The sequence below is a fragment of the Leptospira semungkisensis genome (genome assembly GCF_004770055.1).
In the GTDB taxonomy this organism is placed as follows: Bacteria; Spirochaetota; Leptospiria; order Leptospirales; family Leptospiraceae; genus Leptospira_B; species Leptospira_B semungkisensis.
The window spans coordinates 346,030-576,715 of record NZ_RQEP01000019.1 but is presented as its reverse complement, the minus strand read 5'-3'; the positions used below and the strand labels follow the sequence as shown (position 1 = coordinate 576,715).

The window sequence follows — 230,686 nt, the reverse complement described above, 5'->3', positions numbered from 1 at the left end:
CTCGGCCTTTAAAGTATCCAAGGCATAGATTGCTTCTTGCGTTGATTCTTTGGGGAGAGGCATCGGGAGAATTGCAAATGAGCCAAATCTCCCAGGGTATAACTCCTTTATTTCTCTTGCGTATTCATTACAGCGACGTGCCAAAGAAACTGCAGCTTCTCGATTACCGAAATAGACTCCTGGAGAAGAAATGGACGTAATTGCAGTTCGAACGCCATTTACATTCATCGCATTTATAGAACGCTTCGGATCCCAAGATGGAAGAGGCGCACCTGCAACCACTTTTATTCCCTGATCATGTAAGGCTTCGGTATAAAAGGAAGGGATAAAATGATGATGCACATCGATGGTCCTTATTTCCTTACGCATATTATCTCCTGATTTCTTTGCACAATGATTTTAAATAACAATCGTTGTTTAAAAAGTCAATATTCATTATTAAATATACTCTATTAAAATGAGAGATATTTCAAAAATAATATATTAGTCAACTTTTGTTCTTATTTTTGATCGAAAATATACGAGAACGCTGTTGATTTGTTTATTTTTGCTTGACAAAAGTTTTTAATGAGGAAGATTCCAAAAAATAAATATATATCAAAAATGAGAGTTATCTCATAAATATGATCGTCAGAGGATAGTGATATGGAGTTGAGAAAGTTGGATTTTCAAGCCGGATCAAGGATTTTGCCCGTAGGGAAGCGAAGGATCCAATTCTATGAAGCAGGGACAGGTGAACCGGTCTTAATGCTGCATGGCGGGGGTCCTGGAGCTTCAGGAATATCGAATTATTCTAAGAACATTGAGGATCTTGCTAAGAATTTCAAGGTTATCGTCCCGGACATGCCTGGTTACGGAGGATCGACTAAAGGGCTTAATGGTAAAGATCCCTTTGGTGACCTTGCTGCTACAATGTTTCAATTCTTGGATGTATTAGGTATTTCTAAGACACATGTTATAGGCAACTCGCTGGGAGGTGCCTGTGCCTTGAGAATGGGATTAGAAAAACCGGATATGATATCTTCTCTGATTCTTATGGGTCCTGGAGGGGTAGACACAACAAGATCTTTCCCTACGAAAGGTCTAAGTCTCCTTTTAGATTATTATTCAGGGAAAGGGCCCAGCTTAGAAAAGATTACTGAATTCATTCGAGATTACTTGGTTTACGGTGGTTTGGATATTCCTCCCTCTTTGATCGAAGAGAGATATAGATCCAGTATCGATCCGGAGGTGATTCAATCTCCTCCTCTACGTCGACCAAGAGGTATTCCTAACTTTAAGAATTTAGATTTCACTAGGGATCCTAGACTTTCCAAATGCGAGATCCCGACCTTAGTGCTTTGGGGAACTGAAGATAAAGTCAACCGACCTAGTGGTGGACCTTCTTTGCAGAAGCGTTTGCTCAATTGCGATCTTTATTTATTTAGCAAGACCGGACATTGGGTGCAATGGGAAAGAGCGGAAGAGTTCAATTCCATTACAAAATCCTTTATTTCTTTCCATTCAGGTTCAAAAACCTCCGGGAGGATCTAAGAGATGTCTCACGTCTTTTCTACGGATTCTTTCAATTTTGCTGAACTGGGATACGTCGTTATCGAATCCAATTATTTGGAAAGATGGCTCGTTTTTGGAAGGGATGGGATAGGTCTGCATGCTGAATATCTCTCTGAAGATATGCTTTCCTTTAGGATAGATCAACATGCCAGACGATTTCTGATCAAGAAGGGAACTTCAGAAGATTTAACATCTTTGGGATTTCGAATTAAGGATGAAAATTCTCTTCAGAACATATTAGGGATATTAAAAAAAAGAAATATATCTGTTAAGAAAGGAAATGGGTTCGATGCAAGCTTAAGAGGTGTAGATGCATTTTGGGAATTCTCCGGGCCGAAAGGGCTAAAGATAGAGATCTTCACTCAACCGATCCTTACTGAAACTCCTTTGAATATGTTGTCGCAAGGATTTGTTACAGAGCAATTTGGAATGGGTCATGTTGCAATCGTTTCCAAGCAACCTGAGAAATTGATAGAATTTTGGCAGGAAATCTTTGGAGCAAGGATAAGCGATCGTATAGAACAGAGAATGTCGGGAGTAATATTGGATATTACCTTTCTGAGGATGAATCCTCGTCATCATTCATTAGCGATTGCTGCTACAAGAGGATTGAGAATGGATCCACTTCCTACTCGAATCCAGCATTTGAATCTTGAAGTAAAGAATTTAGAAGATATGACCCAGGCATATCATCGCTGTAAAGAATTGGGATTCGAGATCGCACATGGGATCGGGCAACATCCGAATGATCTAGAGTTATCTTTCTACGTGATCACTCCTTCCGGTTTTGAATTCGAAGTCGGATGGAATCCTATAGCGGTGAATGAGAATGAGTGGAAACAGAATAAATACAATCGGATCAGTGCCTGGGGTCATGAGCCTGAGAATGCTACCGCATTCTCCAGATGGAACGAATTTGCGAGGGGATTTCTCTCTTTATTCCGTTCAGAGTATAGTCCGTTTTGATAGTGGAGGATTAGAATATTATGGAAAGTTTAAGTATTTCCGGACAAGAGAATTACGATGTGGCGATAATAGGATTAGGCCCTGCGGGACTTACTCTCGCGCATATCTTGGGCAAAAAAGGATTAAACGTCATCGTTCTGGAGAAAGAGCCAGTATTTTATGGAAATGCGAGAGCCGTTTATACTGATGATGAATGTCTTAGAGCGTTTCAGGCTGCAGGAGTTGCGGATGATCTTCATAAAGACATGATGTTTGATATTCCTGTTCAATTTACCTTTGAGGATGGAAGGCCAATCGGGCAGTACATTCCAACAGGAACTCCTAATGGATGGCCGATTGTAAATTTCTTATACCAACCTTATTTGGAAACGAAGCTAAGCGAGAAGCTCGGCCAGTATGATAATGTTAGGATCTTCAGAGGAAGAGAGTTTAGGTCTCTTGTACAGGATAAGGAAGGGGTTACTATTTTTCATATCGCTTCCGAAGGGACTGCATACGGACAGAAGGCTGAAAATCCAAAACCGAAAGAAGATGAAGATGAACAATCTCTCAGAGCAACCTACGTTGTAGGCTGCGATGGTGGAAGAAGTAAGGTCCGCGAGATCTTAAACGTAAAATTGAAAGGAAAGAATTTCCCGGAACCTTGGTTGGTGGTGGACTTAAGACAGAAGAACATGGAGCTGGGGCTTCGTCATCTTCCGTATTTCAATTTTTACTGCGATCCGAACGGACCAGTTGTGAGTTGTCCTCAGCCGGATGGATATCATCGATTCGAATTCAGACTGAAGACCGGTATTTCCAAAGAATACATGGAGAGACCAGAAACGATCCGGATGTTATTATCGAAACATGTGAATCCAGATCTTTTCGAGATCAAAAGAAGATTGGTATACACGTTTAACGGACTCGTTGCGGAGAAGTGGAGAGAAGGTCGTGTTCTTTTAGCAGGAGATGCTGCACATATGACTCCTCAGTTTATGGGCCAAGGTATGAGTTCCGGGATCAGGGATGCCTTCAATCTTGGTTGGAAGCTGATCGAGGTATTGGGTGGAAGAGCGAGTGATAGATTATTAGATACATACCAGAGTGAAAGATACTTTCATGCAAAATCGATGATCCAGATCTCAACGATCCTTAAGGATGTAGTATCCTTAGAGAATCGGTTTCTGGCTGCCTTACGTGACACTTTTCTAATGGTGATCAAATCAATTCCTAGTTTGTATTCGATTTTCCAGGAAGGAAAGTTCAAACCTAAACCTAAATATAAAAATGGAATGTATTTTGGCCTGCCTAGGAATTCTACCAATCGTCACGCGGGTACTTTGATACCTCAACCGGAGCTTCAGATCCTGGATGGTACGAATCGAAAGATGGATCAGATCATCGGGAATTCTTATGCTATCATTGGTCAAGGAATCGATCCGAGAGAATATCTTTCTGATAAGTCTCTCTCTTTTCTGAATTCTATTGGAACAAAGTATATTACGATTTATGAAAAAGGAAAAAGACCCCAAGGCATTCGAGGTGTGGCCAGGGACTTTGATTCGGATCTGAGCGAGGTCGAAGATATCTATAGTCTTTTAAAGCCTTGGTTTCGGGAGGCTGGATACAAGAAGAACGGGGTAGTGTTATTACGTCCGGATAAATTCGTGTTTGGTATGGCAAGATCGAATGGCGATTCTCTTGTAACGGAATTAGAGCGTCAACTTGATATCAAATCGGTATCCCTTCCATCAAAAGTAAAACCTTTCGCGAGAATATAATATGGGTGATAAAGAGGATCCTTCGAATATACAATCGGCTGCCTTTGCACTAAGGGAAGCGAGAAGAAGCAAAAGGCCGATCCCTCCAATCACTCAAACATACGGAATCCGTGGTTTAGAAATTTCTTATGAAATTGCTAAGATCAATCATTCGGAAAGATTGCAAACCGGCTCTAAGGAGATAGGCAAGAAGATAGGACTGACATCTAAGTCCGTTCAAACCCAGTTAGGAGTCGATCAGCCAGACTTTGGTACTCTTTTTTCAGATATGGAGTATCTGGATTTGGATGAAGTACCTACTTCTAAACTCTTGCAGCCAAAGATTGAAGCGGAGGTCGCTTTCATTTTAGCTCGACCGATCCAAGGAAGTATTCCGAGCTACGGGGAATTTTTGAATTCAATCCTCTATGCTCTTCCTGCTCTTGAGATAGTAGATAGCGCCATTCTGGATTGGAAGATCCAATTGGAAGACACTGTATCGGATAACGCTTCATGTGGACTATTCGTTTTAGGAAATCAACCGGTTTCATTGGGAAATTTGGATTTAGCGGGAGTCGGGATGTCTCTTCGAAAAAACGGGAAAATTGAGTCTCTCGGATCCGGTGCTGCTTGCTTGAACAATCCGCTAAGAGCTGCCTATTGGCTTGCAAAAAACCTAATAGAGAGAGGCCAGGGAATGAAAGAGGGAGAGATCATTCTCTCCGGTGCTTTAGGGCCGATGGTGCCCATTCAGATCGGCGACAGTTTGGATGCAGAGATAAAGGGGCTCGGCAGAGTTTCTTGCACAATGGTTTAATTCAATCTTTTACATTAGGTACTTCTTATGGAACGAAAAGTAAAAACTGCAATTATCGGATCAGGAAATATAGGAACTGACTTGATGATCAAAATTTTGAGGAACTCGAAAGACTTGAAAGTTGAGGCACTCGTTGGTATCGATCCGAATTCTGACGGATTGGCAAGAGCCGAACGGTTAGGGGTTAGAACTACGCATAAAGGAGTAAATGGTTTATTAGAATTTCCTGATTTTTCCGAGATCGAGATCGTATTTGATGCTACTTCGGCGCATTCTCATATTGAGAACGACAAAATATTAAGAAGTAAGAACCCGGATATACGAATGATTGATCTAACTCCTGCAGCGATTGGTCCCTACTGCATTCCGGTAGTAAATTTGGAAGAGAATCTGCATCAGAAAAATATTAACATGATTACTTGTGGGGGACAAGCAACCGTTCCGATTGTATATGCGGTTTCTAAGATTGCAAAGGTCCATTATGCTGAGATCGTTGCCTCCATCAGTAGTAAATCAGCAGGACCTGGTACTCGAGCGAATATAGACGAATTTACGGAAACCACTTCTAAAGCGTTAGAATCGGTAGGTGGAGCAACAAAAGGAAAATCGATTATAGTCATGAATCCGGCTGAACCTCCACCTATGATGAGAGACACGATCTATATACTCTCAGAATCGGAGGATATATCCAAGATAGAAGCTTCTATCTTGGATATGGTAGCGGCAGTGCAGAGTTACGTTCCAGGATATCGTCTGAAACAGAAAATCTTATTCGATTTCATCTCCAAGGATAGTCCTCTGAAAATTCCAGGTGTAGGAACTATGTCAGGGTTGAAGACCACAGTTTTTATAGAAGTAGAAGGGGCTGCGCATTATCTACCTTCTTTTGCAGGGAATTTGGATATCATGACTTCTGCGGCCATGGCTGCCGGGGAGAAGATCGCTAAATTACAAAACTATAAATTACGGGAGACTGCAAAATGACTCTTGCTCAAGGCAATAAGCTTTATATTTCCGATGTGACTCTGAGAGATGGAAGTCATGCAATACGCCATCAATATTCGCTTTCTCACGTAAAGAATATAGTACAAGCTCTGGACAATGCTAAAGTAGATAGCATTGAAATAGCTCACGGGGATGGACTGCAAGGTTCTAGCTTTAACTATGGATTTTCAGCTCATACCGATCTGGAGATGATTGAAGAAGCGGTTCAAATCGTAAAACATGCAAGAATTGCGACCTTGCTTCTTCCTGGTATAGGCACCATTCATGATCTAAAAGAAGCGTATAACGCAGGTGCTCGTTCGGTGCGAGTAGCCACGCATTGTACGGAAGCGGATATATCTAAACAACATATCGAATATGCAAGGCATTTGGGAATGGATTCCGTCGGTTTTTTGATGATGAGTCACATGATTCCTCCTCTAAAATTAGCGGAGCAAGGTAAGTTAATGGAAAGTTACGGTGCAGAGTGTATCTATATCGTTGATTCCGGCGGGGCAATGAGTATGAATGATATCCGAGATCGTTTTAAAGCGATGAAGGATGTTTTGAATCCGAAAACCCAAACGGGGATACATGCGCATCACAATCTCTCCTTAGGAGTGGCAAATTCGATTGTAGCTGTGGAAGAAGGATGTGATCGAATTGATGCGAGTCTTGCGGGCATGGGTGCCGGTGCTGGAAATGCTCCCTTAGAAGTATTTATTGCTGCTGCCTCCCGCATGAATTGGAATCATGGAACGGACCTATTTACCTTAATGGACGCCGCCGAAGATTTGGTTCGCCCTTTACAAGACAGACCAGTGCGAGTGGATCGGGAGACTCTGGCACTCGGATATGCGGGAGTCTATTCCAGTTTTCTACGTCATGCAGAAGAGGCTTCTCGCAAATTCGGGATTAAAACGGTGGATATTCTCATCGAATTAGGAAAACGGAAAATGGTCGGAGGCCAGGAAGATATGATCCTGGACGTCGCCTTAGATCTAATGAAATCAACCTTTCCGAACTAGCCAAGCACTCAGGATCAGTAAGCCCATTCCGACCCATTTCTGTAGAGAAATGGGTTTTTCAGGAAAACCTAATATTCCCCATTTTTCCAAGAGTATAGAAGTAAGGACTTGTCCGAATAGGAAAAGCGCGAGCCAACTAGTTGCGCCTAACTTAGGAGCAAAAACGAGAGCGGAGGTAACTACAATCGCTCCTAAAAGTCCTCCTGTCCAGATCCACCAAGGATTTTCTTTAGCAGTTTGCACTAAGAAAGAAGCAGATTTCATTTCTCCTAAAGCGAATGCGGTGAGGGCAAGTACGATTGTGCCCACTAAAAAAGAGACTGTTGATGCTAACCAAGGACTTTCTAGGCTTTTACCTAATAAAGAATTGATACCAGGTTGAATGGACATTGCGAGTCCTGAAAAAATTGCGATGAGGATGGGGAAGATTAGATTCACGATTGTTTCCTTATGCTTTCGATTATTTTGGCAATCCTGCCCTTACGTAATTCCGAATATGCGAACCTACACTTTTCATGTGTTCTGTAATTGCAGAATCTAATTCGACTAATGACTTTTGGTTGATCTGCGGCAATAGATTCCCTTCAGAAAAACCTGTAAGAAGATTCGAATCATCGATTAGGGTATCGATCTTATCTGAAATATCGTAGCTTTCCTTGGTTAATATATTTATAATATAGGAATCGTTATATTCTCCGAATGTATTGTCCAGATTCCTTTGCTTTACGCTTTGAATAAACGGATGAGTTACATCTTTCTTTGCATACGCGTTTCTGAGCATTGTAAAATGATATTTTTCGATCGTTTGGTGACGATTCGAGATCCGATCGATTGCTTCATTCTTAGCATTTTCAAATCCGAATATAGCTTTGATATTGATCCAAAGCATACCGAGTGTACCGTAATTCGGAAGAACTCTCGCATGATATGGTTGCGTCAGATCTCCTACATAATGCATTCCCCAGCCTAAGAATCGATATCCCCAATACTTATGACCGGTTTGGAAGGCGTAACGGGAGAGAGTTTGAAATTGAAACACTCTATACCGAGGATAGGTGCGAGTCAAAAAGTCTGCAGCTAAGAAGATAATAGGTGATTCATGATAATAACCGATATGAAATGGAACTTGAGTACTATAATAGATCTTAGAATCTCCGAAAGATTGTATTCCAAAATTATAATCCTTTCCTATCTCTTCTCCGTTATCGACGAATAGATTCAAGTCGAGACCGAAATCGGGTTCGTCTCCTGCGGTTGCGAGTACCTCGAGGGGACTTACCATCTCTCCCATTCGAATATCATAAAATTCGTAATCTTGCTTTAGATCCTTCTCCCCGTAGATACTAACTGTATTGGGATTGGATTTTTTTCCTGGAAGAGTTTGCCCGGGAAGATTCTGTAAATAATATCCTAAGGGAGTGCCCGGATTTACTCTAAGAGCTCTTAGAAAATGATTTCGGATCGTTTTTCGATCTCCTCCCTTGAAAGCTAGTAGCTCCGGTCTCGGAGAATTTTTCGAGTAAGTATGGCTTGCTTCATTTTCCATTTGGTCCATGAGAGAAACGAGACCGTCTTTTTCTTTCAGTAAGAAGTCTTCGAGAGATTCTACTTGGACTTTCGGTGCTGAAACGAGTTCCGGCAAACTTTCGAGAGCAGGTTTGTTGAAGAGAAAATGATTCCACCAAGCATGCGCAGGAGTTGTAAAGAAACCGATTGTAAGGAAGAAAATTAGGATAAAGGAATTTTTAAACACAAAGAAGACATTCTAACAATTAAGTTCGAAAGTCAACGGAGAATCTTACTTTTAATGCACTATCGCTTATCGTCTTTTTTCATCCAAGCTATTTGGATTATCGAATCAGAACATGGTCCGCCTGTATTGATCCATCTATTTCCGATCAGATCAGGCCACTCATTCGAGTGATAGAGTAAATTACGTTTTCGAAAATTATTTCTATACAAAAGTATCTCTTGCACGTCGTATAATCCTAAATGTCTATGATCCTCTTTCGAATAAGCAAAACTCCTTACTTCTTATTCGTATGCATTCTTGTTTTCTTTCTTAACTGTGGCGCGGTCAAGACGGAAAGCATGTGTGATCGTTCGAGCGATTCCTATTGGAAATTTACTCTACTCGCTCAAATATTAGGAAACGATACTTCTCCTTGTAACGGGATCGCGAGCGAATGCGGGACCTTAAAGACAGGAGAGAATGCTAGCCTAGTTCTCGGACAAAGCGATTTTGTTTCGTCCGCGTCCGGTTCGGGTTTAAATCAATTGTATGATCCTAGAGGAGTGGCTCACGACTATAAAGGTGGTGTCTGGGTTGGGGATTCTGGAAATGCGAGAGTTCTCCATTTCTCTCCTCCTTTAACGAATGGAATGAGCCCCGATATCGTTTTAACTGCGGGCATGTCTGGTGTTAGCTTTGTAACTGGAGAACCTCAGGGAGGAGTTTGGGTAGGAGACCAAAATAATCATAGAGTCATTCATTTTCCTAACGGCGTGGCCACCGGAGGAACATTCGATATCATGCTGGGAACAGGATCAGCGGGAATCACTTCAAATAAACTTTATTATCCGATGCAAGGAGCTATAGATCTTGCTGGGGGTGTTTGGGTGAGTGACTATATGAATTACAGAGTACTTCATTTCTCTCCTCCTTTAACGAATAGTATGAGTGCGGATATAGTGATCGGACAAACTGATTTTATAACTCGCACTTTAGGATTAGCGCAGAATAAATTGAATTATCCGCAAGGAATAACAGTGGATAAGAATAATCATCTCTGGGTCGCAGACTCAAGTAATCAGAGAGTATTAAGATTTTCTTCTCCTTTTTCTAATGGAATGAATGCTGATGTCGTACTAGGAGCTCCGGACTTTACCAGCACAGGATCGGGAACCACGCAAGATGATAGTTTCGGTGGGCCTTCTGGAGTCTCCACGGATCTAAACGGTGGGGTTTGGGTAGGAGATAACGGAAATAGTAGAGCGTTGCATTTTTCTTCTCCATTCTCCAATGGAATGAATGCGGATAAGGTACTCGGAGAACCGGATTTCGTCTCGACGAATGCTTCTAATATCGTTTCTGCCGCTTATGTGAGGAATCCTATGGGACTTAGTTTCAGTCCGTGCAATGGACTCTGGCTGACCGATCAGCTCAGCAACAGAGTCTTGCTTTTTCCTTGATGAGTTTTACTCGGTCGGAGATCACTTATCCAAACTAGGCGCTGTTAGATCCTTGTCCTTCGCATTGGCATTATTTTCATCCGTATTCACATCGATTCCGCCGGCAGGATCAGGTTTCTTACCAGGAATATCAAAGATATTGAATGGTTGGATCTTATCGTCCGGAGGTAATTGATCGTTCTTCCAACCACCGCCTAACGCACGTATCAATCGAACAGACGCTTTATTCAATTCCGTTTTGACTAGAATGGCATCAATTCGAGCTTCCATGGTACTGACCTGGGCATAAATCAATTCCAAGCTGTTACTGAGTCCCCCTTGGTACAATGCCATGGTCATATTCTGCACCTGCAAGGCAGCATCCACTGCGGCATCCTGGCGTTCCGATTGTGTAGACATGAGGGAAGTTTCAGTCAGACCATTTTCCACTTCTCTAAATGCGTTCAATACTGTGGAGCGATAGTTATCTTCCGTTTCGCGATACGCAGACCATGCTTGTTGCAATTGAGCTCTACGATAGCCCCCTTGGAAGATGGGAAGAGAAACAGTCGAGCCATAAGACCAGAAGCTATTCGCTAACTGGACTAAGTTCATTCCCCCCTCGAAACCTCCTCCTGCGTTAAACGAAATATTCGGAAAGAAGGCGGCACGAGCGATCCCGATAGTCCGGTTCGCCATTGCCATTTTACGTTCCATAGAAGCTACATCCGGTCTACGCTCCAAAAGGGTGGCAGGTAAAATTGCCGGTACCTTGAACGAAGCCATTTGTAGATCATCTACAGGAGGGATCTTGAAATTGGACGGAGCCCTGTTGACTAGGATCGCAATCGCATTTTCTATCACTCGCATCTTAGCCTGTATGTCCAAGCGTTTTGCCTGAGTGCTGGAGAGAAGAAACTTAGCTCTCTGTACATCCAGTTCGGGAGCAAGCCCATTCCTGTATCGTAGGTTTACAAGATTAAGAGACTGCTCATAATACTCGATAGAGATTCGATACGTATTATCCTGTGCATTCAACCCTCTGAAGGTGAAGTAATCGGATGCGAGCTCTGCTTGTAAGCTCAATCTAGCTAGGGCATAATCCGCCGCTACTGACTGAGCATTGTAGATTTGAGCACGCGTAGAATTTCGGATAGAAGACCAAAAGTCAGGTTCCCAAGAAGCAAGGCTTCCGAGAGATGCGGTCCCTTCGCGTGTGTGCTCTCCATCTCCACGAAACAGACGGTTGTCGGATTGCTTATTATTCGAACCGCTTAATCCTACCCCTAAATGAGGAATCAATTGGGAACGGATCTTAAGCATTTCATCTCTTGCTTGGACGAAACGTTCTGCTGCGGCTTGCAAATCCGGGTTTGCAGAGATCGCAAGTTCCTCTAATCGATTCAGTACCGGATCGTGAAAGAGCCTCCACCAATCACTTTGTATCGCTTCTCCTTCAGAAGGATTTGCTTTAACAAAGGGACCGGATCCACTCCAGGATTCCGGAACCACAAACTCAGCGCTCTTATACTTAGGAGCAAGATCTATCGCGGGACCGCTCAAACAAGAAACAAGTAAAACTGGAACTAGTAAGAGCGCGGCCCATTTTCTAAGAACGATTCGTAAGGCGGTTGTTTTATTTATCTTTATGTATAAGGTTTTGCTCATTTGGACGCTACGGGTGCATGTTTTGTATTATCTTTTTTAGTAACATTCATATCCGCATATCCAGTTCTTGGCTCGACCACCTTTACTTCGTCTCCTTCTAAAAGAGAAGCGGAAGGGTTGTTTACGATTCGATCGCTTGTATCAACTCCGTCCCTTACTTCAATGATGGTATCGACAATCTTGTTGATTGTGATCGGCTTGAAATGGATCTTGTTGTCATCGGTAACTGTCGCTACTTGTGTTCCTTTCTCATCGAAAACAAGAGAACTGGAAGGAATCGTTAAGAGATCCTTCTTCACCGCAGCGGTAAGAGTTACTTGAGCGTAAGAACCAGGCCATAGAGATCTGTCCTTGTTATCGATTGTGAACTCTGCTACTACCGTTCTCATATTCAGGTCGAAGCCTTTAGCTACAGTAAGGAAGTTCGCGACAAATTTCCTGTTCGGAAATTGCTGCACTGTTAACTCTGCGGTTAGACCAGGCTTCAGGAGATACGCAAAGGTTCCCGGAACGGAAACGAATAATCTCATCCTGTGGATCTCTGCAACTGTGAAAAGGTTAGAAGGCGTTTTGCTGTCGTCAATATTCCCTTCTTGGTTTACATAGTCTCCAACGTTGATATTCCTTTGGATCACGACTCCGTTAAATGGAGAAACGATCGTTTTGAAATTCATTCTTGCCTTAAACTTGTCCACGTTCTTCTCTGCGGATTTCATCTTAGCTTCTTCGGAGTTTTTGTCGGCAACTGCGACCGAAATGGACTGCTCGGAAACTGCATGAGAATTTCTTAATGCTAAATAACGATCTGCGGTAACTGCAGCAAGTTTGTACTTTGCTTTCTGAGAATCCAGATCTGCCTCTGCTTGCGCATATTCCGCATCCAGAGCAGGGACTCGGATCCTTGCGAGAACGTCCCCTTCTTTCACCTCCGCACCGTAATCCTTGTACCACATCTTCACATAACCGGAGACCTGTGCGTAGATTACAGCTTCGTACCATGCTCTGATGGTCCCAGGAAGAGTGATTGTCTCCAACGGATTAGGAGGCTCTGGATTGACTACGGAAACCTTAGGAATGGAACCTTCCAGTGCTTCCTGTTTGAACTTCTCCGCGCTATGAATCTGTTGATAGAATACATAGCAAAGGAATATACCTCCGAATGAGATCGAAGAAAGAGTTAAAAGTTTTCTTTTAGGTAATTTTGGGATCATGGGGTTATCCTTTTTGTGCGTTTGATTTGTTGTTGTATACGATTGCGTAGATACATGGAACGAAGAAGAGAGTAGCGAATGTTGCCACTAACAGTCCTCCGATTACGGCACGACCTAACGGAGCGTTTTGGGAATTACTCATGGACATAGGAACCATTCCTATGATCATCGCGGAAGCTGTCATGATTACCGGTCTGATCCGAGAATAACCTGCTTCGATTGCAGCCTTGACTGCATCTCCGTGAACCATCAAGCGGTCTCTTGCATAAGATACTACTAAGATGGAGTTTGCAGTCGCTGTTCCCATACACATGATCGCTCCTGTTAATGCAGGCACCGAAATATATGTGCGTGTGAGGAATAGGGACCAAGCAATTCCGGCTAACGCTCCAGGAAGAGCTGTGATGATGATGAACGGATCTGTCCAAGACTGGAAGTTCACCACGATCAACAGATACACGAGTAAGATCGCAAGAACCAATCCACCTAAGAGCTCGATATAAGCGCTTCTCATGGTTTCTGCCTGGCCAAGGATCTCGATTGCGGCTCCTCTCGGAAGCTCGCTCTTCATGGATTCCATGATGCGTTCCGCGTCGCTAAGAACACCGCCCAAGTCTCTTCCTTCTGCAGAAACGTAAACGTCTATCAGAGGCAAAAGGTTTTGGTGGGTTACGAGACCAGGAGTTCCTGTAGGAGTAATGGTCGCGAGATTTCCTAAGAGTTGGATCCGATTCTCAGAATTGTCTTCTAGGTCTCCCTTATTGATAGGAACGGTGAGTAGGTCTTCCGTTCTTCTCATCTGAGGCTGAGGCACATAGATATTGATCTGATAAGAAAGACCGGTCTTACGATCCATCCAATACTCTTGGTCGATCTGTTGGCTTCCCGAAGTCGCTAAGAGCATATTCTCTGCAACTGCTTTCAGAGGAAGATCAACGTTGATGCCGAGACTTCTGTTCCCGTTCACAAGCAGAGTAGGAGTGCTCATCGTTTGTTGGATCACAACGTCCGCAGATCCAGGGATGGTTCTAAGTTTTCCCTGTAGCTTTTGAGCGAATGCGAAGTTCTGCTCCAAATCCATCCCGTTGATTTGAATATCGATGGGGGAAGGGGAACCGAAGTTTAGAATCTTCGCAGTCAAGTCCGCAGGTTGGAAGGTGAATATGGTTCCTGGATAAAGTTCTGTTAAACCTTTTCTCAGGGTCTGTCTGTAATCCCAAACCGGAGACTCTTCGTCTTTCAGCTCGATCGTTAAGTCGCAGTCCTGGGAACCGATGGTTGGAGTAGGAATGAACGCAAGGTTGTGAGGACCTACTGGAAGTCCACAGTTACTGAGAACGCTTTCTACCTTGTCTGGAAGTAATTTCTTAATATCTTCTGAAACGAGAGTAGCAATCCTTCCTGAAACTTCAATACGAGTTCCAAGAGGAGCGCGCATATGCATTTGCAAGGTTCCCGCCTTGATCTCTGGGAAGAAGTCTCTTCCGTTCAGATAGAATAGAACAAGAGAACCAGTTGCAATGCAAAGGAATACAAGCACGAATTTCTTACGGTTCGCAATGACTCTTTGCAGTATGATATAGTAACGCTCTCTGAAGTCTGTAAATCCATGCTCGAAGCTTTTTTGAAAACGTTTCAGATATCCGACCGCTTCGCCTAGCAAGGTAATCGGAAGATTTAATCTCTTAGTCACAAATGTTTCGTGATGAACTGCATGGATTTGCTTGGATGGTTTCGCGCTAGGTTTGGAATGTGATCCATGTCCATTTCCGTGTCCATGATCATGCGCAGTCAGAAGATACTTGGCCATGGTAGGGACAAGAGTTCTGGAAAGAATGAAGGAAGCAATCATCGCCAATGCCACCGCTTCTGCCATAGGCTTGAAGAGCCAGCCGGAAACCCCGCTCAATTCGAAGAGAGGGAACCAAACGATCACGATCGCGAGTGTCGCAACGAAAGTCGGGATCACGATCTCGTTCGCAGCATCAATGATTGCAGTTTCTAACGGTTTGCCCATCTCAATGTGGGTGTCGATATTCTCGATCATTACCGTGGCGTCGTCCACGAGGATACCGACGGCCAATGCCAAACCTCCCAAGGTCATCACGTTAATGGATTCGTGAAGCATGTGAAGACCGATGAGTGAACTCAAAAGAGAAAGAGGAATAGAGGTAGCGATGATTGTAGTCGCTCTCCAAGAACCTAAGAACAGCAATACTACGAGTCCGGTAAGGCCTGCGGCTAATACCATCTCGTGAACCACGTTCTCGATAGAGTCCTTAACGAAGACGGATGCATCGTTCAACATTTTGATCTCAACGTCGTCCGGAGCGATCTGTTTAATCCTTGGCATTACTTTGCGGATTCCGTCAACCACGTCCAATGTGGAAGCCTCGCCACTTTTCATTACAACGATTAGGACGGATTGCTTTCCATCTACGAGAACGGAGTTCAACTGAGGAGGGCCGCCTAAGGCAACGTTTGCAACGTCTCTCATGAAGAAAGTGCTATTGCCGACTCGCTTAATAGGAATATCATTGAAATCTTCTACAGCAAGAGGGATAGCATTTGTCATTACCATCCAATCTGTCTTGCCGATCTTTTGGTCTCCCGCAGGTAACACTGCACTCTGTTCGTTGAATGCCTTAAACACATCCATAGGAGAAAGATTCCTGGAGAGAAGCTTCTGCTTATCTAAAGAAACTAAAAGCTGCATAGGTGTTCCGCCGTAAGGCTGAGGAATGATCGCGCCAGGAATGGTTACGAGCAAGGAACGAATCCTCATGAATGCAAGGTTATAGAGTTCTGCCGGAGTCATCTTCTCCGAAGTTACCTGAAGCATAGCAACAGGAACGGAAGACGCCTCCAAGCGCATGATCATAGGTGGTGAGATGTCCGGAGGCAGGGACGTCACCACCGTTTGCGAGATGGCCGCTACCTCCGCTTCGGCTCCCGCAAGGTTCGTGTCAGGTTGTAGTTCGATATTGATGATACTACTTCCGTAATAGGATCTACTATTGATAGCCTTGATCCCTTCTACAGTACTGGTTAATGCTCTTTCGAAGAAGTAAGTAATCCTTCCTGCAACGTCGGAAGGAAGCATTCCCTGATAACCCCATACAACCGAAATGACCGGTATCTTGATATTCGGAAAGACGTCTGTCGGAGCCTTAAAGATAGATTGGATCCCGAAAAGTAGGATCAGAATAGCAAGGACCACGAAAGTGTAAGGTCTCTTGAGTGCGATTAAAACGATTTCATTCATTTATTGTAAGCTCCGAGTAACTGAAGGAAAGAGTGGCGTTCTGAAATCGAAGAGCGTCTTTCTCTGTCCTCTACTAATTTAGAAATATCTGACGTCAAAAAAGTTCGATCTTTACGACCGAAATAAGTATTTTCGAAAAACATAATATGATTTCGTCCCTTGAGGATGATTGAATATAAAGAATTTATAATGGGAAGGGAAGGGCGTGCATTCGGTCCAGTGAATATCTTGCGATGATCACATTTCGATGCTCCCTGAATGAATGAGAGTGAGATGTTCTTAGCGATGTAAGCTGAAAAGTTCTTAATAGACATCCACCAATCTTATGGCATGCTGCACGTTTAAGTTTACTGTTCCAATTGAATGGATCAGATTCATGATTCGATCCCGAATGAGTCCGATTCTTCCCTCGTACCAAAATATTGTACGATTCGGTTCGAATACTCAATTATGGCCCTGGTGTCCGTATAATGGATTTGCAAATGTCCAAATCGGCTTGATAATGGCCAATTAGGATGCCCAAGGTAGGAAGGGGTTGACGGTGTTTTCTGTTTCATTTCATTTCCCTCTTATATTTGTAGCATTTACGAAGGAGAAAATCGTCCCGGTTTATAAGCCTGGACTGGGTTTTTGAGCGATCAAAGTGTCTAGAATAAAAGTATTTCTATTTTTGATCCTGGTTTCTGGAGCCTTTTCTCAGATTTATTCCCAAGGGGATGAGAACAAGGTCGGTCACCTGCGCATTCTGGACCGGGATCACGCGAATTGGAAGCAGATCGATGATTTCTCGGTGCTTCTGGACTGGGGATTCTATCCGGAACCGATCGATCTTCGCTTTCGGATCGGGAATTTACCTGAGGAATCTAAGACCGAATTCTTAATTTTTCCATGGAGTCACCTGGATTCGGTTCAGGTTTGTGATCTCAAGGACAATTGCTTGCAGGCAGGTTTTGCTCATCCAGTCGACCAATGGCTGATTCCCGGCATTTTTCCCGTTTTTCCACTCCGTAAGTTCCTCGAGAGCAGCTCTGAAATTAAGGTGAGAATCCAATCTAGGAACTATATTCTTTCAGAGGTTCGCTTAGTAAGTGCAGAGGAGTTGTATTCCATTACTACTCTTTATTCCGGGATTGTGTTTTCACTTCTTGCACTTGTGATCGTTCAGATCGCATATCTGATCAATTCCTATGTTCGTCTTCGTTCCAAATGGATTCTGTATCAGATCCTTTTTTCCATAGGCATGGGGCTTACATTTTTATTCGTGTCGGGAATAGCATCCAGATACCTCTTTCCTGGACTCGGATTTCCTCTTTCCTTGGGAAAGAAGATCATGATCGGATACCTGATCATCTCTGGCACTCTTTGGGTTTCTTATTTTCTCAAGATCAAACAGAATTTCAAACCTGTTTGGTACTTCTATAACTCGGTCAATATTCTGACGGCAATATTAGTCGCCTTGAGTTTTACTCAGTTTCCTAGGTTATTTATTTCTCGCTCTTTTACGATCCTCTACTTGGCGGTGACTGGTACTGCGATTATCTTAAGCCTTATCGCGATGAAGCGAAAGACGATCCAGACTCGTTGGTTCGCTATGAGTATGTTCTCTCTTCTTGCGATAGAGATCCTGAATATCATCTCTTATAAGACCTACTTCTCCTTTGATGGTAAGAGTTTTCTTTTCTTTATAGGTTTCTTCGTTCCTATCAATATATTCCTGACAAGCCGAGTCGTTCGGACTCGAATCAGAGAATTGGAATTTGAGATCGCATTACGGAGGAAGGAGCTAGAGAGCTTCCAAAATAGTGTGCTTGAGAATCAGTCGGATTCTTCCAATGAAAAAAGGAAGTCGACTATCATAGGGATCAATGTGGACGAAGCCCTTGCTCGTCTGAACCGACTTCTTGACGAAGATAAGATCTATTTAGAGGAAGAGTTGCGCATCAGTGATCTTGCTGCTGTTCTGGGCTTATCCGTTCATCAGGTCTCCGAGCTTCTGAACCAAGTTTTGAATATATCCTTTCCGGATCTTCTTAAGAAATACAGGATAGAAGAGGCGAAGAGAATTATCTTAAACGATCCTTCTGTAAACATACTGGATCTTGCATTTTCGGTGGGATTCCAATCTAAGTCCTCATTTTACGATTCTTTTAAGAAGTATACGGGACTGACTCCTCAGGAGTTTAGAAAATCACTCTTGCCGGATGCTCCTGAAGAATGATCGATTCTCAAAGTCCCAGGAAGGAAGCCTAAACTTCTCCCCGAGACTATTCTTTAGGGTCTTAATACCAGTTGATCAATTCAACAGTTGTGCTAGGGCTTGATTCCTTTACGAGCGCTTTGAATTTTTCAGTGTCACTCAGTCCGTCCTTTCCACGGTAGTGATATGGATAAACGACTTTCGGTTTGAAGTCTTTCACTGCGTCTGCAGCTTTTTCGACAGTCATCGTATACGGTTGGTTCATGCAAAGAAAGGCAATATCAATATTCTTTAATGATCTCATTTCTTTGATATCTTCTGTATCTCCGGAGATATAGATCGTTTTTCCGCCGAACTTGATCAGATAGCCGTTTCCTCTTCCTTTGGTATGTTTATCTAAATGTTCTTTAGTAATATTATACATCGGAACAGCAGTGAAACTTATATCGTTTACCGAAGTCGATTGTCCGTTTTTCAAGCGAGTGATATGGGTGTATTCTTTTGCCTCTTTTGCGACTGCTTCTGGAGCAATAATTGGAGTGTCTTTCGTAGCAATCTCGCCCAAAGTCTTTAGATCCAGGTGGTCCGGATGAATATCGGTAATTACGATCAGGTCCGGTTTTTTCAGATCCTTATATTTTTCTCCACCCCAAGAAGGGTCCACATAGATCGTTTTATCTCCGATCGTAAGCACAAGGCTTCCGTGAAAGATCGGCTGTATCTGGATGAGACTTTGAGAACTCGGGACTTCTATTTTAGGTTTCAAAGTTGCTGATGCGCATGCAACGAATCCTAACGCAAGAATTGCGATAAGTAGTAGCGATGAAACGTTTCGTATATTCCGAGAAAGATTGCTTATTGATCTCATTGGATCTCCTTATTTTGATCCGATTCATTCCATTGTTTATGGAAATCGGATTGATCGAAAATCCAAAATATTTCTCTTTTTGAAGTTTGTAAAGATAAGTACGAATATCGACCAAGGACTAATCGCTAGTTTAAGTTTCTCTAAAGCCTTAAATATGGCTACATTCGTCTGAGATTCGGCTACACGAATAATCAAGCTAAAACGAACTTCTGATGTTCTAAACGGATCAGAATTAGAAATACCGCTTATATAAGTATCTCTAATTCAGGAGAAGATCAATGAAGATCGTAGTTACAGGTTCGTTAGGACATATTAGTAGGCCACTTACGGAAGAGTTGGTTCAAAAAGGACATTCGGTTGTAGTAATAAGCAGCAATCCGGAAAGGAAGAATGAGATAGAAGCATTGGGAGCTACTGCAGCTATCGGTAAAATGCAGGACAGTGATTTCTTAGCAAAGATCTTTCACGGTGCAGATATTGTGTATGCGATGGAAGCAGTCGGATTCGAAAGCTTCTTCGATACGAGCATAGACTTTGTAGAAGAGATTCATCGGATCGCAAAGAGTTATAAGGAAGCGATCTTGAAATCAGGAATAAAGAAAGTGATCCATCTGAGTAGCATCGGTGCTCATACCGATAAGGGAAATGGAATTCTTGCATTTCATTACGATGCGGAAAATATATTGAGAGAGTTGCCTGAGGATGTTTCCATTAAGTTCATGCGTCCGGTCGGCTTTTATTACAATCTGTTTGGGTTTGTGCAAACGATGAAGACACAAGGTGCTATTGTTTCCAATTATGGGGGAGACGAGAGAGAGCCTTGGGTATCACCTTTGGACATTGCGAAAGTAATAGCCGAAGAAATAGAAAATCCTTTCGAAGGCCGAAGCTTCCGTTACATTGCAAGTGATGAAGTTTCTCCAAATGAAGTAGCAAAGATCTTGGGGGAGGCGATCGGAAAGCCAGATCTGGAATGGATGGTCATTTCTGATGAAGAATTAATGAAAGGAATGATCGCCTCCGGAATGACTCCGAAGGCTGCCAAGGGTTATACTGAAATGAACGCATCCAGAAGAGGAGGCGTATTGTATGAGGATTATAACCGCAATAAGCCGGTCTTAGGAAGGACCAAGTTAAAAGACTTTGCAAAGGATTTTGCAAAAGTGTATAACTCATAAGAATGGATTTGATCGGATGACAAACAATAAGCCGTATAGGATCAAGAGCATCAATGAATTCCATCAGTTAAGGGGTCTCCCGAAACCGGAGCATCCTTTGATTAGCGTGGTGGATTATGCAGCGATTCGACACTCTTCAGAATTCAATGTTACTAGTTGGACCCTTGATTTTTATTCAATCTCGTTGAAGAGAAACTCTGCCGTAAAGATGAAATACGGACATCAGGAATACGATTTTGACGAGGGGATCTTGTTCTTTATGGCACCTGGTCAAGTCTTTAGGATTGAAGTAAATAGTGATCTTCGCCCGGAGCATTCCGGGTGGATATTGCTCATTCATCCCGATTTTATCTGGAATACATCCTTAGCAAAGAATATTAAAAAATATGAATATTTTGATTATTCGGTGAATGAAGCCTTATTTCTATCCGAAAAAGAAGAGGCCACCGCAAATAATACCATTCAAAATATTCGACAGGAGTATCATTCCAATATAGATAGATTCAGTCAGGATATAATTATCTCACAGATAGAAACATTGCTCAATTATGCGGAGAGATTCTATCATCGTCAGTTTATCACTAGAAAGATTACCAATCACAAGGTTTTAGATAGGTTGGAAATAGTTCTAACGGAATATTTTCAGGAAGGAGATCTGAAGCAAAAAGGACTTCCTTCGGTCCAATTCGTGGCAGATGCACTGAATGTTTCTCCGAACTATCTAAGCGGGTTGCTTAAGGTTCTGACCGGACAAAGCACTCAGCAGCATATTCATGATAAGTTGATCGAAAAGGCAAAAGAAAAATTGTCTACGACTGATCTTCCTATTGCCGCGATTGCCTACGAACTGGGCTTCGAACATTCCCAGTCTTTCAGTAAATTATTTAAAAGTAAAACGAATCTCTCTCCGCAAGAGTTCAGACGTTCTTTTAACTGATCTGTATTCATGCAAGACATCCGGATTCAGATTCGTTTTAAAGTACATTCTATTCTCGGACCGGATGAGCAGATAGAAATTCTTTGATCTCTGGGATCATCTCATCCTTTGTATCTTCAAAGAAGAAATGATCCGCATTCGGAAACTCGATCGTTTTATGATTTGGAAATACTGTCTCGAAGCGTTCTCTTTCTTCTATAGGAAATCCTTTATCTTGTAGGGCCCAGAAGATCAAAGCGGGCTTCTCTTTTAATTTAGAAAGAAAGTCTTCTATCTCTTGAAAGTAATCATTTGCTTGAGTGATTTGTCCCGGATAGAATGCTGCGATCCCTCTACGCTGACCAGAAGGAAGAAAAGGACGAATATAAAGATCCATTTCTTCTGTAGGTAATTTCCGAACGATCCCATTCTTGATCCCTGCCTGAGAGAATGCATTGAAGTTGATCTGGAAAAATTCTCCGATAGGTCCTCCTACAAGAAAAGAGAATATACCCCTAGGAGAATTCGGATCCGTTTTCCAGGCCCAGGTGCTTCCTAAAATCATTCTTTTAACCAATTTCGGATGACGTCCCGCAAATCCCAAACCGATCGGGCCGCCCCAATCCTGCATCACCAAGGTCAGATCTTTTAATCCTAATATATGAACAAACTCTTCTAATACGATACTTTCTTCTTTGGGAGTAAATCCGAAGCCTTTAGAAGCAATAGACTGACCGAATCCAGGATAATCTAATGCGATACAACGATAAGATCCTTTTAATCCTGAGATCAGATCTCTCCACTGATAGGACCAAGAGGGATTTCCATGTAAGAAGAGTAAGATCTCTCCTCCTCCCTCATCTACATAATGGATCCTTGCTCCGCTCGGCAGATCTATGAATTTCTGCTCTGCATCGAAGATCGTCTTTGGGATCTCGAAAGTGACTTCTGGGGAAGAAGGAGCCGAAAGATCCAAGGAAACCGCGGATACAAAAGAGATCAGCTCTAACCCTCCGATAATAAATATTACAATTTTTGAACGTAAGGAAAACCGAATTCTATCTATAAGAAAAGGAAGAATCCAGACAACGGATAGAAATGCTCCAGTCAATACAGGTATGGAATAAAGCAGAAATCCAACATTTCTGATGAATAGTATTAAACCGATCAGAAATACTTGAGCAAACGAAGCGAATGCCAAATAGATTTTTGGTCGTTTAGATCTGGCTTTCAAATATTGATATAAGAAACCGTTTAAGATGCTTAATCCTATACAAATCGGAAACAGTACGCTAATCCTCAGCTCTGGTGGAAAACCGATCCCTCTGCTATGAGGTATGGCTTCTGTCAGGAGGATCATCAAAAAGGTTAAGAGAATAGAAAAGAAAATGCTTCTTACAAGCGTATTCAAGATAGAGCCGGTAAGGGTTCTTTCTTTAGGAGCGATGTCTTGCGAAACGCTTTCTTCGTGGTTTTGAATTCTTGCTTTCATGCAATAGAGAATACTCTAAGGAAGAAACGCAAAATTGTAAAAATTCAGGAAATTACCAGAAACGTCTAGGAGAAGGGGATTTAAAGAACTCTTTCGGAGTTTGTCCTGTAAAAATCTTAAAGTCCTTAATGAAATGAGCCTGATCAAAAAAACCTGCCTGTATCGCTGTTTCTGTTAGGCTTTTCTCTGGGGAATAGGAATCGATGAGGTTTCTCATTCTAATAATTCCTGCATATTGTTTTGGACTTGTGCCTATAATTTGTCTGAACTTTTTCTCAAGAGAATCTCTGCTAATCGGCATTCCCTTAACTAAGTCAGCAATCCTGAGATCTCCTTTTGCAGCACGGATCCTACGGATCGTTTCTCGAATCAAGGGATCGAATCCGGATCCTCTCCATTCAGAGACTAGAATACTCTCTAAACGAGAAATCCTTTCTTGGTCTGTCTTTGCTTCTAAAAGTTTTTCTTCTATCTCTTGGACCTTACTAGACTGCATGAAATTTTCCATGGACAATCCCATTCCAAAAATCTCATGCATCGGTTCTCTAAAAAAGGAAGACGCTCCACCTTCTTTGAAAAGAACAAGTAGCATAGAGGAATTTTTAGAATAGTGAGCAATCCTTGCCTTTCTTCTGAGACCACTTAGGCCAAAAAGAGGGGTCCTCGTTTCGGAACCTTCTTCCAATTCGGAAACGCTTCCTCTGATCTTAAAGAATAATACTACAGAAGATCCAGGGATAAGTGTATTCTTTAGCTCTTCATGACTCTCTATGATCAGGTAGGTCTGAACAAACGGTTTCAGAAATTCGCTAGGAGAATATCTTCTCATGCTTCCTGTTTGCAGAATGATTGGCTGAGAGGCGAGAGACATCTTTTTCCGACCTATTTTCCCTCGCCAAAATCAAGAATGTCAATGTTTATATGAGTGTGTTTCTATTTCCAAAACTGGTTTTAATCGATCCTATTAAAAGAAGGTATAAAAAAAGCCGGTGATAAACCGGCTTCTTAAGTTTCATACAACCAAAAGAAACTTATTGGTTTGCTTTCGCATTCGACATCATTTTTAAGAAATAACCTTCCACATCATACCAAGTCTTGCCTGAGTTCAATGTGTTAGCTGCTTGTAAATGATCCACGCCGGTTGTGAAGATCCCGTAGTCAGGGCCGCCTTTGAAGGTTCCCCATTTCAAGGAAGTATAAGGAACGAGTCCATCACAGGTTCCGCCGTAACCGTTGATCAATCCTCCTGCGATGCAAGCAGGTTGAATGATCCCCATCAAAGGGTGCTGGATCAGATCAGGAAGGGTGATATAAGAACCATAGGAGAAATATTTCACACTTGGATTATCAGGAGTGTGAGAATTGAAGACTGCAGTACCTGCAGCTGTCAAAGAGCCGAGAGCGGCCAATACGTCTTGGTTACTTTCATTCCAAACCAGTTGAACGAATACATTCAGAATAGCTGCCACAAATGGTTTGATCCAGTCAGGCAATACTGAGCTGATAATGTCCGCAATCGGGGAACCTCTATGAGGAGTATTTAATGTAGTTAAGGTGGAGACTTTGGAGCCTAAGGCCAAATTAGAAGCCGCATATCTGCTATCTAATCCACCTTGAGAATGTCCCAAGATATGTACCTTGCTGAATCCGTTAGCCGCCATGTAGACGAGCACCTTGCTATTCAATTCCGCTCCCCGAGTTTCGTTAGATCCGGCAGCGGTTTTAGCAGGAGCGTATACGGTAGCTCCTTGGGATTGCAAGTAAGTGTCCATTCCACCCCAGTAGCTGAGTAAATTGATCAGACCTGTATTATCATTTCCCCAGCCGAATAGACCATGAGAAAGAACAATGGGGTAAGACCCAGCCAATGGTTTGGAGGAAGATCCTCCACCGGATGCGAACAATTGTCCGCTGCAAAGAAACGCAACTAGGAGTGCTATACTTAGCTTACGCATTTCGATTAACCTCTTCACTTTCATTCAAATTTCAAAATTCCTGTTTCTAGCCCGGTCTTATTTTTGTGTATCGACCGTTACAGAAGCGGGCGAATGTAAGATCTGTGATCAGATAGACCTGTCAAGGAAAACGTTCCGGATAGATGGATTTTTAATAACAGTTGGTATGCAAACTAACTTTTTATGGAACGATTGGTATCAATAGAAATGCATTTATTTGAATTCGTAGCGATAGTCTCCGCCGAAATACGCTCTTGCTCCGTGAAATGCTGAGCAAGATATTTCTTCTACTTCGATCCTAGCATCGAAAGTCTGGAATTTGAGAATGCAACATTCTGGATCTTCTGCCTTGCAATTTGCCGGAGAGGACCAGGTCCATTTACCTTCTTGATTAGGGGTCCAGTCTCCATCCATCTCTCCCAGATGAGCCGTTGGTCCTCTTACTACTCCTAATTCGAAGTGGACTGGTTTTCCTTTTTTTCGGAAGAGTTTCAGCCTTCCACCGAATCCATCCGTATAGGAACCGATCCCATCCTTGGGGAATTTTCCCAAGTTCCAAACCTTTCGCAGATAAGAGGTTCTTTCTCTTGTAGTTTCCGTTTTGCAAGCGATGGTTTCTATTCCAGTTTCGTCTCCGGAATACATTGGCCCTTCGCAAAGTCCATCCCTATAACCTATCCATGGCCTTTGGACCTTTTTCAATTCTTCTTCGTTCTCTGGAGATAGGGACTTTCGAATATTCTTATATACTTCGTTCAGTTCCTTGTCAGCGCTTTTATATTCTTTGAGAAAGCATTCTTTTTGTTCATTCTTTGTTTTAAGAGCAGAGCAGGGGTGTTTGGCGATGCTTGTCTGCGCGTGCAATGAGATGATGAAAATAAGAAATAGGAGGATTAAGTATTTCATATCCTTGCAGAAAGAAATAAAATTGTAATATACATTGGCCATATTCTATACCTGAAGTAACAAATCTCTTTTGGATTCTTGCTTATTTTTGTGGTATATAAAACAAATTGGAAGAAAGAAAGCGAGATATTTATTTTGGGTATTCGGCCTTGACCCAGACACAATATCATTTATTCTGGATCATCACTTCGTTTTTGAGCGTTAAAGTTCGTTCGAATTAAAATACGTGAATCTTTTGCATTTGAGATTTCTTTTCATTCTAATATTCCTCGTTTGCAATTGCATCCTTTTAGAGGCTGAGGCGAGTCTTCAAACCGACCTAGTCACTTTGAATGAGGCTCGAGATAAGATTTCCGGGGTTTCTAATCTAAGGTTCACCGTTTGCTTGAGTCAAACAATCGCGTCCGACTTCATACAAACTACAGATTATACGAATTATCTTACCTGCGACGGTAAATGTTCTCATTCTACGTATTATAGAAGAAACGATGTAGATGCCTTATTCAGGGCGATTTTAATTCTTCCCTGTGATCCGAATTCCATCCTTCTCATTCCTTATGTGACTCCTTTTAGAGCCAAAGAATTCCAAGGGAAATACTTCGGCATTTAAGGACGGATTCGGATTTATTTCCAAAGATTCGATCAATAAAATAGATTTATTGGATCGAGATGACCATTCTCTGTCCGGAAGAGATCTCTAAATTCCAGGCATGCTCTATATTCTTTAGATCTTCCTTATGGATTTCTAATTTAAGAATTCCTTTTGCAGCCAATTGGAACATTTCCGGGAGGATCTCATTGTTGAAGTTTTGTATGTCCTTTGCAGAAAGACTTCCGAGTCCAGAACCTAGAATTTGGATATCGGAGCTGCGAAGGCTTGCAGAATCTAACGAAATGGTTTTGCCCGCCATATCTCCTACCGTAACGATCTTTACCGGGTGAGTATGGGAATCTATTCCTCCTCCTTTAAAAGCTTTCAGTAATAATTCCACTGGTCTTCCCCAGAGATAATCCACCACTATATCGATAGGAGTTTCCTTGTGGACCTTTTTGATCTGTTCCAAGACTTCTTCTTCGCTTTGTTTCAAGGATATGATTGTATCTGCTCCAAATCCTTTTAGTTTTTGCAGAGACTCTTCATTTCTTCCAGTGGCTATAATCCTAGAAGCTCCATAATGTTTGGCCACTTGCACAGCTAACTGTCCGGTAACTCCTGTTGCACCGTTGACGAGCACTACATTTCCCCGATTTAGATTCACTCTTGCATGAAGAGCCATGGTTGCTCCTATGACTGCATTTGGAAGAGCAGCTGCAAGAAATAGATCGATCCCATCGGGAAGGATTGTGAGTTTGTTCTTAGAGATCAGAGCCTGTTCAGCGACAGTTCCAGTGATCCCTTGCGCATACACCTTGGTCCCATTCTCCAAGATTCCCACTCCGTCGAGACCGACGATCGCAGGAAGTTCTTTATAACTAGCATAGTGAGTGCCGCTTGCTCTTAACTTATCTATGTTCTTGATCGCGGCAGTCTTTACATGCATTAGTACTTGTTCCGAGTTCTCGGGACTTGGGTTTGGATAATCCCCATATATGGGAGGCTTTCCAAATTCTTTAAGTATTGCAGCTTTCATCATCACCGTCCAAATATTCTCGTTTTGCGGACCGAAGAGGCCTTACGTGTAAGGCTTTCGTGATGGAAGATTCCGTCAATGGATTCTGGTTATTTTCTATCGCGGACCGTAGTTCAACATTGATGATACCGGAATCATTCAAGCGCTCGAGTGTTCTTTCCTTTATGATCTTCTTATGCATAGAAAGAAAGTGTTTCTCTTATTCCTTCTCTTGATCGGAATGTTTGTCTTTTGGAATTTTCTAGAAGTTCCTGAGGAACATTTCAAACAACAGATCCAAGGAAGTGTACAATTTCCCTATAATTCTGAGATAGAGAAAGTAAAGGACCAGCAAGACTTAAGTAAGAAGGGGATCCAAAAGCTGATCCCGAATGTGTCCGCTCAGGACGAGATATTGCTCCAAGAAGAATTGGGTAGGGCATTCACTGCTTCTATCGACGGTTATATTTGGAGAGTAGATCTGAAAAAGAATATCGCAGAGCCTTTCGTGAAGCCTCCTTTGATGCCAGGAGGAATGGTGGCTCATCCTAAAGATCCAGATCGGATCTATTTCTGTGCTTCTCGGGGGAAGAAGGATGATCTTGTAGATATAAATGGGCCTGGGATCTATGAACTAAGAGTTTCCACAAAGTCTATCAGGAAAATAGCGACTCGTGTCCCAAAGATGCCGACTTCGGATCCCCGGGATACAAAGAGTTCTTTTGGAAAACTTTATCCACATAACAAGCAGATTACATTAAAATTTTCTGATATAACTAAAGATAATTCCCAACCAGTAGAAAAAGCAGATGATCTGGCAATCAGCTCTGACGGAGAAAGGATCTATTTTACCGAACCTTATGATCATGAGAAGGCGATCCTTGGAGTAAGCACCCAATCCAGGAACGAGGCATTGAGTCTCGGCAAGAATGGAAATATTTGGAAGATCGATCTAAAGGAAGGGTCCGTTAGCTTAGTGGCTCACAAATATTCTTATGTAGACGGGATATTGTTGGAATATTCCCCCAATCAAAGCAAAGAGACTTCGATCTTAGTGAATGAGGTATCGCAATTTAGACTTCTTCGTTTGCATTTGTCCGGTGATAAGGCTGGAGAAGACGAGATCGTAATCGATGGACTTCCTGGTTTTCCTGATGGAATGGATAGAGATTCACAAGGTAGAGTATGGGTCGCTCTTGTGATCGAAAGATCCAAATTGGTGACTTGGTTGCACGATCATCCTTTCTGGAAACGATTTATTTTGTATCTTCCGGAACGCTTACAACCTGTTTCCAGAAGAACTGGACTACTCGTGCTTTCAAAAGATGGAAAGATACCTTTGTATTATGGAATGCATGACGGTCATTTATTCTCCACATTGATCGTAGTGATCCCAGGAAAGGAAAGAGTGTATCTTGCAGTCTATGAAAAGGGTTATGCAGGTTTGAATGTAATTCCGTATCCGATTTGATACTGTATCGGATCGAGAGCGCGAGTTTTACGTTCTTTCGATCCGGATCGTTTGCAGAGTAGTTCGTACTCCAAGTCCGATGTTTAAGGTATTAAAATCACCTTTCCTATATTCTTTCTTTCTTCTATATAACTATGAGCTTCTCCGATATCTTTGAAGGAGAATACCTTGTCCACATGCGGGTTGATCCAACCTTGCCTTTGCCCTTCCATTAAGTCATCTACCCAAAGCCTGATCTTTCGTTTCTCATGCCAAAGACGAGCCATGTTCACTCCAAACACTCCCTTATTTGCAAGTAAGAGTTGAAAGGAATGGAAGATCGGAGTTTGGAATAACATCTTTATTTTTTGGAGCTTACCGTTGAGTCCTCTTTCAGTAGCAGTGGACAATCCGAAAAGAGCCACCCTTCCTGTACTACTCAAGGCTTGATAGCTCCACTTCATGTTTTTTCCTCCGATCGGATCCATGATCATGTCTACTCCTCTACCTTGGGTAAGTTTAAGTAGTTCTGCCTTCCAATCTTGGTTTCTATAATCGATTGCGTGTTTCAGTCCTTTCTTTTTTAGGAATTCGTGTTTTCCCTGACTTGCGGTGCCAAAGGTCTCTGCTCCGATATGATTCGCAATCTCTAATGCTGCCAAACCAACTCCGCCTCCTGCATTATGAATTAATAATGTCTCATTGGACCTCAAACCTCCCATGGCGATGAGTATTTGATATGCGGTCAGATAGTTCACAGGAAAGGCTGCCGCCTGTTCGAAACTCATCGATTTAGGTTTTTCGAATACTTGGTCCAGGGGAACCACTACCTGTTCTGCTTGTCCCTTGAACTTGCTAATTGCAAGTACTTCTTTGCCTAACCATTTAGGATCGACAGAAGGAGAAATTTTATCTATAACTCCCGAAACCTCGTAACCCACCACACAGGGAAATTTTGGAGCGTCCGGATAGACTCCCATGCGGGTCATGATATCGGCAAAATTCAAACCGGTCGCTCGAACAGAGATGCGAACTTCTCCGGGGTTTGGTACGAGATCGGAGACTTCTTTTACCTTCAGTACTTCCGGGCCTCCTTTCTTTGTTATTACGATCTGTTTCATGAATACCTCTGTATTTTGATTTGCATAAGAGATAGAATCGAATGCTTGTGCAAAGGTATCATAAAATGTCCGGACCTGACTTGAATGAATCCGTTCCTCTTGTAAAAAGAAATGGAGCATTTTTCTCTTTCGATGCCGGAATCATTCAAGACGAAAGTAGAAGCAATATGTGTAGCGATCTTCTTGGAAAGAATCTCGTTTTTTCTTCTTGCTATCCTTAGATTTGCGGAAAGAATCTGATTCCTTCGTTCTTTAAGAACTGGCCCATATCTTCCTGGAATCCAAAGGATCGAAGTAAACTATATTGGAATCATAGATGAGTCTTGCTCCCAAAGGGATCTTATATCTTTGGAATAGTAGAGTGATGTTTGCTACGAACTCCATGCAAACGGAGTTCCATTCCCACTATGCGGCTACCTTGGCAATAGCCTTAGACAATAATATTTGTATAGAAACGGAGAAGGGAAAAGAGGATTATAGAGTAGCTCTGGTCGGCCCGAACACATATCATCGCACAGTTTCTCCCGGAGTCAAAATGATCGCATTGATCCTGGATCCCGAAACTTACGAATACGGATCGATCGCAAAGTTGGGGGAGACGGGAGAGGTCAATAGACTTGAAATCTCTTCTTTTCTTCCCTTGATGGAAAGACTTTGGGATCTATATTACGGAAATATAAATGATATTCAAGCATGGGAGTTGCAATCCGACATGCTTCGATCCGTTTATCCCTTCCAAAAAATGGAAAAGAATATAGACGAAAGAATCTTGAAGATAGCACATAAGATCAGAAGCGAACTTCCGGATAGTATTCGAATGAGAGATATTGGAAAAGATTTCTCTATCTCCGAAGACAGATTGATCCGTCTTTTTAAGGAAAACCTTGGGATACCTTTGCGGAGATATTTACTCTGGGTTCGTACTTTGGCTGCGAGCAAATTCTTGATGGAGGGAATGAATATCACGGAAGCCGCACATTCTGCCGGATTCTCAGACTCTGCTCATTTCACTCGGACCTTTAAGGAAAATTTCGGCTTTGTTCCTTCCGCTTTCTTCGGACATTTGAAATCGGTTGAAGTGAGATTTTGCGAATCTGAAAACAAGGTATTCTGAAAATTTTTCGAAATACCGGATTCATTCAAGCGGACTCGTCGCTTTCTTGTTACTCTTCTTATGAAGTAAAGAGAAGAGTTTATGCCAGTAGAAACGAAGAGAGGGATCTTATCCAAACTTTCCGGTAAGATATCTAGATACCATTCAGAATCGGTGCATCTTCCAACGGAAGAAGAGAAGCAGGGCTTTTTAAAGGCCCAAAGACTTGCGTATCAATGCGTAACCGAGATAGAAAAAGAATTAAGAGAAGGATGGACCGAAATCCAAGCCGCGAAGCGGATGGACGAGTTCTTGAGAGATCATGGAGTAAAAGTATTCCTACATCGTCCTTTCGCTTGGTTTGGAGAACATGCTCGATTTGATGGATATAAACGTTATACGCAGTTTCATCCAGGAAAGAAGAGACTCATGCCTGATGAGCCTTTTATTCTGGATGTTTCTCCTGTTGTGGAAGGTTATATTGGAGATATAGGTTACTCATCCTGTCTTCGTCCAAATGCAGAGTTGGATGCGGGAATGAAGTATTTGTTAAAACTAAGAGAGGAGATCCCTAAGTATTTCTCTTCTTCAATGAGTTCTCGCGATATCTGGTGGAAAATAGATCGAGATGCGAAAGAGAACGGCTTTGATAATGTCCACTCCTTATATCCTTTTGCGGTTCTTGGACATAGAGTCTACAAAGTCCACCTTCCTCAAATTTCTTTTCCTCTATTGCCGATCAGCTTTGCGAGTTGGTTTTCTCTCCAGGGTTCCATAGAATTCTTAAGTCATAAGGTATTGCCTGAACTTTTGACTCCGGATCATGAAGGAGACAAGACAGGATTATGGGCCATTGAGCCTCATTTCGGTCGAGGCAAGGTAGGATTCAAGTTCGAAGAGATACTCGTTGTGGAAAAAGATAGAGCTTATTGGTTAGACGAAGAAGTTCCTCATATAAAACGAGCTAGAAAGTTACAGGAAGTCAGATGAAATTAATTAAAAATTCCATAATATCATTTTTCATAATGGTCGTTTCGGTTTATTTCCTTCCCTCTTGCAATCAAGGAAAGATAAAAATCGGAAAGGCGTATTCTTTAGGAGAAACTTCTTCTCCAATCCTGAGAGCGGAATCTAAAGAGGATCCTTTCTTATCGGATCTGAAGGTAGAAATGAAAGATCTCCCAGGCCATGACGATGTGATCTTTGATGAAAAGAATAAGATTGCATACGCGTCCGGAATGGACGGGTGGATCTGGAAGTTGGACTGGGCCGATGGAAAAGCGATCCAATGGGTCCGTCCTCCGGTAAATCCTGCGGGCATGAGATTCTCTGATGCAAAGAAGGATAAGATCTTAGTTTGTGCGTCTAGGTTAGGCGGGGAAAGTTACGAAGAAAAAGATCGCGTTGGTCTCTATGAAGTGGAGATAGGAACAAAGAAGGTTGAGCCCTTGGTTTTAGATGTTCCTAAAACGGAGAAAGAAGAATTCGAAAAAGTATATTCTTCTTCTGAAAGAAAGTCTGTTTCTCTCAAGGATCTGAATCCATCTAACGCAAGACCGATTTCTCTCTGCAATGATATAGCTGTGTCGGATGACGGAGATCGTATTTATATAACCGAACCTTTTGAAAGAGAGAATGCAGCTATGGGAAGCGGCGCAGTTCCGGAAGCGATCGGACTTTTTCCTCATGGAAAATTATGGATGTACGATCGAAAGAAGGAAACCATCACATTGGTGCTGACCGGGTTTACATTCGTAGATGGCATCTTATTAGAAGAAGCTCCTAAAGGAGGAGAGGTGTCCGTAGTATTTACGGAGACATCCAAGTTCAGGATCTTACGCGCGTTTATAAACGGATCCGATCAAGGAAGATCCGAAGTGCTTTTCGAGAACTTGCCTGGACTTGCCGATGGTTTGGACAGGGATACTGAAGGAAGGATCTGGGTAGGAATCATTAAAAGAAGATCCGGGCTAATCAATTTCGTTCATAGAAATCCATGGCTGAAATCCTTTCTTCTTTCATTGCCTCAAAAGATATTACCTATCTCTAAAAGGACAGGATTTTTGGTCTTGGATCCTCAAGGAAAGAAGGCTTTGTATTACTCGATGCATGACGGATCCAAGATAACCGACATCTCGGTCGCAGTTCCGTTTGAGGGAAGAGTGTATTTTCCTACCTTCGATCTACATGCGAGAGGGTTATATTCTCTCCCGATCGAGGACTTGAAGATCAAAGATTAAAAAATTGAATTTTGGAGAGGCAAGGGCATCAACCTCTCCAAATGCTTCTTGCCAATTCGCTTATCATTTCCTGAAATATGAAATTGGATGCCAAAGACAAGCTTCGATATTCTCTGGATCATTCTGTCTTCCGGACTGGTCTTTTTTATGCAGGCCGGATTTCTCTGCTTAGAGTCCGGGCTTACTCGCACCAAAAATTCCATCAATGTAGCCATTAAGAATATTACAGATTTTGGAATCGCGACCCTTGTATTTTATTCCATAGGCTTTGGGCTCATGTTCGGAGTTAGCTTTTTCGGCATAATTGGACATGACTTCTTCTTTCCGGAATTCTCGTGGGAGAAACCGGAGATCCCCGTTTTCTTTTTGTTCCAACTCATGTTCTGCGGAACAGCAGCAACTATCGTGTCCGGTGCGGTCGCAGAGAGAATGAAATTCGGAGCTTATATTATAGTTACCACAATCATCTCTTCATTGATCTATCCTGTCTTTGGACATTGGGCCTGGGGAAAGCAATTGCAGGACTGGAACCAAGTAACTGGTTGGCTTGCTCGTTTAGGCTTCGTGGATTTTGCAGGTTCAACTGCAGTACATAGCGTTGGTGGATGGGTAGGGCTATCTGCAATGATGTTGATTGGAAATCGTACAGGCAAGTATGGATGGGACGGCGAAGTTCGAAAGATCACCGGCCATAATCTTCCTTTGGCGATGCTTGGAACATTGATCCTTTGGTTCGGTTGGATCGGCTTTAATGGGGGAAGCACTCTTGCATTCACGCCTAACGTTCCTAATATTATTGTTAATACTATGTTCGCTGCTTCCGGTGGAATGGCCTCCAGCCTGATTTATGGATGGATCCGGCTGAAATATGCAGAAGCAACTCTTCCTTTGAATGGAACTCTTGCAGGACTCGTTGCGATTACTGCTCCCTGTCATGCAGTGAATTCTCTAGAAGCGATCCTGATTGGGCTTGTTGCAGGAATTTTAATGTTCGAAGCGGGAGAACAATTGGATCGTTTGAAGCTGGACGACGCTGTAGGTGCAATTCCTGTGCACTTAGTAGGCGGGATTTGGGGGACCTTGGCCGTCGGGTTTTTTGGCGATCTAAGTTTACTCGGAACAGGACTCAATCGGACAGACCAAATCTTAATACAGCTCCTTGGAATATTTTCCTGCGGACTTCTTTCTTTCGGAGTGAGCTATTCGCTTCTTGCTCTGATCAATCGCTTTTATAGACTGAGAGTCTCTCCGCAGAATGAATACCAAGGATTGAACTATACGGAACATAGAGCAACCACGGAACTCATCGATCTATTCTTGGAAATGGAATACCAGAAACAAACCGGAGATTTAAGCAAAGATCTTTCCATCGAACCATTTACGGAAGTAGGACAGATTGCGGAGAGATATAATCTTGTATTGGAAAAGATTCGGACCAATATTAAGGAAAAGGAAACATTGGCCCATGAACTGGAGCACAACTTAAGTTTGATCCAAAGCGATCTTTCTACTGCTCGCAAGATACAATCTGGAATAATCTCCCAAGAAGATAAGACTTCCGGTGAATTGGAAATTGTAGTCCGTTATCTTCCTTTAAACGAAGTAGGGGGAGATTTCTTCGATATTATGGAGCTTCGTCCCGGACTGACTCGGGTCTTTTTGGCCGATGCAACCGGTCATGGCGTCCAGGCTGCGCTTCTTACAATGGCGATCAAAGCAATTTACGAATCCTTAAAGCGGGGAATATACAGCGTCACAGAAATATTATTCCATCTGAATAATGAATTCCTGCATACATTCAAGAATTTGAATCAATTCTTTACCTGTATTGTGATCGATATCGATACGAATTTGAATTTGGTCCGTTATTCTTCTGCAGGACATATCCCTCAGTACATTCTGCAAGGAAAAGAGATCCATACTCTGGAAAAGACCGGTCGGATCATGGGAGTGATCCCAAATACGAAATACACTTCTAGTGAAATGGAATTTACTCAGGATTCCAAGATCATTCTATTTACGGATGGTCTCATCGAACAATGGAATTCTTCCAAAATAGAGTTTGGAGAACAAAGGGCAGAGGCCCTGATCCGAAATTTGGGAGACACATCCATGAAAGAGGGAATCGACACTATATTAAGAGAACTCGATGAATTTCTAGCCGGAGCTCCCAAGCAGGATGATATCTCTCTACTTGGGATCAATCGAAAATCCAAGAAATAGAGAGATCACTTTATAAAATCGTGATTTTCTAAGACAAGAGCAATGCCTTGTCCTCCTCCTATGCAGAGAGAGGCAACTCCATAGCGAAGGTTCTTGCGCTTAAGTTCGTAGGCGAGTGTCAACGCAACTCTCGTACCGCTTGCTCCCAATGGATGGCCGATTGCGATTGCTCCACCGTTCACATTCGTTTTCTCAGGATCGAGTCCTAACTCTCGTATGACTGCCAATGTTTGAGAGGCGTACGCTTCATTAATCTCGAAAAGATCGATTTCCTCTAACTTTAAGCCGGCTCTTTGTAAAGCTACTGGAATAGCGAATACTGGTCCTAAACCCATCATTTTCGGATCGCAGCCTACATTCGAATAGCCTAATATAGATGCTAAAGGTTTGTGTCCGTGTTTTTTGGACCATTCAGAAGAGGCGAGAATCACAGAAGCGGCACCATCGTTGATTCCAGACGCATTTCCCGCAGTAACTGTGCCTTCTTTTAAGAATGCGGTTTTGAGATTTCCAAGCTGAGGAAGGCATTCTTCTCCGCGGATCTGCTCATCTTTCTTAAATACGCTTGGTGTCTTTCCGCCCAATTGGATCGGAATCATTTCATCTTGAAAAAGATCCAGGTTGCTTGCCTTCTCCGCACGCACTTGAGAAATACCAGCCCATTCATCTTGTTCCGTTCTGGAAATGCTATACTTAGCTGCAATATTCTCCGCAGTCATTCCCATCGTAAGATCTACAAAGCAGTCGGTTAAGCTCTGCTCGAGTCTATCTTCTGCGATTGCATTTCCATACTTATTGCCCCATCTTGCGTTTTGGAGAACGAAGGGAGCATTACTCATGGATTCCGTTCCTCCCGCAAGGACCAGATCATTTTCTCCGCTTAAGATCTTTCTCGAGCCAAAGAGAATGCTCTCCATTCCTGAACCGCAAAGCCGATTCACAGTAAGCGCACTCGAAGATTGTGCAAGTCCGGAGCGAAGCGCAACATGTCGGGCCAAATAAGCGGAGTCTTTGTTGTCTTGTATTACGTTTCCATAAATCGATTCTTGGATACTTGTAGGATCAATACCTGTTTTACGGATCACTTCTTTTGCCGTGATCACTGCTAAGTCTGAAGAGCTATAATCCTTTAATTTTCCCCCGAATTTTCCGAATGGGGTCCGCACTCCGTCTAATAAAACTACCATTTCGATCTCCTTTATATGTTGTATATACACTATATAATTTACAAAAAGTGCATTTTCCTTCTTATTATCTTAGACCTGATTTACAGATTCCAAAATCGGAAGTTTTCTTACTTCCGAGAGTATTTTCAAGGTTTCGTTCAACTTGGATTTTCCAAGAGAATCGGAGATCTGAGCCTGTGCTTCCTTCCAGAGTAAGACTGCTTCAGCCAATTTAGACTCTCCTTTTTTGGTTAGAAAAAGATTTCTAATATTCCCCGCTTCTTTCTTTTCAATACGGATTAGGCCATCTCGTTTTAAGATCTCCAAACTTCTTTGGAGTGTGGTCCTATCTATATCTGTGAGTCTGGAGAGATCGGTAATGCTGCAATCCTTCTCCAATCCGATACTGACTAGAATGGTAAATTGAGTAATCCTCAGGCCGGAAGGCTTCAATACGGAATCATAGAAAGAAGTAATCTTCCTTGTAGTTCGTCGTAAGCTGACGTTCAGGCAGGCTAAGCCTATCTTTTTTAGATCTTCCGGTTCGAGTTTATCTTTCATACTGAAATTTATGATGTATATGCACTATATACTTATCTAAACGCTTTTGTCAAAGGAAAAAAGGAACGTAAATGAAAACTCTAAGCTTGAGCTTTCATTTACGTTTGTTTGTTCTTATTTTCCTTTTCTCTTACTTTTTAAAAGAGAAGAGGGTTTTTTGCGAGTTTTGGCTACTTTGTTGGAAGAACTAAATTCTTCATCGTAGGATTGGTATCCGTTCCCTTCATAATTAGAGATGGCTTCCGGATGCAATACTAAGGAGTTACTTGCGGAAGAATGTTGGTATTCTTCTTCTCTCTTCTTCATCATCAAGATGTACAAGCTAGGCATTACTGTTAGCACGAGTAATAATGCGGAGGCGAGTCCTCCCACCATCACAGTTGCTAAAGGTCTTTGCACGTCGGAACCCACACCTGTTGCCATGGTGGCCGGTATCAATCCCAAGAGAGCAAGTAGCATCGTCATTAGGCGAGGGCGAAGCTGAGTTACTGCGGAGGCGACTGCTGCATCCTGCACGCTCATCTTAGGAGCGCCCGGAGTCTTATCGTGCAAGAAGTGATTTGCCTTGGATACGAATAGAATTCCTGCCATGGTAGCGATGCCGAACAATGAAATGAATCCTACCCCTGCGGAAACGTTGAAGTAGTATCCTCTCGCTAAGAGTGCGTAAATTCCGCCGATGAGAGAAAGAGGAATACAAGATAGAGCAACAAGCACGGACCTTAAATCTCTATAAAGTAAATATAATAGTCCGAAAATAATCCCGATCGTTAAAGGGATCACGATTGCAAGCTGCTTTCCTACACGGGCAAGGTTCTCATACTGGCCTCCGTATTTCACCTCGTAACCGTCTGGGAAAACGACTTCCTTCTTCACTCGTTTTTGCAGTTCTGCAACGAAACCACCTTGGTCTCTTCCCCTAACGTTCAAACGAACTGTTACAGTTCTTTTTCCATCTTGGCGAAAGATCATGGTAGGAGAATCTTCTTGTGTAATGTCTGCAAGTTCGGAGAGAGGTAACCTTTCTCCCTTAGGCGAGATGATCGGGATCCTTGCGATTTCTCTTGCGGATTCACGATAATCTTTAGAGAAGCGCGCAACGATTCCGAAAAGAGCGCGCTCTTTCGGAGGATTATCCATAGGGCCTTCGTAAAGATAGCTGATCGGTTCCATACCGACTGCTGCTTCGATCAATTGCTGGATATCACTTACATTGATCCCATAACGAGCGGCAACATCTCTTTTGATTCGTATGACTAACTGAGGCGCCGGACCTTCCTGCTCAATTCCGTATTCGCTCGCTCCTTTCATTTCGGAAACGATATGAAGAATCTGATCTGCGAGGTTTCGCATCACTTTCATATCTTGTCCGGAAACGAATACCGCAAGGTCGGCAATGGTCCCCATGATCGCTTCCGAAAGGTTATCCATGATAGGCTGAGAGAAACTGACCCTAACGCTTGGAAGTCCTTCTTCCAAATCGTTTCTGAGTCGGAGGAGAAGTTCTTCTTTAGTGATCTTCTCCTTCCACATTTTATAATCTTTTAATCCAACATATACTTCCAATCGGTTTGGAGGAAGTGGATCTGTTCCGTCGTCGTTCCTTCCATACTGAGAAAGGATCGTGTTTACCATCTCATTCTTATAGATGATCTGTCTTACCTTAGGTATGAACTTCTTTGCTTCCGGCAAAGAGATACCTACAGGAAAATAGAGTCGGAGAGTAAATCCACCTTCATCCAAGGAGGGAAGGAATTCCGTTCCCAAACTCATGAATCCTATCACGAGAAGTGTTCCCACAGCAGTAAACGCGATTGTCACTACTCGTTTGGATCTTTCTACTAAGAAGTGAACGATTACTTCGTACTTCTTCTCTACCCAATGGTAGATTGGGTTATGCATTTCGATCGGACCAGGGTTTGGAGACTCAAAATAGTTCCTAAAGAAATAGGACATGAGTACTGGAACAATCGTCATGGTAAAGAGTAACGCACCGAAGATCGCAAAGGAAAGAGTGAAGGCCATCGGTTTGAATAACCTTCCTTCAATACGTTCGAAGGAGAAGATCGGTAGATAAGCAAGAATGATGATCAAGATCGCAAATAGGATCTCAGTCGCTACCTCGGAACCGCATTCCTTAGTAAAGGCAACGATCCCTTTTTGCTTATCCTGAGGCGTAGCATTCTTGTACCGCCTCATGATATTCTCTACCATGACCACGGCACTATCTACTACGATCCCGAAGTCGACTGCTCCGAGTGATAGTAAGCTCGCAGAGATCCCTGATGCGTTCATCATGGTGAATGAGAATAGAAGTGCGAATGGTATCGTGGTTACAACCACAATGGAGGCTCGTATACTTCCTATGAAGAAGACGACCACCAAGCTAACTAAAATGATACCTTCTAAAAGAGTGATGCCTACAGTACGAAGAGTATACTGAACTAGATCTCCCCTGTCATAGGTGTTTCTCAAACGAGTTCCATCAGGCATGTACTTCTCGTTGATTTCTTTCACCTTATCGCGGACTCTTTCTAAGAACGCGTTAGGCTCCACCCAACGACGCATTGCTACTAGACCTTGAACTGCAGAGTCAACATCGACTAGACCTTCTTCGTCATTCTGAATCGTATAACCTAGTACTCCACTCGGGATCGGAGGAGCGATTTCTACCTTTCCGATATTCTTAACGAATACTGGAACCCCGTTCAGGTTCTTAACTACAATGTCTTCGATTTGGCTGATATCACGAATGGCTCCCAAGGACCGAATCGGTAGGGACTGCTCTCCTTGCAAAAGGAAGTTACCTCCCGTGTTCAAGTTGTTGTTTTGTACCGCTTCAATCACATCGGAAACGGTAACATGATATCGGATTAGGTTCTCCGGATTCATAACGATATGGAATTGCTTCGGTAAACCTCCGAAGGTAACCACGTCGGCAATCCCGGAGATCTGAAGCATCTTAGGAATAACGATCCAGTCTTGTATGCTTCGGAGTTCCATCGGAGTATGAGTGCCGTCTATGGATTCCACCACATAACGATACACCTCTCCGACAGGAGAGCTCATTGGCGCGAGAGTAGGCTCGACTTCATCAGGAATGACTGCGTCTTGAACCTTCTCCATGAGCCTCATCCTTGCGAAGTAATCATCCGTACCTTCTTCGAATACGAACTGGAATACCACGAGTCCGTTGATCGTTCTGGAACGTCTTACGATTACGTTCGGAGTAGAGTGAAGCACTCTCTCGATAGGCATGGTTACTCTTTCTTCCACTTCCAAAGTTGCCTTACCCGGAAACTTTGCTACCAAGCGGACCTGGGTATCTGCAATATCCGAATATGCTTCTTTACGAATATGGATCCAGGACCAAATCCCTATAATCAATGTAACTGCGCCGATGACTAATGTAAGTAATCTGTTCTTTAACGCAGCCTCTAGAATATCATTGATGACTTTCATCTTTTCCCACCAATTAAATGCCGTTTCCGACGCATGATCTATAAAAGCAAAACCTAGTATTTTCCGAAGTATTATTTCGCTTAAGATCTAATAAGCTAATAAACTTAAATTCGATCCTTACGGATTCGTTGAAACTATAAACTCGATCGGTCCGATCCTAAAAAGGTTAAAAATCCTACAAGGAGGAGCCTATCTTTCGTTTAAAATGGAAATTAGGTCTGAAGAAGAAGGAGGAGGTATGTTCAGCAAAAGGACTGAAATGAGTTTTAGATAATGATATGGATTCCAGCTAAATACAAGAGGATAAACTGCGCTCTTGATCTCTTCCGATCGATTCGAATATTCGAAATGATAGTCTAAAAAATCGAATCTCTTTCTAAGAGTAAGCGGATCTATCGAATGCTTTTCAAGACTATTGAAATCAGTTGAGCCGATAGATTGGGTTAGGCCGAAGGAAAATACATCCAAATCGGCAGTTCCGTCCTGCTCCGTAGGTAATATGATAATCACCGTAAGAAGAAGAATAATCCATTTATGTAAGGAATTCTTGAGCACTTCTGCTTCCAGTTATTTGGGGCTATTGTGCAGTGCAAGCCTTTTTCGGCAATAAAGTATGCGATAACGAACGAGGAAGGAAACCAGGCAAAAACCGATATAGGAAGATCCTTCTATCGATCTAAGCCTGGAAGTGGATTACGAATTAGTGAAACAGTTCGACTTAAAAGCTAAGCACCTTCGCTCTTTAGTTTAGTCAATTTATTTCACAAAGAGTTCGTCGTTTTGAAATCAGCGAACCGCTTTCATGAGTGCCACGAGTTGATCTAACGCTTTTCCCCAGCCATCATGGAATCCCATGTCTTCGTGTTTCTTGCGAGCCTCTTCATCCTTATGTCTGGCAAGCACCTTATATAGAGTTCCCTGGTTATGATCTTCTAAAGTAAGAACTGCCGTAAAGAATCCTCCTGGCGCCGGTTTATAACCTGGTTCCAGCATATCTGTAAATATGAGTTTCTCATTCTTGACTATTTCCAAAAAGCATCCCATATTCGGAAAATCCTCTCCTTCAGGAGAACGCATAGTAGTACGAAAGATCCCACCTGGTTTCAGATCGATTTCGCAATCTACAGTTTGCCAAGGGGCAGGGGTAAACCATTTCAAGATATGTTCCGGAATCGTCCAGGCGTCCCAGACTAGATTTCTTGGAACATCCACGATCCTTTCGAAGGTTAAATCTCTCTTAGCATCCGGTTGGTAATAATTAGTTACTGTCATTCTTCTTCTCCTTTAAATCCAGTAAGTAGTTGTCGAGCTGATTGAGCCTTTTTTCCCAACTCGCTCTTTGCTTTGAAAACCACCTCTCTCCCAATTCAAGCTGTTGGTAGGTAAGTTGGTACGTTCTCACTCGGCCCACTTTTTGCGAGCGGACCAGGACAGAATCTTCCAGCACACTCAAATGCTGCATGAGCGATGGAAGAGCCATATCAAAAGGCTCTGCTAATTCTCCTACAGTGGCTGGCCCTAGGCTGAGGCGTTCCAATACGGAGCGCCTGGTCGGATCTGCCAATGCGTGAAATAAGTCGTCCAGGTTGGTAGTTTTGCTAGGCATTTACCTAAGTATAGCATGGATATTTAGTTAGGTAAATACCTAAGTTTTAAAAAAATTCGATTTTTTCTCAGGGAGATGTCCAATTTTCTAAATCTCGATCCTTATCCGGGTGTAATTCAAATTCGAGATAAGGAGAAAACAATGTCGAATTCAGCAAGTTTAAGAGAAGAAGGCTCCGCAAGTATGGAAGCAAAGAAGGAAAAATGGATCAAGGTCTCTAGATGGATCTACTGGACACTGACCCTGTTTTTGACAGCCACTATGATGATGGCAGGAGTGGCGTATTTGGCGAGCTTTCAAGCGAATGTGGAAGGGATCTTGCTGTTAGGTTATCCTGTTTATCTCCTAAAGATCCTGGGCTTTGCAAAAGTGCTCGGAGGAATTGGGATCCTACAGAATAGATTTAAGACTTTGAAAGAATGGGCCTATGCAGGATATTCATTCAATCTTCTAGGAGCGACCGCTTCTTATTTGTTGTCAGGTGTCGGTTTCGGAAAGGCAATGGTTCCTTTTACCATCTTTGCACTTTTGATGATTACCTATCGTCAATGGAAAACCGACTGGGTATAAAACGAAGAACATATTCAAGATTTAAAATATACTACAGGAGAAGGAAATGAAGGAATTCATGCTGCTCTTCCGGCAGCCAAGTTATGATTATAGCAATGCTTCCCCAAAAGAAATGGAAGCGCTTGGAAAGAAGTGGAAGGAATGGGTGAGCGGGATCGCCGCCCAGGGAAAATTGGCAAGTCACGGACCTAGGCTTGCTATGGAAGGGAAGGTGCTAAAAGCGGGAGGAGTCGTCACTGACGGCCCTTTCGTTGAGATCCGAGAAAGACTAGGCAGCTTCATCATAGTAACAGCGGAGAACTTGGAAGAAGCGACTACTCTCGCTCACGGTTGCCCCGCAGTAGATGCGAATGGAAGCGTAGAGATCCGTCCCATCTACGAATCGTAAATCTGAGAAGGCCTTCTCTGATAAGAGAGGAGGCCTTTTTCTTTGAAAAGGGAATATGATTCCCGAACATAAATCTTTTTAATACTCTCATGGAAGAAGATCAAGAATCCTTAAAATACTTATTCCAACAGGAATTTTCCAAGATGGTCGCGGTGATCAGTGGCCTTTACGGTCTTCAGCATATCGAGATCGCAGAAGATATAGTGAGCGAAACCTTCTTGCAAGCGGCAGAAACCTGGGGGATCAAGGGTCTTCCTGCAAATCCTACTGCCTGGCTCTATGTAGTCGCAAAACAAAAAACTCTCTACTATTTCAGAAGGAATAAGATCCTTAAGAATAAGGTCTTACCCGAATTAACTCCTAAGTCCGAGGACTCTGAAGAAATCGAGGAGCCGAACTTCTCCGAAGAAAATATAAAGGACAATCAATTGAGAATGCTATTTGCGATCTGCAATCCTGCGATCGTAAGCGAGGCTCAGATCGGTCTAGCATTGCGAATCCTTTGCGGTTTCGGGATAGACGAGATAGCGGATGCATTCTTGACCAATAAGGAAACTGTAAACAAGAGATTATTCCGAGCAAAGGAAAAACTAAGAGCCGAGAAAATCAAAATGGAACTTCCTCCGGAGGGAGAAATTTCAGAAAGACTGGATAACGTTCTTCATATTATATATTTATTATTTACGGAAGGTTACTATTCTAAGACCCAGGACAGTATTTTAAGAAAGGATCTTTGTTTAGAGGCGCTTCGTTTGGGAGTCATGCTTTCTGAATATGAAAAGACGGATCTTCCCAAGACAAATGCGTTACTCGCGTTGATGTGTTTCCATGCGTCTAGATTTCATGCCAGACAAACTGAGGAAAATTCGATGATCCTGTATGAAGAGCAGGACGAAGGACTTTGGGACACGGACTTGATCCGACAGGGAGTGTATTTTCTAGATAGATCCGCAAAAGGGAAGGAGCTTAGCTCGTATCATCTGGAGGCGAGGATTGCCTATTGGCATTGTAGAAAGGAAGATAGTCCGGAGAAATGGGCTGATATTTTAGATCTGTACAATCGACTTCTGCTCGTGAATTATTCCCCAAGCGTAGCCTTAAATCGGCTTTTTGCCTTATATAAGGCCAAGGGAAAAGAAGCCGCGTTACTTGAGGCGGAAGAGCTTCGCCTCGAAAATAATCATTTCTATTATCTTCTTTTGGGGGAATTGTATAAGGATCTAGATGAGGCAAAGGCCAGAGCCAACCTGGAAATTGCGTATTCTCTCGCGAAAACCCAGACGGAAAGGCAGGGGATCCAAGAAAAGTTATTTCTTCTAAACCCAAATGGAAAGAAAAATAGAAAATAGGATCAAATCTTTCGATCCAACTTGTTGTAGTTATGCTAGAAATTTAGGCTAGGACGAATGCCATGCCAAGTGAAATAAAATGCCCATCTTTGGAGAGGAACACTTTTCGATCCTTCTCCCTTCTTCTCCTATTATCCTCACTCATTGCGGATTGTAATTCCGCGAAACCTATGAATCTGGACATGGATCATGCCAGCGGTCTTTTGCTTTCTGTAGTGACTTCTGATATCGTAACTTCTAGCTCTTGTCCGGCAAGTGGAGGCCTCGCTATGGGTGAGAACGCGGCCTTAGTTTTGGGACAAACTGATTTCACTTCTAATGGCAGTGGTTCCGGAGACTCTCAATTGCACCAACCTCAAGGGATTGCACATGATTCCAAGGGTGGGATTTGGGTCTCGGATACTCAGAATAATCGTCTATTGCATTATCCTTCTTCCGTTGCGACAGGAGGGACTCCGGATGTCATTTTGGGTGGGACTGCCGGCACAGGGATGAATCAAGTCAATAATCCTCAAAACCTGGTCGTGGATTCAGGTGGAGGACTTTGGGTAGCTGACTATAATAATAATAGAATATTACATTTCCCGAATGGAGTTGCAAGCGGAGGCTCGGCGGATAAGGTGATCGGTTCCACTTTGGGTGTTTCTGAGGTTTCGCTCAATCATCCTAGGGGAGTTGCTCTAGATTCTTCCGGTGGACTATGGGTTGCCGATTCGGGCAATAATCGTGCAGTTCACTTTGCAGTTCCGATTCCTACAAGCGGCGCTTCTGCCGATCTTGTGCTTGGCCAACCTAGTTTCACTTCGGCTAGTTCGGGTGCTGCAAGCGCTAATACTTTCTCCAACCCATTGGCCGTAACTGTCGAGTCCTCCGGAGGACTTTGGATTTCGGATACTGCTCACAATCGCGCATTGCATTTTTCCTCGCCGCTCTCGAACGATATGTCCGCAGATATTGTTTTAGGACAGATTGATTTTGTGAGTTCCACCAACGCAACTTCTCAAACCGGACTTTGGACTCCGACTGGGCTTGCTACGGATTCGAAAGGAGGACTTTGGATCTCGGATTACTCGAATCAAAGAGCCATTTACTTTCTTCCGCCGTTTGGTAATGGGCAGGATGCGTATAACGTATTGGGTGAACCGAATTTTACCGCTAGCAATCCGAATCTGACTCTTTCTCAATCTCAGTTGGCTGGACCGAATGCTTTGACTCTGACTTCTTGTGGGCTTTGGGTGGCCGATTATACCAATAATCGGGTCGTACTGTATCCTTAGGGATCCTTTGGATTTGGAGAATGCTTCGTTTCGCGAATTTCTGACTTTCCGAAACAGATTTGAACGCGTTCGATAATAAGAAATAATTTCTTCCAAGATACATTCTCGGCTTGATATAAATCAATAGCGAGAAGGGACGGAAAGTAAAATCTGCAAATCGCTAAAAAGGAGTGAATTCCTCTTTAGTTTGTGCCAGAATATTCCCCGTAGAAATGGCGAACTTATTACGGAGTTTTTTTCCTTTCACGCTAATGGGCTTCGCAAAAAGGATCCTTGGTATATTTCATTCTAAACGGTCCGAAAAGGATTATTTACATGAGTTTCCTTTAAATCAACTCTTCCGGATTGTTGAAAAGATCTCTTACGGGCAGACATTAGAGGAGATACTACAAACAATTGTAGGAGCTGTCGAAGAATATAAGCCGGAGATTATGGCTAGTATCCTGCTCTTGGATCGAGAGAGCATGACTCTTAAGAGTGTGGCTGCGCCACGTGTCCCGATTGAATTTTCTGCAATTGTAAACGAGACTAAGATCGGACCGTCTGTAGGTTCTTGTGGAACGGCAGCATACCGCAAGCAGCTCGTAATCGTGGACGATATCCAAAACGATCCTCTTTGGAGCAATTATAAGGATCTTGCAAAGCAGTTCGGATTCGGTGCCTGTTGGTCCCAGCCGATTTTTTCCGCAAAGGGAGATGTTCTTGGCACCTTTGCGCTGTACTATTCGAATCCTAGAAAACCTTCTCAGGCTGAGCTCATGCTCATTCATTCCTGCGCCTATATTACCGGAATTGCGATCGAAAGAAAAAGAAGCGAAGATAAAAGAAAGGAGAGTGAGGCGAGGTATCGCTCCTTGATCGAACAGGCCTCCGATGCGATCGTGTTATGCGATGAAAAAGGTTCCATAGTGGAAGTGAATATCAGCGCTTGCAGTTTGCTTGGATATACGAAAGAAGAGATCCTGAAATTAAATTCTAGAAATATTATTTTAGTCGAGGATGTAAAAGGAGTCCTATCCCATTCCCTTGAAAAGTCGGGACTGACTGAGAGAAATCTGATCAAGAAGGACGGCAGCGTTTTTCCTGCAGAAGTAAGTTTTAATCTTGTGCATGTGAACAATCAAATCTATGGACAAGCCATCATTCGTGACGTCTCCGAAAGCAAAGCAGCACAACACGAGATACTTCGCCTGAATCAAACTTTAGAAAAGAAGGTAGAAGAAAGAACGGATGAACTAGGAAAGGCGAATCGAATATTAAGTTCTACGAATGAAGATCTGACCAAGGCACTTCAGGAACTCCAGTCTTTACAGGCTCAGGTCATGCAGGCGGAAAAGATGGTCGCTCTAGGACAATTGATTTCCGGTATTGCACACGAATTGAATACTCCGTTGGGAGCGATTCTTGCTTCCAACGAAAATATAGTTTCCTTAAGAGGAGATCGATTTCGGGAAATTCTCTCTCAGTTTTCCTTATTTAATTCGGAAGAGAAAAAGATATGGGCCAAGTATTTTGAAAAAGGTTCCAAGATCCCTGCCTTTCCGAATTATTCCGAAAGCAAACGCAAGAGAAAGGAGCTATTGTCTGTATTCGATAAAAAGAATATGGAGGCCAATCGCTCCTTGGTGGAAAATCTGATCGAGATAGATATCTCTTTGGAAGATTTTGAAAATGATCTAGGATCCAAGGCACTTCCAGAACTAAGCAAAATAATAGAGAATGCGATCGCGTTTTCAGAGATCTTTCGATCGAGCTCGATTATCCAAGAGGCAACTCTGAAGGCAAAAAGGGTAATGACTGCCTTAAAGACCTATATCTATCAAGATCGTGAAAATCATCGAGGTGAGGTGAATATTCCGGAGCAGATAGATACTGTGCTTACTCTTTACTATAATAATTCCAAGGAGTCGGTCCGCTTCACCAAGGAATATGTATCCGATTCCATCGCATGGGGAGTAGCCGATCAAATTTCTCAGATCTGGGCGAACCTAATTGCAAATTCATTGCAGGCAATGAACTTCAAGGGAGAGATCGGTATTTCTTCCCGTATAGAAGGGGATTATCTTAGAATCGACATTGAGGACAACGGACCCGGAATACCTAAAGAGATACAGGCAAATATATTCGATTCCTTTTTTACTACCAAAGAAAAGGGGGTAGGAAGCGGCTTAGGATTGAATATTTGCAAAAAGATCCTCGAAGATAATGGAGGAAGTATTTCATTCACGAGCGTTCCAGGAAAGACAGTGTTTACTGTCAAACTTCCTCATGCAAGCGCTCATCGAGTCGAGACGAAAAGATGATTTAGCTAAAAGGCAAAGATATCTAATTTTCTATATTCTAATATTGGAATGAACGAAGAAGTCCCTATTCCTTTTTCAGAATAAGGACTTCTTGTTAAGCTATTCTCTCAAAGAGGAAAGAAGAAGAATGCTATTGCTGCCCAATAGCGGTTTACTCCTCTTGCACTTCCAATCTGTTGTCCGGAGCTTCCCCGTACTGTTCCATCGGAATCTACTCTTCCGATTTGTTGGCTGGAGCTTCCTCTTACGGTTCCATCAGAGTCCACTCTTCCGATCTGCTGTCCTGAACTCGCTCTTACGGTTCCGTCTGAATCCACTCTTCCGATTTGCTGACCGGAATTATCTCGTACCGCACCGCTCGAGTCTATTCTTCCGACGGATCCGGAATCGTTTCGGATTGTTCCACTGGAATCCACAGATGCTCTTGGGTTCCCTGCGGCACTACGTAAGCTCTGAGCAAACAACCCAGGCCCGCTTAGAAGCAGCAACAGAGCAATCATCCCTAGGCTGATCAGTAAATTTTTCATCTTGTTCTCCCTTATTCCTATATTCTAAAATATTGATACTATAATCCGGCGGTGATCTGATGATTCTTAAAAGCAGTTCGCATCGAATTCCAAAGCTCCCACCGAAAGCCCTGAGGCTCCCGGAGGAGTAAGCGAATTCCCGTTAGCTGTTCTTGCGTTTTGCAGAAAATCAGTTGTAACGAACGGTAAGGCTGTGCTTGGTATGGAGACAGTAGTCGGATCTATCCCTCCATATACGGAAGTGCAGGGCGAATTCAAGACGGTCGCCGTTCCTGTAGTAACATTCAAATTCCAAATTTGATTTATGCTGGCTGTGAATTTGAATCTAGGATCGTCATTATAATTCGTACTAAAATCTCCAAAGGATAAACTCGAGATTGGAAGGATGGGCACTCCAAGAACGCATCCTCTGGCAAGCACGCTGCCGCAGAAAATATAAGGATCCGGAGTGACTTGGATCGGAGTATTGACGAAGAAATTATTTCCGCGAACGACTGAGCTTGCATCCGCTTGCAATAAGCTCATCCCAATGCTATTGGTCGAAGAAGCCTTGGCGATAAATTGGTTATTCAATATCTTTAAGAAGGTCGGGCCTACGTTCGGAAGGAATATGCCGGTAGCGCTTCCCAAAGTAGGGTTCGAAGAATTTCCCACATAAATATCATTGTTGATAATGGTTGCAGAAATGATCTCGTCGCTAAAGGACATCCCGAAGGAAATATTCGGCGTTATACTAGGATTGAGATACTGATACGCGTTTAATTTGTTTTCTGCTACGATAAATCCATCCAGGCTACCGGTTTCAATTCCTAACGCAGAACTGAAACCTCCTCCTGTGGGGTCTTCTGCCAATCCATCTATTAAGTTTCTATAAAATATGATCGGTTGTGCTGCAGTGCCTGAGGCTTCCAAGAATGCACCGAAAGAAAACCTTCTTCCGGAACCTCCTCGTAGCCAGTTGCCGGTCACGAGAACATTGTCTGATTCGTTTACTAGTAGTCCCACTCTGAATCCGTCTCCGGTAGAAGGTATCTCGTTTCCAAAGACAATGTTTTGCGCGATCTTGATCTGTCCTGTATTGAATTGAGAGTTCAGGACTTGGATCCCTGTCGAATAATCGGCGTTCAAATTCATTTGGATCTGGAATCCGCTCACCGTCAGACTGAGTGTAGAAGGATTCAAACTGATAGAAGAGACCAGTACCGCGCTGCAAAAATCTGCAAAAGAAGTACCGCAGCCGCTTGTCCGATTATCACGGATAATAGTAGGATGATTTACCGGATCTGGATCCAAGCTTCCAAATCCGGAAGCGAATCCTCCGATCAAAGAAGATACATTTCCTAAGAAGATCTGGCCGCTTGGGATATAAGTTCCTTCTGCAACGTAGACAGAGCAAGGAGCGCCTAACGCATCGCATTCTGTGATACCTTGCTCGATGCTCGCGCAGTAAGCCGACGGCGGTCCTAATGCACCGCAACCACTTAGGTCTGAGCCGGCCGAGATATCCACGAAACGAATATTCGTAATCGCAGTGAAATTATAAAGCATCGGACTTCCGTTCTGGATCGGCAATCCTCCTCCGGTGCAACCGCTCAATTGCACGAAGCTTTCTCCTCCTGGACCCCAGAAGTCTGGACCATTCGGAACGAGAACAATCGTATTATCGTTCGGAGAACTTGGATAGGTAATGGTAGGAGGACTGGAAGAAGTTGCCGAATTGAATTTACCGGGAGAAGAAACCAAATCCAAACTACAACTTCCTGGATCGATTCCCTTATAGGAAAGTTGGATCTTGATCTGGCTAGAACTTCCAAGCGTTTGGGAGGCAGGAAGATATTTTAAAGGAGTAATGCAGTCCAAGGTCACAGTCAAAGGACCGCCCGAAATATTTCCGCTTCCGGAGGTGTTCGGAATGAATGCGCAAGTATGACCTGTCGGCACGGAGAAAAAGCTGATAGAGTAACTCGCCGTGTCTCCGATCTGCGTTGCAAATGTTTTGGTTCCATCCGATGTAAATGAAATTTGATCCGTCATATTCTGAAGAACTAACGGAGTTGTAGAGGCAACGCTAGGATCCAACCCGAGCACTTTTACGGAAAGATCATAGAAGACGACTCCGCAAGTGATAAAGATTGTAGTGGTGGGAAGGATGATTGGGCCGTTCGGATTGCTGACATGGCAGGTTTGGGTTACAGTTCCACCGCTCAAACTCCCGACGAATACATTGTACGCAGATCTATATTTCACCAGAGTGGGGAACTGTTGAGTGCCATTCGCAGTAAACACTAAAGATTCGGTAAGATCGTTCTCTATATTGAGAGTTCCTCCGCTCAATCCTGAAACCTGAACAAATACTTTTACAGGTGTATTGATCGCATCTATACTGGTTTTGAGATTTAAGAAATCCAATATACCGCTTGCTTGCGGAGGCTTATAGCAGGCGTTTGCAGAGAATAGAAAAAAGAAAAACAATAGATACTCTAGAAAAAAGGATTTCTTCTTGAATCCTAATTTGACCGACTGCATATCCAGTTCGCCTTCTTTCATCTAAATGTATTTCTAATTTTCCTTATATAAGGAAAATATTATTGAATACTCGTAAAGATTGGGAAGTCCGGACCATTTCCAGGAGCAGCAGTAATATAAGGATAGAAAGTATCTACGTTGCCGTTAAAGCCGGGATCGAAAATATAGATCCCTTGCCCGACTGATCCGGCACTCGTAAAACATCCGGAAGCCCTGCAGGTTACAGAAGTTCCCATTACAAAGTTTGCTCCTAATGTAGGAGTGGAATAGTTTGTTCGAGTTCCCGCAGATCCGCTTGTAGAATTGATCGGAGCATGATAGACGGAATAGAAAACAGAAGAATCCTGAGCGCAACGTAAATCGTATCCTAAAAGCATCTTGTTTCCAAAGCTTGCGGCGGAAGGAACGTAAGTCTGGAAACCGGTCGAATTAGGATTACAACCGGAAGGTAGAGTATCCTTCACGATTTGTGCTCCCGAAGTTCCTGAATTTCTCCATTCCATCAGGCTGGAATCAATGGTCTTATCGCTCAAATCCACATTCGATTTATTAAAGAAGAGCCAAGTATCATGAGCCGTCCGAAGGAAATTCGGATAAGAAGCACCGGTAGATCCAACTGGAAGAGTAGGTCCTGTGCTTCCAGTGCCGCTTTGTAAGGAGATCTGAGCGACTATGCTTGGTGTTCCCGTAGTGAAACTGTAGATATCTAGAAAATTATTGGGAGCATCATCAGTATCATTATCATGGTCTTCAAAAGCTACGAGATACTTTGCTCCATCCCAAACCACATCCAAATATCCGAATTTGGAACCGACTCCAGGTAGAACCGATTTTACAAGAACAGAAGAACCGATCGCTGAGCCGTCAGGAGCTAGCCTAACGTATTTCACTGAAATAGGAACACTTGAGTTTCCAGCATCGGAGAATACCACAGCATATTCGTTAGAATTAGAATTGTAAGTGACCGCCACTCCTACGATTGAAGTCCCGGAAGCAACGGTGAAATTAGAACCAATCGGTGTGAAATCTAAATCCAATAATTTTCCGGAGATCGTTGTACCGCTTGAAGTCCAGACTACTAGGTAGTTTGTACCGGTCCAGATAAGATCGGCTACAGGAACTCCCGCAGCCGTAGATAGAAAGACAGAAGTACCGACCACAGCTTTGGTCTTTTGGTTGATCTGAAACACTCTGGCCACGGGAACACTTCCCGCAAAATAAAGAGTGGTGATTGCAAGATTTCTCTCACATACAATCTTAGGAGAAGGGCTCGATCCGATTGTTCCTGTTCCTCCAGTGAGAGTGCAATTCTGTCCTCCAGTAAAGCTATCTAGACTGACTGAATATCCTGCTCCTGCTTCTAAAGGAGTGGCAAAACTATAAGAACCATCTGCAGTAATTTGGAGAGCTTGGTCGCTGACGCTTCCTGTACTGTCAGTCAATGTCAGATTCATTGGTTGAGTGGTGAGGTTTTGGTAGCCACTTACGGTGACTTTTACGATGGGAGAACTTCCTCCTGCAAACAAACCAATGCTCCCGTCGGAAAGCAGGGCCCCGATCACGGAAGAACTCGCATCTATATTCAATGCCTTTGCATTATTGCAATCAATCACTGAATAAATAGGAAGAAGCAGGCAGATAATTTTGGCGCCGAACAATTGAGAGAGTTTAGAAAAGTAGAATGTATTTCGGTTCGAGTTCTTCATCCGGAAAACCTTCGTATAATAATGGTTCAGCGTTACATCTGATATAAAAGAAACAAACGATCCGTTTTTGTTTGAGTAATTAATGAAACAGAAGATCCAAAGCGTTCCATCCGGAAATGAACATTACAAAATCGGGAATGAAACGGTTTGGAATTTCAACTAACGCAATACTTACCGAATTACCGTCGTAAATGCTTGGTTGGCGGAGGAAATCGGGAAGAAACTTCCTGGAGTCCCATTGAATGCAGGGTCGAGCAGATAGAAATTATTTATAAAAGCTCCCATACTCGTATAACATTTATCCTTCCTACAAGTGATGGAAGCTCCATAGGATTGGTTATGCCCTGTAGAGACTGAATAAAGCGAGGAGGTTCCTGCTGCACCGTTTGTAGGGTTGATTGGCATGTGGAATATATTATCAAATAGGAATGGGCTTGAAAGTGCCTCTTCGCAATGAAGCTCGTAGTTCAAGAGGATCTCATTACCTAGATTCACAGCATGAGGCACATAGAACTCGAGTCCGTTTGCGGCATCCGTTTGAGGAGGACACGCGAATGGATTTAGATCCTCTTTTATTTTTGTAGGAGATCCTACAAAATTCTTCCATTCAAACAAACTCGCATCTGTTACAGTGAGTTGGTCACTGGAATTCGTTTGGTTATAGAAAAGCCAAGTATCAGTAGCAGTCCTAAGAAGATTGGGAAAGGCGACCCCGATCACTCCATTAAATGCCCCATTAGAAGGAGTGACCATGCCGATCCCGGTACTTAAGGTAGCTCGGTTCACAAGAGAGGCCGCTCCAGTTGTAAAACTAAAGATTGCCAGATGATTGCTTACGTCTAGATGGTTATGTTCTTCGAAAGCAACGATATATCGAACTCCATCCCAAACCAGATCCAAGTTCCCAAAATCGACAGCCGTTCCTAAGGCTTCCACAGTATTTGAATTCAGAACTGTTCCGACAGAATTTAGCCTAACGTATTTTACCGCGGGAGTTGTATCGGACAAGGATATCGCAAATTCATCTGAATGAGAATTGTATTCGGCTGCAAGAGATCGGATTGTAGTTCCACCACCTGCATAAATAGGGAAGCTTGAACCGATTGGATTTAAGGCTATATCATAGAATTGACCGGATACTGAATCCCCGGCAGAAGTCCACACTACAAAATATTTATTTCCGTTCCAGACCATATCGAGTTGGATATAAGTTGCGGATGTGGAAATAGGAACCGAAGTCCCGATAGTGAAAGGGCTTGTCTTATGATTGATCGGATAAAGTACGATAGGAGGTCCGGAGGAGCTGCAACAAGTTACCACAGTGGCCACGACAAGAGTTCTTTCACAATCGATCAGCGCAGGAGAAGAAGAGCCTGCAGTTCCAGTATCTCCCGTTAAAGAACAGGACTGTCCTTTTGTATAATCGTTTAGAGTGATCGAATAAGAATTGCCATGATCCAACCCGTCCGTAAAGGAGAAGGTTCCGTTATCCGAAACACTCAAGTCCTGAGTAGCGCTCGTTGTAGTATTCGTAAGCGTAAGGCTTATTGGGCTACTCACTAGGTTTTGGTATCCGGTAACAGTAACCTTGACCGAGGCTTTTCCCGTTCCGGAAAATAAACCTACGTTTCCATCGGAGAGAAGTGCTCCGATCACAGAGGAACTCGCATCAATATTGAGTGCCTTTGCCGAATTGCATTTGAGTAAGAAGACAAACAAGAGGAATGCAATCGCAGGAATGCGCAAGGATCTTGTCCTTAAGTTAAAGATCAGTTTCAGTTTGTTTGGCAAAATGAGATTCATAGTTAAGATCCTTCAACTAATCGTTGTTTGCTTTTTTAGTAATGATTCCTTAAACATCCTTTCCCATCTAGAGAAGAATTCAGGCAAATCATTCTCAAAAATCAAAAAGTCAAAACGGCAGAATTTGATCGGAAAAGGGTCTGAAGATAGGAGCTAGGAAACGGACGATAAACGAACAGGAATGAACGAGGGGCTAATAAAAGATTTGCAATTTAAAAGATGGAAAGCAATCTACTTGGTCCAGCTACAAACATAGGTTTCGCAAGGATGATTCTTACGATGAAAAAGATGCTTCGGATACTTCTTATTCTAAATTTTGCTCTATTTCTTTCTCTGGGCTGCGATAAAGCAAAGTCGGACCGAAAAAGAGGAATTGTTACATTCGTATCGGGAAATGTAAGCATAGAAAGAGGAGATCAAAAGATCAAGGTCGGCCTTCACCAAGAACTGCAAAATGGAGACGTCGTCGAGACAGAGGACAAATCTACTGCGGTCATTACTTTCGGTGAAAATTCCATACTGGTAGAGGTTCAATCCAATTCTAAGTTCCGTTTTACTGAAAAGGAAAACGAAAAACTATTTATCCAAGAGAAGGGAAGCACTTGGCTCTCTACAAGCAAGCTGCTTAAGGGAGAAGGAGTTTCTCTTCATACACCGACCGTTACTGCCGGAGTCAGAGGAACATCCTTTTATACCGGAGTGGTTGAGGATATGACAATGATCTGCCACTGCGAAGGTCATGTTGAATTGGAGAACAATGAGAACCACGCCAAGAAAACAAACGACTCGGATTATCTTGCAGTAACAAGAGGATCTAAAACGATCTATCTAACACCTGCCGATCTACATAAGGAAAATGTTCCTTATGGTCATGATCATAGTGAACTATCAGATTCTCCATTGGGCCGCAAGAATCCAATGAGCCTGAAAGAATTTCAAACAGTCATTGCCTTGGCTAAGAAGAAGTTAGACTCCACTCCTTAAAAGAATTTTCTATATTCCTCCGGCTTTTCGAAACGTAAATTGTCGGAGGAGGGTCTTCCTTAAGAGCGGGTATTATGTATAAATTCCTAATTCTGTCGATCTCTATCCTTTCGCTTTCTTGCACTAGCAATCGTCTTTTCTATTCCATCAAAGATCATGATCGAGGCCGAACATATAATTTATTAAGAGAAAACCCGGAACTTTTAAATACAAGAGACATTCGTGGAAACACTCCTCTACATTATGCGATCCTTGCAGATGACGAAGAGCTGATTGCGAAATTCATTCGAGATGGAAAAGATATAAATGCTCGTAATAACATAGGTTTTGCTGCGGTCCATTATGCTGCCGAAACTCAAAATCTATTCGCATTGGAGTTATTAAAGAAAGCCGGTGCAAGTTTTGATGTATTAGGAGACCCGGGCTTCTCTCCTTTATCGATCGCCATTTTTAATAACGCAATCTACGCGGTTAAGTTTCTAGTTGAAAAAGCTAAAATGAGTCCGAACGGAATGGCTCGTGAGGTAGAAGTTCCACTTGTCTTGGCCATTCAACTGAATAATTTAGAAATCGCCAGATATTTGATCGAAAGCGGAGTGAGTACGGACGCAAAGTCGAACAAAGGAATTACTCCTTTTTTTGTCGCCGCCGGTAAAGATGATATTCCATTTTTAGAATATTTAATGAGCAAAGGATTTCCTATCGATGTCCCAAGCACACAAGGATACACTGCCTTAAATTATTCGATCTTACTCGGAAAATTCCAAATCTCCGATTTTCTCTTGGAGAAGCAGGCAAATCCGAATCTAGCAAACTATAGGGGTTTAAACTCGGTCTTGATCGCTTGTATGGGAGGAAGTCTGCCTATCTTAGAGAATGTTGTTCGACATGGCGGTAAATTGAGCTCTGTTGATAAAGAAGGAAAGACTGCCTTGCATTACGCCGCCTTTAACGGAAACGAGGACCTTATTAAATTTCTATTAAATAAAGGCGCTGATAAACTTGCAAAAGACGCAAGCAATCGAACTCCATATAATATCGCAGAAGAAAGAGGCAATACGAACATACTGCCTTTGTTAAAGATCTAAAATAAAAATCGTATTCTTAGATTGCTTATGATCCAGAGAAGGGATCGAAATCATATAAAAAATGCTACGAAGCCGAAGCTCCGTAGCATTCTTATCAACCACTTCCGAAAAAGCGTTTCATTGTCTTAGCGAGTAAAGCTGAACTTCTCGTTATCTGTCCAAGCACAAGGCCATTGGATGAGAAGACCACCGTCTCCCATCGCGGCTCCTGCGATGTCCAAACATTGACCGCTATGCTTCGCTTGGATCGAATAGAATCCGTCATTGTATGGTATCAATTGGAATCTTTGGTTTGCATTTCCACTGCAGGAATATTGGGTCACATTCATTCCGGCAGAAGTAGAGGCTCCTTTCACATCCATACATTTACCGCTATGCTTCGCAATGATCTTGTAATAGCCATCTCCGGTAGATTCTAACCACCATTTCTCGTTGTCCACATTCCAATTCGAGAATTGGTCAATGTTCACACTGTCGCTTGTGCTTGCTCCAGGGACATCCAATACTCTTCCGCTATGTTTAGCTGTGATCGCGGAATATTCTGCTCCAGTAGGATCATTTTGGAATGGAATGTCTGCATCCAAAGAGGACCAACCGCATCCGTCTTTTCCACAGCCACCCATAGAACGAAGATCTCCTGTTTGCTCGATCGGATGGCCGATACCATCGAAACAACTGTCTCCGGTGCAATTCATCCAATCAGGAAAGCCGCTTCCTCGAGAGAGAAGTTGGAGATTGTTCCAAGTATCCATGTGGTAATCTGCGCTGCCTGGATTTCTGTAGTCATCAAAATACAGACAACCTCCGGATCCTCCCGAATTATGGAAGGTTCCATGAGCGTTCTTCCCCGCATAGCCCACAGGGTGAGTTCCTCCTACAACCTCGTAGTTGCCAGGTTCTCTTGTATACCAACCACCATGTTGGAAGTAAGCAACTCGTTGCAATTGTCCGTTCACGATGAGTACGACCATAGATTCCCAATCTGCTGGGTGGTTTCCGAAACTTAGGAAACAAGTACTTTGATAAGAGTAGAAGAACCAATAACGGATCGCAACAGAGTTTGTTCCGACTTGGCTTGCCATATAATAGATAGGCACTTGGTTATTGGAGATGGTAGAATAATCCTTATTGCAAAGAGATTGAGGAGTTGCTCCGGTAGCTCTCTGAGTATAATAATATCCTGCATCGCTTGGAAAGCATTTGCTAGAATCACCAGATCCAGTAGTGGTCTCTTGATCGAATCTCAAACGAGGAGCGTATTGATGAGCTAACGCATCCATATCGAAGCTAGGTCCACCATTGTCTGCCTGACAAAGATACAACGACATATTATCGCAATAACGACCGTTGCAACTTGCACCGGCAACATACATGGATTGAGGAGCAACAAATTTGCCGCCACCTTCTTCCGAGACTCCAGCTGTCCAATAGCAACCTGTACGGACTCCGCTATTGTTCAATTGAGAACAACGTAGAGAAACATTATCACAATAACTTCCACTACACTGGATACCGGTCACGAATCCGTTATTGTCGCAGATCCGATAATTGGTTCCTTCTTCCGAAAAATAATCGGTCCACCAACTATTGGTTTGTGTATAAGAAGTTTCTGTTGCTAGTAAGTTTACATCATCACAATAGCGACCATTGCATCGTAAACCTTGAGTTAAGAAAGGGCCATCCATTTGGATCGGTGCGGAACCATCGGTGGTCCATTGCAGCCAGTGGGGAGGATAGATTTCCGTATGGAAATAACTGCTTGCCGCATGAACGGAAGAAGTCTTATTCCCCAGTAAACCTTGTAAACCGCTACCATTTCCGAGCGATGACAAGGCACTTGCCAATGCACCGAATTCAGAACCACTTCCTGGATTCTTATCACTGCACGCAATCTGCATGCCCGCAAGAAACCCGGCGATTGCCAGCACGCTTAAGTGCTGAACGAATTTTCTCTTCATCATGAACCCTCTTAGAATATTTTTTTGAGGCTGGAAGTATTTAAAGGAAGAGGGGCTAAAAGTCTCTTAATTCTCACTTATTTACAAAACTTTCTATTTTAGATCTGCAAAAAAATGGGGACCAAACTGTTACATGGACGTGGAGCTAAATTCATTCTTGGATCGTTTTTCTTAGGATCTAAGAGACCGGAAGGCAGAGCTCCTTCCATTTTTGTCTCTTGGGGGATGAAATCGCTCTCTTTTCGTTTAGAAATCTGAAAGCAGGAAGGGCTATTCATTGCAATTTGAGAAATATTGACGCAAATTTTCCAAAAATAGTCTTATTTCTTAGAATTATGGTGTCCCCAAACTCTTCCCTGGAAATTAAAGACTATTAGAAAGAATAGAGTTCTATAACTCTATTTTTTGATCGTATACCAATCGGGATAAGTGTTCCAATGATGCGAATTACGCAAGCAAAACAAAAAAAGATCTTAGCTATATTGTCCTTCCTCTCCATCCTGTTTACCGTACAGTGCGCGGCAGTTCCATTGTTCAAGTACGGAAACTCATTTGATGGTCTTGTCATTTCCTATAATTCAGAAGAGTATGTTTCTGGAAATCGACTTCATCTAGGGACTCAGATTGCTCAGTTATCTACTGATGCAAAGATAATTAACGTAACCCTCGTGAACAAGAACGCGAATCCTGTGAATCTTAGTGGTTCTCCTATTGTCTCTATTGGTGGAGCGAATTCTTCTCTTTTTACCATTCCGATCCAACCTACAAATACCACTCTTGCTCCGAATGGAACTTTAGCTTTTCAGATTGTTTATAAACCAGGAGCTTCCAATTACGGAACGCATAACGCGACTCTTTCTATCAACTCTGATGAAGCGGATGTTCCTAAATTCTCTGTTTTACTCGTGGCTAGTGCTACTTCTACGAAGGTACCAATGTTACAAGTAAAGGATGAGAATTCCGCAGTGGATATTGCATCTTACTTTAACGGCAGCACTGCGGTCCCATCCGTTGCTGCCTTCGGTGCAGTCCAGTCTACTACTTCCACCGTTAAGACACTTACCGTAAGAAATATCGGCCAAAGTGCTTTAAAGATAGGGACGGTAAGCTTTACTGGAACTGCATTCACTGGAACAATTAAAAAATCCACTCTTGCAGTGAATGAAGCAACGGACCTGACGCTGACTTTCTCACCGAGTGCGGCTACTACGTATTCAGAGACTTTGACCATTGCTAGTAATGATTCTCTTTCTACGAACGTAACAAATTCCCAATACAAGTTTACTCTAAAGGGAGCTGGTCTTGCAAGTTCAGGACCTAAGATCCAAGTGACCTCTGATGGAATAGATCTCACGACCACTGGCGGTTCGGTCAGTTTTGTAGGAACCAAGACCTCTGAGAATTTCACGAAAGTGTTCCGTTTGAAAAATGTAGGGACTGCAGATCTTACTTTAGGATCGAATCCTATATCGATCGATAACAGCACTGATTTTACTGTTTTTCAGCCAGATACTTTAACGATCAAGCCGGATCAGTCAGTTGGATTCAGCGTAGTCTTTCATCCAGGCTCGACAGGATTGATAACTACCACCTTACGCATAGCAAGCGTGACTGACGGAGAGATCGACGTTACCCTAAACGCCCCAGGTGGGACGAATGTAGCGGTGACCTGGCCGGCGTTGAAGCAAGGAGCAGTGAATTCTCTAGGGGGCGGATATAAGGTCTGTTACTCTACAGTTTCTACCTTCGTTTTCACAAGTTCGAGTGATGGGACCGCAGTTGGTTGTAATACGATTAATTATTCCGGTGGAACGTATACTCCGAACCAAACTGTATTTACTCTTTCTTCAGGGACGTACTATTTTAAGGTCTTACCGTTTACCAAATTCGGCAATACCATAATCACCGAAACCGCTTCTTCCGCAGGAAGCGTCACATTCTAAATCTAAACGGTAAGAAGATATTATATGCCTAAAATTATGAAACGATCCATTTTACTTTCTCTTGTTCTAACAATTCTTTTGGCCGGTGGCGGAATGCTTTTCGCGAAAGATACGCATTTCTTAGGGGGCTTTGGCCAAAGCATCTTAAGAGCTTTTCAAACGATCAAAATACCTTCCGGTAAGAAAGTATCTTCTCTGGGAAATTCAAAACAAAAACAGGCTCTCCTCGGGAAATACATGGCCGGTGAGATCATTGTTAAATTCAAAGAAGGTTCTGATTCTGCGGTGCACTCCTACTTGGTCCAATCGGTTGGAGGGGAGTTAGGTGAATCCATTTCGGAAAAAGGCCATGCCATAGTGAAGATTGCTTCCAACCAAAGTGTGGAAGCTGCGGTCGAATCCTATAAAAGCCTTTCTAATGTGGAATACGCTCAGCCAAATTATATCTATCATAGTACTGCGCAAGTACCGAATGATACTAAGTTTGCCCAACAATGGAGTTTGCATAATACCTCTCAAACTGTGGCGACAGGAGATTATACTACTCATAACCCGGGAGTTGTCGGAGATGATATGGATATGGAGCATGCCTGGGATATTTCTACCGATTGCACAAATACTATCGTCGCAGTTGTAGATTCGGGAGTGAACTATAGCCATGAGGATCTTGTCGGAAATATGTGGTCCAGTTCCTCCTGCGTGACTGATACCGGAAGAAATCTTGGAGCATGCATCGGTTATGACTATGCAGATAACGACAAGGATCCGATGGACCTTGCTGGACATGGGACTCATGTGGCTGGAACCATTGGAGCAAGAGGAAATAATAGCACTGGTGTAACTGGGATCTGCTGGTCTGCTAAGATCATGCCGGTCCGAGTCTTGGATGCGGTCGGTTCGGGTAGCACATCCAATATTATGAAAGGGATCAATTTTGCAGCACGCAATGGGGCTAAGATCATCAATATGAGTCTGGGAGGTCCAGGCTTCGATGCTGCTTTGGATAGTGCAATTATCAATGCAGGCTTAACGTATGACACGTTAGTTGTGGTTGCGGCTGGAAATGGGGATGCAACTGGGACAGGACAGGAGGTTGTAAGCAGCAGCGTTACTTACCCATGCGCTTCCACCGCAGCGAATCTATTATGTATTGCCGCATTAGACCAGGCCTACGCACTCGCAAGTTTTTCGAATTACGGTACGACAAACGTGGACATTGCTGCACCTGGAACAAATATTGTAAGCACTTGGGCAGGACAAGAGACTTCAGTGCAAGTAACAGACTTTAACACTTGGACTTTGAGTAATTCATCCAATTCGGTTGGTTCCTCTTGGGGAGTTTCAAATTGTACGATAAGTTCCAATGTCTATTCAGTCTTAGCACTTCCAAATACTTGTTTTTTGACTGGGACAGGTTCTGAAATCACGTATAATAATAATGTCTCTTCCTATGCCTATACTTCTATTGCGGTTCCTGCAGGAGTTGATGCAGTAACTGCCTCTTTTTATACGTATTTGAGTACTGAATATCTATACGATGGGGTACTGGTTGGCTATAAGGCAGGGACAAATAATCCTTTTTCTCCATTAAATATCAGTAATATTTTGGATGCCTATACTGGTTTCTTAAATCTTAGCTTCCAAGAATATAGCTTGAAGAATTGTACTGCGGGGAATAACTGTTCTTTCGGTTTCTTCTTTAGCTCGGATTCTAGTAATATAGATGATGGTGCTCGTATTGTTCTTGTCACTTTTAACTATATGGATAAGGACATCCTAAACGTGTACAATACGATCGACGGAACTTCGATGGCGACTCCTCATGTTGCTGGTCTTGCTACTCTCATTCGTTCCTTCAATCCTCTCTTTACCTATCAGGATACGATCAATCTCCTTACCACGAAGGGAGATACTTTGAGCCTATCTGGTCCCGGCCAAATCAAATACAATCTGGGAGCGGACGGTTACAAAACACTCGGATACTTGCCGACTCCTGCAGCTCCGACCGTTGCTACAGTGCAGTAGTCACTAATCAAAGATCGGATGTGAATTTCTTCGCATCCGATTTTCTTGTCTTTTTGCTTCCGCGCAATTCTTCTCCTTTTCTGTCCTTCCGATTCTAATTCATCTAATTCTTCCAGCTTATCTTTCCTAAAAATCGATTGCTTTTTTCGTTTATGACGGCTCATTTCTCTTCTATGAGCGACGTAGAAGCAAAAGTAGAAAGCACATCACAAAATTATAAAACGATCCTGAAGGCTGCCGGTCATGAATTGATTGCGGATGAATCCAAGGAGAATGGCGGAGAGGATTTAGGACCTTCTCCTCATGAACTTTTGCTTTTGGCCTTGGGTGCCTGTACGAGTATTACGATCCGTATGTATGCGGAACGAAAGAAGATGGATCTAAAGGATGTCTCCGTAGAATTAAATCTTACAAAAGGTACCGATCACACAGAGATCGAAAGAATTGTTAAGATTGAAGGGAATCTAAGCGAGCAAGAGCGAGAAAGACTATTGCATGTCGCAAACGCTTGTCCAGTACATAAGACTTTAACGAATCCGATCCATATCGATACAAAGCTAGCTTGATAGGATTCGAAACCTCGATCGAAAAATCGATTTTAATCGGATCTGGATAGACATTTTGATCTAGATCCGATACCGAAATTTTCATCCTCCCTTGCGTTAGGTGGGAAAAACATGTTGAAAGATGTAAATTTAGCATGATAATCCCAGCTTGTGCATAGTATATCGAACATCGATACAAATGCAGAACTCGAATCTATTTCTAAGATCGTGTCCTCTTCTTCTTTGGATTCCTCTCTGGGATCGGAGGGAGATAAGCGTGAAATAGAAGAGAAAGACACACAAGAAGAGCTATTACGCAAGATCTCTATTCTAAATCTCCTCCAGCAAGTCGCTAGCTCGGCAAATGAAGCCAATGATGTAGAATCCATTCTTCAATTTTCGATAGATCGTATATGTGCGATAGGAAATTGGAAGCTGGGACAAGTCTATTTGTTAAGCGACGAAGGTCGGTCTTTGCATCTATCATCGATTTGCTATTGCGAAGAAGATGCTTTCCTAAAGAAATTTAGAAGTGAACTCTCTAAAGGGAGATCCTTGTTTGCGGATAAGGTTTGCCGGGAAAGAAAACCGATTTGGTCTGCGAAGATCTCGAATCATCTGAAAGGAGATTTATCTTCTCTTTCTATACAAGCAGCTATTGAATCTTCGTTTGCACTTCCGGTATTAGTCCGAGAAAACTTAGTTTGCGTTTTGGAATTCTTCTCCGAGTTCGAAATTCCAGATCCTTCTTTCTTGGAAGCGATCACTCATATTAGTTCATTGATTGGAAGGGTCTTTGAGAGAAGAGAAGCGGAGAATTCCCTTAAAAACTCACAAGATCAACTAAGAGCACTATCGGCCAGGCTTCAGGAAGTAAGGGAAGAAGAAAGGCTTTTAGTTGCAAGAGAGATTCACGACGAGCTCGGCCAACTTCTTACCGTTCTTAAGATAGATATTACATTATTAAAAAATAATATACAGAAAAAGGTTCCTGAGGCAGTAGACCTGTTTTCGGATATAAAATCCATGATCAAGGTGGCAGATACTGCGATCGAGTCTGTGCAGAGAATTGCTACCGAACTTAGGCCTATGATCTTAGAGGATCTAGGACTAATCGAAGGGATCGAATGGTACAGTAAGGATTTTCAGAAACGGACTGGGCTTGTCTGCGAGTTGAGTGTTAAAGCGGAGAATCTTCCTGGTGACAAAGAATACTCTATCGCGCTATTTCGCATTTTTCAAGAGGCCCTTACGAACATTGCCAGACATGCGGATGCAAGCAGGATCCTCATCTCCTTGGAGGAAGAGGCTCATTTTCTAATTTTAAGAATAGAAGATAACGGTGTAGGGATTAGCCAAACCCAACTCAAAGATCATAAATCTCTTGGACTTGTGGGCATGAGAGAAAGAGCGATCGTGCTAGGTGGAGAATTGACCGTTTTGGGGCAAAAGGGGAAGGGGACTTCTGTGGTTGTGAAAATTCCCCTGCGTAACGAATTGATGGAGGAAAAGCAATGATTTCTACTTTAATTGCGGATGATCATTTGTTGGTAAGAGAGGGCTTGAAGAAGATTCTTTCCGAAGAATCTGATATTGATATTGTGTGTGAGGCAGAAAACGGCCAGCAAGTTTTGGATTTTCTGAATCACCACCCGGTGCAGATCATCATTTTAGATATTAATATGCCTCTTATGAGCGGTTTGGATATATTAAAATATATTCATAAACTTTCCCCGGATGCTCGAGTGTTGATCTTAAGTATGTATCCTGAGGATCGGTTTGCAGTGCGCGCTTTAAAAGCAGGTGCCTCGGGCTATATCACTAAAGCGAGCGCGGGTGAAGAGCTGATAGTAGCTATAAGGAAAGTGATCTCTGGGAATCGATATGTGAGTCCGGAGGCTACTGAAATCCTGGTTCGAGAATTGGCTAGACCTTCTGATAAACTTTCTCATGAAACCCTTTCGGAGAGAGAGTTTCAGATCCTGATGCTTTTGGTTAAGGGGAAGAGTGTTCGGGTTATCGCGGAGGATCTTGCTTTAAGCGTGAATACTGTGAATACCTATCGTTCTAGAATATTAGAAAAAATGAATTTAAAATCAACGCAAGAACTTGTTCGATATGCGTATGACCAGAATTTGCTGGAATAGTTTTCTTTTCGGTCCTGTACAATTCTATTTTCTTCTTATATCTTTCGGAGGTGAAATGTAGCACTTTCTGTGACAGGAAAAATATTCATTTAACATAGGTAATATGGTTTAGTCTTGGAGTATTTTTTGTTGTTATTCTTTTTATACGCCTCATAATTTCTCTGTTCCAATTCTATTCTTCCTCTTTGCTCAAGGTGATCCTATGAGAAATCCTAAAACTCTCGAATTGACTGATAAGGAATCTTTGAATCCAAGACAACTCTTGGAAGTGCTGACTGCCTTTAAAAGAGGCGAGCTATCCAAACGAATGCCAGTGGACCAGACCGGGATTGCTGGAAAAATCGCAGACTTATTGAACGATATTATTGATCAAAATGATCGAATGGTGAAAGAGTTCGAGCGGATCAGTAACGAGGTTGGGCAAGAAGGTAAAATCTCTCAAAGGATTAGTGGAGTTTCTGCAAGTGGTTCTTGGGCTGCATGTATGAATTCGATCAACTCCTTGATCGGGAATCTTGTGCAGCCAAATACGGAAGTAATGAGAGTGATTGGTGCCGTGGCTGGCGGTGACCTTTCTCAAAACATGTCCTTAGAGATAGAAGGACGTCCTTTAAAAGGTGAATTCTTAAGAACGGCTAAGATCGTAAACACAATGGTGGATCAGTTGAACTCTTTCGCATCTGAGGTAACTCGGGTTGCTCGAGAAGTGGGAACTGAAGGAAAGCTTGGTGGACAAGCAGACGTTCGAGGTGTTGCGGGAACATGGAAAGACTTAACTGATAGCGTAAACTCAATGGCGTCTAACTTGACTGGCCAGGTGAGGGATATCGCTGAGGTCACCAAAGCAGTGGCAACAGGTGACTTATCCAAGAAGATCACAGTGGATGTTAAGGGAGAGATCTTAGAACTCAAGAATACTATTAATACAATGGTGGACCAGCTGAACTCTTTCGCTTCAGAGGTAACGAGGGTTGCTCGAGAAGTAGGAACGGAAGGAAAGCTTGGGGGACAAGCGGATGTGCAAGGGGTTGCGGGAACTTGGAAGGATTTAACAGACAGTGTGAACTCCATGGCATCCAACCTTACAGGCCAGGTTCGTAACATTGCGGGAGTAACCACAGCGGTTGCTCGAGGTGACTTATCTAAGAAGATCACAGTGGATGTTAAGGGAGAGATCCTAGAGCTGAAAGACACGATCAACACGATGGTGGACCAGCTGAACTCTTTCGCTTCAGAGGTAACGAGGGTTGCTCGAGAAGTGGGAACGGAAGGAAAGCTTGGAGGACAAGCAGACGTTCGAGGAGTTGCGGGAACCTGGAAAGACTTAACAGACAGTGTGAACTCGATGGCGTCTAACTTGACTGGTCAGGTACGTAATATTGCAGAAGTAACCACAGCGGTTGCTCGAGGTGACTTATCTAAGAAGATCACAGTGGATGTTAAGGGAGAGATCCTGGAACTGAAAGACACGATCAACACGATGGTGGATCAGTTGAACTCATTCGCATCTGAGGTAACCCGGGTTGCTCGAGAAGTGGGAACTGAAGGAAAGCTTGGAGGACAAGCAGACGTTCGAGGAGTTGCGGGAACCTGGAAAGACTTAACAGACAGTGTGAACTCGATGGCGTCTAACTTGACTGGTCAGGTACGTAATATTGCAGAAGTAACCACAGCGGTTGCTCGAGGTGACTTATCTAAGAAGATCACAGTGGATGTTAAGGGAGAGATCCTGGAACTGAAAGACACCATTAACACCATGATGGACCAGTTAAACTCCTTCGCATCTGAGGTAACTCGGGTTGCCCGAGAGGTGGGGACGGAAGGAAAGCTTGGCGGACAAGCGGACGTTCGAGGAGTTGCGGGAACTTGGAAAGATTTAACAGACAGCGTAAATTCCATGGCATCCAACCTTACAGGCCAGGTTCGTAACATTGCAGAAGTAACGACCGCAGTGGCAACAGGAGATTTATCTAAAAAGATCACAGTGGATGTTAAGGGAGAGATCTCGGAACTCAAAAATACGATCAACACGATGGTGGATCAGTTGAACTCTTTCGCATCTGAGGTGACCCGGGTGGCTCGAGAGGTTGGTGCGGAAGGAAAGCTTGGAGGACAAGCAGACGTCCGAGGTGTTGCGGGTACCTGGAAAGACTTAACAGATAGCGTTAACTTCATGGCTGGGAACTTAACCGGCCAGGTGAGGGATATCGCTGAGGTTACCAAAGCAGTGGCAACAGGTGACTTATCCAAGAAGATCACAGTGGATGTTAAGGGAGAGATCTTAGAACTCAAGAATACGATCAACACGATGGTGGACCAGTTGAACTCTTTAGCATCTGAGGTAACACGGGTTGCTCGAGAAGTAGGAACGGAAGGAAAGCTTGGGGGACAAGCGGATGTGCAAGGGGTTGCGGGAACTTGGAAGGATTTAACAGACAGTGTGAACTCCATGGCATCCAACCTTACAGGCCAGGTTCGTAACATTGCGGGAGTAACCACAGCGGTTGCTCGAGGTGACTTATCTAAGAAGATCACAGTGGATGTTAAGGGAGAGATCTTAGAACTCAAGAATACGATCAACACGATGGTGGACCAGTTGAACTCTTTCGCATCTGAGGTAACCCGGGTTGCTCGAGAAGTGGGAACAGAAGGAAAGCTTGGAGGCCAAGCAGACGTTCGAGGAGTTGCCGGTACCTGGAAGGACTTAACAGATAGCGTGAACTCCATGGCATCTAACCTCACTGGTCAGGTGCGTAACATTGCAGAAGTAACTACAGCAGTTGCTCGAGGAGACTTATCTAAGAAGATCACAGTGGATGTTAAAGGAGAGATCCTAGAACTGAAAGACACGATCAACACGATGGTGGATCAGTTGAACTCTTTTGCATCTGAGGTAACTCGGGTTGCCCGAGAAGTGGGAACTGAAGGAAAGCTTGGGGGTCAGGCAAACGTTCGAGGAGTTGCGGGAACTTGGAAGGACTTAACAGATAGTGTTAACTTCATGGGTTCCAATCTTACCGACCAGGTGCGTAACATTGCAGAAGTAACTACAGCCGTTGCTCGAGGTGACTTGTCCAAGAAGATCACAGTGGATGTTAAGGGAGAGATCCTAGAACTCAAGAATACGATCAACACGATGGTGGACCAGTTGAACTCTTTCGCATCTGAGGTAACCCGGGTTGCTCGAGAAGTGGGAACTGAAGGTGAGTTGGGAGGTCAGGCAAATGTGCAAGGGGTTGCAGGGACTTGGAAGGACTTAACAGATAGTGTTAACTTCATGGCGAATAACCTGACCACTCAGGTGCGTGGTATTGCAAAAGTAGTAACTTCAGTAGCGAACGGAGACTTAAAGAAAAAGTTATATTTGGAAGCGAAGGGAGAGATCGCAGAACTCTCGGATACGATCAATGACATGATCGATACTTTGGGACTCTTCGGAGACCAGGTGACTACTGTGGCAAGAGAGGTTGGTATCGAAGGAAAACTGGGAGGACAAGCGAGTGTTCCTGGGGCCGCCGGTCTATGGCGAGATCTTACGGATAACGTGAACCAGCTTGCGAGTAACTTGACTACACAGGTGCGCGCGATCGCGGAAGTTGCTACTGCCGTGACTAAAGGGGACTTGACCCGTATGGTTACAGTGAAGGCGGCCGGAGAGGTGGCAGCCTTATCGGATAACATTAACGAAATGATCCGAAATCTTAGAGAGACGACTCGTATCAACACGGAGCAAGACTGGTTAAAGACCAACCTTGCTAAATTCACAAGGCTATTGCAAGGACAGAGAAACCTTGTAAACGTCAGTAAACTTATTTTATCTGAGTTAGCCCCTCTTGTTTCTGCTCAGCACGGAGCATTCTTCATTACTGAGAATACGGAAGAGGGCTCTTTGCTTAAACTTCTGGTGAGTTATGCTTACCAAGAGAGAAAGAATGTCTCCAATCGATTCCTTCCAGGAGAAGGAATGGTCGGACAATGCTTCTTAGAGAAGGAGAGGATCCTCGTAGCGCAAGTTCCTTCAGACTATATTAAGGTAAGTTCCGCTTTAGGAGAAGCAGCTCCTTCTAATATAGTCGTATTGCCGGTGGTATTCGAAGGAGAAGTGAAGGCAGTGATAGAACTTGCTTCCTTCTCGAACTTTACTCCGATTCATTTGAATTTCTTGGATCAATTAACGGAAAGTATCGGGATCGTATTGAATACGATTGCTGCCGGTATGAGAACGGAAGAGCTTCTGACACAATCTCAAACATTGACGGAAGAGTTGCAAGGTAGACAGGAAGAATTGACCCAAACCAATGAACGATTGGAAGAACAGGCAAATTCCTTGCAGGCCTCAGAAGAGTTGTTAAAAGAACAAAGGGAAGAGTTACAGGAAAAGAACGAAGAGCTGGAAGAAAAAGCAAGGCAGCTTGCTAAGAAAAATCATGAGGTGGAACGTAAAAACGAGGAGGTGGAACAAGCAAGACATTCCTTGGAAGAGAAAGCAAGACAGCTGGCCTTAACTTCCAGATACAAATCCGAATTCTTGGCGAACATGTCTCATGAGTTGCGGACTCCTTTGAATAATATGTTGATCTTGTCACGTTTGCTTTACGAGGATGGGAATAAGAAACTTTCCTCTAAAGAAATAGAATACGCCAAGACAATTCATAGCTCAGGGAACGATCTTCTTCAGTTGATTAACGATATATTAGATCTTTCTAAAATTGAATCAGGTAAGATGAGTGTGGATCTGGATTCGGTTTCTATTCGAGAACTTGCCGAATATTTGGATCGTTCCTTTAGAGAAAGCGCTCGAAATAAGGATCTGAAATTCTACGTGGAGATCGGCTCCGAGCTTCCTCCTCGAATGACTACTGATTTGCAGAGATTGCAGCAGATCCTTCAGAATCTTCTTTCAAACGCATTCAAATTTACTCATAAAGGAGAGGTTCGTTTGCAGATCGCTCCTGCGACTTCCGGTTGGAGTGCTGAACATCGGATATTGAATCAAGCAGGCAATGCGATCGCATTCTCCGTGATAGATACTGGTATAGGAATTCCTCCAGAGAAGCAAAGTCTGATTTTCGAAGCCTTCCGACAAGCGGACGGAAGTACGAGTAGAAAATATGGGGGTACTGGTCTGGGCCTTTCCATCAGTAAAGAAATCACCCGTCTCTTGGGCGGTGAGTTGAGATTGGAGAGTACGCCGGAGGAAGGAAGTATATTCACTTTATATCTTCCACTGGATTATATACCTACTGAAGAAGCGCAAGTGGACCAGGATCCTGTTAAGTGGGAAGAAACTGAACAGATAGAGAAGGCTGCTCCATTCTCTAAGATTTTCACCGATTCCTATGTTTGGACCAAGTCTAGAACTTCTAAAAGGGTGATCGAAGAAGAGATACCGAACGAATTCGATGAGAAGATCCTGATCATTGAGGATGATGAGGTCTTCGGTAGAAGACTAATGGATTCTGCGAGGATAAACGGTTTCAAAAGCGTTGTAGCTTTGGACGGAAAAACAGGAATTTCGGTTTTGCAAGATACCGATGTGCATGCCGTTCTGCTGGACCTTCAACTGACCGATATGGACGGATGGCTGATCTTGAATTGGCTAAAGAAAAACTCTAGGTTCAGACATATTCCGGTTCAAGTATTCTCGAGTGAAAATGATTGGAAGAGGAGTTTGTCAACTGGAGCAATCTCTCATTTTACGAAACCTGTTCCGAATGCCTCTTTAGATGAAGCATTCATAAAGATCAGAAAGTATCTGAATAAAAGTCAGAAGACTCTTTTGGTATCTGGACTATCAGAGGAGGAGCTTCAGAATATACAAGAGCAACTTTCCTACCAAGACTTAAAGATACTGGTGACTTCTTCAGGAAAAGATACCTTAGATCTTCTTAGAAAGGAAGGTGCAGATTGCGTCTGCATAGGTTTTAATCTTCCGGACATTTCCTTCTTTGATCTTATTTCGGGAATGGATGATTCTGGGTTTTCCAAGACCCCGATCGTTCTTTATTCCGAATCCAAGTTGAGTAAGAAAGATGTTCAGAGGTTAAATAAATTAAACGATTCGAATATTATAAAATTTGCGGATACGATCCAAAAATCTTTGGATGAGATTCAAATATTCCTGCATGAACCGAAGGATATGGAATTTCAGAGCAACGGTGATACTGGAAGTAGCTCTCGATCGGAAGATCAGGTTTTGGAAGGGCATAGAGTCCTTATTGTAGACGACGATATCCGAAATATATTCGCGCTTACAAGTATGCTGGAGCAGCATAAAATGCGAATTATTTATGCTGAGAATGCTAAGGATGGAATAGAACTCCTTCGGAATAACTCAGATATAGAGATCGTTCTTATGGACGTAATGATGCCAGACATGGATGGTTATGAGGCGATGAGGACGATCCGTTCTATGCCTGAATTCGCATCACTTCCTATCCTTGCACTTACTGCGAAGGCCATGAAAGGTGACCGAGAAAAATGTATCGAGGCCGGAGCTACTGAGTATATTACAAAACCAGTAAGTGTTGATCATTTGCTTTCTCTTCTTAGGATTCTCTTGTGTAGGTGAATGGAGCAAGTCATGAAAGTAAATGTGCTTCTAGTAGATGATAACCCGGATAACTTGCAGGTGATGGATCATATTCTAGAGGATCCTGAATTGAATTTGGTCAAGGCCAACTCCGGTGAGGATGCTCTTAAGGTGCTATTGAAAGAGCCTGAGGATTTTGCTCTGATCTTCATGGATGTTCGGATGCCCGGTCTAGATGGATTCGAAGCGGCCTCTATGATCCGACAAAGGGAGAAATGTTCTAGGATCCCGATTATTTTTCTAACAGCCTACGGAAATAATGAAACAGGTATGTTTAAGGGATATTCTCTCGGCGCTGTTGACTTTTTAGTTAAGCCTCTTGCTCCGGAGATTATTAAATCAAAGGTATCCGTTTTCGTAGATCTACATAAGAAAAACAAGATATTGCGGATTCAGGAGGAACTTCTTCGACAAAGTCACGAAGAACTGGAACTGAGAGTGGTTGAAAGAACCTCCGAATTGAATCGAGTAAATAACGAATTGCTTATGGAAATCTCGGAACGTAAGAAAGCTGAGGAGGCTCTCAGGCTCTCTCTTCGTGAAAAGGAAGTGCTTTTACGTGAAATACATCACCGAGTGAAGAATAATCTTCAGATCGTTTCGAGCATATTGAGCCTTCAAGGAAATTATATCACTGACAGAAGAAGTCTAGAGATGTTCCAAGATTCCCAGTCTAGGATCAAGTCTATCGCTTTGATCCATGAGCTCCTTTACCAGAATGAGGATCTTGCTCAAACAGATTTTAAAGAATATCTGAATAGCCTTGTGACGAATTTGCTGAGAACATACCGAGTGAACTCTAAGATATACTTCGAGATAAATGCGGATCGTGTTCATCTGAGTCTGGATACTGCCATTCATTGCGGCTTGATCGTCACTGAATTGGTTACGAACTCTTTGAAATATGGGTTTAAGGAAAGGACTCAAGGGAAGATTTCTATTTCTATCAAGATCGTTAATGAAGATTACTTTTTAACGGTAGAAGACGATGGAGTTGGATTTCCGGAGGAAGTAGATTATAAGCAAACCGATTCTCTTGGCTTACAATTAGTAAATACTCTGGCACATCAGATTGATGGAAGTTTATCTTTAGACAAGAGCAATGGGACCAAGTTCACTCTGGTCTTTAGGGAAAGAAGTCGGGTTCGAAGATGATTACGAACCAGGCAAAGATCTTAATCGTCGAAGATGAGAATATCGTAGCGAAAGATATTTTCAATCGGCTCTCTGGGCTTGGATATTCAGCGATAAAGATCGCTGCCACCGGCAATGAAGCCTTAGAAAAGGCGATACTGGATAAACCGGATCTGATGCTGATGGATATTATGCTTTCAAAGGGAGATTATGACGGGATAGAAACCGTTCAAGAGTTGGCGGATAAGGCGGACGTTCCCGTTATCTACCTTACTGCGTATGCGGACGAAGCTTCCTTGATACGGAGTAAAAGTACTAGGCCCTATGGTTATTTACTTAAACCTTTTCAAACGAAGGAGTTGCAGATAGCGATAGAAATTGCATTAAATAAACATAAAATGGAGAGGAGAAGAAAAGTCTATAATAAGCTCCTTTCTACTGTCATGAAGTATGTGAAGGACGTCGTGGACCCTTCTTCTAAAAAGGTGGGGGCATGAAAAATACTAGGATACTTATCGTAGAAGACGAGGGATTGGTTGCGCAGGATTTAAAGCAACGCTTGATCAGAATGGGCTATCCCGAGCCTATCATAGCTGCAACTGGAGAAGTGGCAGTGAAGCAGGCAATTTCTATGCAACCTGATCTGATCTTAATGGATATTATTTTAGAGAACGGTTACTTGGACGGAGTAGACGCTGCTAAGAGAATCCGAAAATTCTTAGACGTACCTATTATCTATCTTACTGCATCTTCCGATGCGCAAACGATCCAAAGAGCTAAATTGACGGAGCCGAACGCTTATATTCTTAAACCTTTCCAAACAAGGGAACTTCAGATTATCATTGAATTGATATTGTACAAATACCAGATCGATCATGAGCTCATGGAAGAAGAAAGGATGGTTTCCGAAGAACTAAGGAATCTGGAAGAAGGGATTATTGCTTCTAATTCGCTCGGTCTTATATCTTTTATGAATCCGGCTGCAGAAAAAATGACCGGTTGGATGGAGGAAGAAGCTCTTGGAAAGCCACTGCAAGAAGTTCTAAGAGTTAAAAATCTATCGGAAGAGAACGATTTCAAGTTAGAGGACGTTTCAGAGAATCGTGGGGTTCCTTCTCATGGGTTACTCGTATCAAAGAATGGTTTGACTACTGAGGTCCTTACAATTACTAAAACTCTTCCCGAAATCCAAGAAGTGGATGTGGACCATATCTTGGTAATTCGGGACTTGGTGAAAAGATAATCAACTAAGTTTAGAAAGTCGATCTAACGGAAATACGTACTGATCTTGGAAGGGCTGGGTGAGTGTGGATATCATTGTAACCTCCATCATTCGGACCCACCGGTTCATTCTTAAGTCGAGAAGCGTAATAATAATCTATATCACTTACCCTAGCATTCAGTAAATTGAATACTTCAAAAACCAAATTCCAATCTTCTCCAAAACTCTTTCCGATTTGAAGATTGACTGTAGTGCTTGCCGCAGAATGTTCTGAGTTGTCTTCGATCAAGGATCGGGGGCCGAAATATCTGACTCGAATAGATCCAAAATATCCATCAAGATCTCTTAATGTAATTCCTGAGGCGAATGTGCTCCGGATCGATCCAGGGATATAATTTCCTGCAGGATCTGTATCTCTGAATCTAGACCTTGATGTGGCAAAGTCAGCATCTATCATCAACCAGGATCGGAACGAATAGTAGTTTGCCCATTCTATCCCTTTTCTCGTGCTTGGACGACTCGGTTCAGTTGTTGCGTTATCTCCAGTGAATAATAACTCGGAGTCCATATCTAACTGCCAGATAGAGAATGTGGATTGCCAGCCACTCACAGGCTCCGTTCTTAATCCGAATTCTCCCCCGCTTGTTCTTACTAACGGATCGGCTGGATTTTGCTTTAACACGACTCCACGCGCGTCATTACTATGAAAACCCTTTCCAGCGCTGATATAAAATTCAGTTTTAAGCCAAGGACCGAATACGAAACTTCCTTTGGGACTATAAATAGCGGCAATCCTTCTGGAGGAAGTAAATGTCTGAAGATCGTCTACTTTAAAATCGTATGTATCTCCTCTAACACCTAAGATGGTTCTAAATTTCTTGGCCCATTGTATTTTATTTTCATAATATGCCCCAGTACTCATCTGGACGATACTATCTTCCTTCATTGTTTCTAATCTGGCGCGGCTCTCCGTATGGAATAATCCGTCGAGGATATAATCTCTTCTTATTTGAAGTCCTACAGTATTCTCCATTTTTAATCCGAAGATTTCATTTATGCTCTTATAGCTAGATTTACTTCCGACTACCGTTCGTCTGTCCATTTGTTCGTGTTGGTCGCCTCTTTCATGATCGTCCAAATAATAAGTCATATTTGAGAATAATCTTAAATCGTAATATATCCCGTAGAGTTGGGTTTTTGCCTCATGGTCTTTATCAATATGATGCGCCTCTAAATTGACGCTTGCACGATTCGACCAACCGCCATCCGTTTTATCTACGCTCTCGAATCTACTTAAGCCGTCGGAGTTCGGATCATAGGGATCCTTTCCATCTGCAATTGCTCTTTTGGGGATTTGATCCGTTGAATGCCATGAGCCCTTATAGCCCATTGCACTAATGCTAATCCCTTTAAGCTTGTCTCCGATAGAGTAGCTCAATACACCATTTGCCTTTCGTAAATTATCCGGGATCACCCAAGGTCCGTCATTATGTGAAGAATCTACTGCGTACAATAGATCTCCTGGACCAACCTTATAGGATTTTGCGATTAAGGCTCTTGCATAGCCAAGAGTTCCGCCTTCCACATTTGCTATTCCTTTAGATAGGCTTTTAAAATAAGAAATATTGAATGCACCTGCAGAAGCAAAGTCTCCCTGGTCTGCATAATAAACCCCTTTCTTATATTGCATTTGCTCAACTAATTCCGGAATAAGAAAGTTGAGGTCGGTATATCCTTGTCCATGGGCATGGCTTGGATTGTTTACTGGCATACCTTCTACGCTGGTTGCCAGGTCGGTTCCATGATCCAGGTTGAATCCTCTTAGAAAGAATTGATTCGCTTTTCCTCCGCCGCTATGTTGAGTTACGATCACTCCGGGAACGAGCTCAGCTACTTCTCCCGCTCTTAAGATAGGCCTCGTTCTGATCTGGTCTGAGCCTACCACTCCTTCACTGGCGGAAGAGGCTATGCCTATAAGATTGGATCTTCTGTCCCGGATCACGATCGCATCCGGTTTGTATTCGGAGATCTTCTTAACTAATTCCTGCTTTTGTTTTTCAGCGTCTGATTTCTTATTCTTTTCTGATTGATCTACAGGATCCTGAGCGTTCAAAGTGCCTTGCATCTCGCTAAGAAAATACGTGACCATTAGCATTCCGATATATCGGAATATAGGTTTTTTCATTGTTCCATCCGTTTCCATGGGAAAATTCCGAAACCTAAAAGAGTTAACATGTGTTAGTTGAAATAATATAAATATATTTATATATTATAATGTTTCTGTCTTTGTCATTCTTTTGGTTCGGGAGCCCCGAATTTTAACTTTTGGGGCCCTTCGCGATAGCACGGACGTGCGAGGCGAGAATTGCGAATTACCTATCCTCGAGGTTTAAGTTCGCAGGGAGATCTGGCTTTTCGATATCTAAGGAAATCGAATCACAGTTGCGGGTCAGCGCGGGATTTGCACCCAACTTCATCCTAAAAGTTAGGTCCATAGTTTTTGGGAAATATATTCTTACAATAAAAAATTGAATTAGATGATTAAAGAATTATTAAACGTTTAAAATTCTTTCCTCTTGTTCGAGATAGATAAGCCTTCTTATTTCACAATTTTCGATCTTTCTTTCATGCATTGTTTTGCCGGAAAACTTTTCACAAAATTGTTTCATTACGAAACCATGAGTGCAAATTCCGATTTTAGTTTTATTATAAATTCGGACTAGATCCTTTACAGTTTGAGAAATTCGATCGCTTGCTTCTTTCTTGGATTCTCCTCCAGGAAATCGGAATGATCCAGACTCATTGTCATCTTCCTTCCATTTCAAATATGTTTCTTTGCCAAATTTATGAATTAGATCCGATTCGAGGATTCCTTGTGCCTCTCCTGAATATATTTCTCTTAATCCAGTATGGTAAATTACATCTATTTTCAAAAATTTTGATATAATCAAAGACGTTTCTTTTGCTCTCAATAGGTCACTGCTGAAGAGGATCTCCAAATTGATATCTTTTAGTCTCTTTGCTAATATTTCTGCTTGGTATATGCCGTTTTTGTTTAATTTACTTTCTTTATGTCCTTGGAGTCGTCCTTCTATATTCCAATCTGTTTCTCCATGTCTGAATATATATAATTGGCGTTCTTGTTGTGTCATGATGAAAAGACTCTAAGAGATGGTAGATATTCGAATAGATGGGAAAATAATTTTATCGCCACTAAGTAAACGATGGAGGTGAGTATCGCAGTGATCACTATGATTTTGTTTGCATCTAAGATTTTCTGAGCACTTAATTCTTCCCTCGGCTCGCCGATCTTCGGTTTTTCACTTAAGATCCCATGATAGTAGTTTCTACCTCCAAGTTGGACTTTCAATGCCCCTGCAAGAGCTGCTTCTGAAAGGCCCGAATTAGGACTTGGGTTCTTACGGCCGTCCTTAAAAAGGATTCGCAAAGAACTCATCACAGAAAAACCAATCAAACCGGAAGAGATTGAAAGTAGAGGAGCGGTGATCCTCGCTGGAATATAGTTGGCAAGATCATCGACTCTTGCAGAGGTCCAACCGAATTTAATGTATGTTGAATTCTTATATCCGAAAAGAGAATCTAAAGTGTTGATAGCTCTGTATAAGACAGCCCAGGCTGGACCTCCTATTGCTGCAAAGAATAGTGGAGCGGTAATCCCATCCACGAGGTTTTCGCCGATGCTTTCGACAGTTGCTCTCACGATTTCTTGTTCGGAAAGAGATTCCGTGTCTCTTCCTACGATCCTTCCGACTCTTTCTCTTGCTTTTTGCAGATTTCCTTCTTTTAAAGAAAAATAAACTTCCTTGCTATGGTCGATTAAGTCTTTTAAGGCGATGCTGGTATATATTAGAAAAACAGAAAGTATCGCTTCTAGAAAAGGATGGATCTCCGAGAACAATTTTAGTAAAAGCCATGGCAAGAAGAATGAAGCTGAATAAACGATAATTGCTGTGAGAAGTCCGGCTATGAAAGAATAAGAAGGGATTGCAATTCTTGTTATTCTTTCCAGAAAACGAGAAAATTTTCCCATAAGCCTCACAGGATGGGGGAGTCCTTGCGGGTCTCCGAGTCCCAAGTCTAATAGTATCGATGCAGGGATCAGCCAAATTGAATTCATTGGATTTCGAGTATCCTATAGATCATATCCATATCCAACGACTCTCTCACTTCCTTTGCCAATCGATCTAGGTTTGTCTCTAATTCATACTTTGCTTGGACCTTTTCGAAGGGTCTCATTCCTTTTTTTACTCGAATCCTATCCAAGAACCAACGTCTGAATTCATCTTCGTCAAAGACTCCGTGTAGGTAAGTCCCCCATATATTTTCCGAAATTCCTTCATGACCGATCGCCTCTCCCATAGAGTTTTGAAAGAGGATCTGAAGATTGGAGTTTGCCTGCGTGACCCCGTGATGTATTTCATAACCGATCACTTTCTTTTTAGAAGGAAGATGATAACCTTCCGTCTGCTTCAGATATTTTTCCTTTTCTAAGGTTGTGCGGATCTCAATCAATCCCAGACCCGATGCGGATCCTCGATTGCTTTCTATTTTAAAAGGATCATGAACGGATTGTCCAAGCATTTGGTATCCACCGCAGATTCCGATGATCTCCGTTTTTCCTTCTTTATGAAAATTTAAAATGTCTTCGAAGATTCCTGATTCTTTTAAGTAATCCAGATCTGTGATTACGTTCTTACTTCCAGGAAGAATGATCACGTCCGGAGATCCGAGCTCTTCTCTTCTGGTTACGATCCTGACTCTTACATCCGGTTCAATCCGTAATGCATCCAAATCGGTATGATTCGAGATTCTGGGAGTATCGATTAAAGCTATATCGATCCGGTCTCCTAATGGAGAATTGTCATTTAAACTTCCGGATTTAAATTCTAAAGAATCTTCTTCCGGAAGTCCTAGATGATTTAAAAAAGGGACAATGCCGAAGACTTTCTTTCCGGTAGTTTCTTCTAAATACTGTATCCCAGGATCTAAAAGCTGCTTTATTCCTCTGAATCGATTGATAATAAATCCGGCGACAAGTTTCCTTTCCCATTCTGAGAGTGTCTCCATGCTTCCTACAAAAGAACCGAACACTCCTCCGTGATCTATATTACCGATCAGTAATACTTTGGCCTTTGCATATTCGGCCATTCTCATGTTGACGATATCTTTCTCTTTTAGATTGACTTCGGATATTCCTCCGGCTCCTTCTAAAACTACAAGATCGAATTCCTCCGACAAAGAATCATAAGATTTCTTTACTTCATTGAATGCGCTCGCCTTGAATTTCATATACTCTCTAAAGTCCATCGCATCCACAGGTTTTCCGTTTAGAATGACTTGTGAATCTTTCTCGCTAGAAGGTTTAAGGAGTATTGGATTCATCCTATAATCGGCTTGTATTTTGCAGGCCTGGGCTTGCAAGGCCTGTGCTCTTCCGATCTCGGCTCCGTCATACGTTACGAATGAATTCAATGCCATATTTTGAGACTTGAACGGGGCGATTCTCAAGCCATCCTGGGTGAGTATTCTGCATAATGCGGTCGTTAAAATACTTTTTCCCACATTGGAAGCCGTGCCTTGCAGCATCAGTGCTGGCTTACGTTTGTTTTTAGGAGTTCGATTGTTCTTCTTCTGGAACACGGAAGCGAATGCATCTATCAATCTTGCATTTTCTTCAGGAGTTCTAATGGCAACTCGAATATGATGTTTTCCTAAACCTTCAAAATTGTCGCAGCTTCTTATTCCAATTCCGAATTCTTTTAACATTCTTCGGGTTAAATCCTCGGAAGAAATGAAATCATCTAGAATCTCTAATAAAAGAAAGTTCGCATTGCTTGCGTAAACTTTAAATATTTCGAGTTTGCGCAATTCCTCTTGGAGAGAAGTCTTCCATTCTGACACTTTCTTTCTTGTTTCTAGAATGAAGTCTTTATCTCTTCCGAACCTTTCTAATACGGATGCGCTGAGCGTATTTACATTCCAGTCCGGAATTTGTTTGGATATTTGTTCCGATATCTTCGGATTAGCTAGAAGCACTCCTAATCTTAGGCCGGGGAGAGCCAAGATCTTTGTTAAAGACCAAAGAACGGCAATATTATCAGTCCTATGCTTTCTGAAAGAAGCCTCATCTCCATAAAAATCTATAAAAGATTCATCAATTAGGAAAAATGAATTCGGATGGGCGCTTGCAATCTTGATTACTGAATCTTTATCTAATAATTTTCCAGTAGGATTGTTCGGATGACCGAGAATGATTAGGTTCGATCGATTTTTATTTTCTAACAGAATCTCTTCTAATTCGATTGGGTTGAAATTGTATTCTTCTTCCTTTTTGAACTCAAGGGAACGGATGGGAATATTGGCTATCTCTATTGCCTTTTTATAATCTAAATAGGAAGGCGTACCAAGGATTGCCAGATCGAAATTCAATATTTTGGGAAAGGCGTAGATTAACTCGGAGGCTCCATTTCCCAACACGATTTCATTTGTAGGAATGTCCCAGAATTCTTGCAGCGCTTTCTTGGTCTGTGTATAGTTCGGATCCGGATAAAAGGCTAAATCGCTTATTTTGGAATGGATGAGAGGCCGAACCCAATCCGGAAATCCTAGAGGGTTAAGATTGGCTGAAAAATCTAAAATCTCGGAAGAAGAAACTCCCGCGAGGTTGGCCATTCTTTCTAAATTTCCCCCGTGCTTAGGCTCTTGTTCGCTCATATTGCATTCTCCGGTTTTGGCTTTAGCGAAATGGAAAGCCCGCTGACTAAAAAATACGCTTCCTGAGAAGAGAGAGCGATTGCTTGATTACAAATTCCTAATAGATCTCTAAATGTTCTTCCTTCTCTATTTTCCGGAACTAATCCCATGCCGACTTCGTTTGTGACGATAAAAACTGATTTTGCATTGGATGCTTGGATAGAGTTGGCGAGATTCAGACTGAGAGCTTGGACTTCGTCCTGTGTTAAAGAGCCACTTGACCGGTACATTAGATTATTGATCCATAAACTTAGGCAATCTAGGATGATTACGGAACCAGGAGGTAAGTCTGAGAAAATTTGAGAGAGTTCGATCTCTTCTTCTATTGTTCTCCAGCCCTTTCTTTCCTGTTTGTGTCTTTCTATTCTGGAATTCATTTCCTCATCAATATTGGGGCAGGTAGCGAGAAAGATTTTTTCTCCTTCTTCTTTTCCGGCTTGTTCCAGTGCGAATTTACTTTTTCCGCTCCTGCAGCCTCCGCTTATGAAGATCATCCTGGCCATTCGCATCTCCTTTGGGAATTGCATCGAATGAATCCGGTCAGAGCCACTTGTCCAGTCTGATACAGTTCTAAGAGAACAATAGTTGAAGGAAGTATCTGGAAATTAAGATAAGAAGAAGAGGGGAGTCGTAAGAATATGCATAGTAGAAGAGAAAGAATGCCACCATGTGATACTATTAGAATATTCTTATTTTCCGAAGATCGTATTAGATTTATGAACTTTTCCGCTCTATTTGTGAAGCTAAGTATTTTCTCTCCATTCGGAAAATGAAATTCAGGGTGGAAGTTTCCCCATTCTTGAAATTGGGAAAGGTTTTCGTTTGTAAGATCCTGGAGTCGATGGCCTTCTATATCTCCAAAATCGAATTCTTTCAATTCTTCCTTGAGTTCAGGATTTGTGTATTCATGTTTCCCTAACGCATTATAAGTTTCAAGGCATTGTTTGGAAGGGGAAAGATATACCTTCCCTTCCAAAAACTTGGATGGAAGCACTTCCTTTACTCTTTCAATTTCGAGTAATCCTTGCTCGGAGATACTTAAATCTGTTTTTCCAATATAGCGAGAATGATATTGCGGGTCTATGCTTGCATGTCTCAAAAGGCAGATATTTTTTTTCATTGATGTACATTGCCTGATATATTATTCTTTTGAAATGCGTTCCTGGTTTGTTTCCAGTTTTGTATTCCTATTTTTACTGCCTGGTAGGTTGCGCTTCCGATGAGATGACCGAAGACAGTATGTTTTCCTGCATAATCAATTTGTTCTTTACGACTCGGGGAAAGTATTCCGATGCAATCGGTTCCGGTGCCGGTTGCAAGACCTTCTCCTGCTTTACTCTCTATTTTTGCCTCTAACACTGCCAATGTTCTTGCTTCTGATGCGATTGAGATTGCTTCTAAGCTTGCTAAAAGAGTAAGAGGTTCTGAGGTTTGCACAAGTATATTGATCGTACCAATCTTCTTCTGAATGTTGGGAGGATCTCCAACTCTGACAGAATTTCCAAGTCCTACAGTGGCAATGCATCGAACATGCATGCCTTCTTTGCTTTGAATAATTACTGAATGATCGGAAAGGGAGGCGCTTGTCATAAATCCAAGAACTTCTTCGTTCTCTTCTTTTTCGGAGAGGCGGGACCTGTAGAATTCCTCTGGAATAGTTTCTGGATTCAGATCTGAGTTTGTTACTCGCAACCAGTATGCTTTCTTTACCGTGAGCCAACCGCCCCCCACCACCGCCCAACTTAAAGAATGATGTGGTTCTGATAGGTAGAGCTCTAACCAAGATTCGGATATGTTTAATATGGAATCGGAGAAGGGCATTATTTTCGAAACCTCTTGCAAGATTCCACAAAGTTCTCCGGGATAGAAGGATTGGAAGCCCAATGAGCATGCACATAAGAGCCTAGTATATTTCCGACTGTATATCCTTCGGAAGAAGTTAGATCTGCTTTACGTTTTCGTATTTTATAAGAAAATAATTCGTCTTTAGGATTTTCTAATAAGAGATCAGAGTATCTGAATTGGTGACCTCTGAATCTTATTCCTGCTTCTCCCAGGATAGTGTTTTTTTCGGTATGCACTTCCACATAACCTAAGGCCTTTAACTTAGGACCCATAACCGCTTTTCCGGGGACGAGACCCAACATTGGATAAGAAATTCCTTGTAGGTCTTGAATTTCATTGGATAAATACATGAGCCCGCCGCATTCCGCATAAATTGGAGCTCCAGATCTAGCAAAGTTCCGAATTTCATGCAATAGATCGTAATTTTTGGAAAGAGAAGACGCATAAAGTTCGGGATATCCGCCTCCCAAATACAGACCGTCCACATTCGGTAGACTCTTATCTTCGATTGGGGAAAAATAGATGAGCTCGGCTCCGGATTCTTCTAATCTTCTTAAATTTTCTTTATAATAAAAATGGAATGCTTTATCTCTAGCGACTCCTATCTTACAGCTGGGTGTCTTCGCAGTTTTTCTTTCTTCTTCTTTGATCGGGATTGGAGAAGCCTTCTTTGCTAAGTCAAGAATATCATCTATATTTAAATAGGATTCGCAAATGTTTTGCCAGAAAGACAATTTGTCTTCGGTTAGGATCTCCTCTGTTGCAGAGTGTAATCCCAAATGTCTTTCCGGGAAGGATTGGTCTTGCGCTTTTGGAAGTCCACCTAAGAGAGGAGTAGGTAAGAGCGCCGATCTTAGCAAAGAGGTATGTCCTTCGCTTCCGACGAAATTGGCTATGAATCCTTTTATGAGAACTTCCTGGTCGAAATTTATTAATCCTGTCGCGATGGCTGCAAACGTTCTCGCCATTCCGGAAGCATCGATTAATGCGATTACAGGTGCCTGCAGCCATTTTGCTATTTCGGCAGTAGAGCCTATATCCGAGTGTGGGGAATGTCCGTCGAAAAGTCCCATTACTCCTTCTATGAGAGCAATATCTGAGCAATGAGAGGCTTCTGCAAAACTGGAAAGAACGCTTTCTTTTCCCATTAGCCATCCATCAAGATTTTGGCATGTATTTCCGCTTACAAGGGAATGGTAGGTTGGATCCAGATAATCTGGTCCACATTTAAAGACGGAGACCTTGAGTCCTCTTGCTTGCAAGGCTTTTGTAAGTCCGACTACCAGTGTTGTTTTACCGATTCCGCTTCCTGTTCCGGAAATTAGAATGCGTGGAATATTTATTTCATTCATCATGTTATTCTAATAATCAATCCCGATCTGAGCAGGTATGCCCTTCTCATGGGGATGTTTGCGTGATTCTATGAAACTGACAAGATCGGCATGATCGGTAATGCTTGTTGGGCAATTCCTTCCTGTGATGATAACATGGACATCTTCCGGCCTTTTTTGAAGTACATCTACGATTTCTTCCACATTAAGCCAGCCGTAATGAAATGCGTAAGTGATCTCATCTAATATTATGATTTTATAATTTCCGGATAAGATCATTTCGGAAGATTTTTGCCAGGCGGATTTTGCCGCTTCCTTGTCCCTATCCAAGTCATCGCTTTCCCAAGTAAATCCGAGCCCCATTACATGAAAGTCTAGGTCAGGGATCGTCTTCGCAAATTTTCTTTCTCCTGTTTCCCATTTTCCCTTTAGGAATTGCACGACTCCGCATTTGATCCCTCTACCTAAGGCTCTAAATAGGATCCCTAAGGCGGCAGTTGTCTTTCCTTTTCCGGGTCCTGTATGAACTATGACCAAGCCTTTCTTGGTCTTACTCGATTCCATGCGCGGCTTATCCTTTCTTTGCCTTTCTGAATTTATGAGAGAAGTCGGAGGCATACAGTCTGGAGTCCGCAAAATCATGGCAGTCTAAGACTTTTCCTACAAAGATGATAGCGGTGCTTGTGATCTTTTCTTCTTTTACTTTTTGGGCGATGTCCTCTAAAGTCCCAGTGATGATTTTTTGCTCCGGCCAAGTGGCTCTTTGCACAACTGCAACAGGACAATCTTCTCCATAATACGGGGTCAGCTCTTCTACCAATTTACGAATATGTAAAACACTTAAAAAGAAGACGAGTGTGGCACCTGTGGATGCGAAGCTAGAGAGCCTTTCCTTTTCGGGCATAGGAGTTCTTCCTTCTGCCCTAGTGATCACTACGGATTGGGAAACTTCAGGAAGTGTGAGCTCTTTTCCGAGCATGGCAGCGGCCGCAGTAAATGACGATACTCCGGGAACTATTTCATAAGGAATCCCTAATTCATCCAATTTTCTCATCTGTTCTGCGGTGGAGCCGAAGATGGAAGGATCTCCAGTATGCACCCTAGCTACATTTTGGTCCTTTTCGTATGCATCTTTCATGATAGATATAATTTCTTCTAAGGTCATTTTAGAAGAATCTAATACGAGTGCCTCTTTATTGGCTCTTTCTATTACTCTGGTGGGGACGAGCGAGCCTGTGTATAAAACGATCGGACAGGTCTCTACCAAACGAGCTCCTTTGATCGTGATCAATTCCGGATCTCCTGGACCGGCTCCTATAATGTATACTTTCATATTCTTTCTAACATTTTAAAATAGTTTCTCTAAAAACGGACCAGACTTGCTTCGGAGAATTTCCGAGCCAACGAGCGTCTACATACTCAGTTCCTTTCCATTGGATCTTATTGCTATTATCTAATACGTAGTTCCATAGGCGCTCACTTACGGAAGAGTTTCTGTATATGACAAAAAGATCATATATAAATTCCGGAGTTGTACTATTTGGCAAAGAGATTAGAGCGTCGAATTTCAATTTATCGACTATTTCTTCGTCTTTTGCGATGAGGGTTACGAGTTTATTTTCCTGTTCCGGTATATCGTAAAAACCGAATTCTTTTAGATCTGTTGGTTGCTTGAATTTGCCGATCAGGTAGAAACTGTTTACGTTTTTGAAAACAATTGCTCCTCCGATTCTTCCGATCAGAGAAAATTCTTCTTCGGTATCGATCTCTCTGGCAGGATTGCTTTTTGTACGGATCGGCTCTAAGAATTCCAAGGCGGACAATGCGTTTTTAACGGAAGAATCCGCCTTAGTTTCTTCGATATCATCCTGTTCGAAAGTGCTTGTATTCGTTCGGATAAAAGCGCCTTGTATTTTAGTAATATTTAAACTTGGAATGGGCCCGTTCTCTAAGGGACGACTTGCTAAATCTCCTTCTACTCTTAGAGAGATCGCTCTTGTTTGACCGGGCTTTACTGAGCCGTCTTCCAGTGAGTATTTATTTCCATATCCTCTTGGAGTGACGAAGAAGCCTTCATACACGAAGGATTGTGAAGAGCCTATGATCACAGTAGTATTCATCCCGATCTCAAATTCGAGAAAATGATCTAGGTCTGAAAATTGAACCGTTTCTTGTCTACGATATGCGCTCTTTACAAGTGCGACTGGAGTGCTTCCAGGTCTGTATTTTTTTATAATGCGAGCCGCTTCGACGATCTGTCTTTGCCTTCTACCCGAAGCAGGGTTATAAAGATTGATCACGAAGTCTCCTTTCGCAGCACTTTCGATTCTATTCTCAATTACGGACCAAGGAGTTAATAGATCGGAGAGAGAAATTCGCGCAGCATCATGAACTAAAGGGGCCCCTACAAGTGAGGCGCAAGAACTATCCGCAGTAATTCCCGGGACCATTTTGATCTCAGGAGAATCTCCACGTTTCCAACCTATTTTACGTAAGACTTCGAATACAAGTCCTGCCATTCCGTAAACGCCCGCATCTCCGGAAGAAATTAGGGTCACGGTTTTGCCCGATCTTGCGGTGTCTACGGCGGTCTGTGCTCTGGTGATCTCCTCTGTCATTCCAGTGCGAGTGACTTGCTTCCCGCCTAAATGGTGTTTCACTAGATTGATATAAGTGGTATAGCCGATTACGTAATCGGCTTCTTTAATTGCTGCAAGTGCTGCAGGAGTAATATGTTCATCATTTCCTGGTCCTATGCCTACAATATTCAGTTTTCCTGATGTTTCATTCATAGAAGGATCCCTTCCTTTATGGGAGTGATGTCTCTTCGAACAGAGAAGGGGATCCGAGTGATCGCAACTGTCAGGTTTTTGCCATCTTCTTCTTTGTATTTTTGCTTAGGAACTAAGAGTTCTTTTGCGCCAGAATGAAGTAAGGAGGCGGCTTCACTCACTGATCTTGTGCCTACATATTTGGTTGCGGCTTCTGAGAACTCAGAAACGCCTTCTACTTTGTCTAGTTCCTGAGCGGGGAAGGTTATAAATTCCCATCCGAATTTGTTACTGATCTCTAAGAAAGCCTGCTCTTCTTTCTTTGCATCTACGCTTGCAATTGCTTTTATGCATTGAAAGGAAAGTTGATTTTCTTCTAATACTTTTCGGATCCCATTTTCTACTGCATGAGTTGAGATACCTTTGTCCGAACCAAGTCCTAAAATAAGGGATTTAGGTCTGTATATTACAGAATTATCATATATTTCAGGATCATTTGATTTTATATCTGTTCGATCGCTTGCGATCAAAAGGATCTCATATTCTTGAGGCCTTACATTCTCTAAATCCAGAGAATATTCTACGCCCTTAGGCAAAGCCTTCTCTAAGGGCCAAAAATTCGGCTCCCCGGTTTCCTGCACGAATAGGACCTTAGTTTCGTTTACCACTGCGGCACAGGCTCTAGTTACATTCCTGTCTTGGTCCTCGAGGCTCCAGCCTAAATCTCTTCCCAGTATGTCTACTGTTAAGGTTCCAGATACATCCGAGGCGGTAGTGATCACCGGGATATTGCCCAAATGATCTGCAATCTTTTGAGTGAAAGAATTTCCTCTTCCTACATGTCCTGATAGAAGGCAGATGGTAAATTTTGCCTGATCATCTATGCATAAAACTGCAGGATCTACTTTCTTATTCTTTAATAAAGGAGAGATCATCCTCACAACAGCTCCTACGCTGATCACAAAGATATGGCAGTCATATTCCTGAAAAGTTTCCCTCAATGTTGGTTCCATGGGAAGGCTCAAATGCTTGGATCCTTTGGGGGCTTCTTCCAAAAATTTGGGAGAAACGAATAGATCGGCGTCCTTTAAAGAGGAATAAAGCGCGGAACCGGTTTTTAATCCATGCTTTGTGATTACATAGATCGCATAAGGTTTTCTATTCGGACTCATAATGATTCCCTCTTAAAATACCCTTTCGCTTTCGAATAGAGATGATGACCATGGAGAAGTAGTCGCAATTTTCGTTTTGAATGGATTCTAGATCGCGAACAATTCTTTGTCTGTCTGTCGTTCCGTAAGAAACGTAAGTAGCGTTATCTAATAGATTCAATTCTTTTAATATGCGGACAAGTTCATGAACAACCTGTCCTACTTTGGTAAGAACGATGGTATCAAAATCTTCGGTGAGTCTTGGAAGATCTTCCAGCCCATAGGTTCCGGGCAAGACGCAGAATCTTTCGCGTCCATCTGCAAGTGGAGTGAGAAGGCTAGCTGGGATTGCAGTGATAGAAGATACTGCTGGAACGATCTCTATTTCTATTCCTGGCCATCGATCGGGAGCTTCTTCTAAAAGATAACTCCAGGAGCTATAAACAGAAGGATCTCCTTGCGTAATGAATGCTACGTCCTGACCTTTTTCTAATCGTAACCCGATCTCTGTGAAGGCCTGGTCCCAGGCGGGAATGAGTATCTTCGGATCCTTGCTCATCGGAAAGTGTAGAAATAACTTTTCTTGAGCATCGTTCTCCTTTACTATTGGAGAACATACTCTCCAAGAGAAGGAGGGGAGTTGCTCGCTACTCTTTGGAATGGCGAGTACTGAGACAGTATTTAGAACATTTACTGCTCGGAGAGTAATCAGATCCGTAGCCCCAGGACCGACTCCTACTCCGAACAATTTTCCGTATTTTGTTTTAGTGGTCATTAGAATATTATAATTTCCTTACCTTGAATATATGGATAGGGTTTAGGGCTTCGTAACGAAGATAGTCTGCAAGCTTTTGTCCTCTGGATATCTGGATCAGGCTAACTTCAGGAAGATAGCCGAGTTCTCTGAAAGTGTTATAGGCTTCCGAGACATTGTCCAAAGTGATTGCATTCACAACTAAGGAGCCTTCGGGCTTTAATTTATCTAAAGAGAAGTGAATGATCTCTTTTAAACTTCCTTTCGAGCCTCCTACAAATACCGAGTCAGGAGACTCTAAACCTTCTAAGGCTGCAGGTGCTCTTCCATGAACGACTTGGACATTGTCCGTTTTGTGAGCTAAGATGTTTTGTTCGCAGATGTCGATTCCTTCCGGATCAATTTCGATCGCATACACTCTGCCGTCTTTTGCGATACGCGCTGCTTCTATAGAAACTGCTCCCGATCCTGCTCCTATGTCCCAGATTACCGAATCAGAACGGATCTCTAATGCGGAAAGAGAGAGCACTCTTACTTCTTTCTTGGTGATAAGTCCCTTCTTCGGGAGTCTTTTCGCGTATTCATCTTCTCCTTGGAAAGTTAAAATAGGATCTGGTTTCCAATGAGAGTTTTTGCGAAGAAGGATAACTACATTCAAGTCCGAGATTCCTTCCGTGCTTGCGAGTTCTTCTACTGTGAACTCTCGAATCCTTTCTTCTTTTCCACAAAGATTTTCGCATACGATTATTCTCCAGTCCGATTCGCCAAAGCTCAGTAGATACTTTGCGATCTCTGCAGGAGAATTGGAATCGTCAGTTAAGCAAGCAAGCTTAGTTACGCTTTGTAATTTCGTGATCAATCCTCGGATCGGTCTCCCATGCAAGGAAAGGATCTCTGCATCATCCCATTTTACTCCGATTCTAGAGAAAGCGTTTTGGACGGAACTAGGGGCGGGAATAAACTCCACATGCTCCTGGCCTACTTTACGAATAATTAAATTTCCTATTCCGAAGAATAGAGGATCCCCCGATGCGAGTACACATACCGTATGCTCCGCGGATAATTCTGCGATCTTTTCGACGCTCTTGATTATATCGCCTTTGATTAGTATTCGTTCTCCGTCGAATTGTGGAAAAAAGTCCAGATGTCTTTCTCCTCCAGCAAGTACTCTCGCTCTCGCCACCGCACCCATTGCCTTGCTAGAAAGACCGACACAGCCATCATCTCCGATCCCGACAACAATGACTGCCTTCATACGTTTCTCTCCGTAGAAAGAAGAAGAAGCGCATGTATAATGGAAACTGCGATTGTACTTCCTCCCTTCCTTCCTTTGGTAAGGATATAGGGAATTGTATGCAGATTTTGAAATTTAGGATCTAATAATGCTTCTTTGGATTCCGCAGCGGAAACGAAACCAACTGGAACTCCAATAACCAAAGAAGGTCTTGCTCCTTCTTCTTGCACTAATCGAACGATCTCCAATAAAGCAGTCGGAGCATTTCCGATCGCAATCACACTGCCTTCCAATAGGCCGGAGGCATGAGCCTTTCTCATAGACTCGATTGCTCTTGTTGAATTGGATTCTTTCGCCTTATGGATCACATCCGGATCACTGATAAAACTATAGGTCTTGCAACCGTATGTATTTAATCTTTCGGTATTCAATCCTGCTATGATCATCTGCACATCGCAAATGATCGGACATCCTTTCTGCAAGGCTTGGATCCCATTTTGTATCGCATCCGAATGTATCTTTGTTAGATCCTTATATTCGAAATCAGCAGTCGCATGAATAATTCTTCGAACTACTTCCCATTCTTTGGGAGGATGAGAATGTTCACCGGCTTCCTCATCAATAATTGAGAAAGAATTATTTTCAATTTCCCGTCCTAGGGAAGTCATTTGACGCATATCACTCATTCTGAAATTTCCTCTTTGATTCCCCAACCTTCAGGGGCCTCGAATTTTCCTAAGAGCGTTCCATCGAAGTCTACCATGTAGGTGGAAACCCTTAAGCCCAAACCATGTTTGGAACAATTGTGAGATACTATCTCGCAGATCTTAGTTGTGATATGAAAGAACCCAGCTTCTTTACAAAGATCTAATACATGTCTAGCAGTGTTTGCCTTTTCGATCTCTTCGCAGAGTGGCTCCGGCATTTCGATCGATCTCGCGATTCGAGCAAGCATCTTGGTATTTACCGAAGATCCTCCTCTATGAGTCATCATGACTCCGTCCGCCATTTTAGATAGCTTACCGATCATACCTACGATGATCACATGATCCATCTTCTCTTTGATTGCGGTCTTGATCCCAGTTCCTATGAAATCTCCGACTTGGATGAATGCGACCTCGTTCATGTTTGGTAGAAGGTCCATCGCGAATTTCTCCGACTTTCCTCCGGTCGTAAGTATGATGCTAGTCTCACCATATTCTCTCGCGACTTGAATTGCCTGTATTACACTTGCTTTATATGCAGCAGTAGAGTAAGGCTTAACGATTCCAGTAGTGCCTAGAATGGAGATACCTCCGATCAGACCCAATCTTTCATTCATTGTTTTCTTGGCCATTTCCTGGCCACCGGGAACACTGATCACAACCTCGGCTCCGGAGAAGGCGGACCCTATCAGCTCTTCTAAGATCATCTCTGTGATATTTTTTCTCGGGACAGGATTGATTGCAGGTTCTCCTATCTCTAATCCCAGGCCGGCCTTTGTAACTACAGCAACACCTTCTCCGCCTTTTAAGATGATCTGGTTATCTGTGTTTAAGCGAACCTCAGCTGTAAGTTCTGCTCCGTGAGTGCAGTCCGGGTCATCTCCAGCATCTTTAATAATACTGCAGATGGCCTTATCTTCCGTTAACTCGCAGCGCTTCAGTTCGAATATAACCTTTTTCTTATTTGGAAGAGTGGTCTCAATTTCTCTGATAGGTTGGCGGAGAAGAATCACGCGCGCCGCAGCCTTTGCCGCTGCTGCGGAACAGGCTCCTGTGGTAAATCCTTCTCTTAGTTCCTTGCCTGCCATGGAAAAACCTAAACTTTCATAGTTCCCGGAGAAGAAACTCTGCCAGTATTAAAGAAAGCTTCTGTTCCAATTCTAGTTTCCGGAGTACTGGAACGGATCAATTCAGCCTGGATCGCTCTAATGATCTCTCCATCTCCACTTAGGAAAGCGTTGGAAATTGTTTTATGATTATTTAATATTTTATTCAGGACCGACAATGAGATATCCACTCTCTCTGAGGACCCGATTGAGGGAATGGTTACTCCTTCAATAAGAAAGGATTGATCTAAGAAAGAATGTATTTTAAGTTCCGGGATAAAATCTTCCGATTCAGTTTTGAGCCAGAATGCGATCGTATCTTTTCTGGCGGCAAATTTCTTGGATTGCAATAGTCCGAGTAAGGCGGTGATGCCAGTGTCCGTCGCAAACAGAAGGGTAGTTCCTTCGCTTGGCCATTCTGGATTTCCGGCGAACCTTCCCCAGGGACCTGAGTAGTCAATTTCAGAACCTTCTTCCAGATCTTTTAAAATTTGAGATGCTTTTCCATTTGCTAAACGCTTTACACAAATTTGAAATGAATCCGTATGCATGTCGGAGGACAGGATGGAATAAGCTCTTTTGATCGGCTTATTTTCGACCATGTCCATTCCTACATTCAAGATCACATACTGACCACCCACAAACTCGAATGGGCTTTGATCCGATTTTGCCAAAGTGAATAGATCGGAAGAAGGACCGAAATTCTCTTTCTTAAGAAGGCAAAGTTTCTTTGGATCCATTACATTTTCCTAAGAAGGGTAGATTTCATGCACGAGATCGTGCATTTCTTCCAGATCCAAATACAAAGTCTTAAAAGAATTGGCCGAATTCTTCAGATCCAATTCTACCTTTTTAGTAAGGATCAAAAGAGAAGTATAATATCCCGATTGAGGATCACTCGGCTTTAGAGAAGCGATCTTTTGTTCTAGGTCCGTTAGGCTCGCTTCAAAGAAACGGATCAGATCTTCGAAATTATTCGCGGTAGTAAGAGAACGAATCGGTCCAGGATTAGAAAGTGCTTCTTGGCCTATTTCATTTTTTTCATGTTCGATTACGGATTCATCCTTGATGCCCAATACGTTCATCATTCCGATCCTGAGGGCTGCTATTTCATGACATGCCATACTATATTCCTATTGCATAATATTGTCGACCAGTCTGGAGACTAATCGATCTTGTAGTAAATGTTCACTGACTAGATCCTCTGCATCATCGGGGCTTACTCGTTGGTACCAAACTCCGTCGGGATACACTACGACTGCGGGACCTTCCCCGCATCTACCCATACAAGAAGATCTTGATATTCTAAAATCCAAATGCCTTCCTTTTGATTTCAGGATGGATCTCATTCTGGCAACTAAAGCTGAGCTTCCTTTGCTTGCGCAGTCTATATTCTCGCAGACAAAGATATGCTTTTTTAAATTTCGATGAGGGAATTCATGAGGTGCTGCTTGGTTATGAGTTTCTAAATGGCGAATACTCCAGAGGAGAGCCTTAAGTCCTCCGACCTTATTCGATAGTCCTGGAAGTTGGGATCTATATTCGCAGGTATCGCAAGGAAGATAAGATCTTCCGGATAACGTGTCTTGGATCCTTTCATCCATGACCGAAAAGAGGTCGGGATCAGGACCTAGATACTCGGAAAGCTTTGTATTGATCCAAGGAAATTTTTCGGAGAAGTTTTGGACCAAGGATTCAATTTTTTGAATCAGCTTTCCTCCGAATAAGAAATAGGGAAGCACCAGTAGTCTTTCGGGCCTTAATTTTGCAGCCATCTCTAATGTTTCAGGAAGCAAAGGGCTTGCAATTCCTATGAAAGAAGGAAGGACAAAAGAGAACGAATTGCCTTCTTGAAAAAGACGGACTGTCTTATAGAAATCGCTGTTCGCATCCGGATCAGAGGAGCCTCGATTGACTACAATGATTCCCGTTTTTCTAGCTTGCTCAGGCGAGCTTGAAAATACTTGCTCACTTCTCTTTCGCATTAATTGAATTAGCGTGGAATGAATTCCTAAACTATTTGCTATCTTGTAAGAGTGTTTTGGAAACTCCGGTTTTAGCTTGTCTAAAACGATGGGAATATCGTTCTTGATATGGCCGGAAGTGAACAGAAATAAAGGAAATATTATGATTTCAGAATGTTCTTCTGAAAGTTCTCTTAGTGAAGTCTCTAAATCTGGCTTTGCCAGCTCCACATAAGCATGTCGGATCGTCCAATTCGGTTTTGTTTTTGCATAGGATTCTACGAGAGAGACGAATTCCAAATTGGAATTCTCTTCTCTGCTGCCGTGTCCTAATATTAAAACCGCAATGGAAGAAGAATTCATGCGTGTTCCAAAGAGCTTCTAAGAATGGACCTTCTTCTCTGTAAGAAGAAGCTAAGGGAAAGGCAAAGCCAAAAGAGAAGATTTACAATCCAAGTAATCTTTACGAAACGTGAACGGAGATCTAAGGGAGCAAGGGACTCCTCTGAAATTATGGGAGCTCCGTATATGAAGGGAAGAACAGTTCCCACTAATAGAACGAAAGAGGCAATTCCCCATTTCCAGGGCTTTCCTAATTGGGAATAGGTAAGAGTTGCGGAAAAGATCGCAAATCCGAGAAAGCAGGAAATTACGCAGAGATACCACCAGGATTGTCTAGCTGCATAGTCAGCCTCTCCGGCCAATCTTCCGGGAAGTTCTGGAGGAAGTCCAAGCGCCGGGATTCCGAAGAATATTAGGAATCCTGCAACTGAAAATAGTATGGAATAAAGAAGAGTTCTTAGAATACTCGAATTTTTTTCGAAAGAATGAAAGGGTAAAAAGTGAAGCCACAGAGAAAAAAGGATCCCATATCCGATTCCTAAAATGAGAGAACCTAAGAAAGTCCATAGATTCCTTTTAGAAACGACTCCAGTGTCTTCCTGTAATTTAGATTTATCTAAAGTGTCAGGAGGGTGTGAGTGCGAATGAGTATTTTGCCCATGAGAATGGGTGTGCACCTGAGACTTCTCTGAAGCAGGCGATACTTCGAATTTCTCCGCTTCCTGTATCAAAGGAACATTTAAGAAGTAGATGAGAAGCCCAAGAAAAAGACCGGAGATTAGCCCGGATAGAATTCCAGTCCAAGCCATCTCCGCTAGATTCGATCTCAATGGCATGGAAATCCGGTAGAGTGTCTTATATCGTGAAACGCATCATGTAGATACAACATGGGCTCCAATCCGACGACGTAAACGATAGACAAGGCAGAAAATGCCAGAACTAAAGTAAGAGAAATTCGAATCCATGACCGATCGGAAACGGAAGAGACCTCTGGAATAGAAATCGAACGCATATACACCCCTCCTAAGAGATGATCACCTAACACAAATCAGACGAAGCGCGGATATAGAGCGGTATCTCGTTGATTCGCTATTTTTAAAAAAATTTAGTTAGTTTAGCTACGGAACTGTCTTACATCCGAGACTTGGTTCCGTATCTTCAGGATTTTTGCGGGTCGTGTTCTGACTCGAGATCAACCTAATCAGCACGTCTTCCCAGGTATAACCCAGTGACATCTTGTGCCTTTCGTCCCTCATACAGCGGCGGGTACCGTGACGGATTTGCACCGTCTTCCCATAGATGCATGAACATCTATGATCCTACAAAAATAGACTGAGATTCCAGGTTCTAATTTTGCTTCTATTATTGTATAGTATTTTTTCTGGTCTGAATTTGTAAAAATTATGACCCGAACAAACCGGATGCTTAATGACTGAGAAGGGAAGCGATCCTTATGTTTTTGGACAAATATCAAGGATTTTACTCCGATTTTTCCTCTGTTCCTGCTTTATTCTAATTTCATTATACGTTATTCTATATTGCAGTTCGTGCCATTAGGCAACGATACGGTGCGACTTAAAAAGGATGTGAAAGATGAACGGAGCAAACAGAATAACGTTTCTTGCGATGATCGGAGTGGGGCTCTACTTGTCAGCGAATTGCCAAGTGATGGACCAATCCAATCCGCGAGAGTTTTCAGATGATGATAGAAGGTTTCATTCAGTAACAGGGAATGCTATCAAAGCATATTTCAAGAATGATAAACAGATTAAGAAGCCTTGGAAATTGAGAACAGTTGGTCTCGGGTTGATCCCTAGTTTTGATCAAGATGTCTCAGAAGAAGCTTTTGAAAATAGATTGAAGGTAATTTACGTAGATAAACCTGAATTAAAGAATTTAGGCAATATCTTGAAGGCGAACAAAGGGGATGTGCAGGCATCTCCTCCTATTCAACTTCCAGAGTTTTCTGCCTTTGTCGGATTGGATTCCTTCAATCAAGAGAAACTTATAGCAGCAGCGACTAACTCTTCTAAGCAAAACAAATTATCTCTCACTTTTTCCGGCAAAGATTCTGAAGAAGGTGAGATGGTCGTTTATTTATTTTTTCAGAATATTCCTCCTACATATAGCAAGGCGGGGATCGTTCCGGATTCTACGAAAGGGCATAGGTTTTTAGATTCTTCGGTCCGTATCAGTTTATTTTTGAATGAGAAGGGTTCGAAGCTGGAATCTTTTCGCTGTCAGAAAAGGATCTTAACGGAGTATCCAAGTGATTGGCTATTGGCGGATTGGTTCTTGAGTAAGGGCTACTCGGTCGATTCTATTTTGAACGGTAGAGGACTTCCGATCCGTAGAAATGATGTTAAGATCGGCCAAGAAACCTTTTCCTTGGAAAGCATTCTATCCGAATGTTTCCAAGGATTGGCAAAGGATATCTGATTGTAGATTTAGATGTGGGAAGGTATATAATAAGAATAGTATATACTTTCCCTTAAACGGCTCCTCGGCCTTTCTGGCTTGCGAAGTAAACATGCTTTCTCGCTCTCATCACGTCTCCTAACGGACGGTGATCCATCAGGGCTTCCCAAGGGTCGAAGATTGTATCTTCGATTTGTTTCTGCAAGGCTTGTCCTTCTGCAGAATCCAGATCCTGTTTCGGTATGGTTAGTCTAGCGATAGTAATATAAGGAGCCTCGGATTCGGGCCAATTCACGGATGCATTTTCGATCGGGGTGGTTTTTTCGTCCGTAAAGAACTGCGCCTGTAATTCATATATTAGGGATTCTTGATGGATTCTGGACTTCATGTCGTCTCCCCAGTTTTTGGACGCGCTTTTTTCTACCTTTTGTTCTTTAGGAGGAAGGAGTCGGATCCTGCCCGCATAGGCCCCGAATGCGATTGGAGCGGCGCTATAGAACCTTTCAGTGGCAAATCCGCTAAACGGTTTATTAAAACTTTCTCCCGCTTTTTTGATCCTTGCGATCGCTCCAAAGAATCCGTATGTCTTGAAAAGATATTTGAGTAGAGCTCCTCCTCCGTTTGCGGCCGCCACCACAATCCCTACGAATTCATCGCTTTTAGGGGAAGAGAATGCCTCCAGGTTAATCAATAGAAAGTCCTGAAAGGAAGTTTTTCCTGAGTTTAATGCGTTAGGACCGGAAACTCCGTGCACCTTAAGTGCAAATCCACGAATGTCTCCGGTAGTATCCGATTGGATCTTCATACTTCCACTGGAAAGACGTATCCAAGTCTCGTAAGTTCCCGATTTTGAAAATAGCCCTTGCTTTGCATATTCAGGCAGATCCGATAATACTTCTAATTGCGCCTTGATTCCGAGCAATTGTTTTCTGTGTAGGGTTCTACCGGTTCCGAATTTAGAGGAGTTTACTCTTTGGATCGCTTGGAATTTTTTTACATATTCCGCATAACGTTCCTCCTCGTTAGCTTCTATGTCTTCTTTCCAGTTTTTGCTGATCTCTTTCATTTGGAAATACTCCCATTCTTCTTATTCAATCTGCTTTGCGCGGCTCTTAATTCCGAGTCCGCAATCTTTAGGGTAAGTTCCGGAAAATGTCTGAATAACGCGTACTGCAACCAGGAATCCCAACCGGTATAACCGAAGAATTTATTATTCGGGATCCACTTTAGTAGGGCCTTGGCAACGCTTCCGACAGAATGTACCTTATTTAGAGAAGAACCCATTTCGATCTCTTTGCTGATAGGCGGCTTATCTTCATTCTCTTTCTCTAATCCAGGTGTATCCGTAGTAGGAGGCAGGAACAATTTTACTTTTACATTATGAAGCATCATCTCTTGTCTAAATGCTTGTGCGAACCCGGAGATAGCGAATTTACTCGCAGAATAAGCACCGTATCCGTAAATAGAAAACACGGCTAATGTGGAAGCTAAGAAGATGATATCTCCTTTGCCTTGAGTCGCAAAATGTTTTTGAAATGCGAGAGCAACGTTTAGATGACCGAAGAAATTCACATCCATTAGTTTTCTGAATGCCTCATCCTGCAGATCGGAAGCCTCGCCTGCCTGCGCATAACCGCTATTGCAGATCAGAATATCCAAACCACCAAGGCTTTTTAAAACCTTCTTTGCGGTAGCAAGAACCTGTTTCTTATCGGAGACATCCAAAACTGCATAATCGAAGATCGCACCGGGTGCACCTACGGCTTTTAATTCTTTTACGGCAGCTTCTAATTTGGATTTGCCTCTCGCGCATATCATTACGCTTGCTCCGGCCTTTGCCAATTCGATCGCTATCCCTTTTCCGATCCCTGCGGATCCTCCGGTTATAAATACTTTTTTACCTTGGTAGTATTTGAACGACATATAGGATTAATTCTCTCACTGATCTTTCGAACAGGGCAGAATTCTCATTTTTCAAAATCTCATCAATCGAATTCGGATTTGCGTCGGAGGAAATTTCAAAATTAACAATTGTTAATGGTAAATCAATTTCTTCCCTCAGTCCTAACATTATAGGGAAACGGAACCTTTTCAAGAACGCATTATAGCAATCGTTTCGATTCCGGGGAAGAATATGCAAAGAACGAGTCTGAAATTCATATTGATCGGTTGGAGTTTGGGAATACTCCTCGTGCTTTCTGTCCTTATTTCCGGGACTGCCTATTATTTGGGAAGTAGGCAGATCAAAGAACATTATCAGGATCAGATGAGGACCGTTGTCCGAATCGTATCCGCGGATATAGACAATTTTCTCGCTGGCCATGCAAGGATGGCGGAAACAATTGCTTCGGACTCTAGAACGATCGAATCCATTCGAAGCGGTAAACCAATCGCAAGTAAATTCTATAAGGACATATTCGATCGATATAAAGTCTACGAGAATATATTCGTTTATCCTAATGAATCTTCTCCTCTGGTAGTTTCTGATTCTTTGGAAGGAAAGACCTTGGGATACGGAAGAAAGCAGGAAGAGAAAGAGGATCTGCTTCGATTCTTGGAGGCTTCCAAACAAACGGATGTGGCGATCAGTAAGGCCAAGATCTCTCCTATCACCGGAAATACTGTCGTAGTATTGTCTACAGCGGTTCGGGAAGGAGGAAAATTGATCGGAGTCTTATGCGTTGCTCTTTCTTTACAGGAGATTTCTAAGCAATTGATCACGAATGCTCAATTAGGGAAAGAAGGCTATGTCTCTGTGGTTGAACAGGATGGAAACATCATCGCTCATAAGAAGAAGGAACTCATATTGAAGATAAATATTGCACAGCAGAGTTTCGGACCTGCTCTTCTATCAATGAATGAAGGAGAGATTATGAAATTCCATTTTCAAGGAGAAGATAGATTTGCCACTTTGAAGAGACTCGATAAATGGAAATTGAGTGTGGCGGCTATCCAGCCTTTTGGAGAGATTTCTGAATCTCTGAATGGATTGATCTTCGGCATTTTGCTCGTTACTTTTTTGATCGCGACAGCTTCCGGAATTTTGTTATACAAGTTATTGAACAAAAGATTGGGTCCTCTGGAGTCGGTGAGCCGGATCTTCAAAGAGATGTCTCAGGGCGATCTTACGAAAAACATAAAATCGGAATATAGGGATGAGATCGGAACCATGAGCTCGGATATCAATTATTTTATCAAGAGCCTGGGCAATTCACTTGTGAATGTGCAAAGTATCTCCACCGATCTTGCTGCTTCTGCAAATCAGTTGAGTTCTTCTTCTCAATCGTTTGCGACGATTGCACAATCTACTGCTGCTTCTTCCGAACAAATGTCTGCAACTACAGAAGAGATGAGCGCAGGGATAGAGAACATCTCTGAGAAGATCAAGGACCAATTCCGGAATATAAAAGAATTCCATTTTAAGATCAAGGATCTGTCTAAAGGGATCCGTGAGATCGGTTCCGAGATCCAAACAGCAGTTAAAAAAACGAGCTCCATTTCTGATGAGGCAAAGAAGGGAGAAGAATCTTTAAGCTCTATGAGTGATCTACTCGGAAATATCCAAAAGTCATCCGATCAGATGTCGGATATCATTAAGATCATCAATGAGATCTCGGACCAGACACAGCTTCTTTCTTTAAACGCATCTATAGAGGCTGCAAGAGCAGGAGGCGCGGGAAAAGGATTTGCGGTAGTCGCAGATGAGATTTCAAAGTTGTCGGAGAAGACTGCTTCCTCCATCAAATCCATTTCTACAATGATCGGGCAGAATAAATCGGAACTGGATAAGGGAGTGAATGGAGTTCAAATTTCAGTGGAGAGGATTAGGAATATTATCCTCAATGTGGACGAAGTAGCTAAGACCATGCAAGGGCTTTTCGCAATCACTTCGCATAACGAAGGACTAAATTCGGAAGTAGATCACCAATCAGACAAGATTGGAGCCGAAGCCGAAGCGGTAAAATTAGCCATTGAAGAACAGAAGAGAGCGGTTCACGAGATAACGAACGTGATTTTTAAATTGAATGAGGAAGCCTTAAGCACTGCGTCTAGTTCGGAAGAAGTTTCTGCAACCTCGGTCAATTTGTCCGCAAACGCTGAGCTTCTCAAAAATATCACTACTCAATTTAAACTCTAACTGATTTGCCCGGAAGAAAAAGGTTCCGGGCATTTCTTTTTCTTAAAAACAATAGCAAATCAAATCGGGCAAGAAAACATATCTTGCCTTTTTCGTCCTATGTTTAGGATAAGCCCGGTTTTATGCACGACCTTCCTTTGATCGAACAAATCAAGAAGAGAGTCCCTAATTTGGAAAAAAATTGGGATCGATATAAGCATATGTTGAAGGAAAGAAAGATCCCCGCAAAGACTGTTCTATTTAAGGAAGGGGATCTTGCGAAGACCATCTATATAGTCAAGAATGGATGTCTTCGCATAAAGTTTGATGATAATGGAAGAGATATAACGATCGCATTCCTTTTTAGGAATCGTGCTGTGGCCTCTATTCATAGTTACAGAGGAACTCATAAAGAAAGTCGTTTTGGGCTGGAGAGTATAGAACCTTCCGAGATATATTATATTACCGAAGAGGATGCTGCGACTATCTATAAGGAGAATGAAGGGGTAAGGGAGATGGTCTTGGAATTCACTCTGGAAAGATTCGAGACCTATCTAGGTCTATTTCTTTCTAGGATCAGGGATAGTCCAGAAGAGAGATATTTGAACCTGATCAAACAGCAGCCGGACATTGTGACAAGGATCCCTCAGCATTATATTGCATCTTATCTGGGGATCACTCCTGTATCCTTAAGTAGGATTCGAAATAGAGTTTGGAAAGAAGAGAATCGAAAGAAGTCCTAGTCGGCTAAAAATCGGACAGTAAATCTGGTCCCGACTCCTTCTTTGCTTTCCACTTCTATCTTGCCACCCAAGCTTTCGATTTGGTTTCTCGTAATGAATAACCCGACTCCATGAGCATCTTTGTTCCCATGAAAGGTCTTGTACATTCCGAATAGCTTGCTACCATGCTTCTTGAGATCGATTCCCTTGCCGTTGTCCTTAACCCTTAGGATGATCTCCGATCCAACCTCGTATGCTCTAATTTTAATATTCGGTTTTCTGATATCGTCCCTGTACTTAATGGCATTGGATATCAAGTTCAGAAGGATACTGTCCATATACGCAGGAACATGAGAAATTTCTAATCCTTGAGGAATGCTTACGGATATTTCCGCTTCGGAGGATTCGATTTCTCTTCTCAGGATCTGTATTGTCTTTGCAACTGCTGAGTTCAGATCTATTCTCACTTTTTGAATATTCGGATTTGTGCGAATAGAAACTACTGTATTCAAATGATCAATTGTTTCACTTAAACCCTGGGAGGACTTTTTAAGATATTGGATCAGTTCTTCCTTCTCTTCTTGGCTTTCTGCCTCTTCCAGAAAACCAAGTACGGATTCTATATTTCCCGAATGCGTCCTAAGATTGTGGGAAACAATATGGGTAAAATTAGAGAGTCGATCGTTCTGTTCTGAGATTACATCTAAGGATCTTCTCAGTTCTTCGTCCTTTTCTTTCTTCCAAGTGATGTCTTTGACTAAAAGATACACTGCGCCTTCTTCGAATTCGGAGACATCGCTAAGAGTCGCTTCAATCGGGAATTTGGAACCATCGGACCGGATCCCGACTGGCTTTACTACATTCTCGATCAAGTTTGCCTTCTGCTCCGGACTTAAATTGCAATTTCTCTGCTGGAAGAATACAAGCTTATGAAATTCAGGAATGAGAGAGGATAATTTCATTCCGATCAATTCTTCTTTTGTATAATGGAACTGTCTTGCGGTCTCGTTATTTACCAACAGGATTTCGCCTAACCAATTCGCCACTAAAACAGCGTGAGGAGTTCCTTCTAGAAGACTTTTAAACTTGGATTCGGATCTTTTTAGGTCTAACTCCAGTTTCTTTACAGGGCTTACGTCCGCAGAATGCACAAAGAAACCATTCACCTCTCCTTGCACAAAGTCGGGAATATAGGTAACTAATGTATGAACTATCTCTCCTGAAGGGAGAGGGATCTCTCTTTCAAAAACCTGTCTTTCGCCTGCTAATACGCCTTCTATATAAGGTAAATTTAATGGATATATCGGACCTAATAGCTCCTTCATGCTGATTCCGATCATGTCCTGGCCTGATTTTCCGAACCAATAATAATAGGCCTCATTAGCAAACTTGCATATTTGGTTTTTATCCCAATAGGCGAGCATTGCTGGGGTTTTATTTGCTACTTCTAAACTTAGGCTTGCAAGTTCTCTATTGTCGGAGTATTCCTGATCGTTCTCGGTTTCTGCTATCATTTTTATCACCGAAATATATTAAATATTTTGAATTTTCTTGAGAATCGATTCGAAATGATACGGTTTTTGTATGATACATTTGAATCCTATTCCTTCCAAATCCGCTTTGATCTTAGGATCTATATATCCGCTTGCGAGAAAGAGTGGAATTTCCGGATCTGTGGCCCTGATCTTCTTTAAGATCTCTAAACCGTTCCCTTTCGGAAGATTTAGGTCGCAGATCACTACATCTATTCTCTCACGATTTTGATTATAGACATTGATTGCTTCTTCTCCGTCTTGGGCAGTGTAAAGATGATGCCCGAATTCAGAGAGATAGTTGGCAAGAGGAATCCGGATCATTTCTTCGTCCTCGATCAATAGAACAGTCCGTTTATCCTTCTTCTCTTCCTTAGTTTGGGATTCTTGGGATGTATTTTCCTTTTTCTTTTCCGAAAGAAGGGGAATATAAACGGTGAATTTTGTTCCTTGTCCGATTGAGCTTTCTACTGTGATCCTTCCTTTATGATTTTCTAAAATTCCATAGACCAAGGCAAGACCCAATCCCGTTCCTTTTCCGGGTTCCTTGGTAGTGAAGAACGGATCGAAGATCTTACGTTTCGTTTCCTCATCCATTCCGATTCCGTTGTCCTTTACTTCTATCACTGCACATTTGCATTTCTTGTCCGAGAGAGGGTCATCCGCTGTCCTTAGAGTTACGGATAGATTTCCTCCGGCGGGCATAGCATCCTTTGCGTTTAAGATCAAATTTAAGAAAATCTGATGTATTTGAGTGTAGTCCGCGTTGATCTTGATTCCATCGGTAGAGATATCCGACTGGATAGAAATGGTTTTCGGAAAAGTAGACCTGGCTATATTCAATGCTTCCGAGATAAGATCATTCAGGAAGATCGGTTGGAAATAGGACTCTACCTTTCTTGCGAGTGTCAAAAGTTGACGCACCAAGGCAGTTCCTCTTTCTGCGGTCTTACGGATCACTTCTACCGATTGCAGAATCTTTTCCGGATTATTTCGATTTTTCTCTAGTAGAGTAGAGAATCCTAATATCACAGTGAGGAGATTATTGAAGTCATGAGCAACTCCACCGGCCAAAGACCCAATGGATTCCATTCTTTGGGAATGAGCGAGTTGTCTTTCTAATTCGTGATGTTGGGTCACATCTCTTGCGACTCCCAGGATCCTTTCGAAACGACCGTCCGAGCCGAAGACCGGAAATGTTCTAAGTCTTATCCATCTTTCAGTTCCATCCGGCAGTCGGATGCGGAACTTTTCATTCTTATTCCCATCTTCTTTTTGCTTGGGAATGCTTTGCAGCGCGAGATGAAGATCATCCGGATGAACTGAGTTTAACCAAGAATCCGGATTTTCAAAAAGGCTATCTATGGATCTCCCCCAAATCCTTTCGTAAGCAGGGCTAACGTATAGTAATTTCTGGGTTTCAGCGTCTTTCATCCAAAATGCTTCATCTATGGTTTCAGACAATTGGCGAAACTTTTCCTCGCTTTCTTTTAATGCTTTTTCGGAGCGTTTTCTCTCTGAGATCTCTTGTAATTGTGCCGCAAAATATTGTGGAAAGCCTTCCTCGTCCCGAATCAACGTTAGGTCTAATTGGATCCAAATGAATTGTCCGCTTTTATGTTTATATCTTTTCTCTCTACGAAATGCGGAACCATCGCCTGAGAGAAGTGCTTGGATAGAATCCATATCGGATCCTAGATCGCTCGGATGAGTGAGGGACTGGTAGTTAAGTTCGAGGAACTCTTTCTCTGTATATCCGAGTATTTTACCTAGTCCAGGGTTTGCGCTGATAAACTTTCCCTCCAGAGAGATGATCGCAAATCCGTCGGAAGAATGCTGAATGATATTCTTAAAATGAGACACCTGACAAAACCAGTCGTTCCAATTTATCTTACTGTTTGCATCCGTTTCACTAAATAAGGGAAGATGATCTAAATCGCTCGGATCTATTTTGCAGTCTTGCATGTCCTCGTCCTCTTTCATGGAAGATCATAACTCACATTCTATGATTATCCGACAGGCAGACGCCTTCCTTGCTTCTTAACTATTGTTAATTAATTTCCAGATAAAAACAAATCTTGGAAGCGATCAAAAATCTAACTGAGAATGTCTAATAAATGTGAAGACGATCGAATGCGCCGCTTAGAGCCCACTCTAAATAAAACGAATATATAAAGATTATTGAATGTATTTTGGGAATTTGAGAGATAAGTAAGGTTATTTCTTGCGAGAATTCTTTTTGGGTTTTGGAGAAATGAATTCTATTCGAACATCGTCTGCTTTGAGAAGCCTTCCGTCTTGAGATCTGATTTCTATCGGCTTGACCTTCTTTCCGAACTTTTTATCCACCAATATTTGGCCTGCACCGGAATCATCGAATAGGCAGGCTTCTCCCCATTGGCGTAATGCAACAAGCACTGGGAATATTCTTTTGCCTTTTTCTGTGAGATTATATTCTTGGTATGCGCTACCGTCGGAGGCAGGTGAGATCTCTAAGATTCCATGGTTTACAAGACTTTGCAACCTGGTACTTAATATATTCTTAGCTAAACCAAGGCTTTTTTCGAATTCTCCAAATCTATTCTTGCCTAAGAACGCATCACGTATAATGAGAAGAGACCACCATTCTCCGATCTCGCCTAGTGATCTGGCGATAGGGCAAGCTTCTTTTTCGAGACTTTTCCGTTTCATGGCCCCTCCTCATTCATTATAGTTTACGAAATCCTTTTATTTGCCAAGATAAATAGGCGCTCCTGCGGGAGAACTTGTAGCTCCTCCATCGACTACGATCTCGGTCCCTTGCATATAAGAAGAGTCATCGGAGGCCAAGAATAATACAGCTTTTGCTATTTCTTCCGGTTCTCCAATCCTCGCCATTGGAATAGAACGAGAGATTGCCTGCAGTCTTGCTTGGGTCGCAGGGGTTTCTTCTCCCCAGATGGGTGTTTTGGTTGCGCCAGGAATGACTGCGTTGACCCGGATGCCTTTCGGTCCTAGTTCAGAAGCAAGCACTCTTGTCATGGCTCTCACTCCCGCTTTACTTGCGGAATAAGCGGAGCTTCCTCCTAATCCGAGTACGCTCATAACGGATCCATTTAGAATCACAGAAGAGCCTTGCTTGAGTAAGGGAAGTGCCGCTTGCACAGTGAAGAATGCCCCAGTAATATTCGTTTGCAATACCTGATTGAAATCTTCTTCGGTAGTGGTTCCAAGAGGGCTCTGTTTAATGATCCCTGCGTTCGCAAAGACTGCATCCAATTCTCCGAATTTTTCTTGGATGAGTTGCATTGCATTTTTCCTTTCTTCGGAATTCAATACGTCTGCCTTGATTGCGATCGCATTCTCGCCCAATTCTTTCTGAGCAGAATCCAGTGTCTTTTGGTCCCTTCCGGTGATTGCTACCTTGGCTCCTTCTTGGACCAACAGTTTTGCGGTAACGAGTCCTATTCCGCTGTTTCCTCCGGTGATCAACACTTTCTTATTCTTAAATCTCATTTCGGTTCTCCTACAAAATCTGGTTTAATTATGAAACCATTTGTAGGTCTGACTAACTGGTTTAATAAAAAAACCAGAAAAATATAATGTTTTGGTAGGGATGGACGGTTTTTCTTTCTTCTGGAATAAAATGTGAGAAGGGAAATTATGAATGTTGCGGATTATATGACAAAATGTCTTAAGAAGGTCTTAACTTACGAAGCGATCCACTAGGATGCGGACTCTTTTTTTTAAGATATTGAGTTTGGGAAGATCGGCGGAAAGTCCCTCTAAACTGAGATAGAAAGTTTCGGCAGTATCCTTATCGCCTAAAACTGCAAGGGCGTACTTTTTGATCTGCCTCTCATATTTATCTATGCTCGCCGGAGAGAGTTTAGAGCAAGCTTCATAAAATTCGTCTGTCCTAGGATGACCTTCGATCTTGGACCAGGGCTCGATTAGGATAGATTCGCAGATATGAAATAGTTTCTCTTTTGGAGGAAGTTTCTTTTTTAAGACCTTATCTGCCTCTATATAGCAATCTTCAAGAGTATAGTCGAAAATACTCTCGAATAGATCCTCCTTATTCTTGAACTTCAGATAGAGAAGGGGTCTAGATAGACCTGCCTTTTTGGCTATATCATCCATAGAGGTCTTGGAATATCCGAATTGCAGAAAGCAATATAGCGCCGCGTCCAGTATTTCCTTCTTTCTTGTCTCATCTACGAGCGTTTTGGAAATCTTCGCCATTCTATTAATTTGACAAAAAAATATAAAATTGTCAACTTTTATATTTTTAGAGGGTCTATGGTATTGACAATCTTGATGATATTTGTCAATATGTAGGAAATAAAATGAGACCTAAACGAACTACTCACGAAATGTTTAAGAATAGATATGTTCTTTTGCTATCGGTAATTGCGATCCTCGGAGTCTTTTCTACCTGTGAAAGCATAGGCCATAAGGCGGAAGGAGAAAGGTTACAAAGGGTGCAGTTGTCTCCCCAATGGAAAGATGGACAATTCGTAAATCCGCAACCGCTTGTAAATTATACTTGGAAGGCGATATGGACTCTTCTGAATCCGAGTCCTCATACAAATCCAAGCGAGCCTGTGCCGGTTCTTGCCGTGGAGAAAGAAAGATTCTCTCAGTTTCCGAAGAGTGGTCTGAGAGTGACTTGGCTTGGTCATTCTACCAATCTGATAGAAATAGATGGGACGAGGATCCTAACAGATCCGGTTTGGGGAGATAGAACTTCTCCCGCTGGATGGCTTGGACCTAAGAGATGGTTTCCTCCTCTGATAGAATTGGAGCATCTTCCTGAAATCGACGCGGTCTTGATCTCGCATGACCACTATGATCACCTGGATCATTCTACCATCTCCATTATAAAAACATGGAATACTAAATTTATCGTTCCTTTAGGAGTGGGAGCCAATTTGGAATATTGGGGAGTGCCTAAGGATAAAATAATAGAGATGGATTGGTGGGGAAGCTTTCGCCTCAAGGATCTGGAAATTGTGAGTACTCCAGCAAGACATGCTTCCGGAAGATATCTTTTGGACAACGATGAGAAGCTTTGGTCCAGTTATGCTCTTCTTGGACCGAAGCATCGGGTGTATTTTTCGGGAGATACCGGTCTCTTCCCAGGTATGAAGAAGATCGGAGAAAAATATGGACCATTCGATCTAACAATGATCGAGACAGGACAATATGACCAAGCCTGGCCTGATTGGCATATAGGACCGGAGCAAGCAGTCATTGCTCATACTCAATTGAAAGGAAAGAAGTTCCTACCTATTCATTGGGGATTGTTTGCGTTAGCCTCTCATTCTTGGACGGAACCGATCGAAAGAGTAATGGCCAAGGCAAAGGAACTAGAGGTTATAGTTCTCACTCCTAAACCGGGAGAAAGTACTGAGCCAGATCTAGATCAGAAACATTCTATCTGGTGGCCTAAACTTCCTTGGAAAACGGAGAAAGAGAATCCGATCGTATCGGGACAATTGGACGACCCTAAGGAGAATTAATACAATGAAAATAAAAGTAATTATAACAGGTGCTACCGGTATGGTAGGAGAAGGGGTACTTTTGGAATGTCTCGAGCATCCGGACGTGGAAAGTATTCTATTATTAAATCGTAAACCTTCCGGCTATCAGCATCCCAAAGTGAAAGAGATTATGCACGCAAATTTCTTTGATGTGACTCCGATTGCTGATCAACTGAAAGGTTATGATGCATGCTTTTTCTGTTTAGGAGTTTCTTCTGTGGGAAAGAAAGAAGAGGAATATTTCAGACTTTCTCATACTCTTACTCTGCATGTGGCAGAAGTCCTGGCAAAACAGAATCCTAAGATGAGTTTTTGTTATATCTCCGGTGCTCATACGGATAGCACGGAGAAGGGAAGAACAATGTGGGCCAGGGTGAAAGGAAAGGTTGAAAACGATCTGCAAAAATTACCGTTTGCAAGAGTCTATAATTTCCGCCCTGGATATTTGCATCCAACCGAAGGCGCGAAAAACACGCTTCCTTATTACAAATACATGAGCTGGGCCTTTCCGGTTTTGAGAAAAATATTCCCTAATCAAGTGAGTACTCTAAAAGAACTTGGGCTCGCTATGATCTATTCGGTCACTAAAGGAACCGATAAAAGAATATTAGAAGTACGAGATATACTGGAATTGTCCTCGAAGTAATCGGATTCGGCTTTCAAAACGGGAAAGGATCTTTTATACAGGCAATTTTCGAATTAGGCTTGTTTTCCTCTTTCCTCCCATTAGTTTCGTTTCTATCTATTCTGCGAGTGAAATGAGAAGATATGGGCGAGAGTAAAATCGAATTAGGGCAAAGCCTGGTCTTAATCGACTTCTTAGGATTTTTTCTCAAAATTCAAGAGGACTCGATTCCTACGGATCGAGTCCTGTACAAAATGTTAGAACGGATCGGGCATGATTGTGCTTTTACTTCTTCTCAGATCTGGTTGAAGGACCGAGCTACTGAGAACTTTCGTTTAAAGACAAGGTGGCAAAAAGAAGGGACCTTTGCCTCGGACAACTCTTCTCAAGAGAATCAAAATATTGGCCCTAAAAATTATAAGGATCTTACAGAACTCTTCTCGCAAAAGAATTGGAAATTAAACAATGAGTTGGATCAAAACTCTCCCATCGTTTCCGGGCTTTCTTTTACTGCGCTTTCTTTTTTAAGCATTCCGATCTTGGTTCAGGAGGAATTGAATGGATACATTCTATTCTTTTCCGATCAGAAGAAGGAAATTGCGGAACCTTATCATGCAGTATTCGATCTGATCTCTTCTCATTTAGGCAGCTTGCTAATTGAAAGGCAAGGCCAACATGATATTCGGGAAAGTGAAGAGAGAATGAGAGGAGTATTGGAGAACATGCCCATCATGTTCTTTTCTGTGGATGAGAATTTTCAAACAATTTCTTGGAATCACGAATGTGAGAAGGTTCTAGGCTATTTGGCACAAGAGGTGATTGGAAATCCTTCCTTTTCATTTCAGGATCTATTCTATCCGCTTAAGTCTCCGAGCAAGATGAGTTTGGACTCTAAGGTTCTGGATGTAGACTTTAAGAATTTGGAATTGAATCTTATCTCCAAGGACGGAAAGAGTAAGCTTGTCTCTCTGTCCAATGTGTCCTCTGGATTTCCAAAATACGGTTCTAAGAAATGGTTTGTGGGAGTTGATATCACTCGCACAAAGGAAATCGAGATAGAACTTAAGAGTTCTTTAAAGGAATTATCCGATTTTCAGACTGCCTTGAATGCTGTATCGATCGTTGCGATTACCGATAAACAAGGAAAGATTATCTACGTAAACCAGAACTTTTGCGATATAAGCGGCTATTCCCGGGATGAATTGCTCGGACAAAATCATAGGATCATTAATTCGGGATATCATCCAAAAGAATTTTTCCATGATCTATGGAAGACAATCTCTAAAGGAAAGATCTGGAAAGGCGAGATCAAGAATCGAGCAAAGGATGGAAAGTTCTATTGGGTGGACACGACTATTTCCCCGGTCTTGGATGAGAACGAAAAGCCGTATCAGTATCTTGCGATCCGAAACAATATTACGGAAAGAAAGGAAACGGAGGAGAAGGCTCGTCACGCGGAGAATAATCTAAAAACCCTGCAAGATAGAATGAGTCCGCATTTTCTGTTTAACACGTTAAGTATCATTCATTCTTACTTGCAGACCAATCCTGACCTTGCTGATTCGGCTATCTTGATGTTAGCAGATAATTATAGATTTCTAACGGACCAGGCAACTAAGCAACTGGTGCCTTTCGATATTGAATGGGAGTTTACCGAGAATTATTTGCAATTATTGAAATTAAGATTCTCTGATTTTCTAGAAGTGGAAGTAGAGAAGAAGGGCGACTTTCGTAATTGTCAGATCCCTCCTTTGACACTGCAGCCCCTTGTCGAAAATTCTTATATTCATGGCATCCGAGACAAGAAGGGCAAAGGAAAGATCATCCTAAATGCAAGTGTTGAAGGAAGTAAGACTCAGATCATTATTCGAGATAATGGCAATGGACTTAAGACTCAAAACGTATACTCTCGAACGATCGCGAACATTGCGGAGAGATTGAAATTTTATCTTTACGAATCGGAAGTCAAAATCGAAAATCATCCTGAAGGCGGAGCGATTGTTACGATTCGCTTCGATTATTCTCCTAAATTGAATTCGTAAAGCTTGTCACTTATGACAAACATAAAAAAAGAATGGAAGGTTTTGATCGTAGAAGACGAGGCTCCGACTCGTGATTTGTTGATCAATTACTGTCTTTCTCGTCATGAACTGAAACTTTCCAAAGTTGCAAAGGATGGAGAGGAGGCCTTGGAATACTTGCAAACCGAGGATTTCGATCTAGTCTTTTTGGATATCAATCTCCCATTACTTTCCGGTTTGGACATTGTAGAGAAACTGGAAAATCCTCCTTATATCGTTTTCATTACCGCAGTGCAAGACAAGGCAATCAACGCTTTCGAGTTGGGAGCGATAGATTATCTTCTCAAACCTTTTTCCAAAGAGAGATTTTTTAAGGCAGTAGATAGGGCCGGAGAATTTCTGCAAAGAAAGGAAGAGAAACCTGCAGGAAATGTTTTTAACGAGCATGGCTTGTTTATCTTAGAAAAAGAGAATCACTTCCTGATTCCTTATAACGATATTAATTATATCTCTTCCAGAGATAATTTCAGTGTGGTTCATACTGAAAGAAGACAGTATGTAACTTATAAATCTCTGAAAAGCTTAGAAGCCAAACTTCCTCCAAATCGTTTTTTAAGAATTTATAAACAATATATTATTAATATAGAGAAAATGTCCCATATGCAGAGCGATAATGCGGGCAATTATCTGGTATATTTAAAAGACGAAGATGAGACCCAATTGCCAGTGGGTAGAAAATACGTGGCAAAGATCAAAGAACTTCTCTGATTTTCCCCCTGTAAATTCGCAGTTTCCCCTCCCAATTTGCCCCTTCCGTAGGCGCCCATTGACATTTCTCTAATTGACGCTACATTCAAAGAAACCGCTTCGGATCGCCGTTTTGAAACGCTCCGGAAAGAAGGTTGGAAGGAATGAAATGAGCGAAAGCAATCGAATGATCCTACAATTCTTAGGGGGAGCAGGAACCGTTACCGGATCCAAATACCTTCTCCAAGCATTCGGAAAGAACATACTCATCGATTGCGGTCTTTTCCAAGGGGAAAAGAAATTAAGACTTCTGAACTGGAGTTCTACTCCTTTCGATTCCTCCCGCATAGATGCAATCCTATTGACACACGGGCATTTGGATCATTGCGGTTATCTTCCGAGAGTTGTCAAGAAAGGATTCCATGGACCCATCTATGGAACCAAGCCAACATTAGATATTTCTACTATAGTTCTCCAGGATAGCGCAAAGCTCCAAGAAGAAGACGCTTCTATGGCGAATTCGGGCGGCTATTCCAAACACAAACCTGCTCTTCCTCTGTATGATTCTGACGATGTGGAGAAGACGATTCGTCTCTTCCAGAATAAAGGTCTCAACCAATGGTTCGATCTGTCTGAAGGAATCTCATTTCGATTCAGATATAACGGCCATATTCTGGGAGCGAGCTTCATTGAATTGAAAGTAGGAAGAAAGAGAATCGTTTTCTCAGGGGATATTGGAAGAGAAGTCGATCCTCTACTCTTTGCTCCTGAAAAGCCAGAAGAGGCAGATATTATTCTGATGGAATCCACCTATGGAAACAGGATCCACAGAGGAAATCCTGAAAAAAATCTCGCGCAGCTTGTGAAGGGAACTGCCGATGCTGGAGGGTCTATCATCATTCCTTCCTTCGCGGTGGAAAGGATCCAATCTCTCATGTATCTCCTATGGAAAATGAGAAAAGAGGGAGAGATTCCAAATATTCCCATCTACATGGATTCTCCAATGGGATTAAAAGTATTAGAATTATTTAATAGATACGGATCGGAATGGCATAGGCTCAAGGATTCCGAGTTCTCGCATATTGCAGAGGATATTATTTGCGTCACAGATTCGAGCGAAACGAAGAAGCTCGCATCTAAGAAAGGACCAAGGATTGTGATAGCAGGTAGCGGAATGGCTACCGGGGGAAGAGTGCTGACGTATATGGAGAATATGCTGGGAGATCCGAATTCCCTCATACTATTCGTAGGTTACCAGGCTCAGGCTACCAGAGGCAGAAGGCTACTCGAAGGTGAGACAGAGATCAAGATCCGAAGCAAATATTACGAAGTTCGTTGCGATGTGCAAAATATAGACGGACTGTCCGCTCACGCAGACCAAGCGGAATTAGTCCATTGGCTTTCTTCCATTAAAAAAACTCCAGAGCATCTCTTTATCGTTCATGGAGAAGGGGACGCTTCCCGTACTCTCGCCGGGAAAATTGAAAAGCAGTATGGTTGGCAGGCCACTATTCCGGAAAGGAATGAGATCATAGAATTCGAAGTATAGTTCGAATGATCTCAATACTATATTAAAAAATTAGAATAAAAAATAGGAATTAAATCAGATGATTATGAAGGCAGCTAGGATAGAATCTACTAACAATTCCGTTTTTACGAATGTTCGTGAACCGGAAGAAAGCATACAAAGCGGCGCGATCGGTTTTACTCGTAAGAGGATCCAAAAGAATAACGAATTATTCTCTCAAGGAGAACCCGCTAAGGGATTCTTTATTGTTGAGAAGGGCTCGATCCGTTCCTATCGAACCGGTTCTGGAGGAAGACAACAAACATTCAAGATATATACTCCCGGAACTTGGGTGGGTATACGTGATGCGGCCTTAGGAGGCACGTACTTACATCACGCAATAGCACTTGTGGATAGCACTGTTTTATTCATAGAAGAAAAGGAATTGAGAAGGTTGCTCGTGACCGATCCTGAATTCCAGAATTCAGTCTTTAAAGAAGTAACTAAGGAATGTGTAGAGGCAGAGAATAAGATCTATTCTTTAGGAACTCGTCAGGTTCATGCAAAACTCTCCGAGTTCTTGCTTCAATTAGCAGACTCAATGGACGGAGAGGAGGAACTTCCTTTTACGAGAGAAGTGATGGCGTCCGTGATTGGAGTCACAACAGAAACTCTCGTAAGAGCTCTGACTGATTTTAAGAGCAGAGGTTGGATCGATATAGGTAAAAAACGGATTTCCATTAAGAACGAACTTGCATTGAGAAAATTACTGGATTGATCTCCGATTTTTCTTCGGCTCAAAGAGAGAAGCGAATGAATACGGATGATCTGCAGATTACGATCCATTTTCAGATCAATCGAATCCAATTATCGGGGGATCTTGTTTTGCCCAAGAATTCCAAATTGATGGTAATCCTGATTTTGGATGAGAAGGATGAAAAGTTCGGTCAAAGGTTCAGCTTGCTGAATCTTAAATTAAACTGTGCAGGAATTGCTACCTTATTCCTGCAGGATCTATTAACGAGTAATGAGAGAGAGATTCATGCAAACCGATCCGATGATGCTTTATTAGCCGATCGTCTTGTTGAAGTTACTAAGTATCTAATAAATCGAGAAGATACCAGGGATCATAAGTTTGCTTATTTGGCGCTTTCTTCCAGTGCAGAAAGATTGTTTAGGGCAGGGTTTATTTTGTCTCATGATGTGGACAGTATCGTTTTGATCGGTAATGGTCTTCCTCATTCTAAGCTTTCTCTTTCTGCTGTACCTATTTTGAATATTATCGGTGGCTTAGATTTTTACGGAATTGAATCCAACCGATCCGTCTTATCCAAGATCCAATCTCCCATAAAAGGAATTCATTATATACCAGGATCTCCCAGTCATTTTGAAGACAGAGGGAAATGGTCTCAGGTAACTGATGTAGTCCTGCGCTGGTTTGAATCCCCGAACTCAAGAAAGATAGAATTTCCAGAATTGGAATTACTTTAATCGATCAATGGTGATGCTCGTGCATCGAGGAAGGATTATCTCCGTGCTCGGCTGAGTGTTGGTGATGGAATCTTTGGAAGATCATAAACAAAGAGAGTAGAAGTATAAATGCTCCCACAATCTTCATTCGATTCGGCTGAAGCTTGGAGGCGAAAGACCTAAATCCCATTCCCACTAAGAATAACGCAGGGAAGGTTCCTAAGAAGAATCCCGCCATGATCATCGCTCCCACTAAAGGGGAGCCGCTTGCATAAGATATTATAAAAACAGGATATAAAATTCCGCAAGGAAGAAGTCCCGTAAATAGTCCGAATCCGAATCCTAAGAAAGTTATATTTCGAACACTCGAATCGTTTGCATTCGAATTTTTAAGTAAGGGAGAGAGAAAGCGGCTTACTGCCTTTCCAAAATAAGGGCTGACGTTCGGGTTTTTTCCAAGGAGGTAAGCGACTCCGAAAAAGAGTAGTGCAATTGCCCCGATCCAGGCGGCGAATTCTTGCATGGGTAATAATTTAGATAGAGAAAGATTCGTGACTTCTCCCAGAAAACCCAGTAGGAGGCCTATGGTGGTATAAGAGAAGAATCTTCCCGAATTATAAGAAAGTTGTAATATACGGTTCTTTTTCTTTCCGGAATTTGCAAATTTTAGGCCAAGGCTTCCTGCTAGAGGTCCGCACATCGCTGCGCAATGAATCGATCCTGTGAGCCCATTTAAAAAAGAGGCGAGAGCTAAGCTTAGAAAGAGTTCCATATTTACTCCTTTTATTTGCGAGGATTTTCCTCGTCGAAAAGCATTCTATACTTCGGACCTTCTATGTCCTCATACTGACCGGATCTGTAGTTTATAATGAAAACGTAAAATGCTCCGAAGGAAATGATAAGTGCGATCGGGATGGTAAGATATAATATATTCATAGTCGAACTCTACTCCTCATGGAAACCGAATTTAGAACAACAGTAAAAGAACTCAAGGTCATGAATCCTGCGCAGATCACCGGAAGCATGAATCCGGAAAAAGCAAGAGGGATCATAATGGAATTATAAACTAAGGATAGGTAGATATTTTGGAGGATGATCGTTTTCGTTTTTCTGGCGATCAATATGGACTTAGGCAAAGAATCCAAGCGGTTTTTGGTTAAAATAATATCGGATCTGTCTAGACTAAGATCGGATCCCATTCCCATAGAGATTCCTATGTCTGCCTGGGCGATACATGCAGAGTCGTTGATCCCATCGCCCACCATAGCAACCACTTCTCCTTTGGATTGGGCCTCCAATATCCTATCCCTTTTTTGAGAAGGGGAAAGATTAGAAGAATATTCAAAAATTCTTAATTTAGATGCGAGAGCTTCTACCTTAGAGGAAATATCTCCGGAAAGGATCTCCAGATTTTTTACTAGGGATCTGATTTGAGGCAGACTTGTCTCAGCTTCTGGTCTTTCTTTATCTTTGAATTCCCAGGCAGCTAGAAGTCTGAAATTTCTGGAAAGATAAATGAGTCCATCGTTCTCTGGAGTTGAATCGCTTGCGAATCTTCTGTTTCCGATCCTGTATATCCCATCTTCTTTCTTTCCCTCGATTCCTTGTCCTGGGAATTCTTCCAATGAGATCCAAGGTATCGACAAGTCAGAGTCGGATGAAAGTCCTTTTACGAAAGATTTTGCTATTGGATGAGAGGAATGTTTTTCAAGATCCACTGCGATGGCTCTTTCTTCTTTTATCCTTTCCATTTTTTCTAGGATTAGTTCTCTTGTGAGTTCTAGTTTTCCCATAGTTAAGGTGCCGGTCTTATCAAAGAAGATCCGATCTACTTTAGCAAGTGTCTCTGCCGTTTCCGGATTCTTTATTAGAATTCCTTCTTTGGATTGGAGTAGGTGGCTTACTACAAGTGCTGCAGGCACGCTTAGGCCCAATGCACAAGGGCAGGCTACGATCAATACACTGATCGTATTTAATAATGCAGATTCAATAGAGTCGAACTTCCACCAATACAAAAATGTACAAATTGCGATAGCAAGTACGATCTTGATGAATACGGATGCCATCTTATCTGTAGTTCTTTGAATTTTAGGTTTCTTTAATAAAGATTCCTCTAATAATTTCCCGATTTGAGCAAGCGAACTTTCTTGGGAAGTTCCTGAGGAAAGGAATAATACATCGCTTGAAAGGCAGAGAGAACCCGCTTTGATTTCTTCCTGCATTGATTTTCGGATTGGTTCGCTTTCTCCTGTTAATACCGCTTCATCGAAGAATGCTTCTCTTGTTTTCAAGAGTCCATCCACTGGAGCCTTGCTTCCATGGACGAGTCTGACTAGATCTCCCTTTCTGATTTTGCCGGCCGGAAATTTTGACCAGACTCCTTCTCTCTGCACTTCGTATTCTTCTGGGAGAAGGGAGAGTAATTCTCCGATCTTAGTACCTGCCTTGTAGCGTATCATCGCTTCTAAGTATTTTCCTAGAAGAATGAAAAAGTAGATGGTGCATACGGAGTCGAAATAGACTTCTCCTCTCTCGGAGATGGTAACATAGATGCTATAGAAATATGCTAAGCTGACTCCTATGAATAGGAGCACATCCATAGAAAGAAGTTTGTGCTTCCAGGCTTCGAAGGCTCCTTTCCAGAATGGATATCCGGAATATAAATATACGGGAGTGGCGAGCATCCAGGAAACGTAATGAAATAGATTTTTCATATTTACGTCCATTCCTTGGAAGTAGCCTGCATATAAACTGGCGGAGAAGAGCATAATGTTTCCCCAGCAGAATCCAGCTACTGCCATTCTGATCCCGAGATCTCGGAACGGTTTCTCTACTTTGGATTCTGCTTTTAAGGGGGAATAGAGACTAGGAGAATATCCTAATTTTCTAACTAAGTTTAGAATAGAGCCCAGGCTTACTTTAGAAGGATCGAATTCTACTTTCAATCTTCCCGTCCCGAAATTCACCCTTGCATCTTGGATTCCTTTTGTTTTAGGAAGGACTGTTTCTATTAACCAAACGCATGCGGAACAATGGATCCCGGAAACTGTGATAAGTCCGCTGTATCCTTCTTTCGTTTTCTCCAAGTATTCGGAGTAAACGGACTCGTTATCATACTCCAAGACGGATTCGTTATTTAGATTTTCTGCTTGGATAGGCTCCATTGTCTGTCCGCCTCTAATCTCGTAGAAACGATCCAGTCCATTCTCCAGTAACATCGAAGATAGCTCTGCACAGCCATTGCAGCAATATTCTCTCTCTTCTCCTTTTATAGTTCGAAAGATCGGACCCCCTTCAATCGGAGAATTGCAGTGAAAGCAAAGAGTCTTTACGAGCACTGATCTCAATGCAATACCTTGATCTGAGTCGTTTTTTGAAGGGTTCCACTTTCTGTTTTTGCGCTGATCTGTATTCTCCAGGATTCAGCAAAAGGGATGTCTAATTCTCCCGAGTATTTTCCTGCAGAGACTTCCTTAAGATGAAGTATTTTATTGAAGGAATCTGTAGCACTTCTCTCCAATCTGAATTCCAAATCGGCTCCGCGGATCGGCTCTTCTCCCTTCTTTAAGAATATAAGAATATTCTGTTTTCCTACTTTCAAAGAGTTTGGATCGGAGAGGAGATTGGACTCGAAATGATATCCGCTCGCAAGTAATTCTTTTTGGGATGCGACGGTTTGGTCGTAGCGTAATCCTTTTTCATAATAATCTGAGTCTACTGGAGGAGTATGTCCTGCCAAAGCAATCTTTACGGTAAAGAAGGTGGCCACGAATAGACTTAAGAAGGTCAGCTTTATAAGAAGAAAGGCTCGTTTGAGACTCTTGTCCATATATTCCTCGCAACGGATTGATTTTTCTTTTTCGCAATGGAGATAGGTAAAAGGAAGGGAACTACATTCGTCTTTTGAAATTTAGGATCATGAATATCATAAACTTTTAAAGTGATCTCGTGGCTTTTCTGGGAAGCATCCTGGGGCGTGGGTTCCAATTCTATAAAGAGTCTGTATCTTCTGTCAGAATTTGCCGGAAGTTCCACTACTGCTTCTTCTGTTCCACCGATCCAGAGTCTTCTTACTCCTTCGAGGTCAGTTCTTTGTATCTCGAATCGTAGACTTCTGTTTTCAAGAGTGAGATTTTGCATCTGTGCTTCATAGAAATTTCGGACCTTACCGTCTCCCACATCTACAGGCTGAATATTTCTATCCGCAAGAACGGAGAGATAGAGTGGCACTCTTTCCCAAAGAAGAAGACTTAAAACGGTCAGCACTAATAGGAGCCCTCCCGCATACACTACTGTTCTCGGGCGGATCCATTTTATGGAGTTTGTCTTTTCCTTGATCTGATTCTCTGACCAATATCCGATCAGCGTTTTCTTGCCTTCTTTTTGCATCTGCTTCGTGCAAGCGTCGGAACATTTGCCGCAGGCAATACACCAAACATTTGTGCCTTCTCTTATGTCGATCCCAGTAGGACATACTACTAAGCACATATTGCAAGCAGTGCAGTCGCCGATCTTTGTGGTTCCTTTTCTTCTGGGTTCGCCTCGATTGAAATCATAGGTGATATTGATTGAATTCGTATCCATCATCACTGTTTGAAAGCGAGCATAAGGACAAGCATACTTGCAAAATTGCTCTCTAACAAACGCGATATCCGCATACATAGCGAGAGTAAAGAATCCAAAGAAATAGGTCCAAGTAGGGAGCTCTTCTCTAATTTCAAATTTTTGGAAATACGAAAGCATTAGATAAGGGTCCGCAAAATACGCGATCCATGCGGCAGAAGCGAGCGCGCTCACTAAGAACCAAACTGTATGAGTAACTGCTCTTCCTATCAATGGAGAATCTTTCTTGCCGTATTTAGAACCTTGGATCAATCCTCCGATATAATCGAATACATCCGAATAGATCGTCTGAGGGCAGGCCCATCCGCACCAGACTCTTCCTATTAAAGAAGTGAACAAGAAGAGGCATAGGCCTGCGCCGATCAGAAAGAAGTGAAGGAAGTATCCTTCTTGAGGAGCGAAGATATTTCCGAAGAGAAAGAACTTTCTCTCCGGAATATCCAAACGGATCAGTTGCATTCCATTCCAACGCAACCAAGGAGTGACGAAGAATAATAGGATCAGTACAGTCTGCACATAATTGCGGGCAGTTCTGATCTTTCCGGACATTGGGCGGGAAATAATCATATATTCTTCCTAAAGATCCTTTTAGTTAGAAGCCTTCAGATCCGGATTACGAGCGGCCAACCATGCCATCACTTGGTAGATCTTCTCCGAACCGAGAGAGTTTTCATGAGGTGGCATTGGTCCTCTGCCCAGTTTGGTTTTTTCTACAGGGACGCCCTTCATTACGGTTTCGTAAATTTGTTTGTCTGTATTTCCATGGAGCCATTGCTTATCCATTAAGTTAGGACCTACTAAGCCTTCTCCCGTGGGACCGTGGCAAGCAACGCAGTATGTTTGGAATGTAGTTTGGCCTGCGGTAATCGCTTCGGAGTTATTCCTAAAAGGATTTACCCCGTCCACGGTTTCCACTTTCAAATTCTTATTAGGGAATTCCTTCTCGTAGTCTTTTACTTGAGCGGAATAATATTCGGTAGTTCCCCAATCAGAGTATTTATGGAAGTAGATCGCGTAGAAGATTGCAAATACTACACTTCCAAAGAAGACCCATTTCCACCAAGTGGGAAGGGGATTATCATCCTGTCTAATTCCGTCGAATTCTTTGTTCGGATCGCTCATGGATTCAATCCTCCTCCAGCATTTTGTATTTAGGTTCTTCTAATCTTTCCTTTCTCGAATTCTTATATACGTAGAAGATAATGTATATAATCGAGAATCCGAGAAGGGGAAGTCTGAGCGCTTTATAGATTTGTAAAGTATCTAAGTCCAATTTAATTCCTCACTGCAGATTCTTGGAGAGTTCCGCCGTATCCTTGCCCAGTTTGAGAAGATAAGCGATCAATGCGTCTCCTTCCGTTTTGCCGGTTGTCAAAGAGGCGACGGAGGCGATATCCTCATCCGTATAAGGAACACCGATCTTTCTCAATCCCTTCATGTGGGCTGCGATCTCTTTCGCATCCAGGCTCGAAGATTCTTCGAAGAGCCAAGGATAAGAAGGCATGATGGATCCCTTTGCTGTATCTCTTGGATTGATCAAGTGAGTCCTATGCCATTCTGCGGAAGGTTGGATCTGAGACTCGTGAGCCAGATCCGGACCCGTTCTCTTGGAACCCCATAAGAAAGGATGGTCGTAAACGAATTCACCTGCTTTGGAATATCCGTCTTTTCCGTAGGAATGCTGCGGATCGAAACGATCTACTTCCCATTTAAAAGGTCGTACCATCTGAGTATGACAGTTATTGCAACCTTCTCTTTGGTAGATGTCTCTACCTGCGAGTTCTAAAGCGTTATACGGTCTTGTCCCCGCAATAGGTTCGGCAGTCTTTGTTAGGAAGAAGGGAGGGATGAGCTCGAAGATCCCTCCGATCAGCACGGCAACAGTTGTGTAAGCGGTAAATTTGACCCCGTGTTTCTCCCATTGCTCTGTAAAACCGGAGAACCAATCTAATAATTTATCAAACCAATTCATTAGGCTTTTGCCTCCTTGAGTCCTACTCGTAAGTCGATCTCTTTGAATCCGTTTCCAGATGTACGAATTGTCCGGATCACGTTATATATCATTGTTAAGAGACCTATGAAGTAGAGTCCTCCTCCGATTCCTCGGAATAATCTATAAGGCTTCAATGTCTCAGTGATCTGCACCCAGTTCGGATACTTTAGTGCTCCTGTTGAATCGATCGCTCTCCACATAGAACCTTCCGTAATTCCGGATACCCACATGGAAACGATATAGAGAAGAATTCCTAAGGTCGCGACCCAGAAGTGGAAGTTTGCAAGTTTTTCCGAATATAGATTGGTGTTCCAGATCCTAGGCACGAGATAGTAGATCGCTGCAAAGGACATCATTCCTACCCAACCTAAGGTTCCTCCGTGAACGTGACCGATGATCCAGTCTGTGTTGTGACCTAAACCACTTACGGAACGAATAGAGAGAAGGGGACCTTCGAATGTGGACATACCGTAGAAAGTGATTCCTACTAATATCATTTTCAAGGTAGCATCTGTTTTGATCTTTTCCTTGGCTTGCGTAAGAGTAAGGAATCCATTCAGCATTCCTCCCCAAGAAGGCATCCATAACATGATACTGAATACCATTCCTGTGGTTTGCAACCAATCAGGCAGAGGAGAATAAAGAAGGTGGTGAGGACCTGCCCATATATAGATGAAGATCAAACTCCAGAAGTGAATGATGGATAACCTGTGGCTATAGATGGGTTGCTTGATATGCTTAGGAAGATAATAATACATCAATCCTAAGAATGGAGTAGTAAGCACGAAGGCCACTGCGTTATGCCCATACCACCATTGGATGTTTGCATCATACACACCTGCATACACCGAATAGGATTTGATCCAACTTACTGGAATGGAGAGGTTGTTGACTATGAAAAGGATCGGGATGGTGACCCAGGATGCGATATAGAACCAGATCGCAACATACAATTGCTTTTCTTCTCTAGTGAAGATGGTCCCGAAATAGTTTACTATAAAGATAACAAACCAGATCACAATAAGCAGATCTAAAGGCCATTCCAGCTCGGCGTATTCCTTGGATTGGCTTAATCCCAAAGGAAGCGTGATCGCAGCGAGGATAATGCTTAGATTGTATAAGGCCAAATGTAGATTTGCTAGCTTATCGCTCCAAATGCGCACCCTGCAAAGCCTTTGCACAGTATGATAACCTGTTGCGAAAATGATGCTGAGAGCGAATCCGAAAATCGCAGCATTCGTGTGAAGTGGACGTAGTCTTCCGAATGTGAAATAAGGCCCGATGTTTAGCTCGGGGTACACCATTTGGAAGGCGATCCAAACCCCGACGAGCATGGAGGCGATTCCCCAGACCAACGCCGAAATTAGGAATCCTTTAACGATTCCGTCGTTGTATTTTTGTTCAAAAGAACTCATTACGTATCTCTCCGGTTTTTCCGTGAAGAATATCTTCCACTATGAGATTAGATTCCTAAAAAGCAAGAAATCCGGTCCGGAAATCCCCACTGAGAGGGTTGATATATGTCAATGGGTATTTTGAGACTAGGTATTAATTAATATATTTTCAATATTCTAAAAATGTAATTTACTATTGATTCAAGAGGAGTCGATTCTTTGCGAGTCGATCGTTCTGTTTATTTCTCTGAATTCAGATTTTTATCGATTATAAGTGAGGGCCCTTGAATCTTTCGTGGGCTTGTTTTTCTAATTCCTCTCTGTGATCTGGATGAGCGATGTCGATCAGCAATCTTGCTCTCTGTCTAAGGTTCTTTCCGTAGAGATTAGCTACTCCATATTCAGTGATAACGTAATGGACATGCGCCCTCGTGGTAGTCACGCTTGCTCCCGGTTTTAATATAGGAACGATCCTACTCAATCCCTTGGAAGTTGCTGCAGGAAGAGCGATGATCGGTTTTCCTCCCTCGGAAAGAGAAGCTCCTCGGATAAAATCCATCTGTCCACCCACACCTGAATACTGATAGGTTCCAATGGAATCTGCACATACTTGTCCTGTCAGATCGACTTCTACTGCGGAGTTGATCGCAGTTACCTTAGGATTCTTGCGGATATTATCCGTATCATTGATATAACCCATATCTAAGAATACTACTTCAGGATTATCATCTACGAAATCGTAGAGCTTACGAGTTCCCATCACGAATCCAGTAGCAATCTTTCCTCTGTGGATTTTCTTTTGAGAGCCTGTGACGATCCCTTTCTCTACGAGAGGAATGACTCCATCGGAAAACATTTCTGTATGAATTCCGAGGTCCTTATGGTTGGTAAGGCAAGAAAGAACTGCATCCGGAATGCTTCCGATTCCCATTTGCAATGTGGCTCCATCTTCTACGAGGCTTGCAATATGTTCTCCGATCTTCTGCTCGATCGGGTCCGGTTCGGAGTGCTTTGCTTCTAAAAGAGGAATATGACCTTCTACCAATTTATGGATCTTACTTATGTGAATGAGTCCGTCTCCATGAGTCCTAGGCATATTCCGATTCACTTGCGCAATCACAAGTGTAGCTGAATCTACAGCGGCCTTGCTTATATCTATAGAGACTCCCAAGGAACAGAATCCGTGCTTGTCAGGAGGCGAAACGGAAATAAGTGCAATATCGATCGGAAGGATTTTCTTTCTAAATAGAGAAGGGGCTTCACTTAAGAAGATAGGAAGGTAATCCGCTCTTCCTTCTGCGACAGCTTGTCTCATATTACTTGCTACGAATAATGCATTGGTCCTGAATGCGGACTCGTTTCCTTGGCTGGAATAAGGAGCTTCTCCTTCTGTATGAATATGAACGATCTCGATATCCTTAAGATCCTTGGACCGAGAGGTAAGACTTTGGATCAGAACGGAAGGAGCAGCGAACACACTATGAATAAAAACTCTATCTCCATTCTTTATCTCAGAAATTGCTTCTTCTGGGGAAACGAAATTAGCCATAGTATATCCTTTAGTATTCGAAATCTAAACAAGGTCCGGTCTTTGGATCAAGAGAGATTGTTTATGGTGCTCTTGATATTTGTCGTTCTTTTGCGACGGGGACAATTTTTAGAAATCCTCCCTCGAATGAGTAGCCTTTTTATGAAATGGAATCAAAATGATTTTCAGGATTCTCTCGGAATTCAATTCGGAAGAAAGTAAAAAGGTTTATAATTTCGGAATGTTATAAACAATGCTGGAAGATGCGTTTATCGTTCTCCAGGAAAACGTTTTGGAGCATCGCAATGGTTGCTCTGATTTTCTCGTCCGGATGTAGAGATCTTCTGGACAGGGGAGAGAAGCCGAAGGCAAAAGAAGGAGTCTTGGATCTACGCTCCGGCTGGGACTTTCAGGAGAGAGCGCCGTTGATCCTGGAGGGAGACTGGGCTTTTTACTGGTCAAGACTCTATGAAGAAGCGATAAAAGAACCCACTCGAAATTTCAAACAACCTAAAACTTCATTCGAGGATCCTAGCTATGAAAATGTTCCAGATGCATGGAATCATTATAAGTTAGGAGAAAAAGGCTATCCTGGTTTTGGATACGCTACCTATCGCTTAAATCTTAAGCTCGCAAAGCCAGAAGAGGATATGGCAATCAAAATGCTCGAGGCCTCAACCGCTTATTCTCTCTATGTGAATGGAAAGAAGGTAATCTCCAGCGGACAGGTGGGAAGGAGCGCTGATACCTATGCTCCTCTTTATAGACCCGGAGTCAGCGAGCCGTTTACATTAAACCAAGAGAATGAGATTGCAATCGAGGTTACGAATTACGCTCATTGGAAGGGTGGCCCTTGGGCAAATATTCTATTAGGAAAACATGATTCTCTTGTAGCCATTCGAAGAGGGAATATCCAATTGGACGTGTTTATGGCTGGAGGGCTCTTCGTCCTTGGCCTGTATCACTTGAGTCTATTCGCTTTTTTGAGAAGAGAATCTTCTACTTTATATTTCGGAATTCTCACGATCTGCTCTACGGTTCGGATTGGACTTACTGGAGAAAGAGTGCTCTATTCCATCTTTCCCAAGTTCGATTTTGAATGGGGATATAGGATAGAGCTTCTTGCAGTTTATCTTCTTGGGATCTTCTTTCCTTTATTTTTGAGAACCTTATATCCGGGAGAATTCAATCGAAGGGTGCTAATCTCAGCATCCGTTGGATTTTCCTGTATTTCTCTCGTGGTCTTATTCACTCCTCTTGTGGTCTTCTCCAAAACCATTCCAGTGTTCGCAATTTTTGTAGTAGCTTCTTGCTTCTATGTGACCTATGTTCTCGTTCAGGCAATCCGACATGGAAGACTCGGTGCTAGGATAGGACTTTTTATCTTTCTATTCCTATTTGCAGTTACGATTAACGATACTCTTTATGCGAATATGATTATCAATACCGCGTATTTCTCTTCTTACGCGATCGCTTCCTTCTTTGTGGCGCAGGCATTTATGGTGTCCCAAAGATTTTCGAGTGCGTATGCATTGTCGGAAAGACTCGCACACGACTTGCAGGAATCCAACCAGAGATTGATCTCTTTAGATAAGTTAAAGGATGAATTCTTGGCTAATACTTCTCACGAGTTGAGAACTCCACTACAAGGCATTATAGGGATTGCGGATTCTTTGAAGAGAGGAGTTGTAGGACCACTCGCAGAATCGGTAGAGAGACAACTCGGAATGATCATCACAAGCGGAAGAAGATTGTCCAGTCTTGTGAATGATATTATAGACTTCTCCAAGCTCAAGCATAAGGATCTAACTCTTCATTTACGTTCTGTCGATTTATACCAGGCAGTGAACTTTACTCTAGAATTGAACCGTGTCGCAGTGGATGAAACTAAGATCAAGCTTAGAAATGAGATCGTGCCTGAGTTTCCTGAGTTACTCGCGGATGAAAATCGTTTGCAACAGATCCTCCAGAATTTAGTGGGCAATGCGATCAAATTTACGGAGAAGGGTGAAATCTCAGTCAGTGCAAAGATTAAATCCTTGGGAATCGCAGAAATCAGTGTAAGAGATACTGGTATCGGGATCCAAAAAAATGAACAGCAGAAGATATTCGAATTCTTTGAACAGGTTGAGAGAGGAGACTCTAAGAATGCAGCTGGCGCCGGGCTTGGACTAGCTATCAGTCGTGCGCTTGTTACCTTGCATGGTGGAGATATAGGAGTGGAGTCGGAACTCTATCGAGGTTCACGATTCTATTTTACGATTCCTCTTGTCTCGGGCAGGATCCTTTCTCAAAATAATGAAGGGCTTAAGGATCCGAGAGATAGGAATATCCATCTTCCATTGGATCTAATCCCTAAAGAAGAAGAAGTTCTTTCGGAGAATGCCCCTCGTATCTTGGTGGTAGATGATGAACCTGTGAATCTGCAGGTGATCCAAAATTATCTTTCTCTAAAGAATATGATCTCCGTTTCGGCAAAGAGCGGTTTGGAGGCATTGGAAATTCTAAAAGAAGACCATGCCTTTGACGCGATCATCCTGGATGTAATGATGCCAAAATTCTCCGGACTGGAGACTGCGAGAGAGATCCGAAAATCATTTTCTACCTTGGAACTCCCTATTTTAATGCTGACTGCAAAGAACCAAGACAAGGATTTGATGGCTGCATTGAATCACGGAGCAAACGATTATCTACTCAAGCCTTTCGATTTCGAAGAACTGATACTTCGTATCAATAATCTTTTGGATCTTTCCAGAGGGCATAAGAACCAGCTTGCTCAAGAAAGTGAGAAGAGGATCGCAGTGAATAATGTGAGGCAAAGGATTAATATTGATCTACACGATCACCTCGGTGGAAAACTCACCGATCTGAAATTCTTATCCGAAGAACTACTCGCAAATGGAAATAGGGATGAACCTATATTCAAGAAGATCAATGAGGCAGTGAACCAATCCATTCATATATTGAGAGAACAAATGCTCAAGATCGAGGATCTTGGATTATTGTCGGAGAATTTCATCACAGGGATCAATCTTGTATTGTTGAGACGATACTCCGATGTAGAAAGAGAAATGGAGTTTCAGTGCCAGGATGAACTGCTTCAATTCTTTGAGACCCAGAGAAACGAGACAAGCATAGTAGAACTTTATAGCATCGTAAATGAGATCACGAATAACGATCTGAAATATGGGCAAGGGGTTTCTAAGTGGAATTTCTATATAGAGAACCAAGAAATTGCAGTGTATATGCGATCTGAATCTGTATACCATCTGCAAAAGCATAAGACTGGCAGAGGTACAGAAAATCTCATTTATAGAATCTCCGGACTTGGCGGAATCTCTGAAATGTCTCTGGTAGAGAATTTATACGAGATTCGAATTAAAATACCATTGAATAAGTTTTCTGTAATATTATAATATATAAATAGGTGGCAATAAATGAAAACATCCGACGTGAAAGTAGGTATCGTTGAGAACGATGAGAATTTCAGACAGCAAATACTAAAAGCCCTAGAGTCTATTCCTGAAATAGGTGGGGTGTTTTATTGGGATTCTGCAGAATCCTATCTCTCGGATGAAAAGGGAAGGACCCTGGATATATTGTTCTTGGACATTATGCTTTCTAATATGAACGGTGTGGAGCTTGCGGGAAAGATCTCTGCCAAGGATCCGGAGATCAGTAAGATCATGCTTTCCAATATGAATTCGGACGAACTGATCTACGAGTCTCTTCGGAACGGTGCCATCGGTTATATACTCAAGTCGGAACTGAAGGATATTGCAGATGTGATAGATACCGTACTTAAGGGAGGAGCGATCATCACTCCGACGATAGCCTTCCGAGTCTTGAATAGTTTTAAGCAAAAGGATATCTCAGGAGAGTTTAAACTTACCCCTAAGGAAAAGCAGATCCTGGACGAAATGGTCAAAGGGAAGACGATCGGGAGAGTCGCAGAATTCTTAGGAGTGAGTAAGTATACCGTCCAACATCATGTTAAGAACATCTACAAGAAGCTGAATGTGCATAATCGTGCAGAGCTTGTAAGAAAGGCCAGCGATATCGGTCTATTACCTTAGGGATTGGATAACGTAACAATTCCTCTTGGATTTTTTTACCATTTTTTAGGAATTTATTTAGAACCATACTAAGATTTATTCGCATCATACGTCTATTAAGCTAATTCACTTGTTTGTTTTCATTAGGGAGGAATAATGAAAGGGACGGTCGCTGGAATCAACGAGCGCTTTAGCAGAATGATCATACTCACAGATTCGGGATATACTTTCGGGATCGGCAATGTAGAGTACATGCAATTAGATCATATAATCACTGGAGATTTAAGAAGTAGTGGAACTGAGTTATTGACAAACCTCACTTCCGGAGATGATTTTGTTCTGGATATAGAAGCTTACGATTGTGATAAAGAATCCGCACTCATGCTTTTAAACCAAGCCTGACATTAAGCATTCTTGCTTGGTAGAACCCGAGGGATCGAAAGACCTTCGGGTTTTTTATTTTAAGGAAGCTCATTAAACAGAAAGATTACTCAATTCATCTAAGAAGGAGACTGCAAAGCTTCCTGTTCCTTGTGCCTTTTGGGCCGCCTTTGCCCCCACATATCCAAACACTGCAGAAGCAGAAACTGCTGCTTGCAACGAATTCTTTTGAATTGCCAAGAAGGAGGCGATGAGTGCACCTAAGGAGCAGCCGACTCCGGTTACCTTGGTCATAAGTACATGTCCTCCGGGGACGGCTATAGTCTCTTTTCCATCCGTAATATAATCGATCTCTCCACTGACTGCGATGACCGCTCCAGTCCGCTTAGAAAGTTCCTTCGCAATCTCCACTGCCTCGCTGGATTGAGCAGTAGAATCTACTCCCTTTCCTCCACCGGAAGCACCGGCTAACGCTAGAATCTCGGAGGCATTTCCTCGGATCACTGTGGGCTTATAATTTAGTAGGTCTGTAGCAATCTCCGTCCTGTATCTAAGGGCTCCCGCTGCTACAGGATCTAGGACCCAAGGAGTTCCTGCTTTTTGCGCGGCGATCGCTGCCGCCCGGATCGCCTTTGCATCGAAACTCGTGATCGTCCCGACATTAATTAAGACGCCTCCTGCGATCGAAGCGAAATCGGAAACTTCTTCTTCTGCGATGACCATAGCGGGAGAGGCTCCTGCTGCGAGAAGAACATTCGCAGTCCAATTTGTAACCACTATATTGGTAAGAACATGGGTAAGGGGAGCTTTGCTACGGACTTCTTTCAGATCCGCCACTATTTCGGCTGCAGGCCAGACTTTTTCAATTGGTGATGATGCTTGCATTTGTCCTCCTCTTGGAGATAAAGATCTAAGAGATCTACTTCTGCAGTATCGAATCGTACTATTTTGTCAATCCTTCCTATCTTGCTTTTGGGGAAGGAACAGAAGGAAGTTTCAGGAATTTATAAGTGGTGGGGAAATAGGTTTGGAACAAAGAGGAAGGAGTTCCTTCTCCCCTTGTTCCAAGTGAGCGCGAAATTATCTTCCGAATTTAGCGGTGAGTTTTCCTTCTGCCAATTTCAAAGAGTTAGCATAGAATCCAACCATCGCACCGGAAGCCTCTGCATCCAATGGGATCTTGTCTTTCAGAGCGATCACTTTGAAGATATAGCGATGAGGCTTGTCTCCTTTAGGAGGGCAAGGTCCGCCATAACCAGGTTTGCCGAAATCGGTTCTTCCTTGGATAGCTCCAGCAGGAAGAGGTCCTTTTTCATTACCTGCCTTAGCAGCAAGTCCGGTTGCATCCGCAGGGATATTGAAGATGGTCCAATGCCACCAGCCGCTGCCGGTAGGAGCATCCGGATCATACATAGTCACTGCGAAGAATTTAGTATCCTTAGGGGCTCCAGTCCATTGCAAGTCAGGAGAAAAATTCTCTCCAGTGCAGCCGAAACTAGAAAACACTTGGGCGTTCCCGATCATAGCGCCTTCTTTAACAGAGGAACTTGTCACTTTTAGATCCGCTGCAAACGCCGAGCCGGCTAACAATAGAACGGCTAATACCAGACCATTCCGGAAAGATTGAAATCTCTTCATAAAACCTCCGAGTTCTTTCGGAGGAAAGAATACATAAGAATTTAGGCGATGCATTCCAAATTTGGAAAAAAACTGGGCTTATGTCCGGACTCGATCAAGGATTGTGCCGTTCCGATCAAGGTTGGTTTCCTTTCTGAGTACAGTGGGGGAATATCCGAATCTGTCTCGGAATCGGACCGCAAATCTGGACGCGGAGTCGTAACCCGCTTCCTTTGCGATTTCTCCGATGGATCGATCCGTTGCTTGTAACAAGGCTAGAGCAAATGACATTCTAACATCGATTAAGATCTCAGAGAAGGAAAGATTCTCTCCTGCAAGTCTCCTTCTCAGAGTCGCTTCGCTTATTTGCAACAAGTCAGCAATCTCCAAGGCCTGCCAGTCTTTGGCGGGAGTAGAGCTTAAAAGATTACGCACCTTTTGAGAAACCGTTTCGGAGGAAGGGACTTTGAATTTCTTTCCAAATTCACCCATCCAAAGTAGGATCTCCGTCACTCTATGAACTGCAATTTGTTCGGAGATATTTCTATGAGTGGTAATCGATTCTGTGGCTAATTTAAATGCCTCGCTAAATCCTTCGCCTAAGGGAGAAAATACGAAAGCGGATTCTATCGTGGAGAGATCGTCTCGGATCGGTTTATAGTTTTGGATTACATTCGGATGAAATGCAATCCAGGCCGATTGGAACTCATCTCCGGAAGGTCGGTTGACCACGTCGAAGGCCTGGCCTCCCGCGATCGCTCCTACTTCTCCTTCTCGGATCACAAATTCTATTCCCTCTCTTCTTAGGGTCTTGGTCCCTTTTCGAACGAAGACCAATGTAGGAAGATCAGTGACGATTCTCGCCAGATACAATTCTTTCTTCTGAATGACTGTGGCGGTTAACCCGACTCCCTCTCTGGATTGGATGGCTCTTTGCATGGGAAATATTGTAAGGACGATATTGGCTTTAGACTGGGTTGTCCATCCGGTTTGCCTCGATTTTCGCGAAAAAAAAGACGATTATATTGGAGCAATTCGCAGCTTTACTAACGAAAGTTTGGTTTATCCTGGATCGTTTGTTCCATCCATAAAAGCCAAGATCGATGATTTTGCCTGTTTTGACCGAAGGATCTTAAGTGAGAAATTTATTTCCATGGATCGTTATCTTAAAAGAAAGGTTCCCATTTCGTTTTATTTATTGGATACGCAATTTTTGGGACTGCTTTGCGAATAAAAAAAGAATTTATTTTATTCGCTTGTGATCGGATACAAGCCTGAAAGAAAAATCCAAACACTTATTTAAATTTATATAGTATTCTGAATATTTAATATACTTAAAACAAAAACAATATATTGAACGAGCCTGAAAGGATAGAAATAGAGGGTCTCTCGCTCGGTCTGATCAGAATATTCGATTTAAATAAGAAGAGAAAAACTTTAAGGAGACCCGCTTATGGCTGATGAAAGCCAAACACAACATTCTCTCGGAGATAGATCCGCCCGCGTACTTGCGAATACTACAAAAACACCTCCTCAATATGATCTAATCACACCTCGTTGGCTTGTCCGTTTATTAGATTGGAAGCCCTTAGAGTCGGGAACGCTCAGAGTGAATAGGGTCAAGGACAATACTTCCGTAGATGTTCTTTGCGGACAGAAGGACGAGCAGCCACTTCCGGAAACATTCGTGGATTACGAAGAAAAGCCAAGAGAATACACGTTAAGCGCTATATCTACAGTATTAGATGTTCATACAAGAGTGTCAGATCTCTTTAGCAGTCCTCATGACCAGATCAAAGAGCAATTGCGTCTTACGATCGAGAGTGTGAAAGAAAGGCAAGAAAACGAACTCATTAATAACGATGACTATGGCCTACTGAAGAATGTTCCTAAAGGACAAAGGATACAGACTAGAAAGGGAGCGCCTACGCCTGACGATCTGGACGAGCTTATTTCTAAAGTTTGGAAGGAGCCTTCCTTCTTCTTAGCACATCCTCTTGCAGTAGCTGCCTTCGGAAGGGAATGTACTCGTAGAGGAGTTCCTCCGGCTACAGTTTCTCTTTTCGGCTCTCAATTCCTAACTTGGAGAGGACTGCCCATCATTCCTACGAACAAGCTTTTAGTGGGAGGAGAATCTTCTCCGAAGGCTCCTGGTGGTACAACAAACATTCTACTCTTAAGAGTAGGTGAGAAGAAGCAAGGAGTGATCGGTCTGTACCAACCTGGCTTACCAGGAGAGCAGACTCCGGGATTATCCGTACGTTTTATGGGGATCAATCGATCTGCAATCGGATCCTATTTGATCTCTCTCTATTGCTCTGCTGCAGTTCTTACAAACGATGCGATCGCTGTCTTGGAGAATGTAGACGTAGGAAACTACTATGACTACAAGTGATCCATTTTCTTCGGATCCAAATGATTGGAATTTTCGAAACGCAGGAGTAGATATTCCAATCGATCCGAATTTGATCGCTGCACTCGCTAAGGAATTCTTGGGGTCTTATGATAGATCTGCCGGGACAGAAGAATTAGTCTTATCTAATGCTCCTTCTTTTCCGGAAGGATTGAGTCCAGAAGACCCGAATCGCTTTGTGAAGTCAGGTCCTTCATTTTCTTTTTTGGAAGAGACTAGGGCATTTGTAAATCCTTCCTCGGCGATACAAATTACGGATCCATTCAGTTTTCATCCAAGCCTTGTTCCTTCTGTGGAATTGTCCTCTGGAAATTTCGATCTTTCTTATGTACGTAACGATTTTCCGATCTTACAAGAGAAGGTAAACGGAAGGAATTTAGTTTGGTTGGATAATGCTGCGACCACCCACAAGCCTCAATCTGTTATAGATCGCCTCTCTTACTTCTACAAACATGAGAACTCGAATATACATAGAGGAGCTCATACTTTGGCAGCAAGAGCGACTGACGCATACGAATCTGCTCGGGAGAAGGTGAAGCAATTCTTGAATTCATCTTCTTCTGAAGAGATCGTTCTCGTGCGAGGAGCGACAGAAGCGATCAATCTGGTGGCTCAAACCTGGGGAAAGAAGAATATAGGAAAGGATGATGAGATCCTGATCTCTTGGCTGGAGCACCACGCGAATATCGTTCCTTGGCAGATACTTTGTGCGGAGAAAGGAGCCAAGCTCAAGGTAATCCCTGTGGATGAAACAGGACAGATCATTCTCTCCGAATACCAAAGGCTTTTGACTCCTCGTACTAAGTTAGTCGCATTCACTCAAGTCTCGAATGCGCTCGGCACAGTGACTCCTGTTGAGGCAATGACAAACCAGGCGCATTCTATAGGAGCTAAGGTACTTGTGGACGGAGCTCAGGCTGTTTCACACATGAGAGTGGACGTCCAGGCGATCGATTGCGATTTCTATGTATTCTCCGGGCATAAGGTATTCGCTCCAACAGGAATCGGTGTCTTGTACGGTAAGAAAGAAGTCTTGGACACAATGCCTCCTTGGCAAGGAGGAGGGAATATGATCCAAGATGTTACCTTCGAAAAGACAGTATATCAGGCGGCTCCCTTTCGTTTCGAAGCAGGAACAGGAAATATCGCCGATGCAGTAGGTCTAGGAGCGGCGATCGATTATCTAAATCGGATTGGTATGGATCGAGTAGCAGAATATGAACATTCCCTCTTGGAATATGGAACAACGCAGTTACTCAGAATTCCCGGACTCAAGCTGATCGGAACCGCCAAAGATAAAGCAGGAGTATTGTCCTTTGTTTTGGATGGATTCAAAACGGAAGATGTGGGACGTTATCTTGCCCAGGAAGGGATTGCGGTTCGGTCAGGGCATCATTGCGCACAACCGATTCTAAGACGATTCGGCCTGGAAAGTACTGTCAGACCTTCTCTTGCTATCTATAATACTTGCGAGGATATAGATGCACTCATTAACGCCTTGTTCGATTTGATTGGAGGAAGGACTTCCGGTCCTTTATAAAAAACTAGATTGTATAAAGCCGGACCAGGGCTTTGAAGCATAGATCGGATCTATTAGTAAGAATATTATGAAAAACTGAATAATAGATCCGATCGGTTTTCTTTCTAGATGGAAAAGTCGATCACATCGTCGAGCTCTTTGGAATTTCGGACTCGAACCTCGTTCTTTTGGTACACAACAGAAAAGGGCGGAATACTATGAGTGAGCCAAGTATTTCCTCCGATCACGCTATTTCTTCCGATCACAGTATCTCCTCCTAGGATGGTTGCTCCGGAGTAGATCACTACATTTTCTTCTATCGTAGGATGTCTTTTGACACTCGCGAGACTCTTGTCCACGGATAATGCTCCTAGAGTAACTCCTTGGTAGATCTTAACATTATCTGCAATTACGGTAGTCCCGCCGATGACTATCCCAGTGCCATGATCCATAAAAAAGGATCTGCCGATCTGAGCTCCTGGATGAATATCTATACCTGTTTTCTCGTGTGCAAATTCGCTTAACATTCTTGGAAAAATAGGAACTTGCAATTTATGTAATACATGGGCAACCCTATGCACTGCTATCGCGTAGAAGCCAGGATAGGCGAGGATGACTTCCTTGACGCTTTCTGCAGCAGGATCTCCTTCGAATGCCGCGATCGCATCCATCCATACGGAATCGTAAAGAGAAGGAAGTTCGCTTTGAAATTGAGAAAGTATATCGTTAATATTCAGAGAAGAAGGGGCCGATGCGCTTATCAAATAAGGCTGCAGCTTTTTCTTCGCATCCAATAGAAACCTAGAGATGCTATCTTCCACCTGAGTCCTGTCCTTGAAACTCAGATCCGAGAAGAATCCTGCGAACAAGATATCGAATAGTTCTCGAATAAAATCTCCAGCTACCTGTCTTCCCCCGTATCGATATGGGTCCTCGTTTTGCTTCTTATAAATGGAATCCAAAAAGCTGGAATATCGATTCTCGGAATCCGCTTTTATTAGTTTTCCGTTTGTTCTCTCTAAATTGCTCAATCTTGGCTTCTCGTTGATTTCCTGCATTCCGGCCAGCCATATCTTCCGCTATGGCGAAAGATTAAAATGGAATCCGAATTTAGACTGAAAATATTTTAGTATAGTAGATTAAATATTCGTTTAATGAGAGAATTTTCCATCCAAACTCTTCCGATCTTAAGGTTTCCTTCTCATTTTGTTTAATATGGCTATTCGGATGAATAAGCGCTTGGTTTGCTTCTTCTTGAATTGTCTGCTTTAACGAAAATTCTGATGTTATGATGGAACTTGTTTTGTCTCACTTTGCTTAAAAGATCCGAAAGCACAGGAGAGGCCGAATGAAACAAATAGAAGAAAGTGATCCGAAGATCCATCGAAAAGAGACAGGAATTAGGAAACTAAAAAGGGAGAGGATAAAGAAATATTTATTTTCTTTAATATTCTCTTTGTTTGTTCTCGGTTCTGGGAATGGTCTTCTTGCGATCGATGGATTGTATTTTAATGCGATCAATGCCAGGTATTCCGGGCTTGCAGGCGCGGGGTATGGTCTGGGAGGTTCCCCTGTCGATGTGGATCTAAATCCAGCAAATCTTTCCCTCACGAAAGGTAAGAAAATCGAATTCGGTTTAGGCGCTTCTCTGATACAGAATAGATATAGGGATAAATTCGAGGACTCTAATCCGAATCTTTCCTACCAGAATGATAAGTCTACAAATGTGCTCGGACCTGGGCCCTATATCGCTTTGAAACTTCCTGTTACGGATAACGTGGATTATGGAATTTCTCTTTATGTGGCCGGGGGAGCTTCGGGTGGTGTGGATAAGATTACAAGAAATACTCCTACAGGGCAGACAGTAAACCAATGGGCCGGCACGAATCTTCCTGGGCCTTTGGGAAACTCAAACCAACTCAAAGAATCTAATTCCAATACGTTTGCGGTAGTGAAACTAGTAAACGGTTTCTCCGTGAAACTGGGAGATCTTGCTCTGGGGGCAAGCGTGGAAGCTGTATATGGATCCCAAAAATTAAACCAGAAATACTACGATATCACCGGAAATATAGAGATCCCCGGACAAGGATACTATTACCAAAGTTCCAAGAATGCATTTGCGTTAGGCGGAATTTTGGGAGCTAATTATACGTTTAACGATTGGTTTAGAGTAGGCTACGCTTACCAAGCTCACGTAGGGATCCCTCTGAACGGAGGATACAATGTGGGAGTTAATAATTCTAAATACTATCATGAGACAGGTGTATCTTATACATTCAACTTACCGGAAAAGCACACTCTTGGATTCGCATTCGGTCCGGAGAATTTAAAATTCGCCTTGGATCTGGTCTATACGAATTATGGTTCTTACTTGCGAAAGGCAAATCAAACTTTGCAGGATCCTTGGCTTCCAACTCCTTTAGGAAGCACTGGATCTGCAGATGCACATTTGAATTTTAGAGACCAATGGGCGGCTATCTTAGGAGTGGAATACAAACCTAGTTCTTCTTGGGTCTTGAGAGCAGGCTATGCTTATAATTCTCCTTTAGTAAAGAGCAATGCCTTGGGAGGAACTACCGGTGGATTCTTCTCTCTTACGGACCTGGTTTCGGCAGGCTTCAGTTATATATTCGATAAGTGGAGTCTTGATTTCGCTCTCGCATACAATATTCCACGCAAGACGATAGAGGGAGGGAAGGGAACAGACTGGGATCTTTCTCATGCAGTAGGTGTAGTGGGGAATGCGAACCTTACCGGATATTCTTATAATTCACTGGCAAGGATTCCTTCCTTCAATATAGGAGCTACAAAGTCTTTTGATTAATAAAAACGAAGTAAGAAGGATTGGAATAATCCTTCTTCGGGACTCTATGCAAGAATCCTAATGGATGGAATATACTCCTCATTCCCCAGAAAATGGGCTATATTCCGATTTTCGTTCTTTCAAGAAGTCAATAAACCAGGTTTTTCAACTGCTGGAATACTGAACCCGAATGGGCCCTCAAATACAAGGCGTAACCGCTTGTAGCCAAACTAATGGCAAGAGGTAGCATCCTGAAAAATGCGTTTTTCGCAAATGAAAATAGGATGAAGGCGGGAAAGACTCCCACGATCGGTATCACTGATCCTATTAACAATAGGAAGTAGAATAACCAGAAAGAAGGCATTTCTGCATCCTGGGGTTGGCTACCTCCTCTGAATTTCAGGGGCTTTTGCGGCTGCGCTCTCGGATGAGTCGCGACCGACATGTTTTGGGATTTCATTCGGAATTTTTGGTCCGATTTATGCGTACTATCCATACCCATAGCTTATGCCTTTCTTTGAGAAGGAGCAATACCCAATTCGTATTTTAGAAAAAAATAAAGGGACAATAATTTATATCCGAATTGAAATCGAATGGAATCTAAAGAAATCGAATGAAAAACGTTTTTAAGTATAGCTAAGAAGGGAAGAATCTCCGTTAAGCTTTCGTATCGTTAGATAGCGTGAATTTTCCGTTTTAGTCCGTTCCAGTGTGTGAAAAAATTTTCGGTTTATATAATTCTATGATCATTCGAGTACCCTTATCCAACTCGCTCTCTACATAGATTTTTCCGTTCAGAGATTCGATTTGGGACTTAGTCAAAAAGAGTCCAACTCCCTTTGCATCAGGGTGCCTATGAAAAGTCTTATGAAGACCGAATAACTTGTTTTGGTATTTCTTCAAATCGATTCCAAGCCCATTGTCTTCTACGATCAGGTAGGCCTGGCCGTTCAGGATCTGTGACTTGATGTGGATCTTTGGAGTACGATCAGGCGATCTATACTTAATGGAATTGGATATAAGATTTAGAAGAATGCTTTCCATGTATATTTTGTCGTATTGCCATTCTTCCAGAGCTGAAAAATCCAAACGCACATCCGCATGAGTCTCTAAGATCTGACCTTCTAAGATTTTCAGGATCTTCTCTACGATGGTCCTAAACCGGACAGTCTCTATTTTACGATTATTTCCCTCTTGGATGCGAAGTACTTCCACCAGGCTATTTAATGTTTCTTGCAAGTAGTTTACCGAGGTCTTGAACTTGCTCACAAGGGAGAGAATCTCTTCCTCGGATTGGGATTCTTCGATCAATTCAACAAGAGAGATTAGGTTACTTGTGGGGGCTCTTAAATTATGAGAAGTAATATGAGCGTAATTCAGCAACTGAGCATTCTTACGGCTCAATTGCTCCGTAAGAACTTCCAATTGTCTTTTGGTCTCTTCTAGTTTCTCTTGGTATTCTACTGACCCGGATACGTCAGTTCCAATTCCTAAGAATCCTGTGATCTCTGCGTTCTGTCCTCTCACTGCGGTTAAGACCAAATGCATTGGAAACAGGGAGCCGTCTTTTCTTCTATATCTCCAGACTCTGGATTCGTAAGTATTTCTTCTCGCAATCTCGCTGTATGTGTTGAAGCCTTTGATCTCCCTTCCTAAGGAAAGAGAAAGTTCCTTACTTCTCTTATCAGTATCTTCTAAATCGTGTAGGATCTCCGTGGTATGTCTTCCTACCACTTCTTCTGCTTTGTACCCAAATAGATTTTCAGCGCCTTTGCTAAACAATTGGATCAATCCATTTGGATCAGTTCGAATGATGGAGACATGAGTGGCAGATTCCAATATCTGTCTTATCTCGTAATTGATCGAGAGAAGGGATTCTTCTGCTTTTTTCTTTTGTGTGATATCCTCTATCTGAGAAACGAAATATAGGAATTTTCCGAACTGATCCCTTACAAGAGAAACACTTAGGTTCGCACATATAAGATCTCCGTTCTTTCGGAAATATCTCTTTTCCATCTTGTAAGAATCGATCTCTCCTCGGAGCATCCGTTGGACACTATCTAGGTCTTTTGCTAGATCATCCGGATGAGTGAGATCTTGGAAAGTCTTGGTAAACAGTTCTTCTTCCGTATAACCGAATATCTCGCAGAGCTTGCGATTTACTTTTAACCATTTTCCTTGGTCTGAGACCAGTGCCATTCCGATCCCGTTGTTCTCGAAGGCACCCCTAAACGTTAGCTCGCTTTGATGAAGGCTATCCTCGATCTTCTTTCCTTTCTCTTGATCGGATCGGAAAGAAGTAATATCTTGTAGTAGAAAGATAAGGCTGGTTTCGGTTTTGGAAGGACCCGGTTTGATTCCCGCCTTAAAGTAAAGACGGGTCTTTTTAGGACTAAGAAAGAGCAATTCGTCCATGCTGAAAGGAATTCCTTTCTTAGCATTTTCTAACCCATTCACAAATTCGGATCTATACTCTGGATCGATTGCTGATAAAAAATCCTCATAGGAAACGGTCTCTTCGTTTAATCCGAGACGTTCTATGAGCTTTGAGGGAAGTTTGATTTCCTTCTCGTCTTTTTTCCATTCCCAAGCGTAGGTATCGAATAATTCAGTTATGAACTCCAATGCCTTTACTTCATAAGAAGGATCAGATGATTCTATTTCTCCTAGATTCTCATTTCGACTTTGCATATTATATGGGCGGGAAAGTTCTATTGGACGGAAAAAATCGAGTAGAAATCTACTTGGCCGAAGATTCTAAGTCTCTAAAGGATAGTGTCAAGACGAAAGAAAAAGTTCTTTCTGTATTCTTGGCTTTAGGTGAAATTTCCGCATGTCTAATTTTCCACTTTTGACAAAAATCCACGACGTAGCCGGCGGCCGCATCCTGCAGATCACTATGAATCGACCGGATGTGCATAATGCAGTGAATAAGGAAATGGCGGACCTGTTTTTGCAGGCCTGGAAAAATTTCAGGGACGATCCTTCTCTAACTGTCGCAATCCTTCATGGAGCGGGAGATAAATCTTTCTCCGCAGGAGCGGATCTCTCCGCTTTGGATCTATTAGCGGATCTTTATATCAGTGCTCCTGAAAAACAAGAATATGCAAAGAAGGATCCAGGACCTCTCGGAGGTTCTAGGATAGTGCAGAAGAAGCCTGTGATCACCGTTTCTCATGGCTACACGTACGCGGGAGGACTTGAATTATTCTGTCATGGACATATTCGCATCGCGGAACCTCAGGCTATTTTCTCCGTGGCTTGCAGAAGATGGGGAGTGCCTCTAGTGGATGGAGGAACAGTGTATCTTCCTCGCTTATTGGGTTGGGGCGGAGCCTTGCCTCTTATCTTAACCGGACAAAGGATCAGAGCCGAAAGAGCGTATCAGCTCGGACTCGTGTGGGAAATGACTAAAAAGGGAAAGGGATTGGAGAGAGCGTTTTCGTATGCGACCCAACTTTGCAGACAGCCAAAGGATGCGATGTTTGCGGATCTTTCTTCTGTGATAGACGGATGGGATCTTCCGGTATCGGAGGCTTTGGTCTTGGAAGCTAAGAACACGTATCCAGTAATGGAGAGTCAAAGTACTAAGGAAGGAGTAAAACGCTTCTTGGACGGAGACCGTTTTTGGTTTAGATGATCTGAAGAAGGGTGAGATCACGACTTCTTCAGATCTAATGTATATTCTATTTTTATAATCTCCAGTGGGAAGGTCTTCCTACGTTATGAAATCTACCCGCAGGAACAAAGAGCGGGTTGTGATTTCTAAAACCCCCGGAGGATTGATAGCCAGGATAGCCTCCGTATTGTCTGTAACGGTTATTGTAATAATTTCCATAACCGTATCCGCAGTTATAACCGTAACATCCGGATCGATTGTATCCTCTATATCCGGAGTCCATAGTCGCACAGTTTAGGTTGGCTAATAAGATCAGCCCAAAGAGTAGCGCCGCATAGAAAATCTTTTTAAACAGACCGTTCATGATCGGAACCTTCTTATCTATAAATTATGACCTAAGCAAGGTTCCATCCGGTTTCTTGATTTGTATTGTTTATTCCTCATGTATGTGCCCTTAATTTAAAACCATTGCTTATCGAAAGGAAAATGCTAGATCTATAGTTGAGTCTTTTACGGACGTTCGGAGTGGCTAATATGCAAACTAGGAAAGTAATTCTCGTTATCCTTGTCGTTTTGTCTTCCTTGTGGTCTTACAACTGTAATGAATACAATAATCTTTACGGGACGGGAAATAACAAGAACGATAAAAGTAAAAAGAGTGAATGCACTGGGGCCTCTTTGCTGTATGCAAGTTGCGCCCAGGCGAATCCGAGCTCAGCGATGACTGCTTGTGCTCAGGAATATTATCTCGCCGTCGCATATTGCGGAGGTGGGGGAGCCTACGGTGGTGGCGGAGGCGGAGGATATTAAATTTTCTTAAATTTCCTTTTGATCATTTGCCGACGAAATTCGTTTCGTCGGCTTTTCTTTTAGAACTGCTCAGCTCCAATCAAGGATTCTGATCTAGGATCGGAACTTTCCATTCTTTCAAATTCTCTAATACGAAATTCAATAACTTCTCCTGTGCCTTTCTTGCATCTTCTTTCGGGTCGATTATCTTTCCGAATTTCATGTGGATGAGATTCTTTCTGGAAAGAGTCCCCAAATCTTTTAGAATTTTTCCGTTTTGCCAGAAGTCTGTTTTGATCGCAAAAGGAACCACTTGCACTCCTGCTCTGGCTGCTAATTTTACTGCAATAGAATTGAATTCCGCAGGATTGAAACTGATCGTTCTAGTGCTTTGAGGAAACACAACGATTGAGACTCCCTTCTTAAGAAGATTTACTCCTTCTTCCAATACTTTGACTAGATCTTCTCTCGGATTTTCTCTTCCTACTGCGATCGGATCTCTGGTCCTCATAATAGGGCCGAAGAAGTTTCCTTTAATTAAACTTTCCTTAACTACGTAGGTCACTCTTCTATGAGGTACTAAGAAATAAGGGAATACGAATGTCTCTAAGACGCTCATATGATTTCCGGCAAAGACAACAGGACCCTTGGGAGAGACTACGTTCTCTATTCCTTCTATTTGGAATTTTCCTCCGCAGCCTTCCATGAGATCCAAGATCCCTCCGGATAATTCTATCCATCTAGGATCGAAGAAGGTTCCTGCCAACGCATCCTTTCTTCCTCTTATGATCTGGCGAAAGTATCCGTACAAGAATGTGAGATCGCTTCCCAAAAGTAGCTTGTCCATAAGCCAACGTTTGCGATGCGGAGGAGTCAGATAACGCAAGGTCACTCCTTCTCTCAATTCGATTGGAGAACCTAATTCTTCTTTGGTCAGATCGAAGATGCCTGTTTTCAAGGCGGAGTCGGGGATTTTTACAGGAGAAGTTGTGATTTTATCTTGTATGGATTCGGTTAGGCTCACTCTTGCGTTCCTTTTCCCGGTCGGGGGAATTAGACGAACATCTTAATATCCCCCGATTTCTTTTCCAGCGAATTAACGAATTTTTACCTGATTGTAAACATGAGAATTCACAGCCGAAAAAATTCAGGCCTCCCAGAGGACTGAAAGATATTCGTGTTCGGTAAAAAGTTTGGATTCGAATCTTTTGATCTCATCCTCCTCTTTCAAGGTTAGATCGATATCATCCCAACCGTTTCGGATGCGATCTAAAGAGCCTTGGTCCAAATAGAAGGAAAAGATCTCCTGATCCGCTTTCACTTGTAGAGTTTCCAAATCTACCGTAAGGGTTGTGCCTGGTGATTTTAGAATCTTATCTTGGATTCTTTTTATTTCTTCTTCTTTCAATCGTACGAGTGCGATCCCGTTCTTAGCAGCATTTATAGAGAATATATCCGCAAAAGAAACGGAAAGAATGGCTCTAATTCCGAAATCGGACAATGCCCAAGGAGCATGTTCTCTACTCGATCCACATCCGAAATTTTCTCCCACGGCCAAGATACTCACATTTTTAAAAGGCTCTAGATTCAAAACGAATTCAGGATTTGGAATATTCCCCTCTAAATCCTTGTATCTCCAATCATGAAAGAGATGTTTTCCGAAACCTTTTCTTTCGATCTTCTTCATGAATTGTTTGGGAAGGATCTGATCCGTATCTATATCAGCCCTTTGGATTGCCGCGGCAACCCCGGTATATATTGTCCAAGAGTTAGAGCTCATGCTAGTTTCCTCACATCGGTAAATTTTCCGGAGATTGCTGCAGCTGCAGCCATGGTAGGGCTGACCAAATGTGTTCTTCCTCCTCGGCCTTGTCTTCCTTCAAAGTTTCGATTGGAAGTAGAGGCGCATCTTTCTCCCGGGAGTAACACATCATCATTCATTCCTAAGCAAAGTGAACAGCCTGGCTCTCTCCATTCAAAACCGGCTTCTCTAAAGATGCGATCTAATCCTTCCGATTCCGCCTGACGTTTGACTGCTCCGGATCCAGGGACGACAAGTGCCGTCACCTTCGGATGCACCTTTCTACCTTTTGCAATCTCTGCTGCGGCTCTTAAGTCTTCAATTCTAGAGTTTGTGCAAGATCCTATGAATACTTTGTCCACGGAGATGTCCGAGATCGGTGTTCCGGGGCGAAGGTCCATGTATTCCAATGCCTTCCATCCTGTTTCTCTTTTTACACTGTCTTCGAAATGATCCGGATCGGGTATGAAAGAACCGATCGGTAGGCTTTGGGACGGATTGGTCCCCCAAGTGACTTGAGGTTCTATTTTAGAAATATCGAATGTGATTTCCTTGTCGAATGCAGCGTCCGGATCTGAGAAGAATGTCTTCCAATATTCGATTGCTCTTTCGAAATCTTCTCCTTTGGGAGCTAACTTTCTTCCTTTTAAATACTCGAATGTGATCCTGTCCGGAGCTACTAAGCCTGCTCTTGCTCCCGCTTCTATACTCATATTGCAAAGGGTCATCCTTCCTTCCATAGAAAGGGATTCGATCCAAGGCCCGGAGTATTCCAACACGTATCCTTGCCCACCGGAAGTTCCGATCTTAGCAATCAATGCCAATACAACGTCCTTGGGAGTGATTCCGTATGCGGGTTTCCCTATAAAACGAACTAACATGGACCTTACTTTAGATTGTTTTAATGTTTGAGTAGCGAGTACATGCTCTACTTCACTCGTTCCTATTCCGAAAGCCAGAGTACCGAAGGCTCCTTGCGTTGCCGTATGAGAATCTCCGCAGACCAAAACTCCTCCAGGTACTGGAAAGCCTAGCTCAGGCCCTAAAACATGCACGATACCTTGGTCAGGATTTTCAGGCCCGAACAATCGCAACCCGAAGTCCTCGCAGTTCTTTTCCATTGTTTCTATCTGTAACTTGGAGACAGGACCTGCAGCTCCTTTGTCCTTTCTGTTCCGAGTGGAAATATTATGATCCACCACTCCGAAGGTAAGATCCGGTCTTCTGATCTTTCTTCCTTTGTCCCGTAAGCCAGCAAATGCCTGGGCAGAAGTTACTTCGTGCAGAATATGCCGATCCACGTAGAGAAGGTCTTCCTTCTCCGAATTACCGGAAACCCTCCGGCTCTCCCAAATCTTATCGTATAGAGTCTTACCCATATCGAACCTCTTATCAAAGAGGCTAACAAAGATTTTAATATAATGCAAATAAATTGGATTTATAAAATATATAACTAAAAGTTATAAGTGTAATTACCATGGAATTCAGACAGATCCGCTATTTTCTGGAAATCTCCGAAGCAGGCACTTTTCAAAGGGCAGCTTCTCGTTTGGGACTCACACAGCCTGCCTTGTCTAGGCAGATCTCTCTTTTAGAAAAAGAACTAGGAGCGAGCGTTTTAGAAAGAGGTGGAAAGGAAGTTCGTCTAACTCACGAAGGAGAGATCTTCTACCAATATTCCAAGCAGATGAAGGAACTTTGGGATAGAATGCAGGAAGATCTTTCCAACGATAAGGAATTAAAGGGTCATTATTCCATTTCCGCAGGCGGAACAGTATCTGCCTGGATCCTTCCTCCTATCTTGAAGGAGATCCTACAAAGAAGACCGAAACTTTCCTTATCCGTAAGAGAAGGAGATGCCCAAGAAACCAAGGACGCTTTACTAAAAGGAGAAGTGGACCTTGGAATATTGACTGGACCGATCTCCGAACCAGGTTTGACTTCTCTCGAATTTCTCTCGGATAAGATCTTTCCTGTTGCTGCCAAGAACCATCCAATTTTTTTAAAGAAGAAGATCAGGTCCCAAGACTTACTAGAAGAATCCTTCGTACTATTTCATCCGGCTTCTGCATTACGGAAAGCAGTAGAGAAGAGAATCAAATCCTTCGCCAAAGACATTCGTCCTAAAATAGGAATGGAGCTAAGAAGCGTGGAGTCGGTGATACGATCTATTGAGGCTGGACTTGGGATCGGTTTCTTATCCGAATATTCGATAACTTCTAAACTCAGAAAGATCCAGATAGAAGATTGGATCACCGAAAGAAAATTTTACTTATGCTATAAGAAGAAGATTCGAGCAGGAGTCTCTCTTTTGGCAGAAGAGATTTATTCCTATGGAAAGAAAGGAACGTGATCATTTGTTCCTAAGTTTGAAACTTTCTTTCTCTTTCAAACATTTCATTCAAAGAGAAATTCAATCCCCCGGCATGTTTGCCGGAGGAAAAATTCTTTGGATGGTCTTAGTGAACTGAGCTTTTAGCGCACTCCTGCTTTCTTCAAGAAATCCAGAACTGCAGATTCCACTTTCTCCTTATCGGAATGAACATGTGTCGAGGTGAGAACGTGGCTTCCTTCCTCTATCGCTACCTTGGTATTGAGAGGATTCGGGTGCTCTCCTCCTATCTTGGAAAACGCATCCAGCATAGCTGCTACGCTTGCAGTCTTGTCTTGGTGGTCCTTGTCCTTATAATAATATACTAATAAGGTAGGACTTGTGATCTTAGGAAGCGGGTCCTGTCCCAATACGAATTTCGTAGCTTCACTCACATGGCGGACTGCCGCTAGATACTGGTCTTTGTACCAATACTCGTAATAATGCTCGCCGATCCCGTCATCCGGCTTTTTAGGAGGAGATTTTCTGATCTTTCCTTGGACAGTTTCGCCGAACTCGGTCCCTCCCGGATAAAAGAATATACGAGCTAGAGGAACGGTAAAATCATAAAATGGGGAATACAATACGAGTATCTTGGTCTTGTCCGGATATTTGGCAGCTAGATATGTCGATATCAATCCTCCCATGCTTGTTCCCATTAAAATAGTATGATTTCCTAATTTATCCATCATGAGGAAGGTCTCTTCGGCAACCCGTAGATACTCGCTAAATGGAGTGTCTCTGTGGTCCTCATTGTTTGTTCCATGGCCAGGAAGGCGGAGATAATACGTATTTGCCTTAAATTTGGAGGCGATCTTGTCTACGGTCGCTTCTCCTTCTGCGCGAGAAGCGCCGAAGCCATGTATATAAAGGATGGCATATTCTGTCTTGGCCGGAGAAAAGCGGATCAACTTCTCTTCGGATCCGATCCTTCCTTTTTTGGATTTGGTCTCTTCTAATTTCGATTTATAAAAGGAATCGAAATCTTGGTTTAGATCTATGTTGGAATGGAATTCATATTTGGGAAAGGTAATGTAATAGATACCAACATACAGAACCGCTATCAACCCTAGGCCGATACCGATCCTTTGGAATATTTTCTTCATCCGATACTCTCCAGGTCGCTTCCTCTCTTAGGAAGAAGCAACCAAAAGACATTCTATTCTTTGCCGATTCCAGGCAAGAATTTTTGTTTAATAGGCGAGGGTGAATCTTTTGCCTAAATGCTTCGGATTTTCGACCTCGTTTATCATCGCGTCTGCGAAATCATCCACGGAGATCTTGCTATTTCCTTGGGAATCTTGGACCAGATCTTCATTACCTAAACGATAATTGCCTGCTTTTTCTCCCGGGTAAATATAAGCCGCAGGACTCAGGTAGGTCCAATGGGTAAATTTAGAATCGCGCATAAAATGGAGCGCATTCCTGTGAACGAGCGCGACTTCTTTGTATTCGTCCGGAAATCCTGGAGCATCTACTAGATCCAGATTCGGAGCTACTTTCAAACTTCCCGCACCGCCTACGAAGTAGACCTTAGTATCGCCTGCTGCATGAGTTCCTTCCAATAAAGAAGAAATGATTTGCGGTACATTACCGATCTCATCCTTGCCCGGACCGTGAGCGCTGATCACTGCATTTGCTCCATTTGCGAGCTCGGTCACAAACTTTGTATCTAAGATATCGCCCGACTTCTTGGTTAAATTCTTATTCTCTTGGGTGAGCTTGGAAACATTGCGAGAAACCGCGACTACCTCATGACCTCTGGAAAGTGCTTCTGCTACAATCCTTTGTCCGATCATTCCGGTTGCTCCGAATACTACGATTTTCATTCTAATTCTCCCGAATCATTCTTTGGTCAAAAGAACTTGTAATATTTTTAATTACAAGTTAAATTTGAGAAGAAGAAGGAAAGTTTTCTCTTAAATTTTAAGCTCTTTTCTTTTTATCCGAATCCAGGTTATAGATCACGTCAGACAGATTGAACTCTGCCAATTTGGCCTCTAAGGCAGACTGTGCTTCTTGAAAGATTCCCGTGAGAGCAGTTTGGATCTTCTTTCCTACAGGACATTTTGGATTCGGTTTATCATGGATAGAGAAGAGTGGACCTTCTGATTCTACTGCCTTGTAGATCTGGATAAGACGGATCTCTTCTGGGGACTTGGCGAGTTTGGCACCAGTTACCCCTTGCTTGGATTGGATTAATCCTGCCTTCTTTAGCTTTCCCATCAGGCTTCTGACTACCACAGGATTTGTTCCTATGCTATCCGCCATGACTTGAGAGGAACTTGCTTCTTCTCCGTCTTTTTCGATCAAGGATAGGATATGGATTGCTATGGAGTATCTACTAGGGATAGACATTGGATCTTCCTATACGTAAGCGTATTGCACTCTTTGGATTCCGCCAATCATATTTTGAGACGGTTTAAAAGCTAAATCTGGCTCCAAAATAGAAGTAAAAAATAAGCCAGACCCATCATTTTTGGGTTTTCTCGGATCTCCAGGAAAGATATTTCTGCTCTTTGCTGATTCGATAGGGAGAAATACCTATGTTTAAAAAATATTTACTTTTGGTGCTTTGCGCTTCGCTTCTATTCGAGTGCGGAAAGAAATTGCCTGTCTCTATGATTACCGCTACTTCAATGGAAAGCGGCCTTCCGTTCGATATCTTGGATGGAAAGAACTGGAGACCGGAAAAAGGGGCGAAGTTCGTAAAACTTCATTTTTATCCGGACGAGACATTTCAATTATCCAAAATAGAAGTTGAGTCTTGTAACGGAGAGTTCTCCGAACCGATTACCGCCTATATTAATTTTGATGAATATAGCCAAGATTTGGAGAAAGGCTCTACTGCAGTCGTCAAATTCGATACTCCCAGAAATACAAGATCTGTGACTTTTAATTTTCACAAGAATCCGGATGTTTGTATCCAAAAGATCAGTTTCTACGACGAGAAAGGTTCCAAGCTTAAGTGGAAGGGACCAAAAGTTGTGGATGCGAGTGTAACTGCTTCCGAGACTGCAAAACCGAATCTTTCTTATGATGTAATGAATCTTTTCGATTCCAGATATGAGTATGCTTGGGCATCGGATAAGAAAGGAAAGGGAGTCGCATTAGATTTTTCTTTTAAAGAAAAACAGAAAATAACTTCGATCAAGATCTGGAACGGCTATCAGAGATCCGATAGACATTGTCAGACAAACGGAAGATTGAAGACCGCAACCTTGACTGGAGACGGTGGATATTCCGAGAAAATAGAAGTCCAAGATGTTTTGGGACCTCAGACAATCGCTTTACCTAAACCTTTCGAAGGAAAGAATCTAAAACTCACAGTGGATTCCATTTACGAAGGAAAAGATTATAAGGGACTCGTGATCAGCGAGATCCGTTTCTCCGATGGAGAAGAATGGTTGCTTCCGAACCCGATGGAACAAGTCCATAAGATCGCAAAACATAATTTCTTCCAATTTACTGCGGCAGGAGTGACTAACGTTCTGAATTGGAGTTTTGTAGGAAGTGAGTTTTACGGAAGCATTCCTACTGCAGCTCCGAGTACGGAGCAACCGCAAGCCGGAGAGACTCCTCCTTCTCCTTCTTCCGAAGAGGCTGCTGCAAATCAGGAAACTGCTCAGCCTGAACTTTTGTCTTCGAATTGGACCCTTCGTTTGAGATCCGATGGAAGTTTATTCTTCGAGGGAAATACTTCTTCTGCAGAAACAGACGGACCCGGAAAGATCAATAAGACTTTCTTTGCATTAGGAAATTATGAAATTAAAGAAGCAAAGCCTGACGGATTAAAGCTTAGGATCTTCGGGCTCGTGAGAAAAATGAGCGCGAGGGAGTATAACGAAGAATACTACGGCGGAGATTGCAATGGTTGCGGTAGGGATTGCAATCGAAGCGACGATCCAGAAAACGGAGAAAAGATCTTCCAAGAAACGATCCGCATACGTAAGTCCGGAGATAAGATCTACGTGCAAAACGAAAACCCTGGAAAGACTTTCGAATTCTCCACTCTTGAATTGATCCAAGAGTAAGATGCAAAATCGGAAATTTCTAATACTTCTGCTAGCTTTTTTCTCTCTTTCTTTTTGTAAGAAGGAAGGCTCCGATGAATCCTTCTCTTTAAATCTCTCGGGAAAGAAGGGAGGAGTTCCTGTTCGGATCAATTGGTTGTACAAGGGACTTCCCGGTAAGATGGAGATCTATGAGCTTGCTTCCCAGAGACCGGTCCGTCTATGGGATACCGGAACTGGAGCAAGCCTTTCCGAGATCCCCGTATCTTCTCCGATTGAGGGCTCTCAATTGGTATTGAGCGCGGGAGAAACTAGAAAGTTCTCATTGGTATATAAGAATACTACTCAGGAAAAGTTATACTTCTTTGCGGCTCCTCATGCAGTAAATCCGCCTGAGTTCGGGTTCGGCTTTAAGTTTAAATGTCTATGCGTGAACCATTTGTTCCAAGTGGAACCTGGATCCGTTTGGTATAGAGTAGTGGAGATCCGAACCATGCCGAATTGGGCGAGCGAAGAGTTCGATATCACCCATACTTTGGTAAGAGTGGATCCTTCTCAGGCGAAAGAATGGGAGAATCAAGCAGGACATTCCCATTCCGAAGAGTGATTCTATATTAAGAAATTAGAATAGGAAAGTATTATGGCCAGAGATATGTCGAAGGACAAGAACCTTTTTAACTGTCATGAGGATCATGAGATCAATTACGTTGCCGGACTGTATCCGGATCACCAAAAGGTCCGCGAATTCTTAAAGGAAAAATGTGCTTCTAAGGAGATCTATCATTCTACTCATGATAAAGTCTATGAATTGATCCATAAGGAACTGGGTTATCCAATTCCTCATTGAATTTTTTTTTTAGAGAAAACGAGAGCGTTCTTTTGTTCTAATGAAAACTTTTATTTGGAGCAGAAGACCGCTTTGTTCTGGAGAGAGCATTCGCCTTCCGAGCCATCTGCTCGAGTGAATTTTCCTGGATTAGAGTTTGCGTTATCCTTGAACTCTGCTTCGAGAGAACTTCCATCGGAGAATGTAACTGTTCCCGGTCCTTTCAAGACTCCGCCTGAAAAATTTCCTTGGAGCAAGGTTCCATTGGAATAAGAATAAGTTCCGGATCCTTCTTTCTGATCGGATTGAAAACTTCCTTCGAATTTATCTCCGTTCTTATATTCGAATTTTCCTCTACCATCTCTAAGTCCGTTCTTAAAACCGCCTACGTATTTGTCTCCAGTAGAATATACATAAGTTCCGTTCCCGTTCTCACAATCGCCTGCTTCGCAATTTCCATCCTCGGACTCGTCTCCCAGATTTACGGAACGAGAAGAAGCGCTCGTATCAGAAGAGGATTGATTTCCTGAGGATCCGCCGGAAGTAGAGGAGTCTTTTGTATCCGAGCTGGAACAATTGAATATTAGAAAAATTGCGAAAAGGATTGCCAGGATGCGATTGGTAAAAGGGAACATGGGAAGGATTTTCCATCTTCCGGAGAGATCCGTCAATCCGATTTCAGCTGAGTAATTCGCGGATCGGCATTCCTTGTCTGTTGATAAAATCCGGAAGTCTGCTTCGTATGCCTAAAAATACCAGGTAGTAGATCTTTCTTAATATAGGATGGAAGAGGATCTTGTCCAAGAGGCGGTACTTGCTTCTTCTTCTTAGAAACAATTTCAAGAATAAGCCGGAAACAAAAGAAGGCTTGGACTTAGGCCTGGAGATCTGAAAGCGAAACGTTTTAGGATACTTTTTATGGAATTCTTTCGCTAGTCGTTTCGTTTCTAAAAATAAGGCCACGTCTTCCGTATAAAGAAGCTTTCTGCAATTCAGTATAAGTCGGAATGTTTTGGACTGGAATCTAAAATCGTAAGGTAGATCCAATTTTTTGGAGATGCGTTTCATTTCTTCTAAGGAAGAAAATGCTTCTTCTCCTAAGCGCATAGATTCGGAAGGTGTAGAGTTCAAAACAGAATAAACCGATCTGAATGGATCCGAGACTGTGATTCTGTCCCAGGTAATATGCAAAAGGGTTGGGATTCGGACCCTATGAACATAGAAGCTCTGCTTTGCAAAGCAAGGATCATAGAGAAGATTTTCGATCACTAGATCGCTCAATCTAAGAAAGCGAATGAAATCGTTTAAGTCTTTCTTGCCATAAAATTTTTGGAGGCAATCTTCGAGAGTCCAATTCGGTTCCGTGAATAGTTTCAGGGATACGAATGAATTCAATTCGTTCCAATAAGAAGAACCTTTTAAAAACGTAATATTCTGAAAGGAAGACCAGCCGCCGGTTTGGGTCCAAACGCTGATGCCTGCTAAATTCGCCTTTCCCAAGAGTTGGTTTCTATAATTCTCATATTGCCAACCGACGAAACTAGGATATTCTCCGAAGCCTTCATATTCCCTTCTTGCTTGCAATTCCAGTAGCTTAGGTCTTTCGTCCGCGAAAAAGAGAGGGTTTAGGGAAAGATGCCTAAAGAAGTCGCCTTCTCCGTATTTTAAGGAAATGATAAAGGATTTACTATCGATTCCTTGGAATACTTTCTTATAGGTTTTTGGATTCCAGATCAAGTCTCCTATCTCGTAAGCACCTAAGGTCCAGGTCCTGAATATTAAAGTTTTGTTATGCTTTTCGAAGACAGGCAGGATCTCTTTTAGAAAACGATTCGCCTCTGCAGGTGTTTTGAGAAAGAGTTTGCTTCTGAAGTCGCCGGTTACATCCACCCCATCCGATTCGCCTATCCTAAGAATGATTCCAGAGATTTCTGGAAAGGTAGAGAATACATCCTCTAATGCGCTTTCAAAAAGTGTTATGATCTTTCCCAGTTCATTCCCCGTATGTTTGGAAATGAATTCGTTTACGGAAAAGAAATCGCTTGTAAGAAAGATCTGGAGGCCTTGAGAGGTAGCGATCTTAAATAGCTTCTTATATTTCTTTCGATAGGAGCGTATCTTCTCCGCTAAAGGAAAGGGATAGAAACTATAATTCGCCAAATAACAAAACTCATCTAGGCTAATCGCGTTGAATCCTAATTTAGAAATTCGCTTGGTATATTTAGAAAAAGATTCTCGTACTCTTTTATGTTTCTTGCGGGAAGGTAGAGAAGATTTTTCTAAATGAGAAAGAGGTGCCTTGGACCAGTTTTGAGATCTCTTGGAAGACTCTAAGAAGAAGGGGGCAGAACCGTCTACTAAGGCGAGCATAGAACTATTCCGTCTTTTTCTGATAACGCAATGTTTCTATGCAAGCAGCGAGAAGAATAAATCCTCCGCCGATAAATTCTTCTTTTCTGGGGACTTCTCCTAAAATCAACCAGGCAAGGATTGCCGAATACACCGGCTGCACAGTCGAAAGAAGTCCTGCTGTCTTTACCTTCATTCGGAACACTGCCTTGATATAGAAGGTATGTCCGATCGCAGTTAAGAAAACTCCCAAGAGTATGATCAGGCTCCAATCTCTCGTAGTAGAAAAAATAGGTTCGAAGAATAAAACAGGACTTAATAGAAAACAAGTCACCAGTGTCTGATGAAAGATCACTTGAGTGGAGCCATGACTTGACAGATACTTCTTCGTTAGAAGATTTCGGAATGCCATGCAAAGAGAAGAAATGAGTCCAAGACTAACTGCGATCATATAAGAATTATTGAGATCAAAACTAGGAACAAGGATCCACATCCCGAAGAAGACTAAAAGCGCCATTCCTAAATCCAATACCTTTACTCTGGATGGAAAGAATAAAGGTTCGAGTAAAACAGTCCAGACAGGATGGGTAAATAGAGTCAAGACTGCGATCGCAATATTTGCTTTCTGGGCCGACGCGAAGAATGTAACCCAATGAACCGCTAAGACGACTCCTAATGCTAGTGAGATCAGGTTTTCTTTTTTAGTAGGAAAGAAGAAGGGCCGCTTGCGAATATAAAGAACGAGTCCAAGAAGAATAAAGGAGAATAGGGTTCTTCCCCAATTGATCATAGAAGGGGAATATGAGAGAAGTTGAGCGAATAGAACGTTTCCGCTGATCAGTATCTGAGAAAGCTGAAATTCAAGATACGTTCTAAGTCGATTTTCCTGCATTTGCAGGTCCAGTTTAAGATGGGTATTGCTTAAGAAAAGAAATTCCTAAGCTCGATTCTTGAAATTCTAGAGTTTGTAATAATTAGCGCAAGGATCAAAGAGAAGGATTTAGACGAAAAGATCTCTTTTTCGTCTAAATCCGGCAAGGTAGAGGTGAATGTTTAAGCGAGCAATGCGTCCTGATTTCCAAGTCGATTTCCTCGGAAGATACTTCCGAAGTCATTGAAACGGATCCCATATCGTTTCATCGCAGGATGAACGAAGGGAGCCACAGCTTGGCGTAGATAGAATGGTTGGTTTACCACGAAATGGTGGATGCCGTGAGTGCTTCCGAAATTGAAACAGAACAAATGAAGAGGAAATAAGAACCAACGATTCAATACTTGCGTTTGGTCGTACAATCCCTTCACATCCCCATAATAATGCATGTTGGAAGAAACGATTTGAATGCTAGTCTGACGGATCCAATTCGGGATGGTATAAACTACCGCAGCAATATTCAGGAAATGACGAATAGAATCCAACCAAGCAGGAACTTCTACAGGTTTTCCTAAGAGTTCATTCCCAATATAAAATAAATTGATGAACAGAAAGTTGTACCAAAGATGATAGAAGATCACAAGATAAGGCCAACTGGATCTGGTGATCTCACTTCTCTTGAACTTCGGTGCTTCTCTTCTAAGAATATGAGCTTGGAATAAGAAGGACATATTCCCATCCAGCATGGTAATGAATCTTTTCAGGCCGAATCTCATTCCATTTCCGATGAGGCGCTCTTCTATATCTTCCTTGTGACCGGAAACCTTATGGTGAAGAGTATGGATCATTCTTCTATACCAAGGGCTTACCGTATTTCCTCGAAAGATCCATACGGTCCAAAACATGAAATTTTGAACCTTAAGATTGTCCTTATAATAGAGATTGTGGATAAGGTCGTGTTCCACTTCATGCAAGATAGAAGCAAGAACCCCGTTTGCCACGATGCAAGTCCAAGCAGGGATTATTCCCGCAATGTATAAACTTCCGAAAAGGATCATACCCGCAGCGGAGCCTAGAGTAATCGCAAGACCAAGAGCATCTTGGTGCTTTAAGAATCCGAATTTTTGACGCAACTTCTTGTCGCGAAAGCGAATCCATTTCATGATCCGCTTGCTTCTTTCTTTAGAAGAAAGTCTTTGATAGAGTTTGGTTGGAACCTGATGAGTCTGTTTTTCTGCGACGGCGATCATTGGTTTCCTCCGTTTGTTTTCAGATGATTTATCTTACGAAAGATTTCCGGATCCGTCGTCCCAATTGATCGAACGCCACCAGGAAACCTGTCCCATTCTATAAACATCTACCCTGGCAGCGGAGAAGAACCTCTAAAGTTTGGTATCAAACAGACTCGCTTCCTCTGAATTGGGAAGGAGTCTTGCCGGTATGTTTTTGAAAGGCTCTGTGGAATGAGGACTTGGTAGCAAAGCCCACAGCAAATGCAATGTCCAAGACGGAACGATCCGGTTCCTTCTGGAGAAGCTCGCAGGCTTCTTGGATCCTATAATCATTTACGAATGCGGAGAAGTTGATTCCCAATTCTTGGTTGATCAGTTCCGAGACCTGGTGTGTGGAAAGAGCGAGCTCATCCGCAAGATCCGCCAGGGTGAGTTCCTCATCCCGATAGAGCTTGTCTCTTTCCATGAGTTGTTTCAAGCTTTCTCTTAAGGCGTCTCGGTTTACTCCCAGAAGAAGGGAACGTGCATATTTCTGGCGAGTTGCCTCGCTCACTTCCTGTAAAGTCTGGAAGAAGGCGGGGCGCTTATGACCGATCAAATACGCGAGACAAAGGCTAAGCCCCATCATAGAGGAACAGGCGAGTAGGGAGAGTGAGGATTTGAATGCCAAGAAGATCCCACCAAAGGCCATGTTCGCAAAGGTTGCCAGGACCATGAATAAAAGGATGCGAGCGGTCCATTCTTCTTGTAGGATCTCCCACCTAAATAAGTCCCAGCTCCCTCTTAGAATCAGCCAGATATAGAATCCGAGGTTGAGAAGTGGAATTACGAGTAGGATTTCTCCTTCTCCCCATCCGGTTTGGGTCATGAATTGAGAGATCCTACCTATCATGTACTCGGTAGGAAGAATCAGGATGGCCGCCAGATACGTAATCCAAACAAGGCCCGGTAGTACCAGATGCTTCCCGGAAAGTCCTAAAAATGGGCTTCTTTCTGAATCCTTGTCCTGACTGACTCTATGTATTCCGAACAAAATCGGTCCAGTCGAGGCTATCAAAGGGAATTCCGTCAAGGAAATCCTGGGAAACTCCATGTATTTTCCGGAAACTAGTAGTAGGAAGCTCACTTGCAATATTCCCATTTGGAAGAATAGAAGGGCTAAGAGTCGGTTCAAAGAGGACTTCTTTTCCATGACCAATTGGCCCAAGGACATTAGAATTCCGAGTGCTGCTCCGAACTGTGTGATTCCCCAAAAGAGTAAGAACCAAGGATTTGTATTGTCGTAACTTTGACTTATCAGTCCGGCATTGGGCATGGCAGGGAGATTTTAGGAGCAAACCTCTCTGTCAAGAATTCCCTCATGCATTTGGATGGGCTTGGAATTGGAAATTTTTTGTAGGCACTTCGACATCCAACAGATCAAAATTTTACGATAGAACGAAATCTAGAATAAATTGTATATAACAATTGTTCTAAAAAGGAAATTCCCGATTTGAATTTCTGGATTCAACGAATCTGAAATACAAATGCAAAGGTTGAACCTTAGTCCCAGGTCCCAAAAGATAGATTGAGACTTTTTTGGGACCTGTGGTGTTTTAAGATAACAATTGGTATACAAAAACTGACTCTCCAGGTGCGGAAAACTTTTTTGTAACCTTCTCTTATTTTTTTCTCAAACCCTTAGAAATATAAGCCTGATATAAGAATACTTTATGTAGCGATCGCTATGCTGTTCCCACCTTCGGGAAAACCGGGTAGGACTAGCTAAAAGATGATCAGAAAACAAATCTATATTCTATTGGCGTTTTGTTTGGCGTTCGGCTGCCAGCCTCATGACGATAAAACATCAGCAGATACGTTTTCAGACAATATCGATTATCATGGTGTCCGCTTATTTAATATTTTCGATGATTATCATTCTATAAAAGCAGGCTTTAACAGTCTGCAGCCGGTTTACTTTAACGACAGGCTCGAGTCCTCTATGACTATTCCGTACCGAGAGGATATTGTAGGCTTCTTAAGAGTTTCAGGCGATCTTCTCTTAAAGCCTCAGGCTCATGTTCGCCAATCCTTGGTCCGTGTTCATACTCTTTTGGACCGGATCGACAATGCTCCTAATTCTGCTTTCGATACTCTTCAGTCCTGGTTGGAGCGTTTGAGAGTATATAACAAACCAGTTTTAAGAAATCTTTCTCCTCTCAGCCAAGATGCTTTGAAGTATATGTATGCGACTTATTCCAAGGACGCAATGAAGACTAAGTTCGAAGAACTTTCTTCTATATTAAAAGATCCTGAAATTAAGGTCTTGTTCACGGAACTCGAGGATGTTCTGGATAAGGCGATCAATCAGAATGCGAATGCTAAAGCGGCAATCAACGGTCTCTTGCAGGGAATGGTGGATCCGAGTATGATCGCCGATAGAGTGATGAAAGAAAAGATCATCCAACTCATCTCTGCAGTTGGAAAATCTTTCCGGCAGAGGGCAGGCTTCAGTGATGCTAAGTCATCCGAAACAGTTCTAAAGAATCTAGTAGTTAATTTAGAAAAATATTATACGAATGGAGGAGAGATCTATTCAGATCCCGCCTTTGCAGATTATAGAGACTCGACTTATCCGGCAGAATTCGCCTCTATTCTCACGGAAGCATTCCGTTATCTTCGACCCATGCTTGGTAGAGGAGGGGATTTTACCTCGGATCCGAATGTGATCCTTTCCTTGGAGATGGCTAAGAATTTTGCAAAGTTTGATTTTGCATCGGCTGTTTCAGGAGTCGACTTCTCTTTGAAAGAATTGATCCGCATGGATTCTTTGGGAAGGGATCGCGTTACCGATACAAGTAGCAGTCCTATCACCGCACTCGAATCTCTTATGTTTATCCTCACTCTTTCGGATAATTATGGATTTCGTTGGGAGAATCCTGCAGACACTTCTATGATGAGATTGGAACCGAACGGTTCCGTGAATGGCGGTCCTATGACAGGCGGGATCCTGACTGTAGGAGATAGCATTTATTCTCTCGGGTCCGCAATGACTGGAAGTCTTGGGATCAAATCTTTCATGAGCCAAAGTTCTGCTGATGGAGCTGTCTTTAAGAATGCGGATCCGACTACTCCTACTGCACTCTCCATAGGGATCAATACTCCTACTCTGACTCTTTTGGAAGCTCCGGATCCGAGTATCATCCCTGCTGCAAACGACCCGGTTTATACCAAGACGATTCCATTCATCATGAAATTGATCCGCACCGTTTTGATCTCTGGGGGAGGTCCTTACTACAATAAGAATCGTGTGGATTCAAATGGAAACATCTATACCATCGACGGGAAATTATACAGGGATTCTACCGGAACCGATCTGATCTACAAGGATAGTTGGACTTCTTCCGAATACAGGATCAAGGTTTCCAATACTTCCAATGGTGCTTGTAACAGCACAAGCCTTTGTAAATGGGTTGGGCCTGGGGGAAGAGAAGCTAACGCGAATTATGCGAATAATTCCTTTACCCAAGTTTCTTCCGGTTCAAATGCTTCCGGGATTAAGGGATGGAGCATTCCTGTTTGGGAAATTGCAAAAGACGATGCAACCGAGAGAGCTTTAAATTCGGACGAAGAAGTCATCTATAAGAATTTCCAATGGTTATTGCATGAGAAGAGAATGGTAGCGGTCATTCCTTTGAGAGCATCTTTGGGTTCCGGAGTTCCATACAAGATGGCGGCTTACGTAACTCTGATCGCAAACGGTCTGACTGGCCTTATGAATGCTGTTCCTATTCTACAAGACGGAAGCAATTGCACGGATAAGATCAATGGGATTTGGAGACTCAAGAATGTATTCTTGAAACCTGGATGTGCTTCTTCTACCCAACCGAATTTCAGACAACCTGGGATCCCAGTGCTTCAGGAAAATTATTCAGATATTCCGGGAGACAGTATGTTCTATCTGGAGGCCTGGGATTACGGAACTTCCGGTAGCGGTTCTCTTACTTTTAATAGCTTGGGAGATGCTTCGGTCTATAGCATCTTTTATCCTCCTACTTCTTCTTACGGTGTGATCCCTCAAACGATTGCGGCTAACTTTGGGGTCATGGAAAGACTTTCCTTTCTCACCGATAGCAAGGTTCTTCCTTCCGGTCCGAATGTTTCTTACGGAGTCTCCGTGGAAGATGCTTGGGGACAAAGAAATAAACTTCTTCCTTTGATCTTGTCCTTGGCCTGGACCTTGGACGACCAAGCAAGCCCTAGCACGAACAAGAATCCGTTCCTGATACTAACCGGTTTGAGTGCTGCATTGACTAGACCTCTTCTTGCAAGGATCACAGATACAGAAACAGGTTCTGGAAATCGACAGATCGATGTGGTAAAGATTGTAAACTCCGATTCTGCTGTGAGAAGTAACTCCGCAGGTCCTGAAGAATATTACTTCCGTTATCTGGATCCAGTTACGAATAAGCCGGTGCGTTCTCCTTTATCCATTCTTGCGGAGAACGATAGAAGATACCAAGACGGTTTACTCAATCTAATGTCTCGCACGGATCTTCTTTCCGTATTCGTACAAATGCTCGCTGAAATGGGAAAACCGGAGAGAGCGAGTGGAGCTCTTTTAACTTTTCAATCCATAGCGGATCTACTAGGAGAAGTCAAACTCGCGAATGAGAGTCCTACTTCCATCCAATATAATTTAGAAGGTTATATCGGAGAGGTTCGGGATATGCTCGCAGCATTTCCTGATTCGAGAGTCTCGAATATTTATGATCCTGAATGGGACAGGTTAGGGAATTGGGCAGTCCGTATCAGAGATTATTTTGATCCTGCTTCCGTATACAGTCTTGTTCCTACCATCGATTTCTCTATGGACATGATCATAGACAATATTCCTACAAATGCTCAATTGTCTGCGATACTCGATCTACTCGGAAGCATACTGAGAGACGGCACAACAAACACTCAGGATTACTTATTTACGACTTTATTAAGTGTAGATACTGCGGATCTCGCTTCCGTTTCTGCTCCCAATGCAAGAAGCGTGGTCGGAGTACTGATGGGAGTCGTCAAGACCGGAGAATTCTATTCTTACTTAGAGACAGACATGAAGACTCCGTATTCCATCAAGGCGATCTTTAGTGATACAAAACGACTCTTGATGTCGAAAATGATCCAGACTACTAAAGAAGATAATACTTCCTTAATATACACCGCAGGAGTGCTCATGGGTATCTTTGCGGATCTTACAGAAACTGGAAGGAAGCAATTCCCTGACGGATTCGTTTTTTACGACAGGTTTAATAAGGATGAAAATTCTGACACCTATTGGGATAGGTTCGTCACGATTTTCACCCGGTGAGAATGATGAAGAGAAGTTTTTTAAAAGAGATACATCGAGGATTGGAAATGAGTCAGAAAAATAGAAAACCGTTTTCTTCGAATATCGGAGAGGGAAAAAGCGAGGTGAATTCGAGCATCAAGAGAGGAACAGAGTTTTTGCTCCTTCTTCTCTTAATGATTGGCCTCTTCGATTGTAAGGGAGCTAAGATAGGAGGATTCGATTTCTCGGATATCTTCGATCTTGGATTTTTCTCTGGAGGAAAGGCGTTCGGTGTGGATCCCAACATGCAACCGCCTTATAACAGTGTGGACAATGATGTTGCCACTCTTCCTACAGATTTCGGTTCTACCACTCCTCAGGCAATATTGTATATCAACTCACTTGATAACGTGGATCGATATAAGGAATTGGAGATCCGCTTTTCAGAGCCGATGAACAAGTCTCTTACGGAAGCGAATTTCTCGATTGCTGGGACTTCTGGAAATCTTGCTGGGCCGACTCCAGGAGGAGAATTCTATTGGATGAGTAGTCAAAAACTACGTTTCAATCCTTATAGAGAGTTGAAACCTGCAGAGACTTATACTCTTACCATCACTTCTGATGCTCCTACATTAGCAGGAATTCCTCTACAGACTTATACTGTATCCTTTAGAACTAGCGCGGATTATAGTTTAACGAATAAGATTACCCAAGGAAGCCTGTACGCTCTGAACGGCACAAACGATATGACTTTTGATCAATCGGCGGCTCTTCAGCTTTCTTCTTCTTTCGTGAATCCTGTTTCGGGAGAGAATTATATCCAATCCATCGTTCTCAAAAAAGTTAGTTCTACGAATTACGAACAGATTTGCGCTTCTCCTCCTTGCTCTATGAGTGCTGCGATCACTTTGAATTTGAGTACTTCTTCGATTGCTCCTACAGTTGGTGGAAATACATATTATTACGAGATCCAAACCGCAAACGGAAAGATCTCCCGAAAATATTTCAGCTTCAACTATGGAAGATTAGAAAACGCGGATAACGTTCTTCCTTATGTTGCAAACGGTGTGATGGATGAAGCACAGATGCTTCCTTTCTTAGGTAAGGCAATCCAAAAATATACTACAGGAGCTTTCAAGATCCTGGATAGCACTGGCGTTCCTCGCACATTCCAAGAATTCCTATTAGGCATGCCTGATTATCCTAAGAAGAAGATGTATGAAAACGGCGCTTGGACAATCGGGGAGGCATGTATAAAGCCCGATGGTTTGATGTCGGGAAATAATAACCTCAGTACTTTTCAGAATTATCAGTACATTTCAGTGTTCGGTTCCAAACCGGGAGCGGAAGGAAGAGGGTATTGCTACGTAAGACCTTCTCAATGCGGACCTACGGATAACGGAGGCCCGAATGATAATGGTGCTCCTTATGCTCCAAATTCTTCTTGGAACTGGACAGACTATAACGCTTGTCAGGCGGGGAACCAGGCCAAGTGCCAGGCAATCACTCACTGGGGAGATCCGAATTGGAGTCTTTGTCATTATCCTACTGTAGCAAAACAATATGACGGTTACACTTCTACAGTATTTGCACCTTTCGGTCGTCCGAAAGGAAAGATCAGCAGTATGTGTGATGATACTGTGGATATCGACAATGCAGTCAGCTGGATCGCTTGTTTCAAAACGTTCGGTGATGTTTCCGCTATCTCACCAGGGCCGTTCTCCAAATACAGTGCTACTCTAAACATCACGGACCAAGGGATCGCTAACGGAAGTTCTGCAGTGAACATGGATGTGTATGTAACCGACATGAGACTTCCTTCTTTCGTAAAATGTGGTTCTACGAATTCTACTTACGGTTGTTCCGCTGGTGTAGGAACAAAATTAGGAAACGTGCAAGCGGATCTAAAAGTCAATCCTGGTGCTGGCGCCGTTGCTCCTGGACTAGGTCTGGATTTGAAGTCCCGTTATGTGGAAGTAGATCTACTCGTGGTTTCCAGGTTCGAAGACTGGTTCGGAACATTCATGGGACCGGGAGCGTTACTCGTCTTTACCACCACAGCAAAACTAAACTGGGATCCTGCGGTAGAAGGTGCATTGAACGGAAGTGGCTACGACTGGAATAATGTGCAGTTGTCCAAACCTCGTTTGGCAACGGCTCGAGCAAGAAATACTCTAAGTGTGACTTCTGCCGGTCTGATCAATATGAGTGTGAGGACTCCTTTCGGGATCAACGATACATACTTCCCGGATAATCCAAGCACTGCCGATATTCTTTCTAATACGAATAACTTCTTCGTTCTTCCTTGGTCCAACCCGAATCATTTGCCTATGGCGAATCTATATCCGGGAGAGAATACTTCCGACTTTATGTGGACTTCTCCAATGACTTACCTGGGAGGAAGCGAGCAGTTCGGAGATGTTGTCTCTGCGATCGTAGGGAGCCAATCCATCCAAGATATGGCAGGCACTACCGTTCCTCTTGTGAAACAGATCATCACTCAATACATGTTGAAGGATATCGTAACTCGTATCGCTCCGAACGTGTTGAACTCAGTGATCTCTGACTTGAGAGACACTGGTGTGACCATCACTCTGCCGGATTATCTTCCTGCTCCTCTTGGAAATTTCCCGCTTACTGTAAAGTTCAAGCTCAACACGGATGCTACTCTGAAGCATGATGGTACGAACAAAGGACTCGTGACTTCTTTGGATTTTGCGTTTACGAGTTCCTATAGTCCTGCAGCAGGATTAAGAACCCAATCTGGAAAAACAGGAATGGTAACCACTCGCACTTGGACCGCTGCGAGTCCTCCTCCATCCACATATCAGTTTAGCCAGTCCGCCGCGAATCCTGGCTTTTTGATCTCCATGCACACTGATACGATCTCTCAAGCAGCTTTCCATCTTTGGAAGAGAAGGGGATTGGATATCGTACTCAACAAAGCATTTATAGATGGAATGAACGCGTTTGCCGGAGCAGATCCGTTATTCGCTCTTACTACTTCTTTCTTGAAGGCTTCTCCTTTGGTTACAATCCTTGTGCCAGGAAGAAATAAGCTGCAAGGACTGAATGCTTCTAATCAGATCGCTCCTCCAGTGAAGTCTTATGATGATATAGACATGGTAATGTCTCCGATCATGGCTCCGAATGTGAAATTCAAACCGATGACTTCTTCGGGAGTTCCTAAGATGAGACTCTTCTTTACAGAAATGCAATTGCAGATCGTTGCTAAGAAGCCTGCATCTTGCAGCGGACTTACCGACGATGATCTTACGGATTGCCAAGCAGATACTAGAGCGAACGGTTACCAACAAACATTAGGAACTGTAAGGATTAGTTTTTCAGCAGATGCAGATTTCCGCTTTAAGACTTTCTCTAATCCTACAAATAATCCGAACCTTGCTAACTTGAACGCGTTACAAGTGATCTTGGATCCAACTAATAATTTAGATTATGCAGTAGAAGTGTTAGAAGGATCCACTTACAATCCGTTCGGATTGGATCCGGAAGGAATTAAATCTGTGATCTCACCTTTGGTGACCACTCTTGTGATCCCGATGGTGAACAGTATCATGAAAGAGATACCGATGCCTCCTACCATCACATTCCCTAAATTGAGAAATGCTGCGGCAACATCTAGTCCTTTGAATCTTTCCACTGCTTGTGCAATCAGTGCGAAAAGCGATAAGGTTCAGTTCTTTACCTTGAATACTCCTCAGGTATCGGATCCTTATCTATTGGGTGGAATGAGATTCGTGGGAGACGCATTAGTTGATCCTTCTTCTTTAATAGTCTGCCCTTAAAGACTCCTAGCTATTTCGAAAAACCTCGCAATCGAAATGACCGAAAGGGATTTGCCTTTCGGTTTTTTTTTATGTGAAGAAGAAGCTGAGTGATGAAGTTTTTCATTTCTCATCGAACGGCATTCGTTATTTGTTAATAATCGTTAGAACGTGCTTTACAATCTTTTAAAATATGCGATATTGCTGCTTCTCAAGACTCGCAGATAAAAATAGTGAGCGAGTAGTCATAAATTTTATTCCGTTTTCATAAATGGGTTGCAGGAATCGGGATAAGATAGGAAACGAAAGGCGTATATGACGTACTACCAGCTCTCTTGCTATTTGGTCGTGACGGTTCTAGTCTACCGTACGTTTCATAATTTAGTTTTATATTTTAAGAACAGAAAGCAAGCATACCTGCTTTACTTTGCTCTATTGCAAGTTACGTACGGTGCTTACTTATTCTGCTTCACTCAAACCATCAATACGGAAAATCCAGAGAGAGCTCTTGTATGGGAGAGAATGGAAAACGTTGCAGTGCCGATCTTTGCGACTTCCATTGCTCTATTTGTGAATAACTATAAAAGGATCTTTAGCAAGGACTTCATTCTTCTCTTTGTATTCTTAAATATTCTCTTAGCGGGACTTCTCATTCATGATCCGAATGCATATACGATGAGTGTATCTCATCCTCGGATATTTCCTGCATTGGGAATCGTGATCTATGAAACGGATCAGCCTATCATCATGCAATATACCTATCTTTCAGGGATATTGATGATCATCTGGACTCTTATTAAGGTAACCACTCAGTTCTTAAAAAATCGTTTTAGGAATCGCTTCCTTCTCTACGGACTAATTCTCTTCTTCGGAAGTGTGATCGTGGATATATTGGTTGCGAACGATATACTTCCGATTCCTTATACATCTCATTTTAGTTTTCTCGTCCTAATGTTCTCTGTGGATAGCTTCTTAACCGTAAACAAGTCGGAGAGGGAAGTACGAATAGAGTTCAAAGAATCCATTTCCAAATGGCTAACTAAGCCGGGGACTTCCAATTTTGCAGGCCAAGATAGGGGAGATGCGTCCGAGCTGAGAGACGAGAAAATCGTTAAGGTTGCTAAGACTCAAAATTCTAAGAAGCTAAGAGTGAAGGTGCTCGGGCCTTTGGAATTGGATCTAGACGGCAAGAAGATCTCAGCAGCCGAATATTCCAGTAAGAAGAAATTATTGAAGCTGATCAAATTGCTTCTGGTCCGTTACGGCAAGGGAATTCATAAAGAAGAACTTCTAGAAAATTTATGGCCAGGAATGTCGGAGAAGAATGCTCTCAACAGCTTACACGCGTTACTCTTTAGACTTCGTAAGATACTCGGCAATCCGGAAGCAGTCGTATTCGCAGAAGACAGATTGTATTTTCATCCTGAACTAGTAGAAGCGGACTTTGTAGAATTTGAAAGAGAGTATGAGAAGGCAGGAAAGCTTCTTCGCAATAAAAAAGAAGAAGAAGCGATCACTGCATACCGCTCTGCGCAGGAATTGTATAAGGGAGATTTCTTCGAATTCGATCTATACTTCCCCGAATCCGAGCTAAAACGCGAATATTTAAGAAAGAATTTGATAGAGATCTACAAGAGTCTCTGCGAATTTTCCCAAAAATCGGGAGATGCAGGGGCGCTATTGTCCGATTCCGAAAGTTGGATCCGATTAGATGATCTGGATGAAAGAGCATGGAGATTCCACTTCGAATCCTTGCAGCTTTTGGATAGAAAGAACGAAGCATTGCGTAAATTCGAGGACATGAAAAAGATCCTGAAGAAGGAACTCGGCATAGAACCGGACCAAGAAACTGTTTCTTTGATCGAAAAAATCCGGGTAATCTCTCCCGTGAACTGAGATGGTTTTAGAAACACCGCACCATAAAATAAAACGGTCATTAGAAAAAAAATATTGGACGAAGGAATCGACTTCGGTAGCTTCTTCCAGAATCCCCCAAAATTCTAAGTAAAAATTAAGTTCCGACCAAAATGAATAAACGAATCCTTTTATTTGTAACGATTGTTACAATAACCATGACAAACTGTTCTGTTGTGTATTGGGCTACTGGAAGAACCTTAAACTCATACGCACAAGACCATCTGGTCCCTCATTATCTGGCTTCCGACGATTTGGATGCGATTTGCCAGGGCGGGACTGCACTTGGACCTCTGGTTGCTTCCTTTGAAAGAGCCGGTGCTTCTGTGGAATTGGCGACTATGGTTGCTCAAATGGGAGCCGGAGTATGCGCGGAAAGAAATGCGCAAGAGGCTGAATTATTATATATTGCTGCTGTTCGTAAGGGTAGAGGGGACGAGGCCTTGGATAACCAAGCAAGACAGATCCGCTTTCACGGGATTGCAGCGAAAAGATACGGGGACTCGTACAATCGATTCTTGCAACATTTTGGAGAGTGGAAGGGCAAATGTCCTTCTATGAGCGAAGACGAAGAATTGTATTTCTTAGTCGGTCTTTCTTCTGGTCTTTTGGCTATTCTACATGATTTTGCTTCACAAGGATACGCAGGGATCACAAGAGATGTGCCAAGCGTAGTAGTCCAAGCTTCTAAATGTTTGGATCCTAAGAAATGGTGGGGAACTCCTCTGGCATTAGAAGCAGTCGTTTGGCTATCTGTCCCCGGTGCGACTCCGGAGGGAAAGGATCCGTTCAAGCAAATGGACGAGGCTGTCAAATTAGGGGATCAAGTAGGCGTTCGATTGGCGAGAGCCTTTCAGATCCAGGCGGTGGCCGGAAAGGGCGACACCGAAAAGATGAAGAAGCTTATATTAGAACATTCTAAATCTGTAATACAGCATCCTTCTAAGAAAGAATATTTATTCTTGGAAGCGTTTGCAGAAAACTTATCTAGGCACGAGTCTGATAAGATTTGGATGAAAGAGACGGGTCATAGAGGTCCGATCAATTTCTCCTCATTTCCCGGCAATAAAAAGAAAAACACAAAAGAAGAAGACGATCTTTTAAAAGATCTTTGAGCAAGGTTCTTGGATGGCAAATGAAAATATAAGAACCCTAAGGAGAAAAAAAGATATGAAGAGCTTTCTCAAAATAATGGCAATCATTCTGGCACTCGGAATTTCTGCTGGCAACCGTCCGGTGCAAGCCGCGGAAACCGTGGACAGATCCATGTGCGTATTCGATCCATCCGGCGCTCACGGAGACGTGTATAAAGCCGCTCAAAGATACCAAGCCCAAGCGTTGAGCTGGGGAATCCGTTTGGATCTGAAGGCTTATACCGATGAAGTGGTAGCAAACTCCGATTTCAAAGCAGGCAAATGCCATCTTGCATTCTTGACTTCTTTGAGAGTAAGAGGTTATGTTCATGCTTCCGGTTCTATCGAGGCGATCGGAGCACTTCCAAGCTACGAACTTCTTCATAAGACCATAGAGCTATTAGCAAGCCCTCAAGCAAGAAAGCTGAATGTGGATGGGGATTATGAAACCGTCGCTATGTTCCCTGGTGGAGCTGTCTATCTTCTTTTGAGAGATAAGAACTTGAAAGATATCAAGGATTTGGCGGGAAGAAAGATTGCAACTTTGACCTACGATCAGGCTGCGACTACGATGGTGGACATTGTAGGAGCTTCTATGGTTCCGGCGGAGATTGCGACCTTTGCAGGTATTTTCAATAACGGAAGAGCAGATGCTTGTTATTCTCCTGCAATCGGGATCAAACCTCTTGAGCTTATGAAGGGAATTTCTCCGAATGGTGGGATTGTTCGCTTTCCAATCGGTCAATTGACTTTCCAGATTGTGGCCCGTCATAAGGACTTCACAGAAGGTTTCGGAAATACCTCTAGAGCTTGGGCTGCAACTCAGTTCGATGCAATGCTCTCTTTAACTAAGAAGGCGGAGCAAGAGATTCCTGCTAAGTTCTGGCTCGAGGTTCCTAAGGATCTACAAAAGAATTACTTCGAAAAGTTTAGAGAAGTAAGGACCAGACTCAGAGATAAGAAGGTGTATCATCCTGCTATCCTGAAGTTAATGAAACGTGTTCGTTGCAATGCGGATAAAGAAGCCGCAGAGTGCTCGGACAATCTTGAATAAATTCCAAAGATAAACAAATAAAAGGCGGGAAATTCTTTCCCGTCTGAATTCAATCAATCGCAGATTCCAGAGGTTATTCGTATGTGGAGAAAAATCGTTTCCTGGGCGGTCTTATTCTTTCTTTTCGTTCCGCTTGTCCAGAGCGGAAGCCAACTCATCCAAGCAAGACTACTCGGTCTTGGGGGAAGTATTTGGCCTAATTATGCAATGATCCGAAACGTATGCGTTGCGGATCCAAGCGCTGCTACTGAAACCAAGGCAGAAGTAAGCGACGAAGATATGGCAGCCTTGGAAGGGCTTGGTCTTGGTGAAGACACTTCTTCTAAAGAGGCTGCTAAGAACTCAGGTCCGAGTTCCACTCAACTAGAGTTAGCGCAGCTCGCAACTACTTTAACTTGGGCACAATTAACATATTGCGGAGTAGAGAGAAGGTTATCCTGGCTGACTATCTCCGCAATCGATTATATTCCGATGACAATGGTGGTCCTACTTCTGGTCGCAGGAACAGTCTCTACTACTAGAAGATATCATATTGCTCTTCGAAATCCGGAAAACTCGAAAGAAGAGAAGATCACAGAGATCAGTCAGATCGTGGCGAATACGATCGTTTTGGTCTCTTCTGCATTCATGTATCCTTTACAGAAAGGAGTGGAGGCTCAGATCCAGGTTCTATGGATCGCGGGACTCGCACTATTGTCCGGATTAAATTTCTATAATTTAAAGAATCCTGTTTTTAAGCCTGGAGAAGGGAAACAGAATACAAAATTCTCTAATGCGCTTCTTTGCATGCCTCTGTATTGCTGGATGGCGATCGTTTGCGGATTGTATTTCTTTGTATTCGAACATCACCCTGCTGGACTTGCGATCTATCTTCAGAAGCTGACAGCACATGCGACTCTATATATCCAGATCGGTTTGTATGTTTGGACAGGGATCCTACTTAGGGATACTTCTCTCGGTCGAAGATTCTTTGACCTACTGAAGCCTTGGAATCTTCCTTCAGAGCTTTTGGCTGTGATCATTGTTGTGGTTGCGGCTCTTCCTACTGCGTATAGTGGTGCTTCTGGGATTGTGGTTCTTGCCTTAGGAGCGACAGTATTCAAGGAATTGAGAAGAGCAGGAGCGACTCAAGAAAGAGCGTTAGCCGCTACCGCTATGTCGGGTAGTTTGGGAGTTGTTCTTCCTCCGTGCTTGCTTGTAGTTATCGTTGCCTCTTTGAATTTGGATGTTACCACAGACGAATTATTCTATTGGGGTTGGAGAGTGTTTGCTGTATCTTCTACCTTCTTTCTGATCGTAAGCTGGTTTACTCGCACTGAATCTTGGAAGATTCGTCCGCAATCCGGAGCCTTAGGCCAGACATACCAAGCATTTAAGTCTTTCGGAATTTATCTCTTCATTTCGATCGTGATCGTGCTTGCGATCGTTTTGGGACTCGGAACTCATTTCGACGAGCACACTGCTCCTTATATCTTGCCGATTGCGATGTTAGCGCTTCTTTCTATCGATTATAAGATCTCTAAGAAAGAAAAATTAAAGAACGGAGAAGCTCCTGTAGAAGAAGTACATCTCTCTCATACATCATACGATGCAGGATCTCACTTGGGTGCGCTTCTTCTTCTGATGGGATTGTCGGCTTGTATGGGTGGGGTTTTCGAGAGATCGGAAGTCATCAATCTATTCCCGACTCATTTGGGTTCTCCTTTCTCGGCGATGCTTATCCTGACTTTCGCGTTAGTCATTATTGGGATGCTTATGGATCCATACGGTGCGGTGATCCTAGTTTCAGTAACATTGTATCCGATCGCGAAAATAAACGGGATTCATCCTCTGAATTTCTGGATGACTGCTCTTGTATCTTTCGAGTTAGGATATCTGACTCCTCCGGTGGCATTGAATCATTTGCTGACCAAACATGTCGTGAGAGAACAGTTGGTGGAAGATCCGAGTTTGGAATCCAAAGGATTCTTTGCTCGTCATGAACATATCATTATCCCGATCATTGTTCTGAGTTTGACTCTTCTCATTACTGCTTTCGGTCCTATCTTATACTCACACTATTCGAGTTGATTCCGATCTTTTAGAAAAGACTTCTATTTCTGATCAGGCGGGAAGAGCCTGGTTGGAAATAGGAGAATCAAATGTTGGAACTTCGTCCGAGCTGTGAACATTGCGATAAGCCCCTTCCTCCTGAATCCTTAGATGCCAGAATTTGTTCTTTTGAATGCACTTTCTGCGCACAATGTGTAGATACTCTTTTTGGGAATGTTTGCCCGAATTGCGGAGGAGGCTTTGTGTCTCGTCCGATCCGTCCAAAGAAAACTTGGAAGGGAAAAGATAGTCTGGAATTTTATCCAGCTTCCACAACAAGGAAGCATCGCCCAGTAGATTTACAGGCTCATGCTTCCTTTGCGGAAAAGATTCGATTGCTGCGACCGGAAGAGAGATAAGAGACCATCATCCTTTCTCTTAGTTGGGAATGCGCGTTCCTATTATAAGAGTTCCCACAGAATTTTGGCGAAAATTTCTTCGTTGCAAGAATTATGAATTTGTGATAGAGCGGACGTGTCCCTCCCACTGGGGACCCACCTCCCCACCCGAAGAGGGTGGGGGCCACGTCGGATCAGGGACACGCGAATTCTTATTTTTTCTTTTTCTTCTTATTCTTTCCCTTCTTGTCCTTGGGAAATTCAAGTTTATGGCCGTTGTTTAGATTTGCCTTGAGCAATTGCTTCTTCTTGGATTCTACCCAAGGAAGCACCCAAAGTAACTCTTCTGCAAGGCCGAACAAGTTCTCGTTGATATCCACTAATTCTTCCACGACTACGAAATAGGTGACGCTGGATTTGAGCCTGCTATCTCCTTTATGAATTCGTTTCATTTGGTTTTTGTAGATACGTACCTTGATATCCTCGAGTTCCTTGGTTCTCTTTCCGGATCTTGCTTTTTCTACCAAGCCAGGAACCTTATCCGCTTCCGAGAGAAGTTCGAATAGATCTTCTGCCAATTTTCTGAGCTCTTTTAGATCTTCTTTCTCGTCTTTGGTGAGTCCTGTCTGAAAGCGATCTATCTTTTCGGAAGAACTTCTGAGTATATTGGTAAGATTCTCCGCGATCCGATCTATGTATCCGAGTGCATTTGTAAAAGGATGGATTGCTTGGTATTCCGATTCCTCGAAATGTTTATCTACTAAGCTCAAGAAACCAGAGATGGAGTTCTCATAATTCTTTTTCAGGTTCTTTAGGATCTTAGCGGCTTGTTTAAAATCCTTCTTCTTTCCGTTCATGTATCCGGAAGAAAGTGTGTTCATTGCCTTCTTCGCGAGTAATAGATTTGCAAGGAGGGAAGATACGGATCTGGAAAGTGCCTTTTCAGGGTGCTTGCTTAGTAATACAAGTTTTTCTAATGTGTCATCGTATTCCGCTTTTCTCTTCTTGTGGATGCGGTTGAAGGCGATCACTATGAATAGAGTGAATACTAATGCGACTACGACTGCAGCGAATCCGAAGAAATAGAATGCCGCTGCAATCAATCCTCCAGTAATGGAAGCAAAGATGGCAGTCATGAACCAGCCGCCGATTACAGTTAATACTCCGCTGACTCGATTGACTGCGTTTTCTTTCTGCCAGGCTCCATCCGCTAAGGAAGTTCCCATTGCCACCATAAAGGTCACGAAAGTAGTAGAGAGGGGAAGTTTTTGAACCGTCCCGAATAGAATGAGCGCGGAAGCGATCAGTATATTCACAGAGGCTCTCAGTAGATCGAATGCATCACTTTCATGCAGACGCACTAGTTCTAGAGGTCCGATCTGCTTGAAGCGAGATCCGATCCAATTCCGAACTCCGGCAGGTAGAATGGCTCGGATCGGAGTATAGATCCCTAAAGCAATCTGCACGAACACACGAGCTCCTAAGCTCGTCTGGTACGCCTCCAAGGTTTCTCCTTGGGAGCCTAAACTTACTTCAGTGCGAGTAACTGTTTCTGCCTTCTTAGATTTAAAGAGTGCGATGATCATGATTGCCGCAGCTCCGAGTAGCAATCGATTGTCCGTAAAGACTTCCTTTCCGAGTCCGGAAGCCATTGTATTTGCATCTCCGGCGGCAGCCTTGATCAGCTCGTGAGTCTGTAAGCTCGCGATTGGAACTCCGATAAAGTTTACTAGGTCATTGCTCGCAAATGCCATGGCCAAAGCACCTGTTCCGAAAAGCACGACTAGCTTTAGAACATTGACTCCGGAAAGAATCAAGGCTTGGAACAAGAGAGAAAATCCCAAAAAGCTGAACAGAAGAATGTTCTGGAAGTTTGCCTGGACCCAAGTCATGGATTCCTTACTGATCACTGCCGATCCTTTCATCGCAGTAAGTAAAATGAAGAAGATCACTACCGTAATTGAAAGCCCGGAGAAGATCCCTCCAAACCACTTCAAGGTCTTGTCCAATCGGAATGTAAACAAGAGCCGGAAAAGGAACATGAGGACTAGGCCGGCAAAGAAGGCGAGTATCACCGAAAGCGCTATCCCGAAGATAATCTTCAAAGCAGACTCTGAGTTAATGATCTTAAAGGCTTCGTTTAATGTATCCGTTTTTAGGATAGCGAGCACTAGGGAGGCTCCCAATAGCTCGAATACCAAGGAAACCGTAGTAGATGTCGGAAGACCCAGGGTATTGTACAGGTCCAGCAAGACAATATCCGAGATCATGACGGCAAGGAATAAGAACATCAACTCCGCTAGACTAAAGAACTCCGGATGAAAGATCCCTTTTCTGGCGACTTCCATCATGCCGCTGGAGCTAAGTGCACCTAAAAGGATCCCGAATGCGGAGACTGTCAGGATGATTTTGCGGGAAGCAGCTCTAGAACCGACCGCGGAATTTGTAAAATTGACAGCGTCATTGGAAACACCGACGAGCAGGTCCATGACGCCTAGTAGGCCCATGACTCCTACGATGATTAAGAAGAAATCCATAACCAATATTCCTGGAAAATTTAAGGAAAGAACCGCCCATCTAGGCGACTAAAGGGTATTATTTGAGAGATTGGGACGGCCACAACCTAAATTTCCGCGAGTTTCTTTTTCAAAGAGCAAACTTTGAAATGCGCTTTCGATTTCTCCCAGACCTAGAAGAATGGGCTCTAGCGGCTCCGACCGGCAAGGTGGGGCGGCCATCGTCACGATAGAAATAGGAGGCGGTATGAAGATTTCAGTGGGCAATCTTCCTCAAGAATTAACGGAAGAAGAACTGGAAAAGCTATTTTCCAAATTCGGAAAGCCGGAACATATTTCCATCAAGAAGGACAAACTCACCGGGCGATCTCTCGGGTATGGTTCTTTGGAGATGGAAGATGAGGCCGGTAAAAAGGCAGTGGAAGCTCTGAACAAACATGAGATTTCCGGAAAAGCCATCACGGTTGTAGACGCCGACGAATGGAAAAAAGAATTCGATAAGAAGCAATCGGTCAAAGGCGGTCCTTCTCAGAACAAGGTCCAGTCCAGCCAAACGAAAGGCGGATTCTCCAGTTCCGTCAGACGTACAGGAGGTAGAGGTAAATGAATTTTAAAAGAACAGTATCATTTAGCGCGCTAGTGCTTGCAGTTTTAATGGCAGGAGGAATCGCTCTTGCTCAGCCTTCTTCCAGTGGGCTTGTTATAAAGGAAATTAAGAAAGGAACCGGTAAGGAAGCATTCAACGGTTCTAATGTAACTGTTCATTATACAGGATGGCTAACGAACGGTAAGAAGTTCGATAGTTCTAAGGACAGAGGAGTTCCTTTTCATTTTGATCTGGGTGCTGGCCAAGTGATTAAAGGCTGGGACAAAGGAGTGCAAGGAATGAAGGAAGGTGGAATCAGAAAATTGACCATTCCTCCTGAATTAGGCTACGGAGTGAACGGAGCAGGCTCCATTCCTCCGAACTCTACTCTGATCTTTGAAGTAGAATTGCTCAAAGTTTACTGACATTTCTGTGTTAATTCTGTTGCTTTCGGATCATGAATTCGAAGGCAACGGGTTCAAAATATCACGAATCACTTCCCACTTTCCTCTTCACTAATCCAAAGCGATTAGATTTTTCGTGCCAGCTTGAAAGCTGTTTCGCATTTTTTTTCGAGATTGTAATATTTTAGAAAGCTCTCTCTTCCCATTTACTATAGGGTGAAAGGATAGGAGGAGAAGTAAGTTGAGCCAAGAAAACAGTATTCTTCTATCTGACTCGGGAACTCGATCTTATGAAACCTTATTCGAGTACCAACCTCTCGCGGCATTCTTGGTAGAGGCGGATGGAACGATCAGCCTTGTGAATCACCGCTTCGAACTTCTTTCGGGAAAGACCAAGCAAGATATCCAAAACCGCATGAAGTGGACTCAGTTTGCTCATCCGGATGATATAGAAAGTCTGATGGATGCTTTCCTCAATAACTTCCAAAAGCAACATAAGCCACATCTATTTACTGCAAGGACCCGCCTTTTTAACGGGAGTGCATATCGCAAAGTATTTATAAGAGCGAATCGAATTCCAACAGCAAACGAGACCATCCTAGTTCAATTGCAGGAATTGGATGAAGAAGGACTTCTTAAAGATTATTCTTTGGAGGATTCGGATTATCGTTGGCGTTCCTTCTTGATGGAAGGTTTGGACATTGTAGTCATCCTAGATCTTTCCGGAAATATACTCTTTGTGAATAAGACTCTGACTGGAGCCAGTGCAGAGGAAGTGCAGGGAAGAAATCTCTTTCAGATCTTAAAGAAAACCGATGCGCTGAAACTCCAAAGCTTTATCTCCAAGGTGCTCGTCACAGGCAACGCAGAATCGGTTGAAGAATGGAGTAGCTTCACAGGAAAGAAAAGCCATTACTTTATCCGTATTTCTCCGGTCACCAAGCAAGGAGAGATTAGCGCAATCTTACTTACTGTCTCGGATACCACAAAACAGAAGGAATCCGATTCGGATCGTTTGAGAAGAATGGAATCCCAAAGACATCGCCAAAAACTGGAAGCCTTGGGAACCTTGGCAGCGGGAGTCGCTCACGAGATCAATAATCCTCTCACTGGGATCCTGAATTACGCAGAACTCGTGAAAGAACAGGTAGAAGAGAATGAAACTCTGCTTAGAAATGTCGAAGTGATCATTCGAGAAAGCGAGAGGATCTCCGGAATTGTTAGAAGTCTATTAGGATTTGCTCATAAAGAAGAAGGGATCAAGGCACATGTTTCCACTGGAGAGATCATGCATTCTTCGATACAGCTTCTTCTTCCATTCTTATCGAAAGACGCGATCATTATGGAAGGCGTGGATACTCTAATCGATTCCGAAAAGAATATGGACATTCCTCTCGTGATCGGAGAACCCCAGAAATTAAAACAGGTATTTTTGAACCTGATCACGAACGCCAGAGATTCTCTGAATGATAAGTTTCCATTCCCTTCCGAAAAGAAACGGATCATAGTAGGACAAAGGCAATTATTTCGTAACGGAGAACGCTATGTGGAAGTGACCGTTAAGGATTTTGGAATCGGGATCCGCGAGGAAAATATCAATCGAATCTTCGATCCTTTTTTCACCACAAAACCTACAACCGTGGGAACCGGGCTCGGTCTCTCTGTAAGTTACGACATAGTCAGGGAAATGAGTGGGGACATGGATGTAGAAAGCGTAGAAGATGAATACGCAGTCTTCCATGTAATCCTACCGGCGGCCGAAAAGATTTCTTGACCATACGTTCGGGCGGAAGATACTTTAGGTCTTCTATGTCCGATACCGAAGAAAAGTCTTCCGGAATCCGAGCCGCATTTCGCTCAGCCTCAAGAAAAGACGTAATTCGAATCTTAGAAAGGATTACGGACGCATTTCTCTCCCTGGACAGGGAATTAAAGATCTTATACGCGAACTTCGAGGCCGAAAAACTTCTGGATATTATCCGGGAAAATCTCGTAGGCAAGAGACTTCCTGAGGTACTTCCCCAATTCGGTTATTCGAATCTTTTTCCTACCCTTGTGGAGGCGATGCAAACCGGTCTTCCCAAGGATCTGGAGATTCTGGATCCCACAGAAAAGATCTGGTATGAGGTCCGTATCTTTCCTTCCCCCGAAGATATCGCAGTTTATCTAAGGGATGTAACTTCCAGAAAGGAAGGTGAGGTAAAACTGAAAGAATCCGAAGAGAGGCTCTCCGAGCTAGTTCGGACTTCTTTGGATCCCATTCTTTCCTTGAACGATCTTATGGAAGTGACTCTGATCAATCCTGCCGCAGAGCGTTTATTCGGATATTCTTCTTGGGAAATCACAGGAAAGCCTATTACTTTCTTCTTGCCTGAGAGATACAAATCCCTGGTCTGTTCCGTATTACGCAAGTTAGGTGATGATCCAGAGAGAGGTATATTCGGCCCTTTTAAAGCTAAGAGAAAGAATGGAACTACTCCGATTATAGAAGCCTCCGTTTCTAAGGTAACCACTTCTTCCGGAAAAGGATACACTTTGATCCTAAGAGATATCACTGAGAGAACCTTGACCCAAAGGAAATTAAGAGGAACAGTCGAAGAGCTAAAGAGAGTAGACAGAGAGAGACAGGACCTTCTCGAAAATCTGGAAGCTGAGGTAGAGGCTCGTTCCAATGAACTTTCTATCTTCTTTAGATTGATGAAGGAAGAATTAAATCTCGCGAAACGAGTCCAGAACAGTTTGCTTCCTCCGATAGACTATACTCTTCCTGGGGTTCAGACCTACGTTACGTATCTTCCCGTAATGGAAGTAGGCGGGGACTGGTACGATATCTTCGAGTCTCGTCCAGGCGTATTGCGCATTATTCTTGCGGATGCAACTGGACATGGAGTGCAAGCTGCTCTTGTTACCATGACGATCAAAGGGGTTTATGAACCTCTAAAGTATTTAGCGGATTCTCCCGGAGAGCTAATACGAGGGATCAATACGGACTATTGTCGAAATTTTAAAAATCTGCAGATGTACTTCTCCTGTTTCATATTAGATATAGATACTATAGATCGAAAGATCCGATTCGCCTCCGGAGGACATCCAGCCCTTCTTTGGAAATCGAAGAAAGAGGTTCGTCTTTTGGAAAGAACAGGATCTCTTCTTGGTTTGAATTCTAAGATGGAATACGGAGAAGAAGAATACGAATATTCTTCCGGAGACAGCATACTCATGCTTACCGATGGGATCTTCGAAGAATTCGATTCAGAGCATAATCCTTTCGGAGAAGAGAGGATAGAAGCAATCTTTAAGGAATCCAGTTTAGAAGGAAAGGAATTGCAGAAGCAGATCATCAAGGAGATGAGAACTCATTTGGAAGGAAAAGAAGCGCAAGACGATATTACTCTGATTTCTATTTCTCTATCATAATCCTGTTGACTCATTTCTTCCCGCTTTCTAATTTCCAATTGTGTTTGAGATCTCGATCTTATTCTTTCTATTCGCGATTCTTGTATTCTTGGGAGCCCTTGAATATTGGATCCATAAAAGAGTTCGAGAAAAGATACCGATTCGGATCCATGTAAACGGAACGAGAGGCAAAAGCTCTGTCACTCGCTTGATAGCAGCCGGTTTGAGAGAAGGCGGCTGGAAAGTATTCGCAAAAACCACCGGAACACTTCCCAGATTGATCCTACCCGACGGTTCCGAAATAGATATTAGAAGATTCGGAACTCCGAATATACTAGAGCAAAAAGATGCCATCAAAGAAGCAGCTTCGCATTCTGCAGATGCAATTGTATTGGAATGCATGGCGCTTATTCCTTTTAACCAAAGAATCTCCGAAGAAAAGCTTATCAGAGCAACCCATGGAGTCATCACGAATATTCGAGAAGATCATTTGGAGATCATGGGTCCGACTCAGGAAGATGTAGCCTTGGCAATTTCCGGTTCGATCCCAAAGAATAAGATCATATTTACTACTGAAAAAGAGTCATTGCCTATTCTGCAGAGAATTGCAAAGAAAAGAAACTCCGAACTGGTTTCCGTTAGGGAAGAAGGATACGATCGCGAAAAGTATATGCAAAATTTTGCATATTATGAGCATTTTGAAAATGTGATCCTTGCCTTAGAGGTCTGTGAAAATTTAGGCGTTTCTTCTGAGACTGCAATTCGAGGAATGTGGACTGCCTCTCAGGATCTGGGTGCGACCTTTTCCTGTTCTTTTTCTTTGGGAAGAGCGCAGATCCGATTCGTAAACGGTTTTGCAGCGAACGATCCACTATCCGCAAAACAGGTTTGGGATTGGGCAAACTCTTTAGCTATGGATACGAGTCTCCGGATCGCCTTGGTCAATTGTAGAAAAGATAGGCCGGAAAGATCGGAACAGATGGCCCGTGAAATTCTTTCTTGGAAAGAATTTCCTGCGGATTTTTTACTCTGCATGGGAGAAGGAACAGAAGTATTCGCAAAGATTGCACAGAAATTCGGTTTTCCCTCGGATCAATTGGTCTTGGTAGACGCCGTGAACTACAAAGATATCTTTCAGAAATTAGAAGAGATGGTCCATTCGGATGCATTGGTGGTTGGGCTTGGAAATATCGGAGGACTTGGAATTCAGATGATACAAGCTGTAAGAGAGAAGGAAGGACTCGTTAGAGTATAATGGATTTATTAAGTATTTCCATAGGCATCGGCTTAGGAGTTAGTCTGTTCTTTTCGGAACTATTTGGAATTGCGGGTGGACTCGTGGTTCCTGGATACTTTGCACTCCAATTGCAAAATCCGCTCAATATTCTTTTGACTCTCATTGTGAGTCTGCTTGTATTAGGACTTGGAAAGTTGGTCTCTAAGTTCACCATCCTATACGGAAAAAGAAGAACTGCAATTCTACTTCTGATCGGGTTTATTTTAGATGCGGCCTGCAACGAGTGGGCCTTTCCTTTCTTATTCTCTCATTCTATATTAGGCTTTCAGAATCTTTCCTCCGAGGCGAGAGCCATCGGTCATATCATTCCTGGCTTGATTGCGGTATGGATGGATCGGCAAGGGTATATTGAGACAATCTCTTCTTTATTGAGCGCTGCCGTGATCGTTCGTTTGATCCTGATCCTATTCTTCGGAAAGGAGCTACTTTCTTGAAGGGAATGTATTGGAGATCTTCTCCTAGATCCGTTGGATACTATTTAGTCTTTGGAATCTTCTCTCTTTTTGTTTTGTATTTGGTAGAAACTTGTAAGCAGGAAACGGTCCAGCCGCACTTTGAGAAAAAATTGCAGGCAGCTAAGATTGCTCTCCAAGCATTTCAGGAAATAAGAAAGATCAGACTCGAAAGAAACAAAGAAATCAGATCCGATTTTGATCCGAGTGGTTACGGTTTGATCGGGGAATTTTTCACACCTGTGACAAGCAATTTGGGAGTATTGAGAGCAAAACAGATCTCTATTAATCCGAACTTTGCAGCCCTCGTCCTGGACTACCTAATAAAAGCAGGAGTGCAAAAAGGGGACACGGTCGCAGTCGCATTTTCCGGTTCTTTTCCTGCATTAAATATTTGCGTATATGCTGCTGCAAAAGTTTTGGATCTGAGAGTTGTATCTATTTCCAGCTTGTCTTCTTCTCAATGGGGAGCCAATGATCCCGAATTTCTTTGGGTGGATATGGAAAGAGAATTAGAAAAACGCAATATTCTTCCCTATAGATCTTTGGCATTGAGTTTGGGAGGAGTGGAAGATAGAGCCCTAGGAATTCCGAAAGAAGGAATTTCATTTTTAGAAAGGGCCGCCTTACGAAATTCCAAGCCCTTGCTGAAAAGCAGTTCCTATTCGGATAGCTTGGAAGAAAGAAGAAGGCTATACGAATCCGTGCTTCCAATCTCGCAATACAAGGCCTATATCAATGTGGGTGGTGGAACGGTTTCTGTCGGAAGCAAATCAGGCTCCAGAGAATTTGTTCCTGGATTGAATTTGAAACTGCCGATAGTTTCTAAATCCAGGGACTCGTTGATGAAAGATTTCAGTAAGGAAGGAGTGCCTGTATTGCATTTGGTCAGCATAGAATCGATTGCGAAAGAGAATGGATTTCCGACTTCTTTAAAAGAAGTTCCTCTTCCTGGAGAAGGGAAGATATTCAAAGACTTGGAATACAATCGATGGTTGGTTCTATTTGCGCTTGTATGCGAGCTGGCTTTACTTTACGTGTTTTTTAAAACGGATTCTTTCTTGGAGGAAGATAAAGACCAATCGCTTTGATATCTTATTTTAAGACTTTAGAAAATTATAAATTTCTTTATCTCGTTCCGCATCTTCTAATAAAACACATTCGTAATGGTTCTTGTCCTTTAGTTCCAGGATTTGCAGATTCTTTATCTTTGCCTTCATTTTGCGGATCGCTGATTTAGGCAAAAGCTCGTCACCTGGTTTGAAATTCGGCTTTAAGGCACGGATTACGAGAACCGGAAAATCCAAGGCCCAATACGGCATGACCCGGTTCTCTCGAACGGATCGTATGAATTCGAATGGGTTTTTTAGAAATCGCAAAGCAATCCCTGAAAGTGTCATTGCTCCTCCCATGCTCTTTAGCTCCGATTCGATCACGTAAGGGGGAATGGAACAAAGCACAGGGCCGAACGGTTTACTCTCTTCTTTGGGCATAAGGGAAGGGGAGAGAGTTCCGGATGATTCTAATTCGTACATTAAGAAATCTTGAATATTCTCGTTCCAGGCAGAAAGAATAGGAGATTTCTTGGCTTCCTCCAAATAAACTTCCTTGTTCGGAATATTTCTACCTAGTCTTGCCAAGGAACTTTGGATCATGATCAAATTGGAGATCTTTCTTTTGACGGATAATTCTCCGCCTCCATCTACTAAGATCGCCTTGTCGATGAATCCCGGAACATTCTCTGCTAAGCGAAGAGTGATCCAACTTCCTAAAGAATGGGAAAGAACGTAGATCTGTCCGTAACCTAAAAAGTTTGCGAGTTCTTTTAGATCCTGTGCGTGTATCTTAGGAGAATATTCAGTTTTAGGTTTGTCCGACTTTCCTCTTCCTCTTAGATCGTAGGTGATGACCGTAATTCCTTTCTTGGAAAGATTCTTTGCGATCGGTTCAAAGTTACGCAGATTGCCGGTAAGTCCATGAACACAAAAAAGAGGGATTTGAGATTTTCCGGGAAAGACTTGGTAAGCGATTCGGATCCCGGAAGGAAGTTCTGCGATTTTAGGATCCGAACCAATTTGTAACATTCGAAAAAGTTTAAGAGATCTCGGCTCCTAATCGTATTAAGACGCCTTGCAGATTTTTTTCCATTTCTTGCCTGAATGCGAGATGGAGTAAAGCAATCTTTTCTCTTTTTTTCGTGGCGAGAAATCCTGATTCGTCTCTCTCCAGTTTATACCAGATACGGGATTCGCCTAACCCGCTAAAGCGTATGCAGAAATCGTCGTCCTTCAGATCGAATTTGGTAACACTTCCCAATTCCCCACCCGCAATTGCGCGAGTGAGTTTCTTGAGAAATGATTCCGGATCCGATTCTTTTACTCGAATGAGGTTCACGATTATACCGCAAGCATGTAAATGCCTTGGAAGAGTCCTACAATCGCTCCAAGCACAGAGCCGATTAGGATCAATACATATTCGTCTTCTTGGAAGGCAGATCTTAAGATAGGTTCGAACTCTTCTGGTGGGAGATCCTTCATTCTCTTGAACATATTGTTTTCTATGCTCATTGCTCTTCCCATATAGGTTTCTAGTTTGGTGGAACTTCCTGCGAGAGAATCGCTTACCTTGCGGATGACTTCTTTCTTTGTGTTCTCGAAATCGGAGTCTTCTCCCTTATTCTCTGTGTCTAATTCACCGCCTAGATTCAATCTCTTAGCTGCGGTTTCTGTTTCGGATTGGATGGTTTCTACGAGTGTTCTTGCAGCTCTCTTGTATAAGATCTCTTCGAGAACATTTCTTGCGGTTAAGACTTGGGTTGCGAACACATTGGAATATTTCTTGGAAACTTCTTCTTGTCTGGCTAGGAACAAGCCTCTGTATTTGATCGGTCCGACTCTTTTCTCATATAGAGGACGAAAGATCATGGTGAGTGCGACCCAATTCGTAATATAACCTACAATGACTCCTTGGATAGGAAGGGTCCACCAGATAGGAAGATAATTCCAAAGAACTGCCTGAAGTATTCCTAAGGCACCCCCTAGATACCAGCCGCATCTTTCTATGAAGGTAAATTCTTTAGAGCCGACTTCTTGGAAGATGTCCACGATTCTTTTTACGTTGGGACCGGTAAGTTTGCGCAATACCAAGGAGCGGAAATTAAAAACAGAAGATACATTCTCCTTTACTTGGGTCATGATATTCTTCACTGTATGAGCGCATTTCTCTTGGACAGCTCTTACGATCTCTTCTCCGTGACCGTTCTCCAAATGTTTTCTCAGATCCGGATTGATATGATGTACGATCTCATGAGTAGCAGAAGGAATGAGGTCATTCAATACAGGTTGGAACTCTGTCTCTAATTGTTCCGGGTCTACCTTGGAGAAGAAATCCTCCACCTTGATCAACCTTTCCGTCATGATATTCACGGACTTCAGCGCCAGTTTCTGAGCCTTCTTAGGAACGATCCCTTGCCATCCTAAATATGGAGGAATTCCTATGAATTCGAGGGGATAGAAGGTCATTTTCAGAGCGACTACGTTTGTGAACCAACCTACGAACCCGTAGGTAAACGGCATCATGATGATTCCGATTAATTCTTTGTTTTGACTTAAGAAGGATAGATCCATATTTTCGATTCCTGTAGCGTACGTTATAATGCTTGGTTCTAATGCAAAGTCCCGTTCCGAGGAATGCGCTGCAAGTTATTTTTCCCAATTTCCCGGAACCGAAACGGGAGATCCGAAAAAAAGATTTTTTAGAGTCGAATGATATTCAGGAATGGGTATCCCGCTTGGGTCTTGTATGAAGTCGTCCTTCTTTCCAAACTGGTGTATTTTAATGGAACCTTCCGGTTTGATCCAGAGGACAAATCTTCCTTTAGATTCCTGGTTCCAGATCCCAATTTCCCATTTTCTGCAAGGCACGGAGCATATACAAGGCGAGAAGGGGACAGTCACATTGAGTTGGCAGCCTGGAAAGAACCCAAGATCCTTTCCGGAGAATATTACTCTTTCTGCAAATTGGTCTGTCACTCATGGAATGGTTTGGGTGGAGCTGGAACCTCAGGAAGAAAATTCCGCTTCTATCATAGAGAACTCGTACTGGAAAGAATTTCTTGCGAGTGATCTTCCCTTTAGGCAGATCTTTGAGACAAATCAAACGATCAAGTGGATCATAGATCCGGACAGCGGAGATATTCTCTACGTGAACAATGCAGCCTGCGTGTTCTACGGTTATACTAGAGAAGAACTCTTAAAATTAAAGATCACAGACATCAATATACTGACCAAAGCGGAAGTATTCGAGGAGATGAAGAGGGCTGCCTCCGAATCCAGATTGTACTTTTTGTTCAAGCATAGGCTTAAGAACGGAGAGATCCGAAATATGGAAGTATACAGTGGTCCTCTTCAGTTCGGCGGCAAACGAGTGTTATTCTCCATTCTTTACGATGTTACGGAAAGAATACTCGCCACCTCTCTTCTGCAAGCGAGTGAAAAACTATATCGTTCGTTGGTGGAGAATGCATCCGATTCCATCATTCTTACGGACATTCATTCCAAGATATTTGAAGTGAACCAAAGGATGACTGAATTACTCGGGTTTACAAAGGAAGAACTTCAATCCTTGTATCTAAAAGATATTTTGGATGAGGAAAGTTGGACACACACGAAAGAGAAGATCGCTAGCTTGGAGATCGGAAAGCCCGTCATACTTAGCCGGAAATTTAGAAATAAGTCCGGAACTATTTTGGAGACTGAAGTAAACGCAGTTCGGATTGATGAATCCCGCTATATGGGGATCGTTAGAGATGTCACCGAAAGAAACTTGATGACTCGTTCTCTCGAGAGATCCTTAAAAGAAAAGGAATCTATGCTGCAGGAGATTCATCATAGGGTTAAGAACAATCTTCAGGTAATATCCAGTCTTCTTGGTCTTCAATCAGAGAATACAGAGGATCCGAATCTGAAAAAGATCCTAATGGAATGCGAGAATCGGGTGAAGTCTATGGGTTTCGTTCATGCGGAACTATATCGTTCTGAGAATCTGGCTGCTGTGGATCTGGAGCACTATTTTAGTACTCTCGTTTCCCATTTGATTCGGGTTTACGGAGCCTCTCAAAGAGTAGAGCTTTCTTTGGATCTGCATTCTTTGGAAGTTTCTATAGAAAGGGCCATTCCTCTGGGATTGATCCTGAACGAGTTAGTCACCAATTCATTGAAATATGCCTTCCCAGAAGGAAGAAAAGGAAAGCTCGAGATCAGAATTTTCCAAGAAGATTCCTGCATTCTATTCTGCTATTCGGATGACGGCGTCGGATTTCAGATAAAAGACTGCGAAGGGCCGGATAGTATAGGGATGCAATTAATCGAGATCTTATCCATGCAACTCAAGGCAGGCTCGGAGTTCACTACAAAAAACGGAGTAAATTTCAGTCTTAGAATTCCGGACCCAGTCCTTGGAAAGTAGCTTGATGGTTTTTTTCTAGGCGAGAGACTCGGTCTTTGGTAAGGAACAAATGCAACACACTAAAGAAGAAATCCTACACCAGATCTATTTATTTTCCAACTTTACGATGGATGAGTTGGCTAAGATCGCAGAGCAAACCAAATATAAGGTTTTAGAACAGGGTGAGTCCGTATACCAAGAGGGGAACGAGGCAAAGGCCTTTTATGTGGTCATGTACGGGACCTTGAAAATTTTGACTTCTACCGAAAAAGGCGACGATGTGAACGTAACCACGATCGCTACTGGCGATCATTTTGGAGAATTCCCTTTCTTAGACCAAGGAAAGAGAGCCGGAACAGTAGAAGCAATGGAAAGATGTGAACTTCTCGAAATCCCTTTCGATCATCTACAAAAGATCTTAGACGGAGATCCAGGACTCGCTCTTAAATTCTACAAAGGGATCACCAATTATCTAGTTAAGAGAATGAGACTCTTGACTCATGATTTGGCTTACGCAAGAGAATTAAAGAAACGTTATTTGTAAGAACTATAAAGAAAGAATATGAAGAAGAGAATTTTAATCGGCGCCTTACTCTCCCTTACGATCCTATTCGGATCCGTTTCCTGTACTGAAACTCTGGTAAAGACCGGAATCGGTTATGAAAGATGGAAGGCGGATCTGGACAAGAAAGATCTTCAGATTGCTCCTTGGCATTGGGTTTACTTAGAGGGAGGAGAAGGATCCGAAAAAGTCCTTTTGGTTCATGGTTTCGGCGGAGACAAAGACAACTGGACCCGATTCTCTAAATGGCTCACTCCAGAATACACTGTGGTAGCAATGGATCTTCCTGGGTTCGGAGAGAACGAAAGACTCCCAGATCAGGATTATAATGTTCAGGCTCAAGTTAAGCGTTTAGATGAATTTGCTACCAAGCTAGGCTGGACCAAATTTCATATCGTTGGAAATTCTATGGGTGGTGCGATCGCTGGGGTGTATGCGGCGACGTATCCTGAAAAAGTGATCAGCCTAGGATTGTTTGCGCCTTCCGGAGTCAATAGCCCTGAAAAGAGCGAGCTCGCAAAGAACTTGGAAAAAGGAAAGAACAACCTTGTTTCCAATACACCTGAAGAATTCCAAGAAATGATCAATTTCGTTTTCGTAAAGCCTCCTTCGATTCCTTCTTTCCTTACTTCCTATTTCGCGGAGAAGGCGATCAAAAGCTCCGAATTCAATAAGCTCATATTCAAACAGATCCGTAAGGGAGATTTTCCTCTCCAGGAAAGAATGAATAAGATCAAGGCAAAGACTCTAATCTTATGGGGAGATACTGACAGAGTTCTCAGTGTTTCCGGAGCACAAGTATTAGAAAAAGGAATATTAGGATCTAAGAAAGTAATTCTTAAAGATATGGGACATGCTCCCATGCTGGAGAGACCGGAAGAAGTCGCAAACGTCTACCGGGATTTTCTAAAAAAATAAGATCCTAAGTTTGAAGGAAGGCTTTTTGCCTTCCTATATATTGGATGCGTTCCGGGGTAGTGATGGCGCTAGCCAAACTTTTCAATTGGTTCAAGGATCGGAGTCTCCGGAAAAAGATAGAAAGAGAGATCCGTGTTCTCACGCCGGTAGTTTCTAATGATTATATCTATCGAATAGAAGTTTCCGAAGACGGAAACCTGCAACTTACCTGGGTCAACGACGCATTTCTTTCCTTCGCTAAAATGAGATCCGAGGACTTGGTCTTTCTTCGGAACAGTCGCGATATGAGTAAATTCCATCCGGACGATCATGCGCTTGTCGAAGAACGTATTAAGTTTTTATTAACCGGTCTTTCTAGGGTGGATGAATATCGTGTATTCGGTCCGGAAGGAGAAATCATTTGGCTAAGGGATCATGGTCGTCCGATCTGGGATAGTGATAAGGGAAGGGTCACTCAAATTTACGGTTCCGTTCAAGATATCACTGAAAGAAAGAAAAACGAGATCATTCTTAAGGACCAGCTCTCTTATATTAGTATTTTATTAGATAGCACTGAAGACTGGGTGATCCGAGTGAATCAATCCGGAAGGATTCAATATGTGAATTCCTCCGGAAGGACAGAAATACATAAGCAGTTCGGGATCTTATTGAACCAGGATGACAAGGTGCTTCCTTTTATTTCGGAAGATCATAGAGAGATCTTTCTTGCACAATTAAATAAGGCATTTTCCGGTGAAAAGGTTAAATGGCATTTTAGTAAATTATTTCCCACCGATTCTAATTCCGAATTAGAGGCTTCCTTTGCTCCTCTGTTGAGAGAAGGAATGATCAAAGAAGTCGTTCTTTTCTTAAAAGACGTTACTCTCCGTACAGTCTGGGAAACCGCACTTCTCGCGAGCGAAGAAAAATACAGAAGACTTGTAGAAGTTTCTCCAGACGGGATCGGTCTTCATGCCGACGGAAAGGTGCTGTATATCAACGAGGCCGGCCTCAAGATGTTAGGCTATAGTTCTCTGGAAGAAGTGGAAGGAATGCAGATCATCGATTTTGTGCATCCTGATTCCAGACAAGTCGTAGGCGAAAGAGTACTTCGTGCAATGCTCAAATCGGAACCTCTGGAACCTATCGAAGAGAAATTTATTCGAAAAGATGGATCCGAGATCCCTGTGGAAGTATCTGCAGTCGCCTTCGACCAAAGAGGCAAGAAGTTCATGCAGGTCATCGTTCGGGATATCACCGAAAGAAAGAAAGCGGACCAAGAACTTGGGGACCTGAGAAGAAAGATCCTTCAAACAAACGACAGATTGCAAGCGATCATAGAAGGGGTAAAGGATTCCATTTGCGCCGTGGATATGGATTTAAGGATCATCTCCTGCAATACTGCATTCGAATTGTTGGTCTGGAGATTGTACGGTCGTAGAATGACCGTCGGAAATCGTATTTATGATATGGCCATGGACAACTCGGAAGAGATGGAGATGATCATCCGAAATTGGAGTAGGGCCTTGACTGGAGATGTCTTTAAGATAGAGAGAAAGGTCTCCGGATTGATCAGCGATAATGTATTAGAAATTAATTATAGTTCCATTCGGGACGATAGCCATAATATGATCGGAGCGACCCAGATCATCCGCGATGTGACCGAAAGATATCATTATGAAGAAACTCTTAGAAAATCCTTGGAAGAAAAGGAAGTAATGCTGAAAGAGATCCATCATAGGGTCAAAAACAATCTTCAGGTAGTTTCCAGCCTTCTCAGTCTCCAGACGGATTTTACCGAAGATCCTAAACTTGTGACGATCCTAAAGGAATGCGAGAGAAGGATACAATCCATGGCTCTTGTTCACAAGGAGCTGTATCAAAATGATACAATCGCAGACGCGGATTTTACGGAATACTTGAACAACCTACTTGTCGCTCTTGTGCAATCCTTCGGTGCAAACCGAAAGGTGGAATATTCCATCGAATCCCAAGACATACGATTGAATCTGGATTTTGCGATCCCTCTTGCTTTGGTGTTCAACGAACTAGTTTCCAATTCTCTAAAGTATGCTTTTCCGGGAGAAAAGAGAGGCCAGATCTATATAGGTCTGAACAAGTCGCCGGAAGGTATTTCGATTCTTGTGGGGGACAATGGGATCGGTCTACCTAAGAATTTCAATGTGCGAAATTCGGACGGCCTAGGATTGCAACTTGTAGGAATGCTGCTGGATAAGCTGAAAGCGAAATGGGAATTGGTCCCAGTCGAAATCGGCACTAGATATCAGATCCAAGTTCCCATTTCCAAATAACGTAACTCTTTCTAAAATCCTTGCCTATCCTCCCAGATCGAAAAGCCTGGAGGGGAATGAATCTCATATCTGTAGATCGAGTCGCCAAGTCCATCGGCGAAAAGCAATTATTCAGCAATCTTAGCTTCGGAGTAGACGAGGGCGAAAAGACAGGCCTACTCGGGATCAATGGCTCCGGAAAGTCTACCTTGCTTAGGATCCTTCTCGGCATAGAAGAACCGGATAGCGGAAAGGTTGTCCGGAACAGAGAATTGAAAATCTCTTTCTTGTCTCAATTTCCCGAGTTTCAGCCTGAGAATACGATCTTAGAACATATACTTTCCGGTTCAGGCCCCTTACTGGAAACGGTCCGACGATACGAGAAGGCATGCCTGCTCTTGGAGAAAGGCGGAGAAAACGCCGAAAAAGAATATCACGATGCTATGGAAGAGATGGATTCCAAACAAGCCTGGGAATTGGAAGCTAGATTAAAGAATATATTAAGGGAATTGAATATACCTGACGTGACTCGCCGGATGGGGGAACTCTCCGGAGGAATGGTCAAGAAGGTCGCCTTAGCCCAGGCCCTTACCGAAGAATCCAATCTGCTCGTATTAGACGAGCCTACCAACCATTTGGATATAGACGCAATTCTTTGGCTCCAGGATTTCTTGCAGAATACGGATAGAGCAGTCTTACTAGTGACTCACGACAGATACTTTCTGGAAGAAGTAGCCAATCGGATCCTGGAGATCGATCGAGGAACCTTTAGGGTCTTTCCGGGAAATTATGATCTCTATCTGGAGAAGAAGGTAGAGATGCAGGCTATCGAAGAAAAGGAAGAGGCAAAGAGAAAATCGTTTTTACGAACCGAGTTGGAATGGTTGAAGAGACAACCTAAGGCAAGAGGAACCAAGCAAAAGGCGAGAACAGATAGAGTAGTCGAGGTCCTGGAGAGAAAGAAAACCGGAAAAGACATCGTATTAGACATCTCAGTTTCAGGACGAAGACTGGGTGGAAAAGTATTAGAACTAAAGAATATTAAGAAAGCATATACTACTACTCCTCTTGTAGGAGGATTTTCCTATGTTTTTAAGAGTAAAGAAAGGATCGGTATCGTAGGTCCGAATGGCACTGGAAAGACAACTCTCTTGAATATGATCACCGGAAGAGAAAAGCCGGACTCAGGAGATGTTTCTGCGGGCCTAAACACTAACTTCGGTTATTTCGATCAGATGGGAAGGGACCTTCCTAAAGATAAGAAAGTTCTGGATTATGTGAAAGAAGAGATTGCTCCGAATGTAAAGATGAGCGATGGAACAGTCTGGTCCGCTTCCCAGTTTTTAGAGAGATTCCTATTTCCTTCCCAATTGCAGCAAACTAAGATAGAAAGACTTTCCGGAGGAGAGAAGAAGAGACTGTATCTAGTACTTCTTCTCATGAAGAACCCGAACTTTCTAGTTTTGGATGAGCCTACAAATGATCTAGACATTCCAACGTTATCCGTTCTTGAAGAGTTCTTGGATGATTTTCCGGGTGTGGTTCTCGTTGTTTCTCACGATAGATATTTCATGGATAGGGTAGTGGATTACCTATTTATTTTCCAAGGAGAAGGAAGGATAGATCGCTTTCCCGGGAATTATTCAGATTATTTGGAATACAGAGAATACGAAGAGAAAGAAACCAAGGTTGCTTCTCCCAAGCCGATCGAAAGGCAAACAGAGTCCTCAAAGAAGAAAGGCTTAGGTTACCAAGACAAGAGAAAGCTAGAAACACTCGAAAAGGAAATCGCTTCCTTAGAAACGGAAGAAAAGGATTTAGTAGAGAAGCTACAGTCCACCGATCCAGAACTCGCAAGAAAATCGGGCGAACGGCTTACTCAATTGCAGGAAGAACTTCTTTTGAAAGTAAAAGAATGGGAGGATCTTGCTTCCAAAGAGTGAATCACTTCGTGGAAATTTACAAGGACTAAGTTTTAGTCAGGTTTTATCTTACTACTGACAGTTCGCGTCCGTCTCGTAAACACCGACGGAAATAGAATTTGAACCTGAAGGCGCCAGAGAATACGCAGTAGTCGTTCGAGTGTGCAGATCGAAATCCGTCATAAAGAAAGGTATCAAGTAGGCAGGAAGATAGGAAGATATATTTATTCCTCCATACATAGACGTGCAAGGAGTATTGCTTGCGCTAGGCGTTCCAGTAGTGGAATTAAATCTCCATATATCCGAGATCTGAGCGAGCCCGGTGATCGATTTAAACATAGGATTATCGCCGTAACTATTGTTATAGGTTCCGATTCCGGCAGAACTCAGAGGAGTCAGAGCGACTCCCAACAGACAGCTGGAGGACAAGGTAGTATTACAGAATGTATACTGGGTCGCGCTTACTAGGATAGGAATTCCCACATTGAAATTATTCCCCAATACGTTCGTTGCGCTAGACGGGGAATTCAAGAAGTAGAGACCGACCCGATTGCCTAAAGCAGTTCTACCAAAGATCTGGTTATTGAAGATATTATATATATTTCCTGCTGAGGCCTGAGAGGAAATACCGACCGCATCTCCCACAGTTGCCGCGCTGGAATTGCCCACATAAATATCATTATTGAATATATAGACCGAACCCATGCTCGAAGTGGATGCAACGGTAATTCCATTCGATTTTGCTGGAGCAATTGCCGCAAAGATATGTTGGTATGCGTTAATCTTATTCTCAGCGATCCCGACCACGGAGCCGCTTGCAATATTGTCCATTTGAATTCCGGTGCTGTATCCGCCTGTGGTCGTGAGTAGGCCGTCGAGTATATTATATAAAATGAATGTAGCATTCGCATCATCCAAGTGGACCGCAGCGGAAACGGAAGAGCCAGAATCCCCTCGGATCCAGTTTCCGATAATGACGACGTTCTTGGAGGAGCGCACTAATGTTCCCGTTCTTTCTCCGGCTGTGGCGCTCGCTGCTCCTTCATAGCCATAGATAAAATTGTCCGAGATGCGGATCTGTCCCGAGTTAAACGCTGCTCCATCCACAAGGATTCCTGTTGCGTAACTCGCCGAAGAATTGATTTGTATTCTAAGATTGCTCACCGTTAAACTGATCGAAGCAGGATTTAAGAGTGCTGTAGTAATATTGATCGGACTACACATAGTAGTGTAGGAAGTCCCGCAAGATGAGGTCTGGTCCTGAATGATCGTAGGATAAGTAGATACATCTGGTCCTAATCCAGATCCGAATCCGCTCGGAAACCCGCCTACGAGAGAAGTCTTTGCATCCAATTGCAATTGGGATGTGATCGGATACGTTCCTTGTGCGATATAAACGGAGCAAGATGCTGCTGCTCCGCAAGAAGTCAATCCAGCTTGGATGGTCTGACAAACGTTAGTCGTGCCATCCGTGCAATTATTCGAATCGCTACCGGTGTTTATATCCACATAACGTATATTGCCCGTCGCTGTGAATTCATAATAGATCGGATTACTTCCGTTGATCGGTTGACCATCCGAGGTGCATCCCTGCAATTGCAAGACACTGTCGCCTCCAGTTCCCCAAAGAGTGGTAGGGTCTGGAACAATAACGATCTGATTGTCATTCGGAGCAGTTGGATAAATGATCGTAGGCTGAGGAGAAAGGCTGATCACATCCTGTCTGGTAGAAGAGCCTGTCGCCAAAAAGGAACAACCGGACAGAGATCCATGATACGATAGATTGATTGCGATCTTATCCGCTCCTCCCACAAGATTGGAAGAAGGAAGAAAGCTTAAAACACTAATACAATCCACCTTAATGGTCATATCCATCGTCATAGAGCCGCTTCCGTCGGCATTCGGGAAGAAGCAAGTATGTCCCGTCGGAACAGATGCAAAAGTAATATTATAAGTAGCAGTATCTCCGATCTGAGTCGCGAAAGTTTTGTCTACTGTTGTGTCGGAAGAGAAGCTCAGAGTGTCAGATAAACTTTGGAGCACAAGATGAGAAGAAGCTGCTATCGTAGGATCCAAACCGAATACTCTTACGGAAAGATTATGAAATACCAAACCGCAAGTAACGTAAATCGTAGTAACTGGATACTTTAGAGGACCATTTGGATTGCTAATATTGCAAGTCAATTGAGGAGAGACTGTAGGAACAGTCACATGAACTCCGTAAGCGGAACCTAGCTTAACCAAGGTAGGAAATTGTTGAGTGCCATCTCCCGTATAAGAAAGAATCTCACCCAGATCGTTATAGACAGTTAAGGTCCCGCCACTCGTCCAACCGTTTACTTCTACATTGACAGGGACGGGTGCAGTATAAGCAATATAGCTGGGTTGGAAGGTAAGAAACTCCAGAATGCTTCCGCTATGCGGACCAGAGTAACAACCAAAAAGAAATAGAAGACCCACGCCACCGACGAGGGAGCGGTAGAGTTTGCGTATCATAAGCATCGCCCCGGCCATTCTCATTTCCCTATTAATAATAAAACAAATTTCGATGCGTTGAATTGCATCTTAATTCTAGTATTGTCCTTCTAAAAAAGAAGGACTGTAGTTTTGGCTTATCTAAGACAAAATTTATATCCTCTTCTCTTTGCAAGAAGGAAACGCGGCTGCGAGTTTCCTATTACTTGAGAGATTCTTTTTGCGTCAAAAGTGTGGCAGTCAAAAAGAGACAAAATGTCATTCTGATATTGGAAAATCTTCTATTTTGAATTAGATTTTTAGAATATATAAATTCGATTAACTAGAAGAAGGCGATCTATGAATCGTAATCAAAAAGTAATGAATCGAATCGGATCACCAGGCAAACTGTACGCCGATTTCCGTTCTTTGGAATAGCCCTGTGGAGTTACCCAAAGAGTAGGCATTGGACTGGTTCGAGTCTCTGAGATTTCGGATCAGAGGAGAAACAGTTACGGGAGCTTGGGTTCCTTCTACCTGGACTTCCTTATTCCCCGCAAAGAATCCTGCATCCATTAAGTTTAATATATAAAAGAGACCGACAACTCCGATGCCGATTTCGAGCTGATTGTAGTCAGCCACAGCCGTAGAATATTTGGGGGCGATCTGGCTATAATTATAAAAAGCTAAAGTAAAGAAAGTTGGATTGCCGGAATGGATGAATGCATAGTTGTACATGACATTATTCTGTCTCGCAGCCGACAATGCGTGGCTTGCGTTTAGGTAAGAATTTCCTTCGCTAGCTACGTAAGCTCCAGCTCCCAAGAGAAGAGCAGGGAATAAGAAGGTCCTAAAATTGGACTTGTTTTGATAATACTGACCCCAACCTGGAACGATCGCGGATCTCGCTACAGCACCGTAGTCGAATCGGAATGGTGCCGAAGAGGTTTGTTTCTTCTGTTCCTTAGATTCTAATGCCGCCAGCTCGCTTTCCGTTTCTGCTACGAAAAGATAGTTTTCCTTTTCTGCGACTTTATTCCTCGGATTCTCCACTCGAACGGAAACCGCTCCTTCCGGAGGTTTTTTCCGGTCTACAGTGACTAGAATCGTTTCGGAGTTCTTCACTTCTATGGATTTGATCGAGACTTCATTTCCTTTAGAATCTTTTAATACAACTTTAGTAGCGTCAGTGAAGTGTTTTCCTTTGATCTCGAATGTATCAGGAAGATCCTTGTTTAGGAATTTATTCTTCTCTGCGCTGAGTATCTCCGGTTTCTGAGATAGGATTACTTCGAAAGGGATCCAAGTGGAGAATACGGAAACCCTTCCGTAGCGATTCAATACACCGATTCTATGTTCATAGGTTCCTGGCGGAAGTTCCAACTGGATCTGAGTACCGTTCGTTTTTTCGCGAGTGATCTTTCCTCTAGAGTCTTTGATCTCTACTACGTATCCGCCTGCATCGGGGATCTGCCTCCATTCCAATTTGACGCCTTCTTCTTTGGAATAGATGGGAAAGGATAAGAGGAAACAAACTCCTAGAAAGATCCAAGAGAAAAGAAAACGCAATGAGTGAGCATTTCTATTCAACATAGAATTCCTTGGGAGTTAAAATCTCCGGAGCCTTTAGAGTAGCCGATACTACCACGTCAAAATCTCTGGAAAGAGGCAAGGTGGTCCGCAACGCTCCGGAACTGTCCCGGTATTTCGCGCTGAGTTTCCACTGGTACTTTCCTTCCTTCAATTTGTATAACTCTCGGAAGTCGTAAGATTCTCCTTTTATTTCCTTTTTAAATACCGTTTTCCAAGCTTTTTTATCGGATTCTAAAAGTTCAAGTATATAGGCCTCGGCTTTTCCTTCTGTTTCCCAATAAAAGGCCAAGCTTTCCTTCTCATCCAAATCTACCTTATCTCTATCCCTTGGGTATAGTGGAGTGACAAAAGGTGCGGAATCCGAGGTCTTAAATCCTGAGACTGGACTTACTACCAAGACTTCTCCTTCCGGAGAAATTAAGGAAACTTTCCAATAGAAATCGCCTGGGCCAGGAAGAGTGACATTGCCCAGTCCAGAACGAATTGTAGTATCTACTACCTTAGAATTGAAATTCGAATCTTTTGCGACTTCCAATTTGTAATTTCCAGTAGGATCCGGTCGGTCCCAACGGAAGGCCAATTTTCCATCTACAGGATGACCTAACTCGGTCCCATCTTTGGGGAAGGCTAGACGGATCGGTAGCAAAGGTTTAAGAACGAAACGATTGATAGAAGAAGAGATTTCTCCTTCTCCCTGGAATGCAGCTCTAACTCTCCAGAAATATCCACCTTCTTTCCAATCATATTCAGGTTTCATGAAATTCGAATTGGTGGACTTGGAGAATATTATATTTTTGAAATCCGCATCACTTGAGATCTCCAAGGTATAGGATTTGAATTCTTTACTTGCGCTCCAACTGAAGAAGGAACCTGTCTTAAAGATCCGGATTCCTATCTCTTCTCCGGAAAGAGGTTTGAGCAATTTAGGAGGCTCTGCCTGAGCCGATTTTCGAACGGAGAAGGAGACAGGATCCGAATTCAGCTCGGCGAATCCTTCTCGATCGGAAAACATTCTAACTCTTGCATAGAATTGTCCTTCTGACTTAGGCTCCCATTTCGAGAATCCGGCAGAAGAATCGTTAGAATATGCGATTTGTTTAAAGTTCGCATCATCTGCAACTTCTAACTTGTACTTAGCGGCAGGATCTGTAGTGATCCATTGAAAACGAACGGAAGGCGCAGCGCCAGTACTATACGAGAAAACTTCCTTAGAGGAAGGGGATACCAGTTTAGGTTTGGACCAAGAAACTAATTTAAAATTCTTAGAAGCGCTGTATTCTTCCTTTCCTGACTGAGGATTCTTTCCAACCACTCTCCAGTAATAAGATCCATTTGATAATACGATGCTTGCTGCAGTTCCCGCAGAATTGGCTTTTTTCAGACCGGTGCGAAAACCGGAATCCTTTGCGACTTCGAGTCTGTAATTTCGAACTCCTTCCGCAGGTTTCCATTCGAAACGTACTTGCGCGGTCTCCGTTTTGAGAGGAAGAGCCGATTTGTCTAGAGGAGCCGTCGTTTCCAAGTTCAATACTCGGACCTCTATTTTTCCACCGTTCAGATCTGCGGATTGGTTCTTTCCGACTACGTTTTCACCCGAAGCAGAAACGATCTTTGCCTCTCCTTTCTTTACTTCTAAGTTGAGACCCTTGTTCTCGTCCTTGGATAGCTTTAGATCGGAATTTCCGAGAGCGATTTTAGTATCGCCAGAGCTAATCTGCAATTTACCTGCACCCGCTCCGGTCGCAGAAAGAGACCCAGAAACGAAACTGATCTTGTCAGTGTCTTCCACTAAGATCATACTTCTTTCATCCAAGCGGATCTCTGCGGAATTATCTCCATCAGTAAAAAGTAATACTGCTTCTGCACCTTCTTCCGTGCGGATAGTGTCTCTGTAGCGGATCGGATCGGACTCGTCCAATTCCTCCCAAACCACTTCTGAATCAAGTTTTCGTAATATTTTAAGCTGCTTGGATTTGAGCTCGCCTACGATCTTATTATTTCCGGTCTTTGGACCTGCGTTTGCGTAGAGATAGAGAAGCCCTGAGAAGAAAAATAAAAGTAAGACTAGAGCTGTAACGACGTAGCGGCCGTCAGTCAAGAATTTCATACTTCAGTTCCTCTTCGGCGTCTCCTGCTTTTGCTTTTTTCTTAGATTCGTATTCTATACCCAGACGTTTTCTGAGCTCGTTTAAGTCTGTCGGGCGATCTGGATCATCTTTTCTGCCCAAGACAGCAAAGATCTGTTGAGGATCTTCTTTTCCTTTTACCTTGATCGCTTGCATTTTTTCTACAGCGAATATATCTCTCACTCTGTCGTAGAGATCTTGAGTAATCAGTACGTCGGTGCCGAAAGGCTTATTCAATGCTTCCACACGAGAGGCGAGGTTGACCGCATCACCGATCACAGTATATTCCAATCTTTCTTCGGAACCGATCTGACCGGCAATCACCGGACCAAAATTCAAACCGCAACCGATCCGAATGATAGGCTTCTTATCACCGCCTCTTCCTTGGTTGAATCTTATAAGAGCCTTTCTCATGAGAAGCGCTCCGTTCACTGCATTCTCTGCATCGTGATCCGAGCTACGAACTGCTCCCCAGGTAGCCATGATCGCGTCTCCGATGAACTTATCCACGATACCGTGGGTTTCATTCACGCATTGCACCATCTCGGTCATGTATTCGTTCAAGAATTCGACAACTTCTTCTGGTTGCAGCTTTTCTGAAATAGCCGTAAAAGAGCGAATATCGGAGAAGAAGATGGCACACATCTTTCTTTCTCCTCCCAGAGTTAGCTCCTTGTTTAGGACCATCTCCGCGATCTCTTTGTTAACGAATCTTCCTAATGCGTCTTTGACCTTTTCTCTTTCTTCGAGACCCTTGCCCATGTTCACGAAGTAATCTGTCAAAACTCCGATCTCATCTCTGGTCGTAGAGCGGATTCCGATTCGGAAATTTCCCTTGGCGATCTCGACCGTTGCGTTCAATAGTTTTAATATAGGAATGGTAATATTCCGAGCTAAGAAGAATACGATTATCAAGGCCACACATAGTGCGATCGCCATAATGAGAAGGTTCTTTGTCTGGATCCTATAGACCATCTCGAATACTTTCTCTTCCGGAACGCTAACGATGACTCCAGCGCCTCCGAATCCAAGCTTCTGATAAGAACCGTAGAATTTCGTCTTTGTGCTATCTTCGTATCTTGTCTGCTGGCTATCCTCTCTTACAGAAGAAAGCATTGTCTCAAAGATAGGTAGATCTGCCCAATTCGTTTGAGAGGCCAGAAGTTGCAGATCGTGATGAGCGATCAGATCCCCGTCTCCATTGATCAGAAAAGGAACGTTAATATCCTGTTTTTGGAATACAGAGAGAAGTCTTTCCGAACGAATTATATAGATTAAAATAGAATTACTAGAAGCATCATATACGGAGATAGAGAAGGTAGGTTCTTTGAAATTAGGAGTGAGGTTATCTATCCTTCCTCCTGATTGCACCGATTTGATAAGAGAGGATTCTTTCTGTTCGATCGCTGCATCTAATTCATTGCGATTCGAAGAAATCCCTTCCAAATAAGAATCGTTATAGAGGACTACTTTCTTCTTCAGCTTTTGGCCCTGGGGAGAATAGATCCCCGCTAACAAAAAGTCAGGTTCGTTCCTAAAGAATAGATCGGCATAGGCTCCCGGTCCTTTCGGATCCAAGAGTTTTTCGGTCAAGGTCTTGCCCTTGTCACGAATATCCTTTAAGTCGGATTTCACTTTGATCCCTAGGATATTAACAAGAGAAAAGTTTGTTTCTAATACCCGGACTTCGTAGTTCGTCTTGAACTCGCTGGATGCATACAAGATCACAGTGGAAACTGTTAAGGTAAGAAGAAGGGAGATTACAGCCATTAGTTTTAGCTGTAGAGGGAATTTCGCGCTCGTTCTAAGCGCTTCCTCAGAAGTCTTTTCCGCTTTTTTCTCGGGTTCCTTTTTAGGAGCTTTCTCTTTTTCTAATTTAGGAGAAGGTAATGTTTCTGCTTTGTTTTCTGACTCGGCGGAAGAGGGGACGGTCTCCGTCCCATTCGAAGCTGGTTTTTCACCGGAAAAAACGGTGTCAAAGGAAATGACAGGTTTTGTTTCGAGTGTTCTGAACTCGTCGGACTTCTCTTTGATCTTAGGAATTTTTTTCTTTCCGTTCGAATCCTTTCCATTTCCGTTTTGAAATACTCCCAGCTCTATTCCTGAAACTGCGAGAGGAAGTTCCTTTAGAAAAACAGAAAATTCTCCCCTTGTGCTGTCCGGAATTTCCTTAGGCGCCTTCTTTCTGGAAGCATAAGATTTGAATTCTCCCAAGAGTCTGTCTTCGGAGTCGCCTGCAAGGCTAGGAAACCATGCAGCCAATTCACCGGTCGCAATATGAGGATAAGAGGCTAAAACCATTTTGGAAAGAATGACTTCCCATCTTTCCGCTATCTCAGGAGGAATTAAGAATAGAACATTAGATTTTGCTGTTGCAGAAATTAATTTCCAAGAGGAGAAGAATACAGATTCATTCGTTTCCGGACCGGGAGGAACCTCTAACGCAAATAATTTCCATTCCCCTGCATGCAATGTTTCTTCGAGTTCGGTAACCAAGGAAGAACCTTTTTCGGAGAATACGCAAACAATCGTCTTGATCCCTTTTTCTGCCCAGGCATAGAGTTGCGACTGATCTTGGATCCTATCTGTAGCAGGGATCCAAAATGCGACCGCACCGTTCGGGCCAAAAGGAATGTATTTAGTGGATGATGGCATTGCTATTATTATCCCGGATTTTGGTCTAAAACGAAAATTTCCCTAAAGGAAATGGAAAAAAAACGCCCGTCTAACGGAAAGTAGATTCCGGATTTCCTCTGTTAAATTATCGGTAGAATTGCCTTCCAAATTGAAAACAAGTCGGGGAAAGAGATTCTGCGCTAAATTGTCAGATTTGGTTGATCGCTTAAACGACTAAAGGATTTTGGATCCGGAGGAAAAATATGGCAGTTGCAAAGTTTAAAACCAACCGGGGAGAATTCTCCGTTTTATTGGAGGACGAAAAGGCTCCAATTACGGCCGGCAATTTCATTCAATTAGCCCAAAAAGGCTTTTATAACGGCCTGATCTTTCATAGGATTATCGCCAATTTCATGATCCAAGGCGGTTGCCCAAGCGGAACCGGCACTGGAGGACCTGGATATAAGATCCAAGACGAATTCCATCCGGATCTCAAAAACAAGAAATATACGATTTCAATGGCGAATGCCGGTCCGAATACCGGAGGCTCTCAATTCTTCATCAATGTAAGAGATAACCTCTACCTGGACAATCGACATGCAGTTTTTGGTCACGTTTCCGAGGGAGAAGACATAGTTCAGTCGATCTCCGAAACTGGAACTGGCCCAGGTGACAGACCTCTGCAGCCAGTCGTGATTGAAACCATCGAGATCATTTAAAGAATCCCTTACTTAGGGGACTATTTTCTGATTATGTGGAAAATCATGTTGAAAAAATCGAAATATGCTTGAAAATATCCTATTTTCGCCATAATTGAGAGTCCCTTCCGGAATCGCGGTTCCGGCGGGGATTCTATATGGAATCACTCTCCAAAACATTAGGCTATCCTGATCCTTCCATCTACGCTAAGTCTCTCTTAGATTATATCCTCACGAATTCTCCCATCATTCTCTTTTCTGCGGACAAAGGAGGGAATATCAATTTCGTCTCCGGCAAATCCTTAGAGGCCTTGGGTCTAGATCCAAGTTCTATGAAGGGGACTAACTTTGTAGACTATGCGTGGATTGCAGAAATTCCGGAGCCAGATGGAAGTCTCAGGTCCTTAAGCCAGGTGGAAGTCCTGGAGCTAGTGCTCGTAGGAAAAGAGATCAGTGCAGAAATAGAGTTTGGAGGAAGATTCTTTACGATACGTATCTCTCCTGCCAGATCAGTGAGCGGAGAGATTAGCGGGTTAGTGGGTGTCGCTGTTGATATCACCGATAGAAAAGAAGCACAGAATTCATTAGAAAAACGTACTATAGATTTTAAGACAGTGATTAGCAATCTTCCTGTCGTGGTCTTTTCTATTTCTCCGGAAGGACAGATACTTTTATCAGAGGGGAAGGGGCTGAAACATCTAGGACTCGACCCTAAGGAAATTACCGGTAAATCAATCTATGATAGAGCCGAATCTCGTCCGGAAGTATTAGACGCATTTAATAAGACCCTACAGGGAGAAGAGAGTTTATATCATAGCAAGATCAATGATCTTTATCTAGAAACTAGAATGTATCCTAGGCTGAATAAAAAGAAGAAGGTAGAGGAGATTCTAGGAATAGTATATGATATTTCGGATCGGCTTGAATACGAAGCGATGATCCGATTTAATTTGTCTGTCATCTCTCAGGTAAATGATGCTATCATCGCATTGGATGCTGACCAAAGGATTACTTATTATAATAAATATGCTGCTCAACTCTATGGGGTCGGAGAGACCGATTGCATAGGTAAACATTACTCAGTGATGTTTAAAGAAGACTGGATTACGGATGAAAATTATAAAGCTGCTATGAAAGACTGGGAAACAGTCGGCGCTTCTAAGAGAGAATTGATCCATACCTTAAGTTCCGGGAAGAAGATCATGATCGAAAGTAATTTTAAGAAGATCATTCCTGATAGTTTTATTTCTCCCGGACTCATTATGGTGAACCGCGACATCACTGCGAAAAAAGAAGCGAACGAGTCCTTAGAGCAAGCATTGAGAGATCTGGCGAAGACGAATAAGGAATTGGAGCAATTCGCTTATATCGCGTCTCACGATTTGCAAGAACCACTTAGAACCATCGCGAGTTATTTGCAGCTCTTAGAAAGAAAGTTTGAGAAAGATATCAAACCTGAGATGAGAGAATTCATCCGAGTCTCGGTTGACGCCGCAAAGAGACAGCAAGTATTGATCGAAAGCCTTCTTAGCTATTCAAGGGTTGGTTCTTCTTCTCTCAAGAAATCGGAAGGAAATCCGGAAGGAATTCTAGAAGAAGTAGAAAAAGATCTAGGTTCCGTGATCCGAGAGACAAATGCAAGACTCGTATTCGAAGGACCTTTTCCAAATATATTTGCGGACCAGGAACAGATCCGACGTTTGTTCATTAACCTGATCTCGAATGCGATAAAATTCCGCTCTCCTAAGAGAAGTCCTATCGTTCAGATAACTGCAAAAAAGATCCCAGGATTCTGGGAATTTTGTGTTTCTGACAACGGAATAGGAATGGATGCAAAATACTTTGATCGAATTTTTATAATATTTCAAAAACTGCATGCGAATTCCGAATACCCTGGAACAGGGATCGGTCTATCGATATGCAAGAAAATAGTGGAGAATCATGAAGGCAAGATCTGGGTTCGATCCATACTCGGAAACGGATCAGAATTCTATTTCACCTTGCCTGAGGTTTAATACATGAGCGTGCCTAAAAAAAAATATTTTGATATTCTTCTGGTCGAAGACAATCCCGCAGACGTGAGGCTTACAATGGAAGCTTTAGAAGAACTAGAAGAAGAGAAGAGGCTCTTCGTTGCAAAAGACGGAGAAGAGGCGATCGATTTCGTTAAGGGAGAAGGTGAATTTGTAGGGGCAAGCCGTCCTGATCTTATCCTTCTCGACCTGAATCTGCCCAAGAAAAACGGTTTGGAAGTCTTGGAGGAATTGAAGTCGGATCCTGAATTCAAAAGGATCCCTGTTGTAGTATTGACTACTTCCGGTGCGGAAAGGGATATTATGGCGACTTTCAATTTGCACGCGAATTCCTATATCCAGAAGCCTGTTGAGTATGATAATTTTCTCGAGGCAATGGCTACTCTTCGGATCTATTGGTTCCAAACATCTAGGCTTCCGCCAAAATGAGTACGAGAGTCGTTTCCTCTCAGATGAAGCAGATTCTAGTTGTCGAAGACAACCCTGACGATTCCAGGTTGTTCGAGTTGTATCTTATGGAAGCGGATCCTTCCGGAATAAGATTGAGATATTCTGCCACAGTCACGAATGCAATGGAGCAACTCGAAGATTATTCGGATGAGATAGATTGCATTCTTTTGGATCTATCTTTACCGGATAGTTTCGGTCTTCACGGATTCGAGACGATCAGTCGGGCCTATCCTGAGATTCCAATCGTTATTTGCTCCGGGACTGAGGATGAGAATCTTGCATCGGAAGCCTTGAAAGCGGGTGGCCAAGACTATCTCATCAAGGGAAGATTCGATTCACTTCTGCTTTTCAGATCGATCCGATATGCGATCGAAAGACATGATATGCTGGCTAAACTTGAGAAGCAGTCATACCATATCCGAGAAAGCGAGGAAAGATACAGACTGATCTTCGAGAACAATCCTCATCCTGTGCTTTTATATGATATTGCTTCAGAGGGCATTCTGGACTTGAACCAGGAAGCGGAGAGAGTATACGGATACAATCGAAGAGAATTTCAAGGTTTACAATTTCATAATTTATTTGCAAATCCGAACTCGAGCGGAAGCAATCTATTTTCCATTTTGAAATACGGGAAGAATTTGCCAGAGACTCATGTGCATAAGAGAAAGGACGGGACTCCTCTTTTGATGGAGATTACCTCGTATCGATTTCAATTACAGGGTAAGGAAATCGTCTTAGCCATTCTAGTCGATATGACTAAGTGGAAGCAATCGGAAGAATCCCTTCTTCAATCCTTGCGAGAGAAAGAAGCTCTTTTGCAGGAGATCCATCATCGGGTCAAAAATAATCTCCAGATCATGGCAAGCCTTCTCAACTTGCAGGCAAATTATGCTAAGAACAAGGAAGTGACTCGAGAACTTAAGGATACGGAGAGTAGGATCTATTCCATGTCCTTGGTCCATAACGAACTCTATAATTCTAAAAATCTCTCCGAGGTTGGATTGGCTTCTTACGTAGATAAGTTGTTGGATAATTTATGGAACGTGTACGGGATCGGTTCTGAGATCCGTAGAGCCGTGGAAGTTGGAGAACTTAGTCTTGCAGTGGAGAAGGCTTTACCGATCGGGATGATGATCAATGAGATCGCTACCAATTCGATCAAGTACGCGTACAAGGGTAGAAAAAACGGAGAATTTTTTATCCGAGGCATTTACAGGAACGGAGTATTCTTTCTGGAAGTAGGAGATAATGGCGTAGGAATTTCGGATTACGCGGAGATTGAATCCAAGGAGACCTTGGGCTTTCAACTCATTCAGATCTTGTCCAAACAGTTGAAAGCGAGGTTAAATATCCAAACATCCGCGCAAGGAACTAAATTTTCTGTAGAATTCCCTTTTTAGGCTGCGAGAAGTTTTTTGAATTCAGCAATGCAGTTCCTGCAAGCCTCTGCGCAATCTTTGCATTCTTGGTGATGGTCTGCGTGTTTGTCGCATTGGGCTGCACATCTTTCGCAAGACTCAAGGCAAAGAGAAGCAAGTTTCTTAGTTCCTACTGAATGTAGAGAAGAAAGGGTCACAAATGCTTCGCAGAGCGCTGTGGTTTCTTCTACGCTTCTTAAACAGTCCGCCATTTCAGTATGGCCTTCGGAAAGGACATCCACGCACATATTGATGCAAACTCTTCCCTTGACGATGCACTGCGCGGAAGCTTCTGCAGCGGAACCTACCGGCATAGAGTTTGTCTTTTTAGATTTTTTAGAATGTTTTTTGGAAGCATGATCCTCGCCTAATACAGAAGAACTGGCAAGAGTCGCAATTGCGGCAGCACTTAAGCCAAGGATTTGTTTTCTTGAAAATGATTGTTCCAAAGTGTCCCCCTTCGAACCGTTCTAAAATACAGGTGGGAACTGTTTTCGTCGCCTAAAATCGTTTCTAAGAGAGAAAAAAAACCGCTTTCTTTCCAAAACTTTTCATATAGCTTAGTAAAATTCTTTTCTAAAAAGTAATAAGAATTTGAATCTCCCGTCGGATGAAACAATAGCGAAGATGTTTGGGCCAGATAAAGATACAGGCAAAACCGTTTCTCCGCACACAGAAATAGATAGAATTCTGATCCTAGATGATGCTCCCGAAAACTGTCTCTTAGTGGAACGGATCTTAAAGAAGGCAGGTTATGGAGAAGTGGTTTCCACTCAGGACCCGGGCACTGCTATGGAGTGGTTAGGGCTAAGCGGAGATCCAAAGAATAAGAAAGAAATTTCCCTTCTTCTTTTGGACATTCTGCTTCCGGGTGGAATGAACGGTCTAGATATTCTGAAGACCATGAGTTCGAAAGAAGAATTTGCGGACCTGCCTGTCATTATCATTACTGCAATTCATGATGCACAAACCTTGGAGTCCGCCTTCGAGATCGGTGCCATAGATTACGTTACAAAGCCTTTTGATGCGAATGAGTTGCGAGCAAGGGTCCGCTCCGCTCTCAGGCTTCGCCATGAGATGCTGCAAAGAAAGCAGAGAGAAAAAGATCTAGAAGAGATCACCGATAAGCTTTCCGAAGCATACCAGGCACTTCTTAGAGTTTCCAGAACGGATGGACTCTCCGGAATTTGGAATAGGCGCTTCTTCGATGAGATCCTAGAAGTGGAATGGAAAAGATCTTGTAGAGGAGGAAAACCGATTTCCCTCCTTCTTTTGGATATAGATCACTTCAAGAAATACAATGATACCTATGGACACCAAGCAGGGGATGATTGCATCCGAAAAGTGGCGGGAGTCTTAAAAGACACTGCGAGACGGGCAGGAGATTTTCCGGCTCGCTATGGTGGAGAAGAATTTGCAGTCATTCTTCCGGAAACGGACTCGGAAAAAGCGTCTATCGTTGCTGAGAATATTCGGTCCAAGGTTCAGGAATTGCAACTCACTCACGAGGCTTCCCAAACTTCTGCGTATGTATCCGTAAGCATCGGAATCTCTACCAAAACTCCTGGAAAGGAAGAAAAAGATTCTTTAGGCTTTTTGAAAGAGGCGGATATCGCCTTATACCAAGCCAAGGAAACGGGGCGCAACCGAGTGGCTTTATATTCCGCTTGAGATAAGAAGTCGGGCTTTTCGCTTTCAATTTGTAGTAACTTCGACATTGTAACCCAGAATGGAATTTGAAAAGATCAAAATACAAGCGAACGGTCTCGAGTTCGATGTTCTTAAGGTGGGGAAGGGCAAGAATCTGGCCTTATTCCTACATGGGTTTCCGGATGACGCGCGTTCCTTTCTTCCTTTGATGGAAAGATTTTCCGATTCCGACTTTTCTTGTTATGCGCCCTTTTTAAGAGGATACTCCAAGGGATCCGTTCCTTCCGGGTTCAAGGAGGGAAAAACCGGAACAGTTTCTATTGCCGATCTGGCCCAGGATCTGGATGCACTCTTAGATAAGATCAAACGCAAAGAAAATCCGGACAAGGTTCTTGTACTTGGACATGATTGGGGTAGCATTGCAGCGTATGGACTCGCCAATCTTTCTCCCAGATCTTTTGATGTATTGAGCACTCTCTCGGTTCCTCCTCTTCCTGTTTTCATTAAGAATTTATTTACTCATCCATTACAGATTTTCAGAAGTTGGTACATTCTATTCTTCCAATTAAGATTCGGTATTCCTGAAAAAGCCATCCAAGACGGAGATTTTTTAAGAAGGCTCTGGAAAGACTGGAGCCCCAATTGGGTCTTACCCGAAGAACGATTCAGAGAGGTGAGTCAAAATTTAAAAGAGTCGGGAGCATTGAGCACGGCACTCGGTTATTATCGAGGCTTGATGACGCCTGATTCTTTAAAAGATTGGAATCGAGCGAGGGAACTTGTGTTTCGAAAGATCAGTGTTCCTTCGCTCGTGCTCACCGGAGACGATGATCATTGCATCGACAAATCAATGTTCGAAGGAATGGACACTTCTTTCAGAGCTCCTTTCGAATTGCAGATCGTTTCTCAAGCTGGACATTTTCTTCCTTTAGAAGCTCCGGATCGTATTAACTCTTACGTCCTGGAATTCTGGAAAAAGCATTCTTAAGCCCTTCATTTTTTTCCAAAAAGTTGAAATTTGTTTGCGTCGCACTAAGTCTTATTTGTTAATTAACGATAGAGAAACATAGATGGCTATTTTGGATAAAATCGTACAGGAGTTCAAGAATCGATTCTTTGAAACGGTAAAAGTTCCCGTTCAAGTTCATTCTGCTTCCGGTGACTTTCCTGCTACTTGGGAAGGGATCGAAGGAACTGCTCTGAGTTTTACTTTGGATCGTTTTCATCCTGATCCTGAGGAAGGAACAAACGCAGTAATAGAGATCCGAGTTCCTTTTTGGAAAGAACCTCTCCTGTTTTCAGGCAAGCTCTTGGATAAGAAGATGGTTCGTTCCAAATCTCCCGAGAGGATCACGGACACGGTTCTTGTATTCGAGTCGGAACTTTCAGATTTTCTAAAGAAGAATCTTCCTAAGATAAATCTTACTCTTCCTAAGAAATGATCATTTCTTAGGAAGGTCTACTTCTAAGATCATCGCTGCATGGTCGGAAAGGATTGGATCCTTTTTCACAGTTAAACTTTTCAGTTTAGTCTTTAATTCAGGAGTTACGAAGAAGTAATCGATCCTCCATCCTTTATTCTTTCCTCTTGCGCCCGCTCTAAAAGTCCACCAAGTGTATTCTTGTTTGTCAGGATACAATTCTCTAAAACTATCCAGCCATCCAGAAGAGAGAAATTTCGTGACCCAGGCTCTTTCTTCCGGAAGAAAGCCACTACTCTTTGCGTTCCCTTTCGGATCATGTATATCTCTTTCGGTATGAGCAATGTTTACGTCTCCGCAAAGGATGAGGTTTGTATGCTTCTTCTTTAATTTAGTCGCGAGTTTCAGAAATTCTTCTAGAAATCTCATCTTGGCAGCCTGTCTTACGTCCCCAGTAGTGCCGGAAGGAAAGTAAACAGTCCAGATCGCATAAGAATCGAATTCCGCAAGGACGCTTCTTCCTTCCTTATCGAATTCATCCACTCCGATGCCGTAGGTGACTTTCTTAGGTTCTTTCTTTGTCCAGAGACTGACCCCGGAGTATCCTTTCTTTTCTGCCGAATGAAAATAGGCCTTATAACCCAAGCCCTCCCATTGCTCCGGAGAGAGTTGGTCCGGCTGCGCCTTGGTCTCTTGGAAACACACGAAGTCCGGTTTTTCGGAAGAAAGTATATCTCCCAATCCTTTTTCCCAAGAAGATCGAATCCCGTTACAGTTGAGGCAAAAAACTTTCATGGCCCTTGTCCTTAGAAGAGAACCCAGGATTTTCGGGATGCGAAGTCCGGGCAAAGAAAAAATATGTCCGTATGGGCATTCGGATCCGAGAAGTAGACGCCGGTTTTTCCTTAGAATCGATCCTACAAAGGGCAAAGCAGGATTTAAACGATACTCTATCTTTGGTTCGACCCATTTTGGAAGAAGTCCGAACCCGAGGGGATGAAGCTGTTCGAGAGCTCACCCTAAAATTCGACAAATTACAACCTTCTTCTTTTTATTATCCTGTTTCCGAATGGAAAGGGAACGCGAGTCCTGAACTGGTAGCAGCTCTAGAAAAGGCAAAAGAAAATATAAGTGCATTCCATAAAGCTCAGGTCCCTTCGGATCTAGATGTGAATGTCTCCGGAAATTCTCTCGGGATACGTTATACTCCTATTGAATCAGTAACTGTATATGCACCTGGTGGAAAGGCATTGTATCCTTCTACCATTCTAATGGGTGTTCTGCCCGCAAAGATCGCCGGTGTAAAGCATGTGCAGATCGTAACTCCTCCTCAAGAGGGAGGGATCCCGGATGGATTATTTGCCGCAGCAAAGATTGCTGGTGCGGATGCGATCGTGACTGTAGGAGGAGCACAAGGAATTGCTGCCGCTTCTTACGGGACAAAGAGTATTCCTCGCTCCGAATTCGTGATCGGTCCTGGAAATAAATTCGTGACTGCCGCAAAAATCATTTTGAGCGGTCAAGGCGTGATCGGTATAGACAGTCCTGCCGGGCCGAGTGAAGTTCTTGTGATCGCGGACGATTCTGCTAATCCGAATTGGGTTGCAGCGGACCTTCTTTCCCAAGCGGAACATGGAGAGGATTCTGCCGCTATTCTATGCACAGATTCTATGGATTTTGCAAAGAAGGTTGCGGCCGAGATCGATCTTGCTCTGAAGGAAAGACCTAAGAGGGCGGAGATCAAGAAAGCCTCGATAGAGAATGAGAGCTGGATATTAGTTTTTCCTAATTTAGATTCCTGCGTTGAATTCTCGAATTTATATGCACCGGAACATTTGGAGATCCAGACAAAGAATTATAAGGAATTATTCAAAAAAATAAAGCATGCGGGCTCCGTATTTTTGGGACCTTATTCTCCAGTGGCAATGGGAGATTATATCAGCGGCACAAATCATATTCTTCCTACAGCAGGCGGAAGTAGGATCTTCTCTTCTTTAGGAGTGATGACTTTCTTAAAAAGAGTCACCTACCAAGAAGTGACCCAAGATTCTCTAGAGAAATTATATCCTTATGTGAAAGTATTATCCGAATTCGAAGGCCTAGACGAAGAGCATGGGAATTCTGTAAAGGTCCGCCTTCCTAAGAGAGATCTATGATCCATTCTTCCGATCCGAAAGAAATCACAGAGACTATTCTTTCCTGGAAATCCAAAGGTCTGAAGGTGGGTTTTGTTCCTACAATGGGTTTCTTGCATGAGGGACACGCGGATCTATTTAGAAGATCCGTTTCTGAGAATGACAAGACCGTTGTTTCCATCTTTGTGAACCCCGCTCAGTTCAACGATCCGGAAGATTATGCAAAGTATCCGGTCAATACGGAAGGTGATTTACAAATTTGTAAAGAAGCAGGAGCGGATCTTGTGTATCTTCCTGCAAAGGATACTGTGTATCCAGGAGGAATTCCTTCCGTAGAATTGAAAGTCCCTCATCTCATGAAGAATCTAGATGCGACCACTCGTCCCGGCCATTTCGAAGGTGTGCTTCTGGTATTATCCCGTTTTTTTCATACAATTCCTGCGGATCGTTCCTATTTCGGTAAGAAGGATTACCAACAGTTTTTGATCGTTAAGGATTTCGCAAAAGCTTTAGGTTTTCCGATGGAAGTTATCGGTGTGGATACTGTTCGCTCCGAGCAAGGACTTGCCTTAAGCTCCAGAAATGCTCGTTTGAGCCCTAAGGAAAAAGAAGAGGCTTTGCTTTTGAGTAGAGCTCTTCGTTTAGGGGAAAATCTGATTAAACAAGGCGAGAAGGATCCAGCAGAGGTGCTGACAGTAATGAAGGATGTTTTGGATTCTTCTTCTCTGATTAAGATAGATTATCTAGAAGTATTGAATGCGGAAACATTAGAAGAATTGCATATATTAAAAGGCGAGATCCTTCTTGCAGTGGCTGTATTCTTAGGGCAGGTCCGATTGATCGATAATCTGACCGTGAAGGTTTCCTGATTCTATGGCAAAGTCTTCTTCCCTTCCTTCTGATTGGAAAAAACCTATAGAGGATCTTTTTTCTTCTATTGAGTCAGGAACAAGGATCTCTTCTGTTCCCAACTCAGTGCATTCTCTTCTGTCTGCGAGTATTTTTAAACGTCTAAAACAATCTTCTATCGTAGTAGCTCCTACGAGTATAGAAGGCGAATTTTTATATAGAGAAGCCTTGAGCTATCTGGATGCGGATTCTATTTGTTATCTTCCGGGCCAGGAAGTCTTGCCTTACGAATATATGCGTTATCCGCAAGAGATGAAGAGAGAGAGGATCAAGGCTCTCGCTCGTATCTTGTCCGGTGAAAAAGTTTTAGTCTTCACTTCCGTATCCGGTTTTCTAAAGACTTTGCCGGAGGCTTCCGCGCTAAAGGATAGATCTCTTTCCGTAAAGATCGGCCAAGAAATTGAACCAGAAACTTTGATGAGAGAGCTAATTCGTCTCGGATATCATCGAGTAGATATGTGTCAGGCATTCGGAGAATTCAGTCTGAAGGGAGGAATCCTGGACGTGTTTTCTTCCTTCTCTTCTGATCCTGTGCGGATCGATTTCTTTGGAGACGAGGTGGAATCCATTCGCACCTTCGACCCAGAAACCCAAAGATCTTCCGATTCTCTGCAAGAGGCCTTGCTTTTGCCGGCGGATGAATTCGTCCTAACGGACGCACAAAAGGAAAAGTATAGAGAGCTTATCTCGAATGCGGATTCTTCTTTGCATCTTCCTGAAATACCTGACGGATCCGGCGGAACATATTACGAAGAATTGATCCCAATGATCCGAGAGAATAAAGGAATTTTATCTTTTTTTAATATAAAACCTTTGCTTATCTTTCCAGATCCGAACGGGGTAAAAGAGAGGACCTCTCATTTGCAGAGGGAATATTCAGCGCTCTATGAAAAAAGAAGTACAGAAATCTTATGTGCTTCTCCTTCCTTTCTTTTAAGAGAAGGAGAAGAGTCGGAGGCATTAGAAAAGTTGCAAGGGGTAAGTTTTACTCAACTTCCGCCGAGCAAAGAAACGGACTTGGTCTGTCCTCTCAAGGAAGCGCCCGGTTTCAAGGGAAAGATCAGAGAAGTTAGGGAAAAGATCGGAGAATTAAAAGTAGAAGAAGGGTGGAGAGTGATCCTTACTTCTTCCTTCGAGGCACAAACCCAGAGACTTTTGGGTTTATTCGAGTCGGAAGGAATTCGTTTATTAAATCCAGAAGCGACCGAGCCCGAACCGATCTCAATTCCTGCTAAGTCCGGCAATGACGTATACCTAGTAGTCTCCGAGATACGTAACGGCTTTCTATGGGAAGAAGAGAAACTTCTTCTATTATCCGAGAACGATGTATTCGGAAGAGAATACAAACGCAAGACCAGGTTCAAGAAACAGAGCAGTAAGGCCATCCAAAGCTTCTTAGATCTGAAGGAAGGTGACTTCGTAGTCCATGTGAATCATGGGGTCGGAAAATTCCTGAAGATAGAAAGAGTGAATGCAGGTGGAAAGGAAAGAGACTTTCTTAAACTGGAATATCACGGAGGAGACACTCTGTTTGTTCCTTTGGATCAGATCTCTCTTGTCCAAAGATTCGTAGGCGGGACCGAAAGGCCTAGATTAGATAGTCTTGGAAAAAGTACTTGGAAGAAGACTAAAGACAGAGTGCAAAAAGCTGTCGAGGGTCTTGCGGAAGATTTGGTGAGAATGTATTCGAATCGGATCAAGCTTCAGGGATATTCCTTTCCTCCCGACACGATCTACCAAGAGGAGTTCGAGGCAGAGTTCGAATACGAGGAGACTCCGGATCAGATCGAAGCGATTGAAGCAGTCAAGAAAGACCTAGAGTCTCCCAAGCCAATGGATCGTTTGGTCTGCGGTGACGTGGGTTATGGCAAGACTGAAGTAGCGATCCGGGCCGCGTTCAAGGTTGCCATGGCAGGAAAGCAGATCCTGATGCTTGCACCCACGACTATTCTTGCATTACAACATTATAATAATATGAGAAAGAGGTTCGAGAACTATCCGATCAGTGTGGAGCTCGTGTCTCGCCTTCGTACTCCCGCAGAAACGAGGGATGTTCTCAAGAGATTCTCTTCCGGAAAAGTGGATATGGTGATCGGGACCCATGCGGTTCTTGCGAATTCGGTTCAACCTAAAAATCTGGGACTCTTGGTCATCGATGAGGAGCAAAGGTTTGGAGTGAACCATAAGGAATCCATCAAGAAGATGAAAAACTTAGTGGATGTTCTTACTCTTACTGCGACTCCAATTCCAAGAACATTGCACATGGCATTGACCGGGATACGCGAACTTTCCATTATCGCGACTCCTCCTAAAAACAGACAAAGCGTAGAAACGTATGTGATCGAAGAGGATGAGGAGGTCTTAAGAGAGGCTATCCGAAACGAACTCTCTAGAGAAGGACAAGTATTCTATCTTTATAATCGTGTGGAATCGATTGAACAAGAAACGAAGCGGTTAAACGAAATTGTTCCCGAAGCATCTATCGGCGTACTTCACGGCCAAATGACGGAAGAAGAGATCGAAGAGACTTTGGTGGATTTCTACGCGCGAAAGTTTGATATTTTGGTCACAACTACAATCATAGAATCAGGGATCGATATCCCGAATGTGAATACTCTCATCGTAAAGAGAGCGGACCTATTCGGACTATCCCAGCTTTATCAGATCAGAGGTAGGGTTGGAAGAAGTGATAGAAAGGCATTCGCATATCTTCTTCTCCCCAAAGACAGAGTGGTAACTGAAGATGCGGAGAAGCGTCTGAATACGATCTACGAGTACCAAGAGCTCGGTTCCGGTTTCAAGGTTGCCATGAGAGACCTCGAGATCCGAGGCGCGGGTAACTTACTCGGCAAAGAGCAATCCGGTGACATCATGGAAGTGGGATTCGATCTCTATGTCCAGATGTTGGAGGAGGCGATTGCAAGGATCAAGGGAGAGGATGTTAAGATAGAAGTTCGGACTGCAATCAATCTAGATTCGAACTTCTTCATTCCGGAAACTTACATTTCCGATACAAGACAAAAGATAGAATTCTACAAACGCTTTGAAGGCGCAAGAGACTTGGATGAAATTGACGAGGTGACAAAGGAAATGACGGATCGTTTCGGAGAACCTCCGGAAGAAGCAAAGACATTCCTTATGTTGGAAAGGATTCGTACTCTCGCTTCTGCCTTGGGTTTTGAATCCGTTTCCGAACTTGGCGAAGAAGTTCGTTTAAAATTAGGTTCCCACTTTTTAGGAAGTTACGACAAAATTGTGAATTTGATCTCGGCAAGAATGGGACTTACCATGAATCCGAGAGAGCCCAACGTCCTCATCTACATTCCTGGCAAAGCCAATCTGAAAGACAAACTTTCGCAATTAGTGTATTTCTTAACGGAAATGCAGCCTGACAAAAAGTAATAGACGCCAGGGCAGGTGGTACTACTTTTTGCATAGGAATTCCTCTAAATGAAACGGCTATTTGTATCTTTAACTGTAATATTTTCATTCATTGCGTATGCAAACTGTGGGGACGGAACCCCGGTCATCGAGTCCATCGATGGCAATAAGGTCACCACTGCAAGCTTCGAGGCTGCGTATGATACCGCGCTCGACACTCTGAGCCGCACTCAAAATATCGAAAAAAAGAATATCATCAAGTTCTTAACTGAAAGCGAAGACAAGGTTCCTCAAAGTTTCTTAGTTTTAAGAAACGAATTCAAGAAGAGAAGATTCTTCGAGAACTATCGCCAGATGCTGGTGATCAAAGCAGCTGCTGACAAGAGCGGTTTCAGCAAGAGATCCGATATTAAAGAAATCTTAAAGTTCCAAGAGATGCAGTTGATTTCCAACATGTACATCACCGAGCAGATCGAATCTAGAATTAAGATCACTGAACAAGAGTTAGAAGCTGGTTGTAAAGAGCTAAGAGCGAAATACAAACAAGCTGAGTCTCTTACTATCGAGCAATGCTACGATGCGGTCCGCGCTCAGATCAAAGGCGAAAAATCCAAGACTGTATATCAGTCAGTTCTCGACAGAATCAAAGAAGGTGTTTCCATCAAACATAACGATAAGTTTGATCTGGAAAAATACTTAGACCAAGAATTCACTTTCCCAGATTCTAAGAAAGGAGAGGCAGCTTCTACTCCGGCTCCGGAGGCTCCTGCCGCTGCTCCTGCTACGGAAACAAAGTAAGCTTAATTTTTAACTTACCGAATTGAATTCTTACTTAAACGCTTTTTTCCGAAGCATCATCGAATCGCTTACGGAATTTTTACCGGTGTCCTCTACAGGACACCTCTTCCTCTTCTCCACCTTCTTTCCGTTTCCGGAAGGGGAGGAATTCGACGACCTCTTCGATATATTCATCCAAAGTGGTGCTATTCTTTCCGTACTTGTTCTATATAAGGACAAATTCCTTTTACAGGGAAAATCAGCTTTTTCTTACCTTTTGAAGAAGAGTGAGAACAAGGAAGGTTTCCTGTTCTTGACCCAGGTTGTGGTCGGATTTCTGCCCATCTTGCTTGCGGGCTTCGCTTTTCGGGGATTTCTGGACACGATCAAGGGAAGAGATGATATTCTCGCGATCTTGGGCTGGGCTTGGCTTGTGGGAGGAGTCTTTATTCTTTTTTCGGAATATTGGTTTGAACGCAATTCCAAAGATAAGGGAGAGAATCCTATTCGCTTAAAAGATGCGATCATTATAGGTATCTTTCAATGTTTAGCCTTGATCCCGGGTGTGTCCCGTTCGGGAGCGACTATCGTTACTGCGAGGCTTTTAGGAAAAGATACCAAGAGTTCTGCTGAATTCTCCTTCTTCGTTGCGGTGCCTGTTTTGTTTCTGGCAAGTGCCTATAAGTTATACAAACACAGAAGCATTTTGGACGGAGACAATTTGCCTATCCTATGCCTTGGATTTTTCGCTTCCTTTATACTTTGTTTTTTAGTAATAAAGTGGTTCCTGAAATATTTGCAGGCTCATACCTTTACCGGATTCGGCTGGTATCGCATTCTATTAGGAATTAGCGTGCTGGCCTTCTATAAATTAGTAATGCAGGACTGACCCGACCCAATAGTCTGGCTTATCGCGGAATGCGCCCCTGGATCCGAAATTGTCTAATTCTTCTATTTCTGCCTAGCCTTGCATTGGCTCAGCAGACTGGTGACTCAGGCCCTCGCGTGCCCGGACTTCCCGAGGCAACTGCAACGGAAGATGATACCCAAAGATCCGTAGTCAAGACTCGAAACCGTTTGCTCGGAAGATCCATAGAGATCCTGAGCGAAAGAGAAGTGGACGAGCAGTTAGAAAACCTAGGTCTTTCTAGAGAAGGATCCATATATACAAGACGCAAGAGACTGAAAGCTGCTCTTGGAGAAAAAGAAGATACGAAACCCGACTTCTCCGCGTTAGCCGAAACAAATAAGAAAGAACTTCCTATGGTAATCGAGAACGCTGCAGAAGGGGAACTCATGCGTGTGGACAAGACCAAGGGTGGAGTTCTTGTCTTGCGGGGAAGGGTTCGTCTGAAGCTGAGAACCGGTGCCCTCGAAGCCGAAACGATCTCTGTGGATTCGGACAGACAAGAGATCTATGCGGAAGGTGGAATCAAGTTCGAGGACGGAAGAGCTAAGGTCACCGGTGACAAATTCATCTATGACTATAAGTTAGATAAGGGAGTGGTCTATAATACCAAAGGGACCATGTCACCAGCCTACTTCGTGGGCGAAAAGTTCAAGAAGCTAGATGATAAGCGTTACATGTTGGAGATGGGTTACTTCACTTCTTGCAACGCGGAGAAGCCTCATTATTCCTTTAAAGTAGATAAGGTAACTATCTACGATGATAAAACGATCATAGGATCTAACGTTCGTTTTCAGGTAGGAGGAACTACAGTCTTCTGGTTGCCATTCTTCTATAATAATAACCTTGGAAACGGCTGGAATACTCAGATGGGTAAGAATAATACCCAAGGGTTGTTCATGCAGAACTCCTTCCAGTGGTCCGTTCTACCTGGAAATTCTTGGTCTCCTATGGGATATAAGTTCCGTGCGGACTTCTATGAAATGACCGGTCAGGCATTTCAGATGGAAATGTGGAGACAGAGCGCTAATCTGAATTACCAAATCGACGTAGGTTATGCGAACCATAAGGCCTATCAGATCGTTCCTGGTTATCAGAACAGATTTGCGAATTATGGGCTGGGAACCACTGGGGTCACGAACGAGATCGATAAAGGAGATTATTACGGGACCAATATCCCTAATATCGGAGTAGATAAGGATCCATGGTGGAAGGGGCGGATCTTTCTCAATTCCAAGATGAATAATACGGAAAAGGACGTTACCCGTAACATCTCCATCCAATACGAAAATTATACTAACAGATTATTCGAATACGAATACGGCAATAGGTACCAACCGAATAATAGTTTGCAATCCTTGTATACTTATAGGGACGTTCGATTCGGTTATGTTCGTAACTCCTTGGAATGGAAGGCGGATTATACGGAGAATAGGGGAGATCTTTCCGTTAACGTTAACATGAAGAGAAATATGCTCTTCTATAATTTGACCCCTCTCGGAAAGTCAGGTTACTTTCCTACCGTAGATGTTCTTCCTTCTACTACGATTAAGAATAGTTCCGAGGTAACGAGACTTCCTTATTTTGAAACTCCGGTTTACTGGGATACCTACTTAACGAATACGTTATTGAGATTCTACGGGGTTCCTGTTCAGGAAAAATTGAAAATCCCGACTCCCGACGGAAATTATAATGATCCGAACGGAGACTATAAGGACAATCTTCTCCGGACACAATCCTTCTTGCAGGGTGAGACTGGCTTTAGAACTTCTATGAACTTCGGAAGTTATATTTCTTTGGCTCCAGCAGTATATTATGGTGCTAAAAAGCAATCCGCTCAGCTGCCTGCAGGGACTGCTTCTTCCAGCACGGTGAATACGAACTTCACCTCTTTGGAGAGAAGCCTTGCCAGGGATAGCTATCAATACTTCAGAACGAATACGAACCTGAGAGTCGGAGCTCCTATTCTTTTCTTTAATGCTACGTATCGTAAGCTCGAAGCGGAGAAGCCAGAGTTGCAGGATCCGATCTTAATGAAGAACCGCCAACACGAGGTGGAACTTTCTTTGGAAAGTTATGCTTTGGAGAATTTCGAGATCTCACTTCGCACGATCCGAGATCTTAGAAATTTCTCGGATCAATACCAGCCTCAACCTACGAACAAAGAACGTTGGTATTTTACTGTATTCCGATTTGCCGGTTATATAGATTTCTTAGAAGGTTTCAGCAAGAGAAAGAGAAGTCTCTTGGAAAGAAAGAGAAGCTTCTATTCCGGTATCTTCTTTAATAACGACTTCGTTTATCACACTCCTCTCGGAAGACCTCTTTCGAATAACCTGACTGTTTCATACAAAATGGGAGGCTTTCGTCTTCCTTTCTTGAGATATATTCGAGAGCTGGAAGTGGGGACTACTTGGTATCATATATATTACGCTTCTATGGTGGACAATTATAGGATCTATGCCAAGGCAAGTATAGATATCACGAGAGAGCTCGGGTTCGAAGCAGAGATCGATTCCAGGGTTACGGAACCTTGGAGATATACCAACCAAACGGATAATTATTATTACCAAAGATATATAGTGAATCAGGATCCTACGGCTCCATTTACTTCCATGAACATGACTTCTACTTCTTTGGGACAAGACTTGATCAATGGAACCGGGCTCAACGGAACCCAGGCGCGCCAGAATACTGCCTTGAATATCAACCGAGTGATGGGAACCATAAAGTATAATTTACATACGATGAACTTCCGTTTAGGATTGAGTAGTGATTTGAGATCCGTTCCGGGCGGAACCACAGGGGCGAGCCAAGTTACCTTTTACGACCAATCCATCTTCTTCTCTATTTCTCTTACGGATTTCAGCCTTGGTCAGGAAGATGCTTCTCAGTTGACGAGAATGCGCTTGTATAGATTCAAAAAACGTCCGTTAAAAGCGGGTTATGTGGAGGGAGTAGAATCTCAGTGATATGCTAAAAGAAAGAAGCCAAACTTTTAAATTGTTATTCGTATTCTTGGATTTGATCTTCTCTCTGGGTAGTTGTCTATTCGCATTTCTACTCAGATTTTATGTAGGAGATCCTAGCGGAATCGATCGCTCCTACGTGGATCCGGTCAGCTATTTCGTGCTTGCTTCCGTGCTTTCCATTTCTCAGGTCATAGTATTTTTATTTATAGATCTGTATCATCCCAGAAGAGGTCTTTCCTTTGCGGATGAGCTCTTGGTTATTGTTGGAGGAGTGTTTCTAAACTTATTCTCCGTACTTTCTATTCTATTCTTCTTTAGGGGAGACTTCGGAAGTGAAAGATTTTCTCGTTCTTTTATTCTAGTATTCGCTGCTACGAATATATTTTCGATCGGGGCACTTCATTTGCTTACGAGACAGATACTGCGTTATCTTAGAAGCAAAGGATATAATTTAAGAAGGGTCCTTGTCATCGGAGTAAGAGAAACTGCAAGTAGATTTGCAGATTCTGTCCAAAGACACCAGATCTACGGATATGAGATCGTAGGGTATGTTAGTTCTAAGCTTACCAAGCCAATCCGAAAGGACATGAAGGTAGTAGGCAAGACGAACAAGATCGAGAAGGCACTCCTGGAAGTGAAACCGGATCTGGTAGTATATGCTTTGAATAATGCAGAAGGAGACCATCTCCAAGAAGTTCTCGATGCCTGCGATACCGAAGGGATCGATCTGAAAGTCATTCCAGGTTTCCAAGAATTCATCAAGGCCAAGGGAAGAGTGGATGAGATGGATGGACTTCCTGTGATCTCCATTCGAAATATCCCGGTTCGATTGGGTTATAATCGAGCGATCAAAAGAACCTTTGATATTCTATTTTCTTCCAGTTTCATTCTGATCTTTTCTCCTATATTTCTGATCCTTGCTGCGCTAATAAAGCTGAGTTCGAGAGGACCTGTCTTCTACTATCAGGAGAGAGTAGGACTGGATAATAAGAGCTTTAAGATGATCAAGTTTAGAAGTATGGTGGTCCAGGAAAAGTCCAAGTCTGAGACTACTTGGACCATTCAAAATGATCCAAGAGTGACCACGATCGGTAGGATCTTGCGTAAGACCTCCCTTGACGAAATACCTCAGTTTTTTAATGTGCTTTTAGGAGACATGTCCGTCGTGGGTCCTAGGCCGGAAAGACCCCATTTTGTCGAAAAGTTTAAGAGTGATCATAGACATTATATGAGAAGGCATGCGGTCAAGGCCGGTATTACCGGGCTTGCTCAAGTGAAAGGTCTCAGAGGCGACACCTCTATTGATGAAAGGATAGCGGCGGATATCTATTATATAGAAAACTGGTCTTTATGGCTGGATATTAAGATCACCCTGCTTACACCTTTCAAGGGTGTCATGGATAAGAACGCATATTAAAGGAGAAGGAGAAGGAACCGTGAATCTGAACGAAGAATCCCTCCAAAAAATAGCAGAGTTGTCAAGACTCAAGATCGATCCGAAAGATATCCAAGCGTTTCTTTCCGATTTTAATAAAGTACTCAATTATGTGGATACGATCACCGAGTTGGATGTAAGTTCCGTTTCGGACGAAGACTTATATCCGAATGAGGGAAACACTCTCAGAGTGGATCAGGCTAAAGAAGGCTTAAATCGTTCTCAAATAGAATCCTTTGCTCCTAGCTTTCAAAACGGATACTTTGTAGTTCCTAAGGTAATTGAAACATGAGCGATCTTTGGAAATTAACCTATTCACAAATTAAAAAAGGCTTAAATGCGGGTGAATTCACTCCTACCGAGCTTGCCAATTCCTTGGTCTCTCGAATCGAGGCAGAAGATTCTAAGATCAAAGCCTTTCTTAAATTCGAAAAAGATAATATACTTAAGTCCGCTGCCGAAAGCACAGAAAGAAGAAAAGCAGGAAAGGCTCTTTCAGAATTCGACGGTATACCGATCGGGATCAAAGATAATATCTGCATCGAGGGCACTGTTACCAGTTGCGCTTCCAAGATCCTAGAAAACTATCATTCTCCATTCCACGCTACTGCAGTCGAAAAGCTGCTGGCAAAGGGATTTGTTCTTATTCCAAGAGCAAACATGGATGAATTCGCGATGGGTTCCTCTACAGAAAACTCCGCTTACCAGATTACCAAGAATCCTTTCGATACGAGTCGAATTCCGGGAGGATCTTCCGGAGGATCGGCTGCGGCTGTGGCTGCTTCTTTTGTTCCGGTTGCTCTCGGTTCCGATACTGGAGGTTCTGTTCGCCAGCCAGCTTCTCTTTGCGGGATTTATGGATTGAAGCCGAGCTATGGTACCGTTTCTCGTTATGGACTTGTTGCCTATGCTTCCAGTTTAGACCAGATCGGTCCTCTTTCTAAGGACATTGACGGAGTAGTAGATGTGTATTCTATTATTTCCGGAAAGGATCCTAAGGATGCAACATCTAAGAATCTCCCTGCATTCGAAGCTTCTAAGGCAAAGCCGTTGGAATTGCAAGGGTTACGCATCGGAAAGATGAAGATCAGTTCAGAAATTGAGCCGGACGTGGCGAAGGCCTACGAATCATTATTAAGTGAATTGGAGTCCAAAGGCGCAAAACTAGTGGATCTGGATTTTTCTCTCTTATCTAATTCAATTCCTATCTATTATATCATCGCGACTGCAGAATGTTCTTCTAATCTTTCTCGTTTTGACGGAATACGCTTCGGAGCGAGAAAGGATCCGAGCGGTAAATTAGAAGATCTTTATGTAGCAAGTCGTAGCGAAGGATTCGGAAAAGAAGTCCAAAGAAGGATCTTACTCGGAACCTTCTCCTTATCCGCAGGTTATTATGATGCGTATTACGGAAGAGCGCAGAAAGCAAGAACACTGATCAAGAAGGAATACGAAGGCTATTTCTCAAAAGTGGATCTGATCCTGCAACCTACTTCTCCTACTACTGCATTTAAAGTAGGAGAGAAGACTTCTGATCCGATCCAAATGTACAAGGCAGATATCCTTACCACTTCCGTGAATTTGGCTGGGGTTCCCGCTATGTCCATTCCGATAGGAACGGATTCTAAAGGACTTCCGATCGGATTGCAAGTAACGGCTCCTTCTTTGCAAGAAGAGAAGATCTTCGGATTTGCCAAATCAATTTCGGATTGGTCTTCTAAAGTCAAACTTCCAGAAAAGATCCAATGAGCGAACTCGCCGCAAGAATCATTCCTTGCCTGGACATTAAGGATGGAAGGGTAGTTAAAGGGGTAAATTTCGTAAATCTGGTGGATGCGGGAGATCCCGTGGAATCAGCAGTTGCTTACGAACAGAATCTTGCGGATGAATTATGTTTTCTTGATATAACTGCTTCCAGCGATAAAAGGGATATTCTTATTCATTTGGTGGAAGCAGTTGCAGAGAGGATTTTTATTCCTTTTACAGTGGGTGGAGGACTTCGGAATCTAGACGATGTAAGAGCAGTTCTTGAAAAAGGAGCCGATAAGGTTTCCATCAATACTGCAGCATTTCAAAATCCAGATCTACTTCGTGCAGCTGCCGAAATTTACGGGTCCCAATGTATCGTATGCGCGGTGGATGTGAAATTTCATACGGAGCGCAAACGCCATGAGATTTTTTTGCATGGTGGAAGGACCGAAACCGGCAGAGAGGCATTGGACTGGGCCCAAGAGGCGCAATCTAAGGGAGCAGGGGAGATCCTTCTTACCTCCATGGATCGGGATGGGACCAAAAAAGGTTTCGATATACAACTTCTAAAATCATTTTCTTCTAATTTAGAAATTCCTATTATTGCAAGCGGAGGCGCTGGAAATCCAGAACATATGGTAGAAGCCATTCTGAGAGGGAAGGCTGACGCAGTGCTTGCCGCATCCATCTTTCACTTCGGAGAATTTACGATCCGAGAGACTAAAGAAAATATGAGAGAGATGGGAATTAAGGTACGACTTTAAGAATGTCTCTTTTAGAGAAAAGCCTTAAGGCTTGATTATCTTTCTATAAAATTTTCTATTAAAGCCCAAAGATATAACTGAATACGTTATTAAAGTGATTCGTTACTGGGGTCGGGTTGCTTCCAGTTGCATCCCGAAAGGACATCTGAGAATGATCCATATCACTCACCGTAAAGTTGTTCGTGATCCGATTATTCATAAGACCGGATTTTAATGGTACAATCCCATCCGAATCGGAAAAAGTGGGAGAACCTCCACTTGCTAAGACCAAACAACCACTCTGATAGATAATATCGTGAGTTCCATCGCTACAGGCACCGCTAGAAGAAATATCTCCTCCATACACCGTAGTTTGAGCGTCCTTAGAAGTGTTTGCGATCAATCCTTCTAAGAATGGATTAAAGGCTGGATCCAATCCATCATATATTTGCTGGCCTGCCGGGAGAGGAGTCACACCAGAGCTAATTCCGTTCGTATACGCTAAATTCTTTCCGCCAGGAGTATTGGTCATAAATTTGATAATGGTTCCAATGGAGTTTAAATTCCCTTGGTATTGCGGAGAGGCAAACGGAGAGCCGTAATACGGAGTTCCTAAACTTACGATCTGATCAATCACATCATTCGTATTATTCGGGTGCAAGATCGCGGATCTGGATACTAATCCTCCCATAGAGTGGGCGACCACGATCACCTTATCCGAAGCGCTAAAATATTTATTGAGGGTATCAATAAACCTTCTTCCGTTGAATTCGATATAGTCAGATGTGCGATATGTAAAGACGTAGACCTCAAACTTTTGATATACAGTTTGCCCGCCAGTAGGCTGCAAAGAAGTAGTAAATGCTAAGGCCTGGTTCCAGGTAGAAAGAAGATTAGTGACCTTTTTATTAAAATCAGTAGGAGGGTCCGTTTGCTTTTCGGTAAAATCCCAACCATGAATGAACACTATCTTGGTCTTAGTATTATCTCTTTGGAAAAAGGGATCCTGGAAGTATAGAGGAGAAAGATCGTTTACTGTGAGTGGGGTGATTACAGTAGAAAACTTATACATTGCGTGATTCAGCTCTGCATAGTAAGAAGAAGTTAGATAATCCCGTATCTTGTCAGAAAGAGATTCGTTACTCGGAGGTTTAATTCTGTCCTCCAAATTCCCGCAGTATGTGAGGGAGAAAAAAGAAATAAGTAAGATAACGATTCGGAAAGAGAAAAGTTCTTTCATACTTAAATTCTCTTCTCCTGCCTCTAAAATCGCAAGCTAGAATTGATGCGGAGAACGGTTACAATCTCGCTACTTGGAAATAAATAAATGACGACAGTGCGACTACCGTGGTCGGTTTTTGAGCCGGTCTAAAACGATTCCTGTGGCCACAGTCACATTCAAGGAGGAAATATGTCCATGCAGTGGTATCCTGACAGTAAAATCAGACTTCTCCATTAGGATCCGTTTGAGTCCTTCTCCTTCATTTCCCATGAGGATGACCAATTCTTCCCAAGGTGGGACCTTGGCCCAATCCTCTTCTCCTCGATCGGAAGTAGAGACCACCCAGAAGTTTCGTTTTTGCAATTTTTCTAATATTTGAACCAGGTTCCCGACACGAAATACGTTTAGATATGCAAGAGCGCCTGATGCAACTTTCTCTACAACGGGAGTGATCCCGGAAGAATCTCTCTCCGGAATGAGCACTGTCTCTACTCCGAAGCATTCTGCGGTCCTTAGGATATTTCCTAGGTTGCCTGGATCTTGGATACGATCTAAAACAAGAATGGGACCCTTACAGGTTTCTAGATGTTCGTCGAAGGATTTCTTGTCACCGGTATGGAGAAGGATCCTGGAAGCGAGAACTCCCTGGTGATTGACGCCAGGAAGCATTCGATCCAATTTTCCAGGAGAGGCTTCTTGGATCTTGATCTTATTGCCAATTTCGGAAAGAATATCCTGGAGTTCCTTCTTCGCACCCGGAGTGAGCCAAAGTTCTTGGAAGGGGAGTTCGGAGCCTTGGTCCAAATATCTTTCTAGAATCTCTCGGATATTTCTTCTTCCGTAGATATAATCGGAACGACTCATTTTCTTTTCCAGCGAAGACCTTCTTTCGTGTCTTCCAAAATGATACCTAGTTCGTTCAATTTGTCTCTGAGTCTATCCGCTTCTGCAAAGTTTTTATTCTGTCTGGCTTCTTGTCTTTGCCGAACCATTTCGTCTATTTCGGAATCCAATACTTCTTCTTTCAATTCGAAGGAAAGAATTCCTAAGATAGAATCTATCTTTCTGAATAGTTCCAGTCGTTTCGAGATCCCTTCTTCGGAAATGGATCCTTGGTCCAAGGCTTGGTTCGTTTCCTTGACTGTCTCAAATACCGAGGCCAAGAATTTGGAGATATTTAGATCATCCGCAAGGGAATCCAGAAACTCATCCCATTCAGGGATTTGAATATTCGAATTTATTGATGCAGATCCTGACTTGGAATCGGCTTCCAATAAACGATTCACGCAATTTTGGATGCGGGAAACGGATTGTTCTGCTTCTTCTAATCTGTCCTTGGTGAAATTCAATTTGGATCTATAATGAGCTGCTATCAGTAGAAAGCGGATATGGCGCAGGTCCGCTCCCTCTTTTGTTAAGTCGCGTAGAGTGAAGAAATTGCCTTTGGACTTGGCCATCTTCTCTCCGTTTACGAGCAAGTGTTCCGAATGAAGCCAGTACTTAACGAAGTTCTCGTTCGGATAGGCTCCTTCACTTTGCGCGATCTCATTCTCATGATGAGGGAAGGTTAGGTCTACTCCTCCGGTGTGGATGTCCACTCCGGAGCCATAGACATCTCGGATCATTGCAGAGCATTCTAAATGCCAACCGGGTCTTCCCGAGCCGATCTCAGTCTCCCAAGAAGGTTCTCCTTCTTGCTTAGGGAATTTCCAAAGAACGAAATCTCTTACATCGTCTTTTTCGTATTCATCTGTATCATAGCGAGTTCCGGATTTCATTCCACTAACGTCAATCTTGGAGAGTTTTCCATAGTCCTTGAACTTAGAGATGGAATAATAAAGGCTTCCGTCCTTTTCATACACGAGATCTCTGGATTGCAAATGCTTTACGATTTCTACCATAGATGGAATGGAATCGGTCGCCTTGGGATAATGTTCCAATTTTTGAATATTCAGAGATTCTAAATCTTCTTGAAATGCTTTTACCCAAGGCGCGGTGAATTCTTGGATCGTTTTGCCTGAAGCAATGGATTCTCGTATGATCTTATCGTCAATGTCCGTAATATTCATCGTCATATCAGGTTTGTAACCGAATGCGATAAGCGACCTGCGCAATAGATCTACGAATAGAAAGGCTCTTAGATTTCCGAGATGGGCGAAGTTATATACTGTAGGACCGCAGGAATAAACTCTTACTTTGTCTGGAAATTCGGGAGAGAATATTTCCTTGTTTCCAGTAAGAGAATTATGAAACCGGACTTCCTTCATTCCGGAAATAGGATCTCTTTCGAGAATTCCAGATTCGCCAGATTTTGTTTGTCCCCAGCAACGCCTGCTTCATTTCCTTCCGTAGGATAGACTTGCATTCTCTTGTCACAAACTAGGTGGTTGAAGAGAGCGAAAACCGATTTAGGATGGGAAACTTTATCTTCCATACCGACGGAAACAAGAGTAGGGATCTTGATCTTCTTGGAGAAATTGAGTGTATCAAAATAAGAGAGATTCTTTTTGACCTGTGCCTTTTTGGATTTTGCGTTAGCGATCTGCTCTGCAATCTCCTTGGACCAGCTTGTTCCTAATTTGAGTTGGTTATCGTCTATATGACAAAAATTAGGAGTTTCTAATATAAGTGCTTTGACTCGAGGAGAATTTGCCGCTCCGAAAAGTGCCATGGAGGCGCCGAGTCCCTTCCCCGCAAGAATGATCTTATCCCCATCTATCCCGTCAGTCAAACGTAGGAACTCTATGGTTCGGATCACATCCAAATAATTCGATTTTAAGAAGAAGGATTCTTTTGCTTCCAGACCTTTGCGGAAATATCCGGGAGTCCAATCAGGATCCGGAAATTCTCCTTCTTTCAAGACGGGACGAATCAATTGAGTGCCGTGGCCTCTTAGATCCAAGATGAGCTGGGCGATCCCAGCTTCTGTGAGTCCTTTGATGATCTGAGGTCTATCTTTTGCGTAGTCGTGAAAATAAACGAGAACAGGAAGATCTCCTCTTTTTCGAGGAATAACCAAACTACCGGTTAAGGTAGCATTTCCGTAGGATTGGAAAGAAATATCATAGATGGTTTCTTTGAGTATGGTCCCTTTGAGAAGGGCCTTGGTTTGGTTCTTTACCGGAAAACCTTTAAGTTCCCGGATCGCTTCCGCCCAAAAATCTTCTAGATCGGCAGGGGGTGCAAACGGAGGATAGGTCTGGAAGCACTCGTCGAAACTGATAGCCATCAGAGATACATCGTTTTCATTTCAGCGGGGGTGTAAAGTGATCTTTTGCCGAGTACAATGTCTGCAAGAGTAGGACGGAGATCGTCATAGGTCCTACACCTCCCGGAACAGGAGTATAATGAGAGGATTTTTCCCAAGCTTTGGAGATCTCGATATCTCCAACATTTCCTGGATTATAGCCGGCGTCTAACAGCACAGCACCGGGCTTGATCCAATCCGCTTTCACGAATTCCGGTTTTCCGACGGCGCCCACGATAATGTCTGCTTGTCCGATAATTTCTGCCAGATTCTTGGTCTTGGAATGGCAAAGTGTAACTGTAGCATTCATCTCAGTTAGGAGCATTGCCATCGGTTTTCCGAGGATAGGAGAACGTCCTACAACGACTGCTTTCTTTCCTTCCGGATTGATCCCGTATTCCTTTAGTAAAAGCACCATGCCGTACGGTGTGCAAGGAAGATAGGTTTCGACTCCCATGGAAAGTTTTCCGAAAGAAAGTGTAGTAACTCCGTCCACATCCTTCTTCAAATCTATCCTATCGAAAGCGGCTCTTTCATCGATTTGAGGAGGGCAAGGGTGTTGAAGTAAGATCCCATGAACTTCTGGATCCGCATTTAAGCGATCTATGACTGCGAGTAGTTCTTCGGTCGTCGTAGTTTGGGGAAGAACGATTTTCTCTGAACCCATTCCAACCGCATGACAGGACTTTACTTTCATGCTTACGTAGGTTTCGGAAGCTGGATCGGTTCCTACAAGGATGGTCGCTAACTTAGGAGGCTTTTTGCCAGAAGCCGTAAGAGTCTTGATCTCTTCGGCGATGGAGTCCTTGATCTTTTGAGAGAGTTTCTTTCCATCCAGTAGAATCGCAGTCATGGGTTCAGGATTTCCCGTAGGTCCTCGATGTCACCCGAAAATAATCCTTTTCAGTCGGGACAAACGCTTAAAATAGGATCATGTCCGAAACGAAGACCATCGATCTAAACGATCTCTCCAAACATGTAAACGAAACAGTCCTGATCCAAGGATGGGTCCACGGGATCCGAGGTTCCAATGCCAGACAGTTTTTGAGTTTGAGAAGTTCAGGAAAGATCATCCAAGTCTTGGCCGAGAAAGAGATTTTAGGAGAAGAACTCTTCTCCGAGATCAAGCATCTCAAACAAGAGGCTTCTTTGGAAGTGATCGGTAAATTGGTGGAGAACGAAAAGTCTCCCATCGGTTTCGAGCTCATTCTTTCTTCTTATAAGAAAATAGGAGAGTCTGAAAATTATCCGATCACTCCTAAGGAACACGGAATAGATTTCCTATTGTCGCAAAGACATCTTTGGTTGCGTTCCAGTAAGCAGTTAGCCATCATAAAGATTAGAAGTGAATTATCCTACCATATCCGAAAATATTTCCATGAGAATAAGTTTACTCTAATAGATACTCCTATACTTACTGGCTCGATCGGAGAATCTGCAGGCACATTGTTTTCTACCGAATACTTCGATCTTGGAAAAGCATACTTAGCTCAAACCGGTCAATTGTATTTAGAGACTGCGATCTTCGCTCATAGTAAGGTGTATTGCTACGGACCTACATTTCGTGCGGAGAAGAGTAAGACAAGACGACATCTCACAGAATTTTGGATGGTCGAAGCTGAATCTGCTTATGTATCACATGCAGAAAACATAAAGTTACAGGAAGATTTCGTAAAGACAGTGATTCGAGAGACAGTTGCAAGTTGTCAGGCTGAGTTGAAAGTATTAGAAAGAGATCCGGCTCCTCTTATGGAATATATTTCTAAGCCATTTGCACTTATAGATTATAAGGACGCCTTGGCGCATTTACAATCCCAAGGAGAAGATATAGTCTGGGGAGACGATATCAATTCAGAAAGAGAGCAGATGCTTTGCCAAAAATACGGCGGACCTGTATTCATCCAAAAATATCCGAGAGAAGCAAAGGCATTCTACATGAAGGTCAACCCAGAAGATCCTAAGACTGTATTGAATGCGGATCTGATCGCTCCGGATGGAGTAGGTGAGATCATAGGCGGCTCCGAAAGAGAAGAAAGTTACGAGACCATTACTAAAAGGCTAGAAGAAGAAAAGCTACCTGTAGAATCCTATGAATGGTATTTAGAACTCAGAAAATACGGCTCTGTTCCTCATTCCGGATTTGGGCTGGGAACGGAAAGGCTCGTGGCTTGGATCTGCGGATTGCAACATGTTCGAGAATGTATCCCTTTCCCAAGAATGATGGAAAGGCTATATCCATAATCCCTTTTGTGAGATAAAAAAAAGGGGGGAAAATCTTAAGCCGGCCGATACGAGAAAGTAGAGGTATCATAATGGCTAAAAGTTCCGCCCTTTCCACACAGCTTTCCCTGGAGGAATCCGCATGGGAACTCTTCGAGACGGGAGCCTATGAGGAGGTGTCGCATCTTGCTGAGAAGAATCCTAAGAATGTTTTCTTAAATCATTTAAGAGCAGTCGGGATCTTCGAGACTGAATCCTCTACCGCGAATAATTTTCTTTTGGACGGAAAGACAGTACTGACTCCTCTTGTAGGAGCATACCTGCATAGAGCCAAAGGAAATACAAAAGAAGCAGCTCTACTATTTCACGAATACTTCAAGGCATCCTCTAGTCCGGTTTCGTACTCTATCTTAAAGACAGGGATCAAGACTTGCGAAGAGATGGGAGCGTACAAGGCTTGTGCCGATCTTATCCAAAGATACAAAGCATTATTCAATGACGGATACTTTTGCCGTTTAGAATTCTTCTCCAATTATCATTTGAGAAAATTCGAAGATGCTTTGAAAACTTTCAAAGAGAATTCCGAGCAGCTAAAAGAAGATAGGGACGTGCTCGCGGCTCTAGGATTATGCTTTGTTCATATAGGAAAATTTGATGAGGCAGTGAATATTCTGGAAAAACTTCCTGGTGCGGGAGAGATCCCAACCTATGAAGAGAAGGTAACGGAATATTCTGATAAGATCAAAGAGATTCCTAAATACGAATCCAGAAGAAAAGAACTGAACAAACAAGAGTTATTAGATCTAGGTTACGCTTACTTATTCTCCGCTTCTTATAAAAAAGCAGAGGAAGTATTTACTTCTCTGGTCGGGCAAGAAGGACAATAACCCTACCTTTCGATAGAGCTTCCCTGGATTTCGGGGAAGCTAAGATCTTCTCCGCATCTTCATTGGAGATTACAAGATCCGCACCTAATTTTCCAGTCATACCCAAGGCAGTAGTAACGAGAGGTTTTACTCCGGCTACTTCTTCTCTCATCGCATCTTTCGGTTTAGAGAAATAACGTATATATCCGTAATTCACAATGGAACTTTTCTTTACGAAGAAGGGAGAGTAGATCCCGATCCCATCCTCGTCCCTGATCTCTGAGAAAAGCGCAGGTTCCACATTCAGATGTCTTGCATCCACTATGAGTCCTGTATAAGAGTCCGCAGGATTTTGGATCGGATAGCTTTCCGGAAATTTTTCTGACGCATACGGAAGAGTGATATGAGTCAATATTCCTTTCTTTCCTTTTAAGGGAAGAATGCCCGTAGCTAAGAGTTTATTTCCAACGAAGCGAGCTTGCACTTCGATCGGATCTTTTTCATAGATCTCTTGGAAGATCTCTCTAAATGCTTCGTCTTCTGCGATCTTTTCTCTCAATAGAAGATTCGAATCCAATTTTAGATTCTCCATTCCTCTATAGAGATATTTTTTGATCTCTTCCTTTGCTGTTTCCTTGGCAATATTGCGGGCTTCGGTCAGATTCTTGGCAGTGCCTTCCTTATTAAAATCAGGATCATCCGGATGAAAGGAAATCTTTGGGAGTTTGACTTCTACAGTTTTGCGGATCTCTCCTGCCTTCCAATCTACTACGGTTTCCGTCTTGTCCTTGGATTCCCAGGCAAGAATGGAAAAACCGAATACGATTGTTCCGATCGGAAAGAGATATTTGATCCTCTGCAAAGTAGAAAGTCTCATGCAAC

General features: G+C 42.9%; 189 protein-coding genes and 1 riboswitch (2 of these 190 running past the window's edge). Of the genes, 92 read left to right on the top strand and 97 right to left on the bottom strand.

Annotated elements, in window-relative coordinates:
- Window positions 1–369 carry the 5' portion of an amidohydrolase family protein gene (locus tag EHO59_RS16940; protein WP_135589625.1) on the bottom strand. The gene continues 702 nt to the left of window position 1, outside the view, so the window shows 369 of its 1,071 coding nt (coding positions 1–369); the start codon lies at window positions 367–369; its stop codon lies beyond the left edge, outside the window.
- Window positions 370–645: 276 nt separating this feature from the next.
- On the opposite strand from EHO59_RS16940, the gene EHO59_RS16935 reads away from it, so the two are divergent.
- The 6 genes from EHO59_RS16935 to dmpG are packed head-to-tail and all read left to right on the top strand — an operon-like array spanning window position 646 to window position 7,091.
- A complete protein-coding gene (locus EHO59_RS16935) occupies window positions 646–1,533 on the top strand; it encodes an alpha/beta fold hydrolase (protein WP_135589624.1) in 888 nt (295 codons plus the stop codon).
- 3 nt (window positions 1,534–1,536) lie between these two features.
- Window positions 1,537–2,520 (top strand): VOC family protein, encoded by a 984-nt coding sequence (locus EHO59_RS16930; RefSeq protein WP_135589623.1) that lies wholly within the window; start codon window positions 1,537–1,539, stop codon window positions 2,518–2,520.
- Between the two features lie 20 nt (window positions 2,521–2,540).
- Window positions 2,541–4,283: a bifunctional 3-(3-hydroxy-phenyl)propionate/3-hydroxycinnamic acid hydroxylase MhpA gene (gene mhpA, locus EHO59_RS16925; RefSeq protein WP_135589622.1), complete on the top strand. Its 1,743-nt coding sequence runs from the start codon at window positions 2,541–2,543 to the stop codon at window positions 4,281–4,283.
- Between the two features lies 1 nt (window position 4,284).
- Window positions 4,285–5,079 (top strand): 2-keto-4-pentenoate hydratase, encoded by a 795-nt coding sequence (locus EHO59_RS16920; protein ID WP_135589621.1) that lies wholly within the window; start codon window positions 4,285–4,287, stop codon window positions 5,077–5,079.
- Between the two features lie 27 nt (window positions 5,080–5,106).
- The gene (locus EHO59_RS16915) at window positions 5,107–6,063 is read left to right on the top strand and encodes an acetaldehyde dehydrogenase (acetylating) (RefSeq protein WP_135589620.1); all 957 of its coding nucleotides are present in this window, start codon (window positions 5,107–5,109) and stop codon (window positions 6,061–6,063) included.
- Window positions 6,060–7,091 carry a 4-hydroxy-2-oxovalerate aldolase gene (gene dmpG / locus EHO59_RS16910; RefSeq protein WP_135589619.1) on the top strand — a complete coding sequence of 344 codons (1,032 nt, stop codon included), beginning with the start codon at window positions 6,060–6,062 and terminating at the stop codon, window positions 7,089–7,091. The genes EHO59_RS16915 and dmpG overlap by 4 nt, the downstream gene beginning before the upstream one ends.
- Here dmpG and EHO59_RS16905 read toward each other — a convergent pair.
- Window positions 7,074–7,529, bottom strand: a complete 456-nt coding sequence (locus EHO59_RS16905; protein ID WP_135589618.1) for a DMT family transporter — start codon at window positions 7,527–7,529, stop codon at window positions 7,074–7,076. The two genes, dmpG and EHO59_RS16905, sit on opposite strands and share 18 nt — an antisense overlap.
- 22 nt (window positions 7,530–7,551) lie before the next feature.
- On the bottom strand, window positions 7,552–8,844 hold the full coding sequence (locus tag EHO59_RS16900) for a phospholipase C/P1 nuclease family protein (RefSeq protein WP_246053008.1): 1,293 nt from the start codon (window positions 8,842–8,844) through the stop codon (window positions 7,552–7,554).
- 338 nt (window positions 8,845–9,182) lie between these two features.
- Here EHO59_RS16900 and EHO59_RS16895 point away from each other — a divergent pair, with 338 nt between their 5' ends.
- Window positions 9,183–10,283 (top strand): NHL repeat-containing protein, encoded by a 1,101-nt coding sequence (locus tag EHO59_RS16895; protein ID WP_167882131.1) that lies wholly within the window; start codon window positions 9,183–9,185, stop codon window positions 10,281–10,283.
- A 21-nt stretch (window positions 10,284–10,304) separates the two neighbouring features.
- Here the strand turns inward: EHO59_RS16895 and EHO59_RS16890 are convergent, their stop codons facing one another.
- The 3 genes from EHO59_RS16890 to EHO59_RS16880 are packed head-to-tail and all read right to left on the bottom strand — an operon-like array spanning window position 10,305 to window position 16,406.
- Complete coding sequence (locus tag EHO59_RS16890) at window positions 10,305–11,930, bottom strand: efflux transporter outer membrane subunit (RefSeq protein WP_135589616.1); 1,626 nt, start codon at window positions 11,928–11,930, stop codon at window positions 10,305–10,307.
- The gene (locus tag EHO59_RS16885) at window positions 11,927–13,141 is read right to left on the bottom strand and encodes an efflux RND transporter periplasmic adaptor subunit (protein WP_135589615.1); all 1,215 of its coding nucleotides are present in this window, start codon (window positions 13,139–13,141) and stop codon (window positions 11,927–11,929) included. The genes EHO59_RS16890 and EHO59_RS16885 overlap by 4 nt, the downstream gene beginning before the upstream one ends.
- Window positions 13,142–13,145: 4 nt before the next feature.
- Window positions 13,146–16,406, bottom strand: a complete 3,261-nt coding sequence (locus EHO59_RS16880; RefSeq protein WP_135589614.1) for an efflux RND transporter permease subunit — start codon at window positions 16,404–16,406, stop codon at window positions 13,146–13,148.
- 643 nt (window positions 16,407–17,049) lie between these two features.
- Between EHO59_RS16880 and EHO59_RS16875 the strand changes: the two genes are divergently transcribed.
- A complete protein-coding gene (locus EHO59_RS16875) occupies window positions 17,050–18,624 on the top strand; it encodes a helix-turn-helix domain-containing protein (protein ID WP_135589613.1) in 1,575 nt (524 codons plus the stop codon).
- A 61-nt stretch (window positions 18,625–18,685) separates the two neighbouring features.
- Here the strand turns inward: EHO59_RS16875 and EHO59_RS16870 are convergent, their stop codons facing one another.
- Window positions 18,686–19,471 carry an MBL fold metallo-hydrolase gene (locus tag EHO59_RS16870; protein ID WP_135589612.1) on the bottom strand — a complete coding sequence of 262 codons (786 nt, stop codon included), beginning with the start codon at window positions 19,469–19,471 and terminating at the stop codon, window positions 18,686–18,688.
- 278 nt (window positions 19,472–19,749) lie between these two features.
- Here EHO59_RS16870 and EHO59_RS16865 point away from each other — a divergent pair, with 278 nt between their 5' ends.
- Together EHO59_RS16865 and EHO59_RS16860 are read left to right on the top strand one after the other, a co-directional pair.
- Window positions 19,750–20,649: an SDR family oxidoreductase gene (locus EHO59_RS16865; RefSeq protein WP_135589611.1), complete on the top strand. Its 900-nt coding sequence runs from the start codon at window positions 19,750–19,752 to the stop codon at window positions 20,647–20,649.
- Between the two features lie 16 nt (window positions 20,650–20,665).
- Window positions 20,666–21,586, top strand: coding sequence for a helix-turn-helix domain-containing protein (locus EHO59_RS16860; protein ID WP_135589610.1), 921 nt, complete (start codon window positions 20,666–20,668; stop codon window positions 21,584–21,586).
- Between the two features lie 49 nt (window positions 21,587–21,635).
- Here EHO59_RS16860 and EHO59_RS16855 read toward each other — a convergent pair whose 3' ends face one another.
- The 4 genes from EHO59_RS16855 to EHO59_RS16840 form a co-directional block, all read right to left on the bottom strand.
- A complete protein-coding gene (locus EHO59_RS16855; RefSeq protein ID WP_135589609.1) occupies window positions 21,636–23,057 on the bottom strand; it encodes an alpha/beta fold hydrolase in 1,422 nt (473 codons plus the stop codon).
- Between the two features lie 52 nt (window positions 23,058–23,109).
- Window positions 23,110–23,928, bottom strand: coding sequence for a helix-turn-helix transcriptional regulator (locus EHO59_RS16850; RefSeq protein ID WP_246053006.1), 819 nt, complete (start codon window positions 23,926–23,928; stop codon window positions 23,110–23,112).
- 160 nt (window positions 23,929–24,088) lie between these two features.
- A complete protein-coding gene (locus EHO59_RS16845) occupies window positions 24,089–25,012 on the bottom strand; it encodes a lipase family alpha/beta hydrolase (protein WP_135589608.1) in 924 nt (307 codons plus the stop codon).
- Window positions 25,013–25,225: 213 nt separating this feature from the next.
- Window positions 25,226–25,960 carry a lysozyme inhibitor LprI family protein gene (locus tag EHO59_RS16840; RefSeq protein ID WP_246053004.1) on the bottom strand — a complete coding sequence of 245 codons (735 nt, stop codon included), beginning with the start codon at window positions 25,958–25,960 and terminating at the stop codon, window positions 25,226–25,228.
- 184 nt (window positions 25,961–26,144) lie between these two features.
- Between EHO59_RS16840 and EHO59_RS16835 the strand changes: the two genes are divergently transcribed.
- The gene (locus tag EHO59_RS16835) at window positions 26,145–26,528 is read left to right on the top strand and encodes a hypothetical protein (protein WP_135589607.1); all 384 of its coding nucleotides are present in this window, start codon (window positions 26,145–26,147) and stop codon (window positions 26,526–26,528) included.
- A 46-nt stretch (window positions 26,529–26,574) separates the two neighbouring features.
- On the opposite strand, the gene EHO59_RS16830 is transcribed toward EHO59_RS16835, so the two are convergent.
- The gene (locus EHO59_RS16830) at window positions 26,575–27,552 is read right to left on the bottom strand and encodes a quinone oxidoreductase family protein (RefSeq protein WP_210413096.1); all 978 of its coding nucleotides are present in this window, start codon (window positions 27,550–27,552) and stop codon (window positions 26,575–26,577) included.
- A gap of 172 nt (window positions 27,553–27,724) precedes the next feature.
- Here EHO59_RS16830 and EHO59_RS16825 point away from each other — a divergent pair, with 172 nt between their 5' ends.
- Window positions 27,725–28,999, top strand: a complete 1,275-nt coding sequence (locus EHO59_RS16825) for an SMP-30/gluconolactonase/LRE family protein (protein ID WP_135589606.1) — start codon at window positions 27,725–27,727, stop codon at window positions 28,997–28,999.
- Window positions 29,000–29,082: 83 nt separating this feature from the next.
- Here the strand turns inward: EHO59_RS16825 and EHO59_RS16820 are convergent, their stop codons facing one another.
- Window positions 29,083–30,219 carry a synaptic vesicle VAT-1 family membrane protein gene (locus tag EHO59_RS16820; protein ID WP_210413095.1) on the bottom strand — a complete coding sequence of 379 codons (1,137 nt, stop codon included), beginning with the start codon at window positions 30,217–30,219 and terminating at the stop codon, window positions 29,083–29,085.
- 244 nt (window positions 30,220–30,463) lie between these two features.
- Here EHO59_RS16820 and EHO59_RS16815 point away from each other — a divergent pair, with 244 nt between their 5' ends.
- The 4 genes from EHO59_RS16815 to amt all read left to right on the top strand — a co-directional run bounded on the left by EHO59_RS16815 (window position 30,464) and on the right by amt (window position 35,655).
- Window positions 30,464–31,213, top strand: a complete 750-nt coding sequence (locus tag EHO59_RS16815; RefSeq protein ID WP_135589855.1) for a helix-turn-helix transcriptional regulator — start codon at window positions 30,464–30,466, stop codon at window positions 31,211–31,213.
- Window positions 31,214–31,294: 81 nt separating this feature from the next.
- Window positions 31,295–32,182, top strand: a complete 888-nt coding sequence (locus EHO59_RS16810) for a M24 family metallopeptidase (RefSeq protein ID WP_135589605.1) — start codon at window positions 31,295–31,297, stop codon at window positions 32,180–32,182.
- On the top strand, window positions 32,179–33,432 hold the full coding sequence (locus EHO59_RS16805; protein WP_135589604.1) for an SMP-30/gluconolactonase/LRE family protein: 1,254 nt from the start codon (window positions 32,179–32,181) through the stop codon (window positions 33,430–33,432). The genes EHO59_RS16810 and EHO59_RS16805 overlap by 4 nt, the downstream gene beginning before the upstream one ends.
- Before the next feature lie 87 nt (window positions 33,433–33,519).
- The gene (amt, locus tag EHO59_RS16800) at window positions 33,520–35,655 is read left to right on the top strand and encodes an ammonium transporter (RefSeq protein WP_135589603.1); all 2,136 of its coding nucleotides are present in this window, start codon (window positions 33,520–33,522) and stop codon (window positions 35,653–35,655) included.
- Between the two features lie 5 nt (window positions 35,656–35,660).
- Here amt and EHO59_RS16795 read toward each other — a convergent pair whose 3' ends face one another.
- From EHO59_RS16795 to EHO59_RS16770, 6 genes are all read right to left on the bottom strand, one after another.
- Window positions 35,661–36,848, bottom strand: coding sequence for a thiolase family protein (locus EHO59_RS16795; RefSeq protein WP_167882141.1), 1,188 nt, complete (start codon window positions 36,846–36,848; stop codon window positions 35,661–35,663).
- A 63-nt stretch (window positions 36,849–36,911) separates the two neighbouring features.
- Window positions 36,912–37,382: a MarR family winged helix-turn-helix transcriptional regulator gene (locus tag EHO59_RS16790; protein WP_135589601.1), complete on the bottom strand. Its 471-nt coding sequence runs from the start codon at window positions 37,380–37,382 to the stop codon at window positions 36,912–36,914.
- Between the two features lie 114 nt (window positions 37,383–37,496).
- Complete coding sequence (locus EHO59_RS16785; RefSeq protein ID WP_135589600.1) at window positions 37,497–40,844, bottom strand: efflux RND transporter permease subunit; 3,348 nt, start codon at window positions 40,842–40,844, stop codon at window positions 37,497–37,499.
- Between the two features lie 189 nt (window positions 40,845–41,033).
- Entirely contained in the window at window positions 41,034–41,399 is a 366-nt protein-coding gene (locus EHO59_RS16780; protein WP_135589599.1) for a hypothetical protein, read from the bottom strand.
- Window positions 41,400–41,630: 231 nt separating this feature from the next.
- Window positions 41,631–42,116, bottom strand: a complete 486-nt coding sequence (locus EHO59_RS16775; protein WP_135589598.1) for an SRPBCC family protein — start codon at window positions 42,114–42,116, stop codon at window positions 41,631–41,633.
- A complete protein-coding gene (locus EHO59_RS16770) occupies window positions 42,103–42,450 on the bottom strand; it encodes an ArsR/SmtB family transcription factor (protein ID WP_135589597.1) in 348 nt (115 codons plus the stop codon). The genes EHO59_RS16775 and EHO59_RS16770 overlap by 14 nt, the downstream gene beginning before the upstream one ends.
- A gap of 141 nt (window positions 42,451–42,591) precedes the next feature.
- Between EHO59_RS16770 and EHO59_RS16765 the strand changes: the two genes are divergently transcribed.
- The 5 genes from EHO59_RS16765 (at window position 42,592) to EHO59_RS16745 (ending at window position 48,337) form a co-directional block, all read left to right on the top strand.
- The gene (locus tag EHO59_RS16765; protein WP_135589596.1) at window positions 42,592–43,020 is read left to right on the top strand and encodes a DoxX family protein; all 429 of its coding nucleotides are present in this window, start codon (window positions 42,592–42,594) and stop codon (window positions 43,018–43,020) included.
- 46 nt (window positions 43,021–43,066) lie between these two features.
- The gene (locus tag EHO59_RS16760) at window positions 43,067–43,408 is read left to right on the top strand and encodes a YciI family protein (RefSeq protein ID WP_135589595.1); all 342 of its coding nucleotides are present in this window, start codon (window positions 43,067–43,069) and stop codon (window positions 43,406–43,408) included.
- Between the two features lie 89 nt (window positions 43,409–43,497).
- Window positions 43,498–44,757 carry an RNA polymerase sigma factor gene (locus EHO59_RS16755; protein ID WP_135589594.1) on the top strand — a complete coding sequence of 420 codons (1,260 nt, stop codon included), beginning with the start codon at window positions 43,498–43,500 and terminating at the stop codon, window positions 44,755–44,757.
- A 170-nt stretch (window positions 44,758–44,927) separates the two neighbouring features.
- Entirely contained in the window at window positions 44,928–46,034 is a 1,107-nt protein-coding gene (locus EHO59_RS16750; protein WP_246053003.1) for an NHL repeat-containing protein, read from the top strand.
- Window positions 46,035–46,285: 251 nt separating this feature from the next.
- Complete coding sequence (locus tag EHO59_RS16745; protein ID WP_167882130.1) at window positions 46,286–48,337, top strand: GAF domain-containing sensor histidine kinase; 2,052 nt, start codon at window positions 46,286–46,288, stop codon at window positions 48,335–48,337.
- A gap of 107 nt (window positions 48,338–48,444) precedes the next feature.
- Here the strand turns inward: EHO59_RS16745 and EHO59_RS16740 are convergent, their stop codons facing one another.
- From EHO59_RS16740 to EHO59_RS16725, 4 genes are all read right to left on the bottom strand, one after another.
- Entirely contained in the window at window positions 48,445–48,864 is a 420-nt protein-coding gene (locus tag EHO59_RS16740) for a 5-fold beta-flower protein (protein ID WP_135589592.1), read from the bottom strand.
- A gap of 66 nt (window positions 48,865–48,930) precedes the next feature.
- Entirely contained in the window at window positions 48,931–51,411 is a 2,481-nt protein-coding gene (locus EHO59_RS16735) for a hypothetical protein (RefSeq protein WP_246053002.1), read from the bottom strand.
- A gap of 38 nt (window positions 51,412–51,449) precedes the next feature.
- Window positions 51,450–53,096 (bottom strand): hypothetical protein, encoded by a 1,647-nt coding sequence (locus EHO59_RS16730; RefSeq protein WP_135589591.1) that lies wholly within the window; start codon window positions 53,094–53,096, stop codon window positions 51,450–51,452.
- A 171-nt stretch (window positions 53,097–53,267) separates the two neighbouring features.
- Entirely contained in the window at window positions 53,268–54,899 is a 1,632-nt protein-coding gene (locus EHO59_RS16725) for a hypothetical protein (protein ID WP_135589590.1), read from the bottom strand.
- Between the two features lie 279 nt (window positions 54,900–55,178).
- Here EHO59_RS16725 and EHO59_RS16720 point away from each other — a divergent pair, with 279 nt between their 5' ends.
- Together EHO59_RS16720 and EHO59_RS16715 are read left to right on the top strand one after the other, a co-directional pair.
- A complete protein-coding gene (locus tag EHO59_RS16720; protein ID WP_135589852.1) occupies window positions 55,179–55,883 on the top strand; it encodes a FecR family protein in 705 nt (234 codons plus the stop codon).
- 74 nt (window positions 55,884–55,957) lie between these two features.
- Window positions 55,958–56,971 (top strand): ankyrin repeat domain-containing protein, encoded by a 1,014-nt coding sequence (locus EHO59_RS16715; protein WP_135589589.1) that lies wholly within the window; start codon window positions 55,958–55,960, stop codon window positions 56,969–56,971.
- Window positions 56,972–57,096: 125 nt separating this feature from the next.
- On the opposite strand, the gene EHO59_RS16710 is transcribed toward EHO59_RS16715, so the two are convergent.
- Complete coding sequence (locus EHO59_RS16710; RefSeq protein ID WP_246053000.1) at window positions 57,097–58,932, bottom strand: RICIN domain-containing protein; 1,836 nt, start codon at window positions 58,930–58,932, stop codon at window positions 57,097–57,099.
- A 434-nt stretch (window positions 58,933–59,366) separates the two neighbouring features.
- Here EHO59_RS16710 and EHO59_RS16705 point away from each other — a divergent pair, with 434 nt between their 5' ends.
- The 9 genes from EHO59_RS16705 to EHO59_RS16665 all read left to right on the top strand — a co-directional run bounded on the left by EHO59_RS16705 (window position 59,367) and on the right by EHO59_RS16665 (window position 74,558).
- Entirely contained in the window at window positions 59,367–60,872 is a 1,506-nt protein-coding gene (locus EHO59_RS16705; RefSeq protein ID WP_135589588.1) for a choice-of-anchor D domain-containing protein, read from the top strand.
- A gap of 24 nt (window positions 60,873–60,896) precedes the next feature.
- Entirely contained in the window at window positions 60,897–62,897 is a 2,001-nt protein-coding gene (locus EHO59_RS16700; RefSeq protein ID WP_135589587.1) for a S8 family serine peptidase, read from the top strand.
- A gap of 173 nt (window positions 62,898–63,070) precedes the next feature.
- Window positions 63,071–63,463 (top strand): OsmC family protein, encoded by a 393-nt coding sequence (locus EHO59_RS16695; RefSeq protein ID WP_135589586.1) that lies wholly within the window; start codon window positions 63,071–63,073, stop codon window positions 63,461–63,463.
- Window positions 63,464–63,613: 150 nt separating this feature from the next.
- Entirely contained in the window at window positions 63,614–64,960 is a 1,347-nt protein-coding gene (locus tag EHO59_RS16690) for a GAF domain-containing sensor histidine kinase (protein ID WP_135589585.1), read from the top strand.
- Window positions 64,957–65,589, top strand: a complete 633-nt coding sequence (locus EHO59_RS16685; RefSeq protein WP_135589584.1) for a response regulator — start codon at window positions 64,957–64,959, stop codon at window positions 65,587–65,589. The genes EHO59_RS16690 and EHO59_RS16685 overlap by 4 nt, the downstream gene beginning before the upstream one ends.
- Before the next feature lie 202 nt (window positions 65,590–65,791).
- Window positions 65,792–72,160, top strand: coding sequence for a HAMP domain-containing protein (locus tag EHO59_RS16680; RefSeq protein ID WP_135589583.1), 6,369 nt, complete (start codon window positions 65,792–65,794; stop codon window positions 72,158–72,160).
- Between the two features lie 12 nt (window positions 72,161–72,172).
- The gene (locus EHO59_RS16675) at window positions 72,173–73,336 is read left to right on the top strand and encodes a histidine kinase dimerization/phosphoacceptor domain -containing protein (RefSeq protein WP_135589582.1); all 1,164 of its coding nucleotides are present in this window, start codon (window positions 72,173–72,175) and stop codon (window positions 73,334–73,336) included.
- Entirely contained in the window at window positions 73,333–73,812 is a 480-nt protein-coding gene (locus tag EHO59_RS16670; protein ID WP_135589581.1) for a response regulator, read from the top strand. The genes EHO59_RS16675 and EHO59_RS16670 overlap by 4 nt, the downstream gene beginning before the upstream one ends.
- Entirely contained in the window at window positions 73,809–74,558 is a 750-nt protein-coding gene (locus EHO59_RS16665; protein ID WP_135589580.1) for an ATP-binding response regulator, read from the top strand. Before EHO59_RS16670 ends, EHO59_RS16665 begins: the two co-directional genes overlap by 4 nt.
- 10 nt (window positions 74,559–74,568) lie before the next feature.
- Here the strand turns inward: EHO59_RS16665 and EHO59_RS16660 are convergent, their stop codons facing one another.
- The 21 genes from EHO59_RS16660 to EHO59_RS18400 all read right to left on the bottom strand — a co-directional run bounded on the left by EHO59_RS16660 (window position 74,569) and on the right by EHO59_RS18400 (window position 95,402).
- On the bottom strand, window positions 74,569–76,722 hold the full coding sequence (locus EHO59_RS16660; RefSeq protein ID WP_135589579.1) for a TonB-dependent receptor: 2,154 nt from the start codon (window positions 76,720–76,722) through the stop codon (window positions 74,569–74,571).
- A 367-nt stretch (window positions 76,723–77,089) separates the two neighbouring features.
- Window positions 77,090–77,689: a histidine phosphatase family protein gene (locus EHO59_RS16655; RefSeq protein WP_135589578.1), complete on the bottom strand. Its 600-nt coding sequence runs from the start codon at window positions 77,687–77,689 to the stop codon at window positions 77,090–77,092.
- Window positions 77,686–78,675 (bottom strand): adenosylcobinamide-phosphate synthase CbiB, encoded by a 990-nt coding sequence (cbiB, locus tag EHO59_RS16650; protein WP_135589577.1) that lies wholly within the window; start codon window positions 78,673–78,675, stop codon window positions 77,686–77,688. Before cbiB ends, EHO59_RS16655 begins: the two co-directional genes overlap by 4 nt.
- Window positions 78,672–81,272, bottom strand: a complete 2,601-nt coding sequence (locus EHO59_RS16645) for a cobyric acid synthase (protein ID WP_135589576.1) — start codon at window positions 81,270–81,272, stop codon at window positions 78,672–78,674. Before EHO59_RS16645 ends, cbiB begins: the two co-directional genes overlap by 4 nt.
- Window positions 81,269–81,814 carry a bifunctional adenosylcobinamide kinase/adenosylcobinamide-phosphate guanylyltransferase gene (gene cobU, locus EHO59_RS16640; RefSeq protein WP_135589575.1) on the bottom strand — a complete coding sequence of 182 codons (546 nt, stop codon included), beginning with the start codon at window positions 81,812–81,814 and terminating at the stop codon, window positions 81,269–81,271. Before cobU ends, EHO59_RS16645 begins: the two co-directional genes overlap by 4 nt.
- Window positions 81,802–82,431, bottom strand: coding sequence for a histidine phosphatase family protein (locus tag EHO59_RS16635; RefSeq protein WP_246052997.1), 630 nt, complete (start codon window positions 82,429–82,431; stop codon window positions 81,802–81,804). The genes cobU and EHO59_RS16635 overlap by 13 nt, the downstream gene beginning before the upstream one ends.
- Complete coding sequence (locus EHO59_RS16630; protein ID WP_167882129.1) at window positions 82,428–83,132, bottom strand: adenosylcobinamide amidohydrolase; 705 nt, start codon at window positions 83,130–83,132, stop codon at window positions 82,428–82,430. Before EHO59_RS16630 ends, EHO59_RS16635 begins: the two co-directional genes overlap by 4 nt.
- Entirely contained in the window at window positions 83,132–84,511 is a 1,380-nt protein-coding gene (locus EHO59_RS16625; RefSeq protein ID WP_135589574.1) for a cobyrinic acid a,c-diamide synthase CobB, read from the bottom strand. Before EHO59_RS16625 ends, EHO59_RS16630 begins: the two co-directional genes overlap by 1 nt.
- Window positions 84,512–84,517: 6 nt before the next feature.
- Window positions 84,518–85,051 carry a cob(I)yrinic acid a,c-diamide adenosyltransferase gene (gene cobO, locus EHO59_RS16620; RefSeq protein ID WP_246052995.1) on the bottom strand — a complete coding sequence of 178 codons (534 nt, stop codon included), beginning with the start codon at window positions 85,049–85,051 and terminating at the stop codon, window positions 84,518–84,520.
- A gap of 7 nt (window positions 85,052–85,058) precedes the next feature.
- Window positions 85,059–85,820, bottom strand: a complete 762-nt coding sequence (gene cobM / locus EHO59_RS16615; RefSeq protein ID WP_135589572.1) for a precorrin-4 C(11)-methyltransferase — start codon at window positions 85,818–85,820, stop codon at window positions 85,059–85,061.
- 7 nt (window positions 85,821–85,827) lie between these two features.
- Entirely contained in the window at window positions 85,828–87,279 is a 1,452-nt protein-coding gene (cobJ, locus tag EHO59_RS16610; protein ID WP_135589571.1) for a precorrin-3B C(17)-methyltransferase, read from the bottom strand.
- Window positions 87,276–88,430 (bottom strand): cobalt-precorrin 5A hydrolase, encoded by a 1,155-nt coding sequence (locus EHO59_RS16605; protein ID WP_135589570.1) that lies wholly within the window; start codon window positions 88,428–88,430, stop codon window positions 87,276–87,278. Before EHO59_RS16605 ends, cobJ begins: the two co-directional genes overlap by 4 nt.
- A complete protein-coding gene (gene cobI / locus EHO59_RS16600; protein ID WP_135589569.1) occupies window positions 88,417–89,184 on the bottom strand; it encodes a precorrin-2 C(20)-methyltransferase in 768 nt (255 codons plus the stop codon). Before cobI ends, EHO59_RS16605 begins: the two co-directional genes overlap by 14 nt.
- 7 nt (window positions 89,185–89,191) lie before the next feature.
- On the bottom strand, window positions 89,192–90,418 hold the full coding sequence (gene cbiE / locus EHO59_RS16595) for a precorrin-6y C5,15-methyltransferase (decarboxylating) subunit CbiE (RefSeq protein ID WP_135589568.1): 1,227 nt from the start codon (window positions 90,416–90,418) through the stop codon (window positions 89,192–89,194).
- Window positions 90,415–91,083 (bottom strand): precorrin-8X methylmutase, encoded by a 669-nt coding sequence (locus tag EHO59_RS16590; RefSeq protein WP_135589567.1) that lies wholly within the window; start codon window positions 91,081–91,083, stop codon window positions 90,415–90,417. The genes cbiE and EHO59_RS16590 overlap by 4 nt, the downstream gene beginning before the upstream one ends.
- The gene (locus EHO59_RS16585) at window positions 91,080–92,189 is read right to left on the bottom strand and encodes a cobalt-precorrin-5B (C(1))-methyltransferase (RefSeq protein WP_135589566.1); all 1,110 of its coding nucleotides are present in this window, start codon (window positions 92,187–92,189) and stop codon (window positions 91,080–91,082) included. Before EHO59_RS16585 ends, EHO59_RS16590 begins: the two co-directional genes overlap by 4 nt.
- An 8-nt stretch (window positions 92,190–92,197) precedes the next feature.
- Window positions 92,198–92,947 carry an FAD-dependent oxidoreductase gene (locus tag EHO59_RS16580; protein WP_135589565.1) on the bottom strand — a complete coding sequence of 250 codons (750 nt, stop codon included), beginning with the start codon at window positions 92,945–92,947 and terminating at the stop codon, window positions 92,198–92,200.
- Window positions 92,948–92,956: 9 nt separating this feature from the next.
- Window positions 92,957–93,331 (bottom strand): DUF3209 family protein, encoded by a 375-nt coding sequence (locus EHO59_RS16575; RefSeq protein ID WP_135589564.1) that lies wholly within the window; start codon window positions 93,329–93,331, stop codon window positions 92,957–92,959.
- A gap of 9 nt (window positions 93,332–93,340) precedes the next feature.
- Entirely contained in the window at window positions 93,341–94,534 is a 1,194-nt protein-coding gene (locus tag EHO59_RS16570) for a CbiX/SirB N-terminal domain-containing protein (protein WP_135589563.1), read from the bottom strand.
- On the bottom strand, window positions 94,531–95,343 hold the full coding sequence (locus EHO59_RS16565) for a CbtA family protein (protein WP_167882128.1): 813 nt from the start codon (window positions 95,341–95,343) through the stop codon (window positions 94,531–94,533). Before EHO59_RS16565 ends, EHO59_RS16570 begins: the two co-directional genes overlap by 4 nt.
- Entirely contained in the window at window positions 95,340–95,402 is a 63-nt protein-coding gene (locus EHO59_RS18400; protein ID WP_425460250.1) for a CbtB domain-containing protein, read from the bottom strand. The genes EHO59_RS16565 and EHO59_RS18400 overlap by 4 nt, the downstream gene beginning before the upstream one ends.
- Window positions 95,403–95,668: 266 nt before the next feature.
- Window positions 95,669–95,851: riboswitch (cobalamin riboswitch) on the bottom strand.
- 255 nt (window positions 95,852–96,106) lie between these two features.
- Between EHO59_RS18400 and EHO59_RS16555 the strand changes: the two genes are divergently transcribed.
- Window positions 96,107–96,952 (top strand): hypothetical protein, encoded by an 846-nt coding sequence (locus tag EHO59_RS16555; RefSeq protein ID WP_135589560.1) that lies wholly within the window; start codon window positions 96,107–96,109, stop codon window positions 96,950–96,952.
- A 52-nt stretch (window positions 96,953–97,004) separates the two neighbouring features.
- Here EHO59_RS16555 and EHO59_RS16550 read toward each other — a convergent pair whose 3' ends face one another.
- Entirely contained in the window at window positions 97,005–97,997 is a 993-nt protein-coding gene (locus EHO59_RS16550; protein WP_135589559.1) for a catalase family protein, read from the bottom strand.
- A complete protein-coding gene (locus EHO59_RS16545) occupies window positions 97,994–98,854 on the bottom strand; it encodes an SDR family oxidoreductase (RefSeq protein ID WP_135589558.1) in 861 nt (286 codons plus the stop codon). Before EHO59_RS16545 ends, EHO59_RS16550 begins: the two co-directional genes overlap by 4 nt.
- Before the next feature lie 211 nt (window positions 98,855–99,065).
- Between EHO59_RS16545 and EHO59_RS16540 the strand changes: the two genes are divergently transcribed.
- Window positions 99,066–101,069, top strand: coding sequence for a methyl-accepting chemotaxis protein (locus EHO59_RS16540; RefSeq protein WP_135589557.1), 2,004 nt, complete (start codon window positions 99,066–99,068; stop codon window positions 101,067–101,069).
- Between the two features lie 122 nt (window positions 101,070–101,191).
- Window positions 101,192–101,791: a Crp/Fnr family transcriptional regulator gene (locus EHO59_RS16535; RefSeq protein ID WP_135589556.1), complete on the top strand. Its 600-nt coding sequence runs from the start codon at window positions 101,192–101,194 to the stop codon at window positions 101,789–101,791.
- Here EHO59_RS16535 and EHO59_RS16530 read toward each other — a convergent pair.
- The 5 genes from EHO59_RS16530 to EHO59_RS16510 form a co-directional block, all read right to left on the bottom strand.
- Window positions 101,788–103,284 carry a sensor histidine kinase gene (locus EHO59_RS16530; protein WP_135589555.1) on the bottom strand — a complete coding sequence of 499 codons (1,497 nt, stop codon included), beginning with the start codon at window positions 103,282–103,284 and terminating at the stop codon, window positions 101,788–101,790. The genes EHO59_RS16535 and EHO59_RS16530 overlap by 4 nt on opposite strands.
- An 18-nt stretch (window positions 103,285–103,302) precedes the next feature.
- Entirely contained in the window at window positions 103,303–105,267 is a 1,965-nt protein-coding gene (locus tag EHO59_RS16525; RefSeq protein ID WP_246052993.1) for a hybrid sensor histidine kinase/response regulator, read from the bottom strand.
- 252 nt (window positions 105,268–105,519) lie between these two features.
- Window positions 105,520–105,993, bottom strand: a complete 474-nt coding sequence (locus EHO59_RS16520; RefSeq protein ID WP_135589553.1) for a winged helix-turn-helix transcriptional regulator — start codon at window positions 105,991–105,993, stop codon at window positions 105,520–105,522.
- Between the two features lie 36 nt (window positions 105,994–106,029).
- A complete protein-coding gene (locus EHO59_RS16515; protein ID WP_135589552.1) occupies window positions 106,030–106,797 on the bottom strand; it encodes an SDR family NAD(P)-dependent oxidoreductase in 768 nt (255 codons plus the stop codon).
- Between the two features lie 189 nt (window positions 106,798–106,986).
- Window positions 106,987–107,526, bottom strand: coding sequence for a TetR/AcrR family transcriptional regulator (locus tag EHO59_RS16510; RefSeq protein WP_135589551.1), 540 nt, complete (start codon window positions 107,524–107,526; stop codon window positions 106,987–106,989).
- A gap of 104 nt (window positions 107,527–107,630) precedes the next feature.
- Here EHO59_RS16510 and EHO59_RS16505 point away from each other — a divergent pair, with 104 nt between their 5' ends.
- The 7 genes from EHO59_RS16505 (at window position 107,631) to EHO59_RS16475 (ending at window position 115,218) form a co-directional block, all read left to right on the top strand.
- Complete coding sequence (locus EHO59_RS16505; protein ID WP_246052992.1) at window positions 107,631–108,806, top strand: MBL fold metallo-hydrolase; 1,176 nt, start codon at window positions 107,631–107,633, stop codon at window positions 108,804–108,806.
- Window positions 108,807–108,810: 4 nt separating this feature from the next.
- The gene (locus EHO59_RS16500; RefSeq protein WP_135589550.1) at window positions 108,811–109,473 is read left to right on the top strand and encodes an NAD-dependent epimerase/dehydratase family protein; all 663 of its coding nucleotides are present in this window, start codon (window positions 108,811–108,813) and stop codon (window positions 109,471–109,473) included.
- Between the two features lie 122 nt (window positions 109,474–109,595).
- Window positions 109,596–111,494 carry a PAS domain S-box protein gene (locus tag EHO59_RS16495; protein ID WP_246052991.1) on the top strand — a complete coding sequence of 633 codons (1,899 nt, stop codon included), beginning with the start codon at window positions 109,596–109,598 and terminating at the stop codon, window positions 111,492–111,494.
- Window positions 111,495–111,506: 12 nt separating this feature from the next.
- Window positions 111,507–112,241 (top strand): LytR/AlgR family response regulator transcription factor, encoded by a 735-nt coding sequence (locus EHO59_RS16490; RefSeq protein WP_135589549.1) that lies wholly within the window; start codon window positions 111,507–111,509, stop codon window positions 112,239–112,241.
- 148 nt (window positions 112,242–112,389) lie between these two features.
- Window positions 112,390–113,769, top strand: a complete 1,380-nt coding sequence (locus EHO59_RS16485; RefSeq protein WP_135589548.1) for an MBL fold metallo-hydrolase RNA specificity domain-containing protein — start codon at window positions 112,390–112,392, stop codon at window positions 113,767–113,769.
- A 58-nt stretch (window positions 113,770–113,827) separates the two neighbouring features.
- Window positions 113,828–114,505 carry a Crp/Fnr family transcriptional regulator gene (locus tag EHO59_RS16480; protein ID WP_246052989.1) on the top strand — a complete coding sequence of 226 codons (678 nt, stop codon included), beginning with the start codon at window positions 113,828–113,830 and terminating at the stop codon, window positions 114,503–114,505.
- Window positions 114,502–115,218, top strand: coding sequence for a dienelactone hydrolase (locus EHO59_RS16475; protein WP_246052987.1), 717 nt, complete (start codon window positions 114,502–114,504; stop codon window positions 115,216–115,218). Before EHO59_RS16480 ends, EHO59_RS16475 begins: the two co-directional genes overlap by 4 nt.
- 4 nt (window positions 115,219–115,222) lie before the next feature.
- Here EHO59_RS16475 and EHO59_RS16470 read toward each other — a convergent pair whose 3' ends face one another.
- The 10 genes from EHO59_RS16470 to EHO59_RS16425 form a co-directional block, all read right to left on the bottom strand.
- Complete coding sequence (locus EHO59_RS16470; RefSeq protein ID WP_135589546.1) at window positions 115,223–115,969, bottom strand: sulfite exporter TauE/SafE family protein; 747 nt, start codon at window positions 115,967–115,969, stop codon at window positions 115,223–115,225.
- A gap of 11 nt (window positions 115,970–115,980) precedes the next feature.
- The gene (gene ccoS, locus EHO59_RS16465; RefSeq protein ID WP_135589545.1) at window positions 115,981–116,133 is read right to left on the bottom strand and encodes a cbb3-type cytochrome oxidase assembly protein CcoS; all 153 of its coding nucleotides are present in this window, start codon (window positions 116,131–116,133) and stop codon (window positions 115,981–115,983) included.
- Window positions 116,130–118,535, bottom strand: coding sequence for a heavy metal translocating P-type ATPase (locus tag EHO59_RS16460; RefSeq protein WP_425460249.1), 2,406 nt, complete (start codon window positions 118,533–118,535; stop codon window positions 116,130–116,132). The genes ccoS and EHO59_RS16460 overlap by 4 nt, the downstream gene beginning before the upstream one ends.
- 5 nt (window positions 118,536–118,540) lie before the next feature.
- On the bottom strand, window positions 118,541–119,026 hold the full coding sequence (locus EHO59_RS16455; RefSeq protein WP_135589543.1) for a FixH family protein: 486 nt from the start codon (window positions 119,024–119,026) through the stop codon (window positions 118,541–118,543).
- Window positions 118,990–120,387: a cytochrome c oxidase accessory protein CcoG gene (ccoG, locus tag EHO59_RS16450; protein ID WP_135589542.1), complete on the bottom strand. Its 1,398-nt coding sequence runs from the start codon at window positions 120,385–120,387 to the stop codon at window positions 118,990–118,992. The genes EHO59_RS16455 and ccoG overlap by 37 nt, the downstream gene beginning before the upstream one ends.
- A 21-nt stretch (window positions 120,388–120,408) precedes the next feature.
- Window positions 120,409–120,942: a cbb3-type cytochrome c oxidase N-terminal domain-containing protein gene (locus EHO59_RS16445; protein WP_135589541.1), complete on the bottom strand. Its 534-nt coding sequence runs from the start codon at window positions 120,940–120,942 to the stop codon at window positions 120,409–120,411.
- A gap of 4 nt (window positions 120,943–120,946) precedes the next feature.
- Window positions 120,947–121,093: a cbb3-type cytochrome c oxidase subunit 3 gene (locus tag EHO59_RS18310; RefSeq protein ID WP_135589540.1), complete on the bottom strand. Its 147-nt coding sequence runs from the start codon at window positions 121,091–121,093 to the stop codon at window positions 120,947–120,949.
- Between the two features lie 9 nt (window positions 121,094–121,102).
- Window positions 121,103–121,792 carry a cytochrome-c oxidase, cbb3-type subunit II gene (ccoO, locus tag EHO59_RS16435; protein ID WP_135589539.1) on the bottom strand — a complete coding sequence of 230 codons (690 nt, stop codon included), beginning with the start codon at window positions 121,790–121,792 and terminating at the stop codon, window positions 121,103–121,105.
- Window positions 121,792–123,228 (bottom strand): cytochrome-c oxidase, cbb3-type subunit I, encoded by a 1,437-nt coding sequence (ccoN, locus tag EHO59_RS16430; protein WP_135589538.1) that lies wholly within the window; start codon window positions 123,226–123,228, stop codon window positions 121,792–121,794. Before ccoN ends, ccoO begins: the two co-directional genes overlap by 1 nt.
- A gap of 247 nt (window positions 123,229–123,475) precedes the next feature.
- On the bottom strand, window positions 123,476–124,756 hold the full coding sequence (locus EHO59_RS16425) for an acetyl-CoA hydrolase/transferase family protein (RefSeq protein WP_135589537.1): 1,281 nt from the start codon (window positions 124,754–124,756) through the stop codon (window positions 123,476–123,478).
- A gap of 284 nt (window positions 124,757–125,040) precedes the next feature.
- On the opposite strand from EHO59_RS16425, the gene EHO59_RS16420 reads away from it, so the two are divergent.
- From EHO59_RS16420 to EHO59_RS16410, 3 genes are all read left to right on the top strand, one after another.
- Window positions 125,041–128,151 (top strand): response regulator, encoded by a 3,111-nt coding sequence (locus tag EHO59_RS16420; RefSeq protein WP_246052985.1) that lies wholly within the window; start codon window positions 125,041–125,043, stop codon window positions 128,149–128,151.
- Between the two features lie 21 nt (window positions 128,152–128,172).
- Window positions 128,173–128,811 carry a response regulator transcription factor gene (locus tag EHO59_RS16415; RefSeq protein WP_135589535.1) on the top strand — a complete coding sequence of 213 codons (639 nt, stop codon included), beginning with the start codon at window positions 128,173–128,175 and terminating at the stop codon, window positions 128,809–128,811.
- Window positions 128,812–128,946: 135 nt separating this feature from the next.
- Complete coding sequence (locus tag EHO59_RS16410) at window positions 128,947–129,192, top strand: hypothetical protein (RefSeq protein WP_135589534.1); 246 nt, start codon at window positions 128,947–128,949, stop codon at window positions 129,190–129,192.
- Window positions 129,193–129,264: 72 nt separating this feature from the next.
- Here EHO59_RS16410 and thiM read toward each other — a convergent pair whose 3' ends face one another.
- From thiM to EHO59_RS16395, 3 genes are all read right to left on the bottom strand, one after another.
- Window positions 129,265–130,056 carry a hydroxyethylthiazole kinase gene (gene thiM, locus EHO59_RS16405; protein WP_135589533.1) on the bottom strand — a complete coding sequence of 264 codons (792 nt, stop codon included), beginning with the start codon at window positions 130,054–130,056 and terminating at the stop codon, window positions 129,265–129,267.
- 195 nt (window positions 130,057–130,251) lie between these two features.
- Window positions 130,252–130,809 carry a YbhB/YbcL family Raf kinase inhibitor-like protein gene (locus tag EHO59_RS16400; RefSeq protein ID WP_135589532.1) on the bottom strand — a complete coding sequence of 186 codons (558 nt, stop codon included), beginning with the start codon at window positions 130,807–130,809 and terminating at the stop codon, window positions 130,252–130,254.
- A 78-nt stretch (window positions 130,810–130,887) separates the two neighbouring features.
- Entirely contained in the window at window positions 130,888–131,727 is an 840-nt protein-coding gene (locus EHO59_RS16395) for a helix-turn-helix transcriptional regulator (protein WP_135589531.1), read from the bottom strand.
- A gap of 514 nt (window positions 131,728–132,241) precedes the next feature.
- On the opposite strand from EHO59_RS16395, the gene EHO59_RS16390 reads away from it, so the two are divergent.
- Complete coding sequence (locus EHO59_RS16390; RefSeq protein WP_135589530.1) at window positions 132,242–133,183, top strand: family 2A encapsulin nanocompartment shell protein; 942 nt, start codon at window positions 132,242–132,244, stop codon at window positions 133,181–133,183.
- Window positions 133,170–134,741 carry a family 2A encapsulin nanocompartment cargo protein cysteine desulfurase gene (locus EHO59_RS16385; protein WP_135589529.1) on the top strand — a complete coding sequence of 524 codons (1,572 nt, stop codon included), beginning with the start codon at window positions 133,170–133,172 and terminating at the stop codon, window positions 134,739–134,741. The genes EHO59_RS16390 and EHO59_RS16385 overlap by 14 nt, the downstream gene beginning before the upstream one ends.
- Before the next feature lie 104 nt (window positions 134,742–134,845).
- On the opposite strand, the gene epsC is transcribed toward EHO59_RS16385, so the two are convergent.
- A complete protein-coding gene (gene epsC / locus EHO59_RS16380; RefSeq protein WP_135589528.1) occupies window positions 134,846–135,778 on the bottom strand; it encodes a serine O-acetyltransferase EpsC in 933 nt (310 codons plus the stop codon).
- A gap of 290 nt (window positions 135,779–136,068) precedes the next feature.
- On the opposite strand from epsC, the gene EHO59_RS16375 reads away from it, so the two are divergent.
- Complete coding sequence (locus EHO59_RS16375; RefSeq protein ID WP_135589527.1) at window positions 136,069–137,544, top strand: OmpP1/FadL family transporter; 1,476 nt, start codon at window positions 136,069–136,071, stop codon at window positions 137,542–137,544.
- Window positions 137,545–137,671: 127 nt separating this feature from the next.
- On the opposite strand, the gene EHO59_RS16370 is transcribed toward EHO59_RS16375, so the two are convergent.
- Both EHO59_RS16370 and EHO59_RS16365 read right to left on the bottom strand, forming a co-directional pair.
- On the bottom strand, window positions 137,672–137,983 hold the full coding sequence (locus tag EHO59_RS16370) for a hypothetical protein (RefSeq protein WP_135589526.1): 312 nt from the start codon (window positions 137,981–137,983) through the stop codon (window positions 137,672–137,674).
- 236 nt (window positions 137,984–138,219) lie between these two features.
- On the bottom strand, window positions 138,220–140,214 hold the full coding sequence (locus tag EHO59_RS16365; RefSeq protein WP_135589525.1) for a sensor histidine kinase: 1,995 nt from the start codon (window positions 140,212–140,214) through the stop codon (window positions 138,220–138,222).
- A 142-nt stretch (window positions 140,215–140,356) separates the two neighbouring features.
- Between EHO59_RS16365 and EHO59_RS16360 the strand changes: the two genes are divergently transcribed.
- A complete protein-coding gene (locus EHO59_RS16360; protein WP_135589524.1) occupies window positions 140,357–141,163 on the top strand; it encodes an enoyl-CoA hydratase-related protein in 807 nt (268 codons plus the stop codon).
- Between the two features lie 52 nt (window positions 141,164–141,215).
- Here EHO59_RS16360 and EHO59_RS16355 read toward each other — a convergent pair whose 3' ends face one another.
- Window positions 141,216–141,506 carry a hypothetical protein gene (locus EHO59_RS16355; RefSeq protein ID WP_135589523.1) on the bottom strand — a complete coding sequence of 97 codons (291 nt, stop codon included), beginning with the start codon at window positions 141,504–141,506 and terminating at the stop codon, window positions 141,216–141,218.
- A 170-nt stretch (window positions 141,507–141,676) separates the two neighbouring features.
- Here EHO59_RS16355 and EHO59_RS16350 point away from each other — a divergent pair, with 170 nt between their 5' ends.
- Window positions 141,677–141,952: a hypothetical protein gene (locus tag EHO59_RS16350; protein ID WP_135589522.1), complete on the top strand. Its 276-nt coding sequence runs from the start codon at window positions 141,677–141,679 to the stop codon at window positions 141,950–141,952.
- Between the two features lie 79 nt (window positions 141,953–142,031).
- On the opposite strand, the gene EHO59_RS16345 is transcribed toward EHO59_RS16350, so the two are convergent.
- From EHO59_RS16345 to leuC, 3 genes are all read right to left on the bottom strand, one after another.
- On the bottom strand, window positions 142,032–142,955 hold the full coding sequence (locus EHO59_RS16345; protein ID WP_210413094.1) for a lysophospholipid acyltransferase family protein: 924 nt from the start codon (window positions 142,953–142,955) through the stop codon (window positions 142,032–142,034).
- A gap of 123 nt (window positions 142,956–143,078) precedes the next feature.
- The gene (gene leuD, locus EHO59_RS16340) at window positions 143,079–143,711 is read right to left on the bottom strand and encodes a 3-isopropylmalate dehydratase small subunit (protein ID WP_135589520.1); all 633 of its coding nucleotides are present in this window, start codon (window positions 143,709–143,711) and stop codon (window positions 143,079–143,081) included.
- Window positions 143,708–145,111, bottom strand: coding sequence for a 3-isopropylmalate dehydratase large subunit (leuC, locus tag EHO59_RS16335; protein WP_135589519.1), 1,404 nt, complete (start codon window positions 145,109–145,111; stop codon window positions 143,708–143,710). The genes leuD and leuC overlap by 4 nt, the downstream gene beginning before the upstream one ends.
- A gap of 98 nt (window positions 145,112–145,209) precedes the next feature.
- On the opposite strand from leuC, the gene EHO59_RS16330 reads away from it, so the two are divergent.
- The gene (locus EHO59_RS16330; protein ID WP_135589518.1) at window positions 145,210–146,085 is read left to right on the top strand and encodes a LysR family transcriptional regulator; all 876 of its coding nucleotides are present in this window, start codon (window positions 145,210–145,212) and stop codon (window positions 146,083–146,085) included.
- Between the two features lie 122 nt (window positions 146,086–146,207).
- On the opposite strand, the gene EHO59_RS16325 is transcribed toward EHO59_RS16330, so the two are convergent.
- The 3 genes from EHO59_RS16325 to EHO59_RS16315 form a co-directional block, all read right to left on the bottom strand.
- Complete coding sequence (locus EHO59_RS16325) at window positions 146,208–147,209, bottom strand: alpha/beta hydrolase (protein ID WP_135589517.1); 1,002 nt, start codon at window positions 147,207–147,209, stop codon at window positions 146,208–146,210.
- Between the two features lie 87 nt (window positions 147,210–147,296).
- On the bottom strand, window positions 147,297–147,932 hold the full coding sequence (locus EHO59_RS16320; RefSeq protein ID WP_135589516.1) for an NAD(P)-dependent oxidoreductase: 636 nt from the start codon (window positions 147,930–147,932) through the stop codon (window positions 147,297–147,299).
- A 97-nt stretch (window positions 147,933–148,029) separates the two neighbouring features.
- A complete protein-coding gene (locus EHO59_RS16315) occupies window positions 148,030–148,461 on the bottom strand; it encodes an Rrf2 family transcriptional regulator (RefSeq protein ID WP_135589515.1) in 432 nt (143 codons plus the stop codon).
- A 188-nt stretch (window positions 148,462–148,649) separates the two neighbouring features.
- Between EHO59_RS16315 and EHO59_RS16310 the strand changes: the two genes are divergently transcribed.
- From EHO59_RS16310 to EHO59_RS16300, 3 genes are read left to right on the top strand one after another with little or no spacing between them, the layout of a single operon-like run.
- A complete protein-coding gene (locus tag EHO59_RS16310) occupies window positions 148,650–150,137 on the top strand; it encodes an NADase-type glycan-binding domain-containing protein (protein WP_135589514.1) in 1,488 nt (495 codons plus the stop codon).
- Window position 150,138: 1 nt separating this feature from the next.
- Window positions 150,139–150,723, top strand: a complete 585-nt coding sequence (gene lsa20 / locus EHO59_RS16305) for an LIC11469 family lipoprotein adhesin Lsa20 (RefSeq protein WP_135589513.1) — start codon at window positions 150,139–150,141, stop codon at window positions 150,721–150,723.
- 33 nt (window positions 150,724–150,756) lie between these two features.
- Window positions 150,757–150,963, top strand: coding sequence for a hypothetical protein (locus EHO59_RS16300; RefSeq protein ID WP_167882127.1), 207 nt, complete (start codon window positions 150,757–150,759; stop codon window positions 150,961–150,963).
- A 50-nt stretch (window positions 150,964–151,013) separates the two neighbouring features.
- Here the strand turns inward: EHO59_RS16300 and EHO59_RS16295 are convergent, their stop codons facing one another.
- The 5 genes from EHO59_RS16295 to EHO59_RS16275 all read right to left on the bottom strand — a co-directional run bounded on the left by EHO59_RS16295 (window position 151,014) and on the right by EHO59_RS16275 (window position 156,709).
- Complete coding sequence (locus tag EHO59_RS16295; RefSeq protein WP_135589512.1) at window positions 151,014–151,577, bottom strand: MORN repeat-containing protein; 564 nt, start codon at window positions 151,575–151,577, stop codon at window positions 151,014–151,016.
- Window positions 151,578–151,620: 43 nt separating this feature from the next.
- Window positions 151,621–153,312, bottom strand: coding sequence for a glycosyl hydrolase family 67 (locus tag EHO59_RS16290; protein WP_135589511.1), 1,692 nt, complete (start codon window positions 153,310–153,312; stop codon window positions 151,621–151,623).
- A 4-nt stretch (window positions 153,313–153,316) separates the two neighbouring features.
- Complete coding sequence (locus tag EHO59_RS16285; protein WP_135589510.1) at window positions 153,317–154,183, bottom strand: DMT family transporter; 867 nt, start codon at window positions 154,181–154,183, stop codon at window positions 153,317–153,319.
- A 161-nt stretch (window positions 154,184–154,344) separates the two neighbouring features.
- Entirely contained in the window at window positions 154,345–155,412 is a 1,068-nt protein-coding gene (locus EHO59_RS16280; RefSeq protein ID WP_135589509.1) for a fatty acid desaturase, read from the bottom strand.
- Between the two features lie 145 nt (window positions 155,413–155,557).
- Window positions 155,558–156,709: a helix-turn-helix domain-containing protein gene (locus tag EHO59_RS16275; RefSeq protein ID WP_135589508.1), complete on the bottom strand. Its 1,152-nt coding sequence runs from the start codon at window positions 156,707–156,709 to the stop codon at window positions 155,558–155,560.
- A gap of 456 nt (window positions 156,710–157,165) precedes the next feature.
- On the opposite strand from EHO59_RS16275, the gene EHO59_RS16270 reads away from it, so the two are divergent.
- The 7 genes from EHO59_RS16270 to EHO59_RS16240 all read left to right on the top strand — a co-directional run bounded on the left by EHO59_RS16270 (window position 157,166) and on the right by EHO59_RS16240 (window position 171,032).
- Entirely contained in the window at window positions 157,166–160,735 is a 3,570-nt protein-coding gene (locus EHO59_RS16270; protein ID WP_135589507.1) for a hypothetical protein, read from the top strand.
- Window positions 160,736–160,782: 47 nt separating this feature from the next.
- Window positions 160,783–164,502: an Ig-like domain-containing domain gene (locus EHO59_RS16265; protein WP_246052982.1), complete on the top strand. Its 3,720-nt coding sequence runs from the start codon at window positions 160,783–160,785 to the stop codon at window positions 164,500–164,502.
- A 294-nt stretch (window positions 164,503–164,796) separates the two neighbouring features.
- On the top strand, window positions 164,797–166,377 hold the full coding sequence (locus EHO59_RS16260) for a BTAD domain-containing putative transcriptional regulator (protein WP_135589506.1): 1,581 nt from the start codon (window positions 164,797–164,799) through the stop codon (window positions 166,375–166,377).
- 176 nt (window positions 166,378–166,553) lie between these two features.
- Window positions 166,554–167,510: a hypothetical protein gene (locus tag EHO59_RS16255; protein WP_246052980.1), complete on the top strand. Its 957-nt coding sequence runs from the start codon at window positions 166,554–166,556 to the stop codon at window positions 167,508–167,510.
- 55 nt (window positions 167,511–167,565) lie between these two features.
- On the top strand, window positions 167,566–168,582 hold the full coding sequence (locus EHO59_RS16250) for a putative solute-binding protein (RefSeq protein WP_135589504.1): 1,017 nt from the start codon (window positions 167,566–167,568) through the stop codon (window positions 168,580–168,582).
- 81 nt (window positions 168,583–168,663) lie between these two features.
- Window positions 168,664–170,652: a TRAP transporter large permease subunit gene (locus EHO59_RS16245; protein ID WP_135589503.1), complete on the top strand. Its 1,989-nt coding sequence runs from the start codon at window positions 168,664–168,666 to the stop codon at window positions 170,650–170,652.
- A gap of 71 nt (window positions 170,653–170,723) precedes the next feature.
- Window positions 170,724–171,032, top strand: a complete 309-nt coding sequence (locus EHO59_RS16240) for a DUF1272 domain-containing protein (protein ID WP_135589502.1) — start codon at window positions 170,724–170,726, stop codon at window positions 171,030–171,032.
- A gap of 191 nt (window positions 171,033–171,223) precedes the next feature.
- On the opposite strand, the gene EHO59_RS16235 is transcribed toward EHO59_RS16240, so the two are convergent.
- The gene (locus tag EHO59_RS16235) at window positions 171,224–173,548 is read right to left on the bottom strand and encodes an inorganic phosphate transporter (RefSeq protein WP_135589501.1); all 2,325 of its coding nucleotides are present in this window, start codon (window positions 173,546–173,548) and stop codon (window positions 171,224–171,226) included.
- A 226-nt stretch (window positions 173,549–173,774) separates the two neighbouring features.
- Here EHO59_RS16235 and EHO59_RS16230 point away from each other — a divergent pair, with 226 nt between their 5' ends.
- From EHO59_RS16230 to pgsW, 7 genes are all read left to right on the top strand, one after another.
- Window positions 173,775–174,134: an RNA recognition motif domain-containing protein gene (locus EHO59_RS16230; RefSeq protein WP_135589500.1), complete on the top strand. Its 360-nt coding sequence runs from the start codon at window positions 173,775–173,777 to the stop codon at window positions 174,132–174,134.
- 47 nt (window positions 174,135–174,181) lie between these two features.
- A complete protein-coding gene (locus tag EHO59_RS16225; protein WP_342776351.1) occupies window positions 174,182–174,538 on the top strand; it encodes an FKBP-type peptidyl-prolyl cis-trans isomerase in 357 nt (118 codons plus the stop codon).
- A 220-nt stretch (window positions 174,539–174,758) separates the two neighbouring features.
- Window positions 174,759–176,291, top strand: a complete 1,533-nt coding sequence (locus EHO59_RS16220) for a PAS domain-containing sensor histidine kinase (protein ID WP_135589498.1) — start codon at window positions 174,759–174,761, stop codon at window positions 176,289–176,291.
- A 35-nt stretch (window positions 176,292–176,326) separates the two neighbouring features.
- On the top strand, window positions 176,327–177,934 hold the full coding sequence (locus EHO59_RS16215) for a SpoIIE family protein phosphatase (RefSeq protein ID WP_135589497.1): 1,608 nt from the start codon (window positions 176,327–176,329) through the stop codon (window positions 177,932–177,934).
- Window positions 177,935–177,974: 40 nt separating this feature from the next.
- Window positions 177,975–179,168, top strand: coding sequence for a poly-gamma-glutamate synthase PgsB (gene pgsB, locus EHO59_RS16210; protein WP_135589496.1), 1,194 nt, complete (start codon window positions 177,975–177,977; stop codon window positions 179,166–179,168).
- On the top strand, window positions 179,168–179,644 hold the full coding sequence (gene pgsC / locus EHO59_RS16205) for a poly-gamma-glutamate biosynthesis protein PgsC (protein WP_135589495.1): 477 nt from the start codon (window positions 179,168–179,170) through the stop codon (window positions 179,642–179,644). Before pgsB ends, pgsC begins: the two co-directional genes overlap by 1 nt.
- 5 nt (window positions 179,645–179,649) lie before the next feature.
- Complete coding sequence (pgsW, locus tag EHO59_RS16200; protein WP_246053057.1) at window positions 179,650–180,753, top strand: poly-gamma-glutamate system protein; 1,104 nt, start codon at window positions 179,650–179,652, stop codon at window positions 180,751–180,753.
- Window positions 180,754–180,762: 9 nt separating this feature from the next.
- On the opposite strand, the gene EHO59_RS16195 is transcribed toward pgsW, so the two are convergent.
- From EHO59_RS16195 to EHO59_RS16185, 3 genes are read right to left on the bottom strand one after another with little or no spacing between them, the layout of a single operon-like run.
- Window positions 180,763–181,746 (bottom strand): alpha/beta fold hydrolase, encoded by a 984-nt coding sequence (locus EHO59_RS16195; protein WP_135589493.1) that lies wholly within the window; start codon window positions 181,744–181,746, stop codon window positions 180,763–180,765.
- A gap of 10 nt (window positions 181,747–181,756) precedes the next feature.
- Window positions 181,757–182,056 (bottom strand): hypothetical protein, encoded by a 300-nt coding sequence (locus EHO59_RS16190; protein WP_135589492.1) that lies wholly within the window; start codon window positions 182,054–182,056, stop codon window positions 181,757–181,759.
- A gap of 2 nt (window positions 182,057–182,058) precedes the next feature.
- Window positions 182,059–183,288, bottom strand: a complete 1,230-nt coding sequence (locus tag EHO59_RS16185; RefSeq protein WP_135589491.1) for a DUF445 domain-containing protein — start codon at window positions 183,286–183,288, stop codon at window positions 182,059–182,061.
- 151 nt (window positions 183,289–183,439) lie between these two features.
- Between EHO59_RS16185 and EHO59_RS16180 the strand changes: the two genes are divergently transcribed.
- From EHO59_RS16180 to EHO59_RS16160, 5 genes are all read left to right on the top strand, one after another.
- Entirely contained in the window at window positions 183,440–185,128 is a 1,689-nt protein-coding gene (locus EHO59_RS16180; protein WP_246052979.1) for a sensor histidine kinase, read from the top strand.
- Between the two features lie 49 nt (window positions 185,129–185,177).
- Complete coding sequence (locus EHO59_RS16175; protein ID WP_135589489.1) at window positions 185,178–185,651, top strand: cyclic nucleotide-binding domain-containing protein; 474 nt, start codon at window positions 185,178–185,180, stop codon at window positions 185,649–185,651.
- Between the two features lie 18 nt (window positions 185,652–185,669).
- Window positions 185,670–186,587 carry an alpha/beta fold hydrolase gene (locus EHO59_RS16170; protein ID WP_135589488.1) on the top strand — a complete coding sequence of 306 codons (918 nt, stop codon included), beginning with the start codon at window positions 185,670–185,672 and terminating at the stop codon, window positions 186,585–186,587.
- Window positions 186,588–186,649: 62 nt separating this feature from the next.
- Window positions 186,650–188,878 (top strand): PAS domain-containing sensor histidine kinase, encoded by a 2,229-nt coding sequence (locus tag EHO59_RS16165; RefSeq protein ID WP_135589487.1) that lies wholly within the window; start codon window positions 186,650–186,652, stop codon window positions 188,876–188,878.
- Window positions 188,879–188,934: 56 nt separating this feature from the next.
- Window positions 188,935–190,800, top strand: a complete 1,866-nt coding sequence (locus tag EHO59_RS16160) for an ABC-F family ATP-binding cassette domain-containing protein (protein WP_135589486.1) — start codon at window positions 188,935–188,937, stop codon at window positions 190,798–190,800.
- A gap of 51 nt (window positions 190,801–190,851) precedes the next feature.
- Here the strand turns inward: EHO59_RS16160 and EHO59_RS16155 are convergent, their stop codons facing one another.
- From EHO59_RS16155 to EHO59_RS16140, 4 genes are all read right to left on the bottom strand, one after another.
- Complete coding sequence (locus tag EHO59_RS16155; RefSeq protein WP_135589485.1) at window positions 190,852–193,275, bottom strand: hypothetical protein; 2,424 nt, start codon at window positions 193,273–193,275, stop codon at window positions 190,852–190,854.
- A gap of 354 nt (window positions 193,276–193,629) precedes the next feature.
- The gene (locus EHO59_RS16150) at window positions 193,630–194,826 is read right to left on the bottom strand and encodes an LIC11435 family protein (protein ID WP_135589484.1); all 1,197 of its coding nucleotides are present in this window, start codon (window positions 194,824–194,826) and stop codon (window positions 193,630–193,632) included.
- Window positions 194,816–196,933, bottom strand: a complete 2,118-nt coding sequence (locus EHO59_RS16145; RefSeq protein ID WP_135589483.1) for a FecR domain-containing protein — start codon at window positions 196,931–196,933, stop codon at window positions 194,816–194,818. The genes EHO59_RS16150 and EHO59_RS16145 overlap by 11 nt, the downstream gene beginning before the upstream one ends.
- Entirely contained in the window at window positions 196,917–199,607 is a 2,691-nt protein-coding gene (locus EHO59_RS16140; RefSeq protein WP_135589482.1) for an adenylate/guanylate cyclase domain-containing protein, read from the bottom strand. The genes EHO59_RS16145 and EHO59_RS16140 overlap by 17 nt, the downstream gene beginning before the upstream one ends.
- 224 nt (window positions 199,608–199,831) lie before the next feature.
- On the opposite strand from EHO59_RS16140, the gene EHO59_RS16135 reads away from it, so the two are divergent.
- The 4 genes from EHO59_RS16135 to EHO59_RS16120 all read left to right on the top strand — a co-directional run bounded on the left by EHO59_RS16135 (window position 199,832) and on the right by EHO59_RS16120 (window position 204,152).
- On the top strand, window positions 199,832–200,287 hold the full coding sequence (locus EHO59_RS16135; RefSeq protein ID WP_135589481.1) for a peptidylprolyl isomerase: 456 nt from the start codon (window positions 199,832–199,834) through the stop codon (window positions 200,285–200,287).
- Window positions 200,288–200,424: 137 nt separating this feature from the next.
- Window positions 200,425–202,281 (top strand): PAS domain S-box protein, encoded by a 1,857-nt coding sequence (locus EHO59_RS16130; RefSeq protein ID WP_135589480.1) that lies wholly within the window; start codon window positions 200,425–200,427, stop codon window positions 202,279–202,281.
- Between the two features lie 3 nt (window positions 202,282–202,284).
- A complete protein-coding gene (locus EHO59_RS16125; protein WP_135589479.1) occupies window positions 202,285–202,728 on the top strand; it encodes a response regulator in 444 nt (147 codons plus the stop codon).
- The gene (locus EHO59_RS16120; protein ID WP_135589478.1) at window positions 202,725–204,152 is read left to right on the top strand and encodes a sensor histidine kinase; all 1,428 of its coding nucleotides are present in this window, start codon (window positions 202,725–202,727) and stop codon (window positions 204,150–204,152) included. Before EHO59_RS16125 ends, EHO59_RS16120 begins: the two co-directional genes overlap by 4 nt.
- Here the strand turns inward: EHO59_RS16120 and EHO59_RS16115 are convergent.
- Window positions 204,149–204,619: a four-helix bundle copper-binding protein gene (locus tag EHO59_RS16115; RefSeq protein ID WP_135589477.1), complete on the bottom strand. Its 471-nt coding sequence runs from the start codon at window positions 204,617–204,619 to the stop codon at window positions 204,149–204,151. The genes EHO59_RS16120 and EHO59_RS16115 overlap by 4 nt on opposite strands.
- Window positions 204,620–204,848: 229 nt before the next feature.
- On the opposite strand from EHO59_RS16115, the gene EHO59_RS16110 reads away from it, so the two are divergent.
- The 3 genes from EHO59_RS16110 (at window position 204,849) to EHO59_RS16100 (ending at window position 207,262) form a co-directional block, all read left to right on the top strand.
- The gene (locus tag EHO59_RS16110; protein ID WP_167882140.1) at window positions 204,849–205,841 is read left to right on the top strand and encodes a diguanylate cyclase; all 993 of its coding nucleotides are present in this window, start codon (window positions 204,849–204,851) and stop codon (window positions 205,839–205,841) included.
- Between the two features lie 58 nt (window positions 205,842–205,899).
- The gene (locus EHO59_RS16105) at window positions 205,900–206,808 is read left to right on the top strand and encodes an alpha/beta fold hydrolase (protein WP_135589475.1); all 909 of its coding nucleotides are present in this window, start codon (window positions 205,900–205,902) and stop codon (window positions 206,806–206,808) included.
- An 82-nt stretch (window positions 206,809–206,890) separates the two neighbouring features.
- A complete protein-coding gene (locus tag EHO59_RS16100; protein WP_135589474.1) occupies window positions 206,891–207,262 on the top strand; it encodes a hypothetical protein in 372 nt (123 codons plus the stop codon).
- Here EHO59_RS16100 and EHO59_RS16095 read toward each other — a convergent pair whose 3' ends face one another.
- Entirely contained in the window at window positions 207,263–208,036 is a 774-nt protein-coding gene (locus tag EHO59_RS16095; protein WP_135589473.1) for an exodeoxyribonuclease III, read from the bottom strand.
- Window positions 208,037–208,107: 71 nt separating this feature from the next.
- Here EHO59_RS16095 and hisD point away from each other — a divergent pair, with 71 nt between their 5' ends.
- Genes hisD through hisF form a run of 10 tightly spaced genes read left to right on the top strand, consistent with a single transcriptional unit; the run spans window position 208,108 to window position 222,270 of the window.
- On the top strand, window positions 208,108–209,397 hold the full coding sequence (hisD, locus tag EHO59_RS16090; protein WP_135589472.1) for a histidinol dehydrogenase: 1,290 nt from the start codon (window positions 208,108–208,110) through the stop codon (window positions 209,395–209,397).
- Window positions 209,394–210,245 (top strand): pantoate--beta-alanine ligase, encoded by an 852-nt coding sequence (panC, locus tag EHO59_RS16085; protein WP_135589471.1) that lies wholly within the window; start codon window positions 209,394–209,396, stop codon window positions 210,243–210,245. Before hisD ends, panC begins: the two co-directional genes overlap by 4 nt.
- A gap of 4 nt (window positions 210,246–210,249) precedes the next feature.
- Window positions 210,250–213,687 (top strand): transcription-repair coupling factor, encoded by a 3,438-nt coding sequence (mfd, locus tag EHO59_RS16080; RefSeq protein ID WP_135589470.1) that lies wholly within the window; start codon window positions 210,250–210,252, stop codon window positions 213,685–213,687.
- Window positions 213,688–213,735: 48 nt separating this feature from the next.
- A complete protein-coding gene (locus EHO59_RS16075; RefSeq protein ID WP_135589469.1) occupies window positions 213,736–214,464 on the top strand; it encodes a lipoprotein LipL31 in 729 nt (242 codons plus the stop codon).
- A 22-nt stretch (window positions 214,465–214,486) separates the two neighbouring features.
- Window positions 214,487–215,332 carry an undecaprenyl-diphosphate phosphatase gene (locus EHO59_RS16070; protein ID WP_135589468.1) on the top strand — a complete coding sequence of 282 codons (846 nt, stop codon included), beginning with the start codon at window positions 214,487–214,489 and terminating at the stop codon, window positions 215,330–215,332.
- 29 nt (window positions 215,333–215,361) lie between these two features.
- Window positions 215,362–218,322 (top strand): LPS-assembly protein LptD, encoded by a 2,961-nt coding sequence (locus EHO59_RS16065; RefSeq protein ID WP_135589467.1) that lies wholly within the window; start codon window positions 215,362–215,364, stop codon window positions 218,320–218,322.
- Between the two features lies 1 nt (window position 218,323).
- Window positions 218,324–219,739 carry an undecaprenyl-phosphate glucose phosphotransferase gene (locus tag EHO59_RS16060; RefSeq protein ID WP_135589466.1) on the top strand — a complete coding sequence of 472 codons (1,416 nt, stop codon included), beginning with the start codon at window positions 218,324–218,326 and terminating at the stop codon, window positions 219,737–219,739.
- Window positions 219,740–219,758: 19 nt separating this feature from the next.
- Window positions 219,759–220,049 (top strand): Asp-tRNA(Asn)/Glu-tRNA(Gln) amidotransferase subunit GatC, encoded by a 291-nt coding sequence (gene gatC, locus EHO59_RS16055; protein ID WP_135589465.1) that lies wholly within the window; start codon window positions 219,759–219,761, stop codon window positions 220,047–220,049.
- On the top strand, window positions 220,046–221,506 hold the full coding sequence (gatA, locus tag EHO59_RS16050; RefSeq protein WP_135589464.1) for an Asp-tRNA(Asn)/Glu-tRNA(Gln) amidotransferase subunit GatA: 1,461 nt from the start codon (window positions 220,046–220,048) through the stop codon (window positions 221,504–221,506). The genes gatC and gatA overlap by 4 nt, the downstream gene beginning before the upstream one ends.
- Window positions 221,503–222,270 (top strand): imidazole glycerol phosphate synthase subunit HisF, encoded by a 768-nt coding sequence (gene hisF, locus EHO59_RS16045; RefSeq protein ID WP_135589463.1) that lies wholly within the window; start codon window positions 221,503–221,505, stop codon window positions 222,268–222,270. Before gatA ends, hisF begins: the two co-directional genes overlap by 4 nt.
- 58 nt (window positions 222,271–222,328) lie before the next feature.
- Here the strand turns inward: hisF and EHO59_RS16040 are convergent, their stop codons facing one another.
- The 5 genes from EHO59_RS16040 to folD all read right to left on the bottom strand — a co-directional run bounded on the left by EHO59_RS16040 (window position 222,329) and on the right by folD (window position 227,571).
- On the bottom strand, window positions 222,329–223,489 hold the full coding sequence (locus EHO59_RS16040) for a lipase family alpha/beta hydrolase (protein WP_135589462.1): 1,161 nt from the start codon (window positions 223,487–223,489) through the stop codon (window positions 222,329–222,331).
- 102 nt (window positions 223,490–223,591) lie between these two features.
- Window positions 223,592–224,335, bottom strand: coding sequence for a 23S rRNA (guanosine(2251)-2'-O)-methyltransferase RlmB (rlmB, locus tag EHO59_RS16035; RefSeq protein WP_135589461.1), 744 nt, complete (start codon window positions 224,333–224,335; stop codon window positions 223,592–223,594).
- On the bottom strand, window positions 224,332–225,738 hold the full coding sequence (gene cysS, locus EHO59_RS16030; RefSeq protein ID WP_135589460.1) for a cysteine--tRNA ligase: 1,407 nt from the start codon (window positions 225,736–225,738) through the stop codon (window positions 224,332–224,334). The genes rlmB and cysS overlap by 4 nt, the downstream gene beginning before the upstream one ends.
- On the bottom strand, window positions 225,735–226,700 hold the full coding sequence (locus tag EHO59_RS16025) for an acetylxylan esterase (RefSeq protein ID WP_135589459.1): 966 nt from the start codon (window positions 226,698–226,700) through the stop codon (window positions 225,735–225,737). The genes cysS and EHO59_RS16025 overlap by 4 nt, the downstream gene beginning before the upstream one ends.
- Before the next feature lie 16 nt (window positions 226,701–226,716).
- Complete coding sequence (gene folD, locus EHO59_RS16020; protein WP_135589458.1) at window positions 226,717–227,571, bottom strand: bifunctional methylenetetrahydrofolate dehydrogenase/methenyltetrahydrofolate cyclohydrolase FolD; 855 nt, start codon at window positions 227,569–227,571, stop codon at window positions 226,717–226,719.
- 80 nt (window positions 227,572–227,651) lie between these two features.
- Here folD and asnS point away from each other — a divergent pair, with 80 nt between their 5' ends.
- Both asnS and EHO59_RS16010 read left to right on the top strand, forming a co-directional pair.
- Window positions 227,652–228,959: an asparagine--tRNA ligase gene (asnS, locus tag EHO59_RS16015; RefSeq protein ID WP_135589457.1), complete on the top strand. Its 1,308-nt coding sequence runs from the start codon at window positions 227,652–227,654 to the stop codon at window positions 228,957–228,959.
- 71 nt (window positions 228,960–229,030) lie between these two features.
- On the top strand, window positions 229,031–229,825 hold the full coding sequence (locus EHO59_RS16010) for a tetratricopeptide repeat protein (RefSeq protein WP_135589456.1): 795 nt from the start codon (window positions 229,031–229,033) through the stop codon (window positions 229,823–229,825).
- Here EHO59_RS16010 and EHO59_RS16005 read toward each other — a convergent pair.
- Window positions 229,794–230,681: a hypothetical protein gene (locus EHO59_RS16005; protein WP_135589455.1), complete on the bottom strand. Its 888-nt coding sequence runs from the start codon at window positions 230,679–230,681 to the stop codon at window positions 229,794–229,796. The two genes, EHO59_RS16010 and EHO59_RS16005, sit on opposite strands and share 32 nt — an antisense overlap.
- On the bottom strand, window positions 230,678–230,686 hold the final stretch of the coding sequence (locus EHO59_RS16000; RefSeq protein WP_135589454.1) for an ATP-dependent DNA helicase. It continues 1,989 nt past the right edge of the window; only the last 9 of its 1,998 coding nucleotides appear in the window; its start codon lies beyond the right edge, outside the window; it ends in the stop codon at window positions 230,678–230,680. Before EHO59_RS16000 ends, EHO59_RS16005 begins: the two co-directional genes overlap by 4 nt.

What these genes read in the sequence shown, in the direction of transcription:
- EHO59_RS16935 (WP_135589624.1), top strand. Translation starts at nt 646, where the DNA reads ATGGAGTTGAGAAAGTTGGATTTTCAAGCCGGATCAAGGATTTTGCCC.
- EHO59_RS16930 (WP_135589623.1), top strand. Translation starts at nt 1,537, where the DNA reads ATGTCTCACGTCTTTTCTACGGATTCTTTCAATTTTGCTGAACTGGGA.
- mhpA (WP_135589622.1), top strand. Translation starts at nt 2,541, where the DNA reads ATGGAAAGTTTAAGTATTTCCGGACAAGAGAATTACGATGTGGCGATA.
- EHO59_RS16920 (WP_135589621.1), top strand. Translation starts at nt 4,285, where the DNA reads ATGGGTGATAAAGAGGATCCTTCGAATATACAATCGGCTGCCTTTGCA.
- EHO59_RS16915 (WP_135589620.1), top strand. Translation starts at nt 5,107, where the DNA reads ATGGAACGAAAAGTAAAAACTGCAATTATCGGATCAGGAAATATAGGA.
- dmpG (WP_135589619.1), top strand. Translation starts at nt 6,060, where the DNA reads ATGACTCTTGCTCAAGGCAATAAGCTTTATATTTCCGATGTGACTCTG.
- EHO59_RS16895 (WP_167882131.1), top strand. Translation starts at nt 9,183, where the DNA reads ATGTGTGATCGTTCGAGCGATTCCTATTGGAAATTTACTCTACTCGCT.
- EHO59_RS16890 (WP_135589616.1), bottom strand. Translation starts at nt 11,930, where the DNA reads ATGAGCAAAACCTTATACATAAAGATAAATAAAACAACCGCCTTACGA.
- EHO59_RS16885 (WP_135589615.1), bottom strand. Translation starts at nt 13,141, where the DNA reads ATGATCCCAAAATTACCTAAAAGAAAACTTTTAACTCTTTCTTCGATC.
- EHO59_RS16880 (WP_135589614.1), bottom strand. Translation starts at nt 16,406, where the DNA reads ATGAATGAAATCGTTTTAATCGCACTCAAGAGACCTTACACTTTCGTG.
- EHO59_RS16870 (WP_135589612.1), bottom strand. Translation starts at nt 19,471, where the DNA reads ATGAGATCAATAAGCAATCTTTCTCGGAATATACGAAACGTTTCATCG.
- EHO59_RS16865 (WP_135589611.1), top strand. Translation starts at nt 19,750, where the DNA reads ATGAAGATCGTAGTTACAGGTTCGTTAGGACATATTAGTAGGCCACTT.
- EHO59_RS16860 (WP_135589610.1), top strand. Translation starts at nt 20,666, where the DNA reads ATGACAAACAATAAGCCGTATAGGATCAAGAGCATCAATGAATTCCAT.
- EHO59_RS16855 (WP_135589609.1), bottom strand. Translation starts at nt 23,057, where the DNA reads ATGAAAGCAAGAATTCAAAACCACGAAGAAAGCGTTTCGCAAGACATC.
- EHO59_RS16850 (WP_246053006.1), bottom strand. Translation starts at nt 23,928, where the DNA reads ATGTCTCTCGCCTCTCAGCCAATCATTCTGCAAACAGGAAGCATGAGA.
- EHO59_RS16845 (WP_135589608.1), bottom strand. Translation starts at nt 25,012, where the DNA reads ATGCGTAAGCTAAGTATAGCACTCCTAGTTGCGTTTCTTTGCAGCGGA.
- EHO59_RS16840 (WP_246053004.1), bottom strand. Translation starts at nt 25,960, where the DNA reads ATGGCCAATGTATATTACAATTTTATTTCTTTCTGCAAGGATATGAAA.
- EHO59_RS16830 (WP_210413096.1), bottom strand. Translation starts at nt 27,552, where the DNA reads ATGATGAAAGCTGCAATACTTAAAGAATTTGGAAAGCCTCCCATATAT.
- EHO59_RS16825 (WP_135589606.1), top strand. Translation starts at nt 27,725, where the DNA reads ATGCATAGAAAGAAAGTGTTTCTCTTATTCCTTCTCTTGATCGGAATG.
- EHO59_RS16820 (WP_210413095.1), bottom strand. Translation starts at nt 30,219, where the DNA reads ATGCTCCATTTCTTTTTACAAGAGGAACGGATTCATTCAAGTCAGGTC.
- EHO59_RS16815 (WP_135589855.1), top strand. Translation starts at nt 30,464, where the DNA reads ATGTTTGCTACGAACTCCATGCAAACGGAGTTCCATTCCCACTATGCG.
- EHO59_RS16810 (WP_135589605.1), top strand. Translation starts at nt 31,295, where the DNA reads ATGCCAGTAGAAACGAAGAGAGGGATCTTATCCAAACTTTCCGGTAAG.
- EHO59_RS16805 (WP_135589604.1), top strand. Translation starts at nt 32,179, where the DNA reads ATGAAATTAATTAAAAATTCCATAATATCATTTTTCATAATGGTCGTT.
- amt (WP_135589603.1), top strand. Translation starts at nt 33,520, where the DNA reads ATGCCAAAGACAAGCTTCGATATTCTCTGGATCATTCTGTCTTCCGGA.
- EHO59_RS16790 (WP_135589601.1), bottom strand. Translation starts at nt 37,382, where the DNA reads ATGAAAGATAAACTCGAACCGGAAGATCTAAAAAAGATAGGCTTAGCC.
- EHO59_RS16785 (WP_135589600.1), bottom strand. Translation starts at nt 40,844, where the DNA reads ATGAAAGTCATCAATGATATTCTAGAGGCTGCGTTAAAGAACAGATTA.
- EHO59_RS16775 (WP_135589598.1), bottom strand. Translation starts at nt 42,116, where the DNA reads ATGACAGTAACTAATTATTACCAACCGGATGCTAAGAGAGATTTAACC.
- EHO59_RS16770 (WP_135589597.1), bottom strand. Translation starts at nt 42,450, where the DNA reads ATGCCTAGCAAAACTACCAACCTGGACGACTTATTTCACGCATTGGCA.
- EHO59_RS16765 (WP_135589596.1), top strand. Translation starts at nt 42,592, where the DNA reads ATGTCGAATTCAGCAAGTTTAAGAGAAGAAGGCTCCGCAAGTATGGAA.
- EHO59_RS16760 (WP_135589595.1), top strand. Translation starts at nt 43,067, where the DNA reads ATGAAGGAATTCATGCTGCTCTTCCGGCAGCCAAGTTATGATTATAGC.
- EHO59_RS16755 (WP_135589594.1), top strand. Translation starts at nt 43,498, where the DNA reads ATGGAAGAAGATCAAGAATCCTTAAAATACTTATTCCAACAGGAATTT.
- EHO59_RS16750 (WP_246053003.1), top strand. Translation starts at nt 44,928, where the DNA reads ATGAATCTGGACATGGATCATGCCAGCGGTCTTTTGCTTTCTGTAGTG.
- EHO59_RS16745 (WP_167882130.1), top strand. Translation starts at nt 46,286, where the DNA reads ATGGGCTTCGCAAAAAGGATCCTTGGTATATTTCATTCTAAACGGTCC.
- EHO59_RS16740 (WP_135589592.1), bottom strand. Translation starts at nt 48,864, where the DNA reads ATGAAAAATTTACTGATCAGCCTAGGGATGATTGCTCTGTTGCTGCTT.
- EHO59_RS16735 (WP_246053002.1), bottom strand. Translation starts at nt 51,411, where the DNA reads ATGAAAGAAGGCGAACTGGATATGCAGTCGGTCAAATTAGGATTCAAG.
- EHO59_RS16730 (WP_135589591.1), bottom strand. Translation starts at nt 53,096, where the DNA reads ATGAAGAACTCGAACCGAAATACATTCTACTTTTCTAAACTCTCTCAA.
- EHO59_RS16725 (WP_135589590.1), bottom strand. Translation starts at nt 54,899, where the DNA reads ATGAATCTCATTTTGCCAAACAAACTGAAACTGATCTTTAACTTAAGG.
- EHO59_RS16720 (WP_135589852.1), top strand. Translation starts at nt 55,179, where the DNA reads ATGAAAAAGATGCTTCGGATACTTCTTATTCTAAATTTTGCTCTATTT.
- EHO59_RS16715 (WP_135589589.1), top strand. Translation starts at nt 55,958, where the DNA reads ATGTATAAATTCCTAATTCTGTCGATCTCTATCCTTTCGCTTTCTTGC.
- EHO59_RS16710 (WP_246053000.1), bottom strand. Translation starts at nt 58,932, where the DNA reads ATGATGAAGAGAAAATTCGTTCAGCACTTAAGCGTGCTGGCAATCGCC.
- EHO59_RS16705 (WP_135589588.1), top strand. Translation starts at nt 59,367, where the DNA reads ATGATGCGAATTACGCAAGCAAAACAAAAAAAGATCTTAGCTATATTG.
- EHO59_RS16700 (WP_135589587.1), top strand. Translation starts at nt 60,897, where the DNA reads ATGCCTAAAATTATGAAACGATCCATTTTACTTTCTCTTGTTCTAACA.
- EHO59_RS16695 (WP_135589586.1), top strand. Translation starts at nt 63,071, where the DNA reads ATGAGCGACGTAGAAGCAAAAGTAGAAAGCACATCACAAAATTATAAA.
- EHO59_RS16685 (WP_135589584.1), top strand. Translation starts at nt 64,957, where the DNA reads ATGATTTCTACTTTAATTGCGGATGATCATTTGTTGGTAAGAGAGGGC.
- EHO59_RS16680 (WP_135589583.1), top strand. Translation starts at nt 65,792, where the DNA reads ATGAGAAATCCTAAAACTCTCGAATTGACTGATAAGGAATCTTTGAAT.
- EHO59_RS16675 (WP_135589582.1), top strand. Translation starts at nt 72,173, where the DNA reads ATGAAAGTAAATGTGCTTCTAGTAGATGATAACCCGGATAACTTGCAG.
- EHO59_RS16670 (WP_135589581.1), top strand. Translation starts at nt 73,333, where the DNA reads ATGATTACGAACCAGGCAAAGATCTTAATCGTCGAAGATGAGAATATC.
- EHO59_RS16665 (WP_135589580.1), top strand. Translation starts at nt 73,809, where the DNA reads ATGAAAAATACTAGGATACTTATCGTAGAAGACGAGGGATTGGTTGCG.
- EHO59_RS16660 (WP_135589579.1), bottom strand. Translation starts at nt 76,722, where the DNA reads ATGAAAAAACCTATATTCCGATATATCGGAATGCTAATGGTCACGTAT.
- EHO59_RS16655 (WP_135589578.1), bottom strand. Translation starts at nt 77,689, where the DNA reads ATGACACAACAAGAACGCCAATTATATATATTCAGACATGGAGAAACA.
- cbiB (WP_135589577.1), bottom strand. Translation starts at nt 78,675, where the DNA reads ATGAATTCAATTTGGCTGATCCCTGCATCGATACTATTAGACTTGGGA.
- EHO59_RS16645 (WP_135589576.1), bottom strand. Translation starts at nt 81,272, where the DNA reads ATGAGCGAACAAGAGCCTAAGCACGGGGGAAATTTAGAAAGAATGGCC.
- cobU (WP_135589575.1), bottom strand. Translation starts at nt 81,814, where the DNA reads ATGGCCAGGATGATCTTCATAAGCGGAGGCTGCAGGAGCGGAAAAAGT.
- EHO59_RS16635 (WP_246052997.1), bottom strand. Translation starts at nt 82,431, where the DNA reads ATGAAAAAAAATATCTGCCTTTTGAGACATGCAAGCATAGACCCGCAA.
- EHO59_RS16630 (WP_167882129.1), bottom strand. Translation starts at nt 83,132, where the DNA reads ATGCCCTTCTCCGATTCCATATTAAACATATCCGAATCTTGGTTAGAG.
- EHO59_RS16625 (WP_135589574.1), bottom strand. Translation starts at nt 84,511, where the DNA reads ATGATGAATGAAATAAATATTCCACGCATTCTAATTTCCGGAACAGGA.
- cobO (WP_246052995.1), bottom strand. Translation starts at nt 85,051, where the DNA reads ATGGAATCGAGTAAGACCAAGAAAGGCTTGGTCATAGTTCATACAGGA.
- cobM (WP_135589572.1), bottom strand. Translation starts at nt 85,820, where the DNA reads ATGAAAGTATACATTATAGGAGCCGGTCCAGGAGATCCGGAATTGATC.
- cobJ (WP_135589571.1), bottom strand. Translation starts at nt 87,279, where the DNA reads ATGAATGAAACATCAGGAAAACTGAATATTGTAGGCATAGGACCAGGA.
- EHO59_RS16605 (WP_135589570.1), bottom strand. Translation starts at nt 88,430, where the DNA reads ATGAGTCCGAATAGAAAACCTTATGCGATCTATGTAATCACAAAGCAT.
- cobI (WP_135589569.1), bottom strand. Translation starts at nt 89,184, where the DNA reads ATGACCACTAAAACAAAATACGGAAAATTGTTCGGAGTAGGAGTCGGT.
- cbiE (WP_135589568.1), bottom strand. Translation starts at nt 90,418, where the DNA reads ATGAAGGCAGTCATTGTTGTCGGGATCGGAGATGATGGCTGTGTCGGT.
- EHO59_RS16590 (WP_135589567.1), bottom strand. Translation starts at nt 91,083, where the DNA reads ATGAGTGATATGCGTCAAATGACTTCCCTAGGACGGGAAATTGAAAAT.
- EHO59_RS16585 (WP_135589566.1), bottom strand. Translation starts at nt 92,189, where the DNA reads ATGGCAGGCAAGGAACTAAGAGAAGGATTTACCACAGGAGCCTGTTCC.
- EHO59_RS16580 (WP_135589565.1), bottom strand. Translation starts at nt 92,947, where the DNA reads ATGGATCCAAAGAAACTTTGCCTTCTTAAGAAAGAGAATTTCGGTCCT.
- EHO59_RS16575 (WP_135589564.1), bottom strand. Translation starts at nt 93,331, where the DNA reads ATGGCATGTCATGAAATAGCAGCCCTCAGGATCGGAATGATGAACGTA.
- EHO59_RS16570 (WP_135589563.1), bottom strand. Translation starts at nt 94,534, where the DNA reads ATGAATTCTTCTTCCATTGCGGTTTTAATATTAGGACACGGCAGCAGA.
- EHO59_RS16555 (WP_135589560.1), top strand. Translation starts at nt 96,107, where the DNA reads ATGAACGGAGCAAACAGAATAACGTTTCTTGCGATGATCGGAGTGGGG.
- EHO59_RS16550 (WP_135589559.1), bottom strand. Translation starts at nt 97,997, where the DNA reads ATGAAAGAGATCAGCAAAAACTGGAAAGAAGACATAGAAGCTAACGAG.
- EHO59_RS16545 (WP_135589558.1), bottom strand. Translation starts at nt 98,854, where the DNA reads ATGTCGTTCAAATACTACCAAGGTAAAAAAGTATTTATAACCGGAGGA.
- EHO59_RS16540 (WP_135589557.1), top strand. Translation starts at nt 99,066, where the DNA reads ATGCAAAGAACGAGTCTGAAATTCATATTGATCGGTTGGAGTTTGGGA.
- EHO59_RS16535 (WP_135589556.1), top strand. Translation starts at nt 101,192, where the DNA reads ATGCACGACCTTCCTTTGATCGAACAAATCAAGAAGAGAGTCCCTAAT.
- EHO59_RS16530 (WP_135589555.1), bottom strand. Translation starts at nt 103,284, where the DNA reads ATGATAGCAGAAACCGAGAACGATCAGGAATACTCCGACAATAGAGAA.
- EHO59_RS16525 (WP_246052993.1), bottom strand. Translation starts at nt 105,267, where the DNA reads ATGCAAGACTGCAAAATAGATCCGAGCGATTTAGATCATCTTCCCTTA.
- EHO59_RS16520 (WP_135589553.1), bottom strand. Translation starts at nt 105,993, where the DNA reads ATGAAACGGAAAAGTCTCGAAAAAGAAGCTTGCCCTATCGCCAGATCA.
- EHO59_RS16515 (WP_135589552.1), bottom strand. Translation starts at nt 106,797, where the DNA reads ATGAGATTTAAGAATAAGAAAGTGTTGATCACCGGAGGAAACAGCGGA.
- EHO59_RS16510 (WP_135589551.1), bottom strand. Translation starts at nt 107,526, where the DNA reads ATGGCGAAGATTTCCAAAACGCTCGTAGATGAGACAAGAAAGAAGGAA.
- EHO59_RS16505 (WP_246052992.1), top strand. Translation starts at nt 107,631, where the DNA reads ATGAGACCTAAACGAACTACTCACGAAATGTTTAAGAATAGATATGTT.
- EHO59_RS16500 (WP_135589550.1), top strand. Translation starts at nt 108,811, where the DNA reads ATGAAAATAAAAGTAATTATAACAGGTGCTACCGGTATGGTAGGAGAA.
- EHO59_RS16495 (WP_246052991.1), top strand. Translation starts at nt 109,596, where the DNA reads ATGGGCGAGAGTAAAATCGAATTAGGGCAAAGCCTGGTCTTAATCGAC.
- EHO59_RS16490 (WP_135589549.1), top strand. Translation starts at nt 111,507, where the DNA reads ATGACAAACATAAAAAAAGAATGGAAGGTTTTGATCGTAGAAGACGAG.
- EHO59_RS16485 (WP_135589548.1), top strand. Translation starts at nt 112,390, where the DNA reads ATGAGCGAAAGCAATCGAATGATCCTACAATTCTTAGGGGGAGCAGGA.
- EHO59_RS16480 (WP_246052989.1), top strand. Translation starts at nt 113,828, where the DNA reads ATGATTATGAAGGCAGCTAGGATAGAATCTACTAACAATTCCGTTTTT.
- EHO59_RS16470 (WP_135589546.1), bottom strand. Translation starts at nt 115,969, where the DNA reads ATGGAACTCTTTCTAAGCTTAGCTCTCGCCTCTTTTTTAAATGGGCTC.
- ccoS (WP_135589545.1), bottom strand. Translation starts at nt 116,133, where the DNA reads ATGAATATATTATATCTTACCATCCCGATCGCACTTATCATTTCCTTC.
- EHO59_RS16455 (WP_135589543.1), bottom strand. Translation starts at nt 119,026, where the DNA reads ATGGACAAGAGTCTCAAACGAGCCTTTCTTCTTATAAAGCTGACCTTC.
- ccoG (WP_135589542.1), bottom strand. Translation starts at nt 120,387, where the DNA reads ATGATTATTTCCCGCCCAATGTCCGGAAAGATCAGAACTGCCCGCAAT.
- EHO59_RS16445 (WP_135589541.1), bottom strand. Translation starts at nt 120,942, where the DNA reads ATGAGCGATCCGAACAAAGAATTCGACGGAATTAGACAGGATGATAAT.
- ccoO (WP_135589539.1), bottom strand. Translation starts at nt 121,792, where the DNA reads ATGAATTGGTTTGATAAATTATTAGATTGGTTCTCCGGTTTTACAGAG.
- ccoN (WP_135589538.1), bottom strand. Translation starts at nt 123,228, where the DNA reads ATGAGTTCTTTTGAACAAAAATACAACGACGGAATCGTTAAAGGATTC.
- EHO59_RS16425 (WP_135589537.1), bottom strand. Translation starts at nt 124,756, where the DNA reads ATGGCTAATTTCGTTTCCCCAGAAGAAGCAATTTCTGAGATAAAGAAT.
- EHO59_RS16420 (WP_246052985.1), top strand. Translation starts at nt 125,041, where the DNA reads ATGGTTGCTCTGATTTTCTCGTCCGGATGTAGAGATCTTCTGGACAGG.
- EHO59_RS16415 (WP_135589535.1), top strand. Translation starts at nt 128,173, where the DNA reads ATGAAAACATCCGACGTGAAAGTAGGTATCGTTGAGAACGATGAGAAT.
- EHO59_RS16410 (WP_135589534.1), top strand. Translation starts at nt 128,947, where the DNA reads ATGAAAGGGACGGTCGCTGGAATCAACGAGCGCTTTAGCAGAATGATC.
- thiM (WP_135589533.1), bottom strand. Translation starts at nt 130,056, where the DNA reads ATGCAAGCATCATCACCAATTGAAAAAGTCTGGCCTGCAGCCGAAATA.
- EHO59_RS16400 (WP_135589532.1), bottom strand. Translation starts at nt 130,809, where the DNA reads ATGAAGAGATTTCAATCTTTCCGGAATGGTCTGGTATTAGCCGTTCTA.
- EHO59_RS16395 (WP_135589531.1), bottom strand. Translation starts at nt 131,727, where the DNA reads ATGCAAAGAGCCATCCAATCCAGAGAGGGAGTCGGGTTAACCGCCACA.
- EHO59_RS16390 (WP_135589530.1), top strand. Translation starts at nt 132,242, where the DNA reads ATGGCTGATGAAAGCCAAACACAACATTCTCTCGGAGATAGATCCGCC.
- EHO59_RS16385 (WP_135589529.1), top strand. Translation starts at nt 133,170, where the DNA reads ATGACTACAAGTGATCCATTTTCTTCGGATCCAAATGATTGGAATTTT.
- epsC (WP_135589528.1), bottom strand. Translation starts at nt 135,778, where the DNA reads ATGCAGGAAATCAACGAGAAGCCAAGATTGAGCAATTTAGAGAGAACA.
- EHO59_RS16375 (WP_135589527.1), top strand. Translation starts at nt 136,069, where the DNA reads ATGAAACAAATAGAAGAAAGTGATCCGAAGATCCATCGAAAAGAGACA.
- EHO59_RS16370 (WP_135589526.1), bottom strand. Translation starts at nt 137,983, where the DNA reads ATGAAATCCCAAAACATGTCGGTCGCGACTCATCCGAGAGCGCAGCCG.
- EHO59_RS16365 (WP_135589525.1), bottom strand. Translation starts at nt 140,214, where the DNA reads ATGCAAAGTCGAAATGAGAATCTAGGAGAAATAGAATCATCTGATCCT.
- EHO59_RS16360 (WP_135589524.1), top strand. Translation starts at nt 140,357, where the DNA reads ATGTCTAATTTTCCACTTTTGACAAAAATCCACGACGTAGCCGGCGGC.
- EHO59_RS16355 (WP_135589523.1), bottom strand. Translation starts at nt 141,506, where the DNA reads ATGAACGGTCTGTTTAAAAAGATTTTCTATGCGGCGCTACTCTTTGGG.
- EHO59_RS16350 (WP_135589522.1), top strand. Translation starts at nt 141,677, where the DNA reads ATGCAAACTAGGAAAGTAATTCTCGTTATCCTTGTCGTTTTGTCTTCC.
- leuD (WP_135589520.1), bottom strand. Translation starts at nt 143,711, where the DNA reads ATGAGCTCTAACTCTTGGACAATATATACCGGGGTTGCCGCGGCAATC.
- leuC (WP_135589519.1), bottom strand. Translation starts at nt 145,111, where the DNA reads ATGGGTAAGACTCTATACGATAAGATTTGGGAGAGCCGGAGGGTTTCC.
- EHO59_RS16330 (WP_135589518.1), top strand. Translation starts at nt 145,210, where the DNA reads ATGGAATTCAGACAGATCCGCTATTTTCTGGAAATCTCCGAAGCAGGC.
- EHO59_RS16325 (WP_135589517.1), bottom strand. Translation starts at nt 147,209, where the DNA reads ATGAAGAAAATATTCCAAAGGATCGGTATCGGCCTAGGGTTGATAGCG.
- EHO59_RS16320 (WP_135589516.1), bottom strand. Translation starts at nt 147,932, where the DNA reads ATGAAAATCGTAGTATTCGGAGCAACCGGAATGATCGGACAAAGGATT.
- EHO59_RS16315 (WP_135589515.1), bottom strand. Translation starts at nt 148,461, where the DNA reads ATGTCTATCCCTAGTAGATACTCCATAGCAATCCATATCCTATCCTTG.
- EHO59_RS16310 (WP_135589514.1), top strand. Translation starts at nt 148,650, where the DNA reads ATGTTTAAAAAATATTTACTTTTGGTGCTTTGCGCTTCGCTTCTATTC.
- lsa20 (WP_135589513.1), top strand. Translation starts at nt 150,139, where the DNA reads ATGCAAAATCGGAAATTTCTAATACTTCTGCTAGCTTTTTTCTCTCTT.
- EHO59_RS16300 (WP_167882127.1), top strand. Translation starts at nt 150,757, where the DNA reads ATGGCCAGAGATATGTCGAAGGACAAGAACCTTTTTAACTGTCATGAG.
- EHO59_RS16295 (WP_135589512.1), bottom strand. Translation starts at nt 151,577, where the DNA reads ATGTTCCCTTTTACCAATCGCATCCTGGCAATCCTTTTCGCAATTTTT.
- EHO59_RS16290 (WP_135589511.1), bottom strand. Translation starts at nt 153,312, where the DNA reads ATGCTCGCCTTAGTAGACGGTTCTGCCCCCTTCTTCTTAGAGTCTTCC.
- EHO59_RS16285 (WP_135589510.1), bottom strand. Translation starts at nt 154,183, where the DNA reads ATGCAGGAAAATCGACTTAGAACGTATCTTGAATTTCAGCTTTCTCAG.
- EHO59_RS16280 (WP_135589509.1), bottom strand. Translation starts at nt 155,412, where the DNA reads ATGATCGCCGTCGCAGAAAAACAGACTCATCAGGTTCCAACCAAACTC.
- EHO59_RS16275 (WP_135589508.1), bottom strand. Translation starts at nt 156,709, where the DNA reads ATGCCCAATGCCGGACTGATAAGTCAAAGTTACGACAATACAAATCCT.
- EHO59_RS16270 (WP_135589507.1), top strand. Translation starts at nt 157,166, where the DNA reads ATGATCAGAAAACAAATCTATATTCTATTGGCGTTTTGTTTGGCGTTC.
- EHO59_RS16265 (WP_246052982.1), top strand. Translation starts at nt 160,783, where the DNA reads ATGAGTCAGAAAAATAGAAAACCGTTTTCTTCGAATATCGGAGAGGGA.
- EHO59_RS16260 (WP_135589506.1), top strand. Translation starts at nt 164,797, where the DNA reads ATGACGTACTACCAGCTCTCTTGCTATTTGGTCGTGACGGTTCTAGTC.
- EHO59_RS16255 (WP_246052980.1), top strand. Translation starts at nt 166,554, where the DNA reads ATGACAAACTGTTCTGTTGTGTATTGGGCTACTGGAAGAACCTTAAAC.
- EHO59_RS16250 (WP_135589504.1), top strand. Translation starts at nt 167,566, where the DNA reads ATGAAGAGCTTTCTCAAAATAATGGCAATCATTCTGGCACTCGGAATT.
- EHO59_RS16245 (WP_135589503.1), top strand. Translation starts at nt 168,664, where the DNA reads ATGTGGAGAAAAATCGTTTCCTGGGCGGTCTTATTCTTTCTTTTCGTT.
- EHO59_RS16240 (WP_135589502.1), top strand. Translation starts at nt 170,724, where the DNA reads ATGTTGGAACTTCGTCCGAGCTGTGAACATTGCGATAAGCCCCTTCCT.
- EHO59_RS16235 (WP_135589501.1), bottom strand. Translation starts at nt 173,548, where the DNA reads ATGGATTTCTTCTTAATCATCGTAGGAGTCATGGGCCTACTAGGCGTC.
- EHO59_RS16230 (WP_135589500.1), top strand. Translation starts at nt 173,775, where the DNA reads ATGAAGATTTCAGTGGGCAATCTTCCTCAAGAATTAACGGAAGAAGAA.
- EHO59_RS16225 (WP_342776351.1), top strand. Translation starts at nt 174,182, where the DNA reads ATGGCAGGAGGAATCGCTCTTGCTCAGCCTTCTTCCAGTGGGCTTGTT.
- EHO59_RS16215 (WP_135589497.1), top strand. Translation starts at nt 176,327, where the DNA reads ATGTCCGATACCGAAGAAAAGTCTTCCGGAATCCGAGCCGCATTTCGC.
- pgsC (WP_135589495.1), top strand. Translation starts at nt 179,168, where the DNA reads ATGGATTTATTAAGTATTTCCATAGGCATCGGCTTAGGAGTTAGTCTG.
- pgsW (WP_246053057.1), top strand. Translation starts at nt 179,650, where the DNA reads ATGTATTGGAGATCTTCTCCTAGATCCGTTGGATACTATTTAGTCTTT.
- EHO59_RS16195 (WP_135589493.1), bottom strand. Translation starts at nt 181,746, where the DNA reads ATGTTACAAATTGGTTCGGATCCTAAAATCGCAGAACTTCCTTCCGGG.
- EHO59_RS16185 (WP_135589491.1), bottom strand. Translation starts at nt 183,288, where the DNA reads ATGGATCTATCCTTCTTAAGTCAAAACAAAGAATTAATCGGAATCATC.
- EHO59_RS16180 (WP_246052979.1), top strand. Translation starts at nt 183,440, where the DNA reads ATGGGTATCCCGCTTGGGTCTTGTATGAAGTCGTCCTTCTTTCCAAAC.
- EHO59_RS16175 (WP_135589489.1), top strand. Translation starts at nt 185,178, where the DNA reads ATGCAACACACTAAAGAAGAAATCCTACACCAGATCTATTTATTTTCC.
- EHO59_RS16170 (WP_135589488.1), top strand. Translation starts at nt 185,670, where the DNA reads ATGAAGAAGAGAATTTTAATCGGCGCCTTACTCTCCCTTACGATCCTA.
- EHO59_RS16165 (WP_135589487.1), top strand. Translation starts at nt 186,650, where the DNA reads ATGGCGCTAGCCAAACTTTTCAATTGGTTCAAGGATCGGAGTCTCCGG.
- EHO59_RS16160 (WP_135589486.1), top strand. Translation starts at nt 188,935, where the DNA reads ATGAATCTCATATCTGTAGATCGAGTCGCCAAGTCCATCGGCGAAAAG.
- EHO59_RS16155 (WP_135589485.1), bottom strand. Translation starts at nt 193,275, where the DNA reads ATGATACGCAAACTCTACCGCTCCCTCGTCGGTGGCGTGGGTCTTCTA.
- EHO59_RS16150 (WP_135589484.1), bottom strand. Translation starts at nt 194,826, where the DNA reads ATGTTGAATAGAAATGCTCACTCATTGCGTTTTCTTTTCTCTTGGATC.
- EHO59_RS16145 (WP_135589483.1), bottom strand. Translation starts at nt 196,933, where the DNA reads ATGAAATTCTTGACTGACGGCCGCTACGTCGTTACAGCTCTAGTCTTA.
- EHO59_RS16140 (WP_135589482.1), bottom strand. Translation starts at nt 199,607, where the DNA reads ATGCCATCATCCACTAAATACATTCCTTTTGGCCCGAACGGTGCGGTC.
- EHO59_RS16135 (WP_135589481.1), top strand. Translation starts at nt 199,832, where the DNA reads ATGGCAGTTGCAAAGTTTAAAACCAACCGGGGAGAATTCTCCGTTTTA.
- EHO59_RS16130 (WP_135589480.1), top strand. Translation starts at nt 200,425, where the DNA reads ATGGAATCACTCTCCAAAACATTAGGCTATCCTGATCCTTCCATCTAC.
- EHO59_RS16125 (WP_135589479.1), top strand. Translation starts at nt 202,285, where the DNA reads ATGAGCGTGCCTAAAAAAAAATATTTTGATATTCTTCTGGTCGAAGAC.
- EHO59_RS16120 (WP_135589478.1), top strand. Translation starts at nt 202,725, where the DNA reads ATGAGTACGAGAGTCGTTTCCTCTCAGATGAAGCAGATTCTAGTTGTC.
- EHO59_RS16105 (WP_135589475.1), top strand. Translation starts at nt 205,900, where the DNA reads ATGGAATTTGAAAAGATCAAAATACAAGCGAACGGTCTCGAGTTCGAT.
- EHO59_RS16100 (WP_135589474.1), top strand. Translation starts at nt 206,891, where the DNA reads ATGGCTATTTTGGATAAAATCGTACAGGAGTTCAAGAATCGATTCTTT.
- EHO59_RS16095 (WP_135589473.1), bottom strand. Translation starts at nt 208,036, where the DNA reads ATGAAAGTTTTTTGCCTCAACTGTAACGGGATTCGATCTTCTTGGGAA.
- hisD (WP_135589472.1), top strand. Translation starts at nt 208,108, where the DNA reads ATGGGCATTCGGATCCGAGAAGTAGACGCCGGTTTTTCCTTAGAATCG.
- panC (WP_135589471.1), top strand. Translation starts at nt 209,394, where the DNA reads ATGATCCATTCTTCCGATCCGAAAGAAATCACAGAGACTATTCTTTCC.
- mfd (WP_135589470.1), top strand. Translation starts at nt 210,250, where the DNA reads ATGGCAAAGTCTTCTTCCCTTCCTTCTGATTGGAAAAAACCTATAGAG.
- EHO59_RS16075 (WP_135589469.1), top strand. Translation starts at nt 213,736, where the DNA reads ATGAAACGGCTATTTGTATCTTTAACTGTAATATTTTCATTCATTGCG.
- EHO59_RS16065 (WP_135589467.1), top strand. Translation starts at nt 215,362, where the DNA reads ATGCGCCCCTGGATCCGAAATTGTCTAATTCTTCTATTTCTGCCTAGC.
- EHO59_RS16060 (WP_135589466.1), top strand. Translation starts at nt 218,324, where the DNA reads ATGCTAAAAGAAAGAAGCCAAACTTTTAAATTGTTATTCGTATTCTTG.
- gatA (WP_135589464.1), top strand. Translation starts at nt 220,046, where the DNA reads ATGAGCGATCTTTGGAAATTAACCTATTCACAAATTAAAAAAGGCTTA.
- hisF (WP_135589463.1), top strand. Translation starts at nt 221,503, where the DNA reads ATGAGCGAACTCGCCGCAAGAATCATTCCTTGCCTGGACATTAAGGAT.
- EHO59_RS16040 (WP_135589462.1), bottom strand. Translation starts at nt 223,489, where the DNA reads ATGAAAGAACTTTTCTCTTTCCGAATCGTTATCTTACTTATTTCTTTT.
- rlmB (WP_135589461.1), bottom strand. Translation starts at nt 224,335, where the DNA reads ATGAGTCGTTCCGATTATATCTACGGAAGAAGAAATATCCGAGAGATT.
- cysS (WP_135589460.1), bottom strand. Translation starts at nt 225,738, where the DNA reads ATGAAGGAAGTCCGGTTTCATAATTCTCTTACTGGAAACAAGGAAATA.
- EHO59_RS16025 (WP_135589459.1), bottom strand. Translation starts at nt 226,700, where the DNA reads ATGGCTATCAGTTTCGACGAGTGCTTCCAGACCTATCCTCCGTTTGCA.
- folD (WP_135589458.1), bottom strand. Translation starts at nt 227,571, where the DNA reads ATGACTGCGATTCTACTGGATGGAAAGAAACTCTCTCAAAAGATCAAG.
- asnS (WP_135589457.1), top strand. Translation starts at nt 227,652, where the DNA reads ATGTCCGAAACGAAGACCATCGATCTAAACGATCTCTCCAAACATGTA.
- EHO59_RS16010 (WP_135589456.1), top strand. Translation starts at nt 229,031, where the DNA reads ATGGCTAAAAGTTCCGCCCTTTCCACACAGCTTTCCCTGGAGGAATCC.
- EHO59_RS16005 (WP_135589455.1), bottom strand. Translation starts at nt 230,681, where the DNA reads ATGAGACTTTCTACTTTGCAGAGGATCAAATATCTCTTTCCGATCGGA.